This is a genomic window from Pseudomonas putida (genome assembly GCA_041879295.1).
GTDB classification, from domain to species: Bacteria; Pseudomonadota; Gammaproteobacteria; order Pseudomonadales; family Pseudomonadaceae; genus Aquipseudomonas; species Aquipseudomonas putida_Y.
On sequence record CP047152.1, the window covers coordinates 3,607,256 to 3,837,941 of the forward strand.

Genomic DNA, 230,686 nt, shown 5'->3' on the forward strand with positions numbered 1-230,686 from the left:
ATCTGCACCTGGACGTTAGTGATGTCCGGCACAGCATCGATCGGCAGTTTCTGGTAGCTGTGGATACCCACCGCGGCCATCAGGACCACGGCCAGCATCACCACCAGGCGCTGCTCGATGGCAAATTGAATCAGGCGTTCGAACATGCAGGTGTCCCCGTGATCAGTGGCTGTGCTCGGCCGAGCCCTTGCCCAGTTCCGACTTGAGGACAAAGCTGCCAGCGGCCGCAACCTGAGTACCGGCGGCCAGGCCGCTGGTGATTTCCACCTGGCCAGCATCGCGGCGGCCAGTCTTCACCGGGCGCGCCTCGAAGCCTTCCGCAGTGCGGGCAAACACCACGGTCTGCGCCTCCCAGGTTTGCAGGGCGCTTTCCGGCACCGCCACGGCGGCCTCGAAGCGGTCGACGCTGACAGCCACGTTGACGAACAGCCCGGGGCGCCAGGCGCCATTGGGATTGGCAAGTGTGGCGCGCACAGTGGCGGCGCGGTTCTGCTCGCCGAGCAGGCTGCCGACGTAATTGACCTTGCCCTGGACCTCGGCGCCCAGGTCCGGCGCACTGACCCTGACATCGCGGCCGGTCACCACCTTGTCCAGGTCACGAGGGGCCACGGCGAAGGTGGCCCACACCCGGCTCAGGTCGGACAGGGTGAACGCGTTGCTGGTCGCGTCGACCACCTCACCCACGGTCAGGTGCTTTTCCACGACGACCGCATCGAAGGGTGCGCGCAGTTCATAGCGGTTGCCGGCACCGGCCGGGCCCACCGCCGCGACCTTCTGCCGAGCGTTGGCCAGAGCGATCTCGGCCTCCTGCAGGGCCTGGCGCGCCTGCAGGTAATCCTGCTCGGCGCTGATTCGCTCCTGCCACAGCTGTTGCTCCCGCTGAAAGGTCAACCGCGCCAATTCCAGACGACGCTGGGCGGCCTGCTGTTCGCTGCGCAGGTCGGAGATCTGCTGGCTGGCAATCACCGCCAGTACCTGGCCGCGCCTGACCGCCTGGCCCAACTCGGCTTGCACCGCTTCGACCACACCCGGCACGCGGGGTACCACATGTGCGGTGCGGTCCTCGTCAAAGCGGATCTCACCCGGGAAGCTGATGGCGGTGCCCAACTCACGGGGGCCAGCGGCAGCCAGTTGCACGCCAGCCGATTCGATCTGCGCGACAGACAGGTGCAACTGGCCCTCTTCTTCGCCATGCCCCTCCTCTGCAGGGCCTGCGGCGGCCTGCTCTGCAGCGTGGCCGTGGCTGTCTTGACCATGGTCGTCATGGGGGGCTTGAGCCTTGGACGCCTGGCCGAGTGTGCCGGTCCAGGCCAGGCCAGCGAGGCCAAGGGCCGCAACGGCAGTGGCCAGAAGGGCTAGCTTGCGTGGGTTAGTCATTGTTGCTCCTGCTATCGGGTTTGTTGCTCAGGCCATCAAGATCGCCGTAGATCCGCTCCACGTGTGCACGCGCGTCGGTCGCCGAGGCCAGCGCCTCGAGGTACAGCCCGCGAGCCTCGATCAGCGTGCGCTGGGCGTCGAGTACATCGAGAAAAGCGAACTTGCCCATTTCAAAACCGCGGGTGGCGGTGTCCACGGCCTGCTGCGCAGCCGGCAGGATGGTGCGGTCGTAGGCTTCAACGTCCTGCATCGCCGTCTCCCACTGGCTGATGGCACTGCGGGTTTCACTTCGCAGACGCAGCTCCACGGCATTGCGCAGGTCGCGCGCCTGATCGGCACGGCGCGCAGCCGCCAGGACATTGCCCTGGTTGCGGTCGAACAGCGGCAACGGCATGGACAGGCCAACCACGTTCACCCGCTCCCGGTCTTCGCGGCTGTACTGGCTGCCAAGGCTGACGGTGAGGTTGGGGAAACGCTGGGCTTTTTCCGAACCCAGGGACGCATCGCCGCGCTCGACCTGGGCAGCGGCCAGGCGCCATTCAACGGTCTGTTCGACCTGTTCAAGCAAGGTGTCGGCACCCGGCGCGATGCCTGGCGAAAGGTTGGCCGCCTGTAACCGTTCAAAGCTTGCCATCGGGCTGCCCGTCAACCGGGCCAAGGCCTGGTAGGCCACGCTGCGCTGGGTTTTCGCGCGGCGCACTTCGGTCTGGGCCTGGGCCAGTTGCACCTGGGCACGGGTGGCCTCCACCGGTGATGACTGGCCTGCCGTAACCCGCCCTTGCACCACCCGCAGGCCGCGTTCAGTCAATGCCTGCGACTGCTGCGCCAGCTCCAGCGCGGTCTGCGCACGCAAGGCAGCGTGGAAAGCCTGCACCACATCGGCCCGCAGGGCGTTGCGCTGGCGCTCCAGGTCGAGCAGGGCAATGGCCTGGCCGGCCTCCGCCACGGCGAGACGTGCGCCACGCTTTCCGCCCAGTTCCAGCGGCTGGCTGAGGGTGACGGTGGTGGTGGTGGTGTCGCGACGGGTGTCCTCGACCTCCCAGGCCAGCTCCGGGTTGGGGATCAGCCCGGCTTGGCGCCATTCGCCATCGGCAATGCCAATTTCACGGCCGGCTGCAGCCAGCTCCGGGTTCTGGGCGAAAGCGGCGGCAAGCGCCTGGGGCAGGCTCAGCGCCTGGCTGGCCTGGGCGCCGGTGGCACTGGCCAGCAACAGACAGAGCAAGGCGATCTTGCGGGGGATGGGCACGACACAGGTCCTCTCGGCGAAGCATTGGCGAGGGACTGTAGAAAGGGCCGGTTATCGGGGCGGTGGCGGCAAGATTACAATTTTGTAATGACGCGCTGCGTTGCTTTGCAGGCGCAGCCTTGTGCTGCTGGGCACAGGACGGTGAACGCCCAAGAAGTTCGATAATCGCCCACTTTCCCGGTGCGACGATCTTGTCCAATTGACGGAACTAACCAGTCAGTACAAAACTACGTGCATTCAACAACAACAAAGCGATGCCCGTCATGAAGCCCCTTATTCTCGTGCTCAACGGCCCCAACCTGAACATGCTGGGCACCCGCGAGCCTGCCCAGTACGGCCACGAAACCCTCGCTGACCTGGCTCAGGGATGTGCCGATACTGCCCACGCCCACGGCCTGGAAATCGAGTTTCGCCAAACCAACCACGAAGGCGAACTGATCGACTGGATCCACGCTGCCCGTGGCCGCTGCGCCGGCATCGTGATCAACCCTGGCGCCTGGACGCACACCTCGGTGGCCATCCGCGATGCCCTGGTGGCCAGCGAACTGCCGGTGATCGAGGTGCACCTGTCCAATGTGCACAAACGCGAGCCGTTCCGTCACTTGTCGTTCGTATCGTCCATCGCCGTCGGTGTCATCTGCGGCCTGGGCAGCCACGGCTACCGCATGGCGCTGAGCCACTTCGCCGAGTTGCTGCAGGAGCGTACGGCATGAGCCAGCAAGCCATCCTCGCCGGCCTGATCGGCCGCGGCATTCAACTGTCACGTACGCCGGCCCTGCATGAACACGAAGGCGACGCCCAGGCCCTGCGCTACTTGTACCGGCTGATCGACGCCGACCAGCTGCAACTGGACGACAGCGCCCTGCCCGGCCTGCTCGAAGCCGCGCAACATACCGGCTTCACCGGGCTGAACATTACCTACCCGTTCAAGCAGGCGATCCTGCCGTTGCTCGACGAACTGTCCGACGAGGCCCGTGGTATCGGCGCGGTAAATACCGTGGTGCTCAAGGACGGCAAGCGAGTCGGCCACAACACAGACTGCCTGGGCTTTGCCGAAGGCTTGCGCCGTGGCCTTCCCGGTGCGGCACGGCGCCAGGTGGTACAGATGGGTGCCGGTGGCGCTGGCTCGGCCGTGGCCCATGCCCTGCTGGGTGAAGGGGTAGAGCGGCTGGTGCTGTTCGAAGTGGACTCAGCCCGTGCGCAGGCGCTGGTGGACAACCTGAACGCCCATTTCGGCGCGGAGCGCGCCGTGCTTGGCACCGACCTGGCCGCAGCCCTGGCCGAAGCGGACGGGCTGGTCAACACCACGCCGGTGGGCATGGCCAAGCTACCGGGCACGCCACTGCCGGTGGAATTGCTGCATGCCCGCCTGTGGGTGGCCGAGATCATCTACTTCCCGCTGGAGACCGAACTGCTGCGCGCGGCCCGGGCACTGGGCTGCCGCACGCTGGATGGCAGCAACATGGCGGTGTTCCAGGCGGTGAAGGCATTCGAGCTGTTCAGCGGGCGGCAGGCGGATGCGGCACGAATGCAGGCACACTTTGCCAGTTTCACCTGATAGAAAAGTGTTGGCTTCTTCGCGGGCACGCCCGCTCCCACAGGTACTGCGCAAACGTTACTGATTGCACTCTCCCTGTGGGGCATGCCCGCGAAGTGGCCGGTAAAGGAGAATCACTCTTTTTCATCCAGCAAAGCCTGTATCACCTGTTCCTGCCCGCCATAATCCCCCTCGCCAAAGTGCACATGGCGCACCTGCCCCTTGCGGTCGACAAAGTAATGCGCCGGCCAGAACTGGTTGCCCCAGGCATTCCACACCTTGTAGTCGTTATCTACCGCCACCGGATACCCGATACCCAACCGGGCAACCTTGCTCCGCAAAGTGCCGACATCATGCTCGTAGTCGTACTCGGGTGTGTGCACTCCTACCACCACCAGACCTTGATCGGCATAGCGCCGCGCCCACTCATTCACATGCGGCAGGCTGCGCCGGCAGTTGATGCAGTCCCAGGTCCAGAAGTCCACCAGCACCACTTTGCCCTTGAGCCCCGGGGCATCCAGCGGCGCCGAATTCAACCACTGGCTGGCGCCGGACAGCGACGGCATGGCGCCGTAGCTGTCGCGGGCCTTCAGGTGCCCAGCCAATCCAAGACCCGTCAGCGCCAGCGCAAAACCGCCTGCCTTGAGCATCCGGCGGCGATCAGTTGTCATGGCAACCGCCCGTGGCGTAGGTGCGGTACTGCACGCTTTGCCGCTGGCCATGGGAGTCAAGGTAGTCCATTCGGGTATTCACCAGGCCACAGGCGTTACTCTGGTCATCCTGAACCGACAGCACTTTCTTCACATCCAGAGGCTCACCGTAGCGGTACTGCATGACCCCGCCATCCTGCATCGGGGCAGTGCTGGCCTGGGCAGCGATGGCGCCGAAGCTGAGCACGGCGAACAGGCTGGCGCTGGCGATAGTCTTGACGTTCATGGCATCTCTCCTGAGTAACAATTGGGGGGGAGTGTTGCTCCCCGGTCGAGAGCCATTTCACGCCTGCCAGGTATCGCGCATGTGTCGTCCAGCGTTGTGATGTGCTTCCTGCTGTATCTCTGCCCGTGCCAGATACACTGCAATACAAACTCCCGCAGGCAAGGGCGAACGCGCTCGGTACACTGCGCCCAACCCCCTTTGCACAGGAACCCAGCGCATGGAACACGTCGATCACATCCTGATCGTCGACGACGACCGCGAGATCCGCGAACTGGTCGGCAATTACCTGAAGAAGAACGGCCTGCGCACCAGCATCGTTGCCGATGGCCGGCAGATGCGCGCCTTTCTCGAAGCCAACAGCGTCGACCTGATCGTGCTCGACATCATGATGCCCGGCGACGACGGTCTGCTGTTGTGCCGCGAGCTGCGCGCCGGCAAGCACCGCAACACGCCGGTGCTGATGCTGACCGCCCGCAATGACGAAACCGACCGCATCATCGGCCTGGAAATGGGCGCCGACGACTACCTGACCAAACCGTTCTCGGCCCGCGAACTGCTCGCCCGCATCAACGCCGTGCTGCGCCGCACACGCATGCTGCCACCCAACCTGACCATCAGTGAAAGCAGCCGCCTGCTGGGTTTCGGTCAATGGCGCCTGGACACCACCGCGCGCCACCTGCTCGACAGCGAAGGCACCCTGGTGGCCCTGAGCGGCGCCGAATACCGCCTGCTGCGGGTGTTCCTCGACCACCCGCAGCGGGTGCTCAGCCGTGAACAGCTGCTTAACCTGACCCAGGGCCGCGAAGCCGACATCTTCGACCGCTCCATCGACTTGCTGGTCAGCCGCCTGCGCCAGCGCCTGAGTGACGATGCCCGCGAGCCCAGCTGCATCAAGACCGTGCGCAGCGAGGGCTACGTGTTCTCGCTGCCGGTGCAACTGCTCGAGTCCCCCTCATGAAATGGCCACGCACCCTGGCCTCGCGCCTGGCACTGATCTTCTTCACCGGCCTGGTGTTGGCCTATGGTCTGTCGTTTGGCCTGCAGGCCTACGAGCGCTATATCAGCAGCCGCTCGATGATGCTCAGCAACCTCGAGCAGGACGTGGCGACCTCGGTTGCCATCCTTGACCGCCTGCCCGCAGCCGAGCGTGCCGCCTGGCTGCCGCGCCTGGAACGGCGCACCTATCGCTATCGCCTCGACCAAGGCCTGGCCGGCGAAGCGATGCCGAGCAGTGACCCACCGATGGCCGCCGCGTCGATCGTCAAGGCCATTGGCAGCGACTACCGCCTGACCTTTCTGGAAATCCCTGGGCCCAATGCGCATTTCCAGGCACACCTGAACCTGGCCGACGGCGCGCCCCTGACCATCGACGTAACGCCAACACCGGTCCCGGTAGCCCGTTGGTTGCCTGTGGTGCTGCTGATTCAGCTCGCTGTGCTGTTGCTGTGCACTTGGCTGGCCGTACGCCTGGCCATCGGCCCGTTAACCCGTCTGGCCCAGGCCGTGGACAACCTCGACCCGGACCAGCCCGGCGTGCAACTGGATGAAAGCGGCCCACGCGAGGTGCGTTACGCTGCCGTGGCCTTCAACGCCCTGCAGGCGCGCATTGCTGCCCACCTAAAGGAACGCATGCAGTTGCTGGCGGCCATTTCCCACGACCTGCAAACACCGATCACTCGCATGAAGTTGCGGGTCGAAGTGATGGATGAGGGGGTCGAAAGGGACAAGTTCTGGAACGACCTGGATGAAATGGAACACCTGGTGCGCGAAGGCGTGGCTTATGCCCGCAGCATGGACAGCAGCACCGAAGCGACATGCCGGGTCAACCTTGATGCCTTTCTCGACAGCCTGGTATTCGACTACCAGGACAGCGGCGCCCAGGTCGAACGCCACGGCAACAGCGGTACCCTGCTGGAAACCCGCCCGCATGCGCTGCGTCGGGTACTGGTGAACCTGGTCGACAACGCCCTGAAGTTTGCAGGTGCTGCCGAGCTGCATGTGTCCTGCGAGGGCAGTACCACCATCATCCGCGTGCTCGACAACGGGCCAGGGATACCCGGTGACGAGCTGGATGAAGTGCTCAAGCCGTTCTACCGGGTGGAAGGTTCACGCAATCGCAGCACGGGTGGCACCGGCTTGGGACTGGCCATTGCCCACCAGCTGATCCAGGCCATGGGGGGGCGGCTGACATTGAGCAACCGCGAACAGGGCGGATTGTGCGCGCAGATCGAACTCACCTGAAGTGCATCTGCGATCGTTGGCAGGAACGGCCTTGGATCTCGATCGGGCCGCTCCTGTAAAAAGCGAGGTCGCCTCTACAAACAGATACACAACTGCATCCCCCTGACACACTGCAGATACCCCGCCTCGAGACACTCCCGGTCACACAACCACACCCCGGGAGACCCTCATGAAAGCCTTCACCTTGCCCTCCGGCTGGAAGCTGTTCGCCGCCCTTGCCGGCCTGACCCTGGCGATGAGCGCCGTGGTCCTGGCCAGCCAACCTGACCCGGACGGCTTGCGCAGTGCCATTCGTGCCACCGCACGCAGCTCGTTCGCACTGTTCTTGCTGGCGTTCCTGGCCTCGTCGCTGGTGACCTTGCTGCCTGGCACCTCAAGCCGCCGCATCCTTCAGGAGCGACGTTACCTGGGGTTGGCATTCGCGTTCTCCCACACCGTGCATGGCGTGCTGATTTATCGCTACGCCCAGCAGTTCCCCGAACTGTTCTGGGCAGGCCGCACGCTCACGTCCAGCCTGCCCGGTACGGTCGGCTACCTGTTCTTGCTGCTGCTCACCGCCACCTCGTTCAAGGCGCCCATGCGGCTGTTGGGCGGCCGTGCCTGGCAAGCGCTGCACAGCAGCGGCATGTGGGTACTGGCTGGGGTGTTCTGCCTGTCCTTCTACAAACGCATTCCCATGGGGGGCTGGTACCCGCTGGCGTTCGCCCTGATGTTCAGCGCCATCGCCGTCAAGCTCACCGCCAAAGTGGCCCGTAAACAACGCCGCAGCACCCGCGCCCTTGCCTGAAGAGAGCACCGCACATGACGACCTTGACCCGTACCCTGACCACCGTTGATCGCATCGGCAGCTGGAGCGCCGACTTGCCATTACGGGTATTTCTGGCCTGGGAGTTTTTCGAATCCGGCCTGGAGAAATTCAACGGCAGCAACTGGTTCGCCGACCTGCAGTCCAGCTTCCCGTTCCCCTTCAACCTGCTGCCCGCAGAGCTGAACTGGCAGCTGTCGATGTGGGCCGAGTTGGTGCTGCCGTTGCTACTGTTGCTGGGCCTGGGGACCAGGCTGGCATCGCTGGGTTTGATGGTGGTGACCGTTGTAGCGATAGCGGCAGTGCACTGGCCGGCGCACTGGTCGGGCCTGGCGGAGCTGGCCCAAGGCTATGCCATTACCGACCAGGGCTTCGGCAATTACAAATTGCCGCTGATCTACCTGATAGCGTTGCTGCCACTGCTACTCAAGGGCGCCGGGCGCCTTAGCCTCGATCATTGGCTTGGCACGCGGTTCGGCAGATAAGGACCGGGGGCTGCTGCGCAGCCCCCAATGCCTTCAAACGGTTCCGACAATGACACCCTGCTCGCGCAATGCCTGCAACAATGCCAACCCTTGCTGCACATCCCCGCCCAATGCCTGCAGCCGCTCTCTTCCAGTCCCCTGCTCCGCCAGCAACCGATACGCCATAGGGGCCAACCGGGCAAAGCGCACCTGAAACCGGGCATCGCGATAAACCAGCAGCAAGGTAGGCGACGCCGGGGTAGCCGTTGGCTGGTAGTCCACGCCAATGCGATCCACCGGCCAACGATAGGCCAACACGCGCGCCACACAAGACAACAACGGCTGCCCATCCAGCAGGTCTCCACCTGGATCATGCGCCGGGTCCTCGGCATCGCTCAGGTACAGTTGCGCCTCGACCCACTCATAATGCGCCAGCTCCAGCTGCCAAGGGGTGTCCAGCGCCACACCTTGCAAGTAGTCGACGAACGTTTCGGCAATTTCGGTAAACAACGGCGTCTGGCAACGGTAACTGGCGTAGAAATCACCTACTCGGGCATGCCAGCGCTGCTCGCCCAACGCCTGGCGCATGACCGGGAAGCTGCCAGCCAGCAAGCCTTCGATGGCGCCATAGAACAATTCGCGGTAAACCCTCAGGCGGCGGGCCTCGACGCCGGGCGGCGGGGCATGGCGCTGCGGGTCGCGCAGGTGACGGGCCAAGGCATACTGCTGCGCACGCAAGGTCTCATTCATCTGCTTGCCCTCCGGCAGCGCATTGCACAGCACGCATACGCGCCGTCTCGGCCAACAGTTCGGCCAAGGGTGGGTAGTTGAAATCACGCTCCAGCACCGTCGGCCGTATGCCGAAACGCGCACAAGCGGTGGCGTACAGCGTCCAGACATCTTCCTTCACGGCGGCCCCGTGGGTATCCACTTTGAGGTCCGGCGCTTCATCGTAATGCCCGGCAACGTGCATACCGGTCACGCGCGCCTGGGGTAGGCCTGCAAGAAATTGCCGGGCGTCGTAACCATGGTTGCAGGCGTTGACATAGACGTTGTTGACGTCCAGCAGCAGGTCACAATCAGCTTCATCAAGCACCGCCCGGATGAAGTCGAGTTCGCTCATCGCCTGATACGGCGCGGCATAGTAGCTGATGTTCTCCACGGCAATGCGCCGCTCCAGCTGCTCCTGAGCCTGGCGTATGCGCCCGGCCACATGGCGTACGGCTTCATCGGTGAACGGGATGGGCATCAGGTCGTACAGGTGCCCGTCATCACTGCAATAGCTCAGGTGCTCGCTGTACAGTCGCACCTGGTATCGGTCGAGAAACTGCCGGGTCTGCTCAAGAAAATGGCGGTCCAGCGGCGCGCTGCCACCCAGCGATAAAGACAACCCATGACAGGTGACAGGAAAGCGCTCCGCCAGCTGGGCCAGGCCCTTGCCGTAGGCGCCGCCCACGGCAATCCAGTTTTCCGGCGCACACTCCAGAAAGTCCACTGCACCCGCCTCCATGGCCAGCAGTTCCGGCAACAGGCCGCGACGCAGGCCTAGCCCGATGTTCAACATTGCGGGAAACATAAAAGCTCTCCAACAGGCACAACGCCCCACCTGGCCAGCAGGAGGAGCGTTGTGGCATTTCATGGGGTAGAAAGTCAGGGCTTGCCGGTCAGGTGGCTGAACAAGCCATCAGGCATGGCCTTGCCATTGGCCTGATAAATCGCCTTGAGGTGATCCGCCGCTTCCTGCTCGGAGATGAAACCGTCATGGTTGCGGTCGATCGTGTCGAAATCACGGGCACGGTCCTTGGCCACCGCCAAAAACTCATCGCGCGAGACCTTGCCATCGTGATTGCTGTCGGTTTTGGCGAACGAGGCGTCGCCACACTTGCCTTCACCACACTTGCCCTCAGCCCCGGCCTTGGCGCCGGCGCCGGCGCCGCATTTACCCTCACCGCACTTGCCTTCGCTTTGGGAAGCCTTGCCGCTGCCGCCGCACTTGCCTTCACCGCACTTGCCCTCGCCGGCCACTTTGGCCGAAGCCAGTTGGTAACCTTGGGCCAGCGGCTCGACGGCGAACGCACTGTTGCTCAATGCCATGCTGCCGATCAGGGCGGCGCCGAGCAAGCCGAGGGTGTTTTTTGCTTGAGTCATGATGCAGCTCCACTGGGTTGGAAAGTGGAGCCATTAGGCCGTCGCGGTTTGTCGGGGATGTATCGTGCCAGGCGCGCTTTTGTATGGCAGTAGGTCTGCAGCACAGGCAGATACAGTGCGATACACACCACCCGGCAACGGGCCCCAAGGTGCCTTGGGGCCATGAGCCGTATTTAGTCTTCCAGCGGTTTGGGCGGGGCTGCGGGCTTGGCCGGCTTGCTGTCCTTGGCCTTGGCTTGCGGGGTCGCCGCTACGGGCTCGGGCGCCGCCAGTGCCTTTTCACTGGCGGGCAGTTCATCGACCGCCTTGAAGATCACCTGCGGGTCGATGGCCTCGCCGCTGTCGTCGTCCTTGAGCATGTGCCGCTCACCGTCCTTGCCCACCAGAATCACCTTGGTACCCTTGCTCGCACCCAGCTTCAGTTCCCGAATCAGGGCCATTGTGGTCTGCTGCTCGAGGTTCTTGTCCTCCCGCTTGCCCATCATGTTGGCGACGCTGTACAGGACAAGGTTGCGCTCCTTGAACGCTGCCTGGGTGGCCGGGTCCTCGAGCGCCTTGTTCAACCCTCGCAACGTCGGGTCGGCACTGCTGGGAGCGATAACCACCAATGGTCTGGTCTTGCCCAGTTCCTTGGCTAGAGGCGCATCACTGTCTGCGGCAAACAGGGGGCCGGCAACAGCAAGCAAGGTTGCGAGGGTCAGTGACCGGACAAGCATGCGTATCTCCTTATTGTCTCGATATACCAATGACTACAGATCACGGAGAAAAATCCGACAGGGAGCCTAAACCACTTCATTCCAGAAAGGGGTGTGCAAAAGTAACTGTCGATTTCCGAGCCACCTGAAGCCAAGACTACGGCGCTGGTAAAACCACTGTCAGCTTGATTGAGCATAGCCCAAAGCCGCTGTGGCAGGGCCAGGCACCCCCTTGCCCTGAGCGCATGTCAACGCACATCGATCGATGGCCCCTTGGGTCCAACTTCCATCGCTTGAATCGTCATATCCAGCATCAGCCCTCTGCGTGCAGCGCGCTGTGCATCACGAATGGCATCCGCCTGGTCGATCATGGCCCCTTCGCTCAGCGCTTCGTCGTCAAGCACCCTTTCAAGTTGCCTTCTGAACGGCAGGTCGACCGCAGCGAATCGCTCAGGATGGGAACGCTCCAGGTGCGCCTGCCAGAATTCACGGTCAACCATGGAGCGGGCAATCTCTTCCGGCGTTTCCGCATCCCGCACCGCAGCCTCTGCTTCTGCCAGGTCCGCATCCAGGACGCCTGAGATCGCAAGGAAGCTCATTTCTCCCACCTGCAGTGGCAAGTCGAGACGCTCCCTCAGCCCGACCCTGAAAGCCAGCCCCACCTCGCTTCCTTCCAGCGTCCTGCCATGCTGTAGCGCCCATCGGGTAGCGAACATGTCGACTGCATCCTGGCGCCATAAACGTCTGCCCAGGTCTAGCAAAGCACGTTCGCTTTCTCCCTGAGCCGCGTGCTCAACCTGCCAAACCAGCAGGTTCAGTTCAAGGTTGCTCAAGCACCAGGTTGCACCATCCTGGCACCCCCACTCATCATTGGCCACTGACAGCAAGTTCTGCCGCAGCTCTGGCGTAATGGCCATCGCTTGCAATACCGCCATGACCCGATTGCCCAGTGCACGCGCGTTGACACGAAAGTCTTCGGACAGCAACAACTGGCGAAGCACCCGGAAGAAACGCTCGGCGTCCTGCCCTGAATCCAGCGAGTCCCAGGCAGCAAGCATCAAGCCGCGATGCTCCGGAGCCACGGCATCCCCCCATACTTCACGCGCGTGCTGCAGCCGCAGAAGCACTTGCTCCTCGTCGAGGGCCGGATCGACGCTACTCAACGAAGCCTGCAAGCGTAACGTCTGGGCCTCGCCCAAGGGGTTCGCATTCAAGCGGAACCGCCGCCGCTGCCACACGGGCAACTGGTAGAAACCCTCTGGAATGTGCCTGATCCGGTTATCCCGCAAGTCAACGGATACCAACTGAGCGTTGTCGAACACGCCCAGTGGAAACTGCGAGATCTGTGTGCCGCGCAAGTTCAGCCAACGCAACTCAGCCAAGCCCGCCAACGTGAACCTGCTCCCCAGGGGGTTGTGGGACAGGTCGAGAGACTGCAGGCTCGTGCAACTGGCCAGTGTGGCGGTTTGTGTAATGTTCAGGACGATCCGGTTGTTGGTCAGGCTCAGATGCCGCAGCTGCGCTATCTGCAGCAACGGCTGCGGAAGGCGCGTCAACAGGTTCCCACCCAGATCGAGGGTTTGCAGGTTAGGGAAAGCCAGCAACAGGCTGCTGGGCACCTCCAGAAGGTCAAGGTGCAGCAGCGACAGGCTGGTCACACCTCTGAAGCTGACCTGTGCGGGTATGTTGGGCAAGCCGCTCGATCTGAAATTGCAGAACATGACATGGAGGTTTTCCTGTGCATTGATCTGCAGTTCCCCCACGCCCACCGACCGCCGCCAGCAATTGAACAACGTCTGGCGTAAAGCCTCTCGATCTTCCCTGACATCGCCCTGCCCTCGTGCCACCCAGGTATTCAGTGTCATGCGCAGGATGGCGAACTCATTGCGAAGGTCAGCCAGTACGTGTTCAATCTGATGCCCTGAACGCCTGGCGTCATCGGCGAAGGTCTCGACCTGCTCATCACTCAACCACGGAAAGAGATCACGCAGCGTTGCCCTCAGGGCATTGCCCCTTGATGCGAAACCACCTACTCCGCCACCACCCAGCGGGTAGCCAATACGTCCATCGGCCAAGCGCATGGGCCCTCGGACAGCACCTGGGCGTACCGCGCCAAGCAAACGACTGATCTCATCACGATGGCGTGCTGCTTCGCGCGCCAACATCACCCTGAGGTTGTGCGCGAATGGATCGCCGATCCCCATCACCTGCCGTTGCCCTTCGGTATAGGCTGGCGCCATGACGTCGAACAACTCACCTGCCTCACCCAGCGCCGTGCCCTGGCTGCCATGCAGTTGAAACCTGCCGTTCAGATGTACCAGATCGAACGCCCGCGGCCCTTGCTCAGTCTTCGCCAGCATCGGCCCGCCCAGGCTACCTTCGTACAGACGCCAGCACACACCTTGGTCGCCTCCGGGTAGATACCGCAGCAAGCCCAAGGCCACCCGTGCCAGGTCTGCTTGCTGCGGAGTATCAAGGTACAACGCTTCAAATACCCGAGCCTGGCGTGTCGCCAGCACACTGCCCCTTGCCGCCTCGGCCAGCCCCAATGCAACCCTGCCGCTGGACAGCAGCCGCGTGCGATCAATGCTGCTGGCGGTCTGTACCAGTGCTTGCGCAGTGCGCGCGCTCAGCCCCGGGAACACCCGACGCAGCGCCGCGCTGCCAGGGGTGTCGCTGGGCTGCAAGGCTTCGAAAAGGTGCTGCAGCAGTGTTCGGCGTTGCGTCCATGCCAGCGCGGCCAGTGCCTGACCTGTCAGGCCACTCGCGCCTGGCAAGCGCCGAGCGTGATCGAGCACTGTTGCATCTTCTACCGGCTCGCCGCTGCGCAGACGGCCAATCATGCTGCGGATGCGTTGATCAAGCCTGACCCGCTCCACACTGTCGATCATCCCGGGGCTCGGAGGCTGGGCGTGTACATGCAAGCCCCGCACATAGTCGCCATCAAGGCCATGGAACAGCAGAACCTGATCAATCTGTTCGTCATTCAGCCCATTGAAGGGCTCACCCAAACGCCGGAACATGCGGTATCTGTCAGTCCACCGAGCCGGTTGCTCGCTCCACAACCGCCAGGCACCTGCGCCATTGTGGCGCAGCAACGGCCCGTGGCCGTCGACCGGATGCAACTGCCATTGATCATCACCTGCCTCGGTCACGCGATAGTGATGCCCGTCCATTTCGATCCAGGCCCGCCCGTCCTGACGCCGAATACCCAAGGCGTCCGGGCTTGAGGCGGCAACGGGGGCCTGGCTTTGAAACGGCGTCACGTCTTGTTGCCAGAGTTTCTCAGTGCCGTCCTCCAGCCGAGCCGGCACCATGGCATCGACCTTCGCAGAGCGTGCCCAAACCCGTCGAGCCACACCCACCCCGGCGACCGTGGTCGCCAGCACGGCAAGGTCTGTCGCCACATGGGTCAAATGGTCGAGCGCCTCCTGGCGATCGCCTTCCTGCCAGGCCTCGACGCCATGGTAGACCTCGCCCAGCAGTTCGCAGGCCGTCACGGCCAGCAGCGCCAGGCCAACCCCAGGCACAAAAAAACTGGCCAGGTTGAGCAGCGCCCATCCTTCGGCGGCAAGGCGCAGGTCATGCTGGCGCTGAACCTCACGATCCAGCCTGGCCACAGGGACCGCGATCATCGCCGCATCTTCCTTGATCTGGTGGATACGTGCCTGCGCCAGGCTGATGAACAACGGCTGTGGGTAAGCCTGCAAACGCGGTTCGAGATCGCGAAAAGCCCAGCTCGGCAGATCATCGAAGCGCTCCGCGACCTGGGCAAAAAAAGCCTGGCTGTCACGCCGCAGCACGAAGCGGCTGAAGAAACGCTGATAGGCCTTGTCTCGCAAGCGGCGGCCCAGTTCGCGGTTCAGTTTGTCGAGGCTCTCGAACGCGCGCCAAGGCGAAAAAGGGTCCCCAGGCACGTAAAGCAACACCCGACGCGTCGTGTTGAACAAAACGCCCTGCTCAACCACAACGAACACAGTCACCTGCTCAATCTGGCAGCCCAGCAACTTCAGTTGCCTGGCCTGCACAAGGTCGCCCGCCAAGCGAGGCAGCTCACCCTTCTCGCACACAGCCACCATCACATTGAGTTCGCTGGCATCCAGCGTTCCCTCCTGCCTGGCTTTGTAGGCGTCCGCAAGCATGGTGTAGCGCGTGGCATCTACAAGCTGTGATACCAGGCGCTCGGCACTGCCAGCGGGCGTGAGGATGGCATCCAGATGACGTTGATAGCACTCACCCAGGTCCAGCTCACGGCACAGTCCGGCAAACTCGATGCTTGTAGGGGGTTTGACCGTGCCGTGGCGTGGAAGCAGCAGGCGGTTACCACGCGGCTGGCCACCTTCCTGCGCCTGGGCGGCCGTGAAGTTGCGCAATGCCACTTCGAGCAGCGGCTTTTCTTCATAGACCACGGCCGTCAGGTGCGCGCCCACCGGCTGACTGTTGATCACAGCTTCCCGGCGGCCCTCCAGAAACCTGAGCGAGTAAGGGTTACGGCCAAGCCCGTAACGCTCGTCGAGGGCCTTCCCCAGGGCTGATGCGACGAAACGGTCGATGCCCTCGATACCTCGCAGCACCGTGTTCACTTGCTCACAGCAGCGAAGGCTGTTTGCCAATGCCCTGCCGATATCAGGCAGTTGCTCAGCAGGTGCATGACGCAACCAGGGTGGCAGGCGCCTGCCGATGATGCCGTCCTGGAAAGCGTCGATGGCGGCCTGCGCATCTGACGGCAAAGTGGTGTCCATAGCGGGGGCCTCTTCATGAAAAGAGGCCAGACTAAGTTGCCTGCTCCCCGCCAGGCGCTATATAGCTAATGCCTGCGTTCAGACAACCGCCAACCCGCTAGCGGAGCGGACGCTGCACCGTGTTCCGGTCCAGCGCCTCCAGCGTCAACTGCAGCAACACCGCATGCTCGCGTTGCTGATTGCGGATCTGCAGCCGCGCGATTTCCTCGTCCCGATTCCCCAGCGCCATCAGCCGTTCCAGCTCAGCGTGCATGGATTGGGGCACTTGCAAGCGAACCGCCGAGGCCTTGCGCAAGTAATCCTGCCAGAACCACTGGCGTGACAGGTAATCAGCAATGCCCTCCCGAGTCTGTCGCGCCAGGATCCTTTCACGGGCCAGGAGAAGGTCCTGATTACTCAAGGCAGGGATCCCTGCATAAAGCATTTCATCGGGTTGGGCAGGCAAGTCCAGAGACTTGCGCAAGCCGATTCGATAGGCCAAGGCGAATTCGATCGATTCAGCACCCGCCCCCACCCGATAAGCATGTTCAGCGGCAATTTGCTCAAGCACCGCCAACCGCCACATCCGGGCACCGAGCTTCAGCAAGGCCCGTTCAGGCCGGGCAGATCCGCTGTGCCTCGTGCGCCATATCATCACTCGCAGTTCCAGGTCGGCGAAACGCGCGGTGGCGTTATCCTGGCAACCGGTCGCCGCTGCGTGCTCGAACAGCTCTTGCCTGAGGGCATCATGCTCAGACATCGCCTGGAGCATGTCGAACACACGGGCCGCCAGCGCGGATGCAGTCGATGAGAAACTGAAGGCGCCGGATTCTGTCAGCATCGACAGGGTATTGAAAAACTCTTCCGATTGCTCCTCGGCCTCCAGATGGGCCCACAGTGCCGCCATTTCATCTCGACGTTCGCCAGGCAACGCATCCAGAATGCGCAACCGGTAAGGCACGCGACTGGCCTCAAGCAAATGCCAGGTTGAAACCCCGTCATATGCTGCCCCCAGCGGATTGCCGGAAAGCTCGACCCTGCCCGAACGCCACAACTGCGACTGATGAAAACCCTCGGGCAGTTCAGAAATACGGTTGTCGCTGAGGTTCAGGGTGTGCAGTTCTGGCGCGTCCATCAGCCCGTAGGGGCACTCGGGTAACTGAGTGTTCGACAGGTAGAGGGCATTCAGCTCGATCATTGCCTGGACGGAAAATGCCCTGCGCAACGGGTTGTCCGAAAGGTTCAGGTACACCAGGGACCGGCAATCTGCCAAGACCAACGCCTGGCCTTGGTCGAGCGTGATCTGGTTACCAGACAAGTCGAGTACCTCCAGCCTCTGGACAAGCATCAGAGGCAATGGCAAACGCGTGAGTCGGCAGTTGGTGATTTCCAGGTTGCGCAAGTTGGGAAACGCCCGCAGAAACTCGTCCGGAACGTGCTCCACGCGCATGGCGCGCAAGGCCAGGATCGAGACGTGGGGAAAGCCCACTTGCGCGGGCAGGACCGGCAGCTGGCGCAAGCGGCTGATGGTCTGGGTCAGCATGAAGCGCCCGTCCTCCAGTGCTGCTTGCCCTTGCAATTCCGGCACAAGACAGCGCCAGCAGTTGATCAGCCCCTTTCTGAACTCACGCCGGGCGGCCAGTTCTGGTGACAGCAAGGCACTGCGTGCCCACTGGGTCAAGTGCCTCTTGAGCACCCCATATTGCTGCTCCAGCATAGATAACCTGGCCTGCGCGTCACTTGAGGCCAACCAGCGCTCGATCTGTTCGTCGGTAAAGGCCGGATACAGGTCTCGCAACCGGGCCTGAAGCGCCCTTGGCCTGTTTAGCCCTAACGCCCCCCAGAGCCTGCCGCCCGCCATGGGGTAACCAATCCGGCCATCAGCCAGACGTTGCGGCGCGAGAAACGAGCCGCTCGGCTGCTCCAGCCTGAGCAGATTCACCACAGTCTGGCGTTGGTCGAAAGCCAGGTTGGTCAGCGCCTGGCGCAGCGCAGGCACAAAGGGCTGGCCTTGAGCGATGGCCGCTTGCGAGGCGTCGTCATAGGCTGCGGCCAAGGTCTCGAACAACTCGCCTGTCTCACCGATATCCGTTTGCGTTCGGGCACGCAGGCGGAACAGCCCATGACGATGAAGCACGTCAAATGTCTGCCCCGATCCCTCGACCGTCAACAACGGCTCGCCAGCATCACCGTCGAACAACCGCCACCCCGGCCCACCAGCCCCCGGCACATGTACCAGCATATTCAAGACCACACGCGCCAGGTCGAGGTTTTGCGGCGTATCGATGCACAGCGCCTCAAACACCCGCGCCATTCGGATTCGCGCAACCTGCAACCTTGCTGCCTCGGCCACCAGCAACGGCACGCGCCCCGTCTCACGTAAAAGCTGCAGGTCATCCTCGCTGGCATCGCGCAACACCTCATCGGCGGCCAAGCGATGCAGGCTGGCAAAATTCTGTCGTAAGAGGCGGCCAGTGTCCGTGTCGGGATTCTGCTCATCGTACATCGACTGTAGCAGTTCTCGTCGCCCGGCCCAGGCCACATCGGCCAACGCTGCCCCGCCCTTGCCGGCCGCCTGTGGAAGGCTCATGACCCGCTGCAGCAGTTGCGGGTCTGCGGTTACACCGCCCTCGCGCAACTGGTTGACCAACGTACCAATCCTGCCAGCGAGCCGCACGCGCGTGACGGTGTCGACCAACGCTGCCTCCGGCGGTCGGCCATACACATGCCAAGCTCGTAGGTGCTGATCATCGAGGCCATGGATCGCCAGCGACCGGTCGATCTGCGCATCGTCAAGGTCACTGAATGGCCCGCCCAGGCGGCGGAACAACTGGCGTGTGTCGCCCCACTCGGCGGGCTGTTCGCACCACAGCCGCCAGGCACCGGCCCCATTGTGACGCAGCGGCGGCGCATAGCCCTGATAAGGGAGCAATTGCCACTGTTCATCGTGGTCGTGCCAGGTCATCTCATACCAGTGCCCGTCCATGCTGATCCAGCGGCGCTCGCCCAGGCGGTGCATACCCTCCATGTCCGGTTCCGCGGTGCCTGGGGGGCTTTCGCAGCGATAGGGGCTGAGGTCTGCGTTCCACAGTTTTTCCTCACCGTTTTCCAGCTGCGCGGGTACCAGCTTGTCCACCACGCTCCAGGCGCGCCGGGCCGTGGCAACGACGGCAACGGTTGCCCCGACAGCCAGCAGCCCCTTGCCTACATTCAGCAGGTGCGCCAGCGCCGCATTGCGTTCGTTGTCCTGCCAGTCCCCTACAGCCTGGAACGTCTGCTCAAGCAGTTCCCAGGCCATCACCCCCAACAACACCGCGCCGATGCCCGGAACGAAGAACCCTGCAACACCCAACAGGGTCCAGCCTTCAGCACGCAAACGGCGGGCGTGTTCGGCCTGGACCTCGCGATCAAGCAAGGCCACGGGCGGGGCGATGACCGCAGCATCGTCCTTGATCCGCGCAATCCAGTCGTCAGCAAGGTGTTCGAACAGTGGCAGGCGATAGGCAAAGGTCTGCTCATCAAGGTCCCGGGTTGCCCAGCCGGGCACGTCATCGAGACGCTCACTGACGGCCGAGAAGAATCGCTGGCTATCGCGTCGGCGTACGAAGCGGTTGAAAAAACGCCGGTAGTCATCTTCGCGCAGGCGTTTGCCAAGCACCCGGCGGGCGTAATCTTCCAGGTCGCTGCGCACGCTCCAGGGGCCGTGCGGGTCACCCGGTACATAGACCAACACGCGCTTGCTGGTGTTGAACAACAGGCCCGCGTCGATCACGTCCAGCACAACGATCTGCTGCAAGCGGCAGCCGAACACCGCCAACTGTCGCACGCGAACCGATGCGCCTTCGAGCTTGCCGAGCGTGTCCTTGGTGCAGAGCGCCACCACCCACTGCAGTTCCTCTGCGCTCAATACGCCCTGAGCCCTGGCTTGCAGGGCATCCACCAGCATGCTGTAGCGTTGCCGTCGTGTCAGCAATCCTCTGACTTCGGGCTGGAGTACCGAATCCAGATGCGCCTGGTATTTCTGCCCAAGATCCAGCGTTCGACACAGCCTGGCGAAGCCCGGTGCAGACAGTTCACTACGCTTTGCGCCGCGCACATCGACCAGGCAATTGCCCTGTGGCTGGTCGCGCTGCTGTTCTGCGGTGAAATTGCCTAAGGCGGCCTCGAGCAGAGGGATGTCGTAGTAATCGCTGCCAACAACCGGAAGCCGACTGGTTACATAATGGATCGTGGGCGAAGTAAAGGTGTACCACTGGCGAAAGTACAGGCGATCGACGTCAAGGTCGCCGTGGGCACCGAGCGCTTGCTGCAGCAAGGGCTGGGTAAATGCATTCAGGTTGCGTAGCCGCGCCAGCGCTGACGACAAGCCTGCGCGGCAGGCCAGCAGTTCAGGCAGCGCCTCGCTCAGCAGGGTGAATTCGGCCATGCTCAGCCGCTTCATCCAGGCCGGCAGCCGCTGTGCAATGTAGTGATCCTGGCATGCTTGTGCCATGGCAAGGGTATCGACCACAGCCGATGGTTGACTGCTATTGTTCTGCATCTCTGCCTCCGCGACGACATGGAGGACCGAGTCTGAAGACTGTAGCGTCATGCTGACGCCTAGCTATCTACCACCCGCTCAGAACAGCAGTAACTGATGGTCGGTAAGACGCGCGAAATCATCGCCGACAAAGGGCAGGATGGCATCGGCCACCGGCAGGAGCTGACGGCTGATGTAGTGATCGTAGTCGATCGGTGCCTGCAGGTTTTCCAGCGGCTCAGGGCCAGCGGTGGTGATCACGTAACTGATCCAGCCCCCACGCTGGTACTGCAGGGGGCGCTGCAGACGCCTGTTGTAGTCGTCGGCAAGGCGCGCGGCACGCACATGCGGCGGCACGTTGCGCTGGTAATCGGACAACGGGCGACGCAGGCGCTTGCGATAAACCAGCAGTTCGTCCTGCTCGCCCGCCAACGTTCGCCGCACATACTCGCGCACGTAATCACGGTAGGGCTCGCTGCGGAACACACGGCCGTAGAGTTCCTGCTGGAACTGCCGGGCCAGCGGTGACCAGTCGGTGCGCACCGATTCCAGGCCCTTGTAAACCATTTCTTCAGCACCGTCGGGCCGCTGCACCAGGCCGGCATAGCGTTTCTTGCTGCCTTCGTCGGTACCGCGGATGGTGGGCATCAGAAAGCGCCGGTAATGCACCTCGAACTGCAACTCGAGCGCACTCTGAAGGTTCATGGTCTCGTGCAGATGGGCTTGCCACCATTGGTTGACCTTTGCCACCAGCTCGCGGCCGATGCGCGCCGCGTCTGCCTCGGCATGGGCGCCCTTGAGCCAGACAAAGGTGGAGTCGGTGTCCCCGTAGATCACATCGTAGCCGCACGCCTCGATCAAGGACCTGGTCTGGCGCATGATCTGGTGGCCGCGCATGGTGATCGACGACGCCAGGCGCGGGTCGAAGAAACGGCAACCGCTGGAGCCAAGCACTCCGTAGAAGGCATTCATGATGATTTTCAAGGCCTGTGACAGCGGCGCATTGCCCTCGCGCTTGGCCGCTTCCCTGCCCTGCCACACCCGTTCGACGATGGCTGGCAGGCAGTGCTGTGTGCGTGAAAAACGCCCACCACGAAAGCCCTCGACCGAATGTGCGTCGTCAGGCAGACGCAGGCCTTCGATCAGCCCGACCGGGTCGATGAGAAAGGTACGGATGATCGACGGGTACAGGCTCTTGTAGTCCAGCACCAGCACCGAGTCATAAAGCCCTGGCCGCGAGTCCATGACAAAGCCGCCGGGGCTGGCTTCGTCCGGGCGGCTGCCAAGGCTGGGCGCGACGAAGCCAAGGCGGTGCATCTGTGGAATGTACAAGTGACAGAACGCGGCTACCGACCCACCGCTGCGGTCCACGGCCAACCCCGTCACCGACGCACGTTCGAGCAGGAAGTCGAGCAGCCGGGTATGGGCGAAAATGCGCGTGACCAGTTCGCAGTCCTTCAGGTTGTAGCGCGCCAGGGCCGGTTTGTCTTCGGCGAAGCGGCGATTGATTTCGTCCATGCGTTGGTACGGCGTGTCGATGGCCTTGCCTTCACCCAGCAGGGTCTGGGCAACGTTCTCCAGGCTGAACGAGGGAAAACTCCAGGTAGCCGAACGCAGCGCCTCGATGCCATCGATCAGCAGCCGCCCCGGCGCATCGGCGAAGACATGGCCGCCGCCGGCATGGCTGCGCAGGGTCATGACCGCACCGTTGCGCCCCAGGGCCAGAGGCACCTGCAACGACTTGGCGTGCTCATGCAGCAGGCGCAGGTCGAACTGCACCAGGTTCCAGCCAATGATCGCGTCCGGGTCATGCCTGGCCATCCACTGGTTGAGCCGGGTGATCAAGGCGGCACGATCAGCGCAATACTCCAGGTCGAAGTCAAGCCCGCTGGCATCGCCGTTGGCCGGGCCGAGCATGTACACCTGGCGCTGGCCACAGCCCTCCAGCGCGATGCTGTACAGCTCACCACGCTCGCTGGTCTCGATATCCAGCGACACCAGGCGCAGCGCCGGGCGATAGCCTGGCAACGGCCTGAGCTGGGCGTCCCGGTAAACGCCCTGCGCATCCGGCTGGCCAGTGAACTGCACCGGCGCCGTGATGAAGCGCTCCATGAGGTAACGCTCCGGCGGCCGGATATCGGCCTCGAACACGTCGATACCGGCCGTGCGCAGACGCTGCTCCAGTTGCATCAATTGGCGATGCTGGCGGGTATAGAGGCCGAGCATCGGGCGATGCTCGAAGTCCTTCAGGCGCAGTGGCTTGAGCTTGGTCCCTGCTTCATTGGCCAGCAGCATACGGGCGTGATCGGCCTGCGCCTGAGGAATGAAAGCCACCGACTCCTGCGCCGCCAGCCGCAACAGCCGCGGCCCGGCATCAGTGGCCAGCCAGAACTCCACGCAGGTGCCTTCCGGCGTATCGTGCCAGTGCCGGGTCAGGACAAAACCCTGCTGCAACTCCACTGCGTCGACCTCTGGATTGTCTGTAGATGGCGTTATTCTACCTGTGTCGTGCCTGGCATGAGTGTTTTAGCGCCTGTTACGCAGCCGGTGCATCCTCGCCGACTGATGCTCGATCGGGTATTCAACCGTACAGGTAGTTGATGTCCTTGTAGACCAGCGGCGGTACCCGGCCGAGCAGGAAGTCACGCAGCTTGTGCATCTGCCGCGCTTTTGGGCTGGCCTTGAGCCAGGTCATGTAGTAACCGTCGCCGGTGGCCACGGCATGTTTGAAAGGCGTGACCAAACGTCCGGCGGCCAGGTCGGTACTGGCCAGTACCAGATCGACCACTGAAATGCCCAGGCCTTGCTGGGCGGCCGATATGCCCTGGTCGAGGGTATCGAACACCTGCCCCTGATCGATGCTGATGTCCAGCGCATCCATTCGCGCCAGCCAACGCCGCCAGTCACGCCGGTCGGGCGACGGGTGCAGGAACTCGCATCGGGGCAGGTCGGACAGTTGCGGATGTGCCTGCGTCATGTAATCCGGATGACATACCGGGATCAGCCATTCATCGAACAGCTTGAAGCTCTCGATATCGGCGGGAAAACGCCCGCTGGCCAGGAGAATGGCGCAGTCGTAGGGCTCGGAATAGAAGTCCACGCTGTCGATATCCATCCACACACTGGATAGCTGCACGCTGCAGTTGTCCTCGACCTTCTTGAAGGCATCCAGCGCCCGCAGCAGCCAGCGCACCGTAAGCGTGGACGGCGCCTTCAGGCACAGGCCGTAGCGATCCTGACGCAGCAGTGCGCAGGCATTTTCGATGATCTTGAAGCCCACCTTCAGCTCTTGCGCCAGCAGGCGGCCGTGCTCGGTCAGGCTCAATTTCGGCCCCCGACGTTCGAACAGGTCGCAGCCGAACAGGGCTTCGAGGGTCTTGATGTGGTGGCTGACGGCGCCCTGGGTCAAAGCCAGCTCTTCAGCCGCACGGGTGAAAGAGCCATAGCGAGAGGCCACCTCGAAGGCACGCAGTGCGTGCAAGGCCTGAATCCGTTCCGACATGGCGGCGTCCCGAGCATGAGTAAGACTAATAGTAGGTCATAGTTCCACGCGTTTTACAACGACAGGAGCGTCTCGGAAAATGCTGGTAAATAACAAACATCACCAAGATCCTGCCTGCATGTGACTGGAACGTTCACTTAAATCAACGCCTGGGGAAATCATGTTTACGGGATATGGAAATTGCTATCGCCTGGATGCGCTGGAGCTCGCCGCTGAACATGGTTACAACATGCAACACTGGACGTTCAAAACCATAGAACACTTCCGCAACATTCTTGCCAACCCCGAATTCCCCTGCCTGTTCGGCCGCAAGGCGGTAAACGGCGAAACCTGCCACATTCTCTTCGCCCGCGCCGAGCAACTGGCCGATGACATCGCACAGGGCCTGGCCAATTACGTGCGCACCGTCGCACCGATCGCCCCCAAGCAGCGCATCGGCAGCCCTTTGGTGGTGTTTCTCGAAACCGCAGCCGGCAGCAGCCTGGCCGAGCAGCAGGCCTTGGCCTGGAAGGTACTGCGCGGCGTGCACGCACGCGACCCACACCCTTGGCCTCAGAGCATCCCGACCGATCCCGACGATGCCGGCTGGTCGTTCTGTTATGCCGGCATGCCACTGTTCATCAACATGAACTTCCCCGGTCATCAGCAGATGAAAAGCCGCAATCTGGGCCAGCACATCACCTTCGTCATCAACCCGCGGGAGAACTTCGACGAAGTGGCCAACGCCAACACCGAGAGTGGCAAGCGCATCCGCGAGCGCATTCGCGAGCGCGTGCACCACTACAACGACGGCGTTGTGCCCGACACCCTTGGCTTTTTCGGCGATACCGACAACTACGAGTGGAAGCAGTATCAACTGCAGGAGACAGGCTCGCTCAACCCGTCACGCTGCCCGTTCCACGCCCATGCCGCACACCAGGCGACACCCGACATACTGATCGAGAACTGACCGTGAATACCGCACTCACCGCCACCTATGCCCTCACCGTGCTGCTACTGATCGCCACTCCCGGCCCGGTGGTGGCACTGATCGTCAACACTGCGGCCGCCTCCGGCTCGCGCAAGGCCATGTTCACCGCCGTCGGCACCAACTGGGCTTCACTGGTGCTGATCGGCGCGGCAGCCTGGATCATCCTCACCAGTGCCGCCATCGACAAGGCATGGCTCAGCACCATGAGCCTGCTGGGCTGCCTGTTCATCGGCTACATTGCCATCGGCACGCTGAGGGACGCCCTGCGCGCACCCGCGTCTGACTCGGCGAGCGAGGCCCCCAAGGCTGGGCGCGGTGGGCTGATGCAAGGCTTCATGGTGGGCATTTCCAACCCGAAAGACATCATTTTCTTCATCGCCTTCTTTCCGCAGTTCATCCAGATCACCGAATCATTCGGCAAGAGCATGGTGGTGCTGTCACTACTGTGGGTGGCCATCGATTTCGCCGTGCTCAGCCTGTACATCTTCGCCATCGGCAAGATCGCCTCGCAGCGCAGCAACCGCGTCATCAGCCTGGCCTCGGGCGTTGCCCTGCTGCTGATCGCCGCCGGCGGCTTGCTTTACAACCTCAAGGAACTGGCGGCCTGAATCTGCTGCACCGCGCCTGGCATCGGCGAAGGAGAGACCATGACCACGATTGACACGCGCCCGTCTCCTTCTCCGCTGCAGCAGGACTACCAGCGTTTTCTCCTGCTGGGCAGTCGCCGTGCGCCCTATACCCTGCATGTGCACGAAACCGGCTACCGCTCCGGCACCATCAACACCGATGCCCTTGGCTTGCGCTACAGCCATTGCGCCGGCAAGCGCTTTTCGGCGGCCGAGCACGGTGGTGCGTCACGCATCAACCTGCTGGTCGGGGGCTCCACAGCCCTGGGCATCGGCGCCAGCTCCGACGAACACACGGTGGCCTCGCACCTGTCGATGCTCACCGGCGAAGTCTGGCTGAGCCTGGCCGGCTGCGGGCTCAATGCCACCCAGGAATTGATGATGTTCCTGACCCACCAGCACCGCCTTGGCCAGCTCGGCCATGTGGTGGTGCTCAGTGGCCTCAACAGCCTGGCCCACGAAGCCCTGTGTGAAGTCCTCGCAGGTACCAACGACCCGCAGCATGCCAAGGCCTACCAGGCCTTTCTCAACAGTTTCAGCGAAGGCCTGCAGCCCTGCGCACCACCCCGTCGGCAGTCGCTGTGGCGGCGTATCGGCCAGGCGCTGGCGCCTCCTGCGGCCGCGGCCCCGGTCAGCTGGCCGCTGTCGCCCCCGGAAAAACGGCTGGCCCGTGCCGCCGACAACATTGGCCGTACCTTGCGCCAATGGGACCGCTTGCTAGCAGACAGCCACGCCACGCTCACCTTCATCCTGCAACCCTTGCTGCCCTGGTGCAGGGATACTCTGCCCGCCGGTGAGCAAGCCATGCTGACCGCGCTTCAGCAACAACCGGCGAACTTCGACCGGCTGCTGGAGGGCGCATTCGACAGACAGTTGCATTCGACATTTTTCCGCCGCATCAAAAGCCAGGCCGACCCGGTGCCCTGCTACGACATGAACTGCATGCTCGACAGCTCGCCAGTGTTCGGCGCCGACCTGTTCATCGACCGCCTGCACCTGAACGATCTGGGCAACAATGCCTTGGCCAAGGTGATCACCGCCAAGCTTGGGCTGGCCCAGGAAAAACATGGCCAGCGCAAGGTCACGCCGATCAAGCTCGTCTGACAGTTGCCGAGTGGTCTTTCGGCCACCCCTCTTGGATGGGTAGAATACGTCGTCGTTACGATTTGTCCGAGGCGCACGCTTGACCGCCATGAACACCGAAGCCGTCCATCCGTACCTGGCCATCCATGGGGTTCGCCTGTGAGCCTTGTGCGACGCCTGCCCCCGCTGTTGGCTGCGCTGGTGCCACTGGCCGCGCAAGCGTTGGAGGTACGCATTGACCCTCATGCCGACTTGCTCTACCGTCAGGCCTTGCCGCTGCTGGAGCAGGCCGATGACCAGGGCGATGCTGCCAGCACGCTGCGCACCGCAGTGGGCGGTGACCCCGAGCTTAGCCGCCAGGGCCAGGCCATGGCCCACACTTTGCCGACAGCGGTAGCCCTGCTGAAAAAATCGGTAGCGCTTGGCCACCCGGTTGCGCAGTACCGCCTGGCGCTGTACTACATGACGTACCTGCCCGTCGCGCAAATCCCGGAGGCCGCCTGCCCGTTGCTCGAAGCCAGCCTCAAGCAGGGGTTTGCCGCACCCGCGCCAGCCATCGCCACCTGGTGCCGGCCCTACAACGTCAGCAGCGAGTACCGTACAGCGCTGGAGGCCATCCCCAGCATGGCCACCGTGTACGCCCCCTACTACCCGCAACCGGCCACACGCCTGGCCTGCAACCGCAGCCGGCCACAAGGCCTGGAAATGCTGTGGGGGCGTCAGCGCGACTACCAGGCCGAGGTGTACCGCCTGCTTGGCGACCTCGACCCACAGCAGCGCACGAGCCTGCTGCAGAAAGCCGTAGACATCAATGGCTGCGCAACGGCGCAACAGCTGCTGACCAGCCGCCCATAACCCAGGTGCATTCGGGGCCGCTTTGCGGCCCTGTTGTCAAGTGGCCACTGAGGTTGAGGCGAACACACGTCGACCAGCAAGATCGTTCAAGCCATCCCCTGCCCCGTCTGTCATGCTGGCCTGCCACGTAGCCGTAATGCAGCCATCATGCCCCACATCGCCCGCCAAGCCTTCCTTCACGGCGCCATTGCCATTATCCCGTTGTCCCTGGCCGTTGCCCCTTGGGGACTGCTGGCCGGTTCCATGGCCATCGAGGCCAACCTCAGCGCCTGGCAGGGGCAAGGGCTGTCGGCCATCGTCTTTGCCGGCGCCGCGCAGCTGGTGGCCATTGGCATGCTCAAGGGGGGTGCCAACCTGGCGTCGATCCTGCTCACCACCCTGCTGCTGACCTCGCAGCACCTGCTGTATGGCCTGTCGATGCGCCCGGTACTATCCAGCCAGCCGCTGCGCTGGCGCCTGGGCCTGGGCTTTCTGCTGACCGACGAATTCTTCGCCCTGACCAGCCAGTACGACCAGCAGCAATTCAACCGCTGGTATGCCTTGGGGGTGGGCCTGACCTTCTACATTGCCTGGAACCTGTTCACCCTGGCCGGCATACTGCTGGGCCAGAATATTCCACACCTGGACCAGTTCGGCCTGGATTTCTCCATTGTCGCCACTTTTGTCGCCCTGATCGCCCCGCTGGTGCGCAACCTGGCCACCGTGGTGTGCGTAGCCGTGTCGCTGTTCTGTTCGGTGCTGTTCAGCTACTGGCACTGGGAAACCGCCCTGGTGGTCGCAGGCCTGCTGGGCATGAGCGCCGGGTTCATTTGCCAGAAATTCGCCGGAGCCCGCGCATGACCTGGATCCTGATTTTCGCCATGGGCGCCATCGTGTTCCTCAACCGCTACGCATTCCTGGAGCCACGCCTGCCCTTGCGCCTGAGCTCGAATGCCCGGCAGTTTCTCGGCTTTGCCGTGCCGGGCATGCTCACCGCCATCTGCGGCCCGATCATCTTCATAGCTGACCACCAGCTCAACCTAAGCCTGCTCAACCCCTACCTGCTGGGCTCCCTTGTGGCCATCGCCCTGGTGCTGTTGACCCGCAGCGTGTTGCTGAGCATGCTGGTGAGCATGTTGATCTTCTTCTTTCTACGCAGCTGGCTGGCATGAGCACACCCTTGCGCGAGCAGACACACCTCTGGCAGGCGCCAGCCCTGGGCGACGTCGAGATGCTGCACGCTCGCTACTATCAGCAGCGCTTCGCCCCGCATGTGCACGAGGGCTACGTATTCACCGTGATCGAGTCGGGCGCCCAACGCTTCTGGCACCGCGGCAGCGAGCATCTGGCACCGGTCGGCAGCATGGTGCTGATCAACCCCGACGAACTGCATACCGGCGCTACGGCCCATGAAGCCGGCTGGCGTTATCGCGGCTTCTATCCCGAGCACGAGCGGGTCACCGGTGTGCTCGACGAACTGGAACTGGGCCGCCACGGTATGCCCAGCTTCAAGGACAGCGTGATCCATGACCCGGCCCTGGCCCTCGCTTTCAGCCAGCTGCATCAGTTGTCTGAAGCCAGCGCCAGCGCCTTGCAGCAGCAGACGGCCTGGCGCCAGGCGGTGCTGGCCCTGGTGCAGCGGCACGGGCAGTGCGCCGAGCCTTCGCCCCCTGGCCACGAACCCCTGGCCGTAGCCCGCGCCCGCGAACTGCTGGAAAGCCAACTGGCCGACCCGCCCTCACTGGAAGCGCTGGCGGCAGCAGTCAACCTGTCGCCGTTCCACTTCGCCCGGGTGTTCCGCCAGGCCACCGGACTGCCACCCCATGCCTGGCTGAAGCAGCGCCGCCTGGCCCGCGCCCGCGAAATGCTGAAGCACGGCCTGGCCGCTTCGCAAGTGGCGTTCGACCTCGGCTTTGCCGACCAGAGCCATTTGAGCCGGCAGTTCAAGCAAGCCTATGGGGTGACCCCGGGGGCCTATCGGCAAGCCTGCGTTCACTCTGCTCTACGCGCGTGAGAGGCAGCGCCCTCTCGAGAATGCAGACCCGCCAGCAGCTACCAGATTGTGCAGTTGAGCACTTCAACAGGTCACGTTCAGAAACCAAGCCCTGAATCCCTTGCACGGCACGAGCATCAACTTTAAACATGCTGTTTATAAGTAACGAGTTGTTACTGCGCCGCAAGAGCAGCCACTTGCAGCTGCCGCAGCGCGCCTTGCAAAGGCCGCAAGAGCCTGGCCAACCCTCTGCTACACTGACAAGGCTGAACGGAGGATCCTGCCATGTCCGAAAGAGAGCTCACCACCCTTCTGTCGTTGATGAACCAGCGCCAGGCCTGTCTGAGCAGTGCCTGCAAGGAGATTGCCGACTGGATCGACCGGCAGGGCGATGTGCCCGCCGCCGGCAAGATCCGCGCTAGCCTGAAGGCACTGGAGGCCGATGAGGCCCAGGTTCGAAAGACCCTGACGTCGCTGACCCTCGACAGGCCGCTGCCGCGCTTTCGTAGCTGAAAGGCGCAGTTGAAAAAAGGGCCGCTGAACGCGGCCCTTTGATCTGTCAGTGGTTCATGTGCATGTGATCATGCCCACCACCCGCGTCGGCGTTGAGTGCACGCACTTGTGCCTGAACTTCCAGGGTTTCCTTGGCGCCCTTGGCATCCTCGATGGTCAGGGTCAGAGGCACTTTGTCACCCTCCTTCACCTGATTGTGCAGGCCCATCAGCATGACATGCAGGCCATTCGGGTCCAGGGTCACTGCCTTGCCGGCTGGCAACTCGACAGCCTTGACCTCACGCATGCCCATCACGTCACCGTTCATGGTCATCTCGTGCACCTGCACAGTCTTGGCCACGGGCGAAGCCACGCCTACCAGCTTGCTGTCGCTGCTGGCGGTCAGGACCATGAAAGCACCGGTGGACTGCTGGTGCGGCACGCTGGCACGCACCCAGGCATCACTCACGGTGGTCTGGGCCAGGGCCGGCAAGGCCAGCCCCATCAGTACCAGGGCAGCCAAACCGCGTTTGATCGGTTGCATCGACATTCAGCAGATCTCCATCAGGGTGACCAGGTCTTCGGCACATTCCTTGGCGTTCAGGGAATGGCCCAGGCTCAGGCGCAGGGTGCCACGTGTATCGTAGACGTAGCTGGTGGACGAGTGAGAAATGGTGTAGGTGTCTCCGGCCGGAACCTTCTCGTAGAACACCTTGAATTCCTTGGCCACCGCGGCAATTTCCTCGGGGGTGCCGGTCAGCGCGGTGAACGTCGGGTCGAAGGCCTTGACGTAGGCATCGAGCACCTCGGGCGTGTCGCGCTCCGGGTCCAGGGTGATGAACACCACCTGGAACAGGTCGCGGTCGCGTCCCCTCAGCAGCTTGCGAATCTGCGCCGCACGCGCCAGCGTGGTCGGACAGACAGCCGGGCACTGGGTGAAGCCGAAGAAGACCATCGGCATGCTGCCGTAGAAGCTCGACAGGGTGCGCACGTTACCTTGCGGGTCTTTGAGGCTGAACTTGCGCCCGAGGATTTCGTTGCTCATGTTCTTGCCGTACTTGAACTCGAGCCCCCGGGCCGGGCTGCAGCCTGCCAGCAGGCCAAGCCCGAGAACGCCCATGCCGGCGACAACCGCACGCCGGGTCAAAAGATCATTCATGAAACCATCCTTTACAGGGAAGGTGCCGGCCCTCGGGACGGGCCGGTCGAAAAACCGGGGCATTCTGGCATGACACCCAGAGGGGTTCTACCCGACCAACGCGGGGATGGCCTGCAGCCCTTTGAATACGGGCTGCGGCCTGTTGTCGCAGGGGTTGAAACCGTAACACTTTGTTGCTAAGGGAGCCGCCTTCAACTCAGTAGTAGGCGTTTTCTTTCTGGCTGTGGTCAGTCACGTCGCGCACGCCCTTCAGCTCCGGAATACGCTCGAGCAGGGTGCGCTCGATGCCTTCCTTCAGGGTGACATCGGCCTGGCCGCAACCCTGGCAGCCACCACCGAACTGCAGCACGGCAATGCCGTCATCGACCACGTCCACCAGGCTCACCTGGCCACCATGGCTGGCCAGGCCCGGGTTGATCTCGGTCTGCAGGTAGTAGTTGATACGTTCGTTGATCGGGCTGTCTTCGTTGACCATTGGCACCTTGGCGTTCGGCGCCTTGATGGTCAGCTGGCCGCCCATGCGGTCGGTGGCGTAGTCAACCAGTGCGTCTTCCAGGAACGGTACGCTGACGGCGTCCAGGTAGGCGGTGAAGCTTTTCAGACCCACGGCGGTGTCGTCAGGCTTCTCTTCGCCCGGCTTGCAGTAAGCGATGCACGTCTCGGCGTACTGGGTGCCCGGCTGGGTGATGAAAATGCGAATGCCGATGCCGGGCGTATTCTGCTTGGAGAGCAGATCGGCCAGGTAGTCATGGGCGGCGTCGGTAATGGTTATAGCGCTCATGTAGGTTCCTCACAGACTTGCGGCCAAGTGTACGCCAACCCGGCCCTTGAACAAAGTCCTAGCAATTGACTCGGGAAAGCGCATATTCCGGGGCCGCCCCCCGTTGCGCCGTCAGCCAGGCCTGCATTCGCCGGTACAGGCCGCGCTCCAGCCACTGGTAGCTGAACCACGACATTAGTCCAATGGACGGCACGCACAGGGCAAATGTCAGGAACGGGTTCAGCTGCAGCCGCTGGCTGGCGAACCAGCCTGCATACAGCACCAGCACATGAATCAGGTACACCGAGTACGAACAGTCGCCAAGGGCCTTGAGCAGCCGATTGCCCTGGAACAGCGGCTCCATGGCCACGAAGGCCAGCACAATCATCGCGCTCGGCATACCCCAGTGCAGCAAGCGCTGGGAAGCGTCCAGATAGTAGATCGCCAGGCCCGCCACACCGAGCAACGCCAGCGGCAACCACCGGCCCTGGCGGATCAGCCCGCGGCGGTACAGTACGCCGACACCAATGCCCAGCAGAAACTCGTAGATGATGTCGTTGTTGTAGAAGCGGCTGACCACGCCCATGCGCCCCAGTACCTCACTGACCAGCAACAGTGCGGCAGTCACCAGCAGCAGGTGATGCTGTTGGCGTACCAGGAACGCCAGGCCGAACAGCAGGTAGAAGAACATCTCGAAGTTCAGCGTCCAGCCCACGTTCAGGGTCGGGTACAGGCCGTAGCCACCTGGGTTTTCCGCCGGGATGAACAGCAGTGACAGCAACAGGTGCGGCCAGGTAAACGCCTGATGTGGCATCCATTGGCTGCATGCCAGCAGCAACATGGCCATCAGGGCGGTGTAGAACCAGTAGGCAGGAACGATGCGCAGCGCCCGGTTGAGCAGGAACTGGCGCGGTTCGATGGCTTTGTCGCGGGTCGACAGGTAGATGACCAGTCCACTGATGACGAAGAAGATGTCGACGCCTACCGCGCCACGGTTGGTAAGCAGTTGGCCGATGGGGCCGGTGGCGTGGAAGTCGAAGAAGATCTGCATGAAATGGTGGCAGACCACCACCCAGGCGGCGAACGCCCGCAGTGCCTGAAGCGAATACAGCATGGAATACCCTGCGCTTGGCGGTGCATTGAGGCCCGTATCGAGTGCAGAGGCCAGCGCCAGCCTTGATGGCAGCGCCATACTCGCGAAGGGCTGCAAAGCAGCCCCTTTGCAATCGATCAAGACCACCCACCGTTTCCGACCGCAGGGCACTCGGAAAAGTCAGCCAACCCGATCAGAGGTTCTCGTAGCGGTTCATGTCCAGCACGCCCGCCTCGACCGGTTCGGTCTCCTTGATATAGCTGTTCAGGTCGTGGAAGTAGTGCCAGAACGCTGGGTGACTGCGGCGCACACCCCAGCGCATGACAATGCGCTCGAACTTCGCCGCGTCATCTTTCGCATACTCCATGTCCTCGACGAACTCCGGCACATCCTTGGTCGGGATGTTGAAGATGAAGTTCGGGTAGCTGGTGAGCACACCCGGGTACAGGGTCAGGGTATCCAGCCCCGGCTGGTAGCGGTACGCCTCACCCAGCAGGAACGCCACGTTGCTGTGCGCGCGGTTGCGCAGCAGGCTGTACACCTGACGCTGGCCGTCCTGCCCTTCGATACGCAGCATGGTCGCCTCGGGCAACTGGTTGATCACCTTCAGCCCGGCCGCCGGGCGCGACACCAGTCGGCTGAGCGACTGCTCGGCATTGCGGAACTCTTCGCTGATCTGCGACCGTGAGCAGAACGCGCCCTGGCAGCGATTGATCGGGTCCGGCGCGGCATTCAGGCTACCGGTGCGCTGCAGCAGCTTCAGGCCAAAGTCGCGCTTGGGGTTGCGCGAGTCGAGCTTGATACCACTCGGGGTGTCGGTGTCGATGTCTTCATAATCCATCCACATCTTCACCTTGCCACTGTTCTGGTACCAGTCGCCAAGGATCGCCTTGCGCTGGTCGGCCGGCATCAGGCGCAGGAAGTTGATCTCGGCGCCATTGCGGATCAGGTCGAAGTACAGGCGCGTCTGCAACTGGTGCGAAACGTTGCCATACACATCGAAGTTGACCGCCAACTGGTAATACGTGCGCTCGAACAACGGGTAGTCGAACAGCCACACAGTCAGCGGTACATCCCCCACCAGGCCCTTGGTCACCGATGCGCTGTCGAAGTGGCGGAAGATGCTCAGCAGCGCATTGTCGTTACCGGCCCACAGCGTCGACCATCTCGGTGCCGGCATTTCGGCATAGGCTTCACGGCGCAGTTTCTCGTAGTCGTTGCGCTTGTCACGATAGGCGTGCCACAGGCTCAGCACACTGCCCACGTCATCGATCTGGCCAGGCATGGCCAGCAAGGGCGTAGCCTTGCCCCGATACTCGGCATCGGTGATGTAGCGATCGAAGGCCGGCTCCTGGAACAGCGCCCAGAAGTTGTCGCGGATCACGTCAGTGGCAATCTGCCCGCGGCACACCGGGCCACGGATGAAGGTGCGCACGAAGTACTCGGCGTTATCCAGCATGAACTGGTAGCGCGCCACCGCCGGGATCGCCTCGAAGGTTTCAAACGGATTGGCCCGGTGGCGCGGGCCGTAGCCCGGAAGCGCGGTGGCATGCCAGTCGCCGGCGTAGAACAGCTGCTTCACGCGCTTAAGTTTCTGCGGCCCCATCGGGTAGGTGATGTGCGTCTTGTGCACGATCACGCCCTGCACCGGGATCAACCGGTAGTAGAAGTCCGTGCCCGGCGGGTCGTTGGGGCGGCGGGTGGCAATGATATCGACCGGCTTGCCACTTGGCGTGCGCGAGCGCACCCACTGGAAGAAGTGGCCCTGCTCGCCGCCAACGAAGTAGATATGTGCCAGGAACAGGTGCTCGTACAGCCAGCGGCCCACCAGCGCCTCGGTGGAACCCGGGCGGTTGAGCAGTTCTTCCCACTCTGCGATTTGCCTGGCCTCGGCCGCGCTAGGCTGGATCGGCTGATACTCCACCGGCGCACCGGCCGCCAGCCAGCGGCGCATGGTGGTGTATTCGTCGTCGGTCAGCCCGGTCACCGCCAGCGGCATGCCCTCCTTGGGGTGTGCGCCGGCATAGGCGTCGAATTCATGGGGCAACGGGCACATGTTGTTGCGGCTCAGGCCCAGGACGATCTCTTCGGGCAGCTTGGCGTTGGGCGTAAGCGGGGTTTTGTGGCCCAACTCCAGCATGCGCGCCATCAGCGCAGCCTGACTGCCCTGGTTGTCGAGCACCGAGTAGAAGCCCTTCTTGCGCCATTGCTCTTCGCTGTGTGCGTCGTAGAACAGCCGCGTGGTGGGCACCGCCTTGCTCCGCTCGCCCTGGTACACCGGGACCTTGCTGGCCCCGCGTACAGCGCCTTCAGGGCTTTCCAGCTTCAGCTGGCAGGCGGCGTCGTTGCAGGCATGGCAGGCCACGCACTTCTCGGTAAAGATCGGTTGAATGTCCCGGGTGTAGGAAATGGCCGGGCTCGACTGGGGGGCTTGCCCGAATGCCGCGCCGCTGATGAGCAGGGCGAAGGCGCCAGCAAGGATACGATGCACCATGTGCGGAAAGTCCTGGTTCTTGAAAGCCATCACGATTTGTTGCCTGGTCATCCTGGGTGCTTTGCGCTGTCAGCGCCCGCTCAACATGAGCAGTTTTCATGCAAATGGGCGACATGCCTAAAAACCGCGCAGCTTTGTTATGATTCGGCACCTTCTGATATTTGCCCGACCAGGTAGTTCCTATGTCCGACCGCAGCGCTCGTCTCCAAGCACTCCAGAACGCACTCAAAGAGCGCATCCTGATCCTCGACGGCGGCATGGGTACTATGATCCAAAGCTACCGTCTAGAGGAACACGACTATCGTGGCACGCGTTTTGCCGATTGGCCAAGCGATGTGAAGGGTAACAACGACCTGTTGCTGCTCAGCCGCCCGGACGTGATCGCCGCCATCGAGAAGGCTTACCTGGATGCCGGTGCCGATATTCTCGAAACCAACACCTTCAACGCCACGCAGATTTCCCAGGCCGACTACGGCATGGAGTCGCTGGTTTACGAGCTGAACGTCGAAGGCGCGCGCATCGCTCGCCAGGTTGCCGATGCCAAGACCCTGGAGACGCCGGACAAGCCGCGCTTCGTCGCCGGCGTGCTCGGCCCTACCAGCCGGACCTGCTCGATTTCCCCGGACGTCAATGACCCTGGGTTCCGCAACGTCACCTTCGACGAGTTGGTAGAAAACTACATCGAGGCCACCCGCGGCCTGATCGAAGGCGGCGCCGACCTGATCCTGATCGAGACCATCTTCGACACCCTCAACGCGAAGGCGGCGATCTTCGCCGTGCAGCAAGTGTTCGAGGACGACAACGTCGAACTGCCGATCATGATCTCCGGCACCATCACCGACGCCTCCGGCCGTACCCTGTCGGGCCAGACTACCGAAGCGTTCTGGAACTCGGTGCGTCACGCCAAGCCGATTTCCGTGGGCCTGAACTGCGCCTTGGGCGCCAAGGACCTGCGCCCGTACCTGGAAGAGCTGGCGACCAAGGCCGATACCCATGTGTCCGCCCACCCCAATGCCGGCCTGCCGAATGCCTTCGGCGAGTACGACGAAACCCCGGCCGAGATGGCTGCGGTGGTCGAGGAATTCGCTGCCAGCGGCTTCCTCAACATCATTGGCGGCTGCTGCGGTACCACGCCGGGGCACATCCAGGCCATTGCCGAAGCCGTGGCCAAATACAAGCCGCGCGAGATTCCGGAAATCGCCAAGGCCTGCCGCCTGTCGGGCCTGGAGCCGTTCACCATCGACCGCCAGTCGCTGTTCGTCAACGTCGGTGAGCGTACCAATATCACCGGTTCTGCCAAGTTCGCCCGGCTGATCCGCGAAGAGAACTATACCGAAGCCCTGGAAGTCGCCCTGCAACAGGTCGAGGCCGGCGCCCAGGTAATCGACATCAACATGGACGAAGGGATGCTCGACTCCCAGGCGGCCATGGTCCGGTTCCTCAACCTGATCGCGGGCGAACCGGACATTTCGCGCGTACCGATCATGATCGACTCGTCCAAGTGGGAAGTGATCGAAGCCGGCCTCAAGTGCATCCAGGGCAAGGGGATCGTCAACTCCATTTCCATGAAGGAAGGCGTCGAGCAGTTCAAGCACCACGCCCGCCTGTGCAAGCGCTATGGCGCTGCCGTGGTGGTCATGGCCTTCGACGAAGTCGGCCAGGCCGACACTGCCGCGCGCAAGAAGGAAATCTGCCAGCGCAGCTATGACATCCTGGTCAACGAAGTGGGCTTCCCGCCAGAAGACATCATCTTCGACCCGAACATCTTCGCCGTCGCCACCGGTATCGAAGAACACAACAACTACGCCGTCGACTTCATCGAAGCCTGTGCCTATATCCGCGACCACCTGCCCCACGCCCTGAGCTCGGGCGGTGTGTCCAACGTGTCGTTCTCGTTCCGCGGCAACAATCCGGTGCGTGAGGCGATCCACTCGGTGTTCCTGTATCACGCGATCCAGAACGGCCTGACCATGGGTATCGTCAACGCCGGCCAGCTGGAGATCTACGACGAGATCCCGGCCCAACTGCGTGAGAAGGTCGAGGATGTGGTGCTCAACCGCACCCCGCATGGCACCGATGCACTGCTGGCCATCGCCGACGACTACAAGGGCGGCGGCGCAACCAAGGAAGTGGAAAACGAAGAGTGGCGCTCGCTGCCGGTGGAAAAACGCCTGGAGCACGCGCTGGTCAAGGGCATCACCGCGTTCATCGTCGAAGACACCGAAGAATGCCGCCAGCAGTGCACGCGCCCCATCGAAGTGATCGAAGGCCCGCTGATGAACGGCATGAACGTGGTCGGCGACCTGTTCGGCGCAGGCAAGATGTTCCTGCCGCAGGTGGTCAAGTCGGCCCGAGTGATGAAACAGGCCGTTGCTCACCTGATCCCGTTCATCGAGGCCGAAAAAGGCGACAAGCCGGAAGCCAAGGGCAAGATCCTGATGGCCACGGTGAAAGGCGACGTCCACGACATCGGCAAGAACATTGTCGGCGTGGTGCTGGGCTGTAACGGTTACGACATCGTCGACCTTGGCGTGATGGTGCCCGCGGAGAAGATCCTGCAGACGGCCCGCGAGCAGAAGTGCGACATCATCGGCCTGTCCGGCCTGATTACCCCGTCGCTGGACGAAATGGTCCACGTTGCCCGCGAAATGCAGCGCCAGGGCTTCGAACTGCCGCTGATGATCGGTGGCGCCACCACCTCCAAGGCGCACACGGCGGTCAAGATCGAGCCCAAGTACAGCAACGACGCAGTCATCTACGTCACCGACGCTTCGCGCGCGGTCGGCGTGGCCACCCAGCTGCTGTCCAAAGAACTGAAGCCGGGCTTTGTCGAGAAAACCCGCCTGGAATACGTGGACGTGCGCGAGCGCACCGCCAACCGCAGCGCCCGCACCGAGCGCCTCAGCTACGCCCAGGCTATCGCCGCCAAGCCGCAGTACGACTGGGCCAGCTACCAGCCAGCGGTGCCCTCCTTCACCGGCGTCAAGGTGCTGGAGGACATCGATTTGCGCACCCTGGCCGAATACATCGACTGGACCCCGTTCTTCATCTCCTGGGACCTGGCCGGCAAGTTCCCGCGCATCCTCACCGACGAGGTGGTTGGCGAGGCCGCTACGGCGCTGTACAAGGATGCCCGCGAGATGCTCGACAAGCTGATCGACGAGAAGCTGATCAGCGCCCGCGCGGTATTCGGCTTCTGGCCGGCCAACCAGGTGGCCGATGACGACATCGAAGTCTACGGCGAAGATGGCCAGGCACTGGCCACCCTGCACCACCTGCGCCAGCAGACCATCAAGCCGGACGGCAAGCCCAACTGGTCGCTGGCCGACTTCGTCGCACCGAAAGACAGCGGCGTGACCGACTATGTAGGTGGTTTTATCACCACCGCCGGCATCGGTGCCGAGGAAGTAGCCAAGGCTTACCAGGACAAGGGCGACGACTACAGCTCGATCATGGTCAAGGCCCTGGCCGACCGCCTGGCCGAAGCCTGTGCCGAATGGCTGCACGAGCAGGTGCGCAAAGAGCACTGGGGCTATGCCCGCGACGAGCACCTGGACAACGAGGCGCTGATCAAGGAACAGTACAGCGGCATCCGCCCTGCTCCTGGTTACCCGGCCTGCCCTGACCACACCGAAAAGGAAACCCTGTTCCGCCTGCTCGATGGCACCGCCATTGGTGAAACCGGGCCGAGCGGGGTGTACCTCACCGAGCACTTCGCGATGTTCCCGGCGGCGGCGGTCAGCGGCTGGTACTTCGCCCACCCGCAGGCGAAGTATTTTGCCGTCGGCAAGGTCGACAAGGACCAGATCGAACGTTACAGCGCACGCAAAGGCCAGGATGTCAGCGTAAGCGAGCGCTGGCTGGCGCCTAACCTGGGGTATGACAGCTAAACGACTGAGCTGGCTTCTTCGCGGGCTTGCCCACACAGGTATGAAACAGGCCTCAAGGGCCATGATTTACCTGTAGGGGCGGGTGTACCCGCGAAGAGGCCGGCACAGGCAACCTCGCAACCATTGCCTACACTGTCCCTGATTGCCTCTGATTTCCCCAGGAGCCACCATGGACGATTCCAGCCAGGGCAAACCCCCGACCCTCTGGCAGATGCTTCACAGCATCCTCGCCGCCGCCTTCGGCGTGCAAAGCGGCAAAAACCGCGCACGCGACTTCACCCACGGCAAAGCCAGCCATTTCATTGCGCTGGGGGCGCTGTTCACCCTGGTGTTCATCGCGATTTTGATCGGCCTGGTGCAGTTGGCCCTGCACCTGACCCGCTAACCTGTGCCGCCCTCTTCGCGGGTAAACCCGCGCCTACAACGGTCCTGCGTCATTTTCAAGGCAGATGTTTCCACTGCGCAGAGGCGGGCACAGGCAATAATAAAGCGCCGGCGGGATTCCCTCCCGCAGGCGCTCCTGTTACATCACGGTCTTGAGTTTCAAGTCACTGGTGGCTGACCCAATACACGGCAGTGACTACCACCAGAACGATCAGGCAGAGGATCGCCCAGGCATCGACACTGCTGTCAGCTTTGCGGACCTTGGTTGGGTTTCCCATTGCATTGCCTCTTGTAGTGGTTATGGGAATGCACTTCACCACCAGCAGTTAAGACGAGCAATGTCCTTCCCTCAAGCGGGGTCATTCAATATTCGACCGGTGACGCCAGAAACGGGTAACGGTAACCGGGCGGCCGCCCTTCGGCACTGTAACGCCGGAAATCGACGCCGTAGTCGTCCCTTTCCAGCAGCTTCAACCAACGCCTGGCCTTGGCCTGATCGATTTCCTGCAATACCGGAACACGGCGCTCGCGCAGGCCGTCGCGGTTCAACGCCAGACCATGGGCATCATCGTGCAGCATCACCATGGCCCAACCGCCAAGGGTGAAATGCCCCCCCATCAGCACGCTCAAGCGCCCATCGATACGCGCGCGCAAGGCTTCGGCCGAGCTGTTGACGGCACCGAACAGCACATCACTCCCCGGTGTATACCCGGCCTCCTCGAACGCCTGCATCGCACCAAAGGCCATCTGGTCATTGGCCGACCACACCAGGCGGGTGGCCGGGTAACGCTCCAGCAACTGTTGCGCCTGCTCGTAGGCGCGCTGGCGGTTCCAGCCGCCGTATACCACCTGCCGCAAGCGCACCTGAGGGAAATCGGCCAAGGCGCGGCGCATGCCCTCAACGCGCAACTGCGAGGCCGGGGTGGTCTTGACCCCGGCAAAGGCAAGCAGATCCACCGGCCCTGCGTTGCGAGGCAGTTGTGCGAGCATCGAGTGCAACATCTGGTAGCCCGCCTGCTCGTCGTTGCTCATCAAGGTACCCAGCGGCTCGGCATACTTGTCGGGCTGAGCCTCGATGCTGAGGCGCTGGCTGGCGGTCAGGCCATTGTTGACCAGCAGCAGTTTCACCCCGGTGCCACGCGACAGGCGCAGGATTTCCGGTGCCACGTACTGCTCGTTGACCAGTACCAGGTAATCCGGCCGCTGCGGCGCGTTCAGGATCGTCCGGGCCTGGGTCAGTATCAGGTCGGCGCGGCGCTCGCTGTATTGCACCTGCAGGGACATGCCCAGCTCGTCCGCGGCGGCCTTCATGAAGCGGGTATAGCTGGTCCAGAATGTCTCGGTGGACAGCCCCGGGTTGAGAAACACCACCGAAGCCGGTTGCGCATTTGCCACCAGTGGCAAGGCTAGGCACAAGCTTTGGCACAGGGCCTTGAGCATGGGGTCACATCTCTGCGAAGCAAACGCCGGATTATAAACGCCTGGCGACACTCAACGCACAAATGGCAGTCAATCTCACATAGTCCATTTGGTTCTTTTCATATGCAAAAACATCACTTTAGCGCATAACCGCAACCTGATATCGTTCCCCGGCTCCGTACCGGAGTGCGCGGCCGTGCGCGCGAATAGCTGCATGCCTGAGACAGGACTTTTATGTACGTATACGACGAGTACGATCAGCGGATCATCGAGGACCGCGTCAAGCAGTTCCGTGATCAGACCCGCCGCTACCTGGCCGGTGAGCTGAGCGAAGAAGAATTCCGCCCTCTGCGCCTGCAGAACGGCCTTTATATCCAACGTTTCGCGCCGATGCTGCGTGTCGCGGTGCCGTACGGCCAGTTGAACGCCAATCAGGTCCGCACCCTGGCCAAGATCGCTCGCGACTACGACAAGGGCTATGCCCACATCTCCACCCGCCAGAACGTGCAGTTCAACTGGCCGGCGCTGGAGGACATCCCCGACATCCTCGCCGAGCTGGCCACCGTGCAGATGCACGCGATCCAGACCAGCGGCAACTGCCTGCGCAACACCACCACCGACCAGTTCGCCGGTGTGGCAGCAGACGAAATCGTCGACCCGCGCCCGTGGTGTGAAATCGTCCGTCAGTGGACCACCTTCCACCCGGAATTCGCCTACCTGCCACGCAAGTTCAAGATCGCCATCAACGGCTCGCAGGAAGACCGCGCCGCCATCGAAGTGCACGACATCGGCCTGGAGCCGGTGCGCAACGCTGCCGGTGAACTGGGCTTCCGTGTGCTGGTCGGTGGTGGCCTGGGCCGTACCCCGGTGGTGGGCTCGTTCATCAACGAGTTCCTGCCGTGGCAGGACCTGATCAGCTACCTCGACGCCATCCTGCGCGTGTACAACCGTTACGGTCGCCGTGACAACAAGTACAAGGCGCGGATCAAGATTCTGGTCAAGGCCCTTACCCCGGAAGTGTTCGCCGAAAAGGTCGAGGCCGAAATGGTCCACCTGCGAGGCGGCAGCACCACCCTGACCGAGGCCGAAGTGCAGCGTGTGTCGCGCCACTTCGTCGACCCCGAGTACCTCGCACTCGACAACGTCGACTACACCGCACTGGATGCCGAGTACCCAGGGTTCGCCCGCTGGCGCTCGCGCAACACCCGTGCCCACAAACGCCCGGGTTACGTGGCTGTGACCCTGTCACTCAAGCCGACCGGTGTTGCTCCGGGTGACTTGACCGACAAGCAGCTGGACGCCGTGGCCGACCTGGCCGAACGCTACAGCTTCGGCTTCCTGCGCACCTCGCACGAGCAGAACATCATCCTCGCCGATGTCGAGCAGCGCCAGCTGCACGCGCTGTGGCTGGAACTGCGCGAAGGCGGCTTCGCCACTCCGAACATCGGCCTGCTGACCGACATCATCTGCTGCCCGGGTGGCGACTACTGCTCGCTGGCCAACGCCAAGTCGATCCCGATTGCCGAGTCCATCCAGCGCCGTTTCGACGACCTGGACTACCTGTTCGACATCGGCGAAATCGACCTGAACATCTCCGGCTGCATGAACGCCTGCGGCCACCACCACGTGGGCCACATCGGCATCCTCGGCGTGGACAAGAAGGGTGAGGAGTTCTACCAGGTGTCGCTGGGCGGCAACGCCGCGCGCGGCGCAAGCCTGGGCAAGATCCTTGGCCCGTCCTTCGCGCAGGATGACATGGCCGATGTGATCGAGAAGCTGATTGCCGTGTACGTCGAGCAACGTACCGAGGAAGAGCGTTTCATCGACACCTACCAGCGTATTGGCATCGACCCCTTCAAGGAACGCGTCTATGCAGCGAATCATTAAGAACAACCAGATCGTCGACGAAACCTGGCACCTGCTGCCCAAGGAAACCTCGTTCGACGAGCTGACCAACTGCGACGACTACATCGTCCCGCTACAGATGTGGCGCGACCATGCCCATGTGCTCAAGGCCCGCGATGGTGGCTTGGGTGTATGGCTGGACAGCGACCAGGAAGCGGAGGAAATCGGCGAAGACGTGCACCACTTCCAGGTCATCGCCCTGAACTTCCCGGCATTCACCGACGGCCGCAGCTACTCCAATGCGCGCCTGCTGCGTGACCGCTACAAGTTCAAAGGCGAACTGCGCGCCATCGGCGATGTGCTGCGCGACCAGCTGTTCTTCATGGCCCGCTGCGGCTTCGACGCATTCGCCATCCGTGCCGACAAGGACCCGGAAGACGCGCTGCAAAGCCTGAAGGACTTCTCGGTGACCTACCAGGCCGCCACCGACGAACCGCTGCCGCTATTCCGCCGCCGCTGATCGTCCCGCCCCAGCGAACAGCCCGCCTCTCGGCGGGCTGTTTCGTTCATAGGCCGTGGCGTTGAATTGCCTCTCGGCTCAATTCAAGCAAAAGCTGCCGTTTCGCTGCCTCACGCTCTGCGCAGATATGCTCGACTTGGGCAAAATAGTCGCCATCGCTCAGCGTTTTCGATTGTTCGAGCAACGCATCCAGGCGCTGCTGAAAAGGCTCGTCCAGGCGGCTGAAGCGCGCCGCCTGCTGCTCGTGCAGATAGTCCTGCCAGAAGGATCGATCTGCCAGCGCCTGAGCCAAGGCTTGTGGCGTTTCCTGCCGCAGCACCTCGCTGCGCGCGGCGTCCAGGTCTTCACGGCCAACGCCGCTGAAACTCTCATACGAAAGATGGCTGGGCTGCACGGGAAGGTCGAGGCTATCCGCCAGCCTGACGCGATAGGTCAAGTAAACCTCAACGGGATCGTTCGAAAAGTAATCCGCAATATGCCGCGCGGCAATTGCGTTGACTTTGTCCAGGCGGAACAACGAACGCCCCAGCCTGACCAGCGCCCGCTCTTTCTGCAACCCGGTACCGGCTGTTCCGGCCCTGACGACCATCGCGCCAATCTCCAGCTCGCTGAGCGTCAGCAGCAACTCGTCGCTGCAACTGCGCGGCCGGGCAACTTGCTCGAACAGGCTCGCGCGTACTTCAGCGTGCTGCTCGCAGGCTTCGAGGATATGCCACACTCGCGCCTGAAGGTCGCGCGGTTGTGCGTCGTATTCGCGCAGGGCGCGTAAATCATAGAAAAAGCGGAACAGATCCTGTGCCCCGGCTTCCTGGCTCAAGCGGTTCCAGCTCGCCAATCGCACCTCGCGCTGGGCTGGCGTGAACCCTGAAAACCAAGGGGCTGCAGCGTTCGGGATCGAAGTGGCATGAGCTGCACGTCGACGCTCAGCAGCCCCGGCCGACGCCCTGGCCAACTGCAAGCGCTGCAGGGTTTCGTCCGAGAGTGGATTGTCGTGCAGTTCCAGGCCCCGCAACAAGCGAAGCGGCACTAGGGACAACGCTTCAGGCAGCGTCTGGATCTGGTTGTCACGCATGTCCAGCAACTCCAGATTACCGTGCCTGGCCAGATCAGCGGGCAGTTCGCCCAGCCCGGTGTTGCGCAAGGACAGCCGGCGCAGCAGGGGGAAAGACGCCAAGGGTGGCAGCAAACCGACCGGGTTGCCGTTGAGCTCCAAACGGCGCAGCTCCACAAGCTGGCTCAAACGCAGGTTATCCTCGCTGGAAAGCACGATCTGGTTGCCGCCAAGGCGCAGGTTTTTCAATTCGGTCAGTTGCTCGACACCTGCAGGAAGGCGAGTCAGCCGGTTGTTCCGCAAGTCCAGGTTGCGCACCTTGCTGAAGCGACCAAGAAAGCCCGTATCAAGGCTCGTCAGCTGCATATCGCGCAGGGTCAGGTGCGTGATGTGGTCGAAACTCACATTTTCAGGCAAAGCCGGCAGGTCACCCACCCGCTCACCCACGAGGGTCAGGTGGTAGTCACCCGCCACCTCCCCAGGGGTAAAGCGCTGCCAGCTTGCCGTAATGCGCCTGGCAACCTTGATACGACGCAGGCGGCGAACAATGTTCAGCCCTGCGTCATTTCGCCAGGCTTGCAATGCCTGCTTGAGGCTGACCTTGGCCTGTAGCAGTTGGCTGACATGGTTCCACGGATCCACCCCCCGCTGCGCCAGGTCTTGCAGGTAGACCTCCAACTGCTCACTGCTCATCACCGGATACACGTGGTTCAACGTGCGGCGCAGTGCCTGGCGGGTCCCTGTCAGGTGGCCACTGAGCGGGTAGCCCAAACGCCCATCGAACAACCGCACAGGAGGGCGAATCCCCTGCCCCACACGGGCCAGCCCAATCATCCGGGCCGCCGACTCACGGTCTGCGAGTGCCTCACGCCCAAGCCGCTCACCCAGTGCGTCATCCGTCATCTGGCTCATACCAAGCAACTGTCGCTGACGGCTGTCCAGTTGCTGTCTCAACGTCTGCAGCAACCCACCCCTGCCCGCGGCAGGCAGCTCAACGTTGACCCCGGTCGACCAAGGGGCGATGGCATCGATCAGGCCCAGCGCGAGCTTGCCGGTATCGTCATTTTCTGCCGCGGCCTGGCGCAACCCTGCACAGGCACGGTCTATTCGGCTGTCGCGTATTGCCCAGCGTGCACGCTCCGCCAAGGCCAGGGGTACCCGGCCCGCGCCAGTCAGGCTCTCGATCTCGACACTGCTGGCTCCCTCGACGATTTCCCGTGCGCAGCGGTGGGAAAGGCCTGGGAAGTCCCGCATCAAGACCCGGTCCGCTGCTTGCGGGCTGATCTGTCGCTCGTTGAAGACCTCCTCGAAAGCTTCACCTCGCAACGCTGGAAAATCACGGTGCAATTGCTGGCGCTCGATGGCATCGAGCAAACGTGCCGGCGGGGGCGCATTTTCCAGTAACAAACGGCGCAGGCAGTCAGCATCGAAACCGGTTGCCTGCAGCGCTACGGATACCGCCTCATCGGGCACCTGCGCCGTGCGGCTGGCAAGGCGGCGCACCATGCTGGCGGGGTCATGCCAGCGCTGCGGTTGCTCGAACTCATGCACCCATCCCCCGGCACCATTGTGCTCAAGTGCCGGTGAATACGCCCCCGGCCTTGATGGATGATGAATACGCCATGCGCCATCGTCCCCTTCGCTCACTTCATAGACAGCATCGTGCAGGCGCCTCAGCGAACGGCCAGTTTCATTCACGGCCTGTCCTACCATCAGATCGACGCCCTCACGCTGATAGCCCGACAAGGACGGATCACACAGCCGCAACTGGCCATCGCCCAGGCTTACCGGCACCATGGCATCCACCCGCGCCACTCGCTGTGCCAGCTTGCCAAGTGCCGCCGCCCCGGCCGTCGTCACCGCCGCTATCACGACCGTGTCGGCCACGTTGAACAAGTGGCCCAATGCGGCGTCGCGATCACCCAACTGCCAATCCTGGTAGCCTTCGTACACCTCACCCGCCAGTTGCACCACCGTAAGCCCCAGCAGGGCCTGCCCCAACACAGGCACAAACAGCGCTGCCAAGCCTGCCACGCTCAAGCCCAAGTCCAGATAACCCTGCAAACGTGCGCGGCGGTCGGCGATATCCTCATCCTCTGTCGATACCGCCAGTACCCGCGCGTCATCCCGCATTTTGTCGATCCGGGCTTGGCGCAGCGCGACGAACACGTCGCCCTCGATCGCAAAACAGCGGCCATCCAGCTCAAGCGGAAGAACAGTATTACCGTGGTTGAGCAGCGCGTTCAGCGTCGCGCAGAAGGCGACGCGATCACGCTCTGCGACGAAGCGCTGGAAGTACCGACGATACGCTTCATTACGCAAGCGTATGCCAAGGGTCATGTACAGCAGTTCCCAGCTGGTGTGCCAACTCACCGGGGCATACGGGTCCTCAGGCAACCACGCGATAACGCCAAGCAGGCGGGCGTTCTGACGCACTTCGATCACCAGTGCGCCAATGACTTCCTTGCCCAACAGCCTCAGTGTGTGACACTTCAACACGGTGTCGTCGGCTGGCAGGAAAGACGCTGTGCCCACCACCTGGTTGATCCACTGACAGGTCTGCTCATCGATTTCACCCTTGATCCTTGCGGCGATTGCAGCAAGCGCCAGGTTGGCGCTCATCGCCTCCTCCAGGGTGCTCTCGACGGCCACCCCCTCGCCTTCAAGCTTCGCTTGCAAATGGCTTTGATAACGCCTGCCGATATCAAGGTCTCTGCAAAGGCGGACAAAGGCTTGCGCACTTAGCGGCAGCAGGTGCCCGCTAGCAGTGACCAACTGCGACCCGGCCGCGAACCAGCCAGGCTGCATTTCCTTTTCGTGGAAGTTATGCAGTGCCGCCGAGAGCAGGGTCTGGGTGCTGACGATGCGTGTCGAAGTGCTAGGTAAAGCAGGAGATATCGACGGTCTTGGCTGCAGCGTCACCAGCCTGAGCTGTGCCTGGCGCAGGTCTACCTGCCTGATCGAATGGGCCTCAAGTGCTCTTTTGAGCAACGACTCGGCGAACTCATCCAAGGGGGTTATGGCCCCTAACCAGGCGTCGACTTGGTCCTGCGCCCGCTGTTGGCGCAAAGCAGCGGCGCGCAGCCCTGTCAGCTCTTGGGCAGACGCGCGCTTGAGCCAGCCTGGCAGCTGACGGGCAATCAGCGCATCGATGGAATCGGCGGGTATTACTGAAGGGGTCATGGGCAGCCTCAACGCTTGATAAAAAGCGCTAGCTGAACAAGGTTCCAATCCCCTCGGGCCCTATTTATGTAGTGAATGCACAGCTTGAAAATGTATTTGTGCCTACAGGTCAAATGACTTTGGCGCCGTAGCGGCTTATTCGCTGCCGTTCAAACCTGCACACTGGGCACCACATGATCCTCCCCCTATTCAGGAGCAACCCCATGAGCGTTCCTTCCTTCGGCCTCGGCACCTTCCGCCTCACCGGCCAAACCGTCATCGACTCGGTCAAGTCTGCCCTGGCAGTCGGCTACCGCGTCATCGATACCGCACAGATCTACAAGAACGAAGCCGAAGTCGGCCAGGCCATCGCCGAAAGCGGCGTGCCGCGCAGCGAGCTGTTCATCACCACCAAGATCTGGGTCGACAACTACGCCGCCGACAAGCTGATCCCCAGCCTGCGTGACAGCTTGCAGAAGCTGCGCACCGACTACGTCGACCTGCTGCTGATCCACTGGCCAGCGCCGGGCAACGGCGTAGAGCTGCCCGAGTACATGAAGGCCCTGGCCGACGCCAAGCAGCAAGGCCTGGCTCGCCAGATCGGCGTTTCCAACTTCAACATCGAACTGACCAGGCAAGCCATTGCCGTGGTCGGCAAAGGGGAAATCGCCACCAACCAGATCGAGCTCAGCCCGTACCTGCAGAACGGCAAGCTGACCACGTTCCTCAAGGAACAAGGGATCACCGTGACCTCGTACATGACCCTGGCCTACGGCAAAGTGCTGAAAGACCCGGTGCTGACCCAGATCGCCGCCAAGCACAAGGCTACCGTCGCCCAGGTCGCCCTGGCCTGGGCCTTGCAATTGGGCTATGCCGTGATCCCGTCATCGACCAAGCGTGAAAACCTGGCCAGCAACCTGCTTGCCCGTGGCCTGAAGCTGGACAGCGACGACATGGCACGCATCGCCAAGCTGGAGCGCAATGGCCGCGAGGTCAGCCCTGACGGCCTGGCGCCAACCTGGGACTGACACCGATGACTGCTCAAACAATGAGACCCGGCCGCGTGCTTTTCGCGTTGGCCATTGGCGCCTTTGGCATCGGTACTACTGAGTTCACCCCGATGGGGCTACTGCCGGTCATCGCCCAGGGCGTGGAGGTGAGTATCCCAAGCGCCGGCATGCTGATCACCGCCTATGCCATTGGCGTGATGGTCGGCGCACCGATCATGACCCTGCTGTTCAGCCGCTTTGGGAGGCGCGCTGCGCTGATGGCATTGATGGCCATCTTCACCCTTGGCAACCTGCTGTCGTCGCTGTCGCCGGACTACTACACCCTGCTCGCTTCGCGACTGGTCACCAGCCTCAACCATGGTGCGTTCTTCGGCCTGGGAGCCGTGGTGGCAGCCAGCGTGGTGCCCAAGGAGAAACAGGCCAGCGCCGTGGCCACCATGTTCATGGGCCTGACCATCGCCAACATCGGCGGCGTGCCGGCCGCCACCTGGATCGGCCAGCAGATCGGCTGGCGCATGGCATTTGCCGGCACCGCCGTACTCGGCCTGCTGGCCATGGCCGCGCTGTGGTACGCCCTGCCCAAGGGTGAACGCGGCAGCGTGCCGCATGTGCGCAAGGAACTGGCAGTCATTGCCCGCCCCAGCGTGCTGCTGGCAATGGCCACCACGGTGCTCGGTGCCGGTGCCATGTTCACCTTGTACACCTACGTGGCACCAGTGCTGGCCGAACTGACCGGTGCCTCGGACAGCTTCATAACCTTGGGGCTGGTCCTTATCGGGGTTGGCTTCACCCTTGGCAACAGCCTGGGGGGCCGCCTGGCGGACTGGTCGCTGGATGGCGCGGCGAAGATCTTCCTCGCCGTGCTGGCGCTGATCATGCTACTGATGCCCCTGGTACTGAGCAGCCACATCGGCGCCGCCATCGCCCTGCTGGTCTGGGGCATGTTCACCTTCGCCGTGGTACCGCCGCTGCAAATGCGCGTAATGACTGCCGCCATCGAGGCGCCGGGCCTGGCATCGTCGATCAACGTGGGTGCGTTCAACCTGGGTAACGCCGTGGGCGCGGCGCTGGGTGGTGCGGTTATCAGCCTGAACCTGGGCTACGCCGCCGTGCCAATGGCCGGGGGTGTGCTGGCGACTGCGGGGCTGTTGCTGGTATGGCTGGGCGGGCGCAGCAAGGTCGCCGGCAAGACCGCAGCCGATATGGCCTGATCGCATCACCTGCTGGAGCGGCCCATCGCGACACAAGGCCGTTCCTGCACACGGGCCGCGCCCGATACACCTCTGTCCTTCCTCACGCTGTAATGATGGAATGCCGGGCGCCTCCGTTCTCTTTTCAGGCTGCAGGCAAGGATGCCCGAAACGCGACATTGGCTGCCTGTTCGGCGTGAGACAGGCCACCTGGGCACTGGATAACCTGCTACGGCAATGCCTTGCTCCCTTGCCATAGAAGAACCTTGCCCATGACAACCTCCGCCGCCTCCATAGCCGCCGCCACGCCTGCCGACCAGCCTCAAGGCTTTGTCGTGCGCATCGTCGGTGCGGCTGCATTCGCCCACCTGCTCAATGACCTGATTCAAGCCGTACTGCCATCGATCTACCCCATGCTGAAAAGCGATTTCGCGCTGAGCTTTGCCCAGATCGGCTGGATCGCCTTGGTGTATCAGGTAACCGCTTCCCTGCTGCAACCTTGGGTCGGCATGTTCACCGACAAGCACCCGCAACCCTACCTGTTACCTGCCGGCATGCTGGTGACGCTGGTGGGTATCGCCCTGCTCGCCTTTGCTGGCAGCTATGAAATGCTGCTGGTGGCTGCCGCCGTGATCGGCGTGGGTTCGGCCACCTTTCACCCAGAGGCCTCACGGGTGGCCAGAATGGCCTCCGGCGGGCGCTTCGGCACCGCGCAGTCAACCTTCCAGGTCGGCGGCAATACCGGCTCGGCCCTCGGCCCGCTGCTCACCGCTGCCATCATCATTCCGCACGGGCAACCGGCCATTGCCTGGTTCATGCTGGCCGCTGCGCTGGCTGTTCTGGTGCTGCTGCGTGTGACGGGCTGGAGCGTGCGCCACGGCCAGGCCCAGCTCAAGAGCTTCGCGGGCCAACAGGCCCCTGGCCTGTCGCGGGGTGCCATGTGGCGCGCGGTGGTGGTGATCGCCGTGCTGATGTTCGCCAAGTTCGTCTACATCGCTTCGTTCACCAACTTCTTCACCTTCTACCTGATCGAGCATTTCGGCCTGAGTGTGCAGCACAGCCAGCTGTACCTGTTCGTGTTCCTCGCAGCCGTAGCGCTGGGCACTTTTGCCGGTGGCCCGGTGGGTGATCGCATCGGGCGCAAGGCCGTGATCTGGGTCTCGTTCCTCGGCGTGGCGCCCTTCGCCCTGGCCCTGCCCCATGCCAACCTCGCCTGGACAGCCGTACTGGCGGTGGCCATCGGCCTGGTAATGTCCTCGGCATTCGCTGCCCTGGTGGTGTATGCCCAAGAGGCGGTGCCAGGCCGGGTCGGCATGGTTTCGGGGGTGATGTTCGGGCTGATGTTCGGCATCAGCGGCGTGGGTGCAGCCGGCCTGGGCACACTGGCCGACCGGCATGGCATCGAATGGGTGTACCAGGCCATCGCGTTCCTGCCGCTGCTCGGGTTGGCCACCGCCTTGCTGCCGGCCACCCACTCGCGGGCCCGCCCAGGTCGTTGCTGCTAAAGTGGCGCTGCCAGGCTGCTCCGATATGAGGTCACGATGGTAAAGCCGCAGCGTGAATTGTTGGTGGAGGTCGATGAGTGGACCTGGGAAGTCGGTAGCCGTGCGACAGACTACCCAAGCGACTGGTTCATCGAGCCCCATAGCCATACCAAACATCAACTGATCTATGCCATCAAAGGCCTGATGATCGTCGAGTCCGGCAACGAATGCTGGACTGTGCCACCCAGCCGCGGCGTGTGGATGCCTTGCGGCCAGGTGCATGCCATTCGCTGTGTCGGCGACGTGAAGATGCGCAGTGTGTTCGTGCGCATCGACGCGGCAGCAGGCCTGCCCCTGCAGAGCAAGGCCATCAGCATCTCGCCGCTGCTCAGCGAGCTGATCAAGACCTCGGTGGGCTTCACCGCTCCGTTTGCCGAGGACTCGCGAGAAGCCCGGGTCATGCGCCTGATCCTCGACGAAATCTGCGTACTGCCGACGTTGCCGCTGAAGCTGTCGCAACCCAGCGACAAGCGACTGAGGGTGATCTGCACGGCGCTGCAAGAACAGCCCGAGGATAACGCCACCGTTGCCGACTGGGGCCTGCGACTGGGGGTGGACGAAAAGACCATCCAGCGGTTGTTCCGCAAGGAAACCGGTATGACCTTCGGCCAGTGGCGCCAGCAGGCGCGGCTGATGCAGGCACTGGAGCGGATAGCGCTGGGCGAGCGAATCATCGATGTGGCGGGGGCTTTGGGTTATGACAGCCCAAGTGCCTTCGCCAGCATGTTCAAGCGCCAGTTCGGTACCACGCCCAGCCAGTTCTTCAAATAACCTGAAGTCCACACATTTACCGGTCACCAGCTTGCTGCATAAGGGCGGCCGCTAACGGCTCGCCCTGCCTGATCTTGCACAGCATCCCCGCCAAGCCTTATACAGTACCCCTACAACAATGCCCGCAAAGGAGCCCGGCACATGACCGTGACGCTGTCCCCCCTGCAGATCGACTGCGATTTCGACTCCGGCAACATACAGGTACTGGATGCCAGCAACCCGGCCCAGGTACACCTGGCCATTCGCCCGGACACCCACAGCGGCCACTACCAGTGGTTCCACTTCAAGGTCAGCGGGCTGACACCGGGGCAGGTCCATCGCTTCAGCCTGGACAACGCTTCTGGCTCCTCGTACAAGAACGCGTGGAGCGGCTACAACGCGGTCGCCAGCTACGACCAGCAGCGCTGGTTCCGCGTGCCCAGCCAGTTCGACGGTGCGGCGCTATCGTTCGAGGTCACGGCTGAACAGGACCAGATCTGGTTCGCCTATTTCGAGCCCTACCCGCGAGCCCGCCACAACCAGCTGATCGAACGTGCCCGCCAACTCCCGGGGGTCGAGTTGCTGGCCTGCGGTCGCAGTATTCAGGGCCGCGATATCCCGCTGCTGCGGGCAGGTGACGGTGCCGAAGGCAAACGCAAGCTGTGGCTGATTGCCCAGCAGCACCCGGGCGAGCACATGGCCGAATGGTTCATGGAAGGCGTGATCGACCGCCTGCAGACCAACGACGCAGTGATCCAGCAATTACTGGCCAAGGCCGACCTTTACCTGATCCCCAACATGAACCCCGACGGCGCCTTCCTCGGCCACCTGCGCACCAACTTCAAGGGCAAGGACCTCAACCGCGCCTGGCAGGACGCCAGCGTCGAATTCAGCCCGGAAGTGTTCTTTGCACAGGCGCAGATGAAGCAGTACGGTGTGGATGCCTTCATCGACGTGCACGGCGACGAAGAGATCCCGCACGTGTTCACGGCCGCATGCGAGGGCAACCCGGGTTACACCCCTCGGTTGGCCAAGCTCGAAGAGCAGTTCCGTAGCACCTTGTGCAGCCTGACCCGCGACTTCCAGACGGTGCATGGCTATACCCGTGACGAACCCGGACAGGCGAACACGACGCTGGCCTGCAATGCGGTGGGCATGGCACATGACTGCCTGTCACTGACGCTGGAGATGCCGTTCAAGGACCATGACGACGCACCCGATGTCGTCACCGGGTGGTCGGGGGCGCGTTCGAAGGCACTGGCCGGAGCGGTACTGGAGACCCTGGCAAGCATGGTAGGCGATTTGCGCTGAACCTCGCCTTGCGCAGCCCCTGCAGGAGCAGCACGTCGCGACACACGGCGGCTCCTTCAGGGGGTATGAACCACCGGAAGGACGACAGGTTCAGAATTGCACATCCAGTATCACACTGTCGGTATAGGTCGCAGCCGGCGGTGTCGCCTGATCGGTATAGACCTTGGCGTTGTAGTTGAACACCTGGCTACCCGTGCCGGTACCCACGCCGGGGTTGATGTCGGCATCCGTACTGGAACGCCTGGCAGCCCCTGACGCCCCCCAGCGCACGGTCCCGGCACTTTTGAAAATGTCATAGGCCAGGTAGTTGTTGGCCGAAGACTTCATCCGCCGCCGCCCACCGGAAACGTTCTGCCCGTCATCCAGCCCTACCGTGTAGCTGCTGCCCTTGGTGCATGACACGTTTATGCCCTGGCTCACCGTGCCGAACCCCGCCACCACCGGCGCACTGGCGAAACTGATGTCAGGGGTGGTGATCTGGCAATCGTTGGTCACCGTCAGGCTCACGTTCAAGATCTGGCTACCCGAGCCGGTGTCACGCCCAAGGCATATCCCCAACGCGCCAATACCCGAACAATAATCCCAGCTCCAGGCCACGGTCAGGGCCTCCTGATACAACCCGGCCGCGACATTGCTGCCAATTTGGGTGCGCATGTAGATCGGCACCGCCTTGGGCGTGGTACCGCCGAGCAGCCCCAGCAAGTCGAGGATACCGTTGCGGGCGAAGTCGTAGGCCACACCCCGGGTAATCGGGTAGCGGGTGGTGTTGTCGGCATAGAGCGTGTAGGGAATGACATCGCCTGTCGGGCCGACCAGCCCACCCGAGGCGGGCGTGATCGTGGCGTAGAAGTGATCACCGCTGCTGAGCAAGGTCAGTAGTGAACCGGTGCACTGCAACCCGGAGTTCAGGCTGGAAGCCGTCTGTACGGTGTTGCGAACCTGCGTTGAATTAAGGCTGCCAAACGCTGCCGGCAACGTGGCCACCGACGAGCAAAGCGCCCAGGCCGAAGCGCTCGGCAACAGCAGCACGCTCGCCCCCAGGCCGCGCAACCAAGCCTTCATCGGCACACCAGCGGACCAATCAGAGGGATCGAGCCTTGTGCTTCAGGCAGATCGAACTCCACTTCGCAATTTCCACCCCCGTCAAGCGCTACCTGAAGGTGGTTATGCGACGACAGGTTCTCCAGGTACACCAACCCGTCCCACCCCACCACCGCCAGGGTGCCGCTCTCTGCGTGGGTGACACGGCTACCCAGTTTGAGCACCTGCTGGTTGCCATCCACCAATTCGACACTGGCCGCCATGACACGCTTGAGGGGGAATTCCAGCAAGTAGCCACTGCCCCGTCGCACCGCTACACGCTGCTCAACGTCCGGTGCGAGGACATCCGGTGGCAGGTTCATGGGGTCGATCTCGTACTTGCCCCGGTAGTAACCGCTGCTGTAAGGCACCAGCAAGTGCCCCTTGGCATCGGTGCGGCCGATCTCCTGGTTTTCATAACGCACCGGCACATCGGCGTAACCTGCGGTACTGACCACCACGAAGGCATCATCGATACGGTTGGCGGCGAACACGCCGGCATCCATCCACACCAGAGACCCACTGGCGTCGGCCCAGCGGGTCATGTCGCCGCTGCTGCCATACACACCGGCCTGCAATTGCACCGATTGCAGGCGCCAGGTGACGTCGGCCTGGCGATAGGCATCACGGTCGCTGCCTGCGGCATAGCCCAGGTTGTAACCGACGCCGACACCGGCTGGCACCGCACGGCTGTAGTTGACCCGTTGCAGGGTCTCGCCTTCATTGCTGCGCTCCATGCTCAGCGCCAGGGTGCCGTGCAGGTCGAACGGGATCACCAACTGCGCCTGCACCGCCCACTGGCTGTCACCCACTTCACGGTTGGCCGACAGGTACATACTGCTGCCGCCCCACAGCGGCTTGCTGTAGCTCAGGTTGATCAACCGCGTACGCGTCCCGTCACCGGCGCGCACGTCGAAGTAACCAGCGCCAATGCTGCCGTACTCGTTCAGGTTGAAGCTGAGAGTGACCTGTTCGCTGCTTTTGCTCAGCTGCATATCCGGGAAGCCCACCCGGCTCAGGTCGGCATAGTCGCCATGGCGTTGCAGGCGCTGGTAACTGAAGCCGATGCGCTGGCTGTTGTACTGGTAGCCAAGGGCGACCTGATGGCCCTTGTCGCCCTCGAACCGGCTTTGCGCCAAGGCAGCGTTGAGCACGCCGAAGTTGCCCACGCGCATGTTGCCACCCAGCCCACCCAGCACCAGCGATTCAGCCGATTCGGCGTGGGTTTCCAGGGTGAAGATGTCACTGAGCCCATAGCGCAGGCTACCTGAGGCGATACCCGGCCCATAGCTGAAATCGCGTACGCCGTAATCACGGCGCAGGCTGCCGGCGGCCACCGAGTAGTCCGACAGGCCCTTCTGCAGCAGGCTGCTGGTGACATAGAACGGCAAGGTAGTCGACACCTGCCGGCCAAGGGCATCAGTGGTGACCACCACCGCCTCCCCGGCGCCGTTGATGAACGGCACGTTGGTCAGGGTATACGGGCCTGGCTGCAGTTCAGTGGTACTGGACTTGAAACCGTTGATGAACAGGTCGAGCGACGTGGGCACCGCCGCTTCGCCGGCGAACGCAGGCAAGGGGTAAGTGACAAGATCCGGGCGCGCAGCGAAGTCGCGTGACAGCTGCACCCCACCCACTCGCACCGAGCTGCTCCAGGGCAAGGCGCCCGTCACAAAATCACCGGCTTCGTAGGTCAGCAGGCGCTGCTCGTCGGTGAAGCGCCAGGTGGTGTCGTAACGCATGAAGCCTCGCCGCGTATCGTCCGCCTGTGCGCCATTGAAAGACTGGCGCCACTGGCCGGTACTGGAGAAGGTACCCCAGCTGTCGAACAGGCGCAGCTCGTTCCAGGCGGCCAGGTAGGTGCCACCTTCATCGGTGTCGTTGAGATACAGGTCGTAGTTGAACAGGGCGCCGAAACTGCTGCGCGCATCGCTGGCCGGGTAAAGGTTGCGATCACCCACTTGCTGTTCTGGCAACCAGGCTGGCGGCACCTGCAGCAGCAGGCGCTGGTTCTGACTGTCGTAGTCGGTGTGCAGCCCCGCGATGCTGTCCAGGGCCACCTCCCCCTGGGGGTTGCCCGGCAGCGAAACGCCGGCTGCACGCAATACGTCGCTGTCCAGGTACAACCGCCCGGCCCGCTGCTGCACCGGTATCAGGTCACCCCTGGGCATCTGGTTCACCACCAGGTCGAGGTAAAGGGTAGCCTCGGCGATGGCGGACATCTCCGTGGGCGGTGGGGGCAAGTCGTCGGCCAGCACCAGCGCGGAGCTGACCATGGCCAGCCCCAGGCACCAGCGGCACGTCGTCGCCGGGAGCCATTTCACACACGGTTTCCAACCATTGCCGGGTCCTCCCTGACGCCTGCCCTGCATTCGGTCGTTGGCTCATTGGTCTTGGCGGATGGCGTCCGCCGAGCGCTGACCATTGACCCTGCCCTTCAGCACGCTGCCACTGCCGGATGCCACGGGGGCCGGCCAGCGCATGCTTGCACCCGGCAGCACATAACCCAGTAAGCCTTCAGCCAGTGGCTTGCTCTGGCGGCCTTGCTGCACGACCACATCGGTCAGCCGCGCATGCACTGGGCCCGTGTTACGCAGTTCAATGTAGGGCTTGCCCTGCACCGTCACCGGGCGCCAACTGAGCTGCGGCTTGCCCACGCCCTCGGCATTGCGTTTGCCTTCAGGGTCGGCCTTGCCCCACAGCCCTTCGCCATAGACGAACAGCGGCACCGAATAGCGCATCTGCAAACGAATGGCCGCCGTAGCCCCAGGCTCGGCCTTGTCGACCGGGATGGCAGGCGGAATCTCGTCGATGATGATGCGGTAGGCCTGCTCCTGGCCGGCAGGTGAAGTGCCGGTGCGGGTCAGGCGGATCAGTTGCTTCTGCCCGGGTGCAATGTTGGCGACCGGCGGGCTGCCGATAATCTCGCGCTGCGCCTGGTACTGCTCCTGATAATCACCCTGGCGCCAGGCGAATACCCGCACCTGCAGGTTTGCCGGCGCAGTGCCACGGTTTTCCAGCCACAATGCACCTGCCTTCTGGTCGGCCTCCAGCACCGGGTCGATCGGCCAGATCAGCACCGAAGTGGCCGCCCAGGCCGGCAGGCTTGCCAGCGACAATAATCCAGTCAAACCACGCGTCCACTTCGCGCCTGCCCGCATGCAGCTCTCCTTAGACACTTGTCATGGGTGGCGCTGGCGTTTACCAGGTCACCGTCACTTGCACCACATCGGTGTAGGTCCCTGCCGGCTGCGTACCGGTCAGCTGGACCCGGCCGTACACCGGTAGCTTGATCGCTGTCGGGTCGGCATAGCTCACCGCCACGCTCTGGCCAATTCCCAAGGCCTGGGTATAGGCCGCGTCCCGGTACAACTGGTAGGCCAGCACTTGCGTGCCACTGGTGCGCTTCAGGTTGCGTGTACCACTGGCACTGTTTTGCCCGCCGTCCAGGCTCATGCTCATGGCCACGCCCGGCGTGCACTGGAACGTCACGGTAGAACCACCCAGCGATGTGCTGAGCAGCCCCGTGGACAGCGCCGACTGCGAGCCATAATCGAGCGTGCCGTAGCTGGTGACACCCCCCACCACCAGGCACCCGGCGACAACCTGCGCCGTCACCGTGAAGGTACTGGTGGTCACTGCCCCCAATGGCGCGGTCAATAGCATGCTTACGCCAGTCAGGCCACCTGCCAGCCAGCCGCGCATGGGTCAGAACGACAGCTCGACCGAGATCGTATCGCTGTAGACCCCTGCGGGCAGGCCCGCCTTGCCGACGGCCTTGCCGTAAAGGTTGACGGTCTGGGCGGCGCCGGTACTGGTCGGCAGGGTGATGGTGTCGTCGACCGCCAGCAACGTCGTACGCCCAGCGTCGGTATAGAGGTCATACGGCACATAGTTGCCAGAACCATCGGCGAGCGCACGGGAGCCACCACTAGACTGGCCGTCATGCAGGCCTGCCCGCACTTTGATCACAGGCACCGTACCTGCAGAGCACAGAACGCTCATGGCGCCCCCCCCGCCTCCCAGCACCTGGGCTTCGGCGGTGACAAACAAGGCATCATGGGTACCGAAGTCCACGGCACCGAAGTCAAGCCCCGACGTGCCCGACGTGCCATTGACCTGGCACGCCGCAATCAGCGTCAGGGTCGAGCTGATACTCCCGGTCACCGTGGTGGCCGCTTGTGCCTGGGAAGCCAACGCCAGGCCCAGGCCTGCGAGGACACAGCATGAAAGGTTCGTGCGCATCGGAGTCTCCTTGCGTGTTTACCAGTCCAGGGTCACTCTGAGGGTGTCGCGGTAAAGCCCGGCCGGCAGCGCACGCGGTTGCGCCACTACCACACCGTAGATGGGAATCGGTACTTGCTGGCTGCTGCGAATGGTGAAGGCCCGCACCTGGCCGATGCCGTAGCGGCTATTGCCACCTGGGTCGACCGCCAGCTGATAAGGAATCAGTTCACGGCCGTTGCTCAGGCGGCGTATGCCATCGTCGCCATAGAGACCACCATTGATACGCACGTTGAAGGCCCGAACTTCAGGCGTGCAACTGATCTGCAGGCTGCCCTCTCCGCCCACTTCGTCCACCTGGCTGCGCAACGGTTGGTCCCAGTTCGGGCCGCGCTCGCCAAAGTCCATTACGCCTGGATCACCCAGCACGGCCGGTTGCGTCTCGTTGCTGCTGATTTGGCAAGACGCGCTGATCACCAACCGCGCCTGGATGAAACCGGTGGTGCTGCCATGCGCCACACCACCGGGGACCAGCAGCGGGCCGAGGGTGAGCAACAGGATCGAAGTGCGGTTCATGGCCTGGCGTCCTTGTGCATGGTGGCGTCCCTACCAGGTGACGGTGACTTTGAGCAGGTCGGCATAAACCCCTGCATCCGGCACCCAGGCCAGTTTGTCGATACGTGCGTACAACGGCAATTCAGCCGAACCGCTGCCCGGCACACGCGCCGACAGGGCTACCCCCACCGCCAGAGGCTCACGCCAGGCAGCATCACGGTACAAGCGATAAGGAATGGGCCGCGCCGTGCGGTCGTGGCTGGCCAGGTAGCGCAGCTCGCCGACGCCACCATGCTGGCCACCATCGACGCGCACCTGATAGGGCGTATCCGGGTTGCACTCAAGGCGCGGCGGGTGCTGGGTCAGCAGCACGCCGCTCAAGGGAGCGCCAGGGCCATCCAGGCGCGCCGTCGCACCCAGGTCGATTTGCCCCAGGGCCTGGGCTCCCGCATCGCGGGTCTGGGTGACCAGCATGCAGCCACGCTGCACCAGCACCCGCACTTCCACGAGAAAATCCGCAGCCACGGTACTTCCGCTGAACAACAGGCCGAACAGCGCGGCCAGCATGCGCTCCGTCACCTTGTTATCCTTATCGAGACGTCCTGAACTGAGCGTAGCAGTGAGGCGGCACAAGCGAAGTGGCATAAAGCCATTTTTTTGTATTAGCGACAAAGCGGTATCGTTGCCTCAAAAAAAGCCTGTGCTGCACAGAACCCATGGCCAACCCGTGCCTCCAATGGCCAGGAGCCGGTAAATGGGCCGGGATTCTGTTAGGGTGAATCGTACTCGTCCTGCGCCAGACACCTGTGCCGTACACGGACGGACATGACAGGAGCTTTTTCAATCATGACTGCAGACAACTCACTGGCAGACGCCATGGAGCGCTGTGCCCAGGAACCGATCCAGGTTCCGGGCAGCATCCAGCCTCACGGTTTTCTGCTGGTGCTGGATGCCACCGACCTGTGCGTACTGCAGGCCAGTGAAAATGTCGAGCACTGGTTGGGCTTGCCAGCCCGTGAACTGATCGGTTGCCACTTCTCCGACCTGGTTCACGATGGCTTTGACCTGCACGCACACCTCTCACGGCTTCCCGAAGATGAAGTCTTCCCATTCCACATTGGCGACGTGTGCTTGCGCCAGGGCGCACCCGTCAGTGCCCTGCTGCACTTGCTGGTCCACTGCCACGATCAGGTGCTGATTGCCGAGTTCGAACCACCCCGCCTGCCAGCAGACCTGGCCGGGCAAGGCGACTATTACCCGTTGGTCCGCAGCTTTGTCGCCAGTCTGCAACTGGCCAGCAGTATCGAAGACCTGCTGCAGCAAACGGTGTTGCAGCTCAAGCGCATCACCGGGTTTGGGCGCGTCAAGGCTTACCGTTTCGATGCCGAAGGCAACGGCCAGGTGCTGGCCGAGGTAGCCGACCCGGGCTACCCCAGCTACGCGGGCCTGTGCTTCCCGGCTGCGGACATCCCGCGCCAGGCGCGCGAGCTGTACCGGGTCAACCGTATCCGCGTGATCGAGGATGCCAACTATCAGCCCTCGCCACTGCTGCCTGCTACCAACCCACGCACCGGCAAGGCGCTGGACATGAGTTTCGCTGTACTGCGCAGCGTGTCGCCCGTGCACCTGCAGTACATGCGCAATATGGGCACGCTGGCCTCGATGTCACTGTCGATCGTGGTCGACGGCGAGCTGTGGGGGCTGATTTCCTGCCACCATCAGCAGCCACGCCCGGTGGACTTGCGCACCCGCACGGCCTGCGAACTGTTGGCCAGCGTGCTGTCGTTGCAGGTGGAGTCCCGCGAGTCCCACACCAGCACGCGCAAGCTGTTGGCGCTGCGCCAGCACATCGTACGCATGATCTCGTCCATGGCCGACCACGACAGTGTCAGTGACGGCTTGCGCGACCTGCCCCACGTGCTGCTGGCCTTTGCCGACGCCCAGGGCGCGGCGGTGATCTCGGCCGAGCGCTGTGACCTGATCGGCCAGACTCCGCCTGAGGCACAGGTGACCGCGCTGGTGCACTGGCTCGGCCAACGTGACGAAGACAGCGTGTTCCACAGCGACAACCTGCGGCGCGACATCACTGAGCTGCCCGAGCTGGCAAACCATGCTGGCGGGGTGCTGGCGGTGGCCATCTCGCAGATCCACTCGCACTACCTGCTGTGGTTCCGTCCCGAGCAGATACGCACGGTCAACTGGGCCGGCCAGCCGACCAAACAGGTCGGGCCACAGGGCACCCTCGACCCGCGGCACAGTTTTGAACGCTGGCAGGAAGAACTGCGCGGCTATTGTCAGGCGTGGGACCCACTGGTGATCGAGGGTGTGATGGAGCTGCGCACCGCTGTGCTGGGCATTGTCCTGCGCAAGGCCGAAGAACTGGCACAACTGGCTGGCGAGTTGCGCCGCTCCAACAAGGAGCTCGAAGCGTTTTCCTACAGTGTTTCCCACGACCTGCGCGCACCGCTCCGGCACATCGCCGGCTATACCGAACTGCTTGGCGAAATCGAAGGCGAGGGCCTGAGCGAACGCGGCAAGCGCTTTCTGCAGCATATCGGTGAGGCGGCGCATTTTGCCGGCAGCCTGGTCGACAACCTGCTCAACTTCTCGCAGATGGGCCGCTCGGCCTTGCGCCTGTCAGACGTCGACCTGAACGCCCTGGTCGAGGCCATTCGCAGCGAACTGGCCCCCGATTACGAAGGCCGCGCAATCGTTTGGGACATCGCCCCGCTGCCCAAGGTGATCGGCGACCCGGCATTCATCAACATGGCCTTGCACAACCTGATAGCCAATGCCATCAAGTACACCCGCGGCCGCAACCCTGCTCGCATCGGCATCAGTGCCGTACAGCACCCCGGCGAAACCGAGGTCTGCATCCGCGACAATGGCGTGGGCTTCGACATGGCCTACGCCAACAAGCTGTTCGGCGTCTTCCAGCGCTTGCACCGCATGGAAGATTTCGAAGGCACCGGCATTGGCCTGGCGAGTGTACGCCGCATCATCGAGCGCCATGACGGTCGAGTCTGGGCCACTGGCCAGATCGACCAAGGCGCCAGCTTCCACTTCACCCTACCCCGAAACACTGTTACCTGAGGCATCGCTACCATCATGCTCAAGCCCATTCTGCTGGTCGAAGACAACCCCCGAGACCTGGAGCTGACCCTGCTGGCCCTGGAGCGCAGCCAGTTGGCCAACGAGGTCATCGTGCTGCGTGACGGCGCCGATGCGCTCGACTACTTGCTGCGCCGCAACGTCTATGCCGAGCGCGATGACGGCAACCCTGCCGTGCTGTTACTCGACCTTAAACTGCCCAAGGTCGACGGCCTGGAGGTGCTCAAGGAAGTGCGCGCCACTGCCGAACTGCGCAGCATCCCCACCGTGATGCTGACCTCCTCGCGCGAAGAGCCCGACCTGTTGCGTGCCTACGAGCTGGGGGTAAACGCTTATGTGGTAAAACCCGTGGAATTCAAGGAATTCGTCGCCGCCATCTCCGACCTCGGGGTATTCTGGGCAGTGCTAAACGAACCGCCACCCGGCTCACTGCGACTGAACCGTCGCGGTAGCAACTGAGGCCGCCGCGACGATGCATCAAACGCCGTTGAAACTACTGATGGTCGAAGACAGCTCGATGGACGCCGAGCTGACCCTGATGCGCCTGGAGCGCAGCGGGCTGCATGTACAGTCGCAGCTGGTGTTCGACCATGCGGGTGTCGAACATGCCCTGCGCCAGGCCCACTACGACCTGATCTTGTGTGACTGCGTGCTACCAGGCTCGTCCGGTACCGAAGTGCTGGCCATCGCCCAACGCCTGGCACCCGATATTCCGTTCATATTCCTGTCCGGCATTTATGGCGAAGAGCACGCGGTGGAAATGATCCGCCTGGGCGCGACCGACTATGTGTTGAAGAAGAACCTGCCACTACTGCCCAAAGCCGTGCGCCGAGCCCTGAGCGAAGTGCAGGAACGCCAGCGCCGTCGCCGCGCCGAAGAGGCCTTGGCGGACGTCGAAGCACGTGCTCGCATTGCCATCGACGCCGCCGGCATGGGCACCTGGGACCTGCGCCCGCAAGAGGGCCTGTTGCTTTGGGATGACCGCTGCAAGACCTTGTTCGGCCTGCCCACCAGCACCGAAATGAGCCTTGAAGTGTTCTACGCCGGCATCTACCCCGACGACCTGCCACTGGTGCGCGAGGCGGTGGAACATGCCATGCGCCCGGAAAGCGACGGTCATTACCGCGTGGAGTTTCGGATCGCGCAACCCAATGGCCTGGAGCCCCGCTGGTTGCTGAGCAGCGGCCAGAGCCAGTTCGTCGGTGATCAGTGCGTTCGCTTCTCAGGCGTGCTGCAGGACATCCACACGCAACGCCAGGCTACCCAGGCGCTGCGTCAGCTGAACGAGATGCTCGGCGAGCGGGTCGAGCGCCGTACCCGCGAACGCGATCGTGCCTGGGAGCTGTCGCAAGATTTGCTGGCCGTGCTGAACAAAGACTTGACCCCGGTCGCGCTGAACCCCGCCTGGGAAGCCAGCCTGGGCTTCTCACGCGAACGCCTGAGCCAGTCCTCCTTGCTGCACCTGCTGCCGGAACACGACCAGGAACAGTTACTCACCGAACTGGCCGCCCTCTCCCATGGCCGCACCAGCGCACGCTTTGTCGGTCGCATTCTGCATGCCGGCGGCCAGCAACGCTGGCTGTCGTGGGTGGTGGTGCCGGAGGACACCCTGCTGTACGTGGTGGCACGCGACATCACCAGCGAGCGCGAAGCCGCCCTGGGCCTGGCAGATGCCAACGCCCGGCTGCGCGAACAGATCAACGAGCGCGAGCGCATCGAGGCCGCTCTGCAGCAGATGCAGCGGCTGGAAGCGGTCGGGCAGCTGACGGCTGGCGTGGCGCATGACTTCAATAACCTGCTGACGGTGATACTCACCGGTGCCAGCTTTCTGGAGCGCGATCTGGCCAAGGCCGACCTGGAAAAGGCCCGCACTCGCCTCACCCATATCCGCGAGGCGGGCGAGCGTGGCGCCAAGCTGACCTCGCAACTGCTGGCCTTCTCCCGCCGCCAGCGTCTGGAGCCGGTGCCGCTAAACCTCAATCGTACCCTGGCCGGCCTGGAAGAGCTGCTGCGCCGCACCCTGGGCGGCAACGTCTCGGTGCGCCTGGACCTTGACCTGGCCCTGTGGCAGGCACTGACCGACCCCACCCAGACCGAGATGATCATCCTCAACCTGGCGATCAATGCCCGCGATGCCATGCCCGACGGCGGCCAACTGACCCTGACAACGCGCAACACCCGTATCGACAAGCGCCCACAACGCCCGGAAGACCCGGACCCGGGCGAGTACGTGATGCTGAGTATCCGCGATACGGGGTGCGGCATGAGCGAAGACGTGCAGGCCAAGGTATTCGAGCCTTTCTTTACCACCAAGGACATCGGCAAAGGTTCGGGGCTGGGCCTGGCCCAGGTATTCGGCTTCGCCAAGCAGTCCGGTGGCGGCGTGCGCATCGACACCACACTCGGTCGCGGTACCGAAGTGGCGGTATACCTGCCAGCGGTAAAAGAGGAGATGGTGAACGAACCTGCAGCAGCAGTGCTCAGTCAGCCGATCAGCGAAAGCGGCCATAACCGCACGGTGCTATTGGTGGACGACGACCATCTGGTGCGCGACATGCTGGGTGATGTGTTACGCCAATACGGCTACCAGGTGCGCCAGGCGCACAGCGGCGAACAGGCATTGGCCTTGCTGGATGACGATATCGACCTGCTGCTGACTGATTTCGCCATGCCCGAGTTCAACGGTGCACAACTGGCGCTGGCGGCCCGCGAACGGTACCCCCACGTGCCGGTGGTGTTTCTTACCGGTTATGCGGAGTTGCAGGGGCTGGAACTGCCGGGCAGCCTGGTGATCCAGAAGCCGGTGCAGGCTGATGAACTGGCCAGGGCGCTGAACGAAATGCTGGGGATTGCCGGGTAACCTGGTACGGCACGAACCGCGCTCAGGAGGCGCGGTGGCGCGCAAACCACACAAACGCGAAAACCCAGTGCTCATCTTTCCTGGCACTGGGTGAAATACGTTTGAATCTGAAAAATGGCAGGGGCGGCTGGATTCGAACCAACGCATGGCAGGATCAAAACCTGCTGCCTTACCGCTTGGCGACGCCCCTGTATCGGATGCAGCATTTGCTGCCCTGACAATTCCAAGTGAGTGACAACTGGGTTGTTGTCTTGGAATGCGCGGCACTTTAACAACAAACTTTCGGTCTGTGAACCCCCCTGATAAAAAAATTGCCAAAAAAACAGCGAGTTAATCATTTCGGCTCGGGTGCAGCGACCGTCCGTCGGTTTCCGCCTGCCTCGCTTCAACACAATCGCATTCCGCACTTCCAATCAGATAAGCCCATTGCATTGACCAAGGAGGACCCCATGCCTGTCTCTCACGACCTCTACCAGGACCTGCACTACCCGCGCGAAATCGTCCAGCAGCGCCGCCAGCAGGACAAGGCGCTGGACCGCCTGCTGGACGAGTACGTGGACATCGACAACCAGGTGCTGGCTGCCGAATCGATATCGGCCGGTAATTTCGTCGACGAAGACCTGCGCCACCTCAAGGAGCGTCGCCTGGCGGTGAAGTACATGATCGAGCGCCAACTGGAGCGCAAGGCATAGCCCGTACAGGTACAACAGGCGGTCAGACCTATCGCAAGAAGTGATGATTGCCCGGCACTTTCTCTATTAGTCAAAATGGCCGCCCTCGGGCAAGCTGCAGGCTGCCCCACCATCGCCCAAGGAGCGTTGCTTTTGTCTGCCTGGATCCCCACCCCCCTGCGCCAGCTTGGCCAACGCTTGCGCGGCACCGCCAATCAACAGAGCGAGCTGCTCGGCTGGTTCGAGGACAAGGCGCACAGCCGCGGTTATCAGCTGAGTGACGGTCAGCGGCGGGTAATTCACTGCATGGCCGAACAACTGACGCAGCTTGAACAAGGCCAACCGCGCAGCCTGTACCTGTACGGCTCGGTCGGCCGTGGTAAAAGCTGGCTGCTCGATGGCTTTTTCCAGGCCGTGCCGATAACCGCCAAGCTGCGCCTGCACTTTCATGACTTCTTTGCACGCCTGCACCAGGGCATGCACCGCCACCAGGCGCTGGACGACGCGCTGGGCGCAACGCTAAACGAGCTGGTGGGCGGTTGCCAGGTGCTGTGCTTCGACGAATTCCACGTGCATGACATAGGCGATGCCATGCTGCTCACCCGGCTGTTCAACGCCTTGTTCGCCCGAGGCGTGTACGTGCTGGTGACTTCTAACTACGCACCCGAAGGGTTGCTGCCCAACCCGCTGTATCACGAGCGTTTTCTGCCGGTCATTCGCCTGATCAACAGCTCGATGCAAGTGCTCGAAGTCGGTGGCGACACCGATTTTCGAAGCTTGCCGGCCAACCGCGAGCATCAGCGTTTTACCCAGGGCCATTATGTCTGGCCGGGTGATGCGGCGCAGCGCCAGACGCTGAACGTGCCGAACGAACACCCGGTGATGCTGGAAGTGAACAAGCGCCCGCTGCGGGCGCTGGCCGTCGATGGCCGACGGGTAGTGCTTGGTTTTGACGATCTGTGCGAGAAGGCCACCGCGGTCATCGACTACCTGGTGCTGGCCAGGGACTATGACGAGTGGGTCATCGATGGGCTGGATGACCTCTCGGAGTGTTCGCTGGCGGCTCAGCAGCGCTTCGTCAACCTGGTAGATGTGCTGTATGACCAGGATCGGCGGGTGGTTGTGATCGGTAAACGACCGCTGGAAGAGAGCCTGGGCGGCCCACTGGCCGACCTGATGCGTACCCGCAGCCGGTTGGGGCAACTGCACCAGATTGCCCCCTGAGCCTGCAGTGCCTGAGACGGCCCTTTCGCGGGTGAACCCGCTCCTACGAACCACCGATGCGTGTGTAGGAGCGGGTTTACCCGCGAATACGGTGGCAGCGCCAACGGTGAACGACCGGTGGAAACTGGCCAGCAGGCCCGGCCCCTTCGCGGGTGGAGGCGCTTCGCCCGCGAAAGGGCCATCGAGGTCAAACCATCAGCCCGCCCTGGGCAAATCCGCCAGCACCGCTTCGATCTCGCCCAGCACTGCCGGGTCATCCAAGGTCGAAGGCGGCACATAATCCTGCCCATCGGCAATCTTGCGCAGCACCGCCCGTAGAATCTTGCCGGAACGGGTCTTGGGCAGGCGCTTCACCAGCCGAACCCGGTTGAAACAGGCCAGCGGGCCGATTTCCTCGCGCACGCTGCCCACCAGCTCCACCAGCAACTGCGCCTCGGCAATGCCCTCGCCATCCTTGAGTACCACCAGCGCCAGCGGTACCTGGCCCTTGATCTCGTCATGCACGCCGATCACTGCGCACTCCGCGACCGCCGGGTGGCGGGCGACCAGGTCTTCCATTTCGCCGGTGGACAGGCGATGACCGGAAACGTTGATCACATCATCGGTGCGCCCCATGATGTAGACGAAGCCATCATCGTCCAGATAGCCGCCATCGCCCGTGTGGTAGTAACCCGGATACGTGCGCAGATAGGCCTGCAGGTAGCGCTCGTGATCCCCCCATAGTGTCTGACTGCAACCGGGTGGCAATGGCAGGGCAATCACGATCGACCCCTGATGGTTGGCCCCGAGCAAGTGGCCTTCGTCATCCAGCACGCGAACGTTGTAGCCAGGCACCGCCCGGTTGCTCGACCCTGGCTTCGCCGCGCTGCCCTCCAGCCCGACGCAAGGCGCGGTGACCGGCCAGCCGGTCTCGGTCTGCCACCAGTGATCGTGCACCGGCTTGCCACTCACCCGCTCCAGCCATTCATGGGTGCTGGAATCCAGCTTTTCCCCCGCCAGGAACAGTTGCCGCAGCGAGCTGAGGTCATGTTTGCGGATCAGTTCGCCCTCCGGGTCTTCCTTGCGGATGGCGCGCATGGCCGTCGGTGCACAGAACAGCGCGTTGACCTGATACTGCTCCACCACCCGCCAATAGGCCGAAGCATCCGGGGTGCGGATCGGCTTGCCTTCGTAGAACACCGTGGTACAGCCGCTCATCAACGGCCCATAGACGATCAGTGAATGGCCGACCACCCAACCGACGTCGGAAATGCCCCACCACACATCGCCGGCCTGCATGCCATAGATATGGCGCATGGCATAACACAGCGCCACGGCATTGCCGCCGTTTTCCCGGACGATACCCTTGGGTTTCCCGGTGGTGCCCGACGTGTACATGATGTATAGCGGGTCGCCGGCATCCAGCTCCACAGGCGCCACCGGCTCGGCACCGGCCAAGGCCGCCTGCCAGTCCAGGTCGCGGCCTGGCAGCAGCTCAGCGTGCGCCTGCGGCCGCTGCAGCACCAGCACATTGCGCGGCTGGTGCCGGGCCAGTTGCAGGGCGCGGTCAACCAGCGGCTTGTATGCAATGACCCGGTCGAACTCCAGCCCACACGATGCCGTCAGCAACAAGGTAGGGCGGGCGTCATCGATGCGCAGGGCCAACTCGTTGGCGGCAAAGCCACCGAACACGACCGAATGCACCGCGCCGATCCGCGCGCAGGCCAGCATCGCCATGGCCGCTTGCGGCACCATGGGCATGTAGATGATCACCCCATCGCCCTTGTTCACCCCCAGCTGGCGCAGCAAGCCGGCCAGGCGTGCTACCTCATCACGTAACTGGTTGTAGGTGTAAGTCTGCTGCACGCCGGTCACTGGCGAATCGTAGATCAGCGCCAACTGCTCGCCCCGGCCCTGCTCGATCTGGTGATCGAGGGCCAGGTAACAGCTGTTGAGGCGGCCATCAGCGAACCAGCGGTGGGTCCCGTCGGCGTTGTCTTGCAGGGTCAGGGCAGGCTTGCGGTGCCAGGCCAGGTGTGCGGCCTGTTCCGCCCAGAAAGCGGCAGGGTCGGAAATGGAATGGGCGTAGCTGTGCTGGTAGCTCATGTCGTCAGAAACCCGGTACTTGTTGTTATTGAAGGGCGAAACTTGAGTATGGACCGCTACACCCACCCTGCCATGGGACTAAAGTCACAACCGACCTGCAAATTTGCAGACAACGCAATAACGCCCCATAACAGTGCAAAGCCTCTAGAATAGGCACCCCCTCAAACACCGAGCAGCCCATGGACATCGATCAGGCCCGTACCTTCCTGGAAATTGTGCGTTGCGGCAGCCTGGTCGCCGCAGCCGAACGCCTGTTCGTGTCACAAACCGCGATCACCGCGCGCGTGCAGCGCCTGGAGCAGCAACTGGGTTGCCAGCTGTTCGTGCGTAGCCGCAGCGGCGCCAGCCTGACCAGCGATGGCGAAGCGTTCGTCAGTTATGCCAACCAGTTGGTGCAAACCTGGGAAGCCGCGCGCCGCGACCTGCCGTTGCCTGAAGGTTGCCAGCAGGTGCTGCATGTCGGCGGTGAGGTGAGCCTGGGCAACCCGATGATGCTCGACTGGGTAAGTGCCCTGCACCGCGAACTGCCCAGCCATGCCATCCGCAGCGAGGTCAGCGATGGAGAATCGCTGCTGCGCAAGGTCGAGATGGGCTTGCTGGACGCCGCGCTGGTCTACCAGCCGACCTACGGCCCAGGACTGCAGGTGGAACAGTTGATGGAAGAGAAGCTGATTCGCGTGCGCCGGGTCGACCGGCCCGAACCATATATCTACATCGACTGGGGCGAGGCCTTCCGCCGCCAGCATGATGCGGCCCTGCCCGACCGCGCGCGCCCGGCGTTAAGCTTCAACCTTGGCCCGTTGGCCCTGCAGTTCATACTCGACCAAGGCGGCAGTGGCTACTTCCGCACGCGGGTGGTGCAGGCCTATCTGGACAGCGGCGTGTTCGAGCGGGTACCGCAGGCACCGGAGTTCACCTACCCGACCTTCCTGGTGTACCCACGCAAACGCGACAGCGAAGCCCTGCAACAGGCCTTCGCCATCCTGCGTCGGCTGGTAGCTGCCGGCGCCAGCGACTGGTCACAACGCTGGGACCCGGTTATCTGAAGCCTCGGTCTTGCTGAGCAACTGGCGCTTGAGGCCGGCAATCAGGTCGGTCTGGGTGATCACCCCCACCAGCTTGTCGCCATCAAGCACCGGCAAGCAGTGCAGGCCTTGTTCGCACAACAAAGGCAGCAAGCGTTCCAGCGGGTGCTGGCTGCTGACACTTACAACCCGCGTGCTCATCACTTGCGCCATGCGCACTGCCTTGCGGCCGAACAGGCCGCGCCAGCCGCAACGGCCACGCTGCATGGCCGGGCCAACCAGGTCGCTGAGGCTGACGATGCCCACAAGCTTGCCGTGCTGCAGTACAGGCAGGGTTTTCAGGTGATGGCTGGCGAGCATTTTCCACGCCTGCTCCAGCGTGGTATCAGGCGTGGCGAACTGCACATCGCGGGACATCACCGAGGCTGCGGTGATACCACCAAGGCTGCGCTGCAGGGCGTGCTGCTCGGTCGCAAGGATGATGCGCTCCAGCTCGTCGCGGGTGACGTCGACAAACTCGCCCAGCTCTTCCAGGGCCTGGTCCAGGTCTTCACCGCGGATGCCGACCCGCTCGCCGGGCAGCGGGTCATGGGTGTGGTGCAGGTCTTTGCGCGGCACCGCGCCTTTCGGGTAGCGCACACCCGTCAGGCGGTTGTAGGCGATTGCCACGCTCACCAGGATCAGCGCATTGAGCAGCACCGGCTCCAGCAGGTGATCGCCCATGGCAGTCAACCCCGTGTCGGCCAGCACCGCGCTCACCGCCACCCCGCCACCCGGTGGGTGCAGACAGCGCAACAGGCACATGACCAGGATCGAGATACCGAGCGCCGCAGCAGCCACCCACAGCTCCGGGCCGAAGCCTTCGCGCATCGCCAGCCCTACAGCGCCGGCCACGGCGTAGCTGCCCAACACCGGCCAAGGTTGGGCCAATGGGCCGGAATGCACGGCAAACACCAGTACCGCTGAAGCAGCCAGCGGGCCGAGCAAGTGCAGGGCGATGCTGGGCCCATAGGCCATGCTGGTCAGCCAGCCCGCGAGGAAAAGGCCAAGTAGCGCACCGATACCGGCACGCAACCATTCTTTGGGGGGGATGTTCAGGGGGGACGGCAGCAGCCGCTGCAGACGACTTTCGGAACGCGAGGCAGACATTTGGGCAATCGGGATCTTTGGTTTTTCTGATTAAAAAGAAAGCCCAGCCGAGCTGGCCTGGGCCTCGTATTGCGCATGCAATACCACAAGGGGCTCCGTCCGTGGAAGGATGGAAACCGCAGGGTTTCGTGAGGGAGATTCTGCCGGGCGCAGCGGGATTGGGCTAATTCAAAAAAATGCGCCTGTACTGCAATTTTTTTGTAGTACTGACACCCTCGTGGCGCGCAGCGGCCCCGGCATTATCGGGCCTTGCGCGGCAGGTCGATGCTCACTCGCAGGCCGCCCAACGGGCTTTCCAGCAAGGCCAGGTGCCCTTCCCAGGCATCAACGATGTCGCGCACGATGCCCAACCCAAGCCCATGCCCGTCCACCTGCTCGTCCAGCCGCGAACCACGCTCCAGCACCTGCTGCCGCTGCCCTTGCGGAATACCCGGGCCATCGTCATCGACCCACAGCTGGTAGCCCTCGGCGTTCGACGCGATGCCCAGACGCACCTCGCTGTCAGCCCACTTGCAGGCGTTGTCCAGCAGATTGCCCAACAGTTCCAGCACGTCCTCGCGGTCCCATGGCAACAACAGCCCGGGCGGCACATCACTTGCCAACAGCAGGCCCTCGCCATGAATCATGCCCAAGGTCCCGAGCAACCCCGGCAGTTCGGCATCACAATCGAACTGCGCGCCCGGCAGCGCATCCCCTGCCAGGCGTGCACGGTTCAGCTCGCGCGCCAGACGCTCCTGAATCTGCTGCAACTGCTCGCGCATTTGCGCGCGTACCTCCGGCAGCCCCTGCAGGCGCTCACTGGAAGCCAGGCTCAGCAGCACCGCCAGCGGCGTCTTCAGCGCATGGCCGAGGTTACCAAGGGCGTTGCGTGAGCGGCGCAGGCTGTCTTCGGTATGGCTAAGCAAGTGGTTGATCTGCCCCACCAGCGGTACCAACTCGCTGGGCACCTCGGCATCCAGCTGCGAGCGCTGCCCCTGCTGCAACTGGGCAATCTGCTGGCGTGCCCGTTCCAGCGGCCGCAGCGAGCGGGTGACCGTGATGCGCTGCAGCACCAGAATCAGGATCAGCGCCACCAGCCCCATGCCCAGGCCGATTTGCTGCAAGCGCCGGAAACCTTCGCGCACCGGTGAATAGTCTTGAGCCACACTGATCGAAATGTCCTGGCCCAGGCGCCGGTAGTCGGCACGCAGGGTCAGCAGTTGCTGGCCTTCCGGGCCCAGTTCATGGCTATCGGAAAGCCCGGGCGCTGCGGGCTTGGGCATGTCCAGGTCCCACAGCGAACGAGACCTCCAGGTACCCTGGTCAAGGTCAATGCGGAAGTAATAACCGGAAAACGGCCGCTGATAGGCAGCCGAGATGCGCCGCTCATCCAGCTGCAGGCCCGAAGGCCCACGCACCAATGCCACCAGAAGGTTCTCGCTTTCCTTGCGCAGGCCGTTTTCCAGATAACGTTGCAGGCCGGCTTCGAACAGCCACAAGGTCAGTTGCGCCAGCACCACGCCGACCACCACCAGCACCGCCACCAGGCCCAGGCTCAGGCGCGCCTGGATCGACTTCACTCACCGCTCCCGGCATAGATGTAGCCTTGCCCGCGTCGGGTTTCGATAACACTGCGACCCAGCTTGCGGCGCAAATGGTTGACGTGGACCTCCAGCACGTTCGAGTCGCGCTCGGTTTCACCGTCGTAGAGGTGCTCGGCCAGGTGGCTTTTGGACAGGATCTGCTGCGGGTGCAGCATGAAGTAGCGCAGCAGGCGGAACTCGGCCGCGGTCAGTTGCACATCCACACCCTCGCGACTCACGCACTGACGGCTTTCGTCAAGGTGCAGGCCGGCCGCTTCCAGCTTCGGCTGATTGGCCAGGCCACGGGCGCGGCGCAACAAGGCCTGGATGCGCAACTGCAGCTCTTCGGGATGGAACGGCTTGCTCAGGTAATCGTCAGCCCCGGCCTTCAGCCCTTCGATGCGCTCGGCCCAGGAGCCGCGGGCGGTGAGGATCAATACCGGTGTGGCCAGGCCGGCGGCACGCCACTGGGCCAGCACGTCCAGGCCGGGCAAGCCAGGCAGGCCGAGGTCCAGGATGATCAGGTCGTAAGGCTCGCTTTGCCCCTGGTAAACCGCGTCACGGCCATCAGCCAGCCAGTCCACGGCATAGCCCTGGCGCTGCAGGCCGGCGGTCAGTTCATCGGCCAGCGGTACGTTGTCCTCGACAAGCAACAGGCGCATTCAGTCATCTTCCTCGTCTTTGAGCAGGGCGCCGGTGCTGGCATCGAGCTTGATCTCGCGCACCACACCTTCAGTCGTCAGCAACTCGACTTCATATTCGTAGCGATCATCGTCCTCTTCCAACTCGGCTTCCAGCAGACGCGCCCCGGGGTGACGCCCCAGGGCGGTCTCGAGCAGTTGTTCGAGCGGCAGGATGATACCCTTCTGACGGAGCTTCAGGGCTTCATCCTGGTCCAGGTCGCGGGCAACAGCCAGGGAGCAGACGGCAAGCAGCGAGAGCGCCAGGTAACGTGCCGTCCGGGATACATGGATCATCAGCTGTCTCGTTCGTCCTTGAGTACCTCACCGGTCTTGGCATCCATGTCAACGTCCCATTCGACGTTCTTCGTATCACGCAGCTCGACCTTGTAAATGTAGCGGCCGTACTCGTCTTCAAGTTCCGAGTCAGTGACGGTGGCGCCTGGATGCTTGGCCACGGCAGCGGCCTTGAGCTCGTCCAGCGACTTGATGGTCTTGGCGTTGACCAGTTTGACCACTTCGTCAGGCTGAACGTCCTTGGCGAAGGCGGCATTGGCGCCCAGGGCGAGGGCAGCGGCGGTGATCAGGGCAGTCAAGGTTTTCATCGTTCTTCTCTCCTGAGAACTGTGCAAGTTGTCTACGGGGTTAAGATTAACCAGCGGTCCTTAATTCAACCTGAAAACAGCTGGCGGCATGATAGCGCAGTTACGGCGCTAGCCAGGCTCGGCAACCTTCAACGAGCGGCCTTGTGCTTCGAAAGGGCCAATACAGGCACATGCAGTTATGTTATCTGTAACGGCCCCTCGCAGCACAAGGCTGCTCCTATGCCCAAGAGACACGCCATGAGCGCCATCCACATCAAATACCCCGCCCTCACCTTCAAGGCCGGCCAGCGTGCCTTGCGACACATCCGCGAGCGCGGCCTGCAGGCGGCCGATGTCGGGGTATTGCCGGGCGCGGCGGGTGGGCCGAAGCCGCTGGGCATCCAGGGCCTTGACCTGGCGCTGTTCGGCGAGTGGCTACCCTCGGCACCCCGTCAGCGTGCCCTGATCGGCGCATCGATCGGTGCCTGGCGCTTCGCCAGCGCCTGCCTCGACGACCCGATCGCCGGCATCCGCCGCCTGGGCGAGCTGTACACCGAGCAGGATTTTGCCAAGGGCGTCACCCCGGCCGAAATCAGCCGCAGCTGCCAACGCATGCTCGATGACCTGCTGGAAGGCCGCGACGGCCAACTGCTGGCCAACCCGCACTACCGCCTGAACATTCTGGTGGTGAAAAGCCATGGCCAGCTCGCTCACGACCATCGCGGCCGCCTGGGGCTGGGCCTGGGCTCGGTGGTTGCCAGCAACCTCCTGGGCCGTTCGCGCCTGGCCCGCCACTTCGAGCGCATCATTCTGCACGATGGGCGCGCCGCCCCTCCGCTCGACACCCTGACCGACTTCCCCTCGCGCTACCTGCCGCTGGACCTGGCCAACCTGCGCCATGCCCTGCTCGCTTCCGGGTCGATACCGATGGTCATGCAGGGCGTAAAAGACATCCCCGGTGCCGGCGCCGGCACCTACCGCGACGGCGGCCTGCTCGACTACCACCTCGACCTGCCCTACCGCGGTGACGACCTGGTGCTGTACCCACACTTCACCGACAAGGTGGTCCCTGGCTGGTTCGACAAGGCCCTGCCCTGGCGCAAGGGCGATGCCACCCGCCTGCAAAACGTGCTGCTGATGACGCCTTCGCCGCAATACCTGGCCGCTCTGCCCTACGGCAAACTGCCCGACCGCAACGATTTCAAGCGCTTCATGGGCGATGCGCCAGGGCGCAAGCGCTATTGGTACAAGGCCATCGCCGAAAGCCAGCGCCTGGGTGATGAACTTCTGGAACTGACCGCCACCGGGCGGCTGCATGAACGCCTGCAAGCCTTGTAGCGGCCATGCTGGTAGACTGCGCGCATTATTGATTCACACAGAGTTATGACAGCGTGGAAATTTTCAAGGAATTCACATTCGAATCGGCCCACCGCCTGCCCCACGTCCCTGAAGGGCACAAATGCGGCCGCTTGCATGGCCACTCATTCAAGGTCGGCCTGCACCTGACCGGCCCGCTCGATCCGCACACGGGCTGGATCCGCGACTTCGCCGAGGTCAAGGCGATCTTCAAGCCGATCTATGATCAGCTGGACCACAACTACCTGAACGACATCCCCGGCCTGGAAAACCCCACCAGCGAAGTGATCGCCAAGTGGATCTGGGACCAGGTCAAGCCGCTGATGCCGGAGCTGTCCAAGGTTCGCATCCACGAAACCTGCACCAGCGGTTGCGAATACACCGGCGACTGATTCGCCCGGCTCACTGGCCTTGCGCGCTGCCCATGGCATCGCGCAGGAAGCCGGGGGCAATGTAGCGCTGGTAGTGCGCCTCTGAAAGCAGGAAGAACTCGCGATCGATCGCATCGCGCAATTGTGGCAGTTCCCAGTCACGGAACTCCGGCAGCAACGCCATGCCATAGGCCTCCAGGTCGCGGATCATCCGCGCCCCGCGGGCAATCAGCTGGTAAGCCCAGCAATATTCCGACTGCTGCTCGACAAAGCGGATGGAGCGCTGCTCCAGTTGCTGGCGCAGCAGACCTTTGTCGAACACCTCAAGCTTGGCCATCATCACCTGCACCAGCAGCTGTTCAAGGCGCAACCACACGGCGCGCTTTTGCGTGTCGTCGTAGCCGTTCCAGTTGATCACTTCGTGGTGAAAACGCTTGCAGCCACGGCACACCGTGTCTCCGTACACCGTGGAGCACAGGCCGACGCAAGGGGTCTTGATGGACTTGTTGGACATGAAAAACAACAGCTTGGCGATGGAACACAGGCCCATGTTAGCCCTTTGTCTAACCAGGGTCACTCGTTAAAGTCGCGTACACCGCCTTACCTTCGGGCTTTTTTTACCGTAGAATCACCCGGCCTTTTCAAAGGCAACAATGTCCGTTGGAAGCTGTTTTCAAAGCGTCACGAGCACAGTTGATCCGGTAGAACGGCGTTGGCCCGGGCCATGCATCCCTCGCATGCCCGCGCCAGCCCTCATCAGCCCCCGTTCTGCAGGCGTAAAACTTTGAAAGCAGCTTCTGTAAGGATTCTTTGCGACCCTGGCTGGGCGGCCCACAAAGCCGCGGCAGCGCATGGGTGCATTGAATGCTGGATAAGCGTCCCGGACCCCCTTTAGGGACCACTGATGAGGGAAATAACTGTGCTTGAAGCCTACCGCAAACACATCGAAGAGCGCGCCGCCCTGGGTATCGTTCCCCAGCCGCTTAACGCCGAACAAACTGCAGGCCTGGTCGAGCTGCTGAAAAACCCGCCGGCCGGCGAAGAAGCCTTCCTCGTAGACCTGATCACCAACCGCGTACCGCCAGGGGTCGACGAAGCTGCCTACGTCAAGGCCGCTTTCCTCTCCGCCGTCGCCAAGGGCGAAGCCAAGTCCCCACTGATCGACCGCAAGCACGCCACCGAACTGCTGGGCACCATGCAGGGCGGCTACAACATCGAAACGCTGGTCGCACTGCTGGATGACGCCGAACTGGGCGCCGTCGCGGCCGAACAGCTCAAGCACACCCTGCTGATGTTCGATGCCTTCCACGACGTGGCCGAAAAAGCCAAGGCCGGCAACGCTCACGCCAAGGCCGTCCTGGAATCCTGGGCTGCCGGCGAGTGGTTCACCTCGCGTCCGGCCATCGCCGACAAGTACACCCTGACCGTGTTCAAGGTGCCTGGCGAAACCAACACCGACGACCTGTCGCCTGCCCCGGACGCCTGGTCGCGCCCTGACATTCCGCTGCACGCCCTGGCCATGCTGAAAATGGCCCGCGACGGCATCGAACCGCAGCAGCCTGGTTCGGTCGGCCCGCTGGCCCAGATCGAAGCCGTCAAGGCCAAGGGCTTCCCGGTTGCCTATGTCGGCGACGTGGTCGGTACCGGCTCCTCGCGTAAATCCGCTACCAACTCGGTACTGTGGTTCTTCGGCGACGACATCCCGTACGTGCCGAACAAGCGCGCCGGTGGCTTCTGCTTCGGCACCAAGATCGCCCCGATCTTCTACAACACCATGGAAGACGCCGGCGCCCTGCCGATCGAATTCGACTGCACCAACCTGGGCATGGGCGACGTCATCGACGTTTACCCATACAAAGGTGAAGTACGCCGTCACGACAGCGACGAACTGGTCACCACCTTCGCGCTGAAAACCGAAGTGCTGCTGGATGAAGTCCGCGCTGGCGGCCGTATCCCGCTGATCGTCGGCCGTGGCCTGACCGAAAAAGCCCGCGCCGAGCTGGGCCTGGGTGCTTCCGACCTGTTCAAGAAACCAGAGCAGCCTGCCGATTCCGGCAAGGGCTTCACCCTGGCGCAGAAAATGGTCGGCCGTGCCTGTGGCCTGCCAGAAGGCCAGGGCGTACGCCCAGGCGCCTACTGCGAGCCAAAAATGACCACCGTCGGCTCCCAGGACACCACTGGCCCGATGACGCGCGACGAGCTGAAAGACCTGGCATGCCTGGGCTTCTCTGCTGACCTGGTCATGCAGTCGTTCTGCCACACCGCGGCCTATCCGAAGCCGATCGACGTCACCACCCACCACACCCTGCCAGACTTCATCCGCACCCGTGGCGGCGTGTCGCTGCGCCCGGGCGACGGCATCATCCACAGCTGGCTGAACCGCATGCTGATGCCTGACACCGTAGGTACCGGTGGCGACTCGCACACCCGCTTCCCGATCGGCATCTCGTTCCCGGCCGGTTCCGGCCTGGTGGCCTTCGCTGCCGCCACCGGCGTCATGCCGCTGGACATGCCAGAATCGATCCTGGTGCGCTTCAAGGGCAAACTGCAGCCAGGCATCACCCTGCGTGACCTGGTTCATGCCATCCCTTACTACGCCATCCAGCAGGGCCTGCTGACCGTCGAGAAGAAAGGCAAGAAAAACGCCTTCTCCGGCCGCATCCTGGAAATCGAAGGCCTGGACGAACTGACCGTCGAGCAAGCCTTCGAGCTGTCCGACGCCTCGGCCGAGCGTTCCGCTGCCGGTTGCACCATCAAGCTGCCGGAAAAGGCCATCGCCGAGTACCTGCAGTCCAACATCACCCTGCTGCGCTGGATGATCGGCGAAGGCTACGGCGATGCCCGCACCCTGGAGCGCCGCGCCCAGGCCATGGAAGCCTGGCTGGCCAAGCCTGAGCTGCTGTCGGCTGACGCCGATGCCGAATACGCCGAAATCATCGAAATCGACCTGGCCGACGTCAAAGAGCCTGTGCTCTGCGCGCCGAACGACCCGGACGATGCCCGCCTGCTGTCCTCGGTACAAGGCGAGAAGATCGACGAAGTGTTCATCGGTTCGTGCATGACCAACATCGGTCACTTCCGCGCGGCCGGCAAGCTGCTGGAGAAGGTCAAGGGTGGCATTCCGACCCGCCTGTGGCTGGCTCCGCCAACCAAGATGGACGCTCACCAGCTGACCGAAGAAGGCTACTACGGCATCTACGGCAAGGCCGGGGCTCGCATGGAAATGCCAGGCTGCTCGCTGTGCATGGGTAACCAGGCACGAGTGCAGACCGGTTCGACCGTGGTCTCCACCTCGACCCGTAACTTCCCGAACCGTCTGGGCGACGCTACCAACGTGTACCTGGCGTCGGCCGAACTGGCCGCTGTCGCTTCGATCATCGGCAAACTGCCGACCGTCGAAGAGTACATGCAGTATGCGAAAGACATCGACAGCATGGCTGCCGACGTTTACCGCTACCTGAGCTTCGACCAGATCGCCGAGTTCCGCGAAGCGGCAGCCAACGCCAAGATCCCGGTGGTCCAGGCGTAAGCTGAGTTACAGGTTGTAAGCAAAGCCCCGGCAGCGATGCCGGGGCTTTGTTGTTTGGGCCTGTGCCGGCCATTTCGCGGCTAAAGCCGCTCCCACAGGGCTCCCACGGTGTTCCAGACCTGCGCATGCCCTTGTAGGAGCGGCTTTAGCCGCGAAGCGGCCGGCACAGGCCACCTCATATCACAAACAAATCCACGAACCTGTGCACCGCCATGCCTTCCAGTTTCTGCTGGTCCTTGCACAGTTCGAAAATCTGCTGACACCGCTGCCGCGCAAAGCGGGTCGCCAGGTTGGCCCTGAACTTGGCCTCCAGCAACGGTATACCCTCCGCGCGCCGCCGGCGATGCCCGATCGGGTATTCCACCACCACTTGTTCGGTGCTGCTGCCATCCTTGAAGAACACCTGAAGTGCGTTGGCGATCGAGCGCTTGTCCGGCTCCAGGTACTCACGACTGAAGCGCGGGTCTTCCACCACCTCCATCTTCTCGCGCAGGCGGTCGATACTGGGGTGATTGGCATGGAAGGCGTCCTCATAATGCTCGGCCACCAGATGGCCAAAGATCAGCGGCACGGCCACCATGTACTGCAGACAGTGGTCACGGTCGGCGGCATTGGCCAGCGGGCCGCTCTTGGAAATGATGCGGATCGCTGATTCCTGGGTGGTGATGACGATGCGGTCGACTTCATGCAGACGGTTACGCACAAGTGGGTGCAGGGTGACTGCTGCCTCACAGGCGGTCTGGGCATGGAACTCGGCAGGGAAACTGACCTTGAACAGCACGTTTTCCATCACATAGCTGCCCAACGCCTGGGGCAGACGCAACTCGTACTGCCCGGCGGGCTTGAGCGCCAGGTCTTTGTTGGTATGGCTGAACGAAACATCGTAGAACCCCCACTGCGAAGCCGTGAGCACGCCCGGCACGCCCATTTCCCCACGCAAGGCGATGTCAGCCAGACGCACACCTCGGCTGGAAGCGTCACCGGCGGCCCAGGACTTGCGCGAACCGGCGTTGGGCGCGTGGCGATAGGTACGAAGGGCCTGGCCGTCGACGAAGGCATGGGACAAGGCCGAGAGCATCTGCTCACGATTAGCCCCCATCAGCCTGGCGCACACGGCGGTCGAGGCGACCTTCACCAGAATCACATGATCGAGGCCGACGCGATTGAAGGCGTTTTCCAGCGCCAGCACGCCCTGGATTTCATGCGCCATGACCATGGCCTCAAGCACGTCACGCATCGGCAGCGGCTTTTCACCCGCAGCAAGACGCTTCTGTGACAGGTGGTCAGCCACTGCCAGGATACCGCCGAGGTTGTCCGAGGGATGAGCCCATTCGGCGGCCAGCCAGGTATCGTTGTAGTCCAGCCAGCGCACCGTGCAGCCAATGTCCCAGGCGGCCTTGACCGGATCGAGGCAATAAGAGGTGCCGGGGACGCGAGCACCATTCGGGACCAGCGTGCCTTCCACCTGAGGACCAAGGAGCTTGGTGCACTCAGGGAAGCGCAAGGCGAGAAGGCCACAACCGAGGGTGTCCATCAGGCAGTTGCGCGCGGTGTCCAGGGCCTCGCGGGATTCGACCCGGTAGCCGAGGGCGTAATCGGCCAGGGTTTGTAGCACCCGGTCGTAATCCGGGCGGTCGTTGAGGTCTACGTTGGCGCTCATATCCAGCTCCCTTCAGAATTGCCGGGGCTGCTGTGCAGCCCTTCGCGGGCTTGCCCGCTCCCACAGGTTGACCACGGCATTCAGAACCTGTGGTTACCCTGTGGGAACGGGCAAGCCCGCGAAGGGCCGCTTGGCGGCCCCAACGAACTAAAGCCGAGCGCCAGTGGTGCGTTAGAAGCTGTCGCCAGGCACGCGAACCCAGCCCTCCATCAGCACGCGAGCACTGCGGCTCATGATTGCCTTGGTTACCGTCCACTCACCATTCACCTGGCGCGCCTCGGCCCCGACCCGCAGGGTGCCCGAAGGATGACCGAAACGCACAGCGCTGCGCTCGCCCCCGCCAGCGGCGAGGTTGACCAGCGTGCCCGGAATGGCCGCCGCGGTGCCAATTGCCACCGCAGCCGTACCCATCATGGCATGGTGCAGCTTGCCCATCGACAAGGCCCGCACCAGCAGGTCGATATCACCGGCCTGCACCGCCTTGCCACTGGACGCAGTGTAGGTGCTCGGCGGTGCGACGAACGCCACTTTCGGCGTGTGCTGACGCCCGGCAGCCTGGTCGACGTTGTCGATAAGCCCCATGCGCACGGCGCCATAGGCGCGGATGGTCTCGAAACGAAGCAACGCCTGCGGGTCGCCGTTGATGGCGTCCTGTAGTTCGCTACCGGTGTAACCGATATCGGCAGCATTGACAAAAATGGTCGGGATACCGGCATTGATCAAGGTAGCCTTGAACGTGCCGACCCCCGGGACTTCCAGGTCATCGACCAGCTTGCCGGTGGGGAACATGGCACCGCCACCGCCGTCTTCATCGGCTGCAGGGTCGAGAAACTCCAGCTGCACCTCGGCCGCCGGGAAGGTGACCCCGTCCAGCTCGAAGTCACCGGTTTCCTGCACTTCACCTTCAGTGATCGGGACGTGGGCGATGATGGTCTTGCCGATATTCGCCTGCCAGATACGCACCGTGGCGATACCGTTGCGTGGAATACGCGCCGGGTCGACCAGGCCACTGCTGATGGCAAACGAACCGACCGCAGCGGACAGGTTGCCGCAGTTGCCACTCCAATCGACGAAGGCCTTGTCGATGCTGACCTGGCCGAACAGGTAGTCGACATCGTGTTCGGGCTTGATGCTTTGCGACAGGATCACGGTCTTGCTGGTGCTCGACGTGGCGCCGCCCATGCCGTCGATCTGCTTGCCGTAAGGGTCGGGGCTACCGATTACCCGCAACAGCAGCGCATCGCGGGCAGGACCTGGAATTTGCGCCTGCTCGGGCAGGTCCTGCAGGCGGAAGAACACGCCTTTGCTGGTGCCGCCGCGGATGTAGGTGGCGGGGATTTTCACTTGCGGTACATGTGCCATGTTCAATTCCTGTCTTGCACAGCCTCTGTAGGCGCGGGTTTGACCGCGCCTACACAGGACCGCGCTGCTCTTGGTTAGGCGGTCGCTTCGAGGAAGTCCTGGGCAAAGCGCTGCAGCACCCCACCCGCTTCGTAGATCGACACTTCCTCGGCGGTGTCCAGACGGCAGGTCACCGGCACCTCCAGGCGCTCGCCATTGGCGCGGGTAACCACCAGGGTCAGGGTCGCCCGTGGCGTACGCGCACCCAGCACGTCATAGGTCTCGCTGCCATCCAGCCCCAGGGTCTTGCGGTCGGTGCCCGGTTTGAACTCCAGCGGCAGCACGCCCATGCCTACCAGGTTGGTGCGGTGAATGCGCTCGAAGCCTTCGGCGACAATTGCCTCGACACCCGCCAGGCGCACGCCCTTGGCCGCCCAGTCGCGCGACGAGCCCTGGCCATAGTCGGCACCCGCAACGATGATCAGCGGCTGCTTGCGCTGCATGTAAGTCTCGATCGCCTCCCACATGCGGGTAACCTTGCCTTCCGGCTCGATACGCGCCAGCGAGCCCTGCTTCACGCTGCCATCGTCGTTGCGCACCATTTCGTTGAACAGTTTGGGGTTGGCGAAGGTGGCGCGCTGGGCCGTCAGGTGGTCACCCCGGTGAGTGGCGTAGGAGTTGAAGTCCTCTTCCGGCAGGCCCATTTTCGCCAGGTATTCACCGGCGGCGCTGTCGAGCATGATGGCGTTGGACGGCGACAGGTGGTCGGTGGTGATGTTGTCTGGCAGCACCGCCAGCGGGCGCATGCCACGCAACGTGCGTTCGCCGGCCAGGGCGCCTTCCCAGTATGGCGGGCGACGAATGTAGGTGCTCATCGGGCGCCACTCGTACAGCGGCGCCACCTTCGGCCCACGGTCTTCCTCGATGGCGAACATCGGGATGTACACCTTGCGGAACTGCTCCGGCTTGACCGCTGCACGCACCACGGCATCGATCTCTTCATCACTGGGCCAGATATCCTTCAGGCGGATTTCCTTGCCATCGACCACGCCCAGCACATCCTTCTCGATGTCGAAGCGGATGGTGCCGGCAATGGCATAGGCGACCACCAGTGGTGGGGAGGCGAGGAAGGCCTGCTTGGCATACGGGTGGATACGCCCGTCGAAGTTGCGGTTACCCGACAGCACGGCGGTGGCATACAGGTCGCGGTCGATGATTTCTTGCTGAATCACCGGGTCCAGGGCACCGGACATGCCGTTGCAGGTGGTGCAGGCGAAGGCGACGATGCCGAAACCGAGTTGCTCCAGCTCTTTTTCCAGGCCGGCTTCTTCCAGATACAGTTGCACGGCCTTGGAGCCTGGCGCCAGCGACGACTTGACCCACGGCTTGCGGGCCAGGCCCAGCCTGTTGGCATTTCGTGCAATCAGGCCTGCAGCGATCACGTTGCGCGGGTTGCTGGTGTTGGTGCAGCTGGTGATGGCGGCGATGATCACCGCACCATCAGGCATTTGTCCCGGCACCTCTTCCCAGTTGCCGGCAATGCCCTTGGCGGCCAGGTCGCTGGTGGCGACACGGGCGTGCGGGTTGGACGGGCCGGCCATGTTGCGCACCACGCTCGACAGGTCGAAGCTGAGGGTGCGCTCATAGACGGCAGCGCCCAGGCTGTCGGCCCACAGGCCGGTGGCCTTGGCGTAGGTTTCCACCAGTTTGACCTGCTGCTCTTCACGGCCAGTCAGGCGCAAATAGTCGATGGTCTGCTGGTCGATGGCGAACATCGCCGCAGTGGCGCCGTATTCCGGGGCCATGTTGGAAATGGTGGCGCGGTCGCCCAAGGTCAGGGCACGTGCACCCTCACCATGGAACTCCAGGTAAGCACCGACCACTTTCTGCTTGCGCAGGAACTCGGTCAGGGCCAAGACCAGGTCAGTGGCGGTGATGTTCGGGGCCAGTTTGCCAGTCAGCTCGACGCCGACGATTTCCGGCAAACGCATCCAGGAGGCGCGGCCGAGCATCACGTTTTCGGCTTCCAGGCCGCCTACGCCGATGGCGATCACACCCAGTGCATCGACATGCGGCGTGTGGCTGTCGGTGCCGACGCAGGTGTCCGGGTAGGCGACGCCGTGGTCACTGTGGACCACCGGTGACATCTTCTCCAGGTTGATCTGGTGCATGATGCCGTTGCCCGGCTGGATCACGTCGACGTTCTTGAACGCCTTCTTGGTCCAGTTGATGAAGTGGAAGCGGTCTTCGTTGCGGCGGTCTTCGATGGCGCGGTTCTTCTCGAAGGCCTGCGGGTCGTAACCACCGCACTCGACGGCCAGCGAGTGGTCGACGATCAGTTGCACCGGCACCACCGGGTTGACCTGGGCCGGGTCGCCGCCTTTGTCGGCAATGGCGTCACGCAGGCCGGCAAGGTCGACCAACGCAGTCTGACCGAGGATGTCATGGCACACCACGCGGGCCGGGAACCACGGGAAGTCGAGATCGCGCTTGCGCTCGATCAGCTGGCTCAGCGAGGCATCGAGCGTAGCGGGGTCGCAGCGGCGCACCAGGTTCTCGGCGAGCACGCGTGACGTGTATGGCAAGCCGTCGTAGGCGCCGGGCTTGATCGCCTCGACCGCCGCGCGGGCATCAAAGTAGTCCAGGTCGGTGCCTGGCAGGTGCTTGCGGTATGCAGTGTTCATCATGGAATCAGGCTCGGTCACAGGAATCGGAAGGTTTCACCGTACCTGTGGGAGCAGGCGTGCACGCGAATGCGTCAGCAGGTGCAATAGGGTTGCCCGGTCGGGCGCATTCGCGGGCACGCCCGCTCCCACAAGGGAAACGGGCTGCCTCTCTGTAGCTATTCAGCGCTGCTCGATCGGCACGAACTGGCGCTGCTCGACGCCGACATACTCGGCGCTCGGGCGGATGATGCGGTTGTTGGCGCGTTGCTCGAAGACGTGCGCCGCCCAGCCGGTCAGCCGCGAGCAAACGAAGATCGGGGTGAACAGCTTGGTCGGAATGCCCATGAAGTGGTACGCCGAGGCATGATAGAAGTCGGCGTTGGGGAACAGGCGCTTCTGCTCCCACATGGTCTTGTCGATGGCTTCGGAAACCGGGTACAGCACTTTGTCACCCACTTCGTCAGCCAGCTGTTTCGACCAGCCCTTGATCACCTCGTTGCGCGGGTCGGACTCTTTGTAGATGGCATGGCCAAAGCCCATGATCTTGTCTTTGCGCTCGAGCATGCGCAGCAGCTCGGCGGTGGCTTCCTGCGGGCTCTGGAAGCGTTCGATCAGTTCCATCGCTGCCTCGTTGGCACCGCCGTGCAGCGGTCCACGCAGCGAGCCGATGGCTGCGGTAACGCAGGAGTACAAGTCAGACAGGGTCGAGGCACAGACACGGGCAGTGAAGGTCGAGGCGTTGAATTCGTGTTCAGCGTAGAGAATCAACGACACGTTCATGACCTTGACGTGCAGCTCGCTCGGCTTCTTGCCGTGCAGCAGGTGCAGGAAATGACCACCCAGGGTGTCTTCATCACTGGTGCAGTCGATGCGCACGCCATGGTGGGTAAAGCGGTACCAGTAGCACATCACGGCCGGGAACAGCGCCAGCAGGCGATCAGTCTTGTCGCGCTGGGCTTCGAAGGTCAGCTCTGGCTCAAGGGTGCCCATTACCGAGCAACCGGTACGCATGACGTCCATCGGGTGGGCATCGCGCGGGATGCGCTCAAGCACTTCCTTCAAGGCTTGCGGCAGGTCACGCAGGCCCTTGAGCTTGTGCTTGTAGTCGGCCAGCTCGGCCTGGGTTGGCAGCTCGCCGTACAACAGCAGGTAGGCGACTTCTTCGAACTCGGCACCGGCGGCCAGGTCGCGCACATCATAACCACGGTAAGTCAGCCCGGCACCGGCCTGGCCCACGGTCGACAGTGCAGTCTGGCCGGCCACCTGGCCACGCAGGCCTGCGCCACTGAGTACTTTTGCTTCGGCCATGGTGTTTCTCCTTTCTTGAATTTGTTATGGATGCTTTCTGGCTAATTCGGGCGCTGGCGCTTAGCCCTTCTTCTGGGCAAACAGTGCATCGAGGCTCTGCTCGAAGGCGTGATAACCAATGGCATCGTAGAGCTCCATGCGGGTCTGCATGGTGTCGATCACATTCTTCTGTGTGCCGTCACGGCGCAGCGCGGTGTACACGTTCTCGGCCGCCTTGTTCATGGCACGGAACGCCGACAGCGGATACAGCACCAACGACACGTCGACCGAGGCCAGCTCTTCGGTTGTGTATAGCGGCGTGGCACCGAACTCGGTGATGTTGGCCAGGATCGGTGCCTTCACCCGATCAGCGAAAGTCTTGTACATCTGCAGTTCGGTGATGGCTTCCGGGAAGATCATGTCGGCACCAGCCTCGACGCACGCCTCGGCACGGTCCAGGGCGGCGTTCAGGCCTTCGACGGCCAGCGCGTCGGTACGCGCCATGATCACGAAGCTGTCATCGCTGCGGGCATCGACGGCAGCTTTGATACGGTCGACCATTTCCTGCTGGCTGACAATTTCCTTGTTGGGACGGTGGCCACAACGCTTGGCGCCAACCTGGTCCTCGATATGGATGGCGGCAGCGCCGAACTTGCTCATGGAGCGCACGGTACGGGCAACGTTGAAGGCCGAAGCACCGAAGCCGGTGTCGACATCCACCAGCAGCGGCAAGTCGCACACGTCGGTGATACGACGCACGTCGGTGAGCACGTCGTCCAGGCCAGTGATGCCCAGGTCTGGCAAACCCAGGGAGCCGGCGGCCACGCCACCACCAGACAGGTAGATGGCCTTGAAGCCGGCACGCTTGGCCAGCAACGCATGGTTGGCGTTGATGGCGCCAACCACCTGCAGCGGATGTTCAGCGGCAACGGCGTCACGGAAACGCTGACCGGGGGTGCTCTTGACTGTCATTTCTCACCTCGTGTGCTGTTGTTGTGGGCGTCCAGGTAGTGACGCTCGATATTGCGCTTGGACGCGCCGATGTGGCGACGCATCAGGAGTTCGGCCAGTTCGCCGTCACGGTCGGCGATGGCATCAAGAATGCGATGGTGCTCGGCAAAGGCCTGGCGTGGCCGGTTGGGCGTGGCGGAGAACTGGATACGGTACATGCGCACCAGTTGATACAGTTCGCCGCAGAGCATCTTGACCAGGGTCTGGTTGCCGCTACCCTGAATAATCCGGTAATGGAAGTCGTAGTCGCCTTCCTGCTGGTAGTAGCCCAGGCCGGCCTGGAACGCGGCATCGCGCTCATGGGTGTCGAGCACCCGGCGCAGTTCGTCGATGTCGGCCTGGCTCATGCGTTCGGCGGCCAGGCGGCAGGCCATGCCTTCGAGCGACTCGCGGATTTCGTACAGCTCGATCAGCTCGGCGTGGTTGAGCGATACCACCCGCGCGCCCACATGCGGCACACGCACCAGCAGGCGCTGGCCTTCAAGGCGGTGGATAGCCTCGCGAAGCGGCCCGCGGCTGATGCCATAAGTGCGCGCCAGTTCCGGCTCGGAGATCTTGCTGCCGGGGGCGATCTCACCCTTGACAATGGCCGCCTGGATGCGCCGGAAGACGTTTTCGGAGAGGGTTTCCGTTTCGTCTGTCAGCACCGGGCCGGGGGTGGAAAGGTCCTGCATATTGTCGACACCTTTTAAAACTCTTCGGCAAAAACTAGCCAATCGAGACCAGCAAGTCAAAGACAAAATGTAAATTGTCGACAATCGTCTAATCGCGAACTAACACCACTTCAACGCTGTCAGATCGCGCACCGCTGGCGTCAAGACGTCGGCGTGATAGAATGCCGCGCCTCCGATGGGGTATGGATAGCCTGTCTGTCATGCATTCATGCTTGCTGACAGATAAACGAGGAAGCTTGCGCAGTAATTGCCAGTCACCTTGACCTGAACCTTGCCTAGAACCTTGCAATGCACCGCGCCAGGAATATGAGACTTACACCCGTTTTATTGCTGCTGTGCCTCACCCTGCTGCCGGCCCTTGGCCAGGCTGCGGGCAAGACCGTGTATGGTCTCAACGAATACGCGCATCTGGGCGACCTGGACCTGGAAGTGGCCGCCAAGCTCGACACCGGTGCCAAGACCGCGTCGCTCAGTGCCCGCGACATCAAGCGGTTCAAGCGCAATGGCGAAAGCTGGGTACGCTTCTACCTCGCCATCGATGCGGCCCATTCGCACCCGATCGAACGCCCACTGGCACGCGTCAGCAAGATCAAGCGCCGAGCCGGCGACTATGATGCCGAATCGGGCAAGGCGTACACGGCCCGCCCGGTCATCGAACTCGAAATCTGCATGGGCCAGGCCAGGCGCACCATCGAAGTCAACCTCACCGACCGCAGCGCCTTCCAGTTCCCGCTGCTGATCGGCTCCGAGGCGCTCAAGCACTTCGATGCACTGGTTGACCCAAGCCTTAAATACGCGGCCGGCAAACCTGCCTGTGCCACCGACGCTCCCAAAGCAGAGTAATCCCGATGCGCTCTCTTACCCTCCATCTGAAAGTCCTGATCACCGTGCTGGTGCTATTGGGCGTGGCGGTCACGGCTTATCAGATCTTCGTGCTCGGCATCCCGGTGACCGAGGACGAAACCGACGACCTGTGGAACATCGACGCCAAGGTCGAGTTCGTGGCCAACAGCAAGGACCCGGTCAAGGTGCAGATGTTCGTGCCACCGCTGAACCGCGACTATGTCAGCCTCAACGAGAGCTTCATCTCCAACAACTACGGGGTGAGCATCAACCGTGCCGACGGCAACCGCAAGGTTACCTGGTCGGCACGTCGTGCCAGCGGCAACCAGACCCTCTACTACCGCCTGGTACTGACCAAACGCTATAGCAGCGAGAAGACCAAGGTCAAAGGCCCGACTTTCCGCGACAGCCTGGCCGTCGAAGGCCCCGAAAAGATCGCCGCCGAAGCCCTGATGGCGCCTATACGTCAGCACTCGGCCGACGTCGAGACCTTCGTCAGCGAGACCATCAAACGGGTCAACAACCTCAACGACGACAACGTCAAGCTGCTGCTGGCCGGCGACACTTCGGCGATGAAGAAGGCCCAGGTCATCGACCTGCTGCTGTCGATCGCCCACGTGCCGATGGAGAAAGTGCACACCATCCGCCTGCTGGCCGACACCCCGCAAACCCCGGAGCTGTGGCTGCGCAGCTTCAACGGCGACGACTGGCTGTACTTCAACCCGGACACCGGTGAGCAAGGCCTGCCGAGCGACCGCCTGCTGTGGTGGACCGGTGACGACAACCTCATTACCGTCGATGGCGGCAAGAAGGCCAACGTCACCTTCAGCATGAACAACAGCGAGATGAACGCCATCCGCCTGGCCAAGCTGACCGACGAGAACACCGACGCCGACTTCCTCGAATACTCGTTGTACGGCCTGCCGCTGCAAACCCAGCAAACCTTCATGATCATGGTCATGATCCCGATCGGCGTGCTGGTGATTCTGGTGCTGCGCAACCTGATCGGCATCCAGACACTGGGCACATTCACCCCGGTGCTGATCGCCCTGGCGTTCCGCGAAACCCAGCTGGGCTTCGGTATTGTGCTGTTCACAGTGATCACTGCCCTGGGCCTGTCGCTGCGCTCGTATCTGGAACACCTCAAGCTGCAGATGCTGCCACGCCTGTCGGTGGTATTGACCTTTGTCGTGGTGCTGATTGCCGCCATCAGTCTGTTCAGCCACAAGCTGGGCCTTGAACGCGGGCTGTCGGTAGCGCTGTTCCCGATGGTGATCCTGACCATGACCATCGAACGCCTGTCGATCACCTGGGAAGAGCGTGGTGGCGGCCATGCCATGAAAGTGGCCATCGGCACCCTGTTCGCAGCATCCCTGGCACACCTGCTGATGATGGTGCCGGAACTGGTGTACTTCGTGTTCACCTTCCCGGCGGTGCTGCTGATCCTGGTGGGCTTCATGCTGGCGATGGGCCGCTATCGCGGCTACCGCCTGACCGAGCTCGTGCGCTTCAAAGCCTTCCTGAATAAGGCTGACTCCTGATGTTTGGTCTGATCAAGACGTGGAAAGCCCTGGAGGCCCGGGGCATCATGGGGATCAACCGACGTAACGCGGACTACGTGCTGAAGTACAACAAGCGCAGCCTGTACCCGATCGTCGACGACAAGATCATCACCAAGGAGCGCGCACTGGCAGCCGGCATCCATGTGCCGGAAATGTACGGCATCATCGAGACTGAAAAAGAGATCGAGAAGCTCGACCAGATCATTGGCGGGCGCAGCGATTTCGTCATCAAGCCGGCGCAAGGCGCCGGCGGTGATGGCATTCTGGTAATCGCCGACCGCTTCGAGGACCGCTACCGCACGGTGTCGGGCAAGATCATCAGCCACGAGGAAATCGAGCACCAGATTTCCAGCATCCTCACCGGGCTTTACTCCCTCGGCGGGCACCGCGACCGCGCGCTGATCGAGTACCGCGTGACCCCGGACCAGATATTCAAGAGCATCAGTTACGAAGGCGTGCCGGACATCCGCATCATCGTGCTGATGGGCTACCCGGTGATGGCCATGCTGCGCCTGCCGACTCGCCAGTCCGGCGGCAAGGCCAACCTGCACCAGGGCGCCATCGGCGTGGGTGTCGACCTGGCCACCGGCGTGACCCTGCGCGGCACCTGGCTGAACAACATCATCAGCAAGCACCCGGACACCACCAACGCGGTCGACAGCGTACAACTGCCGAACTGGGACGGTTTCATGAAGCTGGCCGCTGGCTGCTATGAACTGTGTGGCCTGGGCTATATCGGCGTGGATATGGTGCTTGACCAGGACAAGGGCCCGCTGATTCTGGAGCTCAACGCCCGCCCGGGGCTGAACATCCAGATCGCCAACGATTGCGGCCTGACGCAGCGCACCCATGCCATCGAGGCGCACATCGAAGCACTGGCCAAGGACGGTGTGACCGAAGACGCCGAACAGCGGGTGCGGGTAGCACAGGGTCTGTTCGGGCATGTGCCTAACCGCTGAAATACAGGGCTGCTTTGCAGCCCATCGCAGCACAAGGTAGCGCCTGCAAGCACTGCACCGGGTTCAAGCGCTTCGCTCGACCTGCAGGCGCTACCTTGTGCTGCGTACGGGCCAAACACAATGTTGAATGTCGTACCCAGCGCTAGGCGCTTTTCCTGCACAGGTCTACAATCGCCCTCCTCGCTTTTACATCGCCGTCCATACTGATGCCGACCTGCACGCTACACCCCCTGCCCTACCAGCCCGACCCTGCCGCCTATTTCGCCCACCTGCGCCAGGCACCCGGTGCGATCCTGCTCGACAGCGCCCGCCCCGGCGCCGAGCGCGGTCGTTTCGACCTGATAAGCGCTTGGCCGCTGCAACACCTGAAGGCGCAGCCCGATGAAGATGGCCGCGCCTTCCTCCAGCGCCTGCGCGCTGGCCTGGCACAACTGGGCCACGCCAACTTGCCCAACGGTGTAGAACTGCCCTTCGCCGGCGGCCTGATCGGCTACCTGAGCTACGACTTCGGCCGCCGCCTGGAACACCTGCCAAGCCTGGCCGTGGACGACCTCGGCCTGCCTGACGCACAACTGGGGCTGTATGCCTGGGCACTGGTCAGTGATCATCTGCTTGGCACCAGCCAGCTGGTGTTCCATCCGAGCCTGGCAGGTGACGAACGCGAACGCCTGATCAGCCTGTTCCAGAATACCAGCGCCACCACCGGCGACTTTCGGCTGCTCGCACCGATGGTCGGCGACCTGGAGCCCGAGCAGTACAAAACAGCGTTCGACCAGGTACAACGCTACATTCAGGCCGGTGACTGCTACCAGATCAACCTCACCCAACGCTTTCGCGCGCCCTGCCAAGGCGATCCATGGCGGGCTTACCAGGCCCTGCGCCAAGCCTGCCCGACACCCTTCTCCGGCTACCAGCAACTGGCCGACGGCAGTACCCTGCTGAGCTTTTCGCCCGAGCGCTTCATCCGCGTCAGCCAAGGCCAGGTGGAAACCCGGCCGATCAAAGGCACCCGCCCACGCGCCAGCGACCCGGCTGAAGACGAGCGTAATGCCCAAGAGCTGCTGCACAGCCCGAAGGACCGTTCGGAAAACCTGATGATCGTCGACCTGCTGCGCAACGACCTGGGGCGCACGTGTGAGATCGGCTCAGTGAAGGTGCCGGAACTGTTCAGCCTGGAGAGTTACCCCAACGTGCACCATCTGGTCAGCAGCATCACCGGTCAGCTGGCCAGCGACAAGGATGCGCTGGACCTGATCGGTGACAGCTTCCCGGGCGGCTCGATCACCGGCGCACCGAAAATTCGCGCCATGCAGATCATCGACGAACTGGAACCATCGCGCCGCGCACTGTACTGCGGCTCGCTGCTGTATGTGGATGTACGCGGCGAGATGGACAGTTCGATCGCCATTCGCAGCTTGCTGATCAAAGATGGCCAGGTCAGTTGCTGGGGCGGCGGCGCGGTGGTAGCCGACTCGCAATGGCAGGCCGAGTATGAAGAGTCGATAGCCAAAGTGCGGGTGCTGATGCAGACCCTGCAGGGCTTGTGAGCCCTTCCAGACCGCATTTTTTTGTTACCATCCCCCTACTACGAGCGCACAGCGCCACAGCCAAGATGGAAACCGCCTGATGAGCCAACCCTTCGACGTCGCCGCCCTCGCCGCGACCTATGCCAACAAGTCCCCGCAGGACATTCTCAAGCTTGCCTTCGAGCACTTCGGTGATGACTTGTGGATTTCCTTCAGCGGCGCCGAGGATGTGGTGCTGGTCGACATGGCCTGGAAGCTGAACAAGCAGGTAAAGGTATTCAGCCTCGACACTGGGCGCCTGCACCCGGAGACCTACCGGTTCATCGACCAGGTACGCGAACAGTACAACCTGCCGATCGAGATCCTAAGCCCAGACCGCGCCAAGCTCGACCCTTTCGTCAAGGAAAAGGGCCTGTTCAGCTTCTACAAGGACGGCCATGGTGAGTGCTGCGGCATTCGCAAGATCGAGCCACTGCGACGCAAGCTGGCCACCGTCAGCGCCTGGGCCACCGGCCAGCGCCGCGACCAAAGCCCGGGCACCCGCAGCCAGGTGGCGGCACTGGAGATCGACAGCGCCTTCTCCACGCCTGAGCGCACGCTGTACAAGTTCAACCCGCTGGCACAGATGAGCAGTGAAGAGGTATGGGGTTATATCCGCATGCTCGAGCTACCGTACAACAGCCTGCACGAGCGCGGTTTCATCAGCATTGGCTGCGAGCCGTGCACCCGCCCGGTGCTGCCGAACCAGCATGAGCGTGAAGGCCGCTGGTGGTGGGAGGAGTCGACGCAGAAGGAATGCGGGTTGCATGCGGGCAACCTGATCAGCAAGGCTTGAGCTAGTCCTGGCGGTCTGTAGGAGCGGGTTTACCCGCGAAGAAGACACCGCGGTGGATGGCAGGGGCTTCGCCCGTATTCGCGGGCAAGCCCGCTCCCACAGAGATCGCGCCAGCTTTTAGAAATTGAGGTAGGCAGTTACTCCCAAAGCGGCCCCATCATTCCCGAATCAGTGCACCGGCAGCTCGACGCCTTCGAACAATTCTTCCAGCTCTTGCTTGTTATGGCACTGAATGGCCTTGGCCATCACTTCACGGGTCAGGTGCGGGGCAAACTTCTCGATGAAGTCGCACATGAAGCCACGCAGGAAGGTACCGCGACGGAAGCCGATCTTGGTGATACTGGCTTCGAACAGCTCACTGGCATCCAGCGCCACCAAATCACTGTCGAGCTTGGCATCCACAGCCATGCCGGCAACGATACCCACGCCCAGCCCCAGGCGTACATAAGTCTTGATCACGTCGGCGTCAGCCGCGGTGAAGACTACCTTTGGCGTGAGGCCGCGGTGATTGAAAGCCTCATCCAGCTTCGAGCGCCCGGTGAAGCCGAACACGTAGGTGACAATCGGGTATTCGGCGACTGCTTCCAGGGTCAATTTCGGCAGCTTGGCCAGCGGGTGGCCTTGTGGCACCACGACGCAACGGTTCCACTTGTAGCACGGCATCATGATCAGGTCGCCAAACAGCTCCAGCGCCTCGGTAGCGATGGCGAAGTCGACCGTACCGTCCGCAGCCATCTCGGCAATCTGCATGGGCGAACCCTGGTGCATGTGCAGGGACACTTCCGGATACTGCTTGATGAAGCTGCTGATAACCGGCGGCAACGCATAGCGCGCCTGGGTGTGGGTGGTGGCGATGGACAGTGTGCCCTTCTTCTCGTTGGAGAATTCCTGGGCAATCTGCTTGATGCTCTCGACCTTGCGCAGGATTTCGCCTGCGGTATTGATGATGCGCTCACCGGCCGGGGTAACGCGGGTCAAATGCTTGCCGCTGCGGGCAAAGACTTCAACACCCAACTCGTCTTCGAGCAGGCGGATCTGCTTGCTGATCCCTGGCTGGGAGGTATACAGGCTCTGCGCCGTCGCGGAGACGTTGAGGTCATGGTGCGCCACTTCCCAGATGTAGCGCAGTTGTTGAAGCTTCATAGGTTTCCCTCGGTTCAGCGATGAGTCCGCAGCAGCAGGCAGCGACGATATATAACTATATTAGTGGTTTCTGAAATAAATCTAGAACTATTTTGTTACATGCCCACGGAAACGGCCTACACCTATCTTCATGCCTTCCTACGCCCTAGATGCTGCGCCAAGGGCACCATGTACACGGGCACCGGCGACAGCTGCAGCAGCCGCACCGCCGTGCGCCCCAGCGGTACATCCACCCCGGCACCCGCACTGTGGCTACCGAATATCAACAGGTCGACACTTAGCCGCTGGGCCTGGTCGAGAATCACCTGTGCCGGGTCACCCTGCCGCACCCGCACGGCCTTGATCACCGCCAGGTCAGCCTCTTCGCCCAACTCGTCACGAAAGTTTTCCAGCACACGCTGCTCTATGTTCGCCATCACGGTATTCACCCCCTGGCTGTGCAACTGGTCGAGCGTCTGCTCATCGAGGTAACTTTGCAGGAGGGATTCGGCGAACTGGCCCATCGGCTCTACCGCGTGTATTACATACAACTCGGCACTGAACGTGCGCGCCAGGGCCAGCGCGTGTTGCATCACGAAAGGGGCGTAGACACCGAGGTCGGTGGCGTACAGCATGGAGCGGATCATTCGACCTCCTCGACTGCCGCAGCGGCAGAGCAAGCTTCAGCTTAGCAGCGTGCCGGACGCTCGCTTTGCCGTCCGGCGCGCTGCTGCCGTGGGCTGCAGGGCCCCGCCGAAGCCTCCACCACCTTCAGGCAGGCCGGTTGCTGCGGTCTATGAAACTCAGCGCCTGGCACAGCATCTCAACGCGCGGCAGGCTGCAGCCTGCCGCCCGTGCGCGTGCCAGCGGCTCGGCATAGATGGCCCCCAGCTCCAACGGGCGTTTGTGGGTGTGGTCGTGATACATGCTCGGCCAGTAGTCGGGCATGCGCTCAGTCACCTGGAACAAGTGCTCGGCATAGCCCTCGGGCAGCACATGGCCACAAGCTGCCGCGCCCTGCACCACCTCGGCCATCAAGGCCTGTATCAACGCGCGGGTATTGCTGTCGGCCATCAGTGGTGTGGTGCTGGCCCCCAGCAGCACCGACAGCCCGTTGTAAGGCACGTTCCACACCAGCTTCTGCCAGCGCGCCAAGGCCAGGTTCGGCATGGCCTGCGAGTCGATCCCCGCCGCCCGGAACAACCCAGCGCCCTCATTCACCAGCGCGACCCCGCAATCGCTGGCCGGCCCGCTGTGATACCCCAGATTGACCGCACCCAAAGCCTGGTGACGGATGACACCTGGTGCCTCGCGGTTGACGCAGATGAAGCACAGGCCGCCGAGCAGGTGCATGTCGCTACGCAAGGCTGGACGCAACTGCTCCTCTACCCCCAGGCCGTTCTGCAACAGCACCACCTTGGCGCCGGGCGCAGCGGCCTGGACGATCAACGGTGCCAACTGCTCGTTGCTGGTGGCCTTGGCCCCGATCAGGAGCCAGTCACAGGGCGGCATGTCGGCGGCACTGGCATAAGCCGGCACCCTCATCTGCAGTGCGCCATGCACGGCACTGTCCAGGCTCAGCCCTTGTTCACAAACGGCCTGATACTCGCTGCGCAGCAGAAAATGCACATCGAAACCGGCCCGGGCCAGCATCAACCCATAAAAGCCACCGATGGCGCCACTGCCGATGATGCCGATGCGAGGGGTGTGCGAATGCATGCCAATCTCCAGGTATATAGTCAGCTCTCTTTTTACACAGGTTACGTAGCGCTGGGCAGTCCATTCCCGCGCAACACCCTTGCTCAGGTAAAAACCCCACAATGACTGGGCTAAGCCCATTGTCGTGCCATCTGTAACGCGCTAAGGTTCGGCTCCCCGCTGCGATTATTCTTGCTGCTGGGCCGCACGGGGATAGTTGGCGGCCGGCACCGTGACCTGACGAGTAACACGATGGCTGATTTACCGATCGATGACTTGAACGTTGCCTCCAACGAGACCCTGATCACCCCTGATCAGCTCAAGAAGGAAATCCCCCTCAGCGCCAAGGCCCTGCAGACCGTGACTGCCGGCCGTGAAGTGGTGCGCAATATTCTCGACGGCAAGGACCATCGCCTGTTTGTCGTGATCGGCCCTTGCTCCATCCACGACATCAAGGCTGCCCACGAATACGCCGAGCGCCTGAAAGTGCTGGCCGAAGAAGTGTCCGATACGCTGTACCTGGTCATGCGCGTGTACTTCGAAAAACCGCGTACCACCGTCGGCTGGAAAGGCCTGATCAACGACCCGTACCTGGATGACTCGTTCAAGATCCAGGACGGCCTGCACATCGGCCGCAAGCTGCTGCTGGACCTGGCCGAAATGGGCCTGCCGACCGCCACCGAAGCGCTCGACCCGATTTCCCCGCAGTACCTGCAAGACCTGATCAGCTGGTCGGCCATCGGCGCCCGCACCACCGAATCGCAAACACACCGCGAGATGGCATCGGGCCTGTCCTCGGCGGTGGGTTTCAAAAACGGCACCGACGGCGGCTTGACCGTTGCCATCAATGCCCTGCAGTCGGTGTCCAAGCCGCACCGCTTCCTGGGCATCAACCAGGAAGGCGGCGTGTCGATCGTCACCACCAAGGGCAACCCATACGGCCACGTGGTACTGCGCGGCGGCAATGGCAAGCCGAACTACGACTCGGTCAGCGTCGCCCTGTGCGAACAGGACCTGGCCAAGGCCAAGATCAAGGCCAACATCATGGTCGACTGCAGCCATGCCAACTCCAACAAGGACCCGGCCTTGCAACCGCTGGTGATGGAGAACGTCGCCAACCAGATCCTCGAAGGCAACCAGTCGATCATCGGCCTGATGGTCGAAAGCCACCTGAACTGGGGTTGCCAGTCGATTCCGAAAAACCTCGACGAGTTGCAGTACGGGGTGTCGATCACGGACGCCTGCATCGACTGGGCGGCTACCGAGAAAACCCTGCGCAGCATGCATGCCAAGCTCAAGGATGTGCTGCCGAAGCGTAAGCGCAGCTAAATATTGCGCGAACAAAAACGCCGGGCATTGCCCGGCGTTTTTTGTTGTGCCTGGCGCCCAGTCGTCAGCTCAAGCCTTGCTCGAATGCCGCTGTTGGCGCTCCATGTAACGCTCCACATACGAGCAAGACGGGATCACCGTGTAACCCATCTGCTCGGCGTACTCCAGGGCGCGCTCGGTCAGCGCGGCAGCAATCCCGCGGCCGCGCAGGGCGTTGGGCACGAAGGTGCGATAGATGTCCAGCGTCTGCTTGCCCAGATCCATGTACGTCAGATAGGCACGATGACCGTCCACGTTGGTCTCGAACTGATGACCGGCCTGGTCATGGTGGATGGTCAGCGCTTCGCTCATCACTACTCCTCGCAGGTCTTCTCGGCAGACCCTTACCTTAACCGATGGTGGTTTATCCGGCACAGAATCCTCTACGCCACCTGTTTCCGCTTCGACCATTGGACGATTGTAATCGCCTGGATCCTCTGACGCTCACAAGATAGTAGGCACCGCAAGCGGGATTGCTCAAGGTGGTGGCGGTTAAAAATGATCAAAACGCCGCCCGGCGTGACTTTCCCAAGCCAGCCCAACAGCCACCGGATGCTCTAGCGCTTAAGACGCTGATCGACAGTTAAAGTCACCCTTAGTTCAACAAAAAAGTTCCTGCACTACAACCGCTTGCGAAGCCTGCACATTTTTTTCACAGACACGTCGCAAATCTTGTCGGCGCGGGGTCAAGCAACATTTTTTTTGCAGTTCTTGCGCTCTGTCAGTTTACTTACTACAAGTAATGGGTACTATGTACGCCGGCCAGTTTCTCTTTCCTGAGAGATGGCTCTTTAATAGAAAGTCCTTGAAGGGGAACACGATGAACAACGTTCTGAAATTCTCTGCTCTGGCTCTGGCCGCAGTTCTGGCTACCGGTTGCAGCAGCGTATCCAAAGAAACCGAAGCTCGTCTGACTGCGACTGAAGACGCAGCAGCTCGCGCTCAAGCTCGTGCTGACGAAGCCTACCGTAAGGCTGACGACGCAATGGCAGCCGCTCAGAAGGCTCAGCAGACCGCTGACGAAGCCAACGAGCGCGCTCTGCGTATGCTGGACAAAGCCAGCCGCAAGTAATAATCCTCACGGATTGTTAAGAAGCCGACCCACTTGTGGGTCGGCTTTTTTATTGCCTTTGAAACCGAAAATGCGGCCAGCAGGTACGAAAAGGCCTGCACTAAGGCAGGCCTGGGTCGAATTTACCTTACTGCAGTTCGGGCGGAATGCTCGTAACCATCGGTGCGCCGCCCTGGTTTTCCACCGGCACGGCAATTTCTACCGGCATACCATCTTCTGCGGCCACCACGTCACGCACCATGTCCCAGTTCATGCGTAGGTTATTGGCCAGGTCTTCGCGCTTGAGCAAGGTATTGATAACGGCGGTGTGTTTGTCGACAACTGACGGGTTACCCTGGTCATCCAGCGGCGTGTGTGCCTCAAGATAGACCTTGCCGCCACTGATACCGAACTTGTAAGGCTCGTTGATGATGCGCACCGGAGTCCCCACCGGCACCATCTTCGACAGTTCAAGCACGTTATTGTTGAACATGCGGAAGCAGCCGTGACTGGTGCGCATGCCAATGCCGAACTTCTTGTTCGAACCATGGATCAGGTAGCCTGGCACGCCCAAGGTGAACTTGAACGGCCCCAGCGGGTTGTCCGGGCCAGCCGGCACCACAGTCGGCAGGATGTCACCGTCCGCTGCGTGCTCTTTGCGAATCGAAGCGGGCGGCGTCCAGGTCGGGTTCGGCGTCTTGGCGGTGATCTTGGTGTTGGCAATCGGCGACCCCCACCCCTCGCGACCAATCCCCAGCGGGAAGGTGTACACCACGCTCTGCCCCTTAGGGAAGTAGTACAAACGGTACTCGGCCAGATTGATGACGATGCCTTCGCGCGGGCCCGGCGGCAGGACGAAACGGGTCGGCAGGATGATCTCGGTGCCAGCGCCCGGCAGCCAAGGGTCTACGCCCGGGTTGGCGGCGATCATTTCCAGGTAGCCGAGGTCGTTTGCGGTGCCGATATCGGCGAACGTGTCCTCGTACTTTGCCTTGATCACATGCACCTGGCCGACGATGTCTTCACCGGGCGGTGGCAGTGGCAGCTCCAGCGCAGCAGCGGGGCCCGCTACCAACAGGGCGGCCAGGGACAGGCTACGGGTGACTGCAGGAAAGCGCGGCAACATCCGGTAAATCCTTCGAAAGGTGGGTCAAGAGAATCGATTGTACACCCGCGCCGATGCAAGCGGGAGGCATTGGCACGTTGCAAACGTTTCAGATGATGAAAGGCGCCTGTCGTTCAGCTGCCGTGCAGCTCTGGCCACACCGGGCGCATGCCACGTCGCTGGGCATCGAGGATGGCACGACACAGCTCACACAGGCGGCCATCGCGATAGATCGATCGCGACACCCCCGACCAACGTGGCTGGGCTGGCAGCAGGCCGCCGCACAAGGTACGGTCGACCGGCACGCCCAACTCAAGCTGGCGGGCCACGAGGTGGACGCGGATTTCCTGGCAGGCGAACAAGTCGAGCTGTTCGTCGGGCTCGATCAGTTGATAGGCATACAGGGACCAGGCAGGGCGCGGCATTTGGAGCACTCGAAACGGGGGGCGCAACATTAGCCGAAAGGCGCCCCCGTTTAAAGCTTCACAGCAAGGGTTTTATCGCTGGCCAGGCATTTTCCAGCAGGCGCTGCTGGGCACCCTGGGCCGGATGGATGCCATCAGCCTGCATCAGCTCGGGTACACCCCCTACCCCTTCGAGGAAAAACGGCACCAAAGGAACCTGTTTGTCCGCTGCCAGCTGTTCATACACCTTGGCAAAGGCAGTGGTGTAACGCACACCATAATTGGGCGGCAGGCGCATGCCCAATAGCAGCACCTTGGCCCCTGCCTGACGCGAGCGCTCGATCATCGAGGCAAGATTTTGTTGCAATTGAGCAGGTGACTGCCCGCGCAGGCCATCGTTGCCGCCCAGCTCCAACACCACCAGGCTCGGTTTATGTGCTGCAAGCAGCGCCGGCAGCCGCGCCTGGCCGCCTGCGCTGGTGTCGCCACTGATCGAAGCATTGACCACTTTGTCGTCAAAACCTTCGTCCCTGAGGCGGGCCTGCAAGAGAGACACCCAGCCCTGGCGGCTATCCAGGCCAAAACCGGCGCTGATACTATCGCCAACAACCAGCAGTGTTCCTGCCGCTGCGCTCTGGGCCAGGCAATACAGGGCCAGACCGGCACTCAACCACCACACTCGCATCGGATTCTCCATGAGCCCCAGCATTCTCGTTGCGCAGAACCTTAGCAAAGTGGTCCCCAGCGCGGAAGGAGACCTTACCATCCTCCACGCACTGTCTCTCGACCTGGCCCAAGGCGACAGCCTGGCCATCGTCGGCGCCTCCGGCTCTGGCAAGTCGACCCTGCTCGGCTTGCTCGCCGGCCTCGACCGCCCCAGCGCTGGCAAAGTCATGCTCGCCGGCCACGATCTGGGGCCACTGGATGAAGACCAACGCGCCCGTGTGCGCGCCGAACATGTGGGCTTCGTGTTCCAGTCGTTCCAGCTGCTCGACAGCCTCAATGCCCTGGAAAATGTCATGCTGCCGCTGGAGCTGGACGGCCGCCGCGACGCCCGCGAACAGGCTCGTACCTTGCTGGAACGGGTCGGCCTGGGCAAGCGCCTGAGCCACACACCCCGGCAGCTGTCGGGCGGCGAGCAGCAGCGCGTGGCAATTGCCCGCGCCTTCGCCGCGCAGCCTGCGGTGCTGTTCGCCGATGAGCCCACCGGCAACCTCGACAGCCACACCGGCGAGCGCATCAGCGACTTGTTGTTCGAGCTGAACAAGGAGCGCGGCACTACCTTGGTGCTGGTCACCCATGACGAACGCCTGGCCCGCCGCTGCCGGCGCCAGATCCGCCTGGACGCGGGCCGCCTCGTGGCGCCGATGGAGGCCCGGTGAGCCATATGCCGCTGTCCCGTCTGGGCGGCCTGGCACTGCGCCAGTTGCTGCGTGATGTTCGCGCCAGTGAAGTGCGCGTGCTGTTCTTCGCCCTGTTGGTAGCGGTAGCCGCCAGCACCGCTATCGGCTATTTCGGCGCCCGCCTCAACGGCGCCATGCAGCTGCGCGCCAGCGAGTTCCTTGGCGCCGATCTGGTACTGCAGGGCAGTGCCCCGGCCCGCGAACAACAGCTCGATGCCGGCAAGGCACTGGGCTTGCGCCATGCACACGTGGTCGAGTTCACCAGCGTGGTCGGCGGCGACAATGGCATCCAGCTGTCCAGCGTAAAGGCCGCCGACGGCGCCTACCCATTGCGCGGGCAAGTACGCAGCGCTCCGGCCCCCTATGCCGAAGAGACGCCCGGCGGCGGCCCTGCCCCTGGCGAGGTGTGGGTCGAACCTCGGCTATTGGCGGCACTGGGGCTGGCGATCGGCGACAGCATCGACGTGGGCATGAAAACCCTGCGGATGAGCCGTGTGCTTACCTACGAACCGGACCGCGCCAACAACTTCTACAGCCTTACCCCGCGCGTGATGATGAACCTGGCCGACCTGGAAGCCACCGGAGTGATCCAGCCGGGCAGCCGGGTCACTTACCGCGACCTGTGGCGCGGCGATGCCGAGGCGCTGGCGCAGTACCGCCACACCGTGGAAAAAGACCTGGCCGCCAACCAGCGCCTGCGTGACACCCGCGATGGCAACCAACAGATCGGCGGCGCACTGGGCAAAGCCGAACGCTACCTGAACATGGCCAGTCTTGTGGCTGTGCTGCTGGCAGGCGTAGCCGTGGCTCTGTCGGCCAGCCGCTATGCTGCACGCCGACTGGACGCCAGCGCCCTGCTGCGCTGCCTGGGGCTGTCGCGCCACCAGGCGTTGGGTCTGTATTGCCTGCAACTCGCCATGCTCGGGCTGGTCGCTGCCCTGGCCGGCGCCTTGCTCGGCTGGCTGGCTCAGCTGGGCCTGTTCCGTCTGCTGCACGGCTTGCTGCCGAGCGTGGTGCCCGCCGGCGGCATCATTCCAGCGCTGGCAGGTATCGGTACCGGGCTGGTGGCACTGGCTGGCTTCGCCCTGCCGCCGATCGCAGCGCTGGGCCAAGTGCCGCCACTTCGCGTGCTGCGCCGTGACCTGCTGCCCATACCTGCGAGCAGTTGGCTGGTGTACGGCGCCGCCCTGCTCGCCCTGGGCCTGATCATGTGGCGCCTGAGCCTCGACCTGCTGCTCACCTTTGCCCTGCTCGGTGGCGGCCTGGTCGCTGCGCTTCTGCTCGGCGGCCTGCTGTTGCTCGGTTTGCGCAGCCTGCGCCAGCTGCTGGCCGGCGCGCCACTCACCTGGCGCCTGGGGCTGGGCCAGCTATTACGCCACCCCATGGCTGCGGCAGGCCAGGCCTTGGCCTTCGGCCTGATACTGCTGGCCATGGCCCTGGTCGCCCTGCTGCGCGCAGAGCTGCTCGATACCTGGCAAGCACAGCTACCCAAGGATGCGCCTAATCACTTTGCCCTGAACATCCTGCCGGATGACCGAGAGTTGTTCGCTCAACGCCTGCACCAGGTCAATGCCGCTTCGGCACCGCTGTACCCGGTGACACCCGGGCGCCTGGTGCAAATCAATGAAAAACCAGTACAGCAGGTGGTCAGCAAGGACTCGGCAGGCGAGCGCGCCGTGCAGCGCGACCTCAGCCTGACCTGGGCCGCCGAGTTGCCCGAAGGCAATGTGTTGAGCGCCGGCAGCTGGTGGCAAGCCTTGCCAGCCGACAACGACATCCCCGGAGTTTCGGTGGAAGCGCAACTGGCCAGCAGCCTGAAACTGCAAATGGGCGACCTGCTGACGTTCGATATTGGCGGCCAGCAGCGCCAGGCCCGCGTGAGCAGCCTGCGCAACGTGCATTGGGACAGCTTCCAGCCGAACTTCTACATGATCTTCCAGCCTGGCACGCTGCAGGGGCTGCCGACCACTTACCTGACCAGCTTCTATCTGGCACCGGGGCATGACCTGGATGTAGTTGCGCTGTCACGGGCGTTTCCGGCGGTGACCATCCTGCAGGTGGATGCCTTGCTCGACCAGCTGCGCAGCATCCTCGCCCAGGTCACCCTGGCGGTGGAGTATGTGCTGCTGTTCGTGCTGGCCGCCGGACTGGCCGTGCTGTTCGCTGGCTTGCAGGCCACGCTGGACGAGCGTATTCGCCAAGGCGCACTGTTGCGCGCACTGGGCGCGGCGCGGCCGTTGCTGGTCAAGGCCCGGCGTATCGAGTTCGGCCTGCTGGGTGCGGCCAGCGGGCTATTGGCGGCCGTGGGCTGCGAACTGATTACCTGGGTGCTGTACCGCTATGCCTTCGACTTGCAGTGGAGCCCGCACCCGTGGCTGCTGGTGTTGCCGCTGACGGGGGCACTGCTGGTGGGTGGTGCTGGAGTACTGGGAACACGGCGGGCGTTGAATGCCAGCCCGCTGGCGGTGTTGCGCGAGGCTTGAGGCCTGGCTGTCAGCGCTTCTGCCGGGACAGCACATGCCTCAAGCTGACGCAAGACGGGCCAGTCAGCCCGTCGAAACGCCCTGGCCATAACTGATGCTGCTGACATACCAGGTTGCCTCACCGGTAGGTGTATGCACCACCACCTCATCACCTTCCTCCTTCTTCAGCAAGGCGCGAGCCATGGGCGAATCGATCGAGATGTAATCGTTGCGCCCGTAGATCTCGTCGTAGCCGACAATGCGAAACTTCATGGTCTCGCCCTCGTCGTTCTCGATCTCTACCCAGGCACCGAAAAACACTTTGCCTTCCTGCTCAGGCGAGTAGGCCACTACTTTCACATCTTCAAGACGCTTGCGCAGGTATCGCACCCGGCGGTCGATTTCGCGCAGCAGCTTCTTGTTGTACTGGTATTAGGGCCCCAGATCAAAACATACTATTAACAGGGCTAGTCCTCGTAGGATGGCCCGACGATACAAACGCTCCAGATCATCTTCGGTTCGCTTCGTCGTAGATCAAAGCAGAAGCTACCTAGCTTCGGTGCGGTTACGCCGGCTTAGCGACAGCCCTGGGTTGGAGGCGATCAGTACGGCCCGCTCTGTTTTTGGACCGTAAGTAGCCAATTTGTAAGCCCCTTATTGCTGGTCATAAATGAGTGTCTGTGGGCAACTTGATGCTTCCCCAGAGTGCCACCGCGATCATCATCGCCATCAGCAAAAGCATTACAGGAGCGCCCTGAGCGCTCAACACAATGGCCGCAGCAAATGGACCTGCGGCCTGTGCGAGAAGCATGGGCCGCGCCAGTGCTCCCATCCGTGCGCCATATCCCTGGGGGCCAAAAAGCACCAACGGCAATGTGCCTCGGGCGATGGTCAGAATCCCCATTCCCGCGCCGTAAAGTGCCGCTCCAGGAAATGCCAGCCAAGGCACACCAGGGATAAACAGGCAGATGCCGATGAGGCTTACCATCACACCGACGCGAGCCGACCAGCTCGGATGAAGATGCCGGGCAATCGAAAATTCCAGCACCCTGGCAACCACCTGGGCCGGTCCAATGACCATCCCGACTGCCAACACCGTGACCGTTGGCAGACCCAGTTGCTTGAGCGCCGTGAGCAGGTGAACAGACAGGCTGGCCATGACGAAGGCGACTACTGTCAGCAGCCCTGCAACAAGCCAGAAAAGGCGGCGGCTACGTTCATCGAGCGTCACCGACGCCAGGTCTTCCGAGGTTGACTCTTTTCCTGAGCCGAGCGGTTTCGGCACCGCCAGCCAATGAACAGGTAAGCCAACCACAACATGTATCGCAGCAAGTACCAAGCAGGTATCCCGCCAGCCTATCCATGACTCCAGTGCCGCCAACGCGGGCCATCCAACAGTACTGGCAAAGCCGCCAATCAAGGTCAGCCCCGTTATTGCACCCCGCGCACGCTCTCCCAGCAACGTCCCCAGAGTTGCAAATGCCGCGTCATACAAACCCGTGGCCATGGCTACGCCAAGGAGCGACCAAGCCAGGTAATAGAGCCACAGAGAGTTGGCCATCGACATCACCGTGAGCCCAGCACCCAGCATCAGCGAACTGAAAACAAGGACCGAGCGCCCGCCGCGGCGATCAATCAGTCGGCCAGCCAGCGGAGAGCAAAGGCCAGCAACCAGCATGCCCCAGGACAGTCCGCCCACGACAAACGATAGAGACCAGCCCGTATCGCGAGCAATTGGACCTGCCAGGACCGCCGGCAGGTAGAACGTCGACGCCCAAGCCAAGATCTGGGTGATGCCCAAGGTGAACACTAACCGAGCGCGACCCACGTTGGCTGGCAGGAGCTGTTCATGTCGAGTCACGGCAGTCCTTGTTATGGTTGTTAGTAACAACCAATGTAGTCGACGGAGCTCTGAAAGGTCAATCTGATGACCGGTCAGTTGACGAGCGCGCTCATCGCCCATATTGTTGCAGGTAACAACTAACTGGAAATGACATGCTGAACGAGCACAACGACGACCTTAGCCGTGATGCTGAAGACCTCTACGAAGCCCTGAACCAGCTGGTGCGCGTCTACCAGTTCAGGGATCGCGATCGCATCTGCTGCTATGACGTATCCGTCACCCAGTGCTACGCCATCGAGACCTTGGTGAAGCAGGGACCACTACGTCTGCAGGCCCTGGCCGAGGAAATGTTCCTGGACAAGAGCACGGCTAGCCGTGTCGTCGATACGCTGGAACGCAAGGGGTATGTCTCCCGCGTGGAAGATCCGGAAGACCGTCGTGCCGTGCGGGTCCAGGCTACCGAAGCCGGTGCCGACCTGTATGAGCGCATCCGCGATGACCTCATCAATGAAGAAAAGGCGATGATCAGTTGCATGGCACCGGAAGTACGCCAGGGAGCCCTGACGCTCCTGCGGCAGCTGACCCGCGCTGCTGAGGTACGTTGCGGCTTGGCAAACGAGAGTTGCTCAGCGAAGCCGCAAGAATAATGAGGGGGAGATCCCCCTTTTTTATCTAAATTGTTGTTACTACCAACTTAAAAAGGAAGCCAGATGCACATTCGCCCCGCTCAGCTCGGTGATGTTCAGGCCATCGCCGAGATTTACAACCAAGGGATCGATGACCGTAGCTCTACGTTTGAGACCCAGCCTCGGACCGCCATGGATGTACAGCCCTGGGTTGCCGATATGTCTCGCTTCCCGGTGCTGGTCGTCGAGCTAGACGGCGCAGTAGTGGCGTGGGCAAACCTGAGCAGCTACCGGGCGCGCTCCTGCTATGCCGGCATCGCTGATTTCTCGATTTACTTACGGCGAGATGTCCGTGGGCGTGGCATCGGCAAGGCACTGCTGAACGCACTGTTGAGCGAAGCAGAGGCACGGGGCTTCTGGAAAGTCCTTTCCCGCATTTTCACCTTCAACGAAGCGAGCCTTGCGCTCTGCCAGTCCTGCGGTTTCCGGAAGGTCGGCGTCTATGAAAAACACGCATGCCTTGAAGGACGCTGGCTTGATTGCGCCATCGTTGAACGAGTCTTCCCCTCCAACCAACCTGACACAGGAGAACGAGCATGAGCCAATCTGATCTTCCCATCGTAATCATCGGCGCCGGCCCCGTGGGGCTGGCGGCTGCTGCGCACGCAGTGGCCCGGGGTATGAACCCACTCATTTTTGAAGCAGGCGGCCAGGCTGGAGAAAGCATTAGCCAATGGGGCCACGTCAGCATGTTCTCGCCCTGGGAATACAACGTAGACAAGGAGGCTGCAAAGTTACTGTCGGCAACGGGCTGGCAAGCGCCTGATTCCGACACGTACCCCACAGGTCGTGAACTGCTGGATCACTACTTGCTCCCGCTAGCTGAGCTGCCAGTCATCAAGGAACGACTTCATCTGAACTCTCGCGTCACTGCTGTGACGAAAGTCGGCGCTGATGTGCAGAAAACCAAAGGCCGCGAATCTGCCGCGTTCCTGGTGCGTGTTAAAGGGCCAAAGGGTGAGCAAGACATCCAAGCTCGCGCAGTCATCGATGCCTCGGGCACGTACGAGACCCCGAACTGGATGGGCGCATCCGGCATCCCGGCATTGGGAGAGTTGAACGCCAAAGCGCATATTGCCTATGGGATTCCCGATGTCAGCGGCAATGCGCGCGATCGTTATCTCGGGCGCCGAGTGCTGGTTGTAGGTGGCGGACACTCGGCATTCAACGCTCTTCAGGATCTGGTCCAACTGCCCGGTACCCAGGTTTCGTGGGCTATTCGCGGACACTCGCTAGATAAAATTCTGGGTGGTGGTGCCAATGACAAATTGGCCGAGCGCGGCAGCCTGGGTCTGCGAATCCGTGCATTGCTCGAACAAGGAAAGATCTCGCTACACCAGGACATCTCCATCAGCCAGGTCGACACGACCGAACAGGGGCTGGTCGTGCACAGCAATGGCCAAGCTCTGCCAGAGGTGGATGAGATCATCGTCGCCACTGGCTTCCGCCCTAATCTGCAGCTTCTGGGCGAGCTACGACTGGCTATCGACCCGGCTACACAGAGCCCTGTTCAGTTGGCCCCGTTGATCGACCCGAATGAGCACAGCTGCGGTACCGTTCGCCCCCATGGCATCGATGAGCTCTCTCATCCCGACGAAGGCATCTTTATCGTAGGCATGAAGAGCTACGGTCGTGCTCCGACATTCCTGATGATTACCGGGTATGAGCAGGTGCGCTCAATCATGGCCGGGCTTGCAGGCGACTGGGAAGCGGCACGGCGTGTCGAGCTCGAACTGCCTGAAACCGGTGTCTGCAGCCTTCAGTTCGAGGAGCAAGATGAAGCTTCCAGTTGCTGCGCACCCAAGCCCACTACTCAAACCAGTTGCTGTGCATCACCGGAACCCCTGGCAACGCCTTCAGCCCAAAAGTCGAGCTGCTGCACACCGGCAAGCCGCGCATAACCCCATGCTCTGAGACTGCTCTTTCGCCCTGCACGAGTTCAAATCGTGCGGGGCGAAGTGGACAGGTGAGGCAATCGCCTATCGCTCAAGTGCTCAAGCAGCCGCGGCATCAGGTATGCCGCATCAGCTCCAACACCTCGCAGGGTCGCCGAGGCAAAATTCCTTTGCTTGGGCAGACCCACGAAGTACAAGCCAGGCACCTGAATTGCCACGCCGTTTCGCTGTAGCGTACGCCCGTGCCGGTCAACGACTGGGAGCTGCGCCAGAAACTCCTGGTTAGGGCGAAATCCTGTTGCGAATATCAGCGCGTCAATCTGGGTGCTGCTTTTGTCTGGCCAAATCACACCGTCGGGCAGTACCTGCTGGAACATGGCTCTGCGCTGAAGTCTGCCGCTGCTCAGTGCCTTTCGGTACTTGCCGGTGTCGAGCACTGGAGTGCTTTGATCACTCAACCATCGTGTTTGCTCCAACCCGGTGAATTTCAGCCAGGCATGAAAATCGAGTCCAAGAATCCGCTGAGGGAAGAAGCGGATCTTCTCGCGGGTAGCCAGCACTACCTGTGCAACGCCGGCAAGCTCATAGGCAATCTGAACAGCCGAGTTCGCTGCCCCCACAACGACAACACGCTGGCCGGCAAAGGCCTCAGGTGTTCGATAAGCCGAGCTATGCAGACAGTGTCCTGAAAAGTTCTCCAGCCCAGGAATGTCAGGCATGAAAGGACAGCTGAAGCCCCCTGATGCCACTACCACAGCACGCGCAGTGAAAGTCGCTCCGTTGGCGGTGCGAACCTCAAATGCCTTTTCCTTCTGTACGACCGCCACCACTCGGGTACCGCCCTGGAAAGGCAACTGAAACTCGGCGGCGTATGCCTCCAGGTACTGCACCACATCGTCTCGCAGCGGGTAGCCCTTGGGATCGCCAGGAAACGCCCGCCCCGGCAGCGCAGAGTACTCAGCTGGTGAGAACAGCTGCAGGCTTTCGTAGTAGTTACGCCAGTTCCCGCCAAGGGATGCCTGCTCATCCAAGATGAGGAACTCCAAGCCGCGCTGCTGCAAATGCCAGCCAGTCGCCAAACCTGCTTGCCCACCACCGATGACGACCACATCCAGAACGCGATTCGAATCATTCATATGTGCGCACTCATGCATATATAAGGGCAAAAAAAAGGCCGGCCTACGGACAGCAGAGCGAAACCAGACCTTTGGTTCGCTGGAGCAGACCCTCCAGACGCTCGACGATCGCCTCGCCATTTACTTCATAGAACACCTGCCTGCCCACCTTGGTAGCCTTCACGATCTTGGCGTCATGCAATACCTGCAGGTGCCTGGAGATCACCGAGCGCTCCTGTGGCAGCTCTTTGGCGATTTCGCCGACATCAGCCCGGCCGAGCAAAAGCACGCGCTTGAAAACCGCGACTCTGGAAGGCTCGCAAAGCGCTTTGAAGAAGGCCTCGTCCAGCGACTCGATGGCGGCGTCGATGGTTTGAGCACGGAGATTTTGGTTGATCGTCATGCGGTCAATATATGTGCATAAACGTGCACATGTAAAGCCACCCATCATCGAGGGCTTGCGATACATTCGGAAAAGCGTATATTCGAAAAACCATATACGCGCAGGGTACCAAGTGATGACTGGCAAGATCCGCGTCCTGTTTGTTTGCACCGCGAACGCCGCTCGCTCCCAGCTCGCCGAAGCTTTGCTCCGACACACAGACCCTATTCACTTCGAAGCCTTCAGCGCAGGTACCCAGCCTGGCCAAGTCGATCCGCGCACCTATGAAGCCCTCGAATATCTCGATATCGATACCAAGGCTCTACGCAGCAAGTCCATCGATGAGTTCGCAGGGGAGCGGTTCGACTACGTGATTACGCTGTGCGACAAGGCAGCCCATGAGTGCCTTACGTTGCCTGCCTTCGGCGAGGTTCTGGCGTGGAACTTCGAAGACCCTGTCACCAGTGACCAACACGATGCCTTCCGACACACGCTTCACGAGATTCATGAGCGCATCAAGATGTTCGTCCTGGTGAAAACCAAACACTGAGAATTGCTATGACTGACTCGCTGACCCCCACCAAGGTTTTCAAATGCCTCGCCGACGAGAACCGCATTCGGATGATGCTGCTGATCGCTCGCGAGGAAGAACTCTGCGTCTGTGAACTGACCTGCGCGCTGGAAGAAAGCCAGCCCAAGGTTTCTCGCCACCTGGCGCAACTGCGCACCTGTGACCTGCTGGAAGACCGCCGTCAGGGCCAGTGGGTTTATTACCGGCTGCATCCATCGCTTCCCGCCTGGGTACGTGAGGTCCTGGCGACGACGCTGGAAGCCAACCGCGAATGGCTAAGTACTAGCACCAAACGACTGGACACCATGGGTGACCGCCCTCAACGCGTCGCCTCCTGCTGCTGATCATTGCCGAGAAAACCCGATGAAAGTTCTGTTCCTCTGCACCGCCAATAGCTGCCGCAGCATCCTCTCCGAGGCTGTTTTCAATCATCTGGCCCCGGCCGGCATGAAGGCCTACAGCGCCGGCAGCCAGCCAAAGGGTGAGGTGCACCCGCTGTCCATCACCGCGCTGCAGCGTGCCGGTATCTCCACCGAGGGCCTCAGCAGCAAGTCCAGTGACGCGCATGCCGAGCTGGCACCGGACTTTGTCATCACTGTCTGCGACAAGGCCGCTGGCGAAGCCTGCCCCGTGTTCTTCGGACCAGCAGTGAAAGCCCACTGGGGACTTTCTGACCCTTCGGATTTGCACGGTAGTGCCGCCGAGCTGGACGCGGCATTCGACAACACGCTTGAGCAGATCAAGCGACGCCTCAAGGCATTCATCGCACTGCCTTTCGACCAACTGGATGCCGCGCAGCTCAAGGTCGAGCTGGCCCGCATCGGAACGCTCTGACGTTTAGGGAGATCCACCATGAGCAAAAGCCGACTTTCATTCCTAGACCGCTACCTGACGGTCTGGATCTTTCTGGCCATGGGCCTGGGCATTGGTCTGGGCAGCCTGTTCCAGGGATTGCCTGCGTGGCTGAATAGCCTGTCGGTAGGCTCGACAAACATCCCCATCGCCATTGGCCTCATCGTCATGATGTACCCACCTCTGGCGAAGGTGAAATACGAGGAGTTGCCGCAAGTCTTCAAGGACAAGCGCATCCTTGCCCTGTCGCTGATCCAGAACTGGGTGATCGGCCCGGTCCTGATGTTCGGGCTAGCCGTTGTCTTCCTTTCCGACAAGCCTGAGTACATGACCGGCCTGATCCTCATCGGCCTGGCACGCTGCATCGCCATGGTGCTGGTGTGGAACCAGATCGCCGGTGGCAACAACCAGTACGTGGCCGGTCTGGTCGCCTTCAACAGCATTTTCCAGATCCTGTTCTTCAGCGTGTACGCCTGGATCTTCCTGGGCCTGTTGCCGCCGCTGTTTGGCCTTGAAGGTAGCGTCATTGAGACCAGCTTCCTCGATATCGCTCAATCGGTGCTGATCTACCTGGGCATCCCGTTCCTGGCTGGTTTCCTGACCCGCAAGATTCTGATCAGCAGCAAGGGCGAGACCTGGTACCAGGAGCGCTTCATCCCGAAGATCAGCCCGCTGACCCTCGTGGCACTGCTGCTGACCATCGTCGCCATGTTCAGCCTGAAAGGCGACATGGTGCTGCAACTGCCGCTGGATGTGCTGCGCATCGCTATCCCGCTGACCATCTACTTTGTGGTGATGTTCTTCATCAGCTTCTGGATGGGCAAGCTGCTGGAAGCTGACTACCCACGTACCACTGCGCTGGCGTTCACCGCAGCGAGCAACAACTTTGAACTGGCCATTGCCGTGGCCATCGCCACCTTCGGTCTTGCCTCGCCGGTCGCATTTGCCACCGTCATCGGGCCCTTGGTGGAAGTGCCGGTACTGATCTCCCTGGTGGGCGTGGCCTTGTGGCTCAAGCGCCGCTGGTTCGATCAGCCATCTGGCGCCTTGTCTCAGGAGTAAATCATGACCGAACACCACATCCCCAATATCGACAACGATCTGGTCGACCTGCCGACAGCAGACAAGTTGGCAGTCGAGCCAAAGTCCACCCACAAGCCTCGCATTCTGCTGCTGTACGGATCGACCCGCGAACGCTCGTTCAGCCGCCTGCTGACGGAAGAAGCGGCACGCCTGCTAGAGCACTTCGGTGCCGAGACGCGGATCTTCAATCCGACCGGGCTGCCACTGGCGGATGACGTGCCCGATGACCACCCCATGGTCAAGGAGCTGCGCGATCTGGTGCTGTGGTCCGAAGGCATGGTCTGGTGCTCGCCGGAACGCCACGGTGCAATGACCGGCGTGTTCAAGTCGCAGATCGACTGGATTCCACTGAGCATGGGCGCCGTGCGCCCCACTCAAGGCAAAACCCTCGCGGTGATGCAGGTCTGCGGCGGCTCGCAGTCGTTCAACGTGGTCAACCAGCTGCGCGTCCTCGGCCGCTGGATGCGCATGTTCACCATCCCTAACCAGTCGTCCGTGCCGAAGGCCTACCTGGAATTTGACGAGGCGGGTCGCATGAAACCCTCTTCGTACTACGACCGTGTCGTCGACGTAATGGAGGAGTTGGTGAAGTTCACCCTGCTGCTTCGTGATCGCTCCGACTACCTGGTCGATCGCTACTCCGAACGTAAAGAGTCGGCTGAAGAACTATCCAAGCGTGTCAATCAACGATCCATTTGAGGCTTTGTGAGCATGCAATTGCACCCGTATTCCGTGTTGGCTAATTCCGAACTGGTCGGCCAGCTGATCTTCACTCCGTGCCCCGGTACCAAGGAGACATCGGTATCTCAGGCTCTGGCAACGTTGCACGATGCCGGCGCGAGCGCGCTGGTAACCCTGATGCCGAGTGAAGAACTGCTGCAGAACGAGATCGATCTGCTTCCCGAGGAGTGCCAACTGCTGGGCCTCGAATGGTTCCACCTGCCGGTCGAGGACGACGAAGCGCCCGGTGAGCCGTTTGCGGCCGCCTGGGAGGCTCACCGGGAACGCCTGAAAGAGCTGGTGATGACCGGTAAGACGATCGCCATTCACTGCAAGGGCGGCTCTGGCCGCACCGGCCTGTTTGCCGCCCGCCTGATGATCGAGTGCGGCATCCCTGTGCAGGAAGCTGTTTCCCAGGTCCAGGCCCTGCGTCCACGTGCGATCCAGAACCCTGCGCACGTTGGGTATATCAACCAGTTCAGCGACACCCTCTGACCTTTCGCTAATCGCGATTCGAGAACAAGAACATGGCTATCAAAGTAGGTATCAATGGGTTTGGCCGTATTGGTCGCTTGGCGCTTCGCGCATCCTGGGACTGGCCGGAATTCGAGTTTGTGCAGATCAATGACCCGGCCGGTGACGCCGAGACCCATGCCCATCTGATCAACTTCGATTCGATCCACGGACGCTGGCACCGTGAAGCCTGCGCAGAGGGCGACGCGGTAGTGATCGAGGGCAAGCGCATCAAGGTCACCGCCAACAAGACCATCGCGGACACCGACTGGTCGGGCTGCGACCTGGTCATCGATGCCAGCGGCAAGATGAAGTCGGTAGCCGTGCTCCAGGCCTACCTGGATCAAGGCGCCAAACGTGTGGTCGTCTGCGCTCCAGTAAAGGAGAAAGGCGCACTGAACGTGGTGATGGGCGTCAACCAGCACCTGTTCGACCCGGCGCAGCATCGTATCGTCACCGCCGCTTCCTGCACTACTAACTGCCTGGCCCCGGTGGTCAAGGTGATTCACGAGAATTTGGGCATCCGCCACGGCTCGATCACCACCATTCACGACCTCACCAATACCCAGAGCATCCTCGATACACCGCACAAGGACCTGCGTCGTGCCCGTGCCTCAGGCATGAGCCTGATCCCGACCACCACAGGCTCGGCCACCGCAATCGCCGAGATCTTCCCCGAACTGCGCGGCAAGCTGAATGGTCATGCCGTGCGTGTACCGCTGGCCAACGCCTCGCTGACCGACTGCGTGTTCGAAGTGGAACGTGAGACGACGGCTGAAGAGGTCAACTCGCTGCTGAAAGCCGCTGCCGAAGGGCCGCTGAAGGACATTCTGGGCTACGAAGAGCGCCCCTTGGTGTCCATCGACTACCGCACCGATCCGCGGTCCTCGATCATCGATGCGCTGTCCACCCTTGTAGTCAACGGTACCCAGGTGAAGATCTACGCCTGGTACGACAACGAGTGGGGCTACGCCAACCGTGCCGCGGAACTGGCACGCTTAGTCGGCGCAGCGGAGTAAACGGCGATCATGAAGGCGTTGTCAGCCCTGTCTGCGGAAGTGCGTCAGTACCTGCTGGTTACCGGCAATTACTGGGCCTTCACCCTCACCGACGGCGCATTGCGCATGTTGGTGGTACTGCACTTCCATTCGCTGGGCTACACGCCGCTGCAGATTGCGGCGCTGTTCCTGTTCTACGAAGTGTTCGGCGTGATCACCAACCTCGTGGGTGGCTACCTCGGCGCCCGCCTGGGGTTAAACCGCACCATGAACATCGGCCTTGGCATGCAGGTCGTCGCCCTACTGATGCTCACGGTACCAGCAGCCTCGCTGACGGTGCCGTGGGTAATGGCCGCCCAGGCGCTCTCCGGCATCGCCAAGGACCTGAACAAGATGAGCGCCAAGAGCTCCATCAAGCTCCTGGTGCCGGACAGCCAGCAAGGCACCCTCTACAAATGGGTGGCCATCCTGACGGGCTCGAAAAACGCGCTCAAAGGCGTGGGCTTCTTCCTCGGGGGAGCACTGCTTGCGCTGCTCGGTTTCAGCCAGGCGGTACTGGCCATGGCGGCGGTGCTGGCCCTGATTTGGATCGGCAGTCTGATCCTGCTGAAAAAGGACTTGGGCAAGGCCAAGGCCAAGCCGAAATTCCGCGACATGCTGTCCAAGAGCCGGGCCATCAACATCCTCTCCGCCGCACGGCTGTTTTTGTTTGGTGCTCGGGATGTCTGGTTCGTGGTGGCTCTGCCGGTGTACCTGAACTCTGCGTTTGGCTGGGACTTCTGGCTGGTCGGTGGCTTCTTGGCCGCATGGGTAATCGGCTACGGCATCGTCCAGTCGTTTGCCCCCCACATCACCGGCAAGAAGCGTGGTCATGTGCCAGACGGCCGAGCAGCCTTCATCTGGGCAATCGCCCTGGCCGGGCTACCTGCGCTCATCGCCGTGGGCCTGTCGGCAGGCTGGTCAGCGCAAGTAGTGCTGCTGGGTGGGTTGATGCTGTTTGGTGTGCTATTCGCGGTGAACTCATCGCTGCACAGCTACCTGATCGTCAGCTATGCCAAGGAAGATGGGGTCTCGCTGGATGTGGGCTTTTACTACATGTCCAACGCCCTGGGTCGCCTGGTTGGTACGCTGCTCTCGGGCTGGGTATTCCAAGCCTACGGGCTGGGAGCTTGTTTATGGATTTCCTCGGCCTTCATGCTACTCGCAGCCCTGATCTCTATTGCTTTACCCAAGCACGTTGAGGTGATTGCAACGTCGCAGTAGTAAACAGAAGTAATTGCGTTTTTCTTAAGTAAAGGCGCAGTTAATGCTGCGCTAACCAATATCACCTAAACTCGCCCCTATGATCCGCATCCTGCGACTGTTCACTATCCTGATGCTCGTACTTTCGCTTCCTCTCAACGGGATGGCGGGAGTCGACTCAGCCATCGAGCCTTGCCCCATGCAAACCATGGGCATGCAGATGATGGCAGGGATGGAGCACGACTGCTGTCAGGACCAGGATCAGGGGAAAACCTCTCAGCACGCCAACAAGGCCTGCAAAATCGGCCAGGAATGCAGGACCGCAAGCACATTGCAGGTCAGCATGCTCGAGCCCGCGCTCACCTTCTCGACTCCCCGCCCTGTCGATACCTATGGCGAAGGCCTTCTGACCAGGCCCCCCCCCGATCATTGGCGTCCTCCCCGCACCTGATTCCTTCGTGAACCTCACACCATTGTTCTGCCTCGGCGGCTGAACGATGACATGCGCCTGTGCGCTGGTTTTTTCGAGGAATCATCTTCATGACTCCCCTATGTTCCCATTCAGGGCGGATGCTTGCTGCCGCCCTGACACTCCTGCTGCCGGTGCTATCCGCGCAGGCGAATTCGCTCACGCTGGACGATGCGCTGCAACTCGCCGAGCGCAACGCACCTTCGCTTCAAGCACGCCAGGAACAGGCTTCCGCAGCACGTCACTCAGTTGTGCCTGCGGGTGAATTGCCAGATCCACGATTGAATCTCGGTGTGCAGAATCTGCCCGTGGATGGCAGCGATCGATGGAGTACCAACCGAGACTTCATGACCATGCAGGTGGTCGGCCTTTCTCAGGAGGTGCCCAACCGCGACAAACGAAAAGCGCGGGTCGAAACCGCTCAGGCCACGGTCGAGCGGGCGGATGCCGAAGCGCTGTTCGAGCGTCTGAAAGTGCGTGCAGCCACGGCACAAGCCTGGATTACCGCGTACACCCTGCAACGCAAATTGCAGCAGTTCGACAATCTGTTCAACGAGAACCGCCTGCTGGCAGCGGCGGTACGTGCACGCCTGGCCGCAGGGGGCGGCGCTTCCGCCGACGCCCTGGCCCCGGGCCAGGAGGCCGCGCAGCTGGAAGAGCAGAAGGACCAACTACTGACCCAAGCCACCCAGGCCCGCGCCGCACTTAAACGCTGGATCGGACAGGATGCCGACGCATTACAAGCGCCGACGTTTCCGCAGTGGCCGGTACGCGCACCTGACTACCTGCACACCCTACACGCCCATCCGGAGTTGGCCGCCTACGGGGCCATGACCCGTGAAGCCCAAGCTCAGGTGCAGCAGGCCATCGCCGAGAAAAAGTCAGATTGGGGCTGGCAGGTTGACTACCAACGCCGCGGGCCTGAATTCAGCAACATGGTCAGCCTGCAGGTCAGTTTCCAGTTACCGCTGTTCAGCGGGTCGCGGCAGGACCCGATGATCGCCGCTCGCCAGGCCCAGGTGCGGCAACTGGAGGACGAACAGGAAGCGGCACTGCGTGAACACACCGCGCAGCTCGAAGCTGACCTGGCGGAATACCAACGCCTGCAAAGGGCGGTGACGCGCAGCCGCGAAACCTTGCTGCCGCTGGCCGAACAACGCGTCAGCCTGGCCTTGGCCGACTACCGGGCAGGCAAGTCGGCGCTGGAAGAGGTAGTCACAGCGCGGCGTCAGCGCATCGAGGCACGGTTACAGGATATCGACCTGCAAGGGCAGCTAGCGGCGACCGCCGCTCGCCTGCACTTCGTATATGGAGAGGTGCGTGCATGAACAACAGGTCTATCGGTTTGATCACAGCACTCGCCCTGGCCATTGGCACCGGGACAGGCTATTGGCTGGGGCATCCTGGGCAACCTGCACAAGCACCCGCAGCAACAGCGGAACAGAAGCCATTGTATTGGTACGACCCGATGTACCCGCAGCAACACTTCCCAGCGCCCGGCAAGTCGCCGTTCATGGACATGCAACTGGTAGCGAAGTACGCCGAAGAAGGCACAGGCCCCGCAGAGCCTGCGGTGCAAATCAGCCAAGGCGTACAACAGAACCTTGGGGTACGCCTGGCGACGGTGAGCCGTGGCCGGCTGCAGCGCAGCCTGCAGGTCAGCGGTGTGCTGGCCTTCGATGAGCGAGATTTCAGTGTGCTCCAGGCACGCACCGCAGGCTTCGTTGAGCGCACCTATGGCCGAGCCACGGGGGATGTGGTGGCCAAAGGCGCGCCTCTGGCAGATGTACTGGCTCCGGAATGGGCTGGGCTGCAGGAAGAGTTTCTCGCGCTGCGCCACTTGGGTGATGTGCAGTTGCTAGCTGCAGCACGCCAGCGCCTGCTGCTGGCCGGCATGCCGGGTGAACTGCTCGACCGGGTCGCACGCAGCGGCAAGGTGCAGAACCAGGTAACACTGGTCGCACCGAGCGCCGGGGTCATCCAGGCACTGGACCTGCGTCCAGGAATGACCGTGGCACCTGGCGCAACCCTGGCACGCATCAATGGCATAGCGAATGTGTGGCTCGAAGCCGCTGTGCCGGAAGCTCAGGCAAGTGGCCTGCACGAGGGGCAAGCAGTAGAGGCCCACTTGCCGGCTTATCCCGGCGAGACCGTTCTAGGCAAACTGACAGCTCTGCTCGCGGATGCAGACCTGCAAAGCCGTACCTTGCGCCTGCGTATTGAGCTGCCCAACAAAGATGGTCGGCTACGGCCGGGAATGACCGCGCAGGTTGCGCTGCGCCCAGGCGAAAACGCCGATGACAGCCTGCTGCTACCTGCCGAGGCCGTAATCCGCACCGGCAAACGTGATCTGGTGATGGTGGCCGAAGACCAAGGCCGGTTCCGCCCAGTGGAAGTGCTGCTAGGCCAGGAGAACGGCGGCCAGGTTACCATCTTGAAAGGCCTGCAGGCCGGGCAAAAAGTCGTGGCATCCGGACAGTTCCTGATCGACTCCGAAGCCAGCCTCAAAGGCATCGAGGCGACCACCGCCTCGGACTCACCGGCCGCCTCGCAACCGCCCGAGCTGCATGAAGCAGACGGTCGAATCGTGCAAATTGAAGGTAATCAGCTGACCATCGCCCATGGGCCTTTCGTCACCCTGGGAATGCCTGGGATGACCATGACTTTTCATGTGGCCGACCCCACGCTGATTACTGGGCTCAAGGTGGGTGAACGTATCCGCTTTGGTGTTCGGGAGCGCGACGACGGCATGGTCATCGAGCAGATCAATGCGCTGGAGGGCCAGCCATGATCGAAAAACTGATTCGTTGGTCAGTGAGCAATCGCATACTGGTTCTGCTCACCACTTTGTTCCTGGTGGCCTGGGGGATATTTTCGCTGCGCAGCCTGCCGATCGATGCCTTGCCCGATCTGTCGGACGCCCAAGTAATCATCCGTACCTCCTACCCAGGGCAAGCACCCCAGATCGTCGAAAACCAGGTCACCTATCCGCTGACCACCACGATGCTCTCGGTACCGGCCGCCAAGACCGTACGTGGCTTTTCTGCCTTCGGCGACAGCTTCGTCTACGTGCTGTTTGAAGATGGCACCGACGTGTACTGGGCACGCTCACGCGTGTTGGAGTACCTGAGCCAGGTTCAGTCGCGCCTGCCTGCCTCAGCCAAACCAGCACTTGGGCCGGACGCCACAGGCGTTGGCTGGATCTACCAGTACGCTTTGGTCGACCGCAGTGGCAGGCATGATCTGGCACAGCTGCGCAGCCTGCAGGATTGGTTCCTGCGCTTTGAGCTCAAGACTGTACCGGATGTCGCTGAAGTGGCAAGCATTGGCGGCATGGTCAAGCAGTACCAGGTGGTACTCGACCCGCTGCGTATGGCCAGTCTCGGCATCACCCAGGGCGAGGTCGCAAACGCCATCGGCAAGGCCAATCAGGAAACGGGCGGTGGCGTGCTGGAACAAGGTGAGGCGGAATTCATGGTGCGGGCCTCGGGCTACCTGAAGACGCTGGACGACTTTCGCGCCATCCCCCTGCGCTTGGCTGCCAACGGTGCACCGGTGACGCTGGGCGACGTCGCCCGAGTACAACTCGGGCCGGAAGCCCGGCGGGGCATCGGGGAGCTGGACGGCGAAGGCGAAGCCGTGGGCGGCGTGGTGATCCTGCGCAGCGGCAAGAATGCCCGGGAAGCCATCACCCGTGTGAAGGAAAAGCTCGAAACACTGAAGAAAAGCCTGCCCGCCGGCGTCGAGCTGGTGACTACCTATGACCGCAGCCAATTGATCGACCGCGCCGTAGACAACCTCAGTCACAAGTTGATCGAGGAGTTCATCGTGGTCGCACTGGTGTGTGCGGCCTTCCTGTGGCACCTGCGCTCGTCGCTGGTTGCGATCGTGTCATTGCCGGTGGGGGTGCTGATCGCGCTGATCATCATGCGGCACCAGGGCATCAACGCCAACATCATGTCTCTGGGCGGAATTGCCATCGCCATTGGCGCAATGGTCGATGCCGCTGTGGTGATGATCGAAAACGCGCACAAACGGGTCGAGGCCTGGCATGCCCGTCATCCGGGGCAGGTGCTGAGAGGAGCCGAGCACTGGCGGGTCATGACAGATGCCGCCGTGGAGGTCGGGCCGGCGCTGTTCTTCAGCCTGATGATCATCACCCTGTCGTTCGTGCCGGTGTTCACCTTGCAGGCCCAGGAGGGACGGCTGTTCGCACCCCTGGCGTTCACCAAGACCTACGCCATGGCGGCCGCGGCGGGGCTAGCCGTGACATTGGTGCCGGTGCTAATGGGCTACTGGATCCGTGGGCCATTGCCTGCCGAGCAGCGTAATCCACTCAACCGTGGGCTGATTCGCGTGTACCGGCCGGCGCTTGAGGTCGTACTGCGTAGGCCGTGGTTGACGCTGTTGGGCGCGCTGGCGATCTTGCTCAGCAGCCTGTGGCCATTGAGCCACCTGGGTGGAGAATTCCTGCCGCCGCTGGACGAAGGTGACCTGCTGTACATGCCCTCGGCCCTGCCAGGCCTGTCGGCGCAAAAGGCCTCGGAGCTGCTGCAGCGCACCGATAGACTGATCCGCACGGTGCCAGAAGTCGCCAGTGTGTTCGGCAAGGCCGGTCGCGCGGAGTCAGCCACCGACCCGGCACCGTTGGAGATGTTCGAGACCATCGTGCGGCTCAAGCCCAAGGATCAGTGGCGGCCAGGAATGACCAGCGAAAAACTGGTCGAGGAACTCGACCGGACCGTACGCGTACCGGGCCTGACCAACATCTGGATTCCGCCAATCCGCAACCGAATCGACATGCTCGCCACCGGTATCAAGAGCCCGATTGGCGTAAAGGTGGCCGGCAGCGACCTGGCGCAGATCGACCGCACGACCCTGGCCGTCGAACGGGTAGCGAAGACTGTACCTGGCGTGACCTCGGCACTGGCCGAGCGTTTGACCGGCGGACGGTACGTCGATCTCGACATCGACCGCCAGGCTGCTGCCCGTTACGGCCTGAACATCGCCGACGTGCAAGCCATTGTCGCCGGCGCCATTGGTGGCGAAACCATCGGGGAGACGGTGGAAGGCCTGGCGCGTTACCCGATCAGCGTCCGCTACCCCCGCGAATGGCGCGATTCAGTCGAGGCACTGCGTCAGCTACCAATCTACACCGCTCAAGGTGCCCAGATAACCCTCGGCACCTTGGCCCGTGTGCGAATTGCCGAAGGCCCGCCGATGCTCAAGAGCGAGAACGCCCGCCCCTCTGGCTGGGTGTACATCGACGTTCGCGGCCGTGATCTGTCGTCTGTGGTCGCTGACCTGCGTCAGGCAGTTGACCGCGAAGTGAAGCTTGATCCAGGCGTCAGTCTGAGCTATTCAGGCCAGTTCGAGTATCTGGAGCGCGCCAACGCTCGGTTGGCCTGGGTGGTGCCGGCGACATTGGCCATCATCTTCGTCCTGCTGTATCTGACCTTTGGCCGCCTAGGTGAGGCGCTGCTGATCATGGGCACTCTGCCTTTCGCCCTCACCGGCGGTGTGTGGTTGCTGTACCTGATGGGTTTCAACCTGTCGGTAGCCACCGGCGTTGGCTTCATTGCCTTGGCCGGGGTCGCGGCGGAGTTCGGGGTGATCATGCTGATCTACCTGAATAACGCTTGGGCCGAGCGACAGGCCAATGGTGAGCCCACTCAGCCAGCTCTACTTGAGGCCATTCGCGAGGGCGCGGTACAGCGCATCCGGCCGAAGGCGATGACCGTGGCAGTGATCGTTGCAGGCTTGCTGCCCATTCTCTGGAGCAGCGGGACCGGCAGCGAAGTGATGAGCCGCATCGCCGTACCCATGGTAGGCGGAATGCTGACCGCCCCCTTGCTCTCTCTCTTCGTTATTCCCGCAGCGTATTGGCTGATCCAGCGCCGCGCTCTTGTAGTCACTCACGATTCCACACCAGGAGAAATCCGATGAAAAAGCTCTACCTCAGTGTTGCACTGCTCTTCGCCTTTGCATCAGGCGCACAAGCTCAAGACTCCATGGCCGGGATGAACATGGATGGTATGGATATGAAGGAAGCTCAAGCAGCACCTGCCGCTCACGCTGAAGGGATGGTAAAGGCCATAGACGCCCAGGGCGGCAAAGTGACCTTAATGCATGGACCGGTGGCGGCGCTGAAATGGCCAGCCATGACCATGGGCTTCAAGGCCACTGCGCAGCAGCTGGAAAAGTTGAAGGTGGGAGATAAGGTAGCGTTTGACTTCAGGATGGACGGCAGCAGCGCGACGATTATTGATATCCGTAAGGAGTAAATCGTCTAGCCCATAGCTATCAGCGAGAAACCGCCCACAGCAGTGATCGTCATAGGCAACTCCCGAGCAATGCTCGGGAGTTGGGCAGCAGATGACCACCTATCCCAACAAAACTCCCAGCTGTTCAGGTGATCACTTTGGGGAAATAGGGGAGCTCAGGCCTCCACCTTCACCAAAAAACGCTCGATCGCAGCAGCGGTGCTGCGGGCTGTACGGGTCACTCCGATCAAGGTCGCCGAGGCAGAACCAGTCCACTCGCCATAGCCGACCAGCCATAGTCTCGGCTCACTCACAGATTGGGTCCCTTCGACTTCTACACGTCCTTGCTCAGTAACAACCCCAAGGCTGGCGAGGTGTCCCAAGGCGGGTTTGAACCCGGTGCACCAGATCACCGCATCAACTGCGGTCTCCGAGCCGTCTGCCCAGACCACACCGTCAGGGGTGAAACGAGCGAAGGGCCTCACCGCGTGCAGAACGTCTCGCTCTCGCGCCTCCATTACAGGCGGGACCATTACCACATCGCCCAACCCGCCGACCGGCTGCTCAATAACACGTCCCTCCATCTGCGCTTTCCAGCGCTCCGTAGCCCGCTCGAACAGCACTCGGCCATCCACATCGTCAGGTAGGAAGAGTGGATCGGTGGGTGTTACCCAGGTCGCATTCGCTACTTTGGAAACCTCTGCGAGAATCTGCGCGCCGGAGTTGCCACCGCCGACGACCAGCACGCTCTTGCCAGAGAAGGCCTGCGGTTCAACGTAGTCAGCCGAATGCAGCTGTTGGCCACGGAACAACTCAGCGCCAGGGTAGGCAGGTATGTTCGGATTGCTCCAAGTACCTGTGGCACTGACCACAGCTTTTGCATCCCAATAGCCAGACTCTGAATGGACACGCAACGCGCCGGTAACGCGCTCGATTGAGGTGACGCGCACTGGCCGTTCGATTGGAAACTGATAGCGCGCCTCATACTGGGTGAGGTAGTCGATGACATGCTCGCGAGACGGATAGCCATCCTGAACAGCTGGCATCATCCAACCGGGAATGGAGCTCCACGTGGCCGGCGAGAACAGCCGCAGGGAATTCCAACCGTGTCGCCAAGCTCCGCCCGCCGCTTCCTCGGCATCGAGCATGATGAACGAAAGCTCCGTGCGGCGAAGGAAGTAGGCAGTTGCCAAAGCCGCTTGCCCCCCGCCAATGATGACTACATCCCACACCCGCTCTCCATAAGCCGTCATTCCAACCCCCTTCGAAACAGTGATGAAGCACATCATTTCAGAAAGCGGAGCTGAATTCTAACCAAAGCCATACCCAGCTCAGGCGCACTAAGTGGCACTGATCGCAACCGACTGATCAATCCGAATGCATCTGGGTAGTCGAGTCGAATGCAAGCAGATGGTCAAATGACTACAACTACCCTCCGGTCCTCCTCCCGCATGTCGGTGGCTAGCTCTCGTCAAATCGGCAGCGCTCAACGCGCCTTGCCGGCGGGGCAAGATAGTTTGTAGCCTACGGGCTCCCTCAACGGAGAAACCTGATGTCCTCCAGCAACGAAAGCAACACCCCTGCCGAAGGTTCTACCAAAAAAGACGACTCGCTCCCGATGCTTGAGTTGACGGTGCTCAACCCCAACTTCTCTTTTGACTCAAAGGAGCGGGATGTCGCGGCTGCCCTCAAACGTCTCCCCAAACTACGCGCTGACCTGCACGCTGACCTCGTTCGACTGATCGATGAGGGCAAGTCGATCGATGAGGCAGTGCGAATCATCAAGCGCAAGATCGATAGTGAACCCAAAGGGCCAGGCGAGGATTGATGCATGCGGCCCCGCGTGAAAATTCCCGCGGGGCCACCTTAGATTACTGAGCCGTGAAAACGAAAAAACTCACCAAAACATTGCGATTAGCGTCGCCGTTCGGAGCCCCGCATGATCATGCAAGGTGTGTTGGGTGGACGCTTACGGCCGCTTTTTTTGCCAATCCAAATCTACTGGCCAGCCGAGCAGTGAATTCTAAATATCGCCTACCAGCTCACAGGCGCGAGCTGGTGATGACTACTCCAGCGTGTTCACTCCCCTAGTTCAAAGTCCATAGCCTCCAACACAGCGACAAGGGCTTTATCACAACCCTCGGCAAGGTGAAAAAACTGGGCTCGAAAATTGCCATGGGTGGTGCGGGCTTCTCGAATGGCGACCACTTTCTTTTCGTGGGTCGCATGACCTCGAATCTCATTGCGAAGCTCATGAAGCTTTCTCATGGGCGCCAGAATTTTCCTGGCTTCTTCCGCACTGATTGAACTTGCCACTAAGATTTCGTACAGCAACTTAAGCGAGCGCCAGGTTGACTCCAGTACGCACCCTTTTCCTTCAGCAACTTTGCGCAATGGCTTGTCGAGAAAACCTTCTACCAGGCATTGATCAAGAGCCATGATTTCATCACCCCATTCCTTAGGTGAGTCTGTGGCGGGAGCTAGCACGCTGTCGATCAACTCCTCGCCTCGGGGGTTCCACCATACTGGCTTACGTTTGTCCAGTTCACGCACCTTTCGCTTGAGGGCATCCAGTGGCTGATACTCGGTGTACCAATCACCTTCAATATCCGTTCGATTTGCTCGCTCAGAGATTGGCGCCTTTGGCCATTCGTTGAAGGCCTTCCAGTACAGCTGTTCATCGAAGGGAAGTTTCGACAGATCCCAGATCCATGCATGAACTTGCCCAGCCTCATTGATATCGTAAGACTTGAGGGTCCAAGCTCCTCTGCAAGAAATGCTCCGGTCTTCCAACGTGTATTTTTCCGGATCTCCTTTAAAGCGATTAAGCACCTCTGCCCTGAAAAAAGCAGGCGATATCTGCCAGGGAAGATCACTGTCCTCAAAATAACTGACAATGTGATCGGGGCTGCAAGAGGTCTCGACTTGACGATCGTTCTTGCGGTCATAGATTTTAAAGACCGCATACTCACGATCCGGATCACCATCAAAATCCTTGCGCCACACCTCTTCTTGCTCTTCAACCGTGGTCTTTGGCCTGACCACCATGGCTCCATGCGCGAAGCTCGCTCGGCTTATCGATCCACCATGAAAAAAAAGATCCGACTCGTCTCGGTGATATCGAGTTGCGCCATGCCAGCTGTCGAAACTGCCAGGCACGTATCTGGTGAAATCAAATTTCAAGACCAGCGCCAAGTCCGCCAGAGCCATGTAGTTGTCCAAGTCTTTACGAAGAATTGTGACAACCTCGCGACCCTCTATCTGATCGGGAATTGCCAAAGTCAGAATCCTGATGACATCTTCGATGTCGCCATCGCCATTGAGCCGACAGTACGCCTTCCGCTCTTCTACATAATGGATGTCGAGACAATGTACGAGCTTTTGGTTAATTTCGATCGGCGTGGGTCCGGTATGAACCCCCTCAAGGCGCCGACGGATGACAAGTGGTTCCCCCCCAGCTAAGGGAGATCCGCTGTCCTCAGGGAAAGCGGGCTCAATATAGACACGATGTCCTTCACCTGAGCTCCAGGACCTTTGAATGCACCAGGTTGCATTGGTAAATAGCGTAAGATTTTGTAGCGCACCCCCATCTGGCGGCGTGACATTTTCAGTTGGGGCGAGCGCCCCCACGATAAGCAGGAACGGTGCGCTCGCGTAAATCACAATCTCGTCTGAATCCGAGTTTGCTGTCATGTAATGCACAGCCTGCTCGGCATATACATACCAGGGATCGTCTTGATCCTCCGGAGCCGTCGCCAAAGCAATCAGGGGTTTGGTATCGAAACGACGCATGCCCACTCCCGCAAGCTAGTTGATGATTTCAGGTTTTTGATCGGTAAGCCTGATCGTGCAAAAAGATGATCGCAGATGCAGTCATGTTCATCGTGTACTTCGCCACGTGCTCCGGCACTACTTTTTGCAACTCCCCGGCACCATGCGACGTGCTCAATTTGTTGCGGAGCGTGCCGACGGTCATCAGTGGCTGCTCCCAGAAAGATTCCAGCGCAGTCTTCTCCATGATGGTACGAATGAGCTTGGAGGTTGTGTCTCCCTGGGAATACCCGAAACCCTTCTGGCCACAGATCACTTTCATAACACTCTCATAGCTGCTGTTGCACTTGGTAACGCAGTCGCCGAATTTTCCGTGCCGAAAATCCTCAAGAGCTGCCATGAACTCGGAATTGGCATTAAGGAAAGCTGGCTGACGTAAAAGCTTCAGGGCGGGCTCAATAGCCGTCTCGTGAACAGCCTGGTTTTCCCTTGGAATAACCTTCGCGTGCTCACGGATTCCGGTGAACTTAGTGAGTTCTCCCCTATACATTTCCTCAGTGGTTTGCCATACCGGTTTCGTAACGAAATAGGGAAGATCGTCAATGTTCAAGAACTCGTTCAAGCGGTCAATCACAGGCTCATGGTAACCCCCGATGTAATTCCATCCTTCCTGATGGACAAGATACTCAATGGCATCAAGAAAATGAGGGTCACTGCAGGTGCGCAGAAAGTTGAATGCGTCATCGGCGTAAGAAAGGTTCTTGTTTCCGGAAAGGTTATGGCGCCCAGTGAGATAGGAGAGCTTATCGTGTAGAAACTCAAGAGTTTCGCCCATTCCGGGGCCCATGTCTCGGATGAGCATGAACGTCCGTTGCCGAAATTGCTCTGTAAGCTGCTTTTTCGGCTGGCTCTGGTTTCCTTTACGTCGCGAAAAAACGTTGAAAATATTCCCTATCACCGCTGTACCCTGCCTCCGTTCAAAGGAACATCATAGACAGGAACGATGCCCGATTGCCATCACAGTGCTTGGACCGCTGCTGTCGCGAGCCAGCACGATACGGGTGGCTTAAAAAATGAAAACCAAGGAGTCATCGATGCTAGATCGGATCGCGGAATGGAAGCGGGTTTTTGAGGCCGAAGAGAACGCCATCACTAAGGCGTTGAATCAAATGACGTGGGACATCGCGGCGTATTCATGTGTCGTAGAAATGGTACGCCAAGCTCCCACGGTCTGCGGCGAAAAACAGCTGAACGTTTTGATCATGGACATGCTAGCTAGCGGATTCTGGGCAGGAACCATGCAGGGTATCCGTAGACTCGTAGAGGTCGAACCTATTCGCGGCCCGAGGAGCGTGTGCTCATTAGGTAGCTTAATCGCCGACATCCGCGCCTCGCGTGGAAAGCTCACGCGCCTGGTATACGTCAGGGATATCGCTGAGCTGAATTACAATTACCGCAGCACACACGCCGCTTATGACAAATTTGCCACTGAGCAACTCCAGCAGGGAAAGCGATCGTACTGGGTGCCCACGAAATATCACTATGAGCTCGCGGTTAAGCGGCACGAGGAGTTTGACTGGCTAAGCGGGGTGAGCGCAGGTGCATCCAGACCGGATGATCTGATACGGATCGAGGTATTCGACATGTTGGAGTCCCGCCTAGGCCGGCTATCTTCCGTCATTGAACATGTGAACGTGGACATCGCACACGCTGCAACTGAGGCTAGTCGGCAAGGGCGCATATTAGAGCGGTGGGGCCTGGCAGATGCCAAGCAAGCTTTGCGTGAAATTGCAGAAATTGCTCAGGTGGTGGGCTCCTGGTTCTGCTACAGCGGCGCTGGCACTGTTTTGCCCTTCGCCGAGTTCGATCAGTTCGCTCATTTGGACAGCCCTCTTTTTCAAGGTGACCGCGCCAAGCTGCAGGAGATATGGACGGACTTTGATCGTGAAGCACAATCATGGCATCTGGTCGATCCCACAGAGTGGATGCAGAGCCAATAGCCAACACAGAAGAATCAGAAAAGCCATTGGCCAACCTCGCTCAGATATCCAGCCCCTGCAGGTCCTCGCAAAGACTGTCGACCTCGACGCTCGCTAGCTCATTACGCACAGCTTTGCCAAAGCAACGGATGATCAATTGGCCCGATCAGGGCCCTCATGCGTCCTTTGCGCCATATCCTGCATGGCATTTGGGGCATTCCCACTGACCGACAAATCGAAATTCGCTGGCCAGGTCGGTCAAGCGCATCTTGCGCTCATCGCTGTCCCAGCAAGCAGTGCAGAAGCGACCGACTTCGCCTTCAAAGGTATAAACCCCCTCAGAGTTGTAGGTGGGTTTACCTTTGTCTCGCTGCTCAATCACCTGCTTGAGCCTGACTATCTCCTCTTGCGCCAATGCTAATTTTATCTTCAATTCCCCAGACTCAAGCTTCGCATCAGCCAAGGCGCTGTGAAGATCCGCCAGTATCATTTTGAAGTCCGCATCTTCGAGCTTTTTCGAGAGGTCTCGCAGCTTCCCTGACGCTTCAAGCGCCTGCTGAATCAGTGCCATCAAATCCATAGAAATACACCGCCTTGCTTAGTGGTATCGGTTGAGCGCATACAGTTGACAGATTGTAGGTGTGAAAGCGAAAAGGGTCGGACTTTTAGCCGCTCAGCCAGCCTGTGCTGGAGGCCTCACCTGATGGCGATCTTGACCACCATCACCGTACCGGCGGAAACTCATCGGCGACTTCAACCTTGGAGCTGATTATGGATGAGCATCGCGACCCGCCTGTACGACTCGACTATTTCCGCTTAGTCAAACGCCTCAACGAACATCTAGCCAGCCTTGGTCAGGAGCGCATAGATGAGGACATGCAGGAAGCATGGGCCGGGTACTTCCAGGAAATAGCCATCACTCAGGACGAAATCGACATTATCGGTCCTTGGTACATTAAGCATTACTCCATAGGTCTCTCGATTCCTTCGCTACGTCAGTACGTGGAGCATCTTCGTAGACACTCCACCTTGCCAGACCAGCGTATCACTGGCGGAACCGAAAGCGATGCGGTCACCATCCTCGAAGCATGCGCAGCACTGGGACTCGATCGATACCGACTTTCCGACGCGCTTTTCCAGGCTGCCGCATTGGTTCATCACGCGGCCTATCGTGTGGATCTTCCAAACATTGATCCAGAAGATATCCGGCAGGAGATAGAGAGCCGCGCACGGCTCGCAGACTACTTCTCTCGTGACATTCTTAATGAGGCCCAGAACGGTGTCGGGGCCGCAGCCAAGCTGGGAAGAACGCTTTTTCCACGTCATTGAGCATCATTTGATGCCCCCATGGTGATGCGCCAGGGCAGGAGGAACAACTTGAGTACCACTCGCGATTTAAGCAAGCCCCTACTAGTGATCGATGGTCCCGACCAAGGCGACTGGCGCGCTTGGCCGAAAGACTCTTTTGTTTCTGTGACGGTGTGGGATAGCAAACGAGTCAGCGAGCAGCCACCGCCGGTCACTTACCGTCTGCGTCACCATGCCTGCCAAGGTCTGGTGTGGGCCAGTGAAGATGGGCAGGACCTGAGCGATCCGGCTCAATCTTGAGTGCTAGCAATAACCGGAGTGATGCGTAGTCAGAAACGGTAATCGACCCCAAGGCTAGCGCTGCGGGGAGCCCCTGGGTAGTTGGAGTTGTCGCTGCTAGCTTTGGCAGATACGAAGTACTCTCGATTCCACGGTTTGTCGCCGCTCACATCGTAATCCTGACCGCAGTATCCACCTGCCAAAGCGGCTGTCGTATTCGAACCGGTCGATACCTTCGAAACTCGTCGTAGGGAGGCTCGCCTTTGGGACCTTCATCTGCCGCCGGAGGCAGTGGGATGCGGCATCCGAGCCAAAACACTCGCGGTTGATCGGAAAAACAAGCGTCGTAAGCTGAGTGCCGCATACTGCTATCTGCGCTTTGAAAATCCCTGATGGATTCCAGCCCTCTGTGATGCTGCGGTCTGTAGCCCCTTAGCTGGAGGTGCTTATGAGCACTCCCTTTGCGCGCATCCAATCTAGGTGCAAGCCTGCCGCTGCATCGGACACGACTGACAACAAGGTAGCCTTGATTGCCACCTTGTCGATTGAGGCCAATTCAGACCGTACGATCGATGCGTACCTCGGCGGGCTGCAGATGTACAACGACCTTTTCGAGTGGAGGCTAAACGAATATCCCAAAAAAGCGCTCGACTTCATTATCGACTGCTTCCTCCCCGCAGAATCGGTACCCCAATCGATTTTGGAGAAAGGCGTTTCTGCAGGCAGAATCCGCTCTAAGCTTTTCCAAACCGGAGACTGGATATCAGCCAAGCAGTGGATTTATCTGGCATCGTCCTCCAACCCTGGCGTCGAGATAGACCCTGATGAGTTGTTGGCCAATGGGAAGATTTTTTCTCTAAGACCGGGTAAGGTTGATTTTTTCCCTACATACGGCTTAGACGGTCGCAATGGATACCAACCGATCCACATCCTTTGCGATGTGTTGTCGGTGCTATCTGCCCGGATGAACGCCTGGTCAATCGCAGTATGGTTCCAGTCCGAAAATAGTTCTCTCGGCGGTGTCGCGCCGAAAGTATTGCTGGCGTTCGCACCAGACAAGGTCCTGGCGGCGGCAAAGGGCAAACCTAGACGGAATCGTGTGAGCAGATAATTGTATTCAGATCCCGTGTAAGGGTTTAAAACGTGTCTCGACCCGGTGTCCGTGGCCGACGATGTTTTTGAGGGCGCTCTGCCATATGCGTATGCGACGCTCGGCGCCTGAAGCACTATACAACTGCCGAATGGCACTTGAAGGAATATAAGATGAGCAGCAAACAAGCACCTCCGAGGCACCACATTCAACGACCTCTCTTCCGCGATTGCTATTCGACAGTAATCAGGGCAGTTGACGCCCGCTATGACGTACGCGGCTATTTGCTGGCGGAACTTGTGAAGCTATGCTTAAAGAATCGAGCGACAATCCCGCCTGCCAGACGCCGTTACTACGAATGCAATGTTCAGGAGCAAGCCATAACTTATTTGGAGCAATGTACGAGTCGTCTACTATTTGGCCCTAATGGACGATTCTCGCCCGACGAGTACCGATACAGCCAATATTGATGTTCTTGAGGGTTCAGCTCAAGCGTGATTATTGACCCAATACCAATTTAACCATCAAAAAAATCACTACCGGAACCGCCGCGTCTGGATTGAGAACATGACACATCCAGTTACCAGTACACGCCATATTCGATTCGTAGTAAAAAATCCACTACTTGTTCGAAGCCAGAATGACTAACAAGCAACGCACAAGGTGAATTCCAGCCAAGGCCTAACGCCCGATCAGACATCCAACGCGTCGCAAGGGCTCGCCGTCCGAACACTCGTTGCGCCACAGATAAAATCCAAGCTTTTCGCCATTCGTAATAGCGCTGATCAGCGGACCAACATCCCAATTGAGCAGCCTCGTTAGGGCCGATGAGGCGAGCCGGTACCATTGTCAAAGCTCCTCTAGGCCAGGCCAAAAACCATAGGAGCAGCATGTTAACTCAGATAAGTCTGGAGCCAGAAGCCTGGAGCGAATGTCACCTTGAGGGTATTTTTCAAGAGATCAAGCAGGCGGAGGATTACATCAACCGATCGATTTACCCTGACCAGCTTGCATCCTAGCCGCACAGGTCTGTGGGCAGAAGCGATTGCGGGGTACATCTCAGCTCGGTCGCTATCCGATAGAGCTTCTCAATAGTCAGATTCACCTCCCCTCTCTCTATACGCCCTATGTAGCTCCGATCCATCTGGCAGGCGAAAGCTAAAGCGTCTTGCGAAATCCCAACCATCACTCTCTGCTCTCGGACTTTGCGTCCTAGAGCCCTCGCCAACTTTTGCATATCCGCCTCGGTGTACATAAGGCGGGACTATCAGCGTTTGCGGGTTGATCGGCGACGGATTATAATCCGCATTTGATGTATTTCTGCTAGCTAGGTGCCTGTATGAAACCGGCTTCATTCGCTCTCGACAGGCACGTCTATGAGCTTCTACAAAGCGGCGAGCTAGACAGCTTTACCTGTCGCGGCCTTCGAGACGCCTATGCCCGGTCATATGGCGTAGCGCGCGAGCATACTTCTGATCTCCGGCGCTATATTTTTAGGCAGATCCTCCGCCTCGAAAGGATCGAATGGGTCGTACGAGACCCAGAAAAGCGCGGCCGCGACCAGCTCTATCACCTCCAGGATCTACCACCTTCAGTCAACCTCCGCTTGATTGACGAGGGGTATCAATTCTTCGCCCCTCGCGCCGAGCTACCTGCGGACGACACCGAAAAAGGTGCCTCGACCAACGAGCACACAGCTCGACGTCTCCAGGCAATGGTCAAAGAAACCCGATTGGACTTCCTCACCTCAATGGGCGAAGCGGAAAGGTACAAGCAACTGTTGGAAGACCTGCCACACCTCCACTCGAAGCTGGAAAGCGACTACGTGGAAGCGAGAGATCGTAGCTCCCGCCTGCTAGGTCACCTCAAAGCGGTCGAAAAAACCCTAAAAATACTAGGTATTGAATGAGCAGTGTTCTAAGAGAGTGGCAGACCTCATGTATCGAGAAAGCACTACGACACTTTCAGGTAAATAGGCATTTCTTTTGCCAAGCAACGCCAGGAGCAGGCAAGACGAGAATGGCTGGCGAATTGGCAAAAGAGCTGCTCAAAAAAAATGTTATCGATCTTGTGTTGTGCTTCGCGCCGTCCTGCCAAGTAGTCGATGGTTTCAGGGCTACGTTCTCAAAAATACTTGGGCGTCGAATGGACGGATATGTGGGAGCAATTGGTGATGCTTCTACTTACCAAGGCATGGATACGAAAGGTGAGGAATTTTGGGACCTATTTGAACAGTATCGGATATTAGCGATATTTGACGAAATTCATCACTGCGCGGGTTATGACCTTCAATCCAGCAACACTTGGGGAGCGACAATTATATCCAAAATACAAAATCAAGCGACATTCACTTTGTCTTTGTCGGGCACGCCTTGGAGAACAGATGATAAAGCCATTGCACTTGGACGCTACTCAGCGCCTGCTGGAGCGTTGGCCCGTGATTATCACTATGGACTTCAACAGGCTATTGACGACAAGATTTGTAGATCCCCGAGAATAACCTTAGTTGACAACCACAACCTACAGTTAACCCAAAAAAACCAACAGAGCCGACTAACATCTAATTACGACAGCTTCGCCCATTTACTTGAAAGCTCACCGCTTTGCTTTGAAGACATTCTATGGAATGAAGACGTAATAGATCATATTCTCGACCTAGGCTGTCGAAAACTATCTGAAATCAGGAAAGGAAACCCATCTGCTGCTGGACTTATCGTTGCATCTGACACTAATCACGCTAAGTTAATCGAGAGTAAGCTCAAACGCCGCGGCGAAAACTGTCGCGTGGCTACGTCGAAAACTGGTAGCGCTCAAGATAAAATCAACGAGTTTAGATCTGGGATTGGTTGCTGGATTGTTGCGGTAGGCATGATTAGCGAGGGCACTGACATTCCTCGCTTACAAGTATGCTGTTACCTGAGTCGCATTCGCACAGAACTGCACTATCGTCAGGTCTTGGGCAGAATTCTCAGACGAACAGGGGTCAACGATGATCAAGCTTGGTTATTTGTGGTAGCCGAACCTTCACTTATAGAATACTCGCGACGGCTCTCTGATGATCTGCCTCAAGACCTGGCTGTTATCAGCATGCAGACTGTACCGCGACCCCAGGAGAAAGAAGCTTTAACAGGCGGAGAAAACAAAGGTATCGACACCTGGCCGATCCTCACAGCCGATACTGGCCGCCCCTCCAAAGTGGATTACCTTGAATCTGCTCCAAATTCGCACTCATCAACGAGCTACGAATTGAGCGTATCGTCACAGTTTCGAGCCGAACTGTTAGAAATCTCATAGACTTAGATTAGAGCGAGCCTTAAAACTAGCCAGACTACACAATTGCGCATACCAAGAACTAGTCTAGACTATGAGTGCAGCTCTGCGAACATCGGTTTGCAATAAGCTTTTGAAAACCTAGATACAAAACCTGCTTACGATCCTAACGATACTTGCCAGGTAATTGCGATGGCTTACATCATAAAGATTAAAGCACGCTACCAAAACGATCAAACCGGCCGTACCATTAAGCTCCCTGCTTTATGGACCGAAAGCGGCGTATTAGTATCACACCTTCGCTACCTGGCTGACAACAGCAAGAAGAGCTCATCCTGGAAAGAGAAGTCCACACAAGCCGTTAAGCTACTAATAGAGTATATTAATGCCAATGTGGGATTATTTAAGAAAACAACAAAACTTCTCGCATCATTTGCAAGAGCTTTAGAAGAGGGCACCGTAGATCCAAGAACATTAAAAGACCCCTCGCAACTCTTTTGGCTACCAAAATCTAGCGAACACTGCTCAGACCTCCTGTTCCTAATAACAGACTATACCGACTGGCTAAGCCGTCAAAGTGACTTTAAAATAAAGCTCGCCAATCCTTTCAGACAAGCCACCTCTACGGAGCAGCGGATGAACTGGTGCGCCTTCCACAATAAACGAAACAGAGTCTTTTTGAATCACCTTGTGGACCCGGACAAACACGTCGAAGCGTTAAGCACCATTCGCGAAGTAACAGGACCACAGCGCCCCACCGAAAACATTGCACCCGCGAAAAGATTTCCTGAAGACAAAATTGATCTCTTGATGAAAGCGGGATTTATTATTCTGAACACCAAGAAGTCCGACATGCCGCGCCCTGACTACAAGGGCCAGGCATTAACGCTGCTCATGCACTACGGAGGCTTGCGCAAATCTGAAGCACTGCACCTTTACTTGTCAGATATCATTCTAGACGAGAAAAAAAACGAGGCCATTGTAAGGGTCTATCATCCGTCTAACGGAAAGTCACCTGACGAGCAATACCCTACCAGAAAGCAATTTTTAGCAATACATTACGGGCTATTGCCCCGAACTGAATACCTGAAAACAGAACGGCTGCATTTAGGGTGGAAAAACCCAGTACTTGACAACAAAGATGGTTACTTTTCAGTTCAGTTCTTCCCACCCCATAAAGCCGCAGAGTTCTTGAGTGTATGGATTAAGTATCTTAAAGAACAGCGCACCGACCCAGATTCATCACACGACCACCCTTATGCATTCACCAATTCAAAGGGAGAGCCTGAAACTCTAAAAAACGCCCAACGCCTACATAAGTCGGCTGTGGAGCGAATTGGCCTACTGCACCGAAAATTAGTTGGCACAAGCGAGCACGGGCATCGGCACAGCTATGGATACAGGCTTCGAGAAAATGGATTCAATCAAATTGAAATCCAAAAGTGCATGCACCATAGAAGCCCCGATTCATGCTTAGTTTATATTCAGCCGACACATGAAGAGATACGACAAAAAATGTCAATAATCGATAAAAGCAGCCTACACTAAATCATTATTTCTGCGGACTCAAGGTGAGGCTCCATGCCAGAAAAAATAAAATACGCAACCTTACTCGAAGTTAAAGCCGCAGTTAGAAAGCTTGGTATAAAAAATAGCAGAGCCTACAGACTTCGCTGGCAAGAAGATCCTAGGCTACCGGCCAACCCTTATATTGATTACGCCAGCGAATGGCTCTCATGGTACGACCTCTGTGGTAGTGAAAGGCCAATTGAGAAATATCTGACGCTTGCAGAGGCACGTGAGGCCGTAGCTCGCCTAGGTATATGGACAGTGGCCCACTATTCAACTGATCACCATAAAGACCCAAAGCTCCCAGGCGACTTGCGCTTTTACCCGAACTTTAAAGGGTGGCCAGAGTTTATTGGCAAAAGCATATATAAAGATTTCTATAAAACACTCAGCGAAGCTAGTAGAGCAGCGCTTGCGCTCGGCATCAATAGCTACCACCAATACACTACGCTAAAAAGATACAAAGCAGACCCAAAACTGCCTGCAAACCCTAGCACCATCTATCCAGACTGGCAGAATTGGAAGCATTTTTTCGGAACAAATCATTTAGTCCCAGTTTATGAAAGTTATGAACTGGCCTCTGCAGCCGCTATATCCTTAGGAATCCAACACTCAAGTGAGTATTTCACTCGCCGAGAGGAAGACCCGAAATTACCTATTCACCCCCAGACCCGCTACAAAGAGCGATGGGAGGGCTGGGTAAATTTCCTCCATCCTGGTAAAACTAGGAAAGTTTACGAGACCTTTGAACAGGCTAGAGCTGCAGCCCGCAACCTGAATTGCAAGTCACGAACAGATTACTACACAAAATTTAAAGAAGACTGGCGTCTGCGCAGAGATCCAACAAGTGTTTATACGGATCAATGGACGTCATGGAAGGACTATTTAGACCTAACAGTACAATATGAAACGCTACATGAAGTGCGCATAGCTGCACAGAGATTAGGCATCAGCACAAAGCGACAGTATGAATTAAATTACCACAACGACCCGCGCCTTCCAAGCAACCCGGAACAATTCAAAAATGAATGGAAGTCGTGGATTCACTTTTTCTTACCCATTGCTTACGACTGCCTTGACGACATTAGAATAGCAGTAACTCGACTCGATATAAAAGACAGTCAGGATTACCGCAACCGCTATAAACTCTACCCTCCATTACCCGCCCACCCTGAACGGGTATTCCGAGACGAATGGAAAAGCTGGTATGACTTATGCTCTATCAGAACGTTTTACACTTTCGATGAAACAGTAAAACTAATTCAGCCTCTTAATCTTAACTCCTTACGAGAATATAGAAAACATGTGAAGTCCTCAGGAGACAATAGATTACCGTACACTCCGGACAAAGTATATTACAGAGACTGGACCACCTCGTATGCGTTTCTCGGAAAGACGGAGCCATTTTCAGAAAGCTCGATAGATGCTGACCATTCGAAGTGGCTGGAGGATTTAAATAGCTTCATGAAAGAAGCTCGTGGCGGACGGGGAAAACAGCTAGCAATCTGCCGTTTTTTGGCAACTTACGTGCAGCCAAACGCATACGGAACCACACCAGGAGAATTCCTCTCAAACAAGTCTATAGAATTACAACATTTCAAAAACTATGTAACCTCCACAACCCCAGAATATCTTAGACGAAGCTTCGTCATGGCCATAAACGAATTCATGCGATTCATTATCCGCGAGCAATTCACGCTTGAGGATGACGAGACTGGTGAATTGATAATCGCAGACGGAATAAGCAACCCATTACGCGGCAGCGAAACAGAATACTCAGGCACGACAAGCAGTAGCGGCCCTGGCGAAACATCTAAACCAGCTTTGGCCTATCAATATGTTGCAGCCCTGCAAAAATGGATAGTTCCAGATACTGCAACCAGCTTCTCTGACTTAACCCACCTCCATAATTTCGACGCTGACTGGGTAGAGATCGATCTAAATAATTTCAAATTGGATAACAGCGATCCTGATCTCATTACACGCTGGATTGGAGGAAAGTTTAAAGCATGGTTTCCAATGTATTGGATGCAGGTACTCACCCTAGTTTCGGTCCCCTCCAGAGGTAGACAAATTGCATACTGCGACTCAGGGGAAGGCGATGAGTACATCCCAATTCATAATGACTGCAAGGTTTTCTGGGCTAAAAATGAAGGTCCGCTTTCAGGCATAACAAAAAATCAAGGCTTCATAAAACGATATCCTGGCGATCAATGCGGAATGTTTGTTACTAGCAACAAGACCAGTATTGGGTATAGCGGCTACAGTGTGCCATGGATACCCCCTCATTTGCTCCCATGGATAATTAAGCTCCGTCAGTGGCAGGCAAAATATAACCCAATAATTCGCCCTATGCCATGGATTGAATGTATTCGCACCAACCTGAATGAAAGCCAGCGTCATGCCAAAGGTGCTAATTGCTTCTTGTTTCGTCTCTTCGGGGCTGAAGAACCTGGATCCCCAACAAATATACTAACCCCTCGACTCGCAGCCGCACTTTATTACTCACAACCTCGGGACTTACCATTAGCCACGCTGACAGGCCCCAGAGAGAAACTAAGTTGCTATTCGTCTATTTATACTCCACACAGCATGAGGGTAAGCCTTATCACGGCATACGTCCATGAGTTTGGGCTACCCATTGAAATCACCATGAAGATTGCTGGGCACAGTTCAATCGTGATGAATTTGTACTATGTAAAAATCGGAGGAATTGAATTACAACGTCGATTTTCAGAAGGTGAGAAGCGCGCGCTTCAGAATCAAGTATTTGTTGCACAGAGCATGATCGAACAGGGCAGAATCGATCAAATCCAAGGGCAATTAGTCGCAAACAACCAAGATGCCCTCGAGCTGATATATAGGCAAAAATCTCCGGGCAGCTATTTATTTCGAGACTACGGCTTTTGCCCATATGCAGGTGCTAGGTGTGATGACGGAGGATCGCTCGGTAAAGGTGATATTTGGTTGCCGGTGCCAGGCGGGTATCTAGGCAGTCAGAACTGCATAAGATGTCGCCACTTCGTAACCGGCCCTGCATTCATAGGTGGCCTGCTAGCTCTAGGTAATGAAATATCGCTAGAAGTAAATCTTCAATTCACAAAATACGACGAACTCCAAGCCAAAGCTGAAGAGTTAAGATCCGAAATTGACAGTCGGGATGAGCGAGAGTATGAATTAAGCAAGTACGGAAAAGACATTGAAGCCCGAGACCTAAGTCTAGAGGCTAAGCATCGAAAACTGCTAGCCGAAGCTGAGAGTGCAGCTAAAAAACTTGATGTATTGATTTGTGATGTGCAGGCTAGCGCAAGCCTAATAAAGCAAATCGAGCAGGCTACCCTTACAAAATCCAAGTCCGAGCCTCAAGACTCACTCATGCTTATTGTGCAAGAGGGTCATGAGCTTAGGCTCGCGCTAGAAGAAACCACTCACTTTCATCAGTTAAGCGAGGTATGTGAAAATGCCGAGATATATGAATGCGCTTCTGCCCACTCTGCCTTGGCCGCAAGATCCCAGCTGTTGGACAAAATGCTTGAAGACAATAATTCCCCGCAGCGAATGTTCAGGCTAAATAAGGAGCAGCAGCTTTTAGTTGGCAATCAGATCGCAAGACTCTTGATATCACGACTCAGAAGCTGGGAACGTATCGACTCACTAATTGAAGGGAAATTCAGGCTGGCCGAACTGGTTGGACTTGAGAGCATCTCTCTTAAAGAAATCAGCGATGCCTTTATAAATAACGCAAGAAACTTGCCTCAGGTTTAAAATCATGACGCCATCTGAAACCCTGAGTAAACTAAAGAAAAATTGCAGCTTAAAAAAACAGCATACTCTGGACGCAGTGTACGAGGTATGCAATGAGATGCTATCGAACGGCGAAAAGAACTTTTCATTTTCAGCCATTGCACGCCTAGGCATTGATTGTGGAGTACCAAACGCTCAAAGCATGCGAAATAGTTCGGGCCAAGCATATCGCGTGCTAATACAGGCATTCAAAGAGGCGGCAGGTCCGGCCCACCATGACCGAGCACCGTCAGATTGGATAGACGCGATAAAAGATGGTAAGGCTAAATTTTTGGCGCGAGCCCAAGAGGCTGAGAATCATCGCCTCCGAAGACTGCTGAGAGAAATTACGCCGCCCAATCTCGAAATCCGGGTTGATGATCGCACTCCGTTTTCATCCGAGAATAAATTATCAGAAATAGAACGCAGAGCTCTTTTGTATTTAATGTCAGAAGAGTTCAGGCTACAATGGGGCTGCACACTGGGCAAGCACGGCGACTTGATTGACAAGAAGGGAGCAAAGGTGTTTCGCCCAGGAACCCTTGATGCAATACAGAAGGCTCTCAGGGCATTGTGACCGCTCTTTGAATTAAAAACAGGCATAAAATGGCTACCAATCTCATTACTGAAGCTGGCTATCAGTCCTTGAAAGATGAACTAGATTGGCTCTGGCGCGAAGAGCGACCGGAGATTACCAGAAAAGTCACTTGGGCTGCGTCTTTGGGCGACAGAAGTGAAAATGCTGACTACCAGTACAATAAAAAGAGGCTAAGGGAAATAGATCGGCGCGTAAGATACCTCCGTAAGCGTATCGAAGACCTTCGGGTAGTCCCTTATTCCCCTACTCAGGAAGGCAAGGTATTTTTTGGAGCTTGGGTAACTATTGCCAACGAGGATGATACAAGCAAGAAATTCCGCATTGTAGGTGCTGATGAAATTTACGATAGGAAAGACTTCATCTCAATTGATTCCCCGATGGCACGCGCATGCATTGGCAAGTGTGCAGGTGATGAGATTGTTGTTCGGACTCCAACTGGCGATGCCTACTGGGAAGTCACCGAAATTGAGTACAGGGAGGCGGAAGACGCACCCCGGTTCATTAAACCCTGAGGTGCCTCCAAATCGGCCACCACTATGTCAAAACCAGCTACAGTGATGGCCGACAATGAATAGTACGACGCAAAAGTACAGTACTATTCCGAAAAACCAGCAAAATCAATGTGTAAGACCAAATAGTACACGAGCTTGGGGTTCTTCCTTCCAGTCCGCGTTCTCGCTGCGGTCACCCAACGACGCCGCCCAGGCAACCTTTTGGGTGATTTCCGGGCGATACACCCGCCACAGGTGGTCCAGCTCTTTCTTCAGCGCCTCATGGCCTTCTGTGGTGATGATATTGGTGCTCAATAGCGCATTCCTCAGCGGCGGGTTATCAGGCCTTGACGCGCGATGCGGGTGAGATGCCCTATGACTTCGGCGGCCTCGTCCGACGCCGGCGCCTGGATCACAGCCAGGTCGAAACGGTCATTGCCAAACTGCGCGAGGTGGCAGCCGCTATCGGCGAACTGGATCAGAAAGGCACGCGCCTGCCCTTTACGCCGTGACAGGCCTTCAAGATGACGCAAAAGGGTGGGTTGATGCCGGCCGCCGAGCAGGATGCGCGGTGTGCGGGACGCCTGGCTGGCAGGCAAAGGGCTCAAACAGACACTGGTACGTGGGCAACTCATGGAGCTTCTCTCCGCCTCGCGAATCCCGCTGGGCAGCGGTGGGAGGCGTCACCGAACCAGCGCTTTAGCGGTATTTCGGACGGCCCGGAATTGGGGCGTTCCTGCGCCCCGCAAGTAGCTGTTTAAATCGGCGCAGGCGGTATGCTAGAGCGATGAGCACCAAGTTGCAAGCTACAAGCCGCAAGCAAGAACAAGCCGAGTATTGGCCCGCGCTTGCCTGCGGCTCGTAGCTCGCAGCTTGCAGGTGATTAGCGGGCGATCAGCCGGTCGAGCGAGAAGCGGCCGGCGCCTTCGATCATGACTGCAACAGTGCCGGCCAACAGCGCCAGGGCGAACTCATAGCCATTGTTGGACATGAACAGGCCGTTGCCGATGTGCACCGAAACGATCGCCACTATCAAGGTCACCGTCAGCGCCAGGGCCGCCGGGCGAGCCAGCAGGCCGACCACCAGTGCCAGGCCACCGAAGAATTCGGCACCGCCGGACAGCAAGGCCATCAGATAACCCGGCGCCAGGCCGATGCTTTCCATCCATTGGCCGGTGCCTTCCAGGCCGTAGCCACCGAACAGGCCGAAGAGTTTTTGCGCACCATGGGCCATGAAGATGATGCCGACCAGGATGCGGATAACGCTTAGGCCTGCGCCAGCACGGGTAGAGAACAGTGCGTTGAAGGTAGTGTTGTTCATGTGGAAGCGTCCTTGAAGCGAAGCAGTTGTGTTGGGATGGGCGCCATCATAATCAATTCGATAGATATGAAAATCGCAAAAAACCCAACATAACAATCGATATAATCGATTGTTAACGCTTCGCTACGCGCTCCAGTGCTGTGCGTTCGCGGTTGAACGCCAGGTAGTACTTGTTGATGCTATTGACGAAATTGACCGGTCCCATCCCCACCTGCTCCATGGCGATACGCTCTGTCTGGAAGAACCACTGGTTACCGTTGAGCCCTCGCCGTCGGGCCTCTGCGCGCATGGCCTGAACCCGCTCGGGGCCAAGGTTGTAGGCTGCCAGCACAAAGGCCATGCGCTCACGCTCATTGATCTTGGCACTGGCAAAAAACTTGCGCCGGATAAGCGCCAGGTAACGGGCACTGGCCAGGACATTGCCATCTACCGTCGCGGTATTGCTCACCCCCACCCGTTGGGCCGCCGAAGGGGTAATCTGCATCAGACCATGGGCACCGCCAGTGCCGCGTGCAGTCGGGTTGAGCGTCGACTCCTTGAAGGCCAGTGCAGCCAGGTTGAGCCAGTCGATCTGTTGCGCCTGACCATGCTTCTGCAACACTGCCCGCACCGAGGCCAGACGCTGGCGGCCTTTGCTGGCCAAGGGGTTGTGTACCCGGTACTGGCGGCGGTAGATACGCTCGAACGCTGCATCCTGGTTATCGGGCGCGCGGTAACCTTGCAGAAAGCGATCGACTGCGGCCAACAATTGCGGCGCATCACGCCCTACATACCAGCGCATGGCTTGCGGCGCACCCAGGCGCACCCGGCTGTCCAGGCGCAGCCGCGGCATAACCCGGGCCCAACGCCGGGCAATGGGCTGCTCGACTACGGTCAGGTGGTAGATGCCAGCCTGTACCATCTCCAGCACATCCTCCACTGCCAGCGTCGAATCGACCCACTCCACTTTGATCGGCGGCCGCTTGCGCAGTGCCAGTTGCTGGTTGACCTGCTGGATCAGCGGCCCGGCGGCACTGGCGCTGGTCAAGGCGACGGTACGCCCTGACAGCTGTTCGACCTTGCTGAAACTTCGCTCGCCTTTGCGCCCGACCAGCGTCAGCGGCACCTGGTCGAGTATCGGCGCACTGCTGCTGACAGCGCCCACCGTCGTGGGGTCAAGCAGCTCGCCCGGGGCAGCCAGATCACCCTCGCCGCGGGCCAGAGCGCCCAGCAACTGCTCCTTGGCTCGCGGGATGAGCGTTAGCTGGATCTGCTGGTCGTCGGCGGTACGAGCATTGAGGAAATGCTCCAGGGCACGCAGGCGATAATACTCTATGCCGACTGGCTCGCCCTTGACCTCACCGGAGCTGTTGCGGCTCTGGTTGACCAGCACTCGCAGTACTTTGCTGGTACGAATCTGCGGCAGGTCACGTACCTTGGCCGGCGGTATGTGCTGCTGCGGGCCCGGCGAACGCGCCTGGGCGGTGCCGGTAAAGGCCACCCAAAGCATCAGCAGGAGAATGAGCCAGCATCGCAGCATGCGAAAACGTGTCCGTGGTCGGTGAGCGGCATCCATGGGTTGCACCGCCAAGTGATAAACGACGGTAAAAGACCACGGCAACAGCATGAAGTTCTTGGCTTTTTCAGAAAAACCCGGTTTTTGCTATGCTGGCCGCCCCGCGGCACGAGATAGCACCATGCAACTGATCGATATCGGCGTCAACCTGACCAACAGCAGCTTTCACGACCAACAGGCAGCCGTTGTCGAGCGCGCACTGGAGGCCGGCGTTACGCAAATGCTACTGACAGGCACCAGCCTGGCGGTCAGCGAACAAGCGCTGGAGCTGTGCCAACAACTGGATGCCAGCGGCGCGCACCTGTTCGCCACGGCCGGCGTACACCCACACGATGCCAAGGCCTGGGATGCCGACAGCGAGCGCCAGTTGCGACTGTTGTTGAGTGAACCGCGCGTACGCGCTGTGGGCGAATGCGGCCTGGATTTCAACCGCGACTTTTCCCCTCGCCCGCTCCAGGAAAAAGCCCTGGAAGCCCAGCTGACGCTAGCTGCGGAGCTGCGCCTGCCGGTGTTCCTGCACGAGCGCGATGCCAGCGAGCGCTTGTTGGCGATTCTCAGGGAGTACCGCGACCACCTGTCGGGCGCAGTGGTGCACTGCTTTACCGGTGAGCGCGAGGCGCTGTTCGCCTGCCTGGACCTGGACCTGCATATCGGCATTACCGGCTGGATCTGCGACGAACGCCGCGGCACTCACCTGCACCCGCTGGTAGGCAACATTCCTCAAGGCCGGCTGATGCTGGAAAGCGACGCGCCCTACCTGCTGCCGCGCAGCTTGCGGCCCAAGCCCAAAAGCGGGCGCAACGAGCCGGCGTTCTTGCCGGAAGTACTGCGCGAGGTGGCCTCACATCGCGGTGAGTCAGCCGAGCACACGGCAGCGCATACCACGGCAACGGCCCGCGATTTTTTCCAGCTCCCCTGATTCTTGCGGGTTTCTGCGGGGTGGGTGAACGCCGTTGATATGCATCAACAAATCCCGTGGAGGACGCGGGCACAATGATGGCACCTTGCCAATATTGTTTCCGCTCAACTCAGAGAAGACCTGCCCATGGGTGCCTGGCTTAGCAATGTTTCCCTGAAGTACAAGTTCTGGGCCGTCAACGCAGTGGCCTTTGTCACCACCTTGCTGCTGGTGCTGTATGCCGTGCACCTGGAGCAACGCGCACGTGCCGAGGCGGCTCAGGCCCAAGCGGCCGCGCAAGCCCAGTTGCTGGCCGCCTGGCCAGCCGGGCAAGCACTGCCACGCCCGGCCAATGTCATCAGTTGGCAAACGGGGCAAACACCAACCTTCGCCGGAGAAGCGCTCGATGCCCTGCGCAATGCCAAAGGCTGGGTAGAACTGCCAAGCGCCTGGATCCTCGGTGAAAACCCGCTGCGTGGCGCTCAGGTGCTGCGCAACGGCGACCAGCAGTTGGCTGTGCTGGCTCAGTCCCCCAGTCTGCGCCAGGTATTCTTCGATCGCTTCAGCAACTACGCGGTGTGTGTACTGATCCTGATGCTGGCCATGCTCGGTGCCTCCCAACTGCTGATCCGCTTCCTGCTCAGCCAGCTCAACACCCTCAAGGACGTGATGCTGCACGTGGAAAAAACCGGTGACTTGTCGGCCCGCGTACCGCTGGCCAGTGGCGACGAGGTCGGCCAGATGGCCGGGGCCTTCAACGCCATGCAGTCCACCTACCACCGCGTGGTCAGCACCGTCGCCCAAAGCGCAGCACAGCTGGACTCGGGCGCTGCACGCCTGGCCGCCAGCATGAGTGACGTGCGCCATGGCATGCTCGGCCAGCAGAGTGAAACCGACCAGGCCGCCACTGCCATCAACGAAATGTCGGCGACCGTGCACCACATTGCCCAACACGCCGGTGCCACCCGCGATTTGTCACAAACCGCCGACACCCTGGCCGGCAGCGGTCAAGCGGTGGTCAGCCGAGTGCAGGATTCGATTTCGGGGCTTTCCAGCGGCGTGCAGCAAACTGCCGAAATGATTCGCCAGTTGGCCGAGGACAGCCAGAAGATCAACGGTGTCGTCAGTGTGATCCACAGTATTGCCGAACAGACCAACTTGCTGGCACTCAACGCTGCCATCGAAGCCGCGCGCGCCGGCGACCTGGGCCGCGGCTTTGCCGTGGTGGCCGATGAAGTGCGCAACCTGGCCAAACGCGTGCAAACCTCCACGGATGAGATCACCACCATGGTTTCGGCCCTGCAGTCGGGCACCCGCGATGCGGTGGAGTTCATGCAGGAAAGCTCGTACAAGGCCGACGACTGCGTGCGTCAGGCTCAGGAGGCCGGCGAGGCGCTGGCTGAAATTACCGGTGCCGTGGCACAGATGCGCGAGAGCAATACCCAGATCGCTGTAGCGGCCGAGCAGCAAAGCCAGGTAGCCGAGGAAATGAACCGCGCGGTGGTCAGCATCCGCGATGTCACCGAGCGGACCGTGCAGCAGACGGTCGGCTCGGCGACCACCAGCAGCGAACTGGCGACCCTGGCCGGCGAACTGAACAAGGCCATTGGCCAGCTCAAGCTATAGTCACCATAGCCAGGTTCGATTGGCCCCCGCCTGGGGGCCGCACTAAGCTTTGGGCATGACCGAGAGGAAATCCCCATGAGCAAACGCCTGCCCAATCTTCCCGCCTGGCAATGGCGCGGCTACCACCATAATCACCGCCACCCGGCCAACCTGGTGCTGCACCTGATTGCCGTTCCTTTGTTCATTTTGGGGGCACTACTGGTGCTGTCCGGACTCTTCGGTTTCGACCTCGGCCAGATCGCGGTGGGCGTGATTGCCCTGATCGCCGCACTGGGCCTGCAGCGCCAAGGCCACCGCCTTGAAGCCGAGCAGCCCGAACCGTTCGCCAACCGCCAGGATGCCGTGCAGCGATTACTGACCGAGCAGTTCATCACCTTTCCGCGCTTTGTGGTGAGCGGGGCCTGGTGGAAGGCCTGGCGGGAGCGGCACAAGCACCGACACTGAGTCAGTTGCCGGGGCGCTCCTTGTAAGCAACCTGGTAAGGATCAGGCGAAAACGGTGACGGTCTGCCGGCTCAAGGCCAACAACTCGCCCTGCGCTGTCCACAATGCCGCAGCAGCGTGCCCATAGCCATCCCGTGCATGCTCGGTCTCCACGCAGTATCGGCACCAATCCAGGGTCGACAGTTTCGCCGTAGGCTGGATGAACTCAATGGTCCAGGTCAGCGGGCTGCTTGAGAAACGGCATAAGGCTGGGTGGCCAGGCATCGACCAACGCCAGCAAGTGCGCCTCGTTCACCGGCTCTTCCCGCACATCCCGCAAACGCACCCAGCCGCCCATCTTGCGCGACTTACTGCCACTGAACGGAAGCCCACCTACCGCCCAGCGCAGGGCAACATGCCGCATGAACTCAGGGGTAACGCCTTTGATATAGGGCAACTCCGGGGCCGCCGCGTCGAGCGCAGGCATTTCAACGGCCGGTAACGCCGGCACTTCCACCACCGAAGGCCGGCCCGCACCGAAATTGCCCTGCACCAAGGTCACCACTTGGCCATCCTGAACGGCGCGGCCCAGCAACGTGCTAACCGCCTTGCCTTCGCGCAAGACCTCCACCTCGAAGCGGATGGGCACATCCGCAGCCGCTGGCGCCACGAAGCTGATGGCCAATGAGCGTACCGGGCGGCTGTCGCAGAGCCTGAGGCGCATGGCTTCGTACACCATGGCCGCCATCAGGCCGCCAAAGGCTGCGCGCCCCTGAGCCCAGCTGGGCGGAATGCTGACGGAATCCGGGTTGGCCCGCACAGCGTCGAGCAGTTGGTTGAAATTCATTGGCCGGCTCCTGCCTGCAAAGGAAAAGGTCCACTCATCCTAGCCAGCAAACCCCGGACAATCAGCCCGCAAATCGGTCATTTTCCGTGATAACGCCGCGCCAGCGCCTCTTGCAGGGTATCCAGCGTCACATCTGACTGGCGCTCCGCCTCATGCAGTTCCTGCTCCCAATCGGCCTTGCAGGGCAGCAGGTCGGCATGGTCGCGCGCTTGCAGCAGCCATTGCAGGCGGTCGTGCCAATCACCCAGGTCGCCCTGGGCCTTTTTCAGCACACGTTGCAGTTTCTTTCCTGCGTGATCGAGTTGCGGATAGGCCTCATCGCCATAGCGCGCACGCTTTATCAGCAAACGCAGCCGGTGGCGATCGTGAGCCGGGTCCCGCAACGCTTCGTGCAACGTGCGCCATTGTTTGACCAGGCGCTTGTCGATGCGTTTGTCCAGCGATTTGACCAGCCCCTCCCGGCCCGCCGCACGCAGGAACAATGGAAAGGCGTCAACAATCGCCAGCACCCTGGCCAGCTGCGGGCTGGCAGCGACACTTGCAAAGGTTCTGTCACGCCCCTGCAGACGCCGCTGCCCGGCTGCCGCATGACCGCGCCCGATCAGCTCGGCCGCCAGTACCTCACGATCACGCAAGGGCGTGGTAAGGGTACCCAGCGAACTTGCAGCATCCTCAAGCTGCTCCACGCCGGGCAGCCCACGCAACGGCCTCAACAGACTGCGCAGGCGCCGCAAGGTGATACGCAAGTCGTGCAAGGCCTCGCTGTCGGTATTGGCAGCCAGGCGTTCACGACAGGCCAGCAAGCGCACCTGCAAGGTCAGTATCTGGGCAACTACATGGTCGAGCATGGCAGACATACGATGCTCCCTGGTCAGCGCCCAGCGCGAGATTCACGAATGTAGAAGCGGGCCTTTTCGGCTTTGCGGGTACAGCTTTCATAGCCTTCGAACTGCTGCTGGGTCTTGGCCCCGGTCAGCAACGACAAGGCCTTGGAGTAACTGACGGCACCGGCGAAGCCTTCGGCCTTGGCCAGGTCCAGCTCCTTCCAGGCGGCATCCAGCTGGGTCGCGCAGCTGTCACGGTAGGCCGTCTTGCCCGCGCAGCCAGCAAGGGCCAAGGCAATCAGTGGAAGGCAGATCCAGGCTTTCATCAGTAATACCTCTATGGATAAACGGTGGCTATTCGACGCTCCGACAGCTGGAAAGTGCCATGCCCAGCCGGCGTTGCCTGGCCAGTTTTATTACAGTAGCTCAGCACGATCTACATTGAAGCACAGGCAGCGATGGGTGCATTGTAGGACCATGATGGCACTGGCCGGGGAATGTTCATGAGTAAACGTGTGGCACTGGTACTGGGGTCGGGCGGAGCCCGAGGGTATGCACACATCGGCGTGATCGAAGAAATCGAGCGCCGCGGCTACGAAATAGCCTGCGTCGCGGGGTGTTCCATGGGCGCGGTGATTGGCGGTATCTATGCCGCCGGCAAGCTGGACGACTATCGCAACTGGATCGAGAGCCTCGACTACCTGGATGTGCTGCGCCTGGTCGACGTCAGCTTTCGCCTCGGTGCAATTCGCGGCGACAAGGTGTTCGGGCAGATCCGCAAGATCGTCGGCGAGATAAACATCGAGCAACTGCGCATACCCTACACCGCAGTGGCGACCGACCTTACCAACCAACAGGAAATCTGGTTCCAGGAGGGTTGCCTGCACCAGGCCATGCGCGCCTCGGCGGCCATTCCCAGCCTGTTCACGCCGGTGATGCAAGGCAACCGCATGCTTGTCGACGGCGGCATCCTCAACCCGCTGCCAATCGTGCCTGTGGTGTCCAGCCATTGCGACCTGATCATCGCGGTGAACCTCAACGCCACCAACCAGAAGCAGTACCAGTTGCCAGTGATTGAGCGCCCGGCAGCGTTCAAGATGCGTTTTGACGCCTTGCTGAGTTCGCTGGGCTCACGCCTGCCGTTCCGGCGCAAACCGGCGGAAGAGCTGATCCGCATCGAAAAGGAAATCGTCGCCGAAGGGTTGGCGCCACCAAGCCCGTGGCTGGCCGACAGCGCCGACCCGGAAAGCCAGCAATCAGCGGCGGCCCCGGAGCGCGAGGGCGCGCCGAAGTCGGCCACCGGTTCTTTCATCATCGACAACGTGGGGCCGGCCTCGCTGCTGGACTTGATCAACCAGAGCTTCGAGGTCATGCAGACTTCGTTGGCACAGTACAAGATTGCCGGCTATCCGCCGGATGTGCTGATCAACGTGCCCAAGCGGGTGTGCCGGTTCTTTGAGTTCTACAAGGCGCCGGAGCTCATCGCCCTGGGGCGAGAGATTGCACGCGATACGCTGGACAGTTATGAAGGGGTGAAGCGGTAGAATCTGGTCCGCGCCGCCCCTGAGGCAGTGTGGTCTTCGACAATGACCGTCCTCGCGGCTGGCGAAAACGAAACAGGCCGCGCGAGGCGGCCTGTTTCTTCATGCAACGAACACCTTAGTAACGGGTGATGTCTGCATTGGCTTCCAGCTGCTTGCGGTAAGCGGCAAAGTCCTGCTGGCCAGCACGTGACGCGAGGTAGCGGCGAATCTGCTGCTTCTCTTCGTCGGTGGCGGTAGCGCCTTCGTTCACACCCTTGAGCTGCAATACCACCAGGCTACCGTCACGCAGCACTACACTGCCGTAAACAGGCTTGTCCTTGGCTTGCGGCTTGCCCAGACGGAACAGTGCCTGCAGTTCGGCCGGATCAATACCGTCCTCACCACGGGTGACTGCTTCATAGGCTTTCCAGCCCAGGCCTTCGTGCACACTGCCTGCTGCGATGGAACCGTCGCGCAAGCCGGCAATCAGCTTGTCTGCCTTGGCCTTGAGCTCGGCAGTCGCCTTCTCTTTGGCCAGGTGCTCCCTGATGTTCTTGGCCACAGCTTCCAGCGGCAGTTGCTCTGGCTTGCGGTGCTCCTTGACGCGCAGCACCACGGTGGTCTCAGGGTCAAGCTCGATGGCGGTGCTATTGGCCCCCTCATCCAGCACTTCTTCAGAGAACGCAGCCTGCACCACCGCACGGTTGGCAGTAATACCTTCACCGCCCTCGCGGCCGAAGGCAGCGGAGGTGTGTACCTTGAGGTTCAGGTCCTGGGCCGGCTGGGCCAGATCGGAAGCCTCGTAGGCAGCATCCTGCAGTTGCTTGCTGGCGTCGACATAACGCTGCTCGACCAGTGGCATCTTCAGATCGCGGGTCAGTTTGTCCTTCAGGCTGGCGAAGCTCGGTACTTCTGGCGCCTGCACGCCCAGCAGCTTGATCAAATGGTAGCCAAACTCGGTGCGCACCGGTGCAGATACCTGGCCATCCTGCAGCTTGTACAGCGCCTCTTCGAAGGCTGGGTCGTATACACCCGGGCCGGCGAAGCCGAGATCACCACCGCTGTTGGCGGAGCCTGGGTCCTGAGAGAACTCCTTGGCCAGAGCGGCAAAGTCCTCACCCTTGGCCAGACGCTGCTCGATCTCTTCGGCGCGGGCCTTGGCCTGGGCGTCGGTGACCTTGTCGTTGACCTCGATGAGGATGTGCGCGGCATGGCGCTGCTCGGCGAGGTTGGCGATTTCCTTCTCGTACTGGGCCTTGAGCTCTTCGTCGGTCACTTTGACCTGGTCGAAGAAGGCCGACTTTTTCAGTTCGATGTAGTCGATCACGACCTGGTCAGGCGACATGAACTCCTTGGCGTGCTGGTCGTAGTGCGCCTTGACCTCTTCATCGCTGACCTTGACTGCGGCCGGGTCGGCCTTGAAGGTCAGGGAGGCGAAGTCGCGGGTCTGCTTTTCCAGGCGAGCAAAGGCTTCGACCTGCTGATCGGTGACGAAGCTGCTACCGGCCAGGCCAGTGCGCAGTTGGCCGATCAGCATTTCCTCGCCGAGCATCTCGCGGAACTGCATGCGGCCGTAGCCCATCTGGCGAATCACCTGGTCGAAACGGTCAGCGCTGAACTTGCCGTCCACCTGGAACTCAGGGGTCTGCAAGATCACCTGGTCCAGCGCAGCGTCGGAGAATGCGAACTTGGCATCCTCAGCACCTTGCAGCAGCAGCTTGCGGCTGATCAGCCCCTTGAGTGCCTCCTCACGCAGCAACTTGTCATCCAGCAGCGCCGGGTCGAAATCCTTGCCCAACTGTTGCATCAGTTGACGGCGCTGCATGTCGGCCGCCTGGCTCAGTTCGTTCTGGCTGATGGTCTGGCCGTTCACCTTGGCGGCGTCCTGGCTATGAGTGGCGGCCTGGAAAATGGCTTCGAAACCGGTCAATGCCATCAACACGACGATAAGGCCGATGATGGTCTTGGCAATCCAACCTTGTGAATTGTCCCTGATATTTTGCAGCATGCGTCCCCCAGAAACGGCTGTACCACTGCGTCGACAACCGCGGAGCGTGGGTAGAATCCTGATAAAAGAAAGGCGCATCCGAGGATGCGCCTTTTCTTAGCAAACGTGTCAGGCGGGAACGTTTGCGCCCCGCCATCACCGTGCTCGGACCAGGCCAGGCCGGGCCCGGCTGAAAGACGACTTAGTTGACGGCGTCTTTCAGGCCTTTGCCTGCCTTGAAACCTGGAACCTTGGCGGCTTCGATCTTGATTGCCTTGCCGGTTTGCGGGTTGCGGCCGGTACGCTCGGCGCGCTCCTTGACCGAGAAGGTACCGAAGCCAACCAGTACCACATCGTCACCTTGCTTCAGGGCGCCGGTGACGGATTCGATGACTGCGTCCAGCGCACGGCCGGCTACAGCTTTCGGGATGTCAGCAGATGCGGCGATAGCGTCAATCAGTTCCGACTTGTTCACTCTAAGTCCCCTTATTTCTCTATTGAGTTTGTTTCTAAGTATGTAATGAAAAGCTTATGAAACGTGTGCTGGGCGGCCTGACGACAATAGCGTGCCGCTTTATAGCAAGGCCTCGAAAAAACTGTCAAGGAAAGCCCCCCAGCTGAAAACTACTAATGCGTGCTAATTCTTTCCTTGGCATCGCCGTCGCGCTTTTCATCTTTCGCGACAATCTCCGGAGCCACATCTGGCAAGGGCTCCGGGGCGTATTGCAGCGCAATTTGCAGGACTTCGTCAATCCATTTGACCGGTTTGATCTGAAGATCCTGTTTGATATTTTCAGGAATCTCCTTGAGATCGCGAACATTCTCCTCGGGAATGATCACCGTCTTGATCCCGCCACGGTGTGCCGCCAGCAGTTTTTCCTTCAGCCCGCCAATGGCCAATACCTGGCCACGCAAGGTGATTTCACCGGTCATGGCCACGTCAGCACGTACCGGAATCTGCGTCAGTGCCGACACCAGTGCGGTGCACATGCCGATACCGGCACTTGGGCCATCCTTCGGCGTGGCGCCCTCAGGCATGTGAATGTGCACGTCGTGCTTCTCGTGGAAGTCGGCGGCAATCCCCAGGCTGCGGGCGCGGCTGCGTACCACGGTCTGCGCGGCGGTAATCGATTCGACCATGACATCGCCCAGCGAGCCGGTCTTGATCAACTGGCCCTTGCCGGGGATGACCACAGCCTCGATGGTCAGCAACTCACCGCCCACCTGGGTCCAGGCCAGGCCGGTAACCTGACCGATCTGGTCCTGCTGCTCGGCCAGACCATAGCGGAACTTGCGCACGCCCAGCAGGTGCTCCAGCTGCTCGCTGGCCACCTTGACCTTGACCTGCTTCTGCCCGGTATGTTCCTTGACCACCTTACGGCAGACCTTGGCAATTTGCCGCTCCAGGCCCCGTACACCGGCTTCGCGGGTGTAGTAGCGGATGATGTCGCGAATCGCCGAGACATCGACCTCCAGCTCTTCCTTCTTCAAGCCGTTGGCCTTGACCTGCTTGGGCACCAGGTACTTGATGGCGATGTTGATCTTCTCGTCCTCGGTGTAGCCAGGCAGACGGATGATTTCCATCCGGTCCAGCAGCGCCGGCGGGATGTTCATCGAGTTCGAGGTGCAAAGGAACATCACGTCCGAGAGGTCATAGTCGACCTCCAGGTAGTGGTCGTTGAAGTTGTGGTTCTGCTCAGGGTCGAGCACTTCCAGCAGTGCCGAGGCTGGGTCGCCGCGCATGTCGCTGCCCATCTTGTCGATTTCGTCGAGCAGGAACAACGGGTTGCGCACACCCACCTTGGTCATCTTCTGGATCAGGCGACCCGGCATGGAGCCAATGTAGGTACGGCGGTGGCCACGGATCTCGGCCTCGTCACGCACGCCACCCAGGGCCATGCGCACGAACTTGCGGTTGGTGGCGGCAGCGATCGACTCGGCCAGCGAGGTCTTGCCGACGCCGGGTGGCCCGACCAGGCACAGCACCGGACCGCGGATTTTCTTGACGCGCTTCTGCACAGCAAGGTACTCGAGGATGCGTTCCTTGACCTCTTCCAGGCCATAGTGGTCGGCATCGAGGATTTCCTCGGCCTTGGTCAGGTCCAGACGCACCTTGCTCTGTGCCTTCCACGGCACCTGCACCAGCCAGTCCAGGTACGAGCGCACCACGGTAGCTTCGGCCGACATCGGAGACATTTGCTTGAGCTTGTTCAGCTCCGCCTGGGCCTTGGCCAGGGCATCTTTAGGCAGACCTGCGGCTTCGATGCGTTTTTTCAGCTCTTCGACTTCATTGTGGCCTTCGTCACCATCGCCAAGCTCTTTCTGAATGGCCTTCATCTGCTCATTCAGGTAGTACTCGCGCTGGCTACGCTCCATCTGCTTCTTGACCCGGCCGCGAATGCGCTTTTCGACCTGCAGCAGGTCGATTTCGGCATCCAGCAGTGCCAGCACGTGCTCGACACGGGTAGTCAAGTCGACGATTTCAAGAATTTCCTGCTTCTGCTCGATCTTCAGGGCCATGTGCGCGGCCATGGTGTCGACCAGGCGTCCTGGCTCTTCGATGCTGTTCAGCGAAGACAGCACTTCGGCAGGCACTTTCTTGCCCAGTTGAACGTACTGTTCGAACTGCGACAGCAGGGTGCGCACGAAGACTTCCGACTCGCGCTCGGCAGTGTCGGTTTCGTCGATCAGGGAGACTTCGGCACGGATGTGCCCTTCAACTTCGGAGAAGCGCTCGACCGCACCACGCTGCTCGCCTTCGACCAGCACCTTGACGGTGCCATCAGGCAGCTTCAGCAGTTGCAGCACGGTGGCAACGGTACCGACGCGGTACAGGGCGTCCTCACCCGGGTCGTCGTCGGCTGGATTCTTCTGGGCCAGCAGAAGGATCTGCTTTTCGCCCGTCATCGCCGCCTCGAGGGCTTCGATGGACTTTTCACGCCCCACGAACAGCGGGATAACCATGTGCGGGTAAACAACGACATCGCGCAATGGCAAAAGAGGCAAGTCGAGGGTGGTCTTCATGATTTCGCCTCTACAGCGGCCTTATGGCCGGAAACCGGTGGAAATGATGCTTGGACCTAATGTGGGGGCACGCTTGGGAAATTACAAGCGCTTGCACAGGAAAAGCAGAAAGGGGCCCGTAGGCCCCCTTCTTGCTTGCAACCGAAAACCGGCCATTGCCTGAATCAGGCGTCTGGTGCGGCCTTGGCTTGCGGTTCGCTGTTTTCGTAAATCATCAGCGGCTGCGAGGTGCCCTCAATGACGCTCTCGTCGATAACCACCTTGCTGACATCCTTTTTCGAAGGGATCTCGTACATGGTATCGAGCAGAACGCCTTCGAGGATCGAACGCAGGCCACGGGCACCAGTCTTGCGCTCCAGGGCCTTGCGCGCAACGGCCTTGAGCGCATCGCTGCGGAACTCGAGGTCGACGCTTTCCATCTCGAACAGCTTGGCATACTGCTTGGTCAGGGCATTCTTCGGCTCGGTGAGGATTTGCATCAACGCAGCCTCATCCAGCTCGTCAAGGGTAGCCAGTACCGGCAGACGGCCGACGAATTCCGGAATCAGGCCAAACTTGACCAGATCGTCCGGCTCGACCTCACGCAGGGACTCACCAACCTTCTTGCCCTCTTCCTTGCTGCGCACTTCGGCACCAAAACCGATGCCACCTTTGGTGGAGCGGTTCTGGATGACCTTTTCCAGGCCCGAGAACGCACCACCGCAGATGAACAGGATGTTGCGGGTATCAACCTGCAGGAATTCCTGTTGCGGGTGCTTGCGGCCGCCTTGCGGCGGGACCGAGGCCACGGTGCCTTCGATCAGTTTCAGCAGTGCCTGCTGCACGCCCTCACCCGAGACATCACGGGTGATGGACGGGTTGTCCGACTTGCGCGAGATCTTGTCGATTTCGTCGATGTAGACAATGCCCATCTGGGCCTTTTCCACGTCGTAGTCGCACTTCTGCAACAGCTTCTGGATGATGTTCTCGACGTCCTCACCCACATAACCGGCTTCGGTCAGGGTGGTGGCGTCAGCAATGGTGAACGGTACGTTCAACAGGCGTGCCAAGGTTTCGGCGAGCAGGGTCTTGCCCGAGCCAGTCGGCCCGATGAGCAGGATGTTGCTCTTGCCCAGTTCGACTTCGTCACCCTTCTTGTCACGCTGGTTCAGGCGCTTGTAGTGGTTGTACACCGCTACGGCCAGCACCTTCTTTGCGCGCTCCTGACCAATGACGTACTGGTCCAGGATGCCGCTGATTTCTTTCGGCGAAGGCAATTTGTGCGCGCTGCTCTCGGCCTGGGCTTCCTGCACCTCCTCACGGATGATGTCGTTGCACAGGTCGACGCACTCGTCGCAGATAAATACCGAGGGCCCGGCAATCAGTTTGCGCACTTCGTGCTGGCTTTTGCCGCAGAAGGAGCAATAAAGCAATTTGCCGCTGTCCTCGCCGTTACGGGTGTCAGTCATTCGATCGATCCAATCCGGTAGGCTTGCAACACAAGATGAAGGCAATTGCGGGCTTTTTCAAGTCCGCAGGTAGGCGCTTTCGACGCCCACCTGCTCTGACCTCCCGGTTCAGGAGGCCAGTTGCCGCTTGTCGTAGACCGAGTCGATCAGGCCGTACTCGGCTGCGCGCGAGGCGCTCATGAAGTTGTCACGTTCGGTGTCACGCTTGATGGTCTCGAGGTCCTGGCCGGTGTGATAGGCCAGCAGCTCGTTCAGACGGGCCTTGATATTGAGGATTTCCTGGGCGTGGATCTCGATATCGGTGGCCTGACCCTGGAAGCCGCCAAGCGGCTGGTGGATCATCACGCGCGAGTTCGGCAGGCAATGACGCTTGCCCTTGGCACCTGCCGCCAGCAGGAAGGCGCCCATGCTGCAGGCCTGGCCGATGCAAATGGTCGAAACGTCCGGCTTGATGAACTGCATGGTGTCGTAGATCGACATACCGGCGGTGACGGAACCACCCGGCGAGTTGATGTACAGATGGATATCCTTGTCCGGGTTTTCTGCCTCAAGGAACAGCAGTTGCGCAACGACGAGGTTGGCCATGTAGTCCTCTACCGGGCCAACCAGGAAGATCACACGCTCCTTCAACAGGCGCGAGTAGATGTCGTAAGCACGTTCGCCACGGGCGGACTGCTCGATAACCATCGGGACCAGGCCGCCTGCGGCCTGGATGTCAGAGCTCTGCTGAATATAAGAATTGCGGGACATGTCCTGCGCTCACTCCCAAATAGTCATGGCTTGAATACGCACAAGCCAGCTCGAAGGCTGGCTTGTGGAGGTTTCCTACGAGAGAAGCCTGTTACTCAGCAGCGGCAGGAGCCTCGGCTGGTTTAACGGCTTCTTCGTACGAGACCGACTTGTCGGTCACAGTCGCTTTCTGCAGAACAGTATCTACAACTTGTTCTTCCAGCACAACCGAACGCACTTCGTTCAGTTGCTGGTCGTTCTTGTAGTACCAGGCGATGACCTGCTCAGGCTCCTGGTAAGCCGAAGCCATTTCTTCGATCATCTCGCGAACCTTGGCGTCGTCCGGCTTCAGCTCGAACTGCTTGACCACTTCGGCCACGATCAGACCCAGCACGACACGGCGCTTGGCTTGCTCTTCGAACAGCTCGACTGGCAGTTGCTCAGGCTTGATGTTGCCACCGAACTGCTGAACAGCCTGCACGCGCAGACGGTTGACTTCGTTTTCCAGCAGGGCTTTTGGCACTTCGATCGGGTTGGCGGCCAGCAGACCGTCCATGACCTGGTTCTTGACCTTGGTCTTGATCGCCTGACGCAGCTCACGCTCCATGTTCTTGCGAACTTCGGCGCGGAAGCCTTCCAGGGTCGATTCTTTGATGCCGAACTGGGCGAAGAACTCTTCGTTCAGCTCTGGCAGCACAGGTGCCGAAACACTGTTGACGGTGATGGTGAACTCGGCGGCTTTGCCAGCCAGGTCCAGGTTCTGGTAGTCCTCTGGGAAGGTCACGTTGACAACGCGCTCTTCGCCTGCCTTGGCGCCTACCAGACCCTCTTCGAAGCCCGGGATCATGCGGCCGGAGCCCAGTACCAGCAGGTTGCCCTTGGCCGAACCACCGGCAAACACTTCGCCGTCGACCTTGCCGACGAAATCGATGTTGACCTGGTCGTCGTTCTGCGCAGCGCGCTCGACGGCCTCGAAGCGGGTGTTCTGCTTGCGCAGCACTTCCAGCATGTTGTCCAGGTCGCTGTCAGCCACTTCGGCGCTCAGGCGCTCGACCTTGATCGACTCGAGGCCTGCAACCGTGAACTCCGGGAACACTTCGAAGATGGCGACGAACTCCAGATCCTTGCCCTTTTCGAAGGACTTCGGCTCTACAGCCGGAGAGCCAGCCGGGTTCAGCTTCTGCTCGACGATGGCTTCGTAGAAGGAAGCCTGGACCAGGTCACCGAAAGCCTCTTGACGGGCGTCCGCCTCGAAACGCTGACGGATCACGGTCATCGGCACTTTACCAGGACGGAAGCCCGCAATCTTGGCGCGCTTGGCAGTCTGCTGCAGACGCTTGTTGACTTCGTTCTCGACGCGCTCGGCCGGAACGGCGATGGTCATGCGGCGCTCGAGAGCGGAAGTGTTTTCAACAGAAACTTGCATGGATATTCCTCGTTGCACAGACGTTAGCCGGCGTTAGCCCGACTCCAGAATCAAGGGCAAACATTCTAGTGAGTCACGCAGCAGAAGTCACCCCACACGGGACGACTGAAAACAACGCCGGTCGATTAACTTTCAAGGCCCGCACGGCACAGCGCCGGGCCTGCTTCCAACAGAGGCTGCACGGCGCCCGGGGCGGCCTGCAGCCGAAATACCTTGTCAAACAACTACCAGCAAAGAATTCGCCTCCTTTATTCAGGATCGATTTCGTTGAACTGGCAGTACTCCTCCCATTCCAGCCCCAGCGCCTCGGCCACTTCACGGTGCGTTTCCAGGCGCATGGCCTGCAGCTGCTCCGGGGACTCGGCAATCAATTGCAGCGCCAACTCCCAGGGCTCAATGCCCTGCTCCGCGGCTGCATCCTCGAACGCCCACTCGATCTGCTGGGCCTGCTCGCGCGCATCCAGCTCGCGGATCTCCTCGAGCAACTGCGGATTGGCTTCGGCAAAGCGCTGCAGCGCCAGGGCCTGACGGGCTTCTTTTGCAATCATCGTGGTGTCCTTTGCCGGCCAAACGGGCCGGTGTTTCAACCGGCTGAAATCTAACAGCTTTTATTGGGGTGCCACCAGAGGATTACAAGGGGCGGGAGGTGATTTGGCCGAGCGGTGGTTGACCGCGACATTTTCAGCGCCTTCGAGATCGAGCGCCGCCCGCGCGGCGCATCGCGAGCAAGCTCGCTCCTACATTTGTTTCGGGCCAGTATCGCCTGTGCCTGCGCACGCGACCGCCCTGTTTGTACCCCACGATATCGAGGTGAGCGCCAAGGGGACGCGCGCGTCTGCCCCAGGAATAATTGGCCCGAAACAAATGTAGGAGCGAGCTTGCCTTGAGGGTTGTAGTGCCTGTGAGATCGAGCGCCGCCCGCGCGGCGCATCGCGAGCAAGCTCGCTCCTACATTTGTTTCGGGCCAGTGTCGCCTGTGCCTGCGCGCGCGACCGCCCTGTTTGTCCCCCACGATATCGAGGTGAGCGCCAAGGGGACGCGCGCGTCTGCCCCAGGAATAATTGGCCCGAAACAAATGTAGGAGCGAGCTTGCTCGCGATGCGCCGCGCGGGCGGCGCTCGATCTACGCATCACCGCAAAAACCAAGGCAGGCACCTTGCCGCCCTGAAACAATCGGCCGTAGAACACCCCATAAAAGCTTGACCGCCAACAGAGTAAGCGCGACCACCTTGTTTACCCGGCACGATATCGAGGAGGAACATCAGGAGCCACGCGGGCGACGCTCAACCTCAATCAAAGACACCAGAACACTGACGGCATGCACATCACAACCCCAAAACAAAAAGGCGCCCGATCTCACGATCAAGGCGCCTTTCAGGAATATGGGGTGGACGATGGGAATCGAACCCACGACAACTGGAATCACAATCCAGCGCTCTACCAACTGAGCTACGCCCACCATATTGCGGTCTTGCAGTACAACCTTACAGAAGCATGGTGCGGACGAAGAGACTCGAACTCTTACAGCTTGCGCCGCTGGAACCTAAATCCAGTGTGTCTACCAATTTCACCACGTCCGCGTAACGCTTAAAACAAAGGCGCCAGATGCTATCGAGGCGCCCTTGAAGAATATGGGGTGGACGATGGGAATCGAACCCACGACAACTGGAATCACAATCCAGCGCTCTACCAACTGAGCTACGCCCACCATATTGCATTACAGCCTACTTGCTTGCCAAAGCTGCCTAATGGCGCACCCGGCAGGACTCGAACCTGCGACCATCCGCTTAGAAGGCGGATGCTCTATCCAGCTGAGCTACGGGCGCTTAAGCTTGAAGCCTAACCGAACGAGACGCTAACAAGGAACTGTTAAACCACTCATTCTGCCCGACTTAGCCAACCAGTGATAGGCTGTGCCCGACAAGTGCGGCGAATCTTATAGTCGACCCCGAAAGTCGTCAACACCTTTTTCGAAAAAATTTAAATTATTTAAGGGGTTAGGGGATTTGCCCGACCACCCGCCTTTGCCCTTGGCCCATGTCGTGCGAGAATGCGCGTTCTTTATTGTTCCTTCTCGATGGTTAATCACGCGTCTATGACTGCACACCTAATCGATGGCAAGGCTATCGCCGCCAGCCTGCGCCAGCAGATCGCTCAACGTGTCGTGGAGCGTCGCCAGCAAGGCCTGCGCACGCCGGGCCTGGCGGTGATCCTGGTCGGCACCGACCCCGCCTCCCAAGTCTATGTCTCGCACAAGCGCAAGGACTGCGAAGAGGTCGGCTTCATTTCGCAGGCTTTCGACCTGCCCAGCGAGACCACGCAACAGGCCCTGACCGAGCTGATCGACCGTCTCAATGACGATCCGGCCGTCGACGGCATCCTGCTGCAACTGCCGCTGCCGGCGCACCTGGACGCCTCGCTGCTGCTCGAGCGCATTCGCCCGGACAAGGATGTGGACGGTTTCCATCCTTACAACATCGGCCGCCTGGCCCAGCGTATTCCGCTGCTGCGCCCATGCACGCCAAAAGGCATCATGACCCTGCTGGAAAGCACCGGCCAGGACCTGTACGGCATGAACGCGGTGATCGTCGGCGCGTCCAACATCGTTGGCCGCCCGATGGCCATGGAACTGCTGCTGGCCGGCTGTACCGTGACCGTCTGCCACCGCTTCACCAAGGATCTGGCCGGCCATGTCGGGCGTGCCGACCTGGTGGTCGTGGCTGCCGGCAAGCCGGGCCTGGTCAAGGGTGAGTGGGTCAAGGAAGGCGCCATCGTCATCGACGTGGGCATCAACCGCCAGGAAGACGGCAAGCTGGTTGGCGACGTGGTCTACGAGACTGCCCTGGCACGCGCCGGCTGGATCACACCAGTGCCGGGCGGCGTCGGGCCGATGACCCGGGCGTGCCTGCTTGAGAACACGCTGTATGCGGCAGAAGAGCTGCACAAGTAATACCGCGTGATGCGAAAACGGCACCTCTTGCAGGTGCCGTTTTTTTTTGCCCGTGATTGATGGTGCGGGTCAGGACCACGGCCCGCTGATGGCCTTCAAGGGTCACGCCACTGCGCCGGCTGCCGGTAGGCCTGTGCCCAGGCTTGCACTTCACTGGCCGGCATCGGCCGGGCAATGCAGTAACCCTGCGCCAGCTCGCAGCCCAGGTCCATCAGTACCCGGCCATGCTCGACACTCTCCAGCCCCTCGGCAATCACCTCGCGGCCAAACGCCCGGGCCAGGCCGATCACCGCCTCCGTCAGCGCCAGGTCGTCCTGGTCATGAAGGATGTCCCGTACGAACGACTGGTCGATCTTGATCGTCTGGGTCGGCAAGCGTTTCAGGTAACTCAACGACGAATAACCGGTGCCGAAATCGTCCAGCGAGAAACGCACACCCAGCGCACGGCAGGCGTCCAGGCAGCGGCTGACGTGCTGCAGGTTGTCGATGGCCACTGACTCGACGATTTCCAGGTCCAGCAGCGCCGGGTCCACCGCCGGGTACGCTGCCAGCAGTTGCTGCAGGCGCTCGGCAAAGTCACTGCGCTGCAAGTGCCGCGCGGCGATATTCACGCTCAGTGACCAGGGCTGCCCTTGCAACTGCCAGACCTGCAACTGGCTCAATGCCTGCCCTATCACCCACTCGCCGATTTCGACGATCAGGTCGGTCTGTTCTACCCACGGCAGGAAATCGCCTGGCGGCACCACGCCACGGCCCGGCCGCTGCCAGCGCAACAACCCCTCGAAGCCCAGTACCTTGCCACTGCGCAGGTTGACCTTGGGTTGGTAGTAAAGACACAACTCGCCGTTGCGTAGCGCCCGGCGCACGCGCGCCACGGTCTGGTGGGTGGCCTTGAGCTCCTGCTCCTGCGTCACATCGAACAGGTGGTAACGGTTGCGCCCGCGCTGCTTGGCCACATACATGGCCTGGTCGGCGTGGCGCACCAGGGTGTCGGCATCTTCGTCATCCTGCGGATACAGGGTCACGCCTATACTGGCGCTGAGCGACAGCGTATGCCCACGCACCACACAAGGCGCCGCCAATGCCCGCAATACCCGCTGCAGGGCTGCATGCAGCTGGCACTCATCGTCGACGTCGCGCAGGATCAGCACGAACTCGTCGCCCGACAGCCGGGCAACGGCATCACCACCGCGCAGGATACTCTTCAAACGCTGCGCCACTTCCACCAGCAGCAGGTCACCCACGGCATGCCCGTAGCCGTCGTTGACCGCCTTGAAACCATCCAGGTCGAGCATGCACACCGCCAGCGAGATGCCTTCACGGCGCGAACAGGCCAGGGCCTGGTTCAGCAGGTCGGACAAATAGGCGCGGTTGGGCAGGCCGGTGAGCACATCGTGGCCCACCCGCCACTGCAAGGTATGCAGTAGCTGACGCTTCTCTGTAACGTCAAAGCGGATGGATACATACTTGCGCACCTGGCCTGTTAGCGGGTCGACCAGCGGCACCATGGTGCTGTCGACCCAATACAACGAACCGTCCTTGGACCGGTTGCAGATTTCGCCCTTCCACACCCGCCCGGCAGCCAAAGCCCGCCACATGCCGACAAAGAACGTCGGCTCATGCAGGCCGGAATTGAGGATACGGTGGTTGGCCCCCAGCAGCTCCTCACGGCTGTAGCCCGAGATGCTGCAGAACTGCTGATTGACGTAGGTGATGTTCCCACGCAGGTCGGTTTCCGAAAAGATCGCGGCCGCGTCCACGGCCGCGCGATAGTTATCATCCATAAAGCATCCTGCCTTAGCGGTTGAAGCGCTCCACCAGGGCGCGCAATCCGGCGCATACATGTTCCAGTTCGGTGCCGCGCGAGGCGGCGGCGTTGGCGCTGTGGGCGCTGTGCTGGGCAATACCGGCAACGCCGTTGATTTGCCGCGAAACGTCTTCTGCCACCGCCGACTGCTGCTGCGAGGCGGCGGCCATCTGCTGGCTCATATCGCTGATGCGCTGTACCGCGTCACGAATACCATGCAGCGCTTGCCGGGCCTCCTGCACCTGGACAACACCTTGCTCGGCACCGTCGATGCCGTGGCTGGCGATCGCCACGGCTTCCTCGGCGCCACTGCGCAAGGCATCGATTATGGCCTGGATGTGCAGGGTGGACTGGCGAGTCTTGTCGGCCAGTGCCCGCACCTCGTCGGCGACCACGGCAAAGCCGCGGCCCTGCTCGCCCGCACGGGCTGCCTCGATGGCGGCGTTGAGGGCCAGCAGGTTGGTCTGCTCGGCAATGCCACGGATCATCCCGGCTGCCTCGGCGATGGCGCCAGTCTGACCAGCCAGGTGACTGACCGCCTGGTTGATCTGCGTCACAGTGCTGGCCAAGTTACGAATGGCCGCACCGCTTGCATCGGCTACCTGGCTACCTTGTTCGGCCAGCAGGTGGGCCGTGTGTGCCTCGGCGGCGGTCAACTGCACGTGGTTGGCCACTTCGCCAATGGAGGCGGCCATCTGGTTCATTGCGGTGGCGCTCAGGTCGGTTTCGGCGCGCTGCTCCAGCAATGCCGCCTCGGTGCTGCGCGACAACTGCCCGGCATCGCGAGCAGCCACGGCCATTTGTCCGGCCAGGTCGCTTAGCCGCGTCAAGGCGGTTTTCAGACGTGCCTCTTCGCTGATCAGCATCAGTTGCAACTGCCCGGCAGCACCCGTCAGGTCGCTGTAGGTCAAGGCTGCAAGCGGGTCGGCGAAGGCACCTTCGGCGCCCTGCACAATCTGCTGTAGCTGCCGCCCGAGGGCGTTGCGCGCCCACAGGCCGCAGGCCACGAACAGCCCCAGGGTCAGCCCCTGCCCCACCAGGCCGGGCCACAACTGGTTTGCGCCTACCGCCAGCAGCCCGCCGGCCAGTGGCAAGGCCAAGGCCTGCATCAGCAAGCTCAGCCGGCGCGGCGCCGACAATGCCGTTTGACCGTTGCGCAGCCGCGCATACAGCACTTCGGCACGGGCGACTTGCTCCCGCGTGGGGCATACGCGCACCGACTCGTAACCCACAACCCGACCTCCTTCGAGGATGGGCGTGACGTAAGCATTGACCCAGTAGTAGTCGCCGTTACGGCAGCGGTTCTTGACGATACCCATCCAGCTCTTCCCGGCTTTCAGGTAGCGCCACATCAACTCGTACACCGCTGGCGGCATGTCCGGGTGGCGCACCAGGTTGTGCGGGCTGCCGATCAGTTCGGCCTCGCTGTAGCCACTGATGGCGGCAAACTCAGGGTTGCAGTAGGTGATCAGGCTGGCGGTATCGGTAGCAGAAATCAGCCGCTGATGAGGGGGGAAACGTTGCTCGACCGGGGTTACCGGCAAGTTGAGGCGCACGATGAGACTCCATTCAATGACAAGCCGGTATCCAGTTCATCGACGGCCACCGGAACCGATTCATGGCGATCAGTTCCAATAGGCAAAAGCGCTTCCTGCCGTTGAGGCACGAGGCCGAACGGCACAAGGAAGAGGACGATGACTAACCGGTCAGACCATGAATTCTACGAAATTCATCACATAAATAAAACAAAGGTGATCGATCATGGCGTTGCGCCACATGGATAGATATCGTTAAGTTCTTGATTCTAAATGGGAATTAAGCGATGACGAGATCAGCTTTGGGTATCGCCCTGCGCCGCTACCGCAAGCTGGCGGGCCTGACCCAGGCACAACTGGCCGAACGGACCGGCTTCGACCCCAAGACCATCAGCCGTTTCGAAACCAGCACCTACACCCCCAGCATCGATGCAATCTTGGCGTTTGCCCAGGTGCTGGGCGTCAAGCCCAAGGACTTCTTCGCAGAACCGGACGACGAAGAGGAGCAGCGCGCCTACCTGTTCGGCGTCATCCACAACGCCCCGCCTAAAGATCTTGGCAAGCTGATTGCAGCAGTTGACCAGGCACTGGCCAAGCCCTGAGCTATTTCACGCGCCCACTTTCACGGCACGCACCGATCTAGAGCATGGCAGGCCGGATTGCCCCACAACTGGTCAGACCGGTAAGGCCAAAAAACCTTGCAATCGAGGATTTTTCGCGCTTTTATGGCCTCGCGCTGAACAAACCGGTAAGACCACAATAATTAAGTCCTGCGCTCTTTCGCCCCGTGCGGCTACCGAAGCAAGGACACCGATCAGAGACTCCTCCCATGCTCAAATGGTGCTCGCGTTCGATTTTCCTGCAAGTCGTACTTGGCCTTGCCCTCGGCATCGCCTGCGGTCTGAGCTTCCCCGACCTCTCCCTGCAACTCAAACCCCTCGGCGACGGCTTCATCAAGCTGATCAAGATGCTCATCGGCCTGATCGTGTTCTGCGTGGTGGTCAGCGGCATTTCGGGTGCGGGCGACCTGAAAAAGGTCGGGCGCATCGGCCTGAAGTCGGTGATCTACTTCGAAGTGCTGACTACCCTCGCGCTGGTGATTGGCCTGGTGTTCGCCTTCAGCAGTGGCATTGGCAGCGGTGCCAATATTCACCTGGATCAACTGTCCGCCGCCGATGCCAACGGCCTGGCCGAGCGCGGCCAGCACATCCATGGCGCCACGGCGTTCTTCATGGACCTGATCCCCACCTCGGTGATCGGTGCATTCGCCGACAACAACATTCTTCAGGTGCTGCTGTTCTCGGTGCTGTTCGGCAGCGCGCTGAACCTGGTGGGTGACTCGGCCGCCGGCATCTCGCGACTGATCAATGAACTGAGCCATGTGATCTTCCGCATCATGGGCATGATCGTGCGCCTGGCGCCGATCGGCGTGTTCGGCGCCATCGCCTTCACCACCAGCAAGTATGGCCTGGAGTCGCTGCAGCACCTGGGCGGGCTGGTGGCGCTGTTCTACCTGACCTGTGCCGGCTTCGTACTGATCGTGCTGGGCACCGTCATGCGCTTGTCGGGCCTTAAACTGCTGCCGTTGATCAAGTACCTGCGTGAAGAGCTGACCATCGTCCTGGGCACCGCCTCTTCCGACGCCGTGCTGCCACAGATCATGCGCAAGCTTGAGCACCTGGGTATTGGCAGTTCAACGGTTGGCCTGGTGATCCCTACCGGCTACTCGTTCAACCTCGATGGTTTCTCCATTTACCTGACCCTGGCCATCGTGTTCATCGCCAACGCCACCGGCACGCCACTGGAAATGACCGACCTGCTGACCATCCTGCTGGTGTCGCTGGTGACTTCCAAGGGGGCTCACGGCATCCCAGGCTCGGCACTGGTGATTCTTGCCGCCACCCTGACTGCGGTACCGGCGATCCCTGTGGTAGGCCTGGTACTGGTGCTGGCGGTGGACTGGTTCATGGGTATCGGCCGGGCGTTGACCAACCTGATCGGCAACTGCGTAGCCACCGTGGCCATTGCCCGCTGGGAGAAGGACATTGACCTGGAGCGCGCGCAGAACGTGCTCGACGGCAAGCCTGGCTTTGCCCCCGCGCCACGCAAGCAACCCAACGCCCATCAACAGGAATTCTGAGCGAACGTGGCCGGCATTGACGCCGGCCCTTCCAGGAGCGAAACGTGATCAGCTCATCAACCGTCGTCAACTCAGTGGTGGAAAAACTCCGCCAGGCCCTGGCCCGCGGCCAATGGCGCACCGGCGACATGCTGCCCGGCCAGCGCGAACTGGCCGAACAACTGGGCATCAGCCGCCCCAGCCTGCGCGAAGCGGTAACCGTGCTGGAAACACTGGGCCTGGTGCGCTCGTTGCCCGGCAAGGGTGTGTTGGTGCTGGACGCCGATGCCCAGGCGTCGGGTGGGGAAGTCAGTGCCGCGGCCAGCCTGGCCGACGTACTGGAACTGCGCTACACACTCGAACCGTTCATCGTCGGCCTGGTGGCGCAATCGGCCAACAGCCAGGACATCGGCCAGCTGCGCCTGACCCTGATGGACATGCGCGAAGCGCTGGAGGCCGATGACAGCGAAGCCGGGGTCAAAGCCTACATTGCCTTCCATGAAGCGCTGTTCGCCCTGACCACCAACCCGATTTTCCAGAGCGTGGTGCAGCAAACCGGCAATGCCCTGAAGCAAAGCGCCGACATGCTGCGCAACTCGCCAGAGCACCTGGCCGCGCGGCTGAAGGAGAACGAAGCGGTGGTACGTGCCATTCGCGAACGCAGCAGCGCCCAGGCCAGTGCCCAGATGCGTCAGCATATCGTGGCCGAAGGGCTGCGCATGGGCATCGCGCTGAATATCCCGGACGAACATCCACATCCATGACCTCAGGAGAGTGACCATGAACGCCGCCCCCCACTTGCCTGCCCTGCTCGCGGCCGGCGAAACCCGTCTGTCGGCCGAGCAGATTTACCCGCGGCTGTTCGACGCCATTCTCGAACAGCGCCTGCCCCCGGGCAGCCTGTTGCCCGAGCAGGCGCTGGGCCATGCATTTGGTGTCAGCCGCACGGTGATCCGCCGCGTGCTCGGGCGCCTGTCCGACCAGCAGGTGGTGGTGCAGCGCCCCAGCCACACCGCCCATCTGGCCGCGCCTGACCCAGACCAGGCACGCCAGGTGCTCAGTGCCCGGCGCCTGGCCGAAACCACGCTGATCACACTGGCCGCGCAACGCGCCCGGCCGGCGCAGGTACGCCAGCTACGGCAACTGGTGGAGCGCGAGCGCCAGCACCATGAGAGTGGTGAACGCTGCGCGGCGATCCGCCTGGGCGGCGAGTTCCACCTGAAACTGGCGCAGGTAGCGGCCAATGCGCCGCTGGCGCGATTTCTCAATGGGCTGGTACCGATGACCTCGCTGATCATCGCTCGCTACGAATCGCCGTGCTGCGATCATTGCGCGTGGGAAGAGCATGCGGCGATCATCGATGCCGTGGAGCAAGGTGATGCCGAAGCGGCCTTGGGGTTGATGCACAGGCACCTTGACCGCCTGGAAGAAAAGCTGGACCTGGACTAATCCGACCAGACTACGCGATCGCTCCTGCTCAGGCCGCGTTCACGCACCATTTGCAGCTGCGCTGAGCGGGCGATGGGCTGCACAGCAGCCCCGATAACCCCACCCTATACTGCGAGAACCAGCCCAGCCTCTACCAGGGAGGCGGTCGCGTGAGTTCTCGAATCTTCCTGTTGCTATGCCTTCTGCTGGCCCTCGGCGGTTGTGCCAGCAAGCGTCCCCCTGCCCCGCCCCCGCCCACAATACTCAGCCCTGCGGCGTGGCAACGCATCGATCAGGAACTGATCGACGCCTCGGCCGGCGCCGCCGGTTCGGCCAATGACTATGCCCGTCGCTCGATGCGGGTGTGGAAGGAGCAGGTGCAACAACGCACCGAGCGCGACTTCATCCCCTGGTTCACGGGTTACTGGACCCAGCAATGGCTCACCCTCAAGGTGGCCTGGTACAAGCTCGACAGCGGCGAGGGTCGGGAACCGGCAGAAAAACGCCTGGCCCTGTACCTGCAGGAGCAGTATCACGCGCGGGTGATCGAGCCGGTAGCCGAGCAGATCAACCCCGAGGGCATCCGCGACCGCGCCTGTGAACTGTATCTGCAACTGCTCGGCCAGCAACTGCCGGCCATCATCAGCCGTTACAACGCGCCGCCCGAGCAGTTCAGCCAGCGCCTCAACCGTATCCCCGCCATCGCCCTGGGGCCACCGGATGCGCGCAATGCCAGCCTCTATCAGCTGCTGCGGGCCAAGTCACTGGACCAGCAACCGGCCTGGCAAGCCATGCGCCAGCACTTGCATCAGCAGGCCAGCAAAGGCCCTGGCAGAACCGATGTCGGACTTAACTCGGTGGCCACCCAGGCCAGCGAAAAGCTCGGCGCCACCCTGGCGCCACGCGGTATCGCCAGTGCCGTGGCATCGGCAGTGGGCAAGGTGGCGGGGGCGATGATTTCGATTGCTACGGCCGGTTACGGGATGATGACACATGACCGTGAACACCCGCAGATGGTCGAACAGCTGCGGGTGATTCTCAACGTGGCGTTGAACCAGGAATGGCAGGAGTTGATGGAGAACCGCCAGAGCGGCGCCATGGCGGGGGTCTATTACCTGTCGGGGCAGGTTGAGGACAGCTTGCTGGCCAGTGCGCCGCGGCCGATGGAACAGCAGGTTGAGCAGCAGCAGGCGCCTTTGATCATTCGCCTGCCACCTTAGTGGCGGCCTGTGCTGGCTTGTTCGCCGCGCAAGGCTATATCAAGCTGCAGCCAGGGCAGAGCGTGGCAAACCAAACACCCGATCAAACGCCCAGTTGTAGGCAAAGGTGTAGCACGGCACCAGGATGATGAACGCCATATCCACCAGCAGCGCCTCCAGCAATGTCATGTCCAGCCACCAGGCAATCAGCGGAATCAAGTACACCACCAGGGTCAACTGGAAGCCGATGGCATGCACCACCCGCCGCGCCACGCTGCGCCCCCGCTTGGCCTGGCGGCTCTCCCAGTACTCGAACAGGGTGTTATAGACCAGGTTCCAGAGCATGGCGATGGTGGTGATCATCACCGCCAGCGGCCCGGTATGGGAGGCCTGCGTATCTGACAGGTAGGCCAGCCCAAGGGTCGACATGCACAGCCCGATCAGTTCATAGAAAGTCACGTAGACCAGCTTGCGTTTCAATCCCTGCACCGAGGGTTACCTCCAAAGACAAAAAGCGACGGGGGGGCGATCATGCTTCAATACACTTGACAGCAAAAGTCAGCAGCTATCAGATTAACTGACAGGAGGCTGCCATGAACTTTTCCAGCGACAACATCCAGCTGTTTCTGGCCGTGCTCGACCACGGCTCGTTTTCTTCCGCGGCGCGCGCCCTCAAGCGGGTGCCTTCAGCGGTGAGCATGGCCATTGGCAACCTTGAGGCAGACCTTGGCTACAGCCTGTTTGAACGCGGCCCGCGTGAAGTTCGCCCAACCGCACAGGCCTTGGCCCTGAAGCCACACGCCAGGCTGATTGCCGAACAACTGGGGCTGCTGCAGGTTCATGCCCTGGAGCTGTCCCAAGGGCTGGAGAGCAGCCTGACCCTGGCCGTGGTACCCGACATCGATCACCGCCCGCTGCTGGCGGCCATCGCCAACCTCGGTGAGCGCTACCCGTTGCTGGACATTGCCCTGCTCAGCGCTCCGCAGGAAGAGGCCCTGCACTTGCTGGACAGCGGCCGTGCCGACCTCTGTGTAGCCTTTGCCGGTTTGCAGGTCGATGCCCGACGCGGCTTCCAGCACATTGGCATGGAGTCGCTGGTAGCCACCCTGTCGCCGGCCCACCCGGCATTGCGTGAGGGGCGTATCCACTACCTTGAAGACCTGACGCAGGTGCGTCAGATTCTGGTGCGCAGCCGCGACCTGCCGCTGGCTGACCCTCGCCCGCTGATCGGTGCCACGCACTGGTCCAGCGACAGCTTCGACCTGGCTTTGCAGATGGTGGAAGCGGGCCTGGGCTGGGGCGATCTGCCGTTGTCGCGGGTCGCGCCGCTGCTGGCCAGCGGGCGTCTGATACGCCTGGAGTTCCGCAATACACGCAACGAGTTGCAACTGCCCGTGCATATCCTGTGGCGCAAACAACAGCCGCTGCAGCAGGCCGCCCGCCTGCTGATCGAGCAGTTGGCTGACCAGTGACTGCCGTCCGTCGCAACGTCTGTAAGAATTTTCTCTAAGCACTTCAATCTTTTACCCCTTGAGCCGATATCTCGGGCGACAGGCCTCGCATCGCGTCATGAGCGCGCTGCGACCTCCCCTCATTGGCTCAAGGTCTCGAAACATGAACCTGAAATTTCGCCACAAGATCCTGCTCAGCGCCTGCGGCGTCGTGGTTTTGGCATTTGCCCTGTTCACGCTCTACAACGACTACCTGCAACGCAACACCATCCGCCAGAACATTGAAGCCTCGGTGCAGCAGGCCGGGGCACTGACCGCCAGCAGCGTCCAGAACTGGATGAGCGGGCGCATCCTGGTGCTGGAAAACCTGGCCCAGGACATCGGCCAGCAAGGTGCCGGCGATACTCTGGCAGGGCTGATCGAGCAGCCGTCCTACACGCGTAATTTCCTGTTCACCTACTTGGGCCAGGCCAACGGCGTATTCACCCAGCGCCCGGATACCCAGATGCCCGCCGGTTACGACCCGCGCCAGCGCCCTTGGTACGGCGCCGCCGCCAGCGCCGGGCAGACCGTGCTGACCGCCCCGTACCAAGGTGCAGTCGGTGGCCTGATGGTGACCATCGCCACCCCGGTGAAGAGCAAGCGCAATGGCGAACTGATCGGTGTTGTCGGCGGTGACGTGACCCTCGATACCCTCGTCGAGATCATCAACTCGGTCGACTTCGGCGGCATCGGTCACGCCTTCCTGGCCGACGCCAATGGCCAGGTGATCGTCAGCCCCAACAAAGACCAGGTGATGAAGAACCTCAAGGACATCTACCCAGGCAGCAACCTGCGGGTCGCCGCCGGCATGCAGGATGTCACGCTCGACGGCCAGGACCGCATCATCTCGTTCGCCCCGGTGGCCGGCCTGCCTTCGGCGCAGTGGTACATCGGGCTGTCGATCGACAGGGACAAGGCCTATGCCGCGCTCAGCCAGTTCCGCACCTCGGCGATCATCGCCATGCTGATCGCCGTGGCCGCGATTGCCGGCCTGCTCGGCCTGTTGATTCCTGTGCTGATGAGCCCGCTGACCACCATGGGCCGCGCCATGCGCGACATCGCCGAGGGTGAAGGTGACCTTACCCGCCGCCTGGCCGTGCAGAACAAGGACGAGTTCGGCGAACTGGCTACCTCGTTCAACCGCTTTGTCGAGCGCATCCATGCCTCGATCAGCGAAGTGTCCTCGGCCACCCGCCTGGTACATGACCTATCGGAGAAAGTGGTCAGCGCGTCCAATGCGTCGATCAGCGGCTCTGAAGAACAGAGCATGCGCACCAACAGCGTCGCTGCGGCCATCAACGAACTGGGCGCCGCCACCCAGGAAATCGCCCGCAACGCCGCAGATGCTTCGCAACATGCCAGCGGTGCCAGCGAGCAGGCGCACGGTGGCCGTGAAGTGGTTGAAGAAGCCATCAGCGCCATGACTGCCCTGTCACAACGGATCAGCGAGTCGTGCGCGCAGATCGAAACCCTCAACGCCAGCACCGACGAAATCGGCAAGATCCTCGACGTGATCAAGGGCATTTCTCAGCAGACCAACCTGCTGGCACTGAACGCGGCCATTGAAGCAGCTCGTGCGGGTGAAGCCGGCCGTGGCTTTGCCGTGGTGGCCGACGAAGTGCGTAACCTGGCGCACCGTACCCAGGAGTCGGCGGAAGAAATCCACCGCATGATCACCAGCCTGCAGGTCGGCTCGCGCGAAGCGGTGCATACCATGAACACCAGCCAGGTCTCCAGCGAGCAGACCGTGCAGGTGGCCAACCAGGCCGGCGAACGCCTGGCCAGCGTAACCCAGCGCATTGGCGAGATCGATGGCATGAACCAGTCGGTGGCGACAGCGACCGAAGAACAGACCGCCGTGGTCGAGAGCCTCAACCTGGACATCACCCAGATCAACGCCCTGAACCAGCAGGGGGTGGAGAACCTCAACGAGACCCTGCGCCATTGCGACCAACTGGCCCAGCAGGCCGGGCGTTTGAAGCAGTTGGTGGGCAGCTTCAGGATTTAAACGCCGGGTTCAGGCGGCAACGGCCTATGCCTGTTGTCGCCTGAACCGGCCCCTTATGCAGCCACTGCCTTCGCAGCCTTGCCCCGCCGTACCCAGGCCAGCAGCACCGCCGCCATCAGCACAAAGCCCAGGTAGCCAAACAACGGGTACACTTCGCCCACCAGGCTGATGAACCCCACCAGGCTACAGCCGAACGCCACCACCCCGGTCACCACCGAGCCCCAGCGGAACGTCGTCGTGCCCGCCGGTAACAGCCGCGAGAGGAAGGAAAACAGCGTGCCCACCGCGGTGTTGACGATCATGCCGAAGATGATCAGGCACATCACCAGCCCCAGCAGTGGTGACACCTCGTTGGCAATCGACAGCATCGGCATCGGCTGGTCGGCCACACTGTCCAGGCGCGACAACAGCCCGGCACTCATCACCAGCATCAGGCCGCCAAGTGCCGCACCGCCGAGCAGGCCTCCCCACACCGCCGCTTTCTCGCCCTTGGCCGAACCGCCCAGGATGGCCAGGATCGGCGCGCCCGCCACGATGTTATACGACACATACAGGAACGCACCCAGCAACCAATGACGGGTGCCGGCCTGTTGCTGGCTAGCCACCTGATCGAGCGCGGCAAAGCTCTGCTCGCGGGTGATCACGGCATACAGCGCTATCGCTGAAGCCACCAGGATCAGCAAGGGGGTGATCGCGCCGATTGCAAGAATCATCCTGCGCACGTCCAGGCACACGATACCGACCACCACCAGCGTCACCAGCACGCTGCCGGTCAGGGCCGGGATGCCGAACTGCTGCTCCAGCAATGCACCACCGCCGGCCAGCATGACCACGGTGACGGCGAACATGAAAAAGGTGATCAACCAGTCGACGAACATGCCCAGGTGACGGCCGCAGATGGCCAGGATCACATCCTTGTGCGAGGTGGCCTGCTGGCGATTGCCCAGCCCCGCCAACGCCATGCCGAGGAAGGTGAACAAGGCGGCACTGACCAACGCGCCAGCCAACCCCCACACGCCGAAATCGACAAAGAACAACAACAGTTCCCGCCCTGAAGCGAACCCCGCCCCCACGATCACGCCGACAAATGCGCCGGCAATCTTCAGCTGCTCTTGCATGTGAACCTCTGGATTTATTGTTGTTTTTTCATTGCCGTCGCATACCTGTCGCAGGGGCGGCCTTGCAGCCCATCACGACACACGGTCGCCTCTACACGGGCGCTTTGCCCGGTCAGGCGTCGCCGACGAACGCCTGCACTTCGATCTCCACATCCACGCCCAGGGCCAACGCCGAAGCCACGGTGGAGCGCACCGGTAGCGCCGCGCCGAAGAACGTCTTGTACACCTCGTTGAAGCCGGCGAAATGGCGCATGTCCGACAGCCAGACCGTGACCTTTACCACCTGGTCGAAACGCGCACCACAGGCCGCCAGGCTTTCGGCGATGCGCTCGCAGGCAGCACGGGTCTGAGTCTGGATATCACCGCGCACCACTTCGCCGTCGGTGTTCATCGGCACCTGCCCGGAGAGGAACAGAAAGCCACCGGCCTTTACCGCGCGGGAAAACGGGAACGGCAGGCTACTGGGGAAACGCTGAATGTCATTGCTCATGGGATGCTCCTTTCAGGGTTGCTGGAAACGGGCCGGGGACAGGCGATCGGGCGCCACGCCCTGGCTGACAAGGTCGGGACACAAGGGCTGGCCCAGCAGCAGATCGGCGGCCAGGCGCGAGGCGCCCGCTGCCGACTGGATGCCATAGCCTCCCTGGGCCGCCAGCCAGAAAAACGCGGGTGCATGCGCATCGAAACCGATCACCAGGTCGCCATCGGCAACGAACGAACGCAGCCCGGCCCAGGTGTGGCTGGGGCGGCGGATCGCCAGGGTGGTCATGGCTTCAATGTTGTAAATACCCAAGGCCACGTCGAACTCCTCGGGCGCGGCATCCTGTGGCTCAACCGGGTCGGCATTGGCTGGCGACCCCAACAGTTGGCCGGCATCAGGCTTGAAGTAGAAGCTTTCATCGACGCCAATCACCGCCGGCCAGCGGGCAAAGTTTTGCTCTGCCGGGCCGGGGAAGGTGAAGGCGCTACGGCGGCACGGTTGCAAGCCGATACGCGCCACCCCGCACTGCTCGGCCACACGGTCCGCCCAGGCCCCTGCAGCATTGACCAGGCGGCGGGCCTGCAGCCGGCTGCCATCCGCCAACTCCACCTGCCACATGCCGTCCAGGTACCAGGCCTTGATCAGCTCGGCGTTACAGCGCAGTTCACCGCCAGCAGTGCGATAACCACGCAAGAAGCCTTGGTGCAAGGCATGTACATCAAGGTCCATCGCACCCGGCTCAAGCACCGCGCCGGCCAAGGCTTCGCCACGCAAGCTGGGTACCAGTGCCAAGGCCGCGTCCCGGTCAAGCAGGCTGACTTCTGTGCCATTGGCCAGGTTCTGCGCGTAGGTTTGCTCAAGCAGTTCACGCTGCTCCAGGCCGGCCACATACAGACAACCTCGCGGCTCCAGCAGCGGGTGCTCGCAGAAGCCCGGCGGTGGCGCTTCGTAGAAGGCCCGGCTGGCGCGGGTCAGCGCCTGGATCTGTGGGGTGCCGTAAGCCTCCATGAACATGGCCGCCGAACGCCCGGTGGAATGGTAGCCAGGCTGCGATTCACGCTCGAGCAACAGCACACGCTGCTCGCCGGCCAGGCGATAGCCCAGTGAGGCGCCGGCAATGCCAGCACCGATGATCAGGGTGTCGTAGGTCGGGGTCATGCACGCTCCTGCCAGCCAATTATCATTTATGAGAATTCTAATATATGAGAATTTAGAAATGCGCAAGTGTCCAAGGTAAGATGCCCGACCACCGCCGCATGCCGAGATCCCTGAATGCCCGCAGCTCTACCCCAGCTTGACCGTGCCGTCGTCGGCCAGCGTCTGCGCCAGGTGCGCAAGGCTCGCCAGATGACCCTCAAGCAATTGTCCGAAGCCAGTGGCGTGCCGCTGTCCACGTTGTCGAAGATGGAACTGGCGCAGGTGTCGGTCAGCTATGAAAAACTCGCCGCTGCTGCGCGGGCGCTGAATGTCGATATTGCCCAGCTGTTTCGCGCCAGTGGTACGGTCAGCGCGCCGGTGCCGGTGACCGTGGTGGTCGATTCACTGCCCGCTGCGGCGGGCTATTCGACCGGCACCTACGACTATTATCCGATTGCCGGGGACTTCCCCGGACGGTGCATGACACCGGCCTATGCCCGCATCATGGCCCGCGAGCGCGGCCAGTTCGACGACTTTATCCGCCACCCCGGGCAAGAGTTCGCTCTGGTGCTGAGTGGGCGCGTGCGCATCGAGTTCGAGACCGGAGAAGCGGTGAGTATCGGGCCGCAGGAGACGGCGTATTTCGACAGCCAGGTGGGCCACATCTACCTGTCGGAAAGCGATGACGGTGGTGATGCCCATGTCATGGTAGTGATGACTGATCGTTGATCGGGCGCACCTGCCAAGGCAAGCGCGGTTATAACCTAATAACGAACAAGTCTATTTGGCTATAAAAAAATCTATATGCTGACTGGCATCCGATAACGGGCAAAGTTGGGCAGTCGAGTAGCGTATGGATGTAGGTTCTTTCGGTTTTACCATTGCTGGCCTGGTCGTGGGCTTCATCGTCGGTATGACCGGCGTCGGTGGCGGCTCGCTGATGACCCCGATCCTGTTGTGGTTTGGCATCCACCCGGCGACCGCTGTCGGCACCGACCTGTTGTATGCAGCGATCACCAAGGCCAGTGGTGTCTGGGTGCACGCGCGCAACAAGAACATCGATTGGAAGATCACCGGCCTGCTCAGCATGGGCAGCGTGCCCGCAGCGGCGCTGACCCTGTGGTTCCTCAGCACCCTGCACACCGATACCTCGGCGCTCAACGCCATCATCAAGCAAGGCCTGGCGGTGGTGCTGATCCTGACCGCGCTGGCCATCCTGTTCAAATCGCGCCTGCAGGCCTTCGCCAGCCGTCATGCCGGTGATCACTACCACCTCAGCAACCGCAGCCTGAACACCCTCACAGTGCTGACCGGCGTGGTGCTTGGGGTAATGGTCACCCTCACCTCCATCGGTGCTGGCGCCCTGGGTACGGTGGCGCTGTTCCTGCTGTACCCGTTCCTGGTCACCCGTCGCCTGGTCGGTACCGAAATTGCCCACGCCGTGCCACTGACCTTGGTAGCAGGCCTGGGCCACGCGGGCATGGGCAACATGGATTGGTCGCTGCTGGGCTACCTGCTGCTGGGCTCACTGCCAGGCATCTATCTGGGTAGCCACCTCACCGGGCGAATTTCCGACCGCGTGCTGCGCCCTTGCCTGGCAGCGATGCTGCTGCTGATCGGTTACAAGCTGGCGTTCTGAGCCTTAGCCCAGGCGCAACCGCCACTGCCCGGTAAAGCTCAGTTCCAGGCGTGACAACGGCAGCACGTCGATACGCTGCCCGGCACTCATCGGACACCCTAGCACCTGAACCAGCATGGCGCGGATGACCATCGGGTGGGTCACCGCCAGCCAGTCACCCGGCCTGTCGAAGGCCGCCAGCCAGGCGGCCAGGCGCTGGCATAGCGCAGCGAACGACTCGCCACCATGCACGGCACTGGCCGGATCCTGCAGCCATTCTGCCAACGCCTGCGGTTGCTCGGCTTGCAGTTGCTTCAGCGACAAACCCTGCCAACGCCCGAGGTCACAATCGGCCAACCCCGGCTCGATCTGTACCGCCCCCGTTAACCACGCCGCCGTCTCGCAGGCCCGCCGCTCTGGCGCACTCAGCAACTGCGCGCCTGAACGGTCGGCGCCTGACTCTTGCTCTAGCGGCAGGATGCCATCGTCAGAATGGTGCAGGCGCCCGGTCTTCTGGGCCTGGGTCAGGGCATGGCAGATCAGGGTCAGGCGGACGGCTTTCACCAGGCATTTCTCGCAGCGGGCTGGGGCGCATGGTTTAGCATGCTGCGAGACTTTTGGCTGCAACAATGTCGTCGACCCGACTTGCCCGCGTATGGGCCGCACAGCAGCCCCTCGGATCAGAAGCTGATATTCAGCGCAGCAAACAACGCCCTGCCCGGCTGGTTATACGTGTTTGCCCCCGAGCTGCTGGCATTGCCGCCACGCAGGATCTGCTTGTCGAACACGTTGTTCACACCTACACGCACATCGTAGTTGGCGTTGAACCTGTACCCGGCGCTCACGTCCACCAGGCCATAGGCCTCGACGTCCTGCTGGGCGGTCTTGTCGTAGTCCTGCTGGGTGCGGTAGTTGTAGGTCGGTGATTTCTGCTTGCCGAAGTAAGTACCTGCCAGCTGGAATGACAATTGTTCGGTGGCGCGCCAGTCGAGGCTGGTGTTGACGGTGTATTCCGGGATCACCGACAGCGGCTCGCCCGTTTCGCGATTATCGTTGTCGAGCATCCAGGTCAGGTTGGTGTTCCAGTCCAGGGTCGGAGTCACCTCGATGAAGAAGTTGCCTTCGACACCTTCCACCCGCGCCTTGCCAGCGTTGTCCCACTGCGTCACGCGGCTGCCGGTACCTATGGTGTAAAGCACATCGGTATCACCGATGATCTTGTTCTTGTAGTCGTTGCGGAAGTAGGTGGCACTGGTGCGCCAGGTACCACGGTCGTACAGCAGGCCGATTTCCTTGTTGACGCTGATCTCGGGCTTGAGGTCGGCGTTGCCCTGCAGGTAACAGCCACCATTGTTGGTCTGTTGCACGCTGCAGCCATTACCGCGGCTGTACAGCAGGTAGTTGGGGTTGGACTGGTACAGGTTCGGAACCTTGTAGGCACGGGCGATGCCGCCTTTTACCGACAGCGCTTCGGTGAGCTTGTGCGACAGGTTCAGGCTGGGGCTGAAGTTGTCACCGAAGGTTTCGTGGTGGTCGAAACGCAGGCCCGGCGTAAGGGTGGTGTCGCCAACGATGATGTTGTCTTCGACAAACAGCGCATAGCTGCGTGCGGTCATCTTCGAGCTGCTGCGATCGAAGCCGACAAGGCCGTCATTGTTGGCGGGGTCGGAGCTTTGCGGGCGCAACGAACCTTGGTCGTTGAGGGCTTCGTACAGGTACTCGCCGCCCACGGTAAGCACATGTTCTGCGCTGCCCATGGCGAACGGCAGGTTCACTTCACTGCTCAAACGTGTGTTGCGCAAACGTGACATGGCCCCACCTTCGTCGTTGGGGGCACCTTCGGTGCGGCCTGCCAGGCCCTCGTTCAGGCGCCAGTTGCGCACGTACTCGTAGGCCAGCGTGGTCTTGCTGGTACCCCAGGTGAAATCACCGAGGTGGGTCAGGTCGTAAGTACTGCGCTGCATCACGTTGGTTTCGTGGCCGTAGAGGCTGGAGACGAAGTCGACGTCGCCGCCGCCGTTGCTGTTCATGGTGTCACCGGCAAAAATGTTGCCCTGACGGCTGTAGCCGGCACTGGCTTCCAGGCGGTGCTCGTCGTTCAGTTTCCAGCTCAGCAGGCCGTTGATGTCCTTGTTGCGCACCCCCTCCCGCCCCGCTACCAGGGCGCTGGTGGCATGCCCGGCGTTGATGTCCAGATCGTCGGCGTCAGTCTTGGCCAGGCCGCCGTACAGGCGGAAACCAAGGTTATCGGTCAGGCCGCCACCTAGGTTGAAGTTGGCTCGGCGGCTGGCGCCTTCCGCGCTGTCTTCGGGCAGCTGCGTGTACAGGCTGACGCTGCCTTTCAGCTCGTCGGAAGGGCGCTTGGTGATGATGTTGACCACCCCGCCCATGGCGCCGGAGCCGTAGCGTGCGGCGGCCGGGCCACGCAAGATCTCGATGCGCTCGACCGCTTCGGCCGGCACCCAGTTGGTTTCACCCCGAGTATCACGGTCACCGTTCCAACCATAGCGCACGGCGTTACGCGCACTGGATGGCTTGCCGTCGATGAGGATCAGCGTGTTTTCCGGGCCCATGCCGCGCAGGTCGATCTGGCGGTTGTTTCCGCGTGCGCCACTGGCACTGTTGCCGGTCAGGTTAACCCCAGGCTCGCGACGGATGATGTCGGACAGGTCATTGGCTGGCGGGTGGCGCTTGATGTCTTCGGCGGTGATGATCGACGTGCCCAGGGCCTGTCGCGCCTCGCGCTCGGCGGTGATCAGGGTGTCCTGGATCACCAGTGCGTTGTCGGCGACGGGCACTTCCAGTACCTCACCCGCACGTCGCTCCTCGGACTCTGCCGCGGTCGCCATCATGGCCGGCGACGCCAGCGCGACGAACGCCAGGGCCAGGCTGTTGGGTGAAGTTCTGCACTGCATGGGTACATCTCCTGCGATTCATGAGCGAAAAGGCACATCCCTGTCGGAAACCGGGAGCCCTCGCCCACCGGCCCCGCACACTCAGTCTGGCGGCCAACAGGGTTGGTAAATATAGAGAATCGCAAATGCGAGTAAATCTTACTTACGAAGTTTACATGTTTGTAACTGAACTTTGCTGAACCCTGATCTTTGGCATCGCGAGGCTTACCCGCCCCGCTGTGAGAGCAACTGTCTTGCTCAACATTTGAAAGGCGTGCGCGGTCGCCTGCAAGGAGCGGGTTTACCCGCGTGGCGGCGGCAACAGTGAACGGCTGGTGGAAATTGCCGGCAGGCCTGGCCCTTTCGCGGGTGAACCCGCTCCTACAACGGCCTGTGCCGAATCACCGAAGTGTCAGCCGTACCACTCTATGGCGAAGACGTCGCTCCTCTCGTTAAGCGAGGGATCTCACGCAGCCTTCCGCTGGAGCAGTGCAGCTACCTGCTCGGCAGTTGCTTTGGCAGATTGTGGGTTCTGGCCTGTCACCAAGCGGCCATCGACGACCACATTGGAAGTGAATGGCAAGAGTGCTTTCTCGTAGCGCGCCCCACGGCGTTTCATTTCTTGCTCGGCATTGTATGGGACCTTGCTCGCCACGCCCGCCAGCACTTCTTCGATCCAGGCATAGCCCGTCAGACGACGCCCCTCTACCAGGAGACGACCATCAGACAGCCGAGTATTGAGCAACCCGCAATAGCCATGGCAAACCGAAGAGACAACGCCACCACGCTCGTAGATCTCGCGGGTCAGTCGCTGCAAACCCTCGTCCTCAGGGAAGTCCCACATCACCGCATGGCCACCGGTAAAATAGATGGCGTCGAAGTCTGATGACACTAACGCTTGCGGACTTGAGGTGTTGGCAAGACGTGCCATTGCCGCCGGGTCGTTCAACCAGGCTTTGGCCGTGCCATCAAGCAATGGCCACTTGAGCGAACGCGGCTCGAGTGGGGATTTTCCACCCTGCGGGCTCACCAAGTGCTGTTCGTAACCTCTGCCAGCGAACACATGCCAGGCATGCGTCAGCTCACTCAACCACAACCCCGTGGGATGACTTGGGTCGCTGTAATGGGCAACGTTGGTAACGACGTGCACGATGCGTTTGGTCATGCCTGAGTACCTGATCCTAGGTGGTTGGGCCAAGCATCGCCTTCATACGGGCGAGCAGTTCTCTGTAGAGTCGCAGGTCATCGAGCCGTCTGGTCACTGACCAACCCGTCAAGCAAGGTCGTCAAGGCATCCTCGATGGCATGGTCGCCGACCTTCGCCGGCACCAACCGGCTATCGATCGAAAGCAGGGTCAACCCGTGAAGGTGCGCCCAGCTTGCGGTGGCCTGTCCCAAGGCAGAACGGGCGCGGATCGTACCCTCCTCCTGACCACGCTCCAGCACCTCGATCACCAGGTAGAACGGTGCCTGGGCTCGGGGGTCGACATGGATCTGCGCGGGGTCTCCCGCCTGTGTCGAAAACATCAACCTGTACAAATCCGGATTTTCCTCGCCAAACGCCAGGTAGGCGTAGGCCATCGCCCGCAAGCGCTCTGGTGCTGACATCGCTGGCCCCATCGCGTCTTGCATCGCCGCATTCAATCGCTCGAAGCCCAGTAGCGCCAACTCGTGGAGCAGCGCCCCCTTGTCCGGAAAATGCCGATATGGCGCCGAGTGGCTCACCTGGGCTCGCCGGGCTATTTCGCGCAAGGTGAATTGCCAGCCTTGCTGTTCTTTCAGGGTTGCCAAAGCAGTGTCGATGATGGTGCGGCGCAAATCGCCATGGTGGTAGGGCTTTGCTTCGCAAATTTCATCGGCTGACATACGGCTGCTCCCCTCATGTTGACAGTGAAAACATTGTCTTCCTATGATCGGCGGAAATCAAGTTTACAGTGTCTACATTGCAATAACCTTGAGAGGTGCAAGATGACTATCGCCGCAACGTCCATCCCGGCTATCTACGCCGCAACCACGCTGGAGCAGCAGCGTCGTGCGTTTCTCAATGACGGGCCACCCGGTTTTGAGCGACGCAAAACCAACCTGGTCAAGTTGCGCGCGGCTGTGCTTGCCCATCGCCGCGACGTGGAAGAAGCGATCAGCGCCGATTTCGGCAACCGCTCAAGGCATGAGACAGACATCATGGAACTGCTTGGCGTGGTCCAGTCGATCGACTACCTGCTGCGGCACCTGCGCCGTTTCATGAAACCCGAGCGTCGTCACGTCGCGGCGTTTCACCGCACTGGCCGCGCGCATGTGGAGTACCAGCCCAAAGGCGTGATCGGCGTCATGGCGCCGTGGAACTACCCAATAGCGTTGACCTTCATCCCCCTGGCCACCGCACTGGCGGCTGGCAATCGGGTGATGATCAAGCCCTCCGAACTGACGCCACGCACCAGTGAGCTGATTCAGCGCATTCTGGTGGGCAGTTTTACCGTCGAAGAGGTGGCGGTGATACTCGGCGGCCCTGAGACAGGCGCAAGCTTCAGCGCTCTCCCCTTCGACCACCTATTGTTCACCGGCAGTACCCAGGTTGGCCGGATGGTAATGCGGGCGGCGAGTGACAACCTTGTGCCGCTGACCCTTGAACTGGGCGGCAAAAGCCCTGTGATCGTGGCCCCAGGGCATGCCGGACGCAGCACCCTCGACAGCATCGTCTTCGGCAAACTGGCCAACGCCGGCCAGACCTGCGTGGCACCGGACTACGCGCTGGTCCATGAGGATGACCTGGATGAATTCATCTCCCAGTACTGTGCGGCTGTCGCCCGTGGTTATCCGCAAGGCCCGACCAGCCCGGACTACACCTCCATCGTCAGCGACAGGCACTACACGCGGTTGCAGTCGCTGGTCGAAGACGCCCGCACCAGGGGCGCCAAGGTGATCGAGACTGGCGTGACGCCAGAGCGCGCGACAGAGCGACCGCGGACACTGGCTCCGGTGCTGATCGTGGGGGCTGGTGACGATGCACGGGTCATGCACGAAGAAATCTTCGGGCCTTTGCTGCCCGTGCGTACCTACCGCTCCCTCGACGAAGCTATTGGCTATATCAATGCCAGGCCACGTCCGCTGGCGCTCTACTACTTCGGCAATGTGGGGGCCGACAGCGAAGCGCTGCTCAGGTGCACCACCTCCGGCAACGTCGGCATCAACAACACCCTGATGCACGTCGCGGTGGACGACCTGCCGTTCGGGGGCGTGGGTCCCAGTGGCATGGGGGCTTACCACGGTATCGAGGGTTTTCGCTCGATGAGCCATGCCAAGGGCGTGTTCGTCCAAGGTCGCTGGAACTTGCCAAAGCTGCTCCGGGCACCATTCGGAAAACTGGCTGATTTTGCCCTCGCCTTCACCCTGCGGCCCCGCCCCTGACACCACGCCCAGTAGCTGGAAAAGCGGGGCTTTGGCGCCTTGACATTAAAGTTAAGTTTAAAGTTAAGGTGCATGTGTAAGGTCCATCTAGTTCGCCGCCAAGCGAGATGCCTGGTCGCATTCATCAATGCGTGATGCAATTCACCGGAGAGACTGAAAAGTGAAACTCGGAACCGTCGCCGCAGTGGCAGGTGCACTCCTGACCCCCATCGCCAACGCCACCCTGGCGGACACGACCGGCATCCCCAAACATGCCGAAACCGCGATGATAGATATCGCAGGCCACCAGGTACCCGTCGTCAAAGGCGGTTTGTACGACCGATACCGCTCCAACCCTCCCCTGTCGGTGATCCAGGCCGAAGCGCCAGGCATGGACCTCAGTTGGTTCAAAGGCCTGGAAAAGACCAAGGTCGATATGGGCTTCGAGTCGTACTCGCCCAACTTCTACTACAAGAACAGCCGGTTTACAGCGGTTTACACCGCAGACCTCGATCGCCTGCGCGAGCTGATGCCTGTCGAAGTACTCAAGCAGGTTCAACCCTTGCAAGTTTGGCCAGGCCGCGGCCTGATCGCTTTCACGGCTTACACCTACGATTATTGCGACAACGACAGCTACAACGAAATTGCCTTGTCGATCATCACCAACAAACCAGGCAAGTCCAATCTCGGGCCATTCAGCTTGATCGGGCAATCCATGTCCAAGGACTTCTGGGGCTACGTGCTCAAATTGCCGGTAAATACCGAGCTTGCCCGTGTCCGTGGCGTAGTGGGCTACAACCTGCCGAAATGGCTGACAGAGATCAACCGCCGAGAGGACGCCGCGACCGTATCCTATGACATCGTCGACGCGCAGACTGGCAATATCGATGTCGTCTTTAGGGTAAAAAAGCTCGAGGACGTATCCAATGAAGCCGGCCTGGTGACTAACAGCTTCACCAACCTCGATCACGCTGGACAGCTGAGTTATGGCTATGCGACGTCTCGGCAGACCCGTCATGGATCGAGCATGAGCGCTGACTCGGCTCACCTGGTGCTCGGCGACGGTAGCCTGTCGACGTACATCCGTTCTTTAAAGTTGGGCAAGATGGTGAAATACGAATACGTGCCCGAGTTCCAGAGCGCCCTCTATGCTCCAAAGCCGCTGGCAGCATTGAATAGCGGTAACTGAACGCTCTATCAGCGCCGGCCCCTGAGCCGGCGCCCTGCTCCGCATCAGACGCTGGCATGCTTCACTTGGCAGGTGAAGCGCCCACCTTGTTCAAAGCGATGTCTTCGCGCAGACGGCCAAGCACCCGTTGGGTGTTGTCTACGCACGGCATGCCGTCTGGCTTGCTTTCAATGCCGTCGATCACCACCAGCAACTGTTCCTTGTTGCGAGCCAAGCGTTGCTGCAGCACCTCGATCTCCTCGACCTTGCGCTTCAACCCGGAAAGTAGCTCGTCATGACGCCAACCTTGCGAACTCATCGGCAACAGGTGCCGGATTTCTTCCAGAGTAAACCCTGCTGCCTGGGCGCTGGTGATCATCTCCAGTATCCAGACGGCATCATCGGAATAGTCGCGGTAGCCATTGGCCTTGCGCTCAACTGATTGAATCAGCCCACTTGCCTCGTAGAAACGAATGCGCGAAGCGGCAAGACCCGTGATTTTCGCAAGCGCTCCAATCCTCATACCACACCTTCACAGAAGTTCTGACCTTAAAGCTCACTTTAACCCCCCGGGCACCCGAGAGCCAACTTCCATGATCTCCAATCGTGGGCCTGATCAAATCGGCCCAACCCGCCATCCCGCGCCTACTCTTACGATAAGGACTTGACCTTAAAGTTTACTTTAAGCCTAAGGTAAGTACCTGGGCTACATGGACTTTGCTGTACCGCGCCCAAGGGCGGCAGCCACAGCGTCGCGCCCGGCATACGTAAACGGGCCATCATCATCGCAGTTAGTAGAGAGAAACCTTCTACCGAGGTTTCCAGGAGACCAAATGCAAACCGTTTTAGGCGCAACTGGCCAGATAGCCATAGAGCTGGCACGGGAACTGAACCGGACATTTACCGAAGATATCAGGCTGGTCAGCCGTAATCCGCGCAAAGTCAGCGACTCTGACACGCTGATTGCGGCGGACCTGCTAGACGCCAGCCAGGCGGCCAAGGCCGTAAAGGGTAGCAGCATCGTTTATTTCACGGCCGGACTCCCGCCAGATACACAGCTTTGGGAAACGCAGTTTCCAGTGATGCTGCGGAACGCGCTTGATGCGGCTCGCGCATCCGATGCCAGTTTCGTCTATTTCGACAACACGTATATGTACCCGCAGGATGATCGTCTGCTGACGGAGGACACGCCCTTCGAACCGGTCGGTCGTAAAGGGCAGGTTCGTGCGCGAATGGCATCGATGGTGTTGCAGGAGATGGCGCGAGGCGACATTCCTGTGGTCATAGGGCGAGCTCCAGAGTTCTATGGGCCCGGCAAAACGCAGAGCATCACCAATACCCTGGTCCTCGACAACATGAAGGCCGGCAAGACGCCACGCGTCCCTGTGCGAGACGATACTCAGCGAACACTCATCTGGACGCCGGATGCAAGCCGGGCACTGGCAGCGCTGGGGAACACGCCAGATGCGTTCGGGCAAACCTGGCACCTGCCCTGTGACGATGAGCGGCTGACCTACAAACAACTTGTCACGCTGGCTTCTCAGATCTCTGGCAAGGACGCTACTTATAAAATTCTAGGCAAATTGACCCTGACAGCTGTAGGCCTGATATCCAAGCAAGTTCGTGAGCTGCGGGAGCTGCTGCCACGGTACGAGCACGACAACCTGTTCGACTCTTCGAAGTACAAGCAGCGTTTTCCCGATTTCAAAGTCACGACTTACCATCAAGGGCTCACTCAGATCTTCAATGTGTCTGGTAGCTGCTGAGACGGCTCCATAGCGAGGGTTGAAGTCGATGACGCATTGGAGATGGCGGAACAAACAGAGGTCTCAAAATGTATAGCGACGGTCGAGGTATGACCGTCGCTATACGACCCAAACTGGACATCGATTTGAACAAGCAGTCATGTTCAATGGCCCAAGCTTGCCGTATTGCCTCTCCTTCAAAGTGTACTTCGACAAATCGCAGTAACGACGTAGTCCCCCATAGCCTTCCTAGCCTGCAGCGTAGCGCTGCCTATGTGCGGCTGAAGCACTACGTTATCCAGGTCAAACAAGCTGGTGGGCACTTGCGGTTCATTTGCGAACACGTCCAAGGCCGCCCCTGCAAGTCGCCCATCCTGCAAGCGAGCAACCAGTTCCACTTCGTCGATCACGCTTCCCCGCGCCACGTTTACAATCACCCCTTTCGCGCCAAGCGCTTCCAGCACTGGCGCATTGACCAGGCGTGACGTCGCACTTCCTCCTGCGGCAGCGAGGATAAGAATGTCACTGTCCGCGGCCAGGCTGCCAGCGTCGGGGTAATAGGTGTAACTGCAGCCCTGCAGCTCATTGCGGTTGTGATACGCCAGCTTGACTCCGAACGGCAGTAGGCGACTGGCAATCGCTTGGCCGATACGGCCGAGACCTATGATGCCGACGCGCAGCCCTCGCAACGTGGTGCCTAGCAATGGGAATGCGGCCTCGCGCCACTGGCCCGCCCGAACGAAGCGGTCAGCCACGCAAACCTGACGCAGCAAGCTCAAGAGCAAAGCTATTGCTTGGTCCGCCACGGCATCCGTGAGGATATCGACCGTCGTCTCGACCCGAATGCCGCGGGCTTTCGCCTGGTCCAGATCAATGCAATCAACGCCCACACCGTTGACAGCGATCAATGACAGGTTGACCAGTGCGCGCATGACTGGGGTTGGCACCCCCACTACTCCGTTGGTCACCACCGCACGGAAACGTTCCGGCCGGTCGGCTAGAACAGCCTCCAGGGCATGCGAATCAAAAGCACGTACCAAGTCGAACTGCCTGGCGAGCTGACTTTCGTGCTCGTCGAGCAACGGCGCCAGCATCAGCAGGGCCTGGCGCGGGCTTGCTCCGTGATTGATGTTCATGCTGCCTCCAGGTTCAACTGCGCGCGGGGCTGCGAGTCGGGCCGCTTCAACATCGCGGCGGGGATCGCCATGATCAATGCTCCACTGATGAACAGGCACAGGCCCAAGACATAAGTGCCGTTGTTGATGTCGCCGGTGAGGTTCTCCGCCACTGCTGTAATCATCGAACCGGTGAAACCGGACAGGTTGCCGAACGCGTTGATCATGCCTATGCCTGCCGCAGCTGCGACACCTGAGAGCACCGTGCCCGGCAACGTCCAGAAGATAGGCATCAGGCTGAGCACCCCGGATGCCGCCACGGTCAGGAACACGATTGAAAGGACAACGTTGTGTGCGAAAACAGCACTCAGGATCAACCCGCAGCCACCGATGAACGCCGGGATCGCGGCATGCAGCCGGCGTTCACCAGTGCGGTTGGAGTGGCGCGCGTTGAGGAACATGGCGATCACCGCAACGCCATAGGGGATGGCGGTCAGCAAGCCGATTTCCAGGGTGCTGGTCACTCCCGCGCTCTTGATGATCGACGGCATCCAGAAGGCCAGGCCATAAAAACCTGTGTTGAACGTGAGCAAGATGAATACGAGCAGCCAAACACGTGGGCTGAAGAAGACATCTTTGAGGCGTGAAACCTTGCCGTGCTCCTCTTGCTTCAAGTTGGCTTTGAGCAGTTCCTTTTCCTGCTGGGACAACCAAGCCGCCTTGTCGATGTTGTCGCACAAGCAGCAATAAACGATGGCCGCCATGATCACCGACGGTACACCCTCGACCAGCAGCATCCACTGCCAACCGGCCATACCATGCCAGCCATCCATGCTGGTCATGAGCCAGCCAGACAAAATGCCGCCCAGCGTCAGGCTGACAGGCATTGCCATCAGGAAACCAGACATCACCCGGCTTTGCCGATGGGTCGGGAACCAGTAGTTGAGGTAAAGAATCACTCCCGGGAAGAAGCCTGCCTCACAGATACCGAGCAGGAAGCGCAGCACGTAAAACATGGTACTGGACTCGACATGGAAGAACGCGGCAAGTGGCTGGGTAAATGCCACAGCCATGGAGATGATGGCCCAGCTCAGCATGATGCGGGCGATCCAGAACCGCGCGCCGTATCGATGCAGCAACAAGTTGCTCGGGACTTCAAACAGAAAGTAGCCCCAGAAGAAAACGCTCGCGCCCAAGGCGTAGACCGTATTACTGAACTGCAGATCCTCCAGCATGCTCAGTTTCGCGAAGCCGATATTCACCCGGTCGAGATAGGCCGCCATGTAACACAGCAACAGGACAGGCAGGATTCGTATGATTACCTTGCGATAGGTGCGATCTTCGAAAGCCTGATCGCGCATGGGGTCGACAACTTGATGAGCCATAACCAACCTCTTGGCATGTCGTGCACGCCTGATTGTTCTTATTTAGAGAGCATCGGGCACGAGTGCCCGATGGTAGTACCTGTCAGCAAATCGGTTCGCGGCTGGGCTGACCATCGACCAGCCGCAGCAGCCCTAGTGGATTGGCGTCGCGCAGGGCTTCGGGCAACAGCGCATCGGGGAAGTTCTGGTAGCACACCGGGCGCAGGAAGCGGTCGATCGACAGTGTGCCAACTGAGGTGCCACGGCTGTCAGAAGTGGCTGGGTACGGGCCGCCGTGCACCATGGCGTCGCAGACCTCGACACCGGTCGGGTAGCCGTTGACGAGGATCCGACCGGCCTTCTGTTCCAGTACCGCTACCAGTGGGGCGGCAGCGGCCAGATCGCTCTGCTCGCCGATCAGCGTGGCGGTCAGTTGCCCACCCAGTGCATGCAGTGCAGCAAGCAACTGGGCCTGGTCGGCCAGTTCTACCACTACCGTGGCCGGGCCAAAGACTTCTTCTTGCAGTAACGGCTCACCCTCGAGCAGCAACCGCGCATCTGCCGCGAACAGTTGCGGCCAGGCCTGGTTGCCCTGCTGTTCGGCACCCGCTAGATGGCGAATGCCGGGCAGTGCCTTGAGGGTAGCCACACCGTGGGCATAGCTGGCCAAGGTGCCTTTGTTAAGCATGGTTTGCGGTGACTGGTCGGCTACCTGCGCACGCATGTGTTCGACAAAGGTGCTGAATTCGGGAGAGCGCACGCCCAGTACCAAACCGGGATTGGTGCAGAACTGCCCACACCCAAGCACCACCGAGGCGACCAGCTCGCAGGCCACGGCCTCGGCGCGAACCGCCAGCGCGCCGGGCAATACCAGCACCGGGTTGATACTGCTCATTTCGGCGAAAACCGGGATCGGTTGTGGCCGCGCCGCGGCCATGTCGCAAAGGGCACGGCCGCCCTTGAGCGAGCCGGTGAAGCCAACCGCCTGAATGGCAGGGTGTTTGACCAAGGCCTCACCCACGCCACCACCGAAAATCATGTTGAACACGCCGGCAGGCATGCCACAACGCTCGGCGGCCCCTACAATCGCCTCGGCCACCCATTGCGCAGTCCCCATGTGGCCGCTGTGGGCCTTGAACACCACTGGGCAGCCTGCAGCCAGGGCTGCGGCGGTATCGCCACCGGCGGTGGAAAACGCCAGAGGGAAGTTACTGGCGCCAAATACCGCCACCGGCCCCAGGCCCATGCGGCACTGGCGGATATCCAGCCGTGGCTGCGGGGTGCGCTGGGGCTGTGCGCGGTCGATACGCGCACCGGCGAAATCACCTCGGCGCAACACAGAGGCAAACAACCGCAACTGACCGCTGGTCCGCGCCCGCTCGCCCAAGATTCTTGCTGCTGGCAAGGCGGTCTCGCTACATACGGTATCAATGAAGTCATCGTCCAGCGCATCCAGCGCATCGGCAATGGCATCGAGGAATTCGGACCGGCGCAGAGCGGGCAACGCCCGGTAGATCGGATAGGCAGCGGCAGCGGCTAGAGCAGCCGCATCCACTTCTTGCTCGGTAGCTTGGAAAAACGCACCAGGTAGCGCCTGCCCGGTGTGCGCATCCACGCTATGCAATGAAGCAGTCCCGGTAGCACGGCGGCTACCGCCGATGAATTGTTGGCCTGCAAATGAAGTCATGAAGGGTCCCTTCGCGTCGCGTAAGACAGTGGGCACTAATCTATGCGGCTCTGCGATTCTTGCCCAATGGCTTTTGGGGATCATCTGATAACCGCTTGTTATCAGTCCAACTGCACCCTTCGTGCGTTGGCCAGCAGTATCTCGGCAAACTCCAACGCCGCGCCGGTCAAGGGCTCGCCTTTGCGGGTCAAGATGCCGTAATCCTGGGGATCCAGGTGCAGCGGCGTATCGAGGTTGATAAGTACCCCGCTGGCAAGATGTGGCTCGACCATCGCCTGGGGCAGCATGCCGATCATCGGGCCGCCCAACAGCACCTTGAGGAAGGTCTGCATCGAAATGGTGTCGATGGTGTTGCGCGGCACCGCGACCCCGGCCTCGGCGAACGCGCGTTCCATGCGACCACGAATTGGCGTGCCCTTCGGGTAGAGGATCCACGGCCACTCGAGCAACTGAGGCAGCGTCACCGGCCCGGCATCGCTCAAAGGATGCTGGTCGTTGACCACGAAGCAGAACGGCTCCGGCGCCAGCGGCTGGAAGTCGAAGCGCTGGTGCTGCGCCACATCGGTGAATCGTGCTACCGCCAGGTGCAGGTTCTTGTCCTCCAGCATCGCCATGAGATGGTCGCTGGTCTGCTCCACCACCTCAATCGATAGCAACGGCTTGCGCTGCTTTATCTCGACGATGGCTTCTGGCAGCGCTACGGCGGTGGCGGCAAAGATGCCGCCAATCTTCAGATGCCCGTGGCCGCCTTGGCGCAGGCTGTCGATCTGGTCGACGAAGGTGCGCGCATCATTGAGTGCGACCTGGGCATAGCGCACCACCTGCTCGCCCAGGGCGGTGGGCGGCATGCTGCGTGGCAGACGCTCGAACAGGGCGAAGCCGAGCAGGTTCTCGATCTCCTTGAGCATCTTGCTGATCGCCGGCTGGCTGAGGTTCATCTGCTGAGCTGCCAGATGCATGTTGTGTGTGCGACCGAGTGTGTCGATGAGCAGAAGGTGGCGGAATTTAAGCCAGTTGCAGACGTGAGAAAAAGATAGGTCCGACATGAATCCACCTTGGGGCAATAACCACATGTTATCGAATAGTGAAAAGATGCCATTGGAGTTTATCGCACGGTTTGCCCTAGCGTTCAGCTTTCAGATCCAGGAGACCTAGATGCCATGCCGATAACGCTCACTTCCGCTAATACTCTTCCCGAGGACAACCTGGCCGGCACCCTTGTCGGCCGCGCCTGGACGCCCGGTGAACCCGGCGGCCCCTCGCCGATAGTGTTGCGTAATGACGGTGTGTTCGACCTCTCCGAACGCTTCGCCACCCTCAGTCAGTTGCTTGAGCATGAAGATCCGCTACAGGCAGTACGCAGCACGCCGGGCCAGTTTCTGGGTAGCGTCGAGGCGCTGCTGAGCAACAGCGGTGCCGCCTTCGATGCCAGCAAGCCCTATCTGCTCGCGCCAGTCGACCTGCAAGTCATCAAAGCCGCAGGCGTGACATTCGCCGCCAGCATGATCGAACGGGTGATCGAGGAGCAAGCCGGCGGCGACGCCAGCAAAGCCGAAGCGGTGCGTGCCACAGTACGCACGGTGATCGGTGACAACTTGCGTGCGGTGCGGCCAGGCTCTCAACAGGCAATGGCGTTGAAAGCACTGCTGCTGGAAAAGGGAATGTGGTCCCAATACCTGGAAGTCGGGATCGGTCCGGATGCGGAAATCTTTACCAAAGCACCTGTGCTGGCTGCTGTCGGCAGCGGCAGCGCAATCGGCGTGCACCCGAAATCGGCATGGAACAACCCCGAACCGGAGGTGGTGCTGGCGGTCGACAGCCGCGGCCGGATTCATGGCGCGACCTTGGGCAACGACGTCAACCTGCGCGACTTCGAGGGCCGCAGCGCACTGCTGCTGAGCAAGGCCAAGGACAATAATGCCTCTTGCGCCGTCGGCCCGTTCATTCGCCTGTTCGATGAGACCTTCGACTTGGACACTGTGCGCCGCTGCGTGGTCGATCTGGAAGTCCAGGGTCGCGATGGCTACCGCCTGCTTGGCAGCAGTTCGATGGACCAGATCAGCCGCGACCCCGAAGATCTGGTGCGGCAGACCCTCAACGAAAATCATCAGTACCCAGACGGCTTCATGCTGTTTCTCGGCACGCTTTTCGCCCCCACCGAGGACCGCGACCAGCCGGGTGCCGGCTTCACGCACAAACCCGGCGATCACGTGCGCATTGCCAGCCCGTTTCTGGGCCAACTGCATAACCAAGTCACGACAAGCGACCAAGCTCGCCCTTGGACCTTCGGTCTCGGCGCGATGATGCACAACCTAGCCGCTCGAGGACTCCTGAAGTAGCAACACTCAGGATTTCCGCCGGGCCCATAACAACAAAAAAGCGAGGCAAGACATGCAAACCCAAGCCAAGGACGCCGTGCCCGACCCGCGTCAGCTGCGCCGGGCGATCTATACCGGCGCAATCGGCAGTGCTCTGGAGTACTACGATTTCGCCATTTATGGGCTAGCCGCGGCGCTGGTCTTCGGCCATATATTCTTCCCCACCCTCGGCACCACAGGCGCCTTGCTCGCCAGTTTCGCCACCTATGGCGCAGGATTCTTGGCGCGACCGTTCGGCGGGCTTTTCTTTGGCTCATTGGGTGACCGCAAAGGGCGCAAGCTGGTCTTGTTGCTGACCATCGCCCTGATGGGTACCGCTACTACCCTGATCGGCCTGCTACCGACTGGCGCCACGGGTGCTGTGCTACTGGTACTGCTGCGCCTGCTGCAAGGTTTTGGTGCGGGTGCCGAACAGACCGGCGCGGCGACACTCATGGCCGAACTGGCTCCGCGTGAGCGACGAGGGTTCTATGCCGCCCTGCCCTTCATTGGGGTATTCAGCGGCCTGGCCCTTGCCACTATCACTTTCCGCGTGATGCAGAGCTCGCTGACACAGGAAGAGTTGCTCGACTGGGGCTGGCGGATCCCCTTCCTGGCCAGCGTAGTGCTGATATTCATGGCCATCTGGATCCGCCTCAAGCTCAAGGAAAGCCCGGTGTTCCAGCAGCTCAGCCAGAACCAGCAAGTGATCGAATCGCCGATGCGCGCCGTGCTGCGTAATGCACGTCGGCCACTGGCAGCGACTACGTTGATGCGCATGGCCGAAACAGGCTGCTCGACCCTCTATGCCACTGTATCCATCGCCTTCCTTACCGGTTTCGCCAGCAGCCATCTCAGCGAGGAAGGTGCCAACCTGGCCACCATTGGTACCAATGCGGTGCTCGTCGCCAGTATCCTCAGCGTATTCACCACCCCATTGTTCGGCGCTCTGTCCGATCGTATCGGACGCCTGGCGGTGTACCGTGGCGGCGCCTTGTTCGGCGCGTTATGGGCATTCCCCTCGTGGTGGATGATCGACAGCGGCAATTCGACATTGGTGTACATCGCGGTGATAGGTGGCTTCACCCTGGCTGCAAATAGCATGCTCGGGGCACAGTGTGCGCATTTCACCGAACTGTTCGGCAACCGCTACCGCTACTCCGGCGTGGCTCTGTCCCGAGAAATCGGCGCGATGCTGTCCGGCGGCGTGGCGCCGCTCCTGGGCATATTCCTGGTCGGTCTGGCCGGTGGTGCCTACTGGGTGCTGGCGCTATACACCCTGGCGCTGACTGGGCTGACCTTGATCGGCACCTGGCTGTCCATCGAAACCTGTGGCCGCGACCTGACGGCACTGGACGACGCAGTGGGAAGTGCGGCTTCATCCCAACACAGCCATTTAGGCGTCGGTGTGCCGCAACGCTAACCAGTGGCCAAAAAATACAAGAGAGATCGATATGACCGATACCCCAAAACGCTCGCTACGCAGTCAGCAATGGTTCGACGACCCGAGCCACGCCGACATGACTGCGCTGTACGTGGAGCGTTACATGAACTACGGCCTGACCCGCGCTGAACTGCAATCGGGGCGGCCGATCATCGGCATCGCCCAGACCGGAAGCGACTTGACGCCCTGCAACCGCCATCACCTGGAACTGGCTCAGCGGGTCAAGGCCGGTATCCGTGATGCGGGCGGCATTCCGATGGAGTTCCCGGTACACCCGATCGCCGAACAGAGCCGTCGGCCCACCGCCGCGCTCGACCGCAACCTGGCGTACCTGGGACTGGTGGAGATCCTCCACGGCTACCCGCTGGACGGTGTGGTGTTGACCACCGGCTGCGACAAGACCACTCCAGCTTGCCTGATGGCCGCCGCCACCACCGACCTGCCGGCCATTGTGCTGTCCGGCGGACCAATGCTAGACGGCCATCACAAGGGCCAACTGATCGGCTCGGGCACGGTGCTGTGGCATGCGCGCAATCTGATGGCTGCCGGCGAAATCGACTACGAAGGCTTCATGGAAATGACCACCGCTGCTTCACCGTCGGTAGGCCACTGCAACACCATGGGCACGGCGCTGTCGATGAACGCCCTGGCCGAAGCCCTGGGCATGTCGCTGCCCGGTTGCGCCAGCATCCCCGCGCCCTATCGGGAACGCGGGCAAATGGCCTACGTCACCGGCAGACGCATCTGCGAACTGGTAATGCAAGACGTACGCCCCTCATCGATCATGACCCGCGAAGCATTCGAGAACGCCATCGCAGTAGCCTCGGCCCTGGGCGCCTCAAGCAATTGCCCGCCCCACTTGATCGCTATTGCCCGGCACATGGGCATCGAGTTGTCGCTCGACGACTGGCAGCGCATCGGTGAAGACGTGCCGCTGCTGGTCAACTGCATGCCAGCGGGCAAGTACCTGGGTGAAGGTTTCCACCGTGCCGGCGGCGTACCGGCGGTGATGCACGAGCTGCGCAAGGCAGGTCGCCTGCATGAAGCCTGCGCTACGGTAAGCGGCAAGACCATCGGCGAGGTGGTCAGCGACACCGTCACCAGCAACCGCGACGTGATCCTGCCGTTTGACGAGCCGCTCAAGCACAGCGCTGGTTTCATCGTTCTCAGCGGCAATTTCTTCGACAGCGCGATCATGAAGATGTCGGTAGTCGGCGAAGCCTTCCGCAAGACCTACCTGTCCGAGCCAGGCAAGGAAAACAGCTTTGAGGCGCGGGCCATCGTGTTCGAGGGCCCCGAGGACTACCACGCCCGCATCGACGACCCAGCACTGGACATCGACGAGCGTTGCATCCTGGTGATCCGTGGCGCCGGCACCGTGGGTTACCCGGGCAGTGCTGAAGTGGTCAACATGGCGCCACCGGCGGCGCTGATCAAAAAAGGCATCGACTCGTTGCCGTGCCTGGGCGACGGTCGCCAGAGCGGCACCTCGGCCAGCCCGTCGATTCTTAACATGTCGCCGGAAGCGGCGGTCGGGGGCGGCCTGGCACTCCTTCAGACCAATGACTTGCTGCGTGTCGACCTCAACCAGCGTCGCGTCGACCTGCTGGTAGACGATAACGAAGTGGCGCGCCGTCGCGCTGCCTGGAAGCCGAACATCCCAGCCTCTCAGACACCGTGGCAAGAGCTCTACCGCCAATTGGTCGGGCAGTTGTCCACCGGTGGTTGCCTGGAACCGGCCACCCTGCACATGCGTGTGATCGCCCGTGAAGGTGGGACGCCGCGGCATTCCCATTGAGCGGCCTTTAGGACTTGGGTCTGCCACCGTATCGAGTAAAGGTGGCAGATCCACGGTTGGGTTCGATGAGTTGCTCAGGATGGCAAGTAAAGTGCATTCCTGTAGTTTCGGGCTCCGCTAGAAGTTCCACTCCTCAGCCCGAACTAGCCGGCAGAACGGCCCGTCAAGCGTTGCATTGTGATGGGCAACGATGTCCTTAGCTTTCATCATTGGCGTGTCTGAACAGGTATGACCTTCGGCGACAAGTACCGCATCAAAGCCAACGTCACGAGCAGCACGGCAGGTGCTGTCTACACAGTATTGAGTTTTCATGCCAGTGATGACCACACCGGTAGCCCCGCGAGACCGCAAATTGTCCGCCAGGCCAGTCATTTCGAAGGCGTTGGCTCGCCGCTTTTCGAATACCACCTCTCCACCCAGAAGCTTCAGTTCTTGCGCAACCATCGTCAACGGGCTGTCTGGTTCGATTGGAGATCCCGCAGGCCCGATGTGGCGCGCGAGAAAAATCGGAGCGCCAGCGCTTCGTGCCTTGTCCGATCTCTTATTTGACCAAGGTGATGGGTAAATCCGAGAGCTGAATCACCTTTGCCGCGACAGACCCCAGAAAAATCCCTGCCAAAAAACCATTGCCATGCGAACCCAGGATGATGCTGTCACATCCAAGGAAATGCGCACACGCCACAATTTGACTGGCTGCATCGCCTTGCAAGCTATGGAGTGTGAATGCAATCCCTTCTTGCTTCAGAAGCACCTCAGCCTTTCGTGAATCCTCGGCACTTCTATCCCCATAGTAGCGATCACGCTCATCCTCGCTCATGCCATTTGCGATTCGAGTGGGTAAAAGTGGCTGTACATTCAACAGATGTACCTCAACATTACCGCCCAGCAACCCACCCTCTTGGATAAGCCCAATAAGGTAACGCACGGCGCGTTCCGAATGCTCGGAACCATCGACCGCAACCAGTATTTTGTGCATGTTCCAAATCCTCTTTCAGGTCATGAAGGTGCTTGTCGTTCCGGGTGCCGCCAGCATTCAACCCGTTCTACTCGGACAAGCGGATTCGAATCTGTTTTTCTATCTCGATAACCGCAAATAGCGCAACGCCAACCCCGATGATCAGCAAGCCATCAAGGAAGGGGATTGCCTGCGTTGCAAATACCTTTTGCAGCGGTGGCGCATACGTGATGGCGAACTGAGCGAAGGTAATCACCATGACGGTGATCCACACGACCTTGGTGCCGCGAATACCCTTCCAGGTAAGCGATGTGCTGTAGAGGTTACGGATGAAGAACAGGTGGAATATTTCCATCACGACTAACGTGTTCACCGCGAGGGTTCGGGCCAACTCAACGGAGTAGCCTCGGTCGAGGGCATAAGAAAAAATGCCATAAACACCGCAGAGGAAAAGAATGGAAACAAGCACCATATGCCAGACCAAGGCTGCGCTTATGAGTGGTTCCTTACGTGAACGGGGCGGCCTGAGCATGGTGTTTTCTTCGGTGGGCTCGAACGCGAGCGCGATGCCGAGGGTCACTGCGGTTATCAGGTTGATCCACAGAATCTGTATCGGCGTCACCGGCAGCGTAATGCCGAGGAGCAGCGCGACAATGATGGTCATGGTCTCGCCTGCGTTGGTAGGCAGCGTCCAGCTCAACACTTTCTTGATGTTGTCATAGACTGTTCGGCCTTCGCGTACTGCAGCGACGATGGAGGCGAAGTTGTCATCGGCCAACACCAGGTCTGCGGCCTCCTTGGCGGCCTCACTGCCTTTTCCACCCATGGCTATACCGGCGTCTGCACGCTTTAGCGCCGGTGCGTCGTTAACGCCATCACCGGTCATGGCCACGGTCATGCCGTTCGATTGCAGCAGCATTACCAACCTGAGCTTATGTTCGGGGCTGGTGCGAGCAAAAATGTTGATGCCCTTTACCGCCTCCTTGAGGGCGGCATCGTTCATGGCGTCCAGGTCCACCCCAGTCAGCACCTTGTCGGGATTTTGCAAGCCTATCTGGCGACCGATAGCGGCGGCGGTACCGTCATGATCGCCAGTGATCATTTTTACGGCAATGCCCGCTTTTTGGCATTGCTGAACCGCCTTTAACGTCTCGGGTCTAGGTGGATCAATCAGACCGACCATGCCCAGCAACGTCAACTTTCCTTGCACGTCCCCGAACGCCAACACGGTGTGCTCGGGCCGAACCGGCCTTACTGCAAACGCCAATACACGCTGCCCCTTGGCAGCAATGGCGTTCGCCTTTGCGTGCCAGTAGTCCACATTGAGCGGTTCAGTCTCGCGAGTGCTTGCAAGCTGATGCGTGCACATGGCCAGTAGCTGCTCTGGCGCGCCTTTCACGTAGATGGAGGCATGTCCATCATGATTGTGATGCAGTGTCGCCATGAAGCGGTGTTTAGCGTCAAACGGTATGGCATCAGTGCGGGGCCAAGCCCGACGATCCTCATTTCGATCAATTCCGGTTTTCCCGGAGAATGCCAGCAATGCCCCCTCCATCGGATCACCTTCCACCGTCCATACATCGTCATGCAGGCGCAGTACGGCATCGTTGCAAAGACCTGCTGCTCGTCCCAGTTCAGACAGCTTGGGGTGAGACGATAGGTCAATTAACTGATCGGCAAGACTGATGCTTCCCGCGGGCTGATAACCCGTGCCATCGACCGTGAAGACCAGATCGTTCGTGACGACCGTTGCCACCATCATTTCGTTGCGGGTCAGTGTACCGGTCTTGTCAGTGCAGATGACGGATACCGAGCCTAGTGTTTCGATGGTAGGCAGACGGCGCACGATGGCGTTACGTCGAGCCATTGCCCGAACGCCCACGGCCAGCGTAATGGTAAGGACGGCAGGCAGACCTTCAGGTATCGCCGCTACCGACATCCCCACCACGACCATGAAGATCTCGTTGAAGGCGTAGTGCCCGACATAATGGCCGAACACGAGCAATAAGCCGCCCACTAACAAAATCAGGATCGTCAGCCAGCGGGCAAACACGTTCATTTGCTGCACCAGCGGAGTGGTCAGCGTTTCTACACCTGCAAGCAGAGTGCTGATGCGTCCGATCTCGGCTGCTGCTGCGGTCGCCACTACAACGCCTGTTGCTTGTCCGCAAGTCACGAGCGTACCGCTGAACGCCATGCAAGTTCGATCACCCAAAGCTGCGTCAAGGGGCACTGATTGGGTATGTTTTTCTACGGGTACGGATTCACCGGTAAGAATGGCTTCCTGAATGTGAAGCCTGTTCGCGTGCAGCAAGCGTAAATCAGCAGGGACTTTGTCTCCCGCCTCCAGCAATACGATATCGCCCGGTACCAGTTCCTCACCCGCAATACTCAAGCGTTCGCCTGCGCGAATCACTGCGGCGCGCGGTGCCAGCATCTGCCGGATAGCATCCATCGCCTTTTCTGCTTTGCCTTCCTGAATGTAGCCAATGATTGCGTTTGCAATTACCACCGCCAGGATCACTACCGTATCCCACAGATGTTGCAGCATCGCGGTAATCGCAGCGGATCCCAAAAGCACGTAAATCAGGATGTTGTGAAATTGCAGCAAGAATCGAAACCAGGCCGGGCGCCGTGCTGCCTGTGGCAGGCGATTGAAACCAGCGCGGTCAAGACGGGCTTGAACCTCGGCAACCTCCAGTCCGACAGGCGCATTGACCTCGAGCAGGTTTGTCACCTGCTCGGCTGGCAGGGTGTGCCAGGCCACGGAATGCGCAGGGATTGGTGTTTGCTCAACGACTGCGTCGACCACCGGCGTTTTCAATGAGACTCCCCTGTGCGCACAGCTCGACTGTAACGGGCTTAGGTGGACATGAGCGGTCGTCGCTGTATCAGCATGCTGATAAATCGCTCGTCACGCTTAGGTTCTCTTTGCCATCTAGCTGATACGAACTAAAAGAAACATGCAACCGACAGCTTGATGACTATTGACCTGAATCAACCAGAAGCGCCGGCAAGGTGAACTGCACTTGGGCGCCAGGACTTTGCTTGGGGCTGGCCCAGAAGCGGCCTCCGTGGCTGTCGATGATCGAGCGGCAGATCGACAGCCCCATGCCCAGGCCGGTCGCCTTGGTGGTGTAAAAAGGCTCGAAAACCTGTTCTACGTTTTCCACTGCAAATCCGGGCCCGCTGTCCGCCACTGTTACCCGCACCCCCTCCTGGTCGAGGGCCGTGCTTATTTGCAGCTTACGAACGCCTTCAACCTCGATCATCGCTTCCAGCGCGTTGAGGATCAGGTTCAGCAGCACCTGCTGCAACTCAACACGGTCGACCAGCACCTGCGGCAAGCCCTCGGCAAGGGTGGTATGCACCTGTACTTTTCCCCTCACGGCCTCGCCACGGGTAAAGTCGACCATCTCCAGCACCACGGCGTTGACGCCCACCGCGTGCTTCTGCGGCGGGGTTTTGCGGATCAGCTCACGAATACGGCCCAGCACCTGCGCCGCGCGGTTGGCATCCTTGATGATCCGTCCCAGCCCCAGGCCTACTTCATCCAGCGCCGGTGGCTTTGCGCTCAACCAGCGGATGGCGGCATTGGCATTGGTGACCGTGGCAGCGATCGGCTGGTTGACTTCATGGGCGATCGAAGCGGCCAACTGGCCCATGGTGGCGACACGGTTGGCATGCGCCAGTTCGGCCTGTATCTGGCGATTCTTGGCCTCCCGTTCCGCTACCTCGTGATACAGCCTGGCGTTTTCAAGCGAGATGGCGGCTTGTGACGCGACTAGCCGCAACACCGCAATACGCGCGGGGTCGAATACTCCGGCACTGAGATTGTTCTCCAGGTACAGCGCCCCAACCAGCCGCGCCTGATTGCCAAGCGGCAGGCATAGCAGCGACCGGGCCGAGCATCGGCGGATGTAGTCGTCAGCCATGAACGCAGCGTCACCCATGGCGTCGTCCAGACACAGACTTTCCCCCGTGCGCAGTACCTGGTAAAGCACGGATTCGGCCAGCAACGTACTGCTCACCGGTTCGTTGCAAAGCACCACTTCACCCTGCCCCACACTTGCCTGCGCGATGATATGCGGCTCGCTCCCTCTGGCGCGGACCAACACGCCCCGCTCGGCACCGGCTTGCTCGATCGCCGTGTGCAGCACTTGGGTGATCAGTTTCTGCAGATCGACTTCGCCCGACACGGCGCGAGACACTTTGAGCACCGTTGCGAGGTCCAGGTGCTCGACCGGGGTGGCGATGGTAGCCGTGGGGCCTGGCTCCGGCTCGATGCTGCGCAGATAACGATGACGGCTGTCCAGCTGGCGCACCTTGCCATCGGCGCCCCAGCGCAGGTAGCCATAACGCGCATCTCGAAGGTAGACGCGGGCAATCCGGGCAAGCCCGCGGCTGCCGTAGAAACGCGATGCCAACTCGTTTGCAAGCGCCTCGACATGCACGTAGCCGCTGTCACGCGCGAGCTGGATGGCCTGTTCATAGAGGTGCTCAGCGTGGACCACGTGCCCCTGCAAGCGCGCGATTTCGGCCTCCAGCAGCACCTGCCGGCTGGCGAAGGTTTCTGCGCACTGCCGGGCCCAGATCTGCAGCTCGTCATGGTGCTCGGCCAGCGCCTGCAACGTGGCTTCATCAATGCTCTGCCCGGCCGCCAGCGTCAGTGCGGCAAAGAAGTGGTACTCCGCTTCCTCGAAAAACGAGGTGATCACCCATTTAAGCGCCTTGGCCCGCGCCGCACAGGCTTCGGCCGCCGCATAGTCACCTGCCAGGTAGCGCGCCTGCAGCTTGCGCACCCAGTATTTGCCGGCCGCCAAGGCAAGGTCCGGGGCAGCGTCCAGGTGCTGCTCGAAGCGCGCTTCACTGAAGTGCTCGTCGTTCAGACATCCAAACACCGGCGTTTGCCCGCGCAGCGTGCGGATCAGCGCCAGCTGTGTGTTCATGAAGTCGATCACCAGCCCGAAATGCACTTTTTCTGCGTAGGCCAATCCTTGCTCGGCCTCCGGTTGCATGCTGCCCAGCGGTTCACCAGTGAACAACTGATCGGATATCAGCCCATTGCCTACATAAGCGGCATACGGCAGGTCACCAACCCGATTGGCCGCGACGAAGGCCCGGCGCAGCAACTCGCGACACTCGCTGACCGGCCGCGTCCAGCGCACCACGAACATCGAGAAACACAGGAAAGTACTGGCTTCAAAGCGTTGCAGGCCGCGCCGCTCGACCAGCTCGCAAGCAAGACGCCCGAATCGGTAACCGGTCTGGTAGTCGCCATAGCGCCGGGACACCCGCCCGATATTGGCGTAGAGCATGCACGATGCATCACAGTTGCCATGCTCAAGGCTCAAGCTTACAGCCTTGCATATGGTCAGGCAGGCCAGGTTGGCATTGGTTTGCACGGCCGGGGCGAACAGCTTGCACAAGACATCCAGGGTGGCCAGGGAGGTCGCGTCCTCCATCAGCGGCAGGTCAATCAACTGCTCGATACTACGCGCGCCTACCCGCAACGCGATCTGGTCATATTCACCACGTACCTCGTCATCGCTCGGCCGCGCGACCCAGTGGATGCCCACCTGCCGCAGCCAGGCGAGGCAAACCGCCACCGCGCGATCGCTGCGGTCGAGCATCAGGCAAACATCCATATGCAAGCACGCTACCGCAACGCCTTCAGCTGCGGTCCTGGCGCGCCGAGCCAGGCCGATCAGCCGCGCGTCCGCGCACCCGAGCTGGCCGGTGAGAAACTCGCATTCAGCCCGATTCAGCGCCAGGGCAAAGCCCAATTCATGCGGATAAGCGGCACACGGCCCCTCCAGTAATTGCTCGCCCACGCTCAGGTAGGCCAAGGCCGATCCGTAGGCCGATGCGGCCTTGGCCCGGCGCCCGGCAAGCAGGTTGAGTTCGGCCAACTGCTCGCGTTCGCCAGGGGCATCGATCAGCGTCGCACCGCGGTTGAGCTGCCCGACGATCTCGAAAATGGCTTCCTCGCGGTGCTTGCCCGGCACTTGGTTAGCCAGCAGGCGACCGATGCGCAGGTGCATGGCAGCGCGGTCTTGTTCGGCAATCAGCGAGTAGGCGGCTTCATGAATGCGGTCATGAACGAACGCGCAGGTGCCGTCATGGTGGGCGACCAGCTCCAGCCGGATTGCCGCCCATAAAACCGCCTGTACACGCTCCATCGGCAGATCGAGCACCAGGGCAAGCGTCTGCGTATGCGCCACGTTCCCCAGACAGGCCAGGTGCTGAAGTGCCTGACGGGTTGCCAGCGGCAGTCGGGCGAGCTTGCCAACCATCAGGTCGACGACATTGTCGGTGTAACCCTTGGCATGGATACGCTGCGAATCCCAACGCCAGCGCCGGGCTGCGTGGTCGTAGGCCAGGAGCGACTCCTCGGCCAGCGCCTGGAGAAACTGGATGACAAAAAACGGGTTGCCGGCGGTCTTGTCCTGTACCAGCTGGGCCAGGCCCATCACGCTCGGGGCCGGGCAGTGCAGTGACTCGGCGATCAGCTGTTCGATATGCGGGCGTGCCAGGGGCGCAAGGCGAACCTCATGCACAGGGGCGCCGGCCTGGCGAATCGCCTGGAGCCTGGCGGTCAATGGGTGGTGGGCATCCACCTCGTTGTCGCGGTAGGCGCCCACCACCATCAGATAGCGCAGTTCCGGGTGCGTAAGCAGGTCTTCGAGCAGGTCGAGGGTCGCCGCGTCCAGCCACTGCAGGTCGTCCAGAAAAAGCGCCAGCGGGTGCTCGGCGCGGGCAAACACCGAGATGAAGCGTCTCAATACCAGCAAAAACCGCCGTTGCGCCTGCTGCGGATCAAGCTCCGGCACTGGCGCAGGCTCGCCGATGATCAGCCGCAGCTCCGGGATCAGGTCGGTCATAAGCCGTGCGTGGGGCCCACACGCCGCCAGCAATGCCGTACGCCATCCGGCCAGCACCTCGCTGCTTTTCCCAAGCAACGTGCGCACCAGCCCCTGAAACGCCTGCACCAGGGTGGAATACGGGATATCGCGCTTGTACTGGTCGAACTTGCCACTTGCGAACAGTCCTCGCGGTGGTACCAGTACCTTGTGCAACTCATTGACCACCGAGGATTTTCCGATACCCGAATAACCGGAAACCAGCACCAGCTCCGGCACGCTGCTGCGCACCATGCGAGCGAAGGCATCTTCGAGAATCTGCACTTCGCGTTCGCGACCGTATAGCTTTTCCGGGATCAACAGGCGGTCGGGGGCGCCTTGTTCATCCAGGCTGAAGGCCTTGATGCTCCGGCCTTGTCGCCACTCGGCAAGGCACCGGCGCAGGTCTTGCTCAAGGCCGGCAGCACTCTGGTAGCGATCTTCAGCGGTCTTGGCCAGGAGTTTCATCACCAGTCGGGACAGCAGCGGCGGCACGGTGGCAACGCGCTCGCTGGGTGGCAGTGGTTTGCGAGCAATGTGGCAGTGCACCCACTCCATGGGTTCTGTGGCGCTGAAGGGCAGCGAACCAGTGAGCATCTGGTACAGGCTCACCCCCAGCGCGTAGAGGTCACTGCGTGAGTCTACGGAGCGGTTCATCCGTCCTGTCTGCTCAGGCGCCATGTATGCCAAGGTGCCGGCGATGGTCTCCGGCGGTTCGGGCGCTTGCCGCTCGCGGGGCAAGCGTGACGCCAGGCCGAAACCGGTAAGGCGGACCTTGCCATCGTCGCAGTCAACCAGAATATGGTGGGGTTTGAGGTCCTTGTGCACCAACCCGGCCAAGTGCAGGCGGCCCAAGGCAACGCTAATTGCCACAGCCAGCTCAAGGCAGGTTTCGATGTCCAGCGGTGACATCAGCAAGGCCGACAACGGTTGGCCGCCCGGGTCGCTCAGTACCAGGCGCGGCTTGCCATTGAAGCGCTCCAAGGCCTGGGGCTGCAGCGCCCAGCTACCCTCAAGCTCATCGCGTAGACCATATTCATGTGCCAAGCGGTCGACGGTGGCAGGCGCAGGCTGCTCATTGGCCGGCTGCATCAGCAGCACGCGGGTGCCGTCCGGGCGCCGTAGCCGGCAAAACAGGCGATCACCATCGTTCCACAGGACTTGCTGTTTACCTGGCATGGGTCCGGGCCCCTTCATCAAGTTGGACGAATGCGGGCTGTGTCAGACCATGCGACGCAACGGCTCGACACCCAGCGCTTCGGCCATGCGTACCAAATCGGCGACCGAGCGAGCGCCGAGTTTCTTCATCATCTGCCCACGATGCACTTTCACGGTGACCTCGCTGAGGTTCAACTCAGCGGCGATCTGCTTGTTCATCAGGCCGGCGATAACGAAGGCCAGCACCTGCCGCTCCCTGGACGTTAGCGTCTCGAAAGCGCTGCGCAATGCCCCGCCGGCCTGTTCACCTGCCAGACGCTCGCGGTCGCGAGCCAGGGCACTGGCCACTGCGTCGAGCATGTCCTGGTCACGGAACGGTTTGGTCAGAAAGTCTACCGCGCCAGCCTTCATCGCTTTGACCGACATGGCAATATCACCATGCCCTGTGATGAATATCACCGGAATATGCACCCCTCCCTGCTCCATCTGTGCATGGAACGCCAGGCCGCTTTCGGCACGCAGACGCACATCGAGCACCAGGCAGCCGGGCACAGCCTTGCGGGGGAAGGCAACAAAGTCCTGGGTGGAAGCAAAACTTTGAACCTGCAAGCCGACCGAACGGAACAGCCCGTCGAGGGCCAGGCGCATGGACTCGTCGTCATCAACGATATACACCACCGGCTCATTCGGGCCGTGTGTGCTCTGTAAGGCCATTTGCGCTCCTTCAGCCGTGACGCCGCGTGCTGTTGGCAGGTTGAAAATCTAGCCTATTGTTGGGCAAGGTTCACAGGTTTGGCCACCGGAAACCGGCAATACCAGACGCAGGTATGGCCCAGCTATACCTAGGTATACTTCTGCCACTTGCGCGACCGGGTATCTTGAAGCAATGGCAAAGGCCGCCAAGAGCAGACCGCGCATGAAGCAGCCCACCGCAACTCTGATTGCCGTTGTCGACGACGACGAGTCCCTGCGCGATGCGCTCGACGGCCTGTTGCGCGCCACCGGCTACCGTGCCCGCACCTTTGCCAGCGGCATTGATTTCCTTGCCTCTGATGGCCCGAGCCAGGCAGGCTGCCTGATCTCCGACATCCAGATGCCCGGCATGTGTGGCGTCGAGCTTTTGACGCAACTACAGGTACGTGGGTTCGACATTCCGGTGATCTTCATCAGCGCCCACCCGGGCCAACGCTCACGCATCACCCCGGGTATGGCAGGCGTAGTCAGCTGTCTGCCAAAACCATTCGAAGCCCAGCAGCTGCTGGACTGCATCGAGACCGCCCTGCACCACTGAACAGTCCCTTCGATACGATCGTATAGCTGCTTACGCCCCATGCGTAATCCACTGCACACCCATGGAGAAGTGTGCGCATCCCTGCCCCTGCATAACATCGACCTACAGCGTCCCGCGAGGGCCGAAGAAAAGAACCTTAACCGTTCAAGACAGGAGCACGATCATGAAACAGCAACTTCTGGTTATTGGCGCAGGATTCGCCGGATTGTGGAGCGCCCTGAGCGCCGCGCGCCTGCTCGATATGCATGGTCGGCAAGACGTGCAAATTACCGTGCTGGCGCCACAGGCTGAACTGCGTATCCGCCCGCGTTTCTATGAGGCCGACGTGCATAGCATGTTCGCCCCGCTCCAGGCGCTCTTCGATGCTGTCGACGTAAACTTCATCAAGGGCTGCGCCGAAAGCATCGACGAGCTGGCCCGCCGCGTCAGCTACCGCGACGAAGCCGGGCAACAGGCGCAATTGGCCTACGACCGCCTGATTCTGGCAAGTGGCAGCCTGCTGTCTCGTCCCCCCGTGCCTGGCCTGAACCAATATAGCTTCGACGTGGATCAGATCGAATCAGCAGCGCGCCTGGAGCAGCACCTGATGGCGCTGGGCAAACGTCCCGCAAGCAGCGCCCGCAATACCGTGGTGGTGTCCGGCGGCGGCTTCACTGGTATCGAAACCGCTACCGAGATGCCTGCACGCTTGCGTGCGGCTCTGGGCGAAGACGCGGAGATCCGGGTGGTCCTTGTCGACCGCGGCGAGCGCATTGGCGCCGCCCTGGGTGAGGGTATCCGGCCTTCGATCATTGAAGCCTCGGATGAACTGGGTATCGAATGGATTGTCGGTGCCACCGTAACTGCAGTGGATGCCAATGGCGTAACGCTGGCTGATGGCCGACATATCGAAAGCCAGACCGTGGTCTGGACTGCCGGCATGCGCGCCAGCCCGCTGACCGAACAACTGACCGGTACCCGTGACCACCAGGGGCGCCTGCATGTGGACGGCAACCTCAAGGTGCGCGGCCTGGACCATGTCTTTGCCGCAGGCGATGTGGCTTATGCAGCCACTGACGAGATCGGCAATTTCGCTGTGATGTCCTGCCAGCATGCCATCAGCCTCGGTCGCCATGCCGGCAATAACGCCGCCGCCGATCTGCTGGGTGTGACACCCACGACTTACCGACAGCCCAAGTACGTGACTTGTCTGGATCTGGGCGCTTGGGGCGCCGTATACAGCGAGGGCTGGGACCGCCAGTTGAAACTGGTGAAAGGCGAAGCCAAGGAGCTCAAGACCCAGATCAACACCGTGTGGATCTACCCGCCGGCAGCCGAGCGCGCCACCGCCCTTGCCTCTGCCGACCCGTCGATTCCAGTGGCTTGAGCCCCGCACGACCTTCCCATCCAGCAGGAGAACGACCATGACAATGCCAATGAACAATGTCGTCCCGATCGAGGCCGAAGAACTGGTGCCCTCGCGCTATGCAGTGAAAGTCGGTGACATCGAGGTGCTGGTGGTGAGCGACGGTGTACTGCCATTGCCCACCGAAACCATGTCGACCAACGCTGACCCAGCCGCCCGCGCAGCTTGGTTCAAGGACATGTTCCTGGGGCCGGAAACCTTCGACTGGGCGCTGAATGTATTGCTGGTGCGCAGCGGCGAGCAGGTCATCCTGGTGGATGCCGGGCTGGGTGGGCAGTTCCCTGGGTTCCCGCGGGCCGGGCTGTTCCCGAAACGGCTGGCGGCGGCCGGCATCGCGCTGGAGTCGATCACCGATATCGTCATCACCCACATGCACATGGATCACATCGGCGGTCTGCTGGTGGATGAGGTGAAGAACCGCTTGCGTGCGGACGTAAAGATCCATGTCACCGCGACAGAAGTAGACTTCTGGGCTGCACCGGACTTTTCGCAAACGGACATGCCTAAACCGGTACCAGATGTGCTGCGGTCTACGGCAAAAGCGTTCATGCAGGCCTACGGCGACAAGATCCGCACCTTTGAGCTGCACCATGAAGTGGCGCCCGGTGTCGTCGCCACCCTTACCGGCGGTCATACCCCGGGGCACTGTGTGGTGTACATCAACTCGAACGGAGAGCAGTTGACCTTCGCCGGAGACGCACTGTTCCCGGTAGCCTTTGACCACCCGGATTGGCACAACGGCTTCGAACACGACCCCGAGGAGTCAGTGCGGGTAAGGATGGCGCTGCTACACGATGCCGCAACCAGTGGCGAACTGTTCGTCGCGACACACTTGCCCTTCCCTTCTGTAGGGCGGGTAGCAGTCGACGGTGAAGGGTTCCGCTGGGTCGCGGGATTCTGGAATTATTGAAAAACATCGTGGTGCTCGACAGCCCCTCACACATAGCAGTGCGTTGCACGAGATGCACTGCTATGTGTGAAGGGGCCGCGGAACTCAAGCCGAACTAGGCCAGCGCAGCTTCCTGCTCCAGCAACGACCAACCGCCATGCCCATCCACCTCAAGCCGATGGGTATGGAACGCCGCCAGCGTGCTACGGTGGCCGACACTGACCAGCAATGCACTCGGCATCTCCGAACGCAACAACGCATACAGGGCATGCTCGAGCCCTTCATCCATCGCCGAGGTGGACTCGTCGAGGAACACCACCTGCGGCCTGTTGAACAGCACCCGGGCAAACGCCAGGCGCTGCTGCTCGCCCACCGAGAGGATGTGTGACCAGTCGCAGCTGACGTCGAGACGCTCGGTGAGGTGGGCCAGGTTGACCTGGCGCAATGCCTGCTGCATCAGCAGTTCATCCTTGGGATGGCTGGCTGCCGGGTAGGCAATGACGGTACGCAAGTCACCCAGCGGCAGGTACGGGCGTTGCGACAGGAACAGTGCCTGATGGCCCGTTGGCCGCCTGACCTTGCCTTCGGCATACGGCCAAAGGCCCGCCAGGGCACGCAGCAGCGTGGTTTTACCACTGCCTGACGGCCCTTTGATCAACAACGCCTGACCGGCGTGCAGGCTCAGGTCCAGGTTGGCGATAAGGGCATGTCCGTCCGGGCGCAGCACCTGTAAGCCCGCGATCTGCAGCGCATGCGCCTGGTCTTCGGTCGTGACGCGCGGCAACGCACTTGCCTGCTGGTTGGCATCCAGAAAGCCAGTGAGGCGGTCAAGGGTCGCGCGGTACTGCGCGAACGCATCGTACGACTCACGGAAGAACGACAGAGAATCCTGCACCTGCCCAAAGGCCTGGGAAGTTTGCATGACATCGCCCAGCTTGATCGCCCCACTGAAGAAGCGCGGCGCCTGAAGAATGAACGGAAACACGACAGCAACCTGACTGACACCCAAGTTGAAGCCACTGAGCTTCAGGTTCCGGTACACCAATGCCCAGACATTCACGATCAAGGAAGCAAAGCGGCCCAGCAACGTGCCCCGCTCGACTTGCGAACCTTGGTAGAAGGCAATGTTCTCGGCGTTCTCACGCAGACGCATCAACGTGTAACGGAAGTTGGCGGTGAGTTTCTCGTTGAGGAAGTTAAGCCGGATCAGCGGGCGCCCTAGTCGGAAGGCCACCCAGGTGGCGGCGATGACATACAGGTACACGGCAAACACCATCGCCCGAGGGATCTCCACCCCGGCCACCGTCAACGGTGCTGACAGCCCCCAGAGGATGCCGGTGAACGCCACAAGCGAAACCAGCGCACTGACTGCGCCCAAGGCAAGGGTGACCGAGTTGGTGACGAAAGCGTTGACGTCCAGTTCGATACGCTGGTCGGGGTTGTCCACCGGCTCGGCAAGGAACTGGCCACGGTAATAGGCATCGCCCTGCATCCAGTCGTGGGTCAGGCGCTCGGTCAGCCAGACCCGCCACTTGATGCTGAATGCCTGACTGACATAGAAGGTGAACAACGAGCGCAGCACATGGATGGTGGCCAGCACCGCGAAAACACCGAGCAAGTACCAGAACGCCGTTTGGTCAAGGCCTTGCAAAGCGCTGTAGAAGCCGTTGTACCAAAACGAGAACAGCACGTTAAGGCGAACCGAAAACAGCGTCAGAACCAACAGCAGTGCGAACACCAGCAACGGCCGCCAACTGCGCCTGAAACTGAAATAGGGCCCGGCAAGCTGCCAGAACTGGCTGCCCCAGCGTGTGCAACGCACCGCCAGAGTCGCGGCTGCAGCGAAGCTGACAAGGGTGATGAACGAGGCAATTGCCAGCCAGCTTAGGCTCTCTTGCAGGGCCTGATGCCAGTTCATTTCCATGGTAAGTATCCGTGCTGAGTATTTCCGCGAGCGTAGCATTACACCGTCATGCCTCAGGTATAAATGACGCACATTTCATGATTTGTAGGAGCAGGTTTACCCGCAAACCCTGTAGGAGCGGGTTTACCCGCGAACACCGGCGAAGCCGGTGTCCTCCACCGAGTTGCCTGCTTCACGGCATGCCCACAGTGATTCAAACAAGCCCTGGCTTTTTTGCCCACAAAGACAAAACCCCTACCTGCATGTGCAGATAGGGGTTTTGCGAAATGAATCTTGACGATGACCTACTCTCACATGGGGAAACCCCACACTACCATCGGCGATGCATCGTTTCACTACTGAGTTCGGGATGGGATCAGGTGGTTCCAATGCTCTATGGTCGTCAAGAAATTCTGTAGCCAGAATGTCCAGATGGACAGCCCAGCGAATCCGGATATGCGATATTTGTGGTCTTACGAATTTTCGGGTCTTTCGTCTTCACCACCACAATCTGCGTAGCAGATTGCTTGGGTGTTATATGGTCAAGCCTCACGGGCAATTAGTATTGGTTAGCTCAACGCCTCACAGCGCTTACACACCCAACCTATCAACGTCGTAGTCTTCGACGGCCCTTTAGGGGATTCAAGATCCCAGTGAGATCTCATCTTGAGGCAAGTTTCCCGCTTAGATGCTTTCAGCGGTTATCTCTTCCGAACATAGCTACCCGGCAATGCCACTGGCGTGACAACCGGAACACCAGAGGTTCGTCCACTCCGGTCCTCTCGTACTAGGAGCAGCCCCTCTCAAATCTCAAACGTCCACGGCAGATAGGGACCGAACTGTCTCACGACGTTCTAAACCCAGCTCGCGTACCACTTTAAATGGCGAACAGCCATACCCTTGGGACCGGCTTCAGCCCCAGGATGTGATGAGCCGACATCGAGGTGCCAAACACCGCCGTCGATATGAACTCTTGGGCGGTATCAGCCTGTTATCCCCGGAGTACCTTTTATCCGTTGAGCGATGGCCCTTCCATACAGAACCACCGGATCACTAAGACCTACTTTCGTACCTGCTCGACGTGTTTGTCTCGCAGTCAAGCGCGCTTTTGCCTTTATACTCTACGACCGATTTCCGACCGGTCTGAGCGCACCTTCGTACTCCTCCGTTACTCTTTGGGAGGAGACCGCCCCAGTCAAACTACCCACCATACACTGTCCTCGATCCGGATAACGGACCTGAGTTAGAACCTCAAAGTTGCCAGGGTGGTATTTCAAGGATGGCTCCATGAGAACTGGCGTCCCCACTTCAAAGCCTCCCACCTATCCTACACAAGCAAATTCAAAGTCCAGTGCAAAGCTATAGTAAAGGTTCACGGGGTCTTTCCGTCTAGCCGCGGATACACTGCATCTTCACAGCGATTTCAATTTCACTGAGTCTCGGGTGGAGACAGCGCCGCCATCGTTACGCCATTCGTGCAGGTCGGAACTTACCCGACAAGGAATTTCGCTACCTTAGGACCGTTATAGTTACGGCCGCCGTTTACCGGGGCTTCGATCAAGAGCTTCGCTTGCGCTAACCCCATCAATTAACCTTCCGGCACCGGGCAGGCGTCACACCCTATACGTCCACTTTCGTGTTTGCAGAGTGCTGTGTTTTTAATAAACAGTCGCAGCGGCCTGGTATCTTCGACCGGCATGGGCTTACGGAGCAAGTCCTTCACCCTCGCCGGCGCACCTTCTCCCGAAGTTACGGTGCCATTTTGCCTAGTTCCTTCACCCGAGTTCTCTCAAGCGCCTTGGTATTCTCTACCTAACCACCTGTGTCGGTTTGGGGTACGGTTCCCAGTTATCTGAAGCTTAGGAGCTTTTCTTGGAAGCATGGTATCAACCACTTCGTCGCCTAAAGGCAACTCGTCATCAGCTCTCGGCCTTGAAATCCCGGATTTGCCTAAGATTTCAGCCTACCACCTTAAACCTGGACAACCAACGCCAGGCTGGCCTAACCTTCTCCGTCCCTCCATCGCAATAACTGGAAGTACAGGAATATTAACCTGTTTTCCATCGACTACGCTTTTCAGCCTCGCCTTAGGGACCGACTAACCCTGCGTCGATTAACGTTGCGCAGGAAACCTTGGTCTTTCGGCGTGCGAGTTTTTCACTCGCATTGTCGTTACTCATGTCAGCATTCGCACTTCTGATACCTCCAGCAAGCTTCTCAACTCACCTTCACAGGCTTACAGAACGCTCCTCTACCGCATCATCATAAGATGATACCCGTAGCTTCGGTGCATGGTTTGAGCCCCGTTACATCTTCCGCGCAGGCCGACTCGACTAGTGAGCTATTACGCTTTCTTTAAAGGGTGGCTGCTTCTAAGCCAACCTCCTAGCTGTCTAAGCCTTCCCACATCGTTTCCCACTTAACCATGACTTTGGGACCTTAGCTGACGGTCTGGGTTGTTTCCCTTTTCACGACGGACGTTAGCACCCGCCGTGTGTCTCCCATGCTCGGCACTTGTAGGTATTCGGAGTTTGCATCGGTTTGGTAAGTCGGGATGACCCCCTAGCCGAAACAGTGCTCTACCCCCTACAGTGATACATGAGGCGCTACCTAAATAGCTTTCGAGGAGAACCAGCTATCTCCGAGCTTGATTAGCCTTTCACTCCGATCCACAGGTCATCCGCTAACTTTTCAACGGTAGTCGGTTCGGTCCTCCAGTCAGTGTTACCTAACCTTCAACCTGCCCATGGATAGATCGCCCGGTTTCGGGTCTATACCCAGCGACTAAACGCCCTATTAAGACTCGCTTTCGCTACGCCTCCCCTATTCGGTTAAGCTCGCCACTGAATATAAGTCGCTGACCCATTATACAAAAGGTACGCAGTCACCTAACAAAGTAGGCTCCCACTGCTTGTACGCATACGGTTTCAGGTTCTATTTCACTCCCCTCTCCGGGGTTCTTTTCGCCTTTCCCTCACGGTACTGGTTCACTATCGGTCAGTCAGTAGTATTTAGCCTTGGAGGATGGTCCCCCCATATTCAGACAAAGTTTCTCGTGCTCCGTCCTACTCGATTTCATTGATAAGAGATTTTCGTGTACGGGGCTATCACCCACTATGGCCGCACTTTCCAGAGCGTTCCACTAATCTCAAATCAACTTAAGGGCTGGTCCCCGTTCGCTCGCCACTACTAAGGGAATCTCGGTTGATTTCTTTTCCTCAGGGTACTTAGATGTTTCAGTTCCCCTGGTTCGCCTCTTGCACCTATGTATTCAGTACAAGATACTCAGCTTATGCTGAGTGGGTTCCCCCATTCAGAGATCTCTGGATCACAGTCTGTTTGCCGACTCCCCAAAGCTTATCGCAGGCTACCACGTCTTTCATCGCCTCTGACTGCCAAGGCATCCACCGTATGCGCTTCTTCACTTGACCATATAACCCCAAGCAATCTGGTTATACTGTGAAGACGACATTCGCCGAAAATTCGTACGTTGCTCTTTCGAGCAGAACTCACAAATTTTACCTTAGCCTGATCCACCAGCAGTGAAACTGGTGTTCAGTCTATATCTATCACATATCCGAATTTTTAAAGAACGATCTGACAAAAGTCAGAAATCAACATTCGATACAAATGCTCATTTCTGAGTTTGATCAAGGTACAGCAAGTGGTGGAGCCAAGCGGGATCGAACCGCTGACCTCCTGCGTGCAAGGCAGGCGCTCTCCCAGCTGAGCTATGGCCCCGCATATTGGTAGGTCTGGGCAGATTTGAACTGCCGACCTCACCCTTATCAGGGGTGCGCTCTAACCAACTGAGCTACAGACCTATATAGGGTCTTGATCGTCTTCGACAATGAATCAAGCAATTCGTGTGGGAGCTCATCAGCAGGCTGATGTCGTCGATTAAGGAGGTGATCCAGCCGCAGGTTCCCCTACGGCTACCTTGTTACGACTTCACCCCAGTCATGAATCACACCGTGGTAACCGTCCTCCCGAAGGTTAGACTAGCTACTTCTGGTGCAACCCACTCCCATGGTGTGACGGGCGGTGTGTACAAGGCCCGGGAACGTATTCACCGCGACATTCTGATTCGCGATTACTAGCGATTCCGACTTCACGCAGTCGAGTTGCAGACTGCGATCCGGACTACGATCGGTTTTGTGAGATTAGCTCCACCTCGCGGCTTGGCAACCCTCTGTACCGACCATTGTAGCACGTGTGTAGCCCAGGCCGTAAGGGCCATGATGACTTGACGTCATCCCCACCTTCCTCCGGTTTGTCACCGGCAGTCTCCTTAGAGTGCCCACCATTACGTGCTGGTAACTAAGGACAAGGGTTGCGCTCGTTACGGGACTTAACCCAACATCTCACGACACGAGCTGACGACAGCCATGCAGCACCTGTGTCAGAGTTCCCGAAGGCACCAATCCATCTCTGGAAAGTTCTCTGCATGTCAAGGCCTGGTAAGGTTCTTCGCGTTGCTTCGAATTAAACCACATGCTCCACCGCTTGTGCGGGCCCCCGTCAATTCATTTGAGTTTTAACCTTGCGGCCGTACTCCCCAGGCGGTCAACTTAATGCGTTAGCTGCGCCACTAAAATCTCAAGGATTCCAACGGCTAGTTGACATCGTTTACGGCGTGGACTACCAGGGTATCTAATCCTGTTTGCTCCCCACGCTTTCGCACCTCAGTGTCAGTATCAGTCCAGGTGGTCGCCTTCGCCACTGGTGTTCCTTCCTATATCTACGCATTTCACCGCTACACAGGAAATTCCACCACCCTCTACCGTACTCTAGCTTGCCAGTTTTGGATGCAGTTCCCAGGTTGAGCCCGGGGCTTTCACATCCAACTTAACAAACCACCTACGCGCGCTTTACGCCCAGTAATTCCGATTAACGCTTGCACCCTCTGTATTACCGCGGCTGCTGGCACAGAGTTAGCCGGTGCTTATTCTGTCGGTAACGTCAAAACAGCAAGGTATTAACTTACTGCCCTTCCTCCCAACTTAAAGTGCTTTACAATCCGAAGACCTTCTTCACACACGCGGCATGGCTGGATCAGGCTTTCGCCCATTGTCCAATATTCCCCACTGCTGCCTCCCGTAGGAGTCTGGACCGTGTCTCAGTTCCAGTGTGACTGATCATCCTCTCAGACCAGTTACGGATCGTCGCCTTGGTGAGCCATTACCCCACCAACTAGCTAATCCGACCTAGGCTCATCTGATAGCGCAAGGCCCGAAGGTCCCCTGCTTTCTCCCGTAGGACGTATGCGGTATTAGCGTTCCTTTCGAAACGTTGTCCCCCACTACCAGGCAGATTCCTAGGCATTACTCACCCGTCCGCCGCTGAATCAAGGAGCAAGCTCCCGTCATCCGCTCGACTTGCATGTGTTAGGCCTGCCGCCAGCGTTCAATCTGAGCCATGATCAAACTCTTCAGTTCAATACTGCTTGGGTTTTTAAGAAACCCTAAACTTGGCTCAGCAATCTCAAATGACTATGTGATTTCTCGCATGGCCACTTGTGATGCTGATAATCTTTTTGACTATCAGTCCGTACTCACAAGCACCCACACGAATTGCTTGATTCGATTTGTTAAAGAGCGTTTGGTTAAGAGCTTTTCGCCTCAACCGAGGCGCGCATTCTACGCCTTCCTCAGAGCCTGTCAAGCGTTTATTTTGAAGTTCTTTGCGAGAAACTCGTTTAGCTTCAAACACTTGACTCAACACAGTGGCTAGCTTTGCTTCGCTACCGCGTTGGAGTGGTGCGCATTATAGGGAGGCCATCGAGAAGGTCAACCTTTAATTTCAATGATTTGAAATATTTCTGGTAAACCCACTTGAGGGCTACCACCCACCCCACCAATTGCGCACTATATTGCTCATCACTTCCCCCGCCCAAGGATTGCCGCACTTAAATGAACACCCAGACCCGCAGCCTGGCCGCCACCCTCTTCCCAATCGGCCTACTGCTTATCGCCATGGCATCGATTCAGTCCGGCGCCTCTCTGGCCAAAAGCATGTTCCCGATCATCGGCGCACAAGGCACCACCACCCTGCGTCTGATTTTTGCCAGCATCATCATGCTACTTATATTGCGCCCGTGGCGGGTACGCATGACCGCCAGCACGTTGCGCAACGTGGTGATCTACGGCATGGCACTGGGCGGCATGAACTTCCTCTTCTATATGGCCCTGCAAACGGTGCCGATCGGTATCGCCGTGGCCCTGGAATTCACCGGCCCACTGGCCGTGGCGATCCTCTCCTCGCGCCGACCGATCGATTTCCTGTGGATTGCCCTGGCCATCGCCGGCCTGCTGCTGTTGCTGCCGGCAGGCCAAAGCGGCCAGGCACTCGACCCACTGGGCGCCGCCTATGCGCTGGGAGCAGGTGTGTGCTGGGCGCTGTACATCCTGTTCGGACAACGCGCAGGCGCCGAGCATGGCATTCAGAGCGCGGCCCTGGGGGTGGTAGTCGCAGCCCTGTTCGTCGCCCCCATCGGTATCGCCCACGCTGGCAGCGCTCTGCTCACACCTGCCGTGATCCCCATGGCGTTGGCCGTTGCAATACTGTCCACCGCCTTGCCATACAGCCTGGAAATGGTTGCCCTGACGCGAATCCCGGCGCGCACGTTCGGCACCCTGATGAGCATCGAACCGGCATTCGGCGCATTGTCCGGGCTGCTGTTCCTCGGTGAGGTGCTGACGCTTACCCAATGGCTTGCGATTCTGGCAATCATTACCGCCTCGGTCGGCACTACCCTGTCCATGCGCAAGGCGCCCAGCCCAGCCATAGCGGCAGACTGATATGAGAAATATTTTCATTTGAGACGGGATTAGTGATTGTAGCAGCCCGTCTCGCTGATTAAGCTGTCACAGAATCATCATCTTTACGCTATCTACTGGGCCGAACACGGACACTGGGGGAAGGTTCAGGAAGAACCAAAGCGACAACGACAGGGTCGAGACAACTGATTTGCCCTGCATTTAAGGACAGGAATGAAACGAATTTTTCTCATCCTGGCCATCTTGGCTATTGCTGGATGTGCCGCCACAGCCAAGACCGAGGTCAAAAGGGGCAAGAAGGGCCTGCATATCAACTGCTCCGGCCTTTCTTCCTCGTGGGACAATTGCTACAGCAAGGCGGCAAGCTCCTGCAGCACGCGCGGCTACCGGGTCATTGCACGCTCGGGCGACAACGATGAAGAAGCGGGTGACTACTTGTTCGGCATCAACCCGGCGGGTTACACCAGCCGTAGCATGATCGTCATCTGTAAATAGAGAAAAGGGCAGCTCGAAAACTGCCCTTTTTCATCTGCCTTACAGCGGTGCAGTACGCTCTTCCATCCAGGCCAGTGCCTCCCCTTGGAGCAAGGGCGCCAGACGCTCACGCACATGGGCGTGATAGCCGTTCAGCCACTCCACCTCTTCCCTGGTCAGCAACTCGGGCAACAGACAGCGGGTGTCGATAGGGCACAGCGTCAAGGTCTCGAAGTGCAGGAAGTCACCGAAGGCACTCTTGCCCGCTTCGCGGTTGACCACCAGGTTCTCGATGCGTACACCCCACTGCCCCGGCCGGTACGTACCCGGTTCGATCGAGCTGATCATGCCCGCTTGCATCGCCGTCTGCGGTGCAGGTGCCGCCTGGTAGGCGATCACTTGAGGCCCCTCGTGCACGTTCATGAAGTAGCCCACCCCGTGACCGGTACCATGACCGTAATCGACCTGATCAGCCCAGATCGGCGCCCGGGCAATGGCGTCGAGCAACGGCGACAACACCCCTCGCGGGAACGTGGCACGCGACAGGGCAATCATGCCCTTGAGCACACGGGTGCAGTCCTGCTTCTGCGCCTGGCTGGGGTTACCGACCGGCACCATGCGGGTGATGTCGGTAGTGCCGCCCAGGTATTGACCGCCCGAGTCGATCAGCAGCAAGCCATTACCCTCGATGAGCGCATGCGACTGCTCGGTGGCACGGTAGTGTGGCATCGCGCCATTGCCATTGAAGGCGGCGATGGTAGAAAAACTCAGCGACACGAAGTTCGGGCGCCGAGCACGCGCGGCACTCAATTGCTCGTCAACCGTCAGCTCGGTAATGATCTCCCGGCCGAGATTCGCCTCGAACCAGGCGAAAAATTCGCACAAGGCCGCACCGTCCTGCTCCATGACCTGGCGAATGTGCACCAGGTCGTCGTCACCCTTGCAAGACTTGCTCAGCGTGGTGGGGTTGAGCCCCTCGACAAGCACCACCTCTGCCGCCAGGTTGTCCAGCAGGCCGCAGGTGACCCGTGCCGGATCCACCAGCAGCCGCGCCCCCGCGGGAACGGTGCCTAGCGCCTTGCCTGCTTCGCTATAGTCACGCACCTCGATGCCGTCGACCTCCAGCACGTGACGCAGGTGCGCGTCCACCTTGTCCTGGCCCACGAACAGGATGGCCTGCTGCTGATTGATCAGGGCAAAGGCCAGGAAAACCGGATTGTAGGAGACATCGCTTCCGCGCAGGTTGAACAGCCAGGCAATGTCGTCCAGAGTCGCGATGAAGTGCCAGTCGGCCCCCTTGGCCTGTATGCCCTGGCGCAATTGCGCGAGCTTTTCCGCCCGGTTCACCGTGGCGTGTGGCGGCAAGTGCTGGTACACCGGGTTACCTGGCAGCGCCGGGCGCCCGTCCCAGACCTGACCCAGCAGGTCCATGTCAGTCACCAGCCGCGCTCCACGCGCCTTCAGCCGCTCACCCAGTTGGCGCGCCGAAGCCAGGGCCATGACCGCGCCATCCACTGCCACGCGACCGTTGCGCTCGACGTTTTCGCCCAACCATTCCAGCGCCCCGGGTTTGCCCGGCAACAGTTTCATCAGTTCGATGCCGCTGCCCTCCAGCTCGTGAGCCGCCTGCTCCCAGTACCGGCTATCGACCCACAGGCCGGCAAACCCGGGGGTGACCACCAACGTACCGACCGAGCCCTGAAACCCCGAAAGCCACTGACGCCCCTGCCAGTAACCGGGCAGGTATTCGGAAAGATGGGGATCGGCAGAGGGTACCAGCAAGGCATCGATGCCCTCTGCCGCCATGGCTTGGCGCACGTGCACCAGTCGCTGCGGCACGCTTTGCTCAAGGGTGGTCTGGACGTTCATGCACTCTCCTGCGGCTTCATAACGGTTAATCCAATAGACCGATAATGGAACAGCCGCCAGAGCGCTGCAATCGCGACGACCAAGATACGGCATGCATTGCCCGCCACGCCCTGTGCCAATAGGAAGCTGCCTACAACAGGACCAGAACCATCGATCAAGTTCCGCTGAACTTCCCCCAGGCATCGGCTTCACACACAGTACATTCATTGCACACAGGCAAATGATCATGCCCAGTGCCATCGAACCGAAAGCCGGGGTGGTGTTGCTTGACGCCCGCGACCATACGCCCGAACACGAGCACGGCGTTCATCTCAAGCTTGCCGATGGCCTGGCCCGTTTGCTGGGATGCCCACATATACATCCCATGCAGCAGCCAGACGCCGCCGAAGCCTACTATTATCTTCCCACCGAGACCCTGATCGACCCCAGGCGATATACCGCCTTGGGTATTCGCAGCGAACAGGACCTGTTTGGCGGTATGGTGCCGTTCCCCTACATGGCGACCAAGGCAATCTCTCACCCGCTGCCAGCAGAGGCCAGCTTCCCGCCGGGCTGGACCAACGACTTTGCCCGACAGGCCAGCGACGCCCTGCTGCGCGGCTACACCGTGTTCAGCAAAGCCGACGCTCACGCTGCCGCACATTTGCTGCTGCTCGATGGCCCACTGAGGGTCAAGCCGGTACTGGCTTGCGCAGGACGCGGGCAACAGGTCATCACCACTGCAGACGCCCTGGAGCCTCTGCTGGTCGGTATGGATGATCAAGCGTTGGCGCTGTGGGGTCTGGTGCTCGAAGAAGACCTGCGCGACGTGCAAACATTCAGCGTCGGCCAGGTGCGCGTCGCCGACCTGACCTGCAGCTACCACGGCACCCAGCAACTGACACGCGACCATCAGGGCACAGAGGTCTACGGCGGTTCTGACCTGGTGGTGGTACGTGGCGACTATCAGGCGCTGCTACAGCTTCCACTGGAAGACCACCTTCGCCTTGCCATCAACCAGGCCATGGTTTACGAACAAGCCGCCGAGCAACACTTCCCGGGCTTTTTCGCCTCACGTCGCAACTATGATATCGCCCGCGGCATCAGCCCTTCAGGCCACCTGCGCAGCGGGGTACTCGAACAATCCTGGCGCCTGGGCGGTGCTAGCAGCGCAGAACTGTTGGCCCTGCAGGCGTTTGCCGATGACCCGGCATTGCAACGGGTGCGTGCCTCCACCCACGAAGTATTCGGCAACCCCGACTTGCCCTCTGACGCCACCCTCTTTTACCAAGGAAACGACAGTGAACTCGGACAACTCAGTAAATTTGCGCGGATTCGTGAACATGGCCATTCAGAGTGAAACCGTTGAGCTGCAGGTCGAGAATGACCGCATTGCCGGCACCTTGGTCAGCCCGGGCACCAAGATGCCGGGCATTCTCTTCGTACACGGCTGGGGTGGCAGCCAACAACGTGACCTGGCGCGCGCCCGGCATATCACAGGACTGGGATGCGTGTGCATGACCTTCGACCTGCGCGGTCACGAAAAGACCGAAAGCCAGCGCCTCACGGTTACCCGTGAACAGAACCTGCAGGACCTGCTAGTGGCTTACGATCGACTGGTCAGCCACCCGGCGGTCGACAGCAGTGCCATCGCCATTATCGGCAGCAGTTATGGCGGTTACCTGGCGACTCTGCTGACCCGCGAACGGCCGGTCAGATGGCTGGCTCTGCGGGTACCCGCCATGTACTGGGACGACGAATGGGGCAACCCGAAACAAACCCTTGACCGTCAACGCCTGAATGCCTATCGCCGGCGCCCCCTGGGCCCGGCCGACAACCGCGCACTGGCAGCGTGCGCCGAATTCGGCGGGGATGTGCTGCTAGTAGAGTCCGAGCAGGATGACTACGTGCCGCACACTACATTGATGAGCTACCGCTCGGCATTTATCAATGCCCACTCGCTCACTCATCGCATCGTCGACGGAGCCGATCATGCACTGTCCAGCGAAGAGAGCCAGAAAGCCTACAGCTCGATCCTGGCGGCATGGATCAGCGAAATGGTCATCGGCGCCCGCCTGGATCGCTACCCGCACTACGCACCTTGGTATGCCTGATGCCCGCCCACCTGGCAATGCAGGACGCCATCGTCACCGCGCACCAGGCTGCGCAGGGCCTGGTAGGCGGCGAAGTTGATGCTTCGGGCCTGATGCTTGCCCAGCAGGTCAAGAAACGACGCCTCGACGAAGTGCACGGCTGCCGCAGCCCAGGCCTGGCGTGACTGCCATTGCAGGTATTGCAACACCCGGCTGCCATCGTCGCTGGCCTGGATACTCACACCCTGCAGCCCTTCGCAACGCGCAGCCAGCGCCTCACTACGCACCACCAGGGCGTGGGCCAATGCCTGCTGGCACATGCTGGGCACTTCGTATTCGATCATCTGGGTGAACCACAAGGCATGAGGTTTTGCCAACATCGACAGTCTCCTGGCTACGGACGCATGCAGCGCGATGCCGTGCAGGGTAAAACCTCAAGTAAAGTCAAGGTCAAGTGGTTTCTACATACCCTGACCGGACACCGCAAACCGTCGCCGATAATCACTCGGGGTAAGGCCGGTGACACGCTGGAACACCTTGCGAAACGCACCCGGGTCCTGGTAGCCGACACCCCACGCGATCTGTTCGACGTTGCGCCGGGTGAACTCCAGCAAACGGCACGCCCGACCTACCCTCACCTGCTGGCAATACTCGGTCGGGCGCAGCCCGGTAGCTGCACGAAAGCGCCGCAAGAAAGTGCGCTCCTCCAGCCCCGCGCAGGCAGCCATTGTGCTCAGGTCGGCATCCTGCCCGCCATTGCCCTGCAACCAGTGCTGCACCTTCAACACGGCCTCGTCGCCGTGGTCTAGGCGCGGGCTGAAGACAACTCCGGGCAGCGGCGCCGCGACCGGATCGACCGCCAGATAGCGGGCGGTCTCCTGTGCCACCGTTGCCCCCACAAAGCGCTCCAGCAGACGCAAGCCCAAGTCAGTCCAGGCCATCAACCCCGCCGAGGTCACGATGTCGCCGTCATCCAGCAATGGCTGCTGGGCCTCTACCCGCACCTTGGGGAAGCGCTGGGCAAGCGCATGCACATAGTTCCAGTGCGTGCAGGCCGGGCGCCCATCGAGCAAACCGCTGGCAGCAATGAAAAATACCCCGATACATACCGACGCCAGCACCGTACCACGCCCGTGCATCAGACACAGCGACGCACGGTGACGCTCCAGCAACTCAGCTTGCGGAGCCGACTCCAGGCTTGGCGGAATGATCAGTACGCGCAAGCCCGATGCGGCGACAGCAGAGCTATCCGATGCTGGCAACAACTGCCCTGCCTCATCTGCCTGCCAGCAACTGACCCGAATGTGCGGCAGCTCGACGGCCCCCAGTTCGGCCGCAACCCGGTTGGCCACCAGGAACAGGTCGGCCAGGCCATGCACAGCGGCGCGCTGGACGCCGGGGTACAGCAGCAAGCCGATATCGAGGTTGGCTGAGGTGTCAGTTTTTGCCCGCATAGTGTCGTTCGCGCCAATCCTCAGGTAAGTGAACACAGCCTATAACTAACGTCTCTCGACGACTACTGCCACAGGAGGCAGCATGAACAAGCAGGCACTGATCATCATCGACATCCAGAACGACTACTTCCCGGGCGGCAAATGGACCCTCGATGGCGCCGACCAGGCGGCCGACAACGCTGCCCGCTTACTGGCAGCAGCACGCCAGCGCGGCGATCTGGTGGTGCATGTGCGGCATGAGTTCGACACTGCCGATGCACCATTCTTTACCCCCGGTTCGCAAGGCGCGGCCATCCACGCCAAGGTCGAGCCATTACCGGGGGAGCCCGTGGTGCTCAAGCACAAGGTCAATGCCTTCCTCGGCACCGATCTCGAGCACACGCTGGACCGGCATGGCGTCGAGGCGCTGACCATCGTCGGCAGCATGAGCCACATGTGCATTGACGCCGCCACCCGGGCTGCGGCCGACCTGGGCTATCAAGTGACCGTGGCGCACGATGCCTGCGCAACCCTGCCACTGGCGTTCGACGGCAAACAGGTGCCGGCGGCTCATGTGCATGACTCGGCGATGGCGGCGTTGGCGTTTGCCTATGCCAATGTGGTGAAGACCGATGAGCTGCTGAAAAACTGATCGGCTTGAGACCTGTTGAGGCTGCACAGCAGCCCCAACACCTGCACACTCAAATCACCACATTGCGCACAAACCGCACAGCCGTCACGCCATCGTTGCGGTAGGCATACCGGCAATTGCTGGGGAACACATGGAACCGCCCCGCCTGCAAGCGATGCTCGATATCTTCGATGATCAGCGTCAGTTGCCCATCGACCACATAAATCTGCTCACTCCATCCTTCGGCATCGGCCTCACTGCAATAGCACTCCCCCGGTGCCAGGGTCCACTCCCAAAGTTCCACCTCGCGCCTTGCCGGGCTGGTGCCCAGCAACACCGCTCTGCTCTGGGGGTGTTCGCCAGCCCAGGCCAGCTCTTCAATGCGCCCGGGGTCGCGCAGGTCTGGCGCCTGGATCAAAGTACTGAAGGCCACGCCCAAGGCTTCGGCAATCCGGTCCAATGTGGTCAGGCTGACATTCTTCTCGCCCGCCTCGATCGCGACCAGCATGCGCCGGCTGACCCCTGAACGCTCGGCGAGCGCCGCCTGACTCAAGCCGGCGGCGTTGCGCAGACTGCGCACATTGAGGCTGACATGTTGCAGCACCGATGCCCGGTGCGAAGAATCCTTGTGCACTATATTGCTCACTGATCAAGATTGCGCAGTATACTGCCCACTTTTGCGGCGATTGTGCGCCGCCCTTTCCGAGTGTGCAAGACCATGAACCAGCCCAGCAGCAAGCCTACCCCTGCCGTCACCTTCCGCCTGAGCAAGGCCGAACTGGTGCTGGTATTCATCACCATGTTGTGGGGCGGCACTTTCCTGCTGGTGCATAACGTGATGACCGTCAGCGGCCCGATGTTCTTCGTCGGCCTGCGCTTTGCAGCAGCCGCGCTGTTCGTTGGCGTGGTCTCGGCGCGAGCGCTGCCCGGCCTGACCTTCACCGAGCTGAAGGCCGGCATGCTGATCGGCGTGTCGATCATGCTCGGCTATGGCCTGCAGACCATGGGCCTGCAAACCATCAGCAGCAGCCAGTCAGCGTTCATCACTGCGTTGTACGTGCCGTTTGTGCCGCTGCTGCAGTGGCTGGTGCTGGGCCGGCGGCCCGGCCTGATGCCCAGCATGGGTATCTGCCTTGCATTCATCGGTCTGATGCTGCTGGCCGGCCCGGAAGGCGGCAGTCTGCGTTTCAGCGAGGGCGAACTGGTCACCTTGGTCAGCGCCGTGGCCATCGCCGGTGAAATCATCCTGATCAGCCGCTACGCCGGCCAGGTCGATGTGCGCCGGGTGACTGTGGTGCAACTTGCCACCGCATCGCTGCTGGCGTTTCTGATGATCGTGCCGACCCAGGAGCGCATCCCCGACTTTTCCTGGCTTCTGCTGGCCAGCGCAGTCGGCCTGGGCGCAATGAGTGCGGTGATTCAAGTGGCGATGAACTGGGCCCAGAAGTCGGTCTCGCCTACCCGCGCCACGCTCATCTATGCCGGTGAACCGGTGTGGGCCGGCATCGTCGGGCGCCTGGCCGGCGAGCGCCTGCCGGGCGTTGCGCTGCTCGGCGGCCTGCTGATCGTGGTCGCGGTGGTGGTCAGTGAACTCAAGGTGCGGCGCCCTCGCGAAAGCGTCGAAGCACGCGATGTGCAGCATCAAGGCGAACGTCAGGCCGGGCTGTGAAAGGGTCAACAGCGGCTATTCTTTGTAAAGAACTGTTATAAAAAAACCGCTTGTCACAGCCTGTTTGTAGGATTCTGCGACAGCTTGCGTGTTGGTGATAAACACCTCGGCACGTATGATTCTTTGCAAACTTCTCCAGAATAGGCCGCTATGTCCTTGATAGTGCTATTGCTTCTGCCGTTCTTGGGCAGTTGCCTGGCAGCTGTGCTGCCGCACAACGCACGTAACGCCGAGTCCATTCTTGCCGGGCTCGTAGCCCTGGTCGGTACCGTCCAGGTAGCACTTCTGTACCCTCAGATTGCCCATGGTGGCGTCATTCGCGAAGAGTTCCTGTGGCTACCCAGCCTGGGGATGAACCTGGTCTTGCGCATGGACGGCTTTGCCTGGCTGTTCTCGTTGCTGGTACTGGGCATTGGCACACTGGTATCGCTGTATGCCCGCTACTACATGTCGCCGCAAGACCCGGTGCCACGCTTCTTCGCGTTCTTCCTGGCCTTCATGGGCGCCATGCTCGGTCTGGTCATCTCCGGCAACCTGATCCAGCTGGTGTTCTTCTGGGAACTGACCAGCCTGTTCTCCTTCCTGCTGATTGGCTACTGGCACCACCGCGCCGATGCCCGTCGCGGCGCCTACATGGCGCTGATGGTAACCGGCGCAGGCGGCTTGTGCCTGCTGGTAGGGGCACTGCTGCTCGGCCATGTGGTCGGCAGCTACGACCTGGACAAGGTCCTGGCTGCCGGTCACATCATCCGCCAGCATGCGCTTTACCCGGTGCTGCTGCCCCTGATCCTCATCGGCGCCCTGACCAAGAGCGCACAGTTCCCCTTCCAGTTCTGGCTGCCCCACGCCATGGCAGCGCCCACGCCGGTGTCGGCCTATTTACACTCTGCCACCATGGTCAAGGCCGGGGTGTTCCTGCTGGCACGCCTGTGGCCGGTACTTTCCGGTAGCGAGGAGTGGTTCTGGATCGTCGGCGGTGCCGGTGCCCTCACCCTGCTGCTCGGCGCATTCGCCGCCATGTTCCAGAATGACCTCAAGGGCCTGCTGGCCTATTCGACCATCAGCCACCTGGGCCTGATTACCCTGCTGCTTGGCCTGAACAGCCCGCTGGCTGCCGTTGCCGCGGTATTCCACATTCTCAACCATGCCACCTTCAAGGCCTCGCTGTTCATGGCCGCCGGCATCATCGACCACGAGAGCGGCACCCGTGACATTCGCCGCCTCAGCGGCCTCGTCCGCCTGGTGCCCTATACCGCGACCCTGGCGATGGTCGCCAGCGCCTCGATGGCCGGCGTACCGCTGATGAACGGCTTCCTGTCGAAGGAAATGTTCTTCGCCGAGACGGTGTTCATCAGTTCTACCGCCTGGGTCGAGGCCACGCTGCCGGTAATCGCCACCCTGGCTGGCACCTTCAGCGTGGCCTATGCCCTGCGCTTTACCGTCGATGTGTTCTTCGGGCCGACGGCTCAGGACCTGCCCCATACCCCGCACGAGCCGCCACGCTGGATGCGTGCTCCAGTCGAGTTGCTGGTGCTCACCTGCCTGGTAGTGGGCATCTTCCCCGCCCAGTCGGTCGGCCCCCTGTTGGCCGCTGCAGCCCTGCCGGTGGTTGGCGGTACCCTGCCCGAGTACAGCCTGGCCATCTGGCATGGCTGGAACGCACCGATGGTCATGAGCCTGGTAGCCATGAGCGGCGGCATCGTCCTGTACCTGCTGCTGCGCAAGCAACTGCGCCTGGGCCGCTTCCCCTCCCCCCCCGTGATCGAGCGTTTCAATGGCAAGCGGCTGTTCGAGCATGGCCAGGTTCATCTGATGCTGCTGGCGCGTCGCCTCGAGCGCTTGCTCACCACCCGGCGCCTGCAGTCGCAGCTATTCATGCTGGTATTCGCCGCGTTCCTCGCGGGCCTCACGCCTATGTTCTATAGCGGCCTGAGCTGGGGTGACCGCCCGAAGATTCCGGGTTCGGGCGTGTTCGTCGCCCTGTGGTTGATCGCGATTGCCTGCGCCATCGGCGCCGCTTATCAAGCCAAGTACCACCGTCTGGCGGCCCTGATCATGGTCAGCGTCTGCGGCCTGATGACCTGCATTACCTTCGTCTGGTTCTCTGCGCCGGACCTGGCGCTGACCCAGCTGGTGGTGGAAGTGGTCACCACCGTGCTGATCCTGCTCGGCCTGCGTTGGCTGCCTAGGCGTATCGAAGGCGTGTCACCGCTGCCTGGCAGCCTGGAGCGCGCGCGCATGCGCCGCCTGCGCGACTTGCTGCTGGCCGTGCTGGTGGGTGGCGGCATGGCCGTGCTGTCGTACGCCATGCTGACCCGACCGACGCCCAACGACATTTCCTCGTTCTACTTGAGCCGGGCATTGCCTCAGGGCGGCGGCACCAATGTGGTCAATGTCATGCTGGTCGACTTCCGCGGCTTCGATACCCTCGGTGAAATCACCGTACTGGTGGCTGTGGCACTGACTGTGTTCGCCCTGCTGCGGCGCTTCCGCCCTCCGAAAGAGAGCATGCAGTTGCCAGCGCAACAGCGCCAGTTGGCGCCGGACGTGGTCACCGACCTGATCAACCCGCGGCATGCCACCGATACCGCGCTGGGGTTCATGATGGTGCCTGCAGCACTGGTGCGCCTGCTGCTGCCGATCGCCTTGCTGGTGTCGATGTACCTGTTCATGCGCGGGCACAACCAGCCCGGTGGCGGGTTTGTCGCTGGCCTGGTGATGTCGGTGGCGTTCATCCTCCAGTACATGGTGGCCGGCACCCAGTGGGTCGAAGCACAGATGAGCCTGCGGCCGCTACGCTGGATGGGTACCGGGCTGCTGTGCGCGACCCTGACCGGTGTCGGCGCCATGCTGCTGGGTTATCCGTTCCTCACCACCCATACCGCCCACTTGCACCTGCCACTGCTGGGTGATGTACACGTGGCCAGCGCGCTGTTCTTCGATATCGGCGTGTACACCGTTGTGGTCGGCTCGACCCTGCTGATCCTCACGGCCCTGGCGCACCAGTCGGTGCGCGCCTACCGCCCGGGCAACCCGGCAAAAACCAGCCAAGCAGGAGCCGCCTGATGGAAGAAGTGATTGCAGTCGCCATCGGCGTACTGGCTGCCTCCGGAGTGTGGCTGATCCTGCGCCCGCGTACCTATCAGGTGATCATGGGCCTGTGCCTGCTTTCGTACGGGGTCAACCTGTTCATCTTCAGCATGGGCAGCCTGTTCATCGGCAAGGAACCGATCATCAAGGATGGCGTTACCCAGGACCTGCTGCACTACACCGACCCGCTGCCGCAGGCACTGGTGCTCACCGCCATCGTCATCAGTTTCGCCATGACCGCGCTGTTCCTGGTGGTGCTGCTGGCCTCGCGCGGCCTGACCGGTACCGACCACGTGGATGGCCGGGAGCGTGACGAATGAGTGGTATGAGCCAACTGATTGTCGCCCCCATCCTGCTGCCGCTGATTACAGCGGCGATCATGTTGCTGCTGGGTGAAAAGCACAGGCATATCAAGGCCAGTCTGAACCTGCTGTCAACCTTCACCGGCCTGGCAATCGCGGTCTCTCTGCTGCTGTGGGTGCGCACCCAGGGCCAGGCAGCATCGATCGGCGTGTACCTGCCGGGCAACTGGCCAGCGCCGTTTGGCATCGTGCTGGTGGTGGACCACCTGTCCGCGCTCTTGCTGAGCCTGACCGGGGTCATCGGTTTCAGCGCCCTGCTGTTTGCCCGTGCCCGCTGGGACGGTGCAGGGGCCAGCTTCCATGCACTGTTCCAGATTCAGCTGATGGGGCTGTATGGCGCCTTCCTCACCGCCGACCTGTTCAACCTGTTCGTCTTCTTCGAAGTGCTGCTGGCCGCCTCCTATGGCTTGCTGCTGCATGGTTCGGGGCGTGCGCGGGTGCGCGCCGGCCTGCACTACATCGCCATCAACCTGTTTGCCTCGTCGCTGTTCCTGATCGGCGCAGCGATGCTGTATGGCGTAACTGGCACCCTGAACATGGCTGACCTAGCGCTGAAGGTTCCACTGGTACCGGAAGCCGACCGTGGCCTGCTGCATGCCGGTGCGGCAATCCTGGCCGTGGCCTTCCTGGTCAAGGCCGGTATCTGGCCACTGAACTTCTGGCTGGTGCCAGCTTACGCGTCAGCCAGCGCACCGGTGGCTGCATTGTTCGCCATCATGACCAAAGTCGGCCTGTACGCCG

At 60.8% G+C, this 230,686-nt stretch carries 194 protein-coding genes, 7 tRNA genes, 3 rRNA genes and 2 pseudogenes (2 of these 206 cut by a window edge); 100 read left to right on the top strand and 106 right to left on the bottom strand.

Features of this window, described 5'->3' with window-relative positions:
* The 3 genes in view from GST84_16595 to GST84_16605 are tightly spaced (at most 16 nt apart) and all read right to left on the bottom strand, a layout consistent with a single transcriptional unit that may run on beyond the window.
* Positions 1-146, bottom strand: partial view of a CusA/CzcA family heavy metal efflux RND transporter gene (locus GST84_16595; GenBank protein XGB13863.1) — the 5' portion only. It extends 3,001 nt beyond the left edge of the window; the window shows 146 of its 3,147 coding nt (coding positions 1-146); the start codon lies at positions 144-146; its stop codon lies off the left edge, out of view.
* Between the two features lie 16 nt (positions 147-162).
* Positions 163-1,377, bottom strand: coding sequence for an efflux RND transporter periplasmic adaptor subunit (locus GST84_16600; protein XGB13864.1), 1,215 nt, complete (start codon positions 1,375-1,377; stop codon positions 163-165).
* The gene (locus GST84_16605) at positions 1,370-2,623 is read right to left on the bottom strand and encodes a TolC family protein (GenBank protein ID XGB13865.1); all 1,254 of its coding nucleotides are present in this window, start codon (positions 2,621-2,623) and stop codon (positions 1,370-1,372) included. Before GST84_16605 ends, GST84_16600 begins: the two co-directional genes overlap by 8 nt.
* A gap of 263 nt (positions 2,624-2,886) precedes the next feature.
* Here GST84_16605 and aroQ point away from each other — a divergent pair, with 263 nt between their 5' ends.
* Both aroQ and GST84_16615 read left to right on the top strand, forming a co-directional pair.
* Positions 2,887-3,336, top strand: coding sequence for a type II 3-dehydroquinate dehydratase (aroQ, locus tag GST84_16610; GenBank protein ID XGB13866.1), 450 nt, complete (start codon positions 2,887-2,889; stop codon positions 3,334-3,336).
* On the top strand, positions 3,333-4,181 hold the full coding sequence (locus GST84_16615) for a shikimate dehydrogenase (protein XGB13867.1): 849 nt from the start codon (positions 3,333-3,335) through the stop codon (positions 4,179-4,181). Before aroQ ends, GST84_16615 begins: the two co-directional genes overlap by 4 nt.
* A 113-nt stretch (positions 4,182-4,294) precedes the next feature.
* Here the strand turns inward: GST84_16615 and GST84_16620 are convergent, their stop codons facing one another.
* Positions 4,295-4,810 carry a redoxin domain-containing protein gene (locus tag GST84_16620; GenBank protein ID XGB15790.1) on the bottom strand — a complete coding sequence of 172 codons (516 nt, stop codon included), beginning with the start codon at positions 4,808-4,810 and terminating at the stop codon, positions 4,295-4,297.
* A gap of 10 nt (positions 4,811-4,820) precedes the next feature.
* On the bottom strand, positions 4,821-5,096 hold the full coding sequence (locus tag GST84_16625; GenBank protein ID XGB13868.1) for a DUF2790 domain-containing protein: 276 nt from the start codon (positions 5,094-5,096) through the stop codon (positions 4,821-4,823).
* 217 nt (positions 5,097-5,313) lie between these two features.
* Between GST84_16625 and GST84_16630 the strand changes: the two genes are divergently transcribed.
* From GST84_16630 to GST84_16645, 4 genes are all read left to right on the top strand, one after another.
* Positions 5,314-6,054: a response regulator gene (locus GST84_16630; protein ID XGB13869.1), complete on the top strand. Its 741-nt coding sequence runs from the start codon at positions 5,314-5,316 to the stop codon at positions 6,052-6,054.
* Positions 6,051-7,337: a two-component sensor histidine kinase gene (locus GST84_16635; protein ID XGB13870.1), complete on the top strand. Its 1,287-nt coding sequence runs from the start codon at positions 6,051-6,053 to the stop codon at positions 7,335-7,337. Before GST84_16630 ends, GST84_16635 begins: the two co-directional genes overlap by 4 nt.
* 169 nt (positions 7,338-7,506) lie before the next feature.
* Positions 7,507-8,124 (top strand): hypothetical protein, encoded by a 618-nt coding sequence (locus GST84_16640; GenBank protein XGB13871.1) that lies wholly within the window; start codon positions 7,507-7,509, stop codon positions 8,122-8,124.
* A 14-nt stretch (positions 8,125-8,138) separates the two neighbouring features.
* Entirely contained in the window at positions 8,139-8,627 is a 489-nt protein-coding gene (locus GST84_16645; GenBank protein ID XGB13872.1) for a DoxX family membrane protein, read from the top strand.
* 33 nt (positions 8,628-8,660) lie between these two features.
* On the opposite strand, the gene GST84_16650 is transcribed toward GST84_16645, so the two are convergent.
* From GST84_16650 to GST84_16685, 8 genes are all read right to left on the bottom strand, one after another.
* Positions 8,661-9,356: a DUF2063 domain-containing protein gene (locus tag GST84_16650; GenBank protein ID XGB13873.1), complete on the bottom strand. Its 696-nt coding sequence runs from the start codon at positions 9,354-9,356 to the stop codon at positions 8,661-8,663.
* Entirely contained in the window at positions 9,349-10,182 is an 834-nt protein-coding gene (locus tag GST84_16655; protein ID XGB13874.1) for a DUF692 family protein, read from the bottom strand. The genes GST84_16650 and GST84_16655 overlap by 8 nt, the downstream gene beginning before the upstream one ends.
* A gap of 74 nt (positions 10,183-10,256) precedes the next feature.
* Entirely contained in the window at positions 10,257-10,754 is a 498-nt protein-coding gene (locus GST84_16660) for an EF-hand domain-containing protein (GenBank protein ID XGB13875.1), read from the bottom strand.
* Positions 10,755-10,927: 173 nt separating this feature from the next.
* Positions 10,928-11,470 carry a DUF4174 domain-containing protein gene (locus tag GST84_16665; protein XGB13876.1) on the bottom strand — a complete coding sequence of 181 codons (543 nt, stop codon included), beginning with the start codon at positions 11,468-11,470 and terminating at the stop codon, positions 10,928-10,930.
* A 227-nt stretch (positions 11,471-11,697) separates the two neighbouring features.
* Positions 11,698-16,191: a hypothetical protein gene (locus GST84_16670; GenBank protein XGB13877.1), complete on the bottom strand. Its 4,494-nt coding sequence runs from the start codon at positions 16,189-16,191 to the stop codon at positions 11,698-11,700.
* A 97-nt stretch (positions 16,192-16,288) separates the two neighbouring features.
* Positions 16,289-20,710: a hypothetical protein gene (locus GST84_16675; protein ID XGB13878.1), complete on the bottom strand. Its 4,422-nt coding sequence runs from the start codon at positions 20,708-20,710 to the stop codon at positions 16,289-16,291.
* Positions 20,711-20,788: 78 nt separating this feature from the next.
* On the bottom strand, positions 20,789-23,149 hold the full coding sequence (locus GST84_16680; GenBank protein ID XGB13879.1) for a DNA polymerase II: 2,361 nt from the start codon (positions 23,147-23,149) through the stop codon (positions 20,789-20,791).
* A gap of 121 nt (positions 23,150-23,270) precedes the next feature.
* Positions 23,271-24,191, bottom strand: coding sequence for a LysR family transcriptional regulator (locus GST84_16685; GenBank protein ID XGB13880.1), 921 nt, complete (start codon positions 24,189-24,191; stop codon positions 23,271-23,273).
* 160 nt (positions 24,192-24,351) lie between these two features.
* Here GST84_16685 and GST84_16690 point away from each other — a divergent pair, with 160 nt between their 5' ends.
* The 8 genes from GST84_16690 (at position 24,352) to GST84_16725 (ending at position 30,210) form a co-directional block, all read left to right on the top strand.
* Positions 24,352-25,140 carry a YqcI/YcgG family protein gene (locus GST84_16690; protein XGB13881.1) on the top strand — a complete coding sequence of 263 codons (789 nt, stop codon included), beginning with the start codon at positions 24,352-24,354 and terminating at the stop codon, positions 25,138-25,140.
* Positions 25,141-25,142: 2 nt separating this feature from the next.
* On the top strand, positions 25,143-25,769 hold the full coding sequence (locus GST84_16695; GenBank protein ID XGB13882.1) for a LysE family transporter: 627 nt from the start codon (positions 25,143-25,145) through the stop codon (positions 25,767-25,769).
* 39 nt (positions 25,770-25,808) lie between these two features.
* Positions 25,809-26,891, top strand: coding sequence for a hypothetical protein (locus tag GST84_16700; GenBank protein ID XGB13883.1), 1,083 nt, complete (start codon positions 25,809-25,811; stop codon positions 26,889-26,891).
* A gap of 138 nt (positions 26,892-27,029) precedes the next feature.
* Complete coding sequence (locus tag GST84_16705) at positions 27,030-27,725, top strand: sel1 repeat family protein (protein ID XGB13884.1); 696 nt, start codon at positions 27,030-27,032, stop codon at positions 27,723-27,725.
* A gap of 147 nt (positions 27,726-27,872) precedes the next feature.
* Entirely contained in the window at positions 27,873-28,565 is a 693-nt protein-coding gene (locus tag GST84_16710) for a branched-chain amino acid ABC transporter permease (GenBank protein XGB13885.1), read from the top strand.
* On the top strand, positions 28,562-28,876 hold the full coding sequence (locus GST84_16715) for an AzlD domain-containing protein (protein XGB13886.1): 315 nt from the start codon (positions 28,562-28,564) through the stop codon (positions 28,874-28,876). Before GST84_16710 ends, GST84_16715 begins: the two co-directional genes overlap by 4 nt.
* Positions 28,873-29,718, top strand: coding sequence for a helix-turn-helix domain-containing protein (locus GST84_16720; GenBank protein ID XGB13887.1), 846 nt, complete (start codon positions 28,873-28,875; stop codon positions 29,716-29,718). Before GST84_16715 ends, GST84_16720 begins: the two co-directional genes overlap by 4 nt.
* Before the next feature lie 264 nt (positions 29,719-29,982).
* The gene (locus GST84_16725; GenBank protein ID XGB13888.1) at positions 29,983-30,210 is read left to right on the top strand and encodes a hypothetical protein; all 228 of its coding nucleotides are present in this window, start codon (positions 29,983-29,985) and stop codon (positions 30,208-30,210) included.
* A 46-nt stretch (positions 30,211-30,256) separates the two neighbouring features.
* Here the strand turns inward: GST84_16725 and GST84_16730 are convergent, their stop codons facing one another.
* The 5 genes from GST84_16730 to GST84_16750 form a co-directional block, all read right to left on the bottom strand.
* Positions 30,257-30,739: a copper chaperone PCu(A)C gene (locus GST84_16730; protein ID XGB13889.1), complete on the bottom strand. Its 483-nt coding sequence runs from the start codon at positions 30,737-30,739 to the stop codon at positions 30,257-30,259.
* A complete protein-coding gene (locus tag GST84_16735; protein XGB13890.1) occupies positions 30,740-31,348 on the bottom strand; it encodes an SCO family protein in 609 nt (202 codons plus the stop codon).
* A 196-nt stretch (positions 31,349-31,544) separates the two neighbouring features.
* Complete coding sequence (gene nfuA, locus GST84_16740) at positions 31,545-32,129, bottom strand: Fe-S biogenesis protein NfuA (protein ID XGB13891.1); 585 nt, start codon at positions 32,127-32,129, stop codon at positions 31,545-31,547.
* A 58-nt stretch (positions 32,130-32,187) separates the two neighbouring features.
* Positions 32,188-33,222, bottom strand: a complete 1,035-nt coding sequence (locus GST84_16745) for an acyltransferase family protein (GenBank protein ID XGB13892.1) — start codon at positions 33,220-33,222, stop codon at positions 32,188-32,190.
* A gap of 172 nt (positions 33,223-33,394) precedes the next feature.
* A complete protein-coding gene (locus GST84_16750; GenBank protein XGB15791.1) occupies positions 33,395-35,695 on the bottom strand; it encodes a peptidylprolyl isomerase in 2,301 nt (766 codons plus the stop codon).
* 182 nt (positions 35,696-35,877) lie between these two features.
* On the opposite strand from GST84_16750, the gene metH reads away from it, so the two are divergent.
* Positions 35,878-39,585: a methionine synthase gene (gene metH / locus GST84_16755; protein ID XGB13893.1), complete on the top strand. Its 3,708-nt coding sequence runs from the start codon at positions 35,878-35,880 to the stop codon at positions 39,583-39,585.
* A gap of 169 nt (positions 39,586-39,754) precedes the next feature.
* Positions 39,755-39,970 carry a DUF2970 domain-containing protein gene (locus GST84_16760; protein XGB13894.1) on the top strand — a complete coding sequence of 72 codons (216 nt, stop codon included), beginning with the start codon at positions 39,755-39,757 and terminating at the stop codon, positions 39,968-39,970.
* 362 nt (positions 39,971-40,332) lie between these two features.
* Here the strand turns inward: GST84_16760 and GST84_16765 are convergent, their stop codons facing one another.
* The gene (locus GST84_16765) at positions 40,333-41,409 is read right to left on the bottom strand and encodes a substrate-binding domain-containing protein (protein XGB13895.1); all 1,077 of its coding nucleotides are present in this window, start codon (positions 41,407-41,409) and stop codon (positions 40,333-40,335) included.
* Between the two features lie 213 nt (positions 41,410-41,622).
* On the opposite strand from GST84_16765, the gene GST84_16770 reads away from it, so the two are divergent.
* Entirely contained in the window at positions 41,623-43,275 is a 1,653-nt protein-coding gene (locus GST84_16770; GenBank protein ID XGB13896.1) for a nitrite/sulfite reductase, read from the top strand.
* On the top strand, positions 43,259-43,753 hold the full coding sequence (locus GST84_16775) for a DUF934 domain-containing protein (GenBank protein ID XGB13897.1): 495 nt from the start codon (positions 43,259-43,261) through the stop codon (positions 43,751-43,753). Before GST84_16770 ends, GST84_16775 begins: the two co-directional genes overlap by 17 nt.
* 46 nt (positions 43,754-43,799) lie before the next feature.
* Here the strand turns inward: GST84_16775 and GST84_16780 are convergent, their stop codons facing one another.
* Entirely contained in the window at positions 43,800-47,987 is a 4,188-nt protein-coding gene (locus tag GST84_16780) for a hypothetical protein (protein XGB13898.1), read from the bottom strand.
* 203 nt (positions 47,988-48,190) lie between these two features.
* Between GST84_16780 and dkgB the strand changes: the two genes are divergently transcribed.
* The 5 genes from dkgB to GST84_16805 all read left to right on the top strand — a co-directional run bounded on the left by dkgB (position 48,191) and on the right by GST84_16805 (position 53,771).
* A complete protein-coding gene (dkgB, locus tag GST84_16785) occupies positions 48,191-48,994 on the top strand; it encodes a 2,5-didehydrogluconate reductase DkgB (protein XGB13899.1) in 804 nt (267 codons plus the stop codon).
* A gap of 20 nt (positions 48,995-49,014) precedes the next feature.
* The gene (locus GST84_16790) at positions 49,015-50,187 is read left to right on the top strand and encodes an MFS transporter (GenBank protein XGB15792.1); all 1,173 of its coding nucleotides are present in this window, start codon (positions 49,015-49,017) and stop codon (positions 50,185-50,187) included.
* Between the two features lie 251 nt (positions 50,188-50,438).
* Entirely contained in the window at positions 50,439-51,671 is a 1,233-nt protein-coding gene (locus GST84_16795) for an MFS transporter (GenBank protein XGB13900.1), read from the top strand.
* 36 nt (positions 51,672-51,707) lie between these two features.
* Positions 51,708-52,481 (top strand): helix-turn-helix domain-containing protein, encoded by a 774-nt coding sequence (locus GST84_16800; GenBank protein ID XGB13901.1) that lies wholly within the window; start codon positions 51,708-51,710, stop codon positions 52,479-52,481.
* Between the two features lie 141 nt (positions 52,482-52,622).
* Positions 52,623-53,771, top strand: a complete 1,149-nt coding sequence (locus GST84_16805; protein ID XGB13902.1) for a hypothetical protein — start codon at positions 52,623-52,625, stop codon at positions 53,769-53,771.
* A gap of 90 nt (positions 53,772-53,861) precedes the next feature.
* On the opposite strand, the gene GST84_16810 is transcribed toward GST84_16805, so the two are convergent.
* The 7 genes from GST84_16810 to GST84_16840 all read right to left on the bottom strand — a co-directional run bounded on the left by GST84_16810 (position 53,862) and on the right by GST84_16840 (position 60,209).
* Positions 53,862-54,833, bottom strand: a complete 972-nt coding sequence (locus GST84_16810) for a fimbrial major subunit CsuA/B family protein (GenBank protein ID XGB13903.1) — start codon at positions 54,831-54,833, stop codon at positions 53,862-53,864.
* Positions 54,830-57,127, bottom strand: a complete 2,298-nt coding sequence (locus GST84_16815) for a fimbria/pilus outer membrane usher protein (protein ID XGB15793.1) — start codon at positions 57,125-57,127, stop codon at positions 54,830-54,832. Before GST84_16815 ends, GST84_16810 begins: the two co-directional genes overlap by 4 nt.
* A gap of 108 nt (positions 57,128-57,235) precedes the next feature.
* Complete coding sequence (locus GST84_16820; GenBank protein XGB13904.1) at positions 57,236-58,012, bottom strand: fimbria/pilus periplasmic chaperone; 777 nt, start codon at positions 58,010-58,012, stop codon at positions 57,236-57,238.
* A 40-nt stretch (positions 58,013-58,052) separates the two neighbouring features.
* The gene (locus GST84_16825; GenBank protein ID XGB13905.1) at positions 58,053-58,556 is read right to left on the bottom strand and encodes a fimbrial major subunit CsuA/B family protein; all 504 of its coding nucleotides are present in this window, start codon (positions 58,554-58,556) and stop codon (positions 58,053-58,055) included.
* A gap of 3 nt (positions 58,557-58,559) precedes the next feature.
* Positions 58,560-59,096 (bottom strand): fimbrial major subunit CsuA/B family protein, encoded by a 537-nt coding sequence (locus GST84_16830; GenBank protein XGB13906.1) that lies wholly within the window; start codon positions 59,094-59,096, stop codon positions 58,560-58,562.
* A gap of 18 nt (positions 59,097-59,114) precedes the next feature.
* The gene (locus tag GST84_16835; GenBank protein XGB13907.1) at positions 59,115-59,651 is read right to left on the bottom strand and encodes a fimbrial major subunit CsuA/B family protein; all 537 of its coding nucleotides are present in this window, start codon (positions 59,649-59,651) and stop codon (positions 59,115-59,117) included.
* Positions 59,652-59,681: 30 nt separating this feature from the next.
* On the bottom strand, positions 59,682-60,209 hold the full coding sequence (locus GST84_16840) for a fimbrial major subunit CsuA/B family protein (GenBank protein ID XGB13908.1): 528 nt from the start codon (positions 60,207-60,209) through the stop codon (positions 59,682-59,684).
* 267 nt (positions 60,210-60,476) lie between these two features.
* Here GST84_16840 and GST84_16845 point away from each other — a divergent pair, with 267 nt between their 5' ends.
* From GST84_16845 to GST84_16855, 3 genes are read left to right on the top strand one after another with little or no spacing between them, the layout of a single operon-like run.
* On the top strand, positions 60,477-62,723 hold the full coding sequence (locus GST84_16845; protein ID XGB13909.1) for a GAF domain-containing protein: 2,247 nt from the start codon (positions 60,477-60,479) through the stop codon (positions 62,721-62,723).
* A gap of 15 nt (positions 62,724-62,738) precedes the next feature.
* A complete protein-coding gene (locus GST84_16850) occupies positions 62,739-63,200 on the top strand; it encodes a response regulator (protein XGB13910.1) in 462 nt (153 codons plus the stop codon).
* Between the two features lie 13 nt (positions 63,201-63,213).
* Positions 63,214-65,601, top strand: coding sequence for a response regulator (locus GST84_16855; protein ID XGB13911.1), 2,388 nt, complete (start codon positions 63,214-63,216; stop codon positions 65,599-65,601).
* Positions 65,602-65,716: 115 nt separating this feature from the next.
* On the opposite strand, the gene GST84_16860 is transcribed toward GST84_16855, so the two are convergent.
* Positions 65,717-65,791, bottom strand: a tRNA-Gln gene (locus GST84_16860).
* A 259-nt stretch (positions 65,792-66,050) separates the two neighbouring features.
* Between GST84_16860 and GST84_16865 the strand changes: the two genes are divergently transcribed.
* Both GST84_16865 and zapE read left to right on the top strand, forming a co-directional pair.
* Positions 66,051-66,293 carry a hypothetical protein gene (locus GST84_16865; GenBank protein ID XGB13912.1) on the top strand — a complete coding sequence of 81 codons (243 nt, stop codon included), beginning with the start codon at positions 66,051-66,053 and terminating at the stop codon, positions 66,291-66,293.
* A gap of 132 nt (positions 66,294-66,425) precedes the next feature.
* Positions 66,426-67,496 (top strand): cell division protein ZapE, encoded by a 1,071-nt coding sequence (gene zapE, locus GST84_16870; GenBank protein ID XGB13913.1) that lies wholly within the window; start codon positions 66,426-66,428, stop codon positions 67,494-67,496.
* 195 nt (positions 67,497-67,691) lie between these two features.
* Here zapE and GST84_16875 read toward each other — a convergent pair whose 3' ends face one another.
* Positions 67,692-69,581 carry an AMP-binding protein gene (locus GST84_16875; protein ID XGB13914.1) on the bottom strand — a complete coding sequence of 630 codons (1,890 nt, stop codon included), beginning with the start codon at positions 69,579-69,581 and terminating at the stop codon, positions 67,692-67,694.
* A 179-nt stretch (positions 69,582-69,760) separates the two neighbouring features.
* On the opposite strand from GST84_16875, the gene GST84_16880 reads away from it, so the two are divergent.
* Positions 69,761-70,627 carry a LysR family transcriptional regulator gene (locus GST84_16880; GenBank protein ID XGB13915.1) on the top strand — a complete coding sequence of 289 codons (867 nt, stop codon included), beginning with the start codon at positions 69,761-69,763 and terminating at the stop codon, positions 70,625-70,627.
* On the opposite strand, the gene GST84_16885 is transcribed toward GST84_16880, so the two are convergent.
* The 5 genes from GST84_16885 to GST84_16905 form a co-directional block, all read right to left on the bottom strand.
* Entirely contained in the window at positions 70,601-71,755 is a 1,155-nt protein-coding gene (locus tag GST84_16885; protein XGB13916.1) for a CBS domain-containing protein, read from the bottom strand. The two genes, GST84_16880 and GST84_16885, sit on opposite strands and share 27 nt — an antisense overlap.
* A gap of 239 nt (positions 71,756-71,994) precedes the next feature.
* On the bottom strand, positions 71,995-73,314 hold the full coding sequence (locus GST84_16890; GenBank protein XGB13917.1) for an ATP-binding protein: 1,320 nt from the start codon (positions 73,312-73,314) through the stop codon (positions 71,995-71,997).
* Positions 73,311-73,979 carry a response regulator gene (locus GST84_16895; protein XGB13918.1) on the bottom strand — a complete coding sequence of 223 codons (669 nt, stop codon included), beginning with the start codon at positions 73,977-73,979 and terminating at the stop codon, positions 73,311-73,313. The genes GST84_16890 and GST84_16895 overlap by 4 nt, the downstream gene beginning before the upstream one ends.
* The gene (locus GST84_16900; protein XGB13919.1) at positions 73,980-74,294 is read right to left on the bottom strand and encodes a peptidase; all 315 of its coding nucleotides are present in this window, start codon (positions 74,292-74,294) and stop codon (positions 73,980-73,982) included. It abuts the gene before it with no gap.
* Entirely contained in the window at positions 74,294-74,602 is a 309-nt protein-coding gene (locus tag GST84_16905) for a peptidase (GenBank protein ID XGB13920.1), read from the bottom strand. The genes GST84_16900 and GST84_16905 overlap by 1 nt, the downstream gene beginning before the upstream one ends.
* 237 nt (positions 74,603-74,839) lie before the next feature.
* On the opposite strand from GST84_16905, the gene GST84_16910 reads away from it, so the two are divergent.
* Both GST84_16910 and queD read left to right on the top strand, forming a co-directional pair.
* On the top strand, positions 74,840-75,919 hold the full coding sequence (locus tag GST84_16910) for a patatin-like phospholipase family protein (protein XGB13921.1): 1,080 nt from the start codon (positions 74,840-74,842) through the stop codon (positions 75,917-75,919).
* A gap of 53 nt (positions 75,920-75,972) precedes the next feature.
* Positions 75,973-76,329 (top strand): 6-carboxytetrahydropterin synthase QueD, encoded by a 357-nt coding sequence (gene queD / locus GST84_16915; protein ID XGB13922.1) that lies wholly within the window; start codon positions 75,973-75,975, stop codon positions 76,327-76,329.
* 10 nt (positions 76,330-76,339) lie between these two features.
* On the opposite strand, the gene GST84_16920 is transcribed toward queD, so the two are convergent.
* On the bottom strand, positions 76,340-76,858 hold the full coding sequence (locus tag GST84_16920) for a DUF1289 domain-containing protein (protein ID XGB13923.1): 519 nt from the start codon (positions 76,856-76,858) through the stop codon (positions 76,340-76,342).
* A 369-nt stretch (positions 76,859-77,227) separates the two neighbouring features.
* Here GST84_16920 and acnB point away from each other — a divergent pair, with 369 nt between their 5' ends.
* The gene (gene acnB / locus GST84_16925; protein XGB15794.1) at positions 77,228-79,837 is read left to right on the top strand and encodes a bifunctional aconitate hydratase 2/2-methylisocitrate dehydratase; all 2,610 of its coding nucleotides are present in this window, start codon (positions 77,228-77,230) and stop codon (positions 79,835-79,837) included.
* Between the two features lie 175 nt (positions 79,838-80,012).
* Here acnB and prpD read toward each other — a convergent pair whose 3' ends face one another.
* The 6 genes from prpD to GST84_16955 form a co-directional block, all read right to left on the bottom strand.
* Positions 80,013-81,497: a 2-methylcitrate dehydratase gene (prpD, locus tag GST84_16930; GenBank protein ID XGB13924.1), complete on the bottom strand. Its 1,485-nt coding sequence runs from the start codon at positions 81,495-81,497 to the stop codon at positions 80,013-80,015.
* A gap of 171 nt (positions 81,498-81,668) precedes the next feature.
* Positions 81,669-82,859, bottom strand: a complete 1,191-nt coding sequence (gene prpF / locus GST84_16935) for a 2-methylaconitate cis-trans isomerase PrpF (GenBank protein ID XGB13925.1) — start codon at positions 82,857-82,859, stop codon at positions 81,669-81,671.
* Positions 82,860-82,933: 74 nt separating this feature from the next.
* Positions 82,934-85,522: a Fe/S-dependent 2-methylisocitrate dehydratase AcnD gene (gene acnD / locus GST84_16940; GenBank protein ID XGB15795.1), complete on the bottom strand. Its 2,589-nt coding sequence runs from the start codon at positions 85,520-85,522 to the stop codon at positions 82,934-82,936.
* Between the two features lie 162 nt (positions 85,523-85,684).
* On the bottom strand, positions 85,685-86,812 hold the full coding sequence (prpC, locus tag GST84_16945; GenBank protein ID XGB13926.1) for a 2-methylcitrate synthase: 1,128 nt from the start codon (positions 86,810-86,812) through the stop codon (positions 85,685-85,687).
* A gap of 60 nt (positions 86,813-86,872) precedes the next feature.
* The gene (prpB, locus tag GST84_16950) at positions 86,873-87,763 is read right to left on the bottom strand and encodes a methylisocitrate lyase (GenBank protein ID XGB13927.1); all 891 of its coding nucleotides are present in this window, start codon (positions 87,761-87,763) and stop codon (positions 86,873-86,875) included.
* Positions 87,760-88,476: an FCD domain-containing protein gene (locus tag GST84_16955; protein ID XGB13928.1), complete on the bottom strand. Its 717-nt coding sequence runs from the start codon at positions 88,474-88,476 to the stop codon at positions 87,760-87,762. The genes prpB and GST84_16955 overlap by 4 nt, the downstream gene beginning before the upstream one ends.
* A 306-nt stretch (positions 88,477-88,782) precedes the next feature.
* Between GST84_16955 and GST84_16960 the strand changes: the two genes are divergently transcribed.
* From GST84_16960 to GST84_16980, 5 genes are all read left to right on the top strand, one after another.
* Positions 88,783-89,319 (top strand): ATP-dependent zinc protease, encoded by a 537-nt coding sequence (locus GST84_16960; GenBank protein ID XGB13929.1) that lies wholly within the window; start codon positions 88,783-88,785, stop codon positions 89,317-89,319.
* A 5-nt stretch (positions 89,320-89,324) separates the two neighbouring features.
* Positions 89,325-90,860: a hypothetical protein gene (locus GST84_16965; GenBank protein ID XGB13930.1), complete on the top strand. Its 1,536-nt coding sequence runs from the start codon at positions 89,325-89,327 to the stop codon at positions 90,858-90,860.
* Entirely contained in the window at positions 90,860-91,840 is a 981-nt protein-coding gene (locus GST84_16970) for an alpha-L-glutamate ligase-like protein (GenBank protein ID XGB13931.1), read from the top strand. The genes GST84_16965 and GST84_16970 overlap by 1 nt, the downstream gene beginning before the upstream one ends.
* A gap of 206 nt (positions 91,841-92,046) precedes the next feature.
* Entirely contained in the window at positions 92,047-93,387 is a 1,341-nt protein-coding gene (gene pabB / locus GST84_16975; GenBank protein ID XGB13932.1) for an aminodeoxychorismate synthase component I, read from the top strand.
* Positions 93,388-93,466: 79 nt separating this feature from the next.
* On the top strand, positions 93,467-94,201 hold the full coding sequence (locus tag GST84_16980; GenBank protein ID XGB13933.1) for a phosphoadenylyl-sulfate reductase: 735 nt from the start codon (positions 93,467-93,469) through the stop codon (positions 94,199-94,201).
* Between the two features lie 168 nt (positions 94,202-94,369).
* Here the strand turns inward: GST84_16980 and cysB are convergent, their stop codons facing one another.
* The 3 genes from cysB to GST84_16995 form a co-directional block, all read right to left on the bottom strand.
* Positions 94,370-95,344 (bottom strand): HTH-type transcriptional regulator CysB, encoded by a 975-nt coding sequence (cysB, locus tag GST84_16985; protein XGB13934.1) that lies wholly within the window; start codon positions 95,342-95,344, stop codon positions 94,370-94,372.
* A 128-nt stretch (positions 95,345-95,472) separates the two neighbouring features.
* Positions 95,473-95,970, bottom strand: coding sequence for a universal stress protein (locus GST84_16990; GenBank protein XGB13935.1), 498 nt, complete (start codon positions 95,968-95,970; stop codon positions 95,473-95,475).
* A gap of 124 nt (positions 95,971-96,094) precedes the next feature.
* A complete protein-coding gene (locus GST84_16995; GenBank protein ID XGB13936.1) occupies positions 96,095-97,042 on the bottom strand; it encodes a putative 2-dehydropantoate 2-reductase in 948 nt (315 codons plus the stop codon).
* A gap of 231 nt (positions 97,043-97,273) precedes the next feature.
* Between GST84_16995 and GST84_17000 the strand changes: the two genes are divergently transcribed.
* On the top strand, positions 97,274-98,350 hold the full coding sequence (locus GST84_17000; GenBank protein XGB13937.1) for a 3-deoxy-7-phosphoheptulonate synthase: 1,077 nt from the start codon (positions 97,274-97,276) through the stop codon (positions 98,348-98,350).
* 69 nt (positions 98,351-98,419) lie between these two features.
* On the opposite strand, the gene GST84_17005 is transcribed toward GST84_17000, so the two are convergent.
* Positions 98,420-98,701, bottom strand: a complete 282-nt coding sequence (locus tag GST84_17005; GenBank protein XGB13938.1) for a GNAT family N-acetyltransferase — start codon at positions 98,699-98,701, stop codon at positions 98,420-98,422.
* Between the two features lie 508 nt (positions 98,702-99,209).
* Between GST84_17005 and GST84_17010 the strand changes: the two genes are divergently transcribed.
* Positions 99,210-99,461: a hypothetical protein gene (locus GST84_17010; GenBank protein ID XGB13939.1), complete on the top strand. Its 252-nt coding sequence runs from the start codon at positions 99,210-99,212 to the stop codon at positions 99,459-99,461.
* A 127-nt stretch (positions 99,462-99,588) separates the two neighbouring features.
* Here GST84_17010 and GST84_17015 read toward each other — a convergent pair whose 3' ends face one another.
* The 3 genes from GST84_17015 to GST84_17025 all read right to left on the bottom strand — a co-directional run bounded on the left by GST84_17015 (position 99,589) and on the right by GST84_17025 (position 101,646).
* On the bottom strand, positions 99,589-100,566 hold the full coding sequence (locus GST84_17015) for a L,D-transpeptidase family protein (GenBank protein ID XGB13940.1): 978 nt from the start codon (positions 100,564-100,566) through the stop codon (positions 99,589-99,591).
* A 113-nt stretch (positions 100,567-100,679) separates the two neighbouring features.
* The gene (locus GST84_17020) at positions 100,680-100,970 is read right to left on the bottom strand and encodes a hypothetical protein (GenBank protein ID XGB13941.1); all 291 of its coding nucleotides are present in this window, start codon (positions 100,968-100,970) and stop codon (positions 100,680-100,682) included.
* A 58-nt stretch (positions 100,971-101,028) separates the two neighbouring features.
* The gene (locus GST84_17025; GenBank protein XGB13942.1) at positions 101,029-101,646 is read right to left on the bottom strand and encodes an arylesterase; all 618 of its coding nucleotides are present in this window, start codon (positions 101,644-101,646) and stop codon (positions 101,029-101,031) included.
* On the opposite strand from GST84_17025, the gene GST84_17030 reads away from it, so the two are divergent.
* Positions 101,645-102,331: an ATP-binding cassette domain-containing protein gene (locus tag GST84_17030; GenBank protein XGB13943.1), complete on the top strand. Its 687-nt coding sequence runs from the start codon at positions 101,645-101,647 to the stop codon at positions 102,329-102,331. The two genes, GST84_17025 and GST84_17030, sit on opposite strands and share 2 nt — an antisense overlap.
* Entirely contained in the window at positions 102,328-104,835 is a 2,508-nt protein-coding gene (locus GST84_17035) for an ABC transporter permease (protein XGB13944.1), read from the top strand. Before GST84_17030 ends, GST84_17035 begins: the two co-directional genes overlap by 4 nt.
* 63 nt (positions 104,836-104,898) lie before the next feature.
* Here GST84_17035 and greB (GST84_17040) read toward each other — a convergent pair.
* Positions 104,899-105,321, bottom strand: a pseudogene (gene greB / locus GST84_17040) (transcription elongation factor GreB).
* A gap of 157 nt (positions 105,322-105,478) precedes the next feature.
* On the bottom strand, positions 105,479-106,675 hold the full coding sequence (locus GST84_17045) for an MFS transporter (protein ID XGB13945.1): 1,197 nt from the start codon (positions 106,673-106,675) through the stop codon (positions 105,479-105,481).
* A 134-nt stretch (positions 106,676-106,809) separates the two neighbouring features.
* Between GST84_17045 and GST84_17050 the strand changes: the two genes are divergently transcribed.
* The 3 genes from GST84_17050 to GST84_17060 all read left to right on the top strand — a co-directional run bounded on the left by GST84_17050 (position 106,810) and on the right by GST84_17060 (position 109,244).
* Positions 106,810-107,304, top strand: a complete 495-nt coding sequence (locus GST84_17050) for a MarR family transcriptional regulator (GenBank protein XGB13946.1) — start codon at positions 106,810-106,812, stop codon at positions 107,302-107,304.
* Between the two features lie 63 nt (positions 107,305-107,367).
* Positions 107,368-107,883: a GNAT family N-acetyltransferase gene (locus tag GST84_17055; GenBank protein ID XGB13947.1), complete on the top strand. Its 516-nt coding sequence runs from the start codon at positions 107,368-107,370 to the stop codon at positions 107,881-107,883.
* Positions 107,880-109,244 (top strand): NAD(P)-binding domain-containing protein, encoded by a 1,365-nt coding sequence (locus tag GST84_17060; protein XGB13948.1) that lies wholly within the window; start codon positions 107,880-107,882, stop codon positions 109,242-109,244. The genes GST84_17055 and GST84_17060 overlap by 4 nt, the downstream gene beginning before the upstream one ends.
* A gap of 38 nt (positions 109,245-109,282) precedes the next feature.
* On the opposite strand, the gene GST84_17065 is transcribed toward GST84_17060, so the two are convergent.
* Together GST84_17065 and GST84_17070 are read right to left on the bottom strand one after the other, a co-directional pair.
* On the bottom strand, positions 109,283-110,374 hold the full coding sequence (locus tag GST84_17065; protein ID XGB13949.1) for an NAD(P)-binding domain-containing protein: 1,092 nt from the start codon (positions 110,372-110,374) through the stop codon (positions 109,283-109,285).
* A gap of 43 nt (positions 110,375-110,417) precedes the next feature.
* A complete protein-coding gene (locus GST84_17070) occupies positions 110,418-110,756 on the bottom strand; it encodes a metalloregulator ArsR/SmtB family transcription factor (GenBank protein ID XGB13950.1) in 339 nt (112 codons plus the stop codon).
* 115 nt (positions 110,757-110,871) lie between these two features.
* On the opposite strand from GST84_17070, the gene GST84_17075 reads away from it, so the two are divergent.
* From GST84_17075 to GST84_17135, 13 genes are all read left to right on the top strand, one after another.
* Positions 110,872-111,285, top strand: a complete 414-nt coding sequence (locus GST84_17075; protein XGB13951.1) for an arsenate reductase ArsC — start codon at positions 110,872-110,874, stop codon at positions 111,283-111,285.
* Positions 111,286-111,293: 8 nt separating this feature from the next.
* Positions 111,294-111,650 (top strand): metalloregulator ArsR/SmtB family transcription factor, encoded by a 357-nt coding sequence (locus GST84_17080; protein ID XGB13952.1) that lies wholly within the window; start codon positions 111,294-111,296, stop codon positions 111,648-111,650.
* Between the two features lie 19 nt (positions 111,651-111,669).
* A complete protein-coding gene (locus GST84_17085; protein ID XGB13953.1) occupies positions 111,670-112,140 on the top strand; it encodes an arsenate reductase ArsC in 471 nt (156 codons plus the stop codon).
* An 18-nt stretch (positions 112,141-112,158) separates the two neighbouring features.
* On the top strand, positions 112,159-113,220 hold the full coding sequence (gene arsB, locus GST84_17090) for an ACR3 family arsenite efflux transporter (GenBank protein XGB13954.1): 1,062 nt from the start codon (positions 112,159-112,161) through the stop codon (positions 113,218-113,220).
* A 3-nt stretch (positions 113,221-113,223) separates the two neighbouring features.
* A complete protein-coding gene (gene arsH / locus GST84_17095) occupies positions 113,224-113,940 on the top strand; it encodes an arsenical resistance protein ArsH (GenBank protein ID XGB13955.1) in 717 nt (238 codons plus the stop codon).
* A gap of 12 nt (positions 113,941-113,952) precedes the next feature.
* On the top strand, positions 113,953-114,456 hold the full coding sequence (locus GST84_17100; protein XGB13956.1) for a protein phosphatase: 504 nt from the start codon (positions 113,953-113,955) through the stop codon (positions 114,454-114,456).
* Positions 114,457-114,488: 32 nt separating this feature from the next.
* Positions 114,489-115,493 carry an ArsJ-associated glyceraldehyde-3-phosphate dehydrogenase gene (locus GST84_17105; protein XGB13957.1) on the top strand — a complete coding sequence of 335 codons (1,005 nt, stop codon included), beginning with the start codon at positions 114,489-114,491 and terminating at the stop codon, positions 115,491-115,493.
* 9 nt (positions 115,494-115,502) lie between these two features.
* Positions 115,503-116,735: an organoarsenical effux MFS transporter ArsJ gene (arsJ, locus tag GST84_17110; protein ID XGB13958.1), complete on the top strand. Its 1,233-nt coding sequence runs from the start codon at positions 115,503-115,505 to the stop codon at positions 116,733-116,735.
* Between the two features lie 79 nt (positions 116,736-116,814).
* Entirely contained in the window at positions 116,815-117,165 is a 351-nt protein-coding gene (locus GST84_17115; protein ID XGB13959.1) for a hypothetical protein, read from the top strand.
* Between the two features lie 89 nt (positions 117,166-117,254).
* A complete protein-coding gene (locus GST84_17120; protein ID XGB13960.1) occupies positions 117,255-118,511 on the top strand; it encodes a TolC family protein in 1,257 nt (418 codons plus the stop codon).
* On the top strand, positions 118,508-119,974 hold the full coding sequence (locus tag GST84_17125; protein XGB13961.1) for an efflux RND transporter periplasmic adaptor subunit: 1,467 nt from the start codon (positions 118,508-118,510) through the stop codon (positions 119,972-119,974). The genes GST84_17120 and GST84_17125 overlap by 4 nt, the downstream gene beginning before the upstream one ends.
* A complete protein-coding gene (locus tag GST84_17130) occupies positions 119,971-123,129 on the top strand; it encodes a CusA/CzcA family heavy metal efflux RND transporter (protein ID XGB13962.1) in 3,159 nt (1,052 codons plus the stop codon). The genes GST84_17125 and GST84_17130 overlap by 4 nt, the downstream gene beginning before the upstream one ends.
* Positions 123,126-123,467, top strand: a complete 342-nt coding sequence (locus tag GST84_17135; protein XGB13963.1) for a heat-shock protein HtpX — start codon at positions 123,126-123,128, stop codon at positions 123,465-123,467. Before GST84_17130 ends, GST84_17135 begins: the two co-directional genes overlap by 4 nt.
* 155 nt (positions 123,468-123,622) lie before the next feature.
* Here the strand turns inward: GST84_17135 and GST84_17140 are convergent, their stop codons facing one another.
* Entirely contained in the window at positions 123,623-124,699 is a 1,077-nt protein-coding gene (locus tag GST84_17140; protein XGB13964.1) for an NAD(P)-binding domain-containing protein, read from the bottom strand.
* Between the two features lie 299 nt (positions 124,700-124,998).
* Here GST84_17140 and GST84_17145 point away from each other — a divergent pair, with 299 nt between their 5' ends.
* Positions 124,999-125,274 (top strand): hypothetical protein, encoded by a 276-nt coding sequence (locus GST84_17145; protein ID XGB13965.1) that lies wholly within the window; start codon positions 124,999-125,001, stop codon positions 125,272-125,274.
* A 251-nt stretch (positions 125,275-125,525) separates the two neighbouring features.
* Here the strand turns inward: GST84_17145 and GST84_17150 are convergent, their stop codons facing one another.
* Together GST84_17150 and GST84_17155 are read right to left on the bottom strand one after the other, a co-directional pair.
* Entirely contained in the window at positions 125,526-127,238 is a 1,713-nt protein-coding gene (locus tag GST84_17150; GenBank protein ID XGB13966.1) for a hypothetical protein, read from the bottom strand.
* Positions 127,239-127,266: 28 nt separating this feature from the next.
* Positions 127,267-128,175, bottom strand: a complete 909-nt coding sequence (locus GST84_17155) for a hypothetical protein (protein ID XGB13967.1) — start codon at positions 128,173-128,175, stop codon at positions 127,267-127,269.
* 115 nt (positions 128,176-128,290) lie between these two features.
* On the opposite strand from GST84_17155, the gene GST84_17160 reads away from it, so the two are divergent.
* On the top strand, positions 128,291-129,217 hold the full coding sequence (locus GST84_17160; protein ID XGB13968.1) for a hypothetical protein: 927 nt from the start codon (positions 128,291-128,293) through the stop codon (positions 129,215-129,217).
* Between the two features lie 154 nt (positions 129,218-129,371).
* On the opposite strand, the gene GST84_17165 is transcribed toward GST84_17160, so the two are convergent.
* On the bottom strand, positions 129,372-129,776 hold the full coding sequence (locus GST84_17165) for a hypothetical protein (GenBank protein XGB13969.1): 405 nt from the start codon (positions 129,774-129,776) through the stop codon (positions 129,372-129,374).
* Between the two features lie 191 nt (positions 129,777-129,967).
* On the opposite strand from GST84_17165, the gene GST84_17170 reads away from it, so the two are divergent.
* The 3 genes from GST84_17170 to GST84_17180 all read left to right on the top strand — a co-directional run bounded on the left by GST84_17170 (position 129,968) and on the right by GST84_17180 (position 131,894).
* Positions 129,968-130,525, top strand: a complete 558-nt coding sequence (locus tag GST84_17170) for a hypothetical protein (protein XGB13970.1) — start codon at positions 129,968-129,970, stop codon at positions 130,523-130,525.
* Positions 130,526-130,573: 48 nt separating this feature from the next.
* On the top strand, positions 130,574-130,804 hold the full coding sequence (locus GST84_17175; GenBank protein ID XGB13971.1) for a hypothetical protein: 231 nt from the start codon (positions 130,574-130,576) through the stop codon (positions 130,802-130,804).
* Positions 130,805-131,231: 427 nt separating this feature from the next.
* Positions 131,232-131,894 carry a hypothetical protein gene (locus tag GST84_17180; GenBank protein XGB13972.1) on the top strand — a complete coding sequence of 221 codons (663 nt, stop codon included), beginning with the start codon at positions 131,232-131,234 and terminating at the stop codon, positions 131,892-131,894.
* Between the two features lie 559 nt (positions 131,895-132,453).
* Here GST84_17180 and GST84_17185 read toward each other — a convergent pair.
* Together GST84_17185 and GST84_17190 are read right to left on the bottom strand one after the other, a co-directional pair.
* On the bottom strand, positions 132,454-132,720 hold the full coding sequence (locus GST84_17185; protein XGB13973.1) for a DUF2384 domain-containing protein: 267 nt from the start codon (positions 132,718-132,720) through the stop codon (positions 132,454-132,456).
* Positions 132,721-132,888: 168 nt separating this feature from the next.
* Positions 132,889-133,110 (bottom strand): helix-turn-helix domain-containing protein, encoded by a 222-nt coding sequence (locus GST84_17190; protein ID XGB13974.1) that lies wholly within the window; start codon positions 133,108-133,110, stop codon positions 132,889-132,891.
* Positions 133,111-133,212: 102 nt separating this feature from the next.
* Here GST84_17190 and GST84_17195 point away from each other — a divergent pair, with 102 nt between their 5' ends.
* The 6 genes from GST84_17195 to greB (GST84_17220) all read left to right on the top strand — a co-directional run bounded on the left by GST84_17195 (position 133,213) and on the right by greB (GST84_17220) (position 141,605).
* Positions 133,213-133,782: a hypothetical protein gene (locus GST84_17195; protein ID XGB13975.1), complete on the top strand. Its 570-nt coding sequence runs from the start codon at positions 133,213-133,215 to the stop codon at positions 133,780-133,782.
* Complete coding sequence (locus GST84_17200) at positions 133,779-135,167, top strand: DEAD/DEAH box helicase family protein (GenBank protein ID XGB13976.1); 1,389 nt, start codon at positions 133,779-133,781, stop codon at positions 135,165-135,167. The genes GST84_17195 and GST84_17200 overlap by 4 nt, the downstream gene beginning before the upstream one ends.
* 168 nt (positions 135,168-135,335) lie before the next feature.
* Entirely contained in the window at positions 135,336-136,691 is a 1,356-nt protein-coding gene (locus GST84_17205; GenBank protein ID XGB13977.1) for a tyrosine-type recombinase/integrase, read from the top strand.
* 33 nt (positions 136,692-136,724) lie between these two features.
* A complete protein-coding gene (locus GST84_17210; GenBank protein XGB13978.1) occupies positions 136,725-140,477 on the top strand; it encodes a hypothetical protein in 3,753 nt (1,250 codons plus the stop codon).
* Between the two features lie 4 nt (positions 140,478-140,481).
* Positions 140,482-141,072: a hypothetical protein gene (locus tag GST84_17215; protein ID XGB13979.1), complete on the top strand. Its 591-nt coding sequence runs from the start codon at positions 140,482-140,484 to the stop codon at positions 141,070-141,072.
* 29 nt (positions 141,073-141,101) lie between these two features.
* Positions 141,102-141,605: a transcription elongation factor GreB gene (gene greB, locus GST84_17220; GenBank protein XGB13980.1), complete on the top strand. Its 504-nt coding sequence runs from the start codon at positions 141,102-141,104 to the stop codon at positions 141,603-141,605.
* 105 nt (positions 141,606-141,710) lie between these two features.
* Here greB (GST84_17220) and GST84_17225 read toward each other — a convergent pair whose 3' ends face one another.
* The 4 genes from GST84_17225 to GST84_17240 form a co-directional block, all read right to left on the bottom strand.
* Complete coding sequence (locus GST84_17225; protein ID XGB13981.1) at positions 141,711-141,899, bottom strand: transcription elongation factor GreAB; 189 nt, start codon at positions 141,897-141,899, stop codon at positions 141,711-141,713.
* An 11-nt stretch (positions 141,900-141,910) separates the two neighbouring features.
* Positions 141,911-142,219, bottom strand: coding sequence for a hypothetical protein (locus tag GST84_17230; protein XGB13982.1), 309 nt, complete (start codon positions 142,217-142,219; stop codon positions 141,911-141,913).
* A gap of 248 nt (positions 142,220-142,467) precedes the next feature.
* Entirely contained in the window at positions 142,468-142,905 is a 438-nt protein-coding gene (locus GST84_17235; GenBank protein ID XGB13983.1) for a DoxX family membrane protein, read from the bottom strand.
* A 112-nt stretch (positions 142,906-143,017) separates the two neighbouring features.
* A complete protein-coding gene (locus GST84_17240) occupies positions 143,018-144,424 on the bottom strand; it encodes a transglycosylase SLT domain-containing protein (GenBank protein XGB13984.1) in 1,407 nt (468 codons plus the stop codon).
* A gap of 157 nt (positions 144,425-144,581) precedes the next feature.
* On the opposite strand from GST84_17240, the gene GST84_17245 reads away from it, so the two are divergent.
* From GST84_17245 to GST84_17255, 3 genes are all read left to right on the top strand, one after another.
* Positions 144,582-145,379: a hydrolase TatD gene (locus GST84_17245; protein XGB13985.1), complete on the top strand. Its 798-nt coding sequence runs from the start codon at positions 144,582-144,584 to the stop codon at positions 145,377-145,379.
* A gap of 126 nt (positions 145,380-145,505) precedes the next feature.
* Positions 145,506-146,984, top strand: a complete 1,479-nt coding sequence (locus tag GST84_17250) for a HAMP domain-containing protein (GenBank protein XGB13986.1) — start codon at positions 145,506-145,508, stop codon at positions 146,982-146,984.
* A gap of 75 nt (positions 146,985-147,059) precedes the next feature.
* Positions 147,060-147,428, top strand: a complete 369-nt coding sequence (locus GST84_17255) for a DUF962 domain-containing protein (protein XGB13987.1) — start codon at positions 147,060-147,062, stop codon at positions 147,426-147,428.
* 41 nt (positions 147,429-147,469) lie between these two features.
* Here the strand turns inward: GST84_17255 and GST84_17260 are convergent.
* The 3 genes and pseudogenes from GST84_17260 to GST84_17270 all read right to left on the bottom strand — a co-directional run bounded on the left by GST84_17260 (position 147,470) and on the right by GST84_17270 (position 149,403).
* Positions 147,470-148,253 (bottom strand): annotated as a pseudogene (locus tag GST84_17260) (thioesterase family protein).
* Between the two features lie 77 nt (positions 148,254-148,330).
* On the bottom strand, positions 148,331-149,110 hold the full coding sequence (locus tag GST84_17265) for a CHAD domain-containing protein (GenBank protein ID XGB13988.1): 780 nt from the start codon (positions 149,108-149,110) through the stop codon (positions 148,331-148,333).
* Between the two features lie 14 nt (positions 149,111-149,124).
* Complete coding sequence (locus GST84_17270; GenBank protein XGB13989.1) at positions 149,125-149,403, bottom strand: lipoprotein; 279 nt, start codon at positions 149,401-149,403, stop codon at positions 149,125-149,127.
* Between the two features lie 177 nt (positions 149,404-149,580).
* Here GST84_17270 and GST84_17275 point away from each other — a divergent pair, with 177 nt between their 5' ends.
* Positions 149,581-150,621, top strand: coding sequence for an alpha/beta hydrolase (locus GST84_17275; protein XGB13990.1), 1,041 nt, complete (start codon positions 149,581-149,583; stop codon positions 150,619-150,621).
* 115 nt (positions 150,622-150,736) lie between these two features.
* On the opposite strand, the gene GST84_17280 is transcribed toward GST84_17275, so the two are convergent.
* The 11 genes from GST84_17280 to GST84_17330 form a co-directional block, all read right to left on the bottom strand.
* On the bottom strand, positions 150,737-152,608 hold the full coding sequence (locus GST84_17280; GenBank protein ID XGB13991.1) for a peptidylprolyl isomerase: 1,872 nt from the start codon (positions 152,606-152,608) through the stop codon (positions 150,737-150,739).
* Positions 152,609-152,789: 181 nt separating this feature from the next.
* A complete protein-coding gene (hupB, locus tag GST84_17285) occupies positions 152,790-153,062 on the bottom strand; it encodes a DNA-binding protein HU-beta (protein ID XGB13992.1) in 273 nt (90 codons plus the stop codon).
* Between the two features lie 152 nt (positions 153,063-153,214).
* Positions 153,215-155,611, bottom strand: coding sequence for an endopeptidase La (locus GST84_17290; protein XGB13993.1), 2,397 nt, complete (start codon positions 155,609-155,611; stop codon positions 153,215-153,217).
* Between the two features lie 164 nt (positions 155,612-155,775).
* On the bottom strand, positions 155,776-157,059 hold the full coding sequence (gene clpX / locus GST84_17295; protein XGB13994.1) for an ATP-dependent Clp protease ATP-binding subunit ClpX: 1,284 nt from the start codon (positions 157,057-157,059) through the stop codon (positions 155,776-155,778).
* 108 nt (positions 157,060-157,167) lie between these two features.
* A complete protein-coding gene (gene clpP, locus GST84_17300; GenBank protein ID XGB13995.1) occupies positions 157,168-157,809 on the bottom strand; it encodes an ATP-dependent Clp endopeptidase proteolytic subunit ClpP in 642 nt (213 codons plus the stop codon).
* 91 nt (positions 157,810-157,900) lie between these two features.
* Positions 157,901-159,214: a trigger factor gene (locus GST84_17305; protein XGB13996.1), complete on the bottom strand. Its 1,314-nt coding sequence runs from the start codon at positions 159,212-159,214 to the stop codon at positions 157,901-157,903.
* Between the two features lie 248 nt (positions 159,215-159,462).
* The gene (locus GST84_17310) at positions 159,463-159,762 is read right to left on the bottom strand and encodes a hypothetical protein (protein ID XGB13997.1); all 300 of its coding nucleotides are present in this window, start codon (positions 159,760-159,762) and stop codon (positions 159,463-159,465) included.
* 835 nt (positions 159,763-160,597) lie between these two features.
* A tRNA-His gene (locus tag GST84_17315) sits at positions 160,598-160,673 on the bottom strand.
* 36 nt (positions 160,674-160,709) lie between these two features.
* Positions 160,710-160,794, bottom strand: a tRNA-Leu gene (locus GST84_17320).
* 52 nt (positions 160,795-160,846) lie between these two features.
* Positions 160,847-160,922 (bottom strand) — tRNA-His (locus GST84_17325).
* A 41-nt stretch (positions 160,923-160,963) separates the two neighbouring features.
* Positions 160,964-161,040: transfer RNA gene (locus GST84_17330), tRNA-Arg, on the bottom strand.
* A 269-nt stretch (positions 161,041-161,309) separates the two neighbouring features.
* Between GST84_17330 and folD the strand changes: the two genes are divergently transcribed.
* The gene (gene folD, locus GST84_17335) at positions 161,310-162,164 is read left to right on the top strand and encodes a bifunctional methylenetetrahydrofolate dehydrogenase/methenyltetrahydrofolate cyclohydrolase FolD (GenBank protein ID XGB13998.1); all 855 of its coding nucleotides are present in this window, start codon (positions 161,310-161,312) and stop codon (positions 162,162-162,164) included.
* Positions 162,165-162,259: 95 nt separating this feature from the next.
* On the opposite strand, the gene GST84_17340 is transcribed toward folD, so the two are convergent.
* Both GST84_17340 and GST84_17345 read right to left on the bottom strand, forming a co-directional pair.
* Positions 162,260-163,948, bottom strand: coding sequence for an EAL domain-containing protein (locus GST84_17340; protein ID XGB13999.1), 1,689 nt, complete (start codon positions 163,946-163,948; stop codon positions 162,260-162,262).
* 13 nt (positions 163,949-163,961) lie between these two features.
* Positions 163,962-165,527, bottom strand: coding sequence for a PAS domain-containing protein (locus GST84_17345; protein XGB14000.1), 1,566 nt, complete (start codon positions 165,525-165,527; stop codon positions 163,962-163,964).
* A gap of 266 nt (positions 165,528-165,793) precedes the next feature.
* Between GST84_17345 and GST84_17350 the strand changes: the two genes are divergently transcribed.
* The 5 genes from GST84_17350 (at position 165,794) to GST84_17370 (ending at position 170,273) form a co-directional block, all read left to right on the top strand.
* Complete coding sequence (locus GST84_17350) at positions 165,794-166,108, top strand: helix-turn-helix domain-containing protein (GenBank protein ID XGB14001.1); 315 nt, start codon at positions 165,794-165,796, stop codon at positions 166,106-166,108.
* A 227-nt stretch (positions 166,109-166,335) separates the two neighbouring features.
* A complete protein-coding gene (gene dctA / locus GST84_17355; GenBank protein XGB14002.1) occupies positions 166,336-167,646 on the top strand; it encodes a C4-dicarboxylate transporter DctA in 1,311 nt (436 codons plus the stop codon).
* A 44-nt stretch (positions 167,647-167,690) separates the two neighbouring features.
* The gene (locus GST84_17360) at positions 167,691-168,389 is read left to right on the top strand and encodes an FCD domain-containing protein (protein ID XGB14003.1); all 699 of its coding nucleotides are present in this window, start codon (positions 167,691-167,693) and stop codon (positions 168,387-168,389) included.
* Between the two features lie 16 nt (positions 168,390-168,405).
* Positions 168,406-169,074: an FCD domain-containing protein gene (locus tag GST84_17365; GenBank protein XGB14004.1), complete on the top strand. Its 669-nt coding sequence runs from the start codon at positions 168,406-168,408 to the stop codon at positions 169,072-169,074.
* Positions 169,075-169,223: 149 nt separating this feature from the next.
* Complete coding sequence (locus GST84_17370; protein XGB14005.1) at positions 169,224-170,273, top strand: hypothetical protein; 1,050 nt, start codon at positions 169,224-169,226, stop codon at positions 170,271-170,273.
* A 39-nt stretch (positions 170,274-170,312) separates the two neighbouring features.
* On the opposite strand, the gene GST84_17375 is transcribed toward GST84_17370, so the two are convergent.
* Positions 170,313-170,741 carry a PACE efflux transporter gene (locus GST84_17375; GenBank protein XGB14006.1) on the bottom strand — a complete coding sequence of 143 codons (429 nt, stop codon included), beginning with the start codon at positions 170,739-170,741 and terminating at the stop codon, positions 170,313-170,315.
* Between the two features lie 104 nt (positions 170,742-170,845).
* On the opposite strand from GST84_17375, the gene GST84_17380 reads away from it, so the two are divergent.
* Positions 170,846-171,724 carry a LysR family transcriptional regulator gene (locus GST84_17380; protein XGB14007.1) on the top strand — a complete coding sequence of 293 codons (879 nt, stop codon included), beginning with the start codon at positions 170,846-170,848 and terminating at the stop codon, positions 171,722-171,724.
* Positions 171,725-171,866: 142 nt separating this feature from the next.
* A complete protein-coding gene (locus tag GST84_17385; GenBank protein XGB14008.1) occupies positions 171,867-173,753 on the top strand; it encodes a HAMP domain-containing protein in 1,887 nt (628 codons plus the stop codon).
* A gap of 53 nt (positions 173,754-173,806) precedes the next feature.
* Here the strand turns inward: GST84_17385 and GST84_17390 are convergent, their stop codons facing one another.
* The 3 genes from GST84_17390 to GST84_17400 all read right to left on the bottom strand — a co-directional run bounded on the left by GST84_17390 (position 173,807) and on the right by GST84_17400 (position 176,510).
* Positions 173,807-174,871: a hypothetical protein gene (locus GST84_17390; GenBank protein XGB14009.1), complete on the bottom strand. Its 1,065-nt coding sequence runs from the start codon at positions 174,869-174,871 to the stop codon at positions 173,807-173,809.
* Positions 174,872-174,983: 112 nt separating this feature from the next.
* Positions 174,984-175,361, bottom strand: a complete 378-nt coding sequence (locus tag GST84_17395) for a RidA family protein (GenBank protein ID XGB14010.1) — start codon at positions 175,359-175,361, stop codon at positions 174,984-174,986.
* 12 nt (positions 175,362-175,373) lie between these two features.
* On the bottom strand, positions 175,374-176,510 hold the full coding sequence (locus tag GST84_17400) for an FAD-dependent oxidoreductase (protein XGB14011.1): 1,137 nt from the start codon (positions 176,508-176,510) through the stop codon (positions 175,374-175,376).
* A gap of 114 nt (positions 176,511-176,624) precedes the next feature.
* Between GST84_17400 and GST84_17405 the strand changes: the two genes are divergently transcribed.
* Positions 176,625-177,218 carry a helix-turn-helix domain-containing protein gene (locus tag GST84_17405; GenBank protein ID XGB14012.1) on the top strand — a complete coding sequence of 198 codons (594 nt, stop codon included), beginning with the start codon at positions 176,625-176,627 and terminating at the stop codon, positions 177,216-177,218.
* A gap of 124 nt (positions 177,219-177,342) precedes the next feature.
* Entirely contained in the window at positions 177,343-178,128 is a 786-nt protein-coding gene (locus GST84_17410) for a TSUP family transporter (protein XGB14013.1), read from the top strand.
* Between the two features lie 3 nt (positions 178,129-178,131).
* Here GST84_17410 and GST84_17415 read toward each other — a convergent pair whose 3' ends face one another.
* The 4 genes from GST84_17415 to GST84_17430 all read right to left on the bottom strand — a co-directional run bounded on the left by GST84_17415 (position 178,132) and on the right by GST84_17430 (position 182,867).
* Positions 178,132-178,671 carry a histidine phosphatase family protein gene (locus GST84_17415; protein XGB14014.1) on the bottom strand — a complete coding sequence of 180 codons (540 nt, stop codon included), beginning with the start codon at positions 178,669-178,671 and terminating at the stop codon, positions 178,132-178,134.
* A gap of 116 nt (positions 178,672-178,787) precedes the next feature.
* Complete coding sequence (locus tag GST84_17420; GenBank protein XGB14015.1) at positions 178,788-181,022, bottom strand: TonB-dependent siderophore receptor; 2,235 nt, start codon at positions 181,020-181,022, stop codon at positions 178,788-178,790.
* Positions 181,023-181,467: 445 nt separating this feature from the next.
* A complete protein-coding gene (locus tag GST84_17425; protein XGB14016.1) occupies positions 181,468-182,166 on the bottom strand; it encodes a type 1 glutamine amidotransferase domain-containing protein in 699 nt (232 codons plus the stop codon).
* Between the two features lie 77 nt (positions 182,167-182,243).
* Entirely contained in the window at positions 182,244-182,867 is a 624-nt protein-coding gene (locus tag GST84_17430) for a TetR family transcriptional regulator (GenBank protein XGB14017.1), read from the bottom strand.
* Between the two features lie 102 nt (positions 182,868-182,969).
* On the opposite strand from GST84_17430, the gene GST84_17435 reads away from it, so the two are divergent.
* Together GST84_17435 and GST84_17440 are read left to right on the top strand one after the other, a co-directional pair.
* Positions 182,970-184,406, top strand: a complete 1,437-nt coding sequence (locus tag GST84_17435) for an aldehyde dehydrogenase family protein (GenBank protein XGB14018.1) — start codon at positions 182,970-182,972, stop codon at positions 184,404-184,406.
* 160 nt (positions 184,407-184,566) lie between these two features.
* Positions 184,567-185,574 carry an acetoacetate decarboxylase (ADC) gene (locus tag GST84_17440; protein XGB14019.1) on the top strand — a complete coding sequence of 336 codons (1,008 nt, stop codon included), beginning with the start codon at positions 184,567-184,569 and terminating at the stop codon, positions 185,572-185,574.
* Between the two features lie 61 nt (positions 185,575-185,635).
* Here the strand turns inward: GST84_17440 and GST84_17445 are convergent, their stop codons facing one another.
* Positions 185,636-186,076: a MerR family transcriptional regulator gene (locus GST84_17445; protein ID XGB14020.1), complete on the bottom strand. Its 441-nt coding sequence runs from the start codon at positions 186,074-186,076 to the stop codon at positions 185,636-185,638.
* A 310-nt stretch (positions 186,077-186,386) separates the two neighbouring features.
* Here GST84_17445 and GST84_17450 point away from each other — a divergent pair, with 310 nt between their 5' ends.
* Positions 186,387-187,319: an NAD-dependent epimerase/dehydratase family protein gene (locus tag GST84_17450; GenBank protein ID XGB14021.1), complete on the top strand. Its 933-nt coding sequence runs from the start codon at positions 186,387-186,389 to the stop codon at positions 187,317-187,319.
* Positions 187,320-187,495: 176 nt separating this feature from the next.
* On the opposite strand, the gene GST84_17455 is transcribed toward GST84_17450, so the two are convergent.
* The 4 genes from GST84_17455 to GST84_17470 form a co-directional block, all read right to left on the bottom strand.
* Complete coding sequence (locus GST84_17455; protein ID XGB14022.1) at positions 187,496-188,434, bottom strand: 2-hydroxyacid dehydrogenase; 939 nt, start codon at positions 188,432-188,434, stop codon at positions 187,496-187,498.
* Positions 188,431-189,798 (bottom strand): MFS transporter, encoded by a 1,368-nt coding sequence (locus GST84_17460; protein ID XGB14023.1) that lies wholly within the window; start codon positions 189,796-189,798, stop codon positions 188,431-188,433. Before GST84_17460 ends, GST84_17455 begins: the two co-directional genes overlap by 4 nt.
* A gap of 82 nt (positions 189,799-189,880) precedes the next feature.
* Positions 189,881-191,464 (bottom strand): aldehyde dehydrogenase family protein, encoded by a 1,584-nt coding sequence (locus GST84_17465; protein XGB14024.1) that lies wholly within the window; start codon positions 191,462-191,464, stop codon positions 189,881-189,883.
* Positions 191,465-191,565: 101 nt separating this feature from the next.
* Positions 191,566-192,510: a LysR family transcriptional regulator gene (locus GST84_17470; protein ID XGB14025.1), complete on the bottom strand. Its 945-nt coding sequence runs from the start codon at positions 192,508-192,510 to the stop codon at positions 191,566-191,568.
* 114 nt (positions 192,511-192,624) lie between these two features.
* On the opposite strand from GST84_17470, the gene GST84_17475 reads away from it, so the two are divergent.
* From GST84_17475 to GST84_17485, 3 genes are read left to right on the top strand one after another with little or no spacing between them, the layout of a single operon-like run.
* Positions 192,625-193,803: a fumarylacetoacetate hydrolase gene (locus GST84_17475; protein ID XGB14026.1), complete on the top strand. Its 1,179-nt coding sequence runs from the start codon at positions 192,625-192,627 to the stop codon at positions 193,801-193,803.
* Between the two features lie 52 nt (positions 193,804-193,855).
* Positions 193,856-195,244 (top strand): MFS transporter, encoded by a 1,389-nt coding sequence (locus GST84_17480; protein ID XGB14027.1) that lies wholly within the window; start codon positions 193,856-193,858, stop codon positions 195,242-195,244.
* Positions 195,245-195,275: 31 nt separating this feature from the next.
* Positions 195,276-197,063 carry a dihydroxy-acid dehydratase gene (locus GST84_17485; GenBank protein XGB14028.1) on the top strand — a complete coding sequence of 596 codons (1,788 nt, stop codon included), beginning with the start codon at positions 195,276-195,278 and terminating at the stop codon, positions 197,061-197,063.
* A gap of 117 nt (positions 197,064-197,180) precedes the next feature.
* On the opposite strand, the gene GST84_17490 is transcribed toward GST84_17485, so the two are convergent.
* The 5 genes from GST84_17490 to GST84_17510 form a co-directional block, all read right to left on the bottom strand.
* Entirely contained in the window at positions 197,181-197,630 is a 450-nt protein-coding gene (locus GST84_17490) for an isochorismatase family protein (protein XGB15796.1), read from the bottom strand.
* The gene (locus GST84_17495; protein ID XGB14029.1) at positions 197,605-198,039 is read right to left on the bottom strand and encodes a universal stress protein; all 435 of its coding nucleotides are present in this window, start codon (positions 198,037-198,039) and stop codon (positions 197,605-197,607) included. The genes GST84_17490 and GST84_17495 overlap by 26 nt, the downstream gene beginning before the upstream one ends.
* Positions 198,040-198,106: 67 nt before the next feature.
* Positions 198,107-200,830 carry an HAD-IC family P-type ATPase gene (locus GST84_17500; GenBank protein XGB15797.1) on the bottom strand — a complete coding sequence of 908 codons (2,724 nt, stop codon included), beginning with the start codon at positions 200,828-200,830 and terminating at the stop codon, positions 198,107-198,109.
* A gap of 172 nt (positions 200,831-201,002) precedes the next feature.
* On the bottom strand, positions 201,003-206,099 hold the full coding sequence (locus GST84_17505) for an AAA family ATPase (GenBank protein XGB14030.1): 5,097 nt from the start codon (positions 206,097-206,099) through the stop codon (positions 201,003-201,005).
* A 42-nt stretch (positions 206,100-206,141) separates the two neighbouring features.
* Positions 206,142-206,792 carry a response regulator gene (locus GST84_17510; GenBank protein XGB14031.1) on the bottom strand — a complete coding sequence of 217 codons (651 nt, stop codon included), beginning with the start codon at positions 206,790-206,792 and terminating at the stop codon, positions 206,142-206,144.
* Positions 206,793-206,994: 202 nt separating this feature from the next.
* Here GST84_17510 and GST84_17515 point away from each other — a divergent pair, with 202 nt between their 5' ends.
* From GST84_17515 to GST84_17525, 3 genes are all read left to right on the top strand, one after another.
* Positions 206,995-207,369 carry a response regulator gene (locus tag GST84_17515; GenBank protein XGB14032.1) on the top strand — a complete coding sequence of 125 codons (375 nt, stop codon included), beginning with the start codon at positions 206,995-206,997 and terminating at the stop codon, positions 207,367-207,369.
* 163 nt (positions 207,370-207,532) lie between these two features.
* Positions 207,533-208,735, top strand: a complete 1,203-nt coding sequence (locus GST84_17520; protein ID XGB14033.1) for an FAD-dependent oxidoreductase — start codon at positions 207,533-207,535, stop codon at positions 208,733-208,735.
* A 37-nt stretch (positions 208,736-208,772) separates the two neighbouring features.
* Complete coding sequence (locus GST84_17525) at positions 208,773-209,684, top strand: MBL fold metallo-hydrolase (protein ID XGB14034.1); 912 nt, start codon at positions 208,773-208,775, stop codon at positions 209,682-209,684.
* Between the two features lie 94 nt (positions 209,685-209,778).
* Here the strand turns inward: GST84_17525 and GST84_17530 are convergent, their stop codons facing one another.
* The 6 genes from GST84_17530 to GST84_17555 all read right to left on the bottom strand — a co-directional run bounded on the left by GST84_17530 (position 209,779) and on the right by GST84_17555 (position 217,004).
* Positions 209,779-211,587, bottom strand: coding sequence for an ATP-binding cassette domain-containing protein (locus GST84_17530; GenBank protein ID XGB14035.1), 1,809 nt, complete (start codon positions 211,585-211,587; stop codon positions 209,779-209,781).
* Positions 211,588-211,858: 271 nt separating this feature from the next.
* Positions 211,859-211,974 (bottom strand): 5S ribosomal RNA (rrf, locus tag GST84_17535).
* Positions 211,975-212,090: 116 nt separating this feature from the next.
* Positions 212,091-215,004: ribosomal RNA gene (locus tag GST84_17540) — 23S ribosomal RNA — on the bottom strand.
* Positions 215,005-215,231: 227 nt separating this feature from the next.
* Positions 215,232-215,307: transfer RNA gene (locus tag GST84_17545), tRNA-Ala, on the bottom strand.
* Between the two features lie 6 nt (positions 215,308-215,313).
* A tRNA-Ile gene (locus GST84_17550) sits at positions 215,314-215,390 on the bottom strand.
* 76 nt (positions 215,391-215,466) lie between these two features.
* Positions 215,467-217,004, bottom strand: a 16S ribosomal RNA gene (locus tag GST84_17555).
* Together the 16S, 23S and 5S rRNA genes with 2 tRNA genes alongside form the textbook arrangement of a ribosomal RNA operon.
* 474 nt (positions 217,005-217,478) lie before the next feature.
* Between GST84_17555 and rhtA the strand changes: the two genes are divergently transcribed.
* Both rhtA and GST84_17565 read left to right on the top strand, forming a co-directional pair.
* Positions 217,479-218,366: a threonine/homoserine exporter RhtA gene (gene rhtA / locus GST84_17560; protein ID XGB14036.1), complete on the top strand. Its 888-nt coding sequence runs from the start codon at positions 217,479-217,481 to the stop codon at positions 218,364-218,366.
* A gap of 192 nt (positions 218,367-218,558) precedes the next feature.
* Complete coding sequence (locus GST84_17565) at positions 218,559-218,840, top strand: hypothetical protein (GenBank protein ID XGB14037.1); 282 nt, start codon at positions 218,559-218,561, stop codon at positions 218,838-218,840.
* Between the two features lie 39 nt (positions 218,841-218,879).
* Here GST84_17565 and GST84_17570 read toward each other — a convergent pair whose 3' ends face one another.
* Complete coding sequence (locus tag GST84_17570; GenBank protein ID XGB14038.1) at positions 218,880-220,688, bottom strand: M24 family metallopeptidase; 1,809 nt, start codon at positions 220,686-220,688, stop codon at positions 218,880-218,882.
* 220 nt (positions 220,689-220,908) lie between these two features.
* On the opposite strand from GST84_17570, the gene GST84_17575 reads away from it, so the two are divergent.
* Both GST84_17575 and GST84_17580 read left to right on the top strand, forming a co-directional pair.
* Entirely contained in the window at positions 220,909-222,027 is a 1,119-nt protein-coding gene (locus GST84_17575; protein ID XGB14039.1) for a DUF3182 family protein, read from the top strand.
* Positions 222,011-222,781, top strand: a complete 771-nt coding sequence (locus GST84_17580; GenBank protein XGB14040.1) for an alpha/beta fold hydrolase — start codon at positions 222,011-222,013, stop codon at positions 222,779-222,781. Before GST84_17575 ends, GST84_17580 begins: the two co-directional genes overlap by 17 nt.
* Here the strand turns inward: GST84_17580 and GST84_17585 are convergent.
* On the bottom strand, positions 222,760-223,140 hold the full coding sequence (locus tag GST84_17585; protein ID XGB14041.1) for an antibiotic biosynthesis monooxygenase: 381 nt from the start codon (positions 223,138-223,140) through the stop codon (positions 222,760-222,762). The two genes, GST84_17580 and GST84_17585, sit on opposite strands and share 22 nt — an antisense overlap.
* A gap of 81 nt (positions 223,141-223,221) precedes the next feature.
* Positions 223,222-224,214 (bottom strand): helix-turn-helix domain-containing protein, encoded by a 993-nt coding sequence (locus tag GST84_17590; GenBank protein ID XGB14042.1) that lies wholly within the window; start codon positions 224,212-224,214, stop codon positions 223,222-223,224.
* A gap of 82 nt (positions 224,215-224,296) precedes the next feature.
* Between GST84_17590 and GST84_17595 the strand changes: the two genes are divergently transcribed.
* Positions 224,297-224,845, top strand: a complete 549-nt coding sequence (locus GST84_17595) for an isochorismatase family protein (GenBank protein XGB14043.1) — start codon at positions 224,297-224,299, stop codon at positions 224,843-224,845.
* Between the two features lie 49 nt (positions 224,846-224,894).
* Here the strand turns inward: GST84_17595 and GST84_17600 are convergent, their stop codons facing one another.
* On the bottom strand, positions 224,895-225,458 hold the full coding sequence (locus GST84_17600) for a helix-turn-helix domain-containing protein (protein ID XGB14044.1): 564 nt from the start codon (positions 225,456-225,458) through the stop codon (positions 224,895-224,897).
* Positions 225,459-225,542: 84 nt separating this feature from the next.
* On the opposite strand from GST84_17600, the gene GST84_17605 reads away from it, so the two are divergent.
* The 4 genes from GST84_17605 to GST84_17620 all read left to right on the top strand — a co-directional run.
* Positions 225,543-226,493 (top strand): EamA family transporter, encoded by a 951-nt coding sequence (locus tag GST84_17605; GenBank protein XGB14045.1) that lies wholly within the window; start codon positions 225,543-225,545, stop codon positions 226,491-226,493.
* Between the two features lie 150 nt (positions 226,494-226,643).
* The gene (locus tag GST84_17610) at positions 226,644-229,559 is read left to right on the top strand and encodes a monovalent cation/H+ antiporter subunit A (protein XGB14046.1); all 2,916 of its coding nucleotides are present in this window, start codon (positions 226,644-226,646) and stop codon (positions 229,557-229,559) included.
* On the top strand, positions 229,559-229,903 hold the full coding sequence (locus tag GST84_17615) for a Na+/H+ antiporter subunit C (protein ID XGB14047.1): 345 nt from the start codon (positions 229,559-229,561) through the stop codon (positions 229,901-229,903). Before GST84_17610 ends, GST84_17615 begins: the two co-directional genes overlap by 1 nt.
* On the top strand, positions 229,900-230,686 hold the beginning of the coding sequence (locus GST84_17620) for a monovalent cation/H+ antiporter subunit D (protein XGB14048.1). Its footprint extends 893 nt past the window's final position; the window shows 787 of its 1,680 coding nt (coding positions 1-787); the start codon lies at positions 229,900-229,902; its stop codon lies beyond the right edge, outside the window. The genes GST84_17615 and GST84_17620 overlap by 4 nt, the downstream gene beginning before the upstream one ends.

Bases quoted from the DNA above. Each gene is read 5' to 3' on its own strand.
- GST84_16600 (XGB13864.1), bottom strand. From the start codon at position 1,377: ATGACTAACCCACGCAAGCTAGCCCTTCTGGCCACTGCCGTTGCGGCC.
- aroQ (XGB13866.1), top strand. From the start codon at position 2,887: ATGAAGCCCCTTATTCTCGTGCTCAACGGCCCCAACCTGAACATGCTG.
- GST84_16615 (XGB13867.1), top strand. From the start codon at position 3,333: ATGAGCCAGCAAGCCATCCTCGCCGGCCTGATCGGCCGCGGCATTCAA.
- GST84_16620 (XGB15790.1), bottom strand. From the start codon at position 4,810: ATGCTCAAGGCAGGCGGTTTTGCGCTGGCGCTGACGGGTCTTGGATTG.
- GST84_16625 (XGB13868.1), bottom strand. From the start codon at position 5,096: ATGAACGTCAAGACTATCGCCAGCGCCAGCCTGTTCGCCGTGCTCAGC.
- GST84_16630 (XGB13869.1), top strand. From the start codon at position 5,314: ATGGAACACGTCGATCACATCCTGATCGTCGACGACGACCGCGAGATC.
- GST84_16635 (XGB13870.1), top strand. From the start codon at position 6,051: ATGAAATGGCCACGCACCCTGGCCTCGCGCCTGGCACTGATCTTCTTC.
- GST84_16640 (XGB13871.1), top strand. From the start codon at position 7,507: ATGAAAGCCTTCACCTTGCCCTCCGGCTGGAAGCTGTTCGCCGCCCTT.
- GST84_16645 (XGB13872.1), top strand. From the start codon at position 8,139: ATGACGACCTTGACCCGTACCCTGACCACCGTTGATCGCATCGGCAGC.
- GST84_16650 (XGB13873.1), bottom strand. From the start codon at position 9,356: ATGAATGAGACCTTGCGTGCGCAGCAGTATGCCTTGGCCCGTCACCTG.
- GST84_16655 (XGB13874.1), bottom strand. From the start codon at position 10,182: ATGTTTCCCGCAATGTTGAACATCGGGCTAGGCCTGCGTCGCGGCCTG.
- GST84_16660 (XGB13875.1), bottom strand. From the start codon at position 10,754: ATGACTCAAGCAAAAAACACCCTCGGCTTGCTCGGCGCCGCCCTGATC.
- GST84_16665 (XGB13876.1), bottom strand. From the start codon at position 11,470: ATGCTTGTCCGGTCACTGACCCTCGCAACCTTGCTTGCTGTTGCCGGC.
- GST84_16670 (XGB13877.1), bottom strand. From the start codon at position 16,191: ATGGACACCACTTTGCCGTCAGATGCGCAGGCCGCCATCGACGCTTTC.
- GST84_16675 (XGB13878.1), bottom strand. From the start codon at position 20,710: ATGCAGAACAATAGCAGTCAACCATCGGCTGTGGTCGATACCCTTGCC.
- GST84_16685 (XGB13880.1), bottom strand. From the start codon at position 24,191: ATGTCGGAACGGATTCAGGCCTTGCACGCACTGCGTGCCTTCGAGGTG.
- GST84_16690 (XGB13881.1), top strand. From the start codon at position 24,352: ATGTTTACGGGATATGGAAATTGCTATCGCCTGGATGCGCTGGAGCTC.
- GST84_16700 (XGB13883.1), top strand. From the start codon at position 25,809: ATGACCACGATTGACACGCGCCCGTCTCCTTCTCCGCTGCAGCAGGAC.
- GST84_16710 (XGB13885.1), top strand. From the start codon at position 27,873: ATGCCCCACATCGCCCGCCAAGCCTTCCTTCACGGCGCCATTGCCATT.
- GST84_16715 (XGB13886.1), top strand. From the start codon at position 28,562: ATGACCTGGATCCTGATTTTCGCCATGGGCGCCATCGTGTTCCTCAAC.
- GST84_16720 (XGB13887.1), top strand. From the start codon at position 28,873: ATGAGCACACCCTTGCGCGAGCAGACACACCTCTGGCAGGCGCCAGCC.
- GST84_16725 (XGB13888.1), top strand. From the start codon at position 29,983: ATGTCCGAAAGAGAGCTCACCACCCTTCTGTCGTTGATGAACCAGCGC.
- GST84_16730 (XGB13889.1), bottom strand. From the start codon at position 30,739: ATGTCGATGCAACCGATCAAACGCGGTTTGGCTGCCCTGGTACTGATG.
- GST84_16735 (XGB13890.1), bottom strand. From the start codon at position 31,348: ATGAATGATCTTTTGACCCGGCGTGCGGTTGTCGCCGGCATGGGCGTT.
- nfuA (XGB13891.1), bottom strand. From the start codon at position 32,129: ATGAGCGCTATAACCATTACCGACGCCGCCCATGACTACCTGGCCGAT.
- GST84_16745 (XGB13892.1), bottom strand. From the start codon at position 33,222: ATGCTGTATTCGCTTCAGGCACTGCGGGCGTTCGCCGCCTGGGTGGTG.
- GST84_16750 (XGB15791.1), bottom strand. From the start codon at position 35,695: ATGGTGCATCGTATCCTTGCTGGCGCCTTCGCCCTGCTCATCAGCGGC.
- metH (XGB13893.1), top strand. From the start codon at position 35,878: ATGTCCGACCGCAGCGCTCGTCTCCAAGCACTCCAGAACGCACTCAAA.
- GST84_16760 (XGB13894.1), top strand. From the start codon at position 39,755: ATGGACGATTCCAGCCAGGGCAAACCCCCGACCCTCTGGCAGATGCTT.
- GST84_16765 (XGB13895.1), bottom strand. From the start codon at position 41,409: ATGCTCAAGGCCCTGTGCCAAAGCTTGTGCCTAGCCTTGCCACTGGTG.
- GST84_16770 (XGB13896.1), top strand. From the start codon at position 41,623: ATGTACGTATACGACGAGTACGATCAGCGGATCATCGAGGACCGCGTC.
- GST84_16775 (XGB13897.1), top strand. From the start codon at position 43,259: ATGCAGCGAATCATTAAGAACAACCAGATCGTCGACGAAACCTGGCAC.
- GST84_16780 (XGB13898.1), bottom strand. From the start codon at position 47,987: ATGACCCCTTCAGTAATACCCGCCGATTCCATCGATGCGCTGATTGCC.
- dkgB (XGB13899.1), top strand. From the start codon at position 48,191: ATGAGCGTTCCTTCCTTCGGCCTCGGCACCTTCCGCCTCACCGGCCAA.
- GST84_16790 (XGB15792.1), top strand. From the start codon at position 49,015: ATGAGACCCGGCCGCGTGCTTTTCGCGTTGGCCATTGGCGCCTTTGGC.
- GST84_16795 (XGB13900.1), top strand. From the start codon at position 50,439: ATGACAACCTCCGCCGCCTCCATAGCCGCCGCCACGCCTGCCGACCAG.
- GST84_16800 (XGB13901.1), top strand. From the start codon at position 51,708: ATGGTAAAGCCGCAGCGTGAATTGTTGGTGGAGGTCGATGAGTGGACC.
- GST84_16805 (XGB13902.1), top strand. From the start codon at position 52,623: ATGACCGTGACGCTGTCCCCCCTGCAGATCGACTGCGATTTCGACTCC.
- GST84_16810 (XGB13903.1), bottom strand. From the start codon at position 54,833: ATGAAGGCTTGGTTGCGCGGCCTGGGGGCGAGCGTGCTGCTGTTGCCG.
- GST84_16815 (XGB15793.1), bottom strand. From the start codon at position 57,127: ATGGTCAGCTCCGCGCTGGTGCTGGCCGACGACTTGCCCCCACCGCCC.
- GST84_16820 (XGB13904.1), bottom strand. From the start codon at position 58,012: ATGCGGGCAGGCGCGAAGTGGACGCGTGGTTTGACTGGATTATTGTCG.
- GST84_16825 (XGB13905.1), bottom strand. From the start codon at position 58,556: ATGCGCGGCTGGCTGGCAGGTGGCCTGACTGGCGTAAGCATGCTATTG.
- GST84_16830 (XGB13906.1), bottom strand. From the start codon at position 59,096: ATGCGCACGAACCTTTCATGCTGTGTCCTCGCAGGCCTGGGCCTGGCG.
- GST84_16835 (XGB13907.1), bottom strand. From the start codon at position 59,651: ATGAACCGCACTTCGATCCTGTTGCTCACCCTCGGCCCGCTGCTGGTC.
- GST84_16845 (XGB13909.1), top strand. From the start codon at position 60,477: ATGACTGCAGACAACTCACTGGCAGACGCCATGGAGCGCTGTGCCCAG.
- GST84_16850 (XGB13910.1), top strand. From the start codon at position 62,739: ATGCTCAAGCCCATTCTGCTGGTCGAAGACAACCCCCGAGACCTGGAG.
- GST84_16855 (XGB13911.1), top strand. From the start codon at position 63,214: ATGCATCAAACGCCGTTGAAACTACTGATGGTCGAAGACAGCTCGATG.
- GST84_16865 (XGB13912.1), top strand. From the start codon at position 66,051: ATGCCTGTCTCTCACGACCTCTACCAGGACCTGCACTACCCGCGCGAA.
- GST84_16875 (XGB13914.1), bottom strand. From the start codon at position 69,581: ATGAGCTACCAGCACAGCTACGCCCATTCCATTTCCGACCCTGCCGCT.
- GST84_16880 (XGB13915.1), top strand. From the start codon at position 69,761: ATGGACATCGATCAGGCCCGTACCTTCCTGGAAATTGTGCGTTGCGGC.
- GST84_16885 (XGB13916.1), bottom strand. From the start codon at position 71,755: ATGTCTGCCTCGCGTTCCGAAAGTCGTCTGCAGCGGCTGCTGCCGTCC.
- GST84_16895 (XGB13918.1), bottom strand. From the start codon at position 73,979: ATGCGCCTGTTGCTTGTCGAGGACAACGTACCGCTGGCCGATGAACTG.
- GST84_16900 (XGB13919.1), bottom strand. From the start codon at position 74,294: ATGATCCATGTATCCCGGACGGCACGTTACCTGGCGCTCTCGCTGCTT.
- GST84_16905 (XGB13920.1), bottom strand. From the start codon at position 74,602: ATGAAAACCTTGACTGCCCTGATCACCGCCGCTGCCCTCGCCCTGGGC.
- GST84_16910 (XGB13921.1), top strand. From the start codon at position 74,840: ATGAGCGCCATCCACATCAAATACCCCGCCCTCACCTTCAAGGCCGGC.
- GST84_16920 (XGB13923.1), bottom strand. From the start codon at position 76,858: ATGGGCCTGTGTTCCATCGCCAAGCTGTTGTTTTTCATGTCCAACAAG.
- prpD (XGB13924.1), bottom strand. From the start codon at position 81,497: ATGAGCGCCAACGTAGACCTCAACGACCGCCCGGATTACGACCGGGTG.
- prpF (XGB13925.1), bottom strand. From the start codon at position 82,859: ATGGCACATGTACCGCAAGTGAAAATCCCCGCCACCTACATCCGCGGC.
- acnD (XGB15795.1), bottom strand. From the start codon at position 85,522: ATGAACACTGCATACCGCAAGCACCTGCCAGGCACCGACCTGGACTAC.
- prpC (XGB13926.1), bottom strand. From the start codon at position 86,812: ATGGCCGAAGCAAAAGTACTCAGTGGCGCAGGCCTGCGTGGCCAGGTG.
- prpB (XGB13927.1), bottom strand. From the start codon at position 87,763: ATGACAGTCAAGAGCACCCCCGGTCAGCGTTTCCGTGACGCCGTTGCC.
- GST84_16955 (XGB13928.1), bottom strand. From the start codon at position 88,476: ATGCAGGACCTTTCCACCCCCGGCCCGGTGCTGACAGACGAAACGGAA.
- GST84_16960 (XGB13929.1), top strand. From the start codon at position 88,783: ATGAGACTTACACCCGTTTTATTGCTGCTGTGCCTCACCCTGCTGCCG.
- GST84_16965 (XGB13930.1), top strand. From the start codon at position 89,325: ATGCGCTCTCTTACCCTCCATCTGAAAGTCCTGATCACCGTGCTGGTG.
- GST84_16970 (XGB13931.1), top strand. From the start codon at position 90,860: ATGTTTGGTCTGATCAAGACGTGGAAAGCCCTGGAGGCCCGGGGCATC.
- pabB (XGB13932.1), top strand. From the start codon at position 92,047: ATGCCGACCTGCACGCTACACCCCCTGCCCTACCAGCCCGACCCTGCC.
- GST84_16980 (XGB13933.1), top strand. From the start codon at position 93,467: ATGAGCCAACCCTTCGACGTCGCCGCCCTCGCCGCGACCTATGCCAAC.
- cysB (XGB13934.1), bottom strand. From the start codon at position 95,344: ATGAAGCTTCAACAACTGCGCTACATCTGGGAAGTGGCGCACCATGAC.
- GST84_16990 (XGB13935.1), bottom strand. From the start codon at position 95,970: ATGATCCGCTCCATGCTGTACGCCACCGACCTCGGTGTCTACGCCCCT.
- GST84_16995 (XGB13936.1), bottom strand. From the start codon at position 97,042: ATGCATTCGCACACCCCTCGCATCGGCATCATCGGCAGTGGCGCCATC.
- GST84_17000 (XGB13937.1), top strand. From the start codon at position 97,274: ATGGCTGATTTACCGATCGATGACTTGAACGTTGCCTCCAACGAGACC.
- GST84_17005 (XGB13938.1), bottom strand. From the start codon at position 98,701: ATGAGCGAAGCGCTGACCATCCACCATGACCAGGCCGGTCATCAGTTC.
- GST84_17010 (XGB13939.1), top strand. From the start codon at position 99,210: ATGAACAACGTTCTGAAATTCTCTGCTCTGGCTCTGGCCGCAGTTCTG.
- GST84_17015 (XGB13940.1), bottom strand. From the start codon at position 100,566: ATGTTGCCGCGCTTTCCTGCAGTCACCCGTAGCCTGTCCCTGGCCGCC.
- GST84_17020 (XGB13941.1), bottom strand. From the start codon at position 100,970: ATGCCGCGCCCTGCCTGGTCCCTGTATGCCTATCAACTGATCGAGCCC.
- GST84_17030 (XGB13943.1), top strand. From the start codon at position 101,645: ATGAGCCCCAGCATTCTCGTTGCGCAGAACCTTAGCAAAGTGGTCCCC.
- GST84_17025 (XGB13942.1), bottom strand. From the start codon at position 101,646: ATGGAGAATCCGATGCGAGTGTGGTGGTTGAGTGCCGGTCTGGCCCTG.
- GST84_17050 (XGB13946.1), top strand. From the start codon at position 106,810: ATGCTGAACGAGCACAACGACGACCTTAGCCGTGATGCTGAAGACCTC.
- GST84_17055 (XGB13947.1), top strand. From the start codon at position 107,368: ATGCACATTCGCCCCGCTCAGCTCGGTGATGTTCAGGCCATCGCCGAG.
- GST84_17060 (XGB13948.1), top strand. From the start codon at position 107,880: ATGAGCCAATCTGATCTTCCCATCGTAATCATCGGCGCCGGCCCCGTG.
- GST84_17065 (XGB13949.1), bottom strand. From the start codon at position 110,374: ATGAATGATTCGAATCGCGTTCTGGATGTGGTCGTCATCGGTGGTGGG.
- GST84_17070 (XGB13950.1), bottom strand. From the start codon at position 110,756: ATGACGATCAACCAAAATCTCCGTGCTCAAACCATCGACGCCGCCATC.
- GST84_17075 (XGB13951.1), top strand. From the start codon at position 110,872: ATGACTGGCAAGATCCGCGTCCTGTTTGTTTGCACCGCGAACGCCGCT.
- GST84_17080 (XGB13952.1), top strand. From the start codon at position 111,294: ATGACTGACTCGCTGACCCCCACCAAGGTTTTCAAATGCCTCGCCGAC.
- GST84_17085 (XGB13953.1), top strand. From the start codon at position 111,670: ATGAAAGTTCTGTTCCTCTGCACCGCCAATAGCTGCCGCAGCATCCTC.
- arsB (XGB13954.1), top strand. From the start codon at position 112,159: ATGAGCAAAAGCCGACTTTCATTCCTAGACCGCTACCTGACGGTCTGG.
- arsH (XGB13955.1), top strand. From the start codon at position 113,224: ATGACCGAACACCACATCCCCAATATCGACAACGATCTGGTCGACCTG.
- GST84_17100 (XGB13956.1), top strand. From the start codon at position 113,953: ATGCAATTGCACCCGTATTCCGTGTTGGCTAATTCCGAACTGGTCGGC.
- GST84_17105 (XGB13957.1), top strand. From the start codon at position 114,489: ATGGCTATCAAAGTAGGTATCAATGGGTTTGGCCGTATTGGTCGCTTG.
- arsJ (XGB13958.1), top strand. From the start codon at position 115,503: ATGAAGGCGTTGTCAGCCCTGTCTGCGGAAGTGCGTCAGTACCTGCTG.
- GST84_17115 (XGB13959.1), top strand. From the start codon at position 116,815: ATGATCCGCATCCTGCGACTGTTCACTATCCTGATGCTCGTACTTTCG.
- GST84_17120 (XGB13960.1), top strand. From the start codon at position 117,255: ATGACTCCCCTATGTTCCCATTCAGGGCGGATGCTTGCTGCCGCCCTG.
- GST84_17125 (XGB13961.1), top strand. From the start codon at position 118,508: ATGAACAACAGGTCTATCGGTTTGATCACAGCACTCGCCCTGGCCATT.
- GST84_17130 (XGB13962.1), top strand. From the start codon at position 119,971: ATGATCGAAAAACTGATTCGTTGGTCAGTGAGCAATCGCATACTGGTT.
- GST84_17135 (XGB13963.1), top strand. From the start codon at position 123,126: ATGAAAAAGCTCTACCTCAGTGTTGCACTGCTCTTCGCCTTTGCATCA.
- GST84_17140 (XGB13964.1), bottom strand. From the start codon at position 124,699: ATGACGGCTTATGGAGAGCGGGTGTGGGATGTAGTCATCATTGGCGGG.
- GST84_17145 (XGB13965.1), top strand. From the start codon at position 124,999: ATGTCCTCCAGCAACGAAAGCAACACCCCTGCCGAAGGTTCTACCAAA.
- GST84_17150 (XGB13966.1), bottom strand. From the start codon at position 127,238: ATGCGTCGTTTCGATACCAAACCCCTGATTGCTTTGGCGACGGCTCCG.
- GST84_17160 (XGB13968.1), top strand. From the start codon at position 128,291: ATGAAAACCAAGGAGTCATCGATGCTAGATCGGATCGCGGAATGGAAG.
- GST84_17165 (XGB13969.1), bottom strand. From the start codon at position 129,776: ATGGATTTGATGGCACTGATTCAGCAGGCGCTTGAAGCGTCAGGGAAG.
- GST84_17170 (XGB13970.1), top strand. From the start codon at position 129,968: ATGGATGAGCATCGCGACCCGCCTGTACGACTCGACTATTTCCGCTTA.
- GST84_17180 (XGB13972.1), top strand. From the start codon at position 131,232: ATGAGCACTCCCTTTGCGCGCATCCAATCTAGGTGCAAGCCTGCCGCT.
- GST84_17185 (XGB13973.1), bottom strand. From the start codon at position 132,720: ATGGTACCGGCTCGCCTCATCGGCCCTAACGAGGCTGCTCAATTGGGA.
- GST84_17190 (XGB13974.1), bottom strand. From the start codon at position 133,110: ATGCAAAAGTTGGCGAGGGCTCTAGGACGCAAAGTCCGAGAGCAGAGA.
- GST84_17195 (XGB13975.1), top strand. From the start codon at position 133,213: ATGAAACCGGCTTCATTCGCTCTCGACAGGCACGTCTATGAGCTTCTA.
- GST84_17200 (XGB13976.1), top strand. From the start codon at position 133,779: ATGAGCAGTGTTCTAAGAGAGTGGCAGACCTCATGTATCGAGAAAGCA.
- GST84_17205 (XGB13977.1), top strand. From the start codon at position 135,336: ATGGCTTACATCATAAAGATTAAAGCACGCTACCAAAACGATCAAACC.
- GST84_17210 (XGB13978.1), top strand. From the start codon at position 136,725: ATGCCAGAAAAAATAAAATACGCAACCTTACTCGAAGTTAAAGCCGCA.
- GST84_17215 (XGB13979.1), top strand. From the start codon at position 140,482: ATGACGCCATCTGAAACCCTGAGTAAACTAAAGAAAAATTGCAGCTTA.
- greB (XGB13980.1), top strand. From the start codon at position 141,102: ATGGCTACCAATCTCATTACTGAAGCTGGCTATCAGTCCTTGAAAGAT.
- GST84_17230 (XGB13982.1), bottom strand. From the start codon at position 142,219: ATGAGTTGCCCACGTACCAGTGTCTGTTTGAGCCCTTTGCCTGCCAGC.
- GST84_17235 (XGB13983.1), bottom strand. From the start codon at position 142,905: ATGAACAACACTACCTTCAACGCACTGTTCTCTACCCGTGCTGGCGCA.
- GST84_17240 (XGB13984.1), bottom strand. From the start codon at position 144,424: ATGCTGCGATGCTGGCTCATTCTCCTGCTGATGCTTTGGGTGGCCTTT.
- GST84_17245 (XGB13985.1), top strand. From the start codon at position 144,582: ATGCAACTGATCGATATCGGCGTCAACCTGACCAACAGCAGCTTTCAC.
- GST84_17250 (XGB13986.1), top strand. From the start codon at position 145,506: ATGGGTGCCTGGCTTAGCAATGTTTCCCTGAAGTACAAGTTCTGGGCC.
- GST84_17255 (XGB13987.1), top strand. From the start codon at position 147,060: ATGAGCAAACGCCTGCCCAATCTTCCCGCCTGGCAATGGCGCGGCTAC.
- GST84_17265 (XGB13988.1), bottom strand. From the start codon at position 149,110: ATGTCTGCCATGCTCGACCATGTAGTTGCCCAGATACTGACCTTGCAG.
- GST84_17270 (XGB13989.1), bottom strand. From the start codon at position 149,403: ATGAAAGCCTGGATCTGCCTTCCACTGATTGCCTTGGCCCTTGCTGGC.
- GST84_17275 (XGB13990.1), top strand. From the start codon at position 149,581: ATGAGTAAACGTGTGGCACTGGTACTGGGGTCGGGCGGAGCCCGAGGG.
- GST84_17280 (XGB13991.1), bottom strand. From the start codon at position 152,608: ATGCTGCAAAATATCAGGGACAATTCACAAGGTTGGATTGCCAAGACC.
- GST84_17290 (XGB13993.1), bottom strand. From the start codon at position 155,611: ATGAAGACCACCCTCGACTTGCCTCTTTTGCCATTGCGCGATGTCGTT.
- clpX (XGB13994.1), bottom strand. From the start codon at position 157,059: ATGACTGACACCCGTAACGGCGAGGACAGCGGCAAATTGCTTTATTGC.
- clpP (XGB13995.1), bottom strand. From the start codon at position 157,809: ATGTCCCGCAATTCTTATATTCAGCAGAGCTCTGACATCCAGGCCGCA.
- GST84_17305 (XGB13996.1), bottom strand. From the start codon at position 159,214: ATGCAAGTTTCTGTTGAAAACACTTCCGCTCTCGAGCGCCGCATGACC.
- GST84_17310 (XGB13997.1), bottom strand. From the start codon at position 159,762: ATGATTGCAAAAGAAGCCCGTCAGGCCCTGGCGCTGCAGCGCTTTGCC.
- folD (XGB13998.1), top strand. From the start codon at position 161,310: ATGACTGCACACCTAATCGATGGCAAGGCTATCGCCGCCAGCCTGCGC.
- GST84_17340 (XGB13999.1), bottom strand. From the start codon at position 163,948: ATGGATGATAACTATCGCGCGGCCGTGGACGCGGCCGCGATCTTTTCG.
- GST84_17350 (XGB14001.1), top strand. From the start codon at position 165,794: ATGACGAGATCAGCTTTGGGTATCGCCCTGCGCCGCTACCGCAAGCTG.
- dctA (XGB14002.1), top strand. From the start codon at position 166,336: ATGCTCAAATGGTGCTCGCGTTCGATTTTCCTGCAAGTCGTACTTGGC.
- GST84_17365 (XGB14004.1), top strand. From the start codon at position 168,406: ATGAACGCCGCCCCCCACTTGCCTGCCCTGCTCGCGGCCGGCGAAACC.
- GST84_17380 (XGB14007.1), top strand. From the start codon at position 170,846: ATGAACTTTTCCAGCGACAACATCCAGCTGTTTCTGGCCGTGCTCGAC.
- GST84_17385 (XGB14008.1), top strand. From the start codon at position 171,867: ATGAACCTGAAATTTCGCCACAAGATCCTGCTCAGCGCCTGCGGCGTC.
- GST84_17390 (XGB14009.1), bottom strand. From the start codon at position 174,871: ATGCAAGAGCAGCTGAAGATTGCCGGCGCATTTGTCGGCGTGATCGTG.
- GST84_17395 (XGB14010.1), bottom strand. From the start codon at position 175,361: ATGAGCAATGACATTCAGCGTTTCCCCAGTAGCCTGCCGTTCCCGTTT.
- GST84_17400 (XGB14011.1), bottom strand. From the start codon at position 176,510: ATGACCCCGACCTACGACACCCTGATCATCGGTGCTGGCATTGCCGGC.
- GST84_17405 (XGB14012.1), top strand. From the start codon at position 176,625: ATGCCCGCAGCTCTACCCCAGCTTGACCGTGCCGTCGTCGGCCAGCGT.
- GST84_17410 (XGB14013.1), top strand. From the start codon at position 177,343: ATGGATGTAGGTTCTTTCGGTTTTACCATTGCTGGCCTGGTCGTGGGC.
- GST84_17420 (XGB14015.1), bottom strand. From the start codon at position 181,022: ATGCAGTGCAGAACTTCACCCAACAGCCTGGCCCTGGCGTTCGTCGCG.
- GST84_17425 (XGB14016.1), bottom strand. From the start codon at position 182,166: ATGACCAAACGCATCGTGCACGTCGTTACCAACGTTGCCCATTACAGC.
- GST84_17430 (XGB14017.1), bottom strand. From the start codon at position 182,867: ATGTCAGCCGATGAAATTTGCGAAGCAAAGCCCTACCACCATGGCGAT.
- GST84_17435 (XGB14018.1), top strand. From the start codon at position 182,970: ATGACTATCGCCGCAACGTCCATCCCGGCTATCTACGCCGCAACCACG.
- GST84_17445 (XGB14020.1), bottom strand. From the start codon at position 186,076: ATGAGGATTGGAGCGCTTGCGAAAATCACGGGTCTTGCCGCTTCGCGC.
- GST84_17450 (XGB14021.1), top strand. From the start codon at position 186,387: ATGCAAACCGTTTTAGGCGCAACTGGCCAGATAGCCATAGAGCTGGCA.
- GST84_17455 (XGB14022.1), bottom strand. From the start codon at position 188,434: ATGAACATCAATCACGGAGCAAGCCCGCGCCAGGCCCTGCTGATGCTG.
- GST84_17460 (XGB14023.1), bottom strand. From the start codon at position 189,798: ATGGCTCATCAAGTTGTCGACCCCATGCGCGATCAGGCTTTCGAAGAT.
- GST84_17465 (XGB14024.1), bottom strand. From the start codon at position 191,464: ATGACTTCATTTGCAGGCCAACAATTCATCGGCGGTAGCCGCCGTGCT.
- GST84_17470 (XGB14025.1), bottom strand. From the start codon at position 192,510: ATGTCGGACCTATCTTTTTCTCACGTCTGCAACTGGCTTAAATTCCGC.
- GST84_17475 (XGB14026.1), top strand. From the start codon at position 192,625: ATGCCGATAACGCTCACTTCCGCTAATACTCTTCCCGAGGACAACCTG.
- GST84_17480 (XGB14027.1), top strand. From the start codon at position 193,856: ATGCAAACCCAAGCCAAGGACGCCGTGCCCGACCCGCGTCAGCTGCGC.
- GST84_17485 (XGB14028.1), top strand. From the start codon at position 195,276: ATGACCGATACCCCAAAACGCTCGCTACGCAGTCAGCAATGGTTCGAC.
- GST84_17495 (XGB14029.1), bottom strand. From the start codon at position 198,039: ATGCACAAAATACTGGTTGCGGTCGATGGTTCCGAGCATTCGGAACGC.
- GST84_17505 (XGB14030.1), bottom strand. From the start codon at position 206,099: ATGCCAGGTAAACAGCAAGTCCTGTGGAACGATGGTGATCGCCTGTTT.
- GST84_17510 (XGB14031.1), bottom strand. From the start codon at position 206,792: ATGGCCTTACAGAGCACACACGGCCCGAATGAGCCGGTGGTGTATATC.
- GST84_17515 (XGB14032.1), top strand. From the start codon at position 206,995: ATGAAGCAGCCCACCGCAACTCTGATTGCCGTTGTCGACGACGACGAG.
- GST84_17520 (XGB14033.1), top strand. From the start codon at position 207,533: ATGAAACAGCAACTTCTGGTTATTGGCGCAGGATTCGCCGGATTGTGG.
- GST84_17525 (XGB14034.1), top strand. From the start codon at position 208,773: ATGACAATGCCAATGAACAATGTCGTCCCGATCGAGGCCGAAGAACTG.
- GST84_17530 (XGB14035.1), bottom strand. From the start codon at position 211,587: ATGGAAATGAACTGGCATCAGGCCCTGCAAGAGAGCCTAAGCTGGCTG.
- rhtA (XGB14036.1), top strand. From the start codon at position 217,479: ATGAACACCCAGACCCGCAGCCTGGCCGCCACCCTCTTCCCAATCGGC.
- GST84_17565 (XGB14037.1), top strand. From the start codon at position 218,559: ATGAAACGAATTTTTCTCATCCTGGCCATCTTGGCTATTGCTGGATGT.
- GST84_17570 (XGB14038.1), bottom strand. From the start codon at position 220,688: ATGAACGTCCAGACCACCCTTGAGCAAAGCGTGCCGCAGCGACTGGTG.
- GST84_17575 (XGB14039.1), top strand. From the start codon at position 220,909: ATGATCATGCCCAGTGCCATCGAACCGAAAGCCGGGGTGGTGTTGCTT.
- GST84_17580 (XGB14040.1), top strand. From the start codon at position 222,011: ATGGCCATTCAGAGTGAAACCGTTGAGCTGCAGGTCGAGAATGACCGC.
- GST84_17585 (XGB14041.1), bottom strand. From the start codon at position 223,140: ATGTTGGCAAAACCTCATGCCTTGTGGTTCACCCAGATGATCGAATAC.
- GST84_17590 (XGB14042.1), bottom strand. From the start codon at position 224,214: ATGCGGGCAAAAACTGACACCTCAGCCAACCTCGATATCGGCTTGCTG.
- GST84_17595 (XGB14043.1), top strand. From the start codon at position 224,297: ATGAACAAGCAGGCACTGATCATCATCGACATCCAGAACGACTACTTC.
- GST84_17605 (XGB14045.1), top strand. From the start codon at position 225,543: ATGAACCAGCCCAGCAGCAAGCCTACCCCTGCCGTCACCTTCCGCCTG.
- GST84_17610 (XGB14046.1), top strand. From the start codon at position 226,644: ATGTCCTTGATAGTGCTATTGCTTCTGCCGTTCTTGGGCAGTTGCCTG.
- GST84_17615 (XGB14047.1), top strand. From the start codon at position 229,559: ATGGAAGAAGTGATTGCAGTCGCCATCGGCGTACTGGCTGCCTCCGGA.